Source organism: Nostoc sp. DSM 114167 (assembly GCF_052692655.1).
Genome location: NZ_CP195116.1, coordinates 6,529,494 through 6,760,179, shown reverse-complemented (window position 1 = coordinate 6,760,179; position 230,686 = coordinate 6,529,494). Strand labels below are relative to the sequence as shown.

Genomic DNA, 230,686 nt, shown 5'->3' with positions numbered 1-230,686 from the left:
AAAAATCCAAAAATTCCTAAATTATTCACCAAGTTATCAGTTGCAACTGTTAAAACTGCCTTCAGCTTAGTAGTATTATTCAAAATTGATTCTGCTCAAGCTTTGGCAGCTAAATTCAACATCGATCCCAGTGCAAGTTTTATTTCCTCATATACATTTAGTCCTGATAGTGTATTTTTTTCTCTAACAGATTTGGGAATTAATTCCGGGGACACAATTAAACTGGAACGCTTTGGCAGTTTCTCACCCTTTGGCGATCCGACTGACGAATACTTTGGTGCAATGTGGGCTACTTTCAGCGCTGACAATACATTACTACCAAACATCGGAGAGTATAATGGCGCAACGACTGATAGAGTTCCTGGTGCTATTAATGCAACTCTTCCCAACGGTTGTCTTCCATTGCAGTGTTTAGATAATAGTATTTTTTACATTTCACGTGTAGATTTTAATGGTGTTATTGTACAAGTTCCCAGTGATGCAAAATTTATATTTATTGGTGCTGCCGACAGTTCATTTAGTGATAATGTAGACTTGAATCAAGACTTTGCTGTAAGTATCAATTCTGTATCTACTGCTAGTGTTCCTGAACCCAGTTTTATGTCAGGTTTACTGGTATTTGGTGTTTACATTACTGGTTTGCAATTCTTACGCAACCGTAAAAAAGCACTTTCATGATATGGGTTTACTCAACTAAATAACTACGCCAAATTGGTTGAGTATCTTTGCTACCTTTTTCGGGAATTAGCGATCGCCAAGTTTTACCTTCTTGCTGAATTTGCAAGTAAACATCAAAGGGTTGTTTTGGTTGCGTCAAGCGACGTTTTGGTAGCTTGAGAATCAAATCGTAGGTTCCCCGAACGTGGAAAGCTGGTAAATTTTCAATCGTTAGGGGTTGTTCTTGGGTAATTGATAGCCGTTTGATTTCAAATCCTTGAAAATCTAGATTTAGTTGTTGGCTAAGTTTTTGTTGAGTTTGTTCTAGCCCAAGTGCGATCGCTTTTTGCACTAACTCGCTAGTCGGTAGCAGTCCAATACTGCCACAAGCTGTCACTAGCACCAGCAATATTGCTGTCAAAACTAACCGCATCATGTTATTCCTGAGATTCCACTGATCAGCGATAGTATAACTGTAGTTTCTCTCAATTCTCCGATCTATCATGCCAAAACAGTCTATAGGTCTTGATAACCAACTCTACAATTATCTTTTATCTGTTTCGCTGCGAGAAGTAGAAATTCTTGGGAAGTTGCGCCAAGAAACCGCCAATCATCCCCGGAGTGGAATGCAGATTTCACCAGAACAAGGGCAATTTATGAGCCTTTTGGTGCAATTAATTGGAGCAAAAAAAACCCTAGAAGTTGGAGTATTTACGGGTTATAGCTCACTTTCTGTAGCTTTGGCACTACCGCCTGATGGCAAAATTATCGCTTGTGATGTGAGTGAAGAATTTACTGCGATCGCTCGGCGGTATTGGCTAGAAGCTGGAGTTGCTGATAAAATCGATCTCCAATTGGCTCCAGCTTTGGAAACTTTAGATCGGCTATTGGCAACTGGACAAGCCGAAACTTTTGATTTTGCCTTTATTGATGCTGATAAAGAAAATTATGATGGATATTATGAGCGATCGCTGCAATTAGTTCGTCCAGGTGGATTGATTGCGATCGATAATGTTTTATGGTCTGGACAAGTAGCTGATGAGCAAAATCAAGATGAAAGCACCCAAGCAATCCGGGCGCTGAACGAGAAGTTACATCATGACGAACGCATTACCCTCTCCCTTGTCCCCATCGCCGATGGACTTACTTTAGCAATCAAGCGACCTTAATACAGCAAGGGCGCACAACTAACTGTGCGCCCTTATTGCATGTTCTACTTCTATTTACCTGAAGTTATAGCCAATTCCTAATTGTAGTCCTACATCAGTATCATCTACAAAAGCAGCATTTACACCACCTGTTAGCGTGAGTCTAGAACCGAGAGGAATGTCTACACCACCTGTTAACAGTAATCCAATATCAGTATCAGCATTAGCTTCAATTGCGACACCCGCACCTATGTAAGGAGATATACTATAGCTTCTGTCACCTACCGAACCTGCTGCGCGGGGAGAAAAATCTAAAGTCACAGGAACTAGAAATATTGTATCGTCCCCAAAGATCACCGATGGCCGCACTGATAGATAATTTGTCAGACCAAGTTTACTGATCACTGTAAAGTTAGTGTCGCTTAAAGCTGTATCATCGCCGCTCAAACCAATGTTACCACCAACTCCAATATAGCTTCTGCCACCGCGAGTAGCTCTACCTACGTTAACATCAGGTGTCCCATTTCCTGTTGGTGGCTGATTTAACTGACTGATGTTAACATCAGGCGGAATCAGAACTTGGTTAATTGCATGGATAATACCATTGCTAGCTTTCACGTCCGCCTGGAGAACCCTGGCATTATTCACCGAGACTTGACTGTTAGCGGAATCGATTTTAACATTTACAGGTCTTCCTTCATCGGTTGTCAATTCCCCTGCCGAGAGTTGACTAGCAGTTACCGCACCCGGAACCACGTGATATCTCAAAATCTTAACTAACGCTTCTCTGTTCTCTGGTTGCTGTAACTGTTCTAAGGTAGCAGCAGGTAAAGCAGCAAATGCGTCATTGGTGGGAGCAAAGACTGTATAAGGGCCTGGCTGTTGAAGAACATCTGCTAGACCAGCTGTCTTTAATAAAGAAGTCAGAGTTGTAAAAGAACTACTGGATGCCGTTAGAGAAACAATATCAGTACTTGTAGGAGTTCCAGCTACAACGTACTGACTAGCTGGAAGATTGCTAGCAATGGGTTGCGCCCGTCCTTGTTTAACTAAAGCTTGATATAAAAGTGCTGCTGCTTCCGCACGAGTCAAAGACTGTTGCGGATTGAGTTGTTTTACATCCGGGTAGTTGACAACAAGATTACTTACTGTCGCTGCTGCCACACTGCCAACAGCATACTCTGGGATAGCTGAGGCATCGTTGTAGTAAGTAGTGAGAGTACTTGTATCGCCACCAGTTAAACCTAAACCACTACTTAAGGCAACGATCCCCTGCACTCTAGGAATTTCTTGATTTGGTCTAAACACATTCCCAGGATAGCCTGCCAAAAATCCAGTTTCGTAGGCGTTTTGAATTGCAGCAGCGGCCCAGTAGTTAGCAGGAACATCACTAAATCCACCTGCACTTAATTGCCGAACTCGGTTTTGGTTACTGAAAGCTTTTTGAATCAAAGCAGCAAATTCTGCACGAGTCACAGGCTGATTTGGTCTATAAGTGCCATCAGGAAAGCCACTAATCACGTTATTCTCAGCTAGGGCTTGAATGAAGGGACGCGCCCAATAATCTGAGGAAACATCAGACAGGTTAACTGTTGAAGTCGGCGATGGTGTCGCAGGTGATGGTGTCTCAGGTGATGGTGTCGTAGATGGAACAGGAGTTTGAGATGAAGCTGGGGCAGAAATTACGATGGGAGTTATTGTAGCAGCTGTCATTCCCAGAACTAGCAAAGCAACCTTTGTTGATGACCAACGAGACAAACTAGACATGGAAATATCCTCTTTTCAATTTCTTGGGTTGATGATGTGGAAAATACTGGATGCAAGGTTAAATGAATACAAATATCTAAGATGATTATTTGGTTCGCCTCGACATGAAAACCAGAAATGAAACCTGTTAGCTCTGGAAAATTAAAACGCTGAACATTATGAGTAGCTGCTCTGATATCTCATAACGTTTATCCTCATGTACACCACACATAGTATCGAATTCCTATTTTTTTAAGAACCGCAGAGCACACTAAGAATTAAGCATGGCTCCTGTGTTAATATATGTTGCAACAATAAAGAGAGTTAATGCAAGTAGGCGATTTTATTCAGTTCTAAAATTCCAGTCAAGCAGTAAAATAATTGGCTTTTAATAGCCGTCTCTTTATAATTGCCGAGGAGGGTTAATGCCGTCAAACTCAATGTATCATGATCTTTAGCAAGATTTAATAAATAAAAGTATCTTGGCGATATGCTGTATTATTGTAGTTCGATCGAAATCATACAACTAACTCAGGGCTAGATTTTGAAGAAAAACTTTCATTCTTTAGATAGTTGTCATTAATGGTAAATTTTCAAATACTAGACTGGAAATTAGCGATCGCAATCAAAAATTCTAAGCCTGATTGCCCCAGCATTTTTGGCTAGGAATTTATTTTTTGAAAAAAGACTATTTCATGAAAAGGAACCCATAGATAAACCAATATTTTGAAAAGAGGTATAATCTGTATCGGTTCTGCTCACAACTCCTCTGGAGGGAAGGCAACAAATCCGGTTTTTACTCCACGTTTGAACCCTGCATTTTCATAGAAGTGCAACGTCTTTTCACGTTTTGAGCCACTCAGAAGCATTACTTTATAGCACTGTTGCTGCCATGCTAATGTTAAGGCATAATGCAGCACTTGTGTACCTAATCCTTGTTGTCGAAAATCGAGATGAGTGACAACATTTTCAATAATGCCGTATGGACGTGCGCCACGCGTCAAGTTGGGAACAATAGTTAAATTACATGTTGCTACTAGCTGGTTATCAACATCAGCTACGATGTAATACAAGCGGGGATCGTGTAAAATCTCATCCCAGATAGATTGTAAAACATCATCAGTCGGTAAAGGTGCATCGACAGGATTTAGATGCTTATATAAAGCCAAAAGTTGGGGAAGTTCGTCGCGTGTAATTAGGCGAACGGTAATTATCGGTTTAGACAAAGCTGTATTAGGATAATATGCAGGCAGAAAGTATGTTTGACAATTTCAAATGTCAAAATTATGGGAATGTCAATTCAGTGCGAGCAACTCCAGCACGTTCATGGCGGGCTAGGAGTCTAACTGTACTACCTTGAGGCGCACGTACCACCCATTCCACTTTTGCCCGATCCTTGGTAGGATCGCTGTGCCGTCTAATGGGAGTTGAAGGCTTGTAGGCTCGTCCTTCTAATTGACCTAACTCTTCACGGGGCTTACCTGTTACCAAAGTTCCCCCAGAAGGCAGTTCAATTTCACAGATACAGCCCCGCACCAGCTTTTTTTCTAAAGCTTTTTGGGTGATATTAGTGGGCAACCAGCCTGTATTATGCACAACTAATTGCACCCGATAAGTATCATCACCCAAGCTGTGGACACTGGCTTCGTAAATCTCTAAACGCGGAGATATTAATAGATGCCAAACTAGCCATTCTGGGAAGAGAGCTATTTCTTTCTCCAGAAATTCAGGGGGTGGATTTGTCCAAGCGTACATGGTATCCCAGCCGCCTAGTTCAATCTGACCGAGTTGGGGATGCTCGAAGGGATACCAATCTACGTAGCCTTTACCTGCAAGTTTCTCATCGTTCCAACGCAGCAACTTCAGGTCATCTTCTACAGAGTGTTCTCGTTGCCAATCGATGTATTTATAATCATTAATTCCAGCTTGGCGCTGCGGACTCCAGACTTCTACTGTCCAGGCAAATAGACCTTGGTATTCATAAGCCCAATCGTCAAATGTACCTGTAATTACGTCTTTGGGGTCATAGCGGAAATCATGAAAGGCAGAGATGGCTGGGTATTGAGTAAGTTCAGTACCTTTTGCGCCAATGCGTTGATAAGTGCGGAGGTCATTGACCGGGAATTCATCATCGCTGAGGTGGGTGTAGGGACGGATGAGAACACCGCTAAAGGTATGAAAGGCGATCGCTCCTGTAATATTAGGATGGGTAGTGATAAATTGAACTAGTGATCGCACTTCTGTTTCAGATGTAGGATAAGAACCAGCCCCCGATTGCTCAGATTCTTGCCGCCACAAAAATGGAAAATTTCGGTTTAAATCTAGTCCTTGCTTAGAAGGCTGAATTTTAATCTGAACTCCATCATAATTTTCTATATTTCCTTCCGGTAGTACGCGATAATACTGACCACCTGTTTCTGTTGGTTCGCGTCGCACCAGCAGGCGAGGTTCGGTAGGAGAGATTTTCCAAGCCCCATTAGCATCGGGGATTCGCATCAGTAAAATCCGACCATCGCCATCGATATCTTCCATCACTAAGCCATCGTTGCTTTCCTCATCGTAAGGATAGGGACGAGTACCAGAGCGAATAAATTTCGGTTTGTCAGCCAATGCCAACTCCGCACCATCAGGATTAACACGGGGGCAAATGTAGAAGGTGCGGGTATCCAAACAACGGGTAATTTCTGGGTGAGTACCATAAGCTGTCGCTAATATTTGCAATAGGTATAAACAAACACTTGATGGTGCGAGTTCAGTGGCGTGAATGTTGCCATCAACCCAGAGGGCAGGTTTTTCTTGATGTGCGCCAGTGGCAAAGTTGGTAACTGTCAATAGCCAGATGTCACGTCCTTCGTAACTTTTGCCAATGCTTTCTATGCGTACTAGTTGGGGAAATTCCTTCGCATAACTGTGCAGAATGCGCGTTAAGTCTTCATAACGATAGTATTTATCAAACCGAACATCTGGCATAATAAACCCCTCATACCAATTCAAAATTCAAAATTCAAAATTCAAAATTCAAAATTAAGAAAGTGACAATTAGCATAGGTTTTATGGTTTGCATCTGTATCATATTTTTTGTGAATTGGTATCAGTACGAATTATTTTAAACCTATTGCCGTTTCAATTCTTGTATCAATAGCTGACAACGCTTACTAGCTTCTCTAGCTTGTTGTCTGAAATGTTTAGCTTGTTCGCGATTAGTCAAACACACTTCAGTTGCTTTTTTACTAAATTTTACAGCTTGACTACTGAGTTCTTTGATTCGAGTCTTTAATTCTTCAATTGTTTTCATTTCTACCCAATTCTGAGATGAAGCTAAAAACAAGTATCTGGCTAATTTGATAGATGTAATCAAAGTTTCAAAGTATTAATTCGGCTTACCCGTAATCGTAAATGCTGCCCAATAATAAGGATGATTATAAAGAATTTTATCTGATGCCATTTTACTATTTCTATATAGTTGAGTCGCTAAATAAGTTTGAATTCTTACTTCTTCTGGATGCAGATTATTTAAGATATCTTCATACCATTTTGTCAGTTCTCCAGCAGTTAGTTCTTTCAGCCATCGTGTTGCTTCAGCTAAGGCAGTAACTGCTGATTTATTGGGCTGTAATCGTCGGTAAAACTCGATCATCACCAAGGCGCTAGCCGAAGATTCTACAGTCCAAAGAGTACTCACTACATGAGGTACGCCTTTAGTTACAAAACCACTGACTAAACTTACATATTCGCTGGTGATAGTGTAGTTGTTAGTACTTAAATTTTCACAGGCAGAGAGGGTAATAAGGTTGTAACTATCTAGATTTTGTTGGCATTCATCTAGAGTAAGTCTGTCTTCACCCGCTAATGCTAATTCTGACTTTTTCGGTTCAGCTAAATTATTAGTAGCATGACCTGTAAAATGCAATATATTATAATTATCAAATAGGGCATTTTCAACAATACTTTTCGTAGCTTCTGCCCCCTGAATTCGTTGGATATTATTGAACATCTGACTAACAATTTCAGACTCCAGTTTGGCAAATTTAAGTGTGGGATAACCTGTACTTTCAGGATGTTCAACACTGAGCAGTAACTTATTTTGCCACTGCCAAATATCCTCAGTTCTGATTGATAAACCTATTTGGGCACTAGGTAGATAAGTAAAGCTGAAATTTGATTCCACATTCGGTAACTCTTCTGGTGATGGCGAAGAAAAATGGAAAAGTGTATGAATGGGCAATCTGTACAAGTCACGGTGAGGAATTAAGACCAGTTGGGTGATACCTTCGAGTTCCTGTGCAATTGTGGAAATATTCAGGATTTCATACAGTTGCAACAGCTTCTCCTCCATCTCAACTCGCCAAGAATGCTGACTTTTACTTTCTTTATCGTGGGCTGTGCTGCGATATTCTTGGTATTGTTGATGCCAATTTTCTAGCCAACTTTCAAATTCAATTAGGCGTTGCACTGCTTCGGGTAAAGGCAATTCATTGAGACGAATAGCATCTTCTCCTAAAGGTATTACCCCAGTATCTTGCATGGGTGTAAACAGGAGAATTGGTGATGGTGCTTGGTCTTTGAGAATAAAAGTATGTAGGGCAACTGGACTAATATGCCAGTAAATAATTGCTGTTGAAGGATTGAATAGTTGTTGAATTGCGCCATAATAAGGCGAGTAAATATTATTATTCCAGCCAGAAAGCAGCCAGTTTAAACAAGCATTTTTACCTTGTTCGGCAATTTCCCAAGCTTCTACTAAATCACCCGACTCTACAGCTAAATCAACTGCCAATTGATCGAAGCCGGCAAATTTTAAAGCTAACTGTTTTTTACTTTCATCTGAGCGAGTTTCTTCACTCAGTAATTGTCGCAATAAATCTGTCCCACGTTGCAGCAATTCTTGAACTTGTGTGGTTTGTCCCAAACCCATCAACACTTTGCTGAGAGATTGCAAAACCTCTAGATGCAACTGGGGAAAATATTCTAATGTCAGGGTTAACAGCGCTTGATGGTACTCAGATGCAGCTTTGCGCCAATAATCGCGGGGATTGGTATGTTTTTTGCCTTGCTCATAGTAAGTATTAGCGATCGCAAAATGCAATCTACCCCAACCTTCTGGATGGGTATCTGTCCGCAGATGCTTTAACCCTTCTTCGTAGCTTTTTAATTTTCCTTCGTAGCCGCCCTGTTGTAAGGCAGGATTTGTCGCGATGATACTACTCGACAAATTTTGCAAAACGTCAAAATCTACTAAATGGCCGATCGCAGTTCCCCGACCAATCCAAGCTTCCCAATAATCTTGTTTAATTTGCAAAGCGTTGTCATAACAAACGATCGCTTCGGCAAATTGTTCTAAATAAAACAGTGCTACTGCTTGATTATACCAAGCTAAATGGAAATCGGGTTTAATGGCGATCGCTTGTTGATAGGAGGCGATCGCTTCTTGTCTGCGCCCTAAGTTGTCTAATGCTATACCCCGGTTGTACCAAGCTAAGTAGAAGTCGGCTTGAACTGAAAGTGCTTTGTCCCAGGAAGCGATCGCTTCTGACCACCTGCCTAAATTAAACAGCACTACACCCCGATCTATCCACACTTCGTGGTAATGTGGGTTAATTTCTATAGCTCTGTCGTAAGATATAATCGCCTCGGCAAATTGTTCGCTGACGGCTAGGGCTATGCCTCGGTAATACCAGTTTTCCTGGTCTTCTGGTTGGAGTTGTAGCGCTTGGTCATAACTAGCAATAGCTTCTGGTAGCCAACCTAATTTCAGAAGTGCCAAACCCTTGCTAGACCACGCTTCTTGATAGTCTGGCTTGATTTCTATAGCTTTGTCAAAAGAAGCGATCGCTTCTTCAAAGTATCCTAATTCTCCGAGAGTTCCACCCCGGTTGTACCAAGCTTTGTAAAAGTCTGGTTTCAGTTCTATGGCTGTTTCATAAGACGCGATCGCTTCATCAAAACGTTCTAAATGGAACAGCGTTAAGCCTCGATTAAACCAATATTCTGATAATTCGGGTTGCATTTCAATCGCTCGATCGTAAGATGCGATCGCACCTAGCAAATCGCCTGTTTTCGCTTGGCTTAGACCTTGGTAAAACCACCCTTGAGCGTGGGTAATCGGATTATCGTTATGCCGCTCAATAATACCAGGAGAATTACTGCTTTGAACTGCCAAATCTGAAGCAAGTTGCTGGACTAAATTGGTACTTTGATCCAACTTCACCCACAACTCATCTAAAGTATTAGCTACATTTGGCTCTAAATTCGTCAAAGTGTTATCCCAGGTTTCCACCGAGGGAGACGTTGCCAATTCAGTCTTTTGTCTCGTGGAAAGAAAATTTGCTGGTGTAGTAATTTGAACAACTTCTTCTTCGTCGAACCGAAGTTGGGTTAACAAGCTGATTGTATCTTCTGCTGTCGGCAGGGGGATATTTTCTGGTATTGTAGCTTGGGCGTCTTCCCTTTCAGATTCCCATACCAGTTCCTCGAAGTTTTCGGGCGATGTCTCCTCAAAAGAGACATTTTGAGGTGCTGACGTTATTGGTTCAATATCTGGCTCATCATATTCCCATAATTGCTCGCCAAAGCTACGAATTAGCTCTTGTCCGGGAGAAGTTGGGATAATTTCTTCATCGGTTGTAGCTTCGATTACATCTGGCTCATCATATTCCCATAACTGCTCGCCCAAATCGCGGATCAGTTCTTGTCCAGGAGTAGTTTCGATTACATCTGGCTCATCATACTCCCATAACTGCTCGCCCAACTCGCGGATCAGTTCTTGCCCAGGAGTGATTTCTAGATCGTCTTGTGCCTGATTGTCCTGATAATTTTCTATTTCTGTAGGTAAGTTTTGCATTAGCCGAATGCCAATGTCATAAGCAACTTCTCCAATTCTGCCAACACCAAGTTCCCCTAATTGCACCATCTGTGTTGCTAAAAGAGGATTTGGTGTAGGTGAAGCTAGTAAGCTTTCACCAAACATCACCAACCAGTCTATCCAACGTTCAGCCGGAATGCGATTTTCGATTCGTTGCAGATACCTCAATGCCCACTGTCGTCCTCGTGCTTGATGCACGCCTTCTAACAATTGGATAAACAATTGTTCCAGATCCGCATTGGTTAGTTCTGGTGGTACCCCCACCAGATTGCGTCCTCTCGCACCTTTGAGAGAACTATTCTGTTTACTTGCAATGAGGCGCTTTAAAAACCTTTTAAGCGACTGCGATATCCGCCTGAGCATCTGCCACACTCTTGGATTTTGTTTTTCTAGATTTTAGCCATCGTTGTCTTAAAAAAATCATCAATTACGTAAAAACCCATTAGATTCGGACAGCGCTTCCGTAGCAGGTTAGCAAAAAATATACAAATCTTCAAGAGCATAGCATTACAACGTAACAATTCCCAGATTTAACTCTTGAATTTGATTGTGGCAAGCAGTTAATTTTCAGTTTGCTCTGTAGTCGATTGCCCAGCAGGATATAACTGACTAATTAATGCCTGGACAAGCACTTGTGGATCGTCTGTTTCAACCGCAAGCTGTTGAGCAATCTGCTGACGTAAATTTTCATCCTCCTGTAACATTACAAACAACTGTTCTAGGGTGACAGTTTGGTATTCTCCCTCTGGGGGGTTCTCTGGTGCATCTGCTGACTCCGATACTGAGACAGTTCCCTCAGAGGGCAAAGGAGTGCTAAAAGCATCTGGTCCTTCATATTCCCAAACTGGTTCGCCTTCATTGCGTGTCAACAACTGCATCCCGATATTATAGGCAACATCTCCAATTTCTCCGACTTTTAACTCACCCAATTGCACTAACCGCGCCGCCATTTCATTATTGGGTGTCGGAGATGCGAGCAATCTGTCGCCAAAGCGCCCTAGCCACTCAACCCAGTCTTGAGTTGTGATGCGATGTTCGATATTATGCAGCCACTTCTGTGCCCATGCTTCCCCTCGTGCTTGATGTACTCCTTGCAACAGTTCGTTGAAAAGAAATTCCAGATCCGTATCGCTTAGGGGTGGCGCTGGTTCTTTTTGGACATTTCCCCTAGATTTTGAGGCAGTCTGTTTTCCACCAAACAAGCTCTGAAAAAGCTTTTTGAGCCATTGAAATAGCCGCTTGAGCATCTGCTGCACCATCGAGTTTTACTTTATCTATAAAATTGTAGCGATCGCACTGGACTATGGCGTTAGTTCCGTAAATAAAACGTATAGTCATTTGTCATTAGTCACTTGTCATTTGTCAAGAGTTATTCTCCTCTGCTTCCCTGTGTTTTTTAATAGAACAAATGTACTAAATGATATGCTATAATTCCCATACTATTGATGTTGAAATCATAGTAGAGGATCGGCTCTGGTTGCTTGCTTTCCTGAGTGCCAAAATTTACGGCATTAGTTGAGTGCAAGACCTATGCAACATCGATAAATAAAGCCAGGTACGAGAGTTTAAAATAATTGAATCCTCAACTCGACTCGGTGCTACTAATCAACATTGAAAGGCATTGAAGTCTATTTTTCCATGTCTTACGAACCCCTGCACCACAAATATCGCCCCAAAAGTTTTGCTGAACTGGTGGGTCAAGAGGCGATCGCCACCACCCTCACGAACGCGATCGGCACATCTAAAATCGCCCCCGCCTACTTATTCACTGGGCCAAGAGGTACGGGGAAAACTTCTAGTGCCCGGATTTTGGCTAAGTCCCTCAATTGTCTCAAAAGCGATCGGCCCACGGCTGAACCCTGCGGCGTGTGTGAGGTTTGTCAGGGGATCGCTAAGGGCTACACCCTAGATGTAATTGAAATCGATGCCGCTAGTAATACTGGTGTCGATAATATCCGCGAGTTGATTGAAAAAGCCCAGTTTGCTCCTGTGCAGTGTCGCTACAAGGTTTATGTAATCGACGAATGCTTAACTGGAGATTCTCTGATCTTGACTGATGAGGGACTTCACAGAATTGACGATCCCAAAATTAAAGGGAAGAAAGTACTGAGTTACAACGACTCATCTCTTAAGTGGGAATTCAAGAAAGTTGTCAGATGGTTAGACCAAGGAGAACGGCAAACCCTGGTTATAAAGACCACTAACCGAGAAATTAGATGTACCGATAATCATTTAATTAGGACAAACCAGGGATGGCTACAAGCATTGGACGTAAAAGAAGGAGTGAAGATACTATCCCCTGTGAATGCGGATGCGGCATCCTCATTTACAAATTTGGTATCGATGGACGCACCCTCAGTCCAGAAGGAAGTCCACAAATTCAACTACATACCGAAGGATTCTCTGCCGCAGAAAACCAACTCATTGCTACTTGGCTTACAGCAATGGGATACTCAGCAACAACAAAATTTTACACCAGAAGTAGTACAGGCAAGACATACCACTATATACGGTTGGGGGCAAGCACCAGTAGAAAATGGCTGGCAGACCTTAAACAATATTCCATCCCCTCAATGGATTACAAGTTTGGAGACTGTCGAATCTGTTCACCTCGCTGGGATCGAGCGAGTCTATGACATTGAAGTAGAAGATAATCATAACTTTGTTGCGAATGGGCTTTTGGTGCATAATTGCCACATGCTCAGTACCCAGGCATTCAATGCGCTACTCAAGACACTAGAAGAACCACCGAAACATGTAGTTTTTGTATTGGCGACAACAGACCCGCAACGGGTGTTACCAACAATTATTTCGCGCTGTCAAAGGTTTGATTTTAGACGCATTCAGTTAGAGGCGATGGTGAAGCATTTAAGTGCGATCGCATCTAAAGAAAACATTCATATTTCACTTGATGCTGTCACCCTGGTAGCCCAACTTTCTCAGGGAGGCTTGCGAGATGCCGAAAGTCTACTCGACCAATTAAGCTTGTTAGCAGGTGAAGTCACACCAGAGCGAGTTTGGGATTTGGTGGGGACGGTAAGCGAACAGGACTTGCTAGGGCTTTTAAATGCGATCGCTCAAGATAAACCGGAAGCGGTTCTAGACTGTACCCACTACATCCTAGATCGCGGTCGAGAACCCCTAACTATTCTGCAAAATCTCGCTGCTTTTTACCGCGATTTACTGATTGCCAAAACAGCGCCCAACCGCCACGATTTAGTTGCTTGTACTCAGCAAACTTGGACAGCGCTGGTTGAGTTTGCTCAATACTTCGATATGAGCGTGATTTTGGCGGGACAGAAACACTTGCGAGAAGCTGAAGTACAAATTAAAAATACCACCCAGCCACGTTTGTGGTTGGAGGTAACATTACTAGGATTGTTACCCAGTGCGACGACGAATATTCAGCCACAAACCTCAAGTGTCGCGCCACGAGTTAATACACCTGCTGTATCTCCAAACTATCCTCCAGTCGTTGCCCAAAATCACCCCGTCTCTTCTGTACCTTTAGCTGAACCGCAAACAAATCATAATTCTGCATCTGCCAATCATCAAGCGGCTGCCCAAAATCAGCCCGTTACTTCATCTCCCCCAGTTGAACGGCAAACAAATCACAATTCTGCTGCTAAATCAGTTTCACCACCAACCCCAGAACCTGTATCCGTGCCCGTGCCACCTGCGAACCTTGAACCAGTAACTTCAGAAGTTGTTGGCGAAACAGAATATGACTTAACTCAGGTTTGGCAACAGGTGCGTACTAATTTTCCGATGCCTTCCAGGCAAGCTTTACTTGGACAAATGTGCCAGCTAATAGAGTTTAACGGTACTGTAGCGCGTATTGCTGTTAAAGGGGCTAAATGGTATGAAACACTTAAATCTGATCTCCCGATGATGAAAGCAGCTTTCCAGCAGACTTTTCAACGTGAAGTTCAGGTAAATCTGGAACAAGTCAGTTCTGCAACTCCTACCTCAGCCAAAAAAAATCCTCCACCAAAAGATTCTACTCGCTCTCAGCAACCACCAACTCCCAGTTACAACCAGCAAATTTCGCCTCCAGCGTCGGCACCACGGCCAACTAATCCACCACCAGCACCGACAGCAGCAAGAAATGGCAATGGTGTAAATGGAAATAGGGCAAATGGAAACGGGGTAAATGCAAACGGGATGCAAACTTTGCCTCCACCCCCAAAACAAACACCCGCACCTGATTGGGAACCTGACGAAGTAGCGATCGCAGCTCAACGTCTAGCAGAATTTTTCAACGGACAAATCATCCGTTTTGCAGATGATTTCCCAGAATTCTCCGATTCCACAACTACACCAGAATGGGTAGAAGAAGCAGACGTGGATGATGAATAAAGAACTTTCAATAAAAAAAATATCCCATTGTAGGGGCACAAGGTCTTGCGCCCCTATAAATATACAAATAAGGGACTTCCAAAAAATAAAACATCCCATTTAAGATAATGATAATCATTTTAGGGGGGGAGAAAGCGGCAGCCGATGGCTGCCGCTTTCTCCCCTCCTTTTTGTAGTAAATTCAGTAATGATGAATTTTTGGGTGCAGCAGAGGTGTCTATAGTATTAACTTCTTCACTGAAACAACTATTAAAACAAACAGCATCTCAATTAAAAGGTGCTGCAAAACGTAAGTTTATAGCGTCAACAGTCCAAGGTTTGGGTGTAGGTGGACAGAGACTTGCAGAATCGGAATTAGGATGGAATCGAGGTACTATCCGTAAAGGGATGAAAGAATTAACTAGTGGTGTTACCTGTATTGACAATATGAGCGCAAAAGGTCGCTATAAAGCAGAATTACATTTACCAAATCTCCTAGAAGATATCAAAAATTTAGTAGATTCCCAAAGCCAGACAGACCCAACTTTTAAAAGTCAAAGACTATATACTCGTCTCTGTGCTACCGAAGTGAGAAAGCAATTAATAGAAAAGTATGATTATAGGAATGAAGATTTACCTACGTCAGAAACGATTCGTCTGAAACTGAACCTCTTAGGCTATAACTTGAGACGAGTAGCTAAAGTTCAACCTCAAAAAAAATTCCCCAAACCGACGCAATCTTTGAGCAACTAGATATAGTAAATCAAAATGCATCTTCTGACGGAAGTGTCTTGCGTCTGTCGCTGGATGGAAAAGCTCGCGTCAAAATTAGCTCATTTGACCGAGGAGGTAAAAGCCGGGCTAAGGTCGAAGCTGATGACCATGATTATCATCCTAAAACAACCGTAACTCCTTATGGGATATTCCTTCCAGAGCTTGATGAACTTTTTTTATATTTTACGGAATCGAAAGTTACAAGCGATTTTATAGTTGATATTTTAGAGGATTTTTGGATGAGTGAGAAACATCGTTTTTCTCACGTTGAAACATTACTGCTCAATCAAGATAATGGGCCAGAGAATAGTTCTCGACGCACCCAGTTTATGAAACGTATAGTAGAGTTTGCCCAGAAATACTCATTGAATATACGTTTAGCTTACTATCCGCCTTACCATAGCAAATATAATCCCATAGAAAGAACATGGGCAGTATTAGAAAATCATTGGAACGGCAGCATCTTAGATGAAATAGAAACGGCTTTAAACTTGGCTGCTAGTATGACATGGAAGGGTAAACATCCAATTGTTAAGTTAGTTACTCAAACTTACGCCACCGGAGTGAAACTCACAAAAAAAGCTATGTCGGAAATTGAGAAACAAATTGAGCGTTTGACTCATTCTCAAAACGAATTTTTTCCCAATCTGGGTAATTGGTTTATTGATATTAATTTTGCCAAAACGTAAGTTATAAATAGTAATTTACAGCTTTATAGTCTTAAATAAACATAACTTCACTTTGCGGCTTGCTCGTGCGAGTGTAGATTTTTTCATGCTTACAAAGGGGGGAAGAGAGCGGCAGCCGACGGCTGCCGCTCTCTTCCCCTTAATAATGATTATCATTATTGAGTAACTGCCAAAAGATTAATTTTTGGGACAATTTATTCTTTGGAAGTCCCAAATTAATTTTGGATAATTATTTTTGTCAGTTCCTAAAAAAAATACAAAATTATTTTTGGTAATTTTGCATTTTTAATTTTTAATTTTTAATTCCCCAAAGGGGCTATTCCTCATTCCCCGTATGCAAGGTTTTCACCCATTTCAGGCGCTTTGGTCTTACCGACATCCGAGCAGTAGTGCTGCTCATGACGACTAACCAGTGCAACATATATAAACTGCCACGCAGGGTTTGCACCAGCATCGTAAGATATGTAGAAAGTGGGAATTTTTGATCTTGACGTACCCGCTTCAGACCTGTAAACATCCCTACCATCGACATAGAAATGGACAAGCCTGTGATCGGACTTAACATTGGTGGACGATGACGAGCGATCGCCATTAATAAATCTGGGACTGCTGCTGTCGGCAAGATATACATAATCAGCATAAAAATCAGCAAATCCCAGCTTTTACGCCATCCCATCCGGTTTTTGAGAATTAAATCCCAATAATCTAAATAGCGCTGATAACCGCCTTCTGCCCAACGGTTGCGCTGATGCCAAAGTGAAACTGCATTTGTCACTCCTTCTTCTTGCACCGCTGGATGGAAAACACACTCAATATCCCATTTATCCAAATGTAAACGGATTGTCAAATCCAAATCATCGGTAATGGTTTCTTCATTCCAGCCACCGCAGCTTTCCAAGGCGGAACGCCGGACAAATTGACCATTGCCCCGCAGCTCGCCAATGCCACCAAGGGCAGTCCGCTGTTGCTGAAACCAAGTATCAAGGGCCATTTCGGCCATTTGACCCTTAGTCCAAAAGTTTGCTTTAGCGTTGGCGATCGCTTTTCGCACCTGCACCGCCCCCACGTTTTCTCTTTGAAATAAAGGTATTACCTGTTGCAGTAAGTCTGGTGTTACTTGGGCATCAGCATCAAATACTGCTATAATGTCGCCCTTTGTCAGCGGCAATACCTGATTCAACGCTCCCGATTTGCCACCAGTAGCTTCTGCTGAACGCCTTAGTACTTTTAGCTGGTCGTGTTTCTGTGCGAGTTCCGCTAATAAATGTGGCGTGCTATCACTGCTGCGATCGTCAATTATCCAAATTTCGTACTCCCCACCTGGATATTCCAGATTACAAAGATTTTTGACTAATTTAGCAATTACCGCTTCCTCATTTTTCGCAGCCACTAGCACCGAAACAGAAGGTAAATCTCCCTGCATTTCTTTTGGATAGCGACGGGATTTGGTAAACACCACCACCAAAGCATGAAATCCTAGAATGGTGGTCAGTCCTAGAATAAAAATGGAAGCCCAAGAAACTAAATGTAGAGCGATCGTGCCACTCCAGACGATAGTCAAGACTAGAGCTGCTTTGCCTCTACGACCTTGAAACCGGGATGGTAGAGACATAGAATCTGTCTCTAACACTGACTCCTCATCTACTGATAGGTCAGATAACAAGGAGTTGAGCGGATCGAGCTCTTGATAAGAATCTTCTTCGGGCCAGGAATTCGCTGGCATAGGTTAGGTTGCTTGATTCAAAAACCACTATTTGTCTACAGTTAGTAATTTTACGGACAAATATCCCTAAGCTACTTTTCCCGATATTAATCGGAATGGGCAAACTGCAATACCCGCTATCCCTAAGCCAAAAGCCGCTGGGACTACATTTGTTGTCACCGCCACTGTGCGTAATTACCTCATATTAACCGCGTTTGCTACTCTTAGACAGAAGCTTGATTCCTTTAATAGCCACTTCGGCAGGAAGCTTGTAGAGTCGGACTTTCTCTAATGAGAACTCCGGTTTGGGTAAAGTAATAGCAAGGTAGCAGCAGCTTTTTGTTGGGAAAAACTGCAATAACGGCATCCACCACTGTACAGTAGGGATTTTTAGTGTTACCGTTCCCAGATTCGATAACAGTTAATGCAGCATCATTGTAACCGAAATTTTAATATTTCTTAGTAGTAACTTCATTTATTAGGCATGGGGCATTGGTATTGGGATTAGAGAGCTGACAGGTGACAGGTGATAGGGAATAATCTGTACCCTGTAACCTGTACCCTATTCCCTTCTTCACTGACCACTATGTGCTTTAGACACATCTTTGGGGAATACTACTAACATCCACTAATATCCCCAGTTGCTAACTAACTTGAGGAATATTTAACTATGTCTATTGAGCAACTCCAGCCTGCAACTCAACAACAAGCGAGTGTTTACTTACCTTATGTTCAGGGTGCTAGGCGCAATTTCTTACCCTATGCCATCAGTCTTTATCAAAAAGGGGTCTTGGAGGGACATCGGAAAATTGAAGCCAGCGAACATGTCCCCTTTGTCGCCTCTTGGAATGTTGCTACTTTACCCTCAGACTTAACCCGTTGCCGAATTCAGTTTGATGGCAATGCTGACCTGAGTTATGAACTGATGATGGCTAGTTTCGAGTTTATTAATTTTTTAATTGAACTTATGGATAACTATAAACGTTATCGTATAACCGATTTTTCGCAACCGTTTTATCGCAAGCTACTGCGTATAGATGAATGATTAAACTCAGCCGGATTTGCAAAAGTCCGGCTTATTTTAAATTGATAGATAAATAAGTTAGTAATAAGGATTAAAGTCCTTATTGTCTGAGATTATTTGCTCACAAGGCACTGATTTTTACAATTCAGCTTCAGCCTTGTGAGCTTTTTTACAACAGGCTTTTAGTTTTAAAACGTCTTCCTAAGTCCGCTGTCTTTTCTTCTTTTCAGAACGATACCAAAACTAGCTACCATCAGAGTTCCGAGAAGGCTAGCGGGTTCTGGAATAGAAGTTTCATTTATAGGTACTATGATTCTTAAATTTGCCAAACTAGCGTTAGTTATGGTCAAAGATGTTACACCTGGTAAACCTGGGATATCAGACTTGAAATCAAAGACCGTGGGAGTTAAATTACCATTGGGATTACTATATCGCTCCCCATATCCACTCACTTCAAAAGTACCTTGATACTTCTTTCCGGTGTTTGGGTCGGTGACAGTACCAGTGTAGAAAGCTTTTGTAAGATTAAATTCATCTTGAACTACTCCTTGAAATGTGGTTCCTGGCAATTGTCCCTGGTAAAGAAAGGTAGTCAATTGACCACCAGAAAGAACAGGTGATGTCAGAACACCATCAAACGAGACAATTGGAATACCTTTAAAGTCAACAAAATGATGCAGACTTCCATCGGAGCGTGTTTCTACCTGTAAATAGTCTGATTGATATACAGGAACATAATTAGGATTATTATTAGTACCTAAGTTCCGGTAATAAGTTCCAGTATCATCCGTATCAATACGAGTAATACTGTTATTGAAATTAGGATTATTTCTGGGCAGTTCGATAGTTCCTGATAAGGTACCAGTGCTTTCAATTGTGATGAATTGAGCAGCAATTGCGCTTGCCCCACTCATAGCGATCGCTACTGCTGCAAGACAACTACTGCTAACAGCTGCAAGACCTAACTTAATTCCTAATGAACTCACTTTCATTAACAAGTTGTTCCTTTATTTGTCGATAGTAAACACACCTAATATGCTGAGATTAATTGCAAGTTTATCTCATGCATGATTTATTATTCCCAAGCTAGTAATGGAAATTTCATCGACAAAAAAAGTCTTATCAGTTACTATTTTTAGTAAAACAGAATAAAGGGGTCAGAAGTCAGAATTCAGAATGAATTTTGTGCGATTACTGGATGAATTCAGGGGTTTAACACCTCTACTCAATCTGCATATTTAGTGTTAAACAAAACAGCGGCGGGTCTGAATCCCCCACTGATAGCGAAGCGTTAGCGAGTCATCGAGCGTCTTCATTCTGACCGGAGGCAGAGCGTCTCCGGCTCCGCTCCTGAATTCCGAATAGCTGAATTCTTTTTTATATCGCAAAAAATCAGTGATATTGGAGTGTTTTGACGAGCAAAATTTTGCCCCTCAATTTGCAGGTAGCTTTCAAAGTAGCAGTAATTAACTAATTAAGTTAGTTCATCTAAACTATAAAGGACTGATAACTGTTGATTTTCTTATTTCAATTGTTCAACATGAGTATTATTGAAATGCTCACTTTTTTTGAGATATTGTTGGAAATATAACCGATATAATTCACACGCAGGAGTACTGCGATCGCCTTCTAAATTAATTAGCCCTATACTTTGTAATTTATATGCCAAGCTTGGCTCTAATTTCACATAATTTGTAGTATTAATCACTTCATAAAAAGCATCTCCTAATTCTGGTTCATCTTGAAGTGCTAATACATATTGCCTTAGACACTGGTTATAGATTCCGGCTTCTGTAGGTGCTTGTTGCAATAACTGCCCTAAATCTCCTTTTAATCCACCTTTACCTACAAGATGATACAATGCCAATCGCACCAAATAAGGATTTCCTCCCACCATTGCCATTAAACTATCGGCATCTTTACCATCTGTCCAATCCAAGCCGTGACGTTGTGCTAAATCCTGCACTTGCTCTTTCGTAAAGGGAGGTAAATTAATTGTCAAACCAATATTAAATGGTGGTTGAGTGAGTTTTATGGGAACAAGAATTTCTGTTGAATAAACCAGAACCAGACGCAGTTTTTGCCAAATTTCTACCCTTTTGGCTTGTTCATGCCACGATCGCACTAATGGTAGCAACTCTCCAGCAATTTCCTGATACTCAAATAGCCAATCCACCTCATTTAATACTAAAACCAAGGGACTTGAGAGCGCAGGCAGTAAATATTTTTGGAAATAGATAGAGCAGCTGACTTTGCTACCCATATCTTCATCCCAATAATCATTGAGTTTTGGTTCTAGCTGTAACTCCCGACTAACATTGGCACAGAACCAGCGTAAAAATTTATCCAAACTGGCAAATACTGCTTTGTCTGCTTGCTGAAAGTCCAAAGTTACGGTGCGAAAGCCTTGCTTGTTAGCGCGTGCAAGCAACCGGAGAATCAGAGAGCTTTTCCCCATCTTTTTGGGTGCTTTGATGCAAATTACACTCCCAGGTTCAGCCATTTCTGCGTAAGCGAGTTCTTCAATTGGCAAACGAGGAATGTAAAATCTGGAATTAAGAGATACTGGATCACTAGGAAATTCTAAGGATATCGCTGTGGCGGCTCGGTTGAATTCCTTAATTAACTGCTGATGTGCTTCGCTAAAAGGGTGATTTTCTAGAGTCTGGCGAAAGTTGGATTTATCTATTGGTTCTTTGTAAAAATTACTCAGTACTTGCCATAAATGAGCGGCAATTTTCTTAACACGTTCCTCGCCGTAGTGCGCTTCAATAGCTATATTGGCGTAGGTTTCTCCTTCCCACGAAGAACGTAATATCAATTCTTGGAGCGTCGTTAAACCGGTTGCTTGACTGGCTTTTAGTAGCAATACTAGTTCATCTATAGTCATTACTCATTGAGTCTAATTCAGCACGATCTTTTCTCACACCATTAAGCTTTAGAAGTCAATGTCGCCTGCCTTGTATGCATAGCAGCCAGACCTGACTCAAAAAGCTACAAAAAAGCCTTGACAATTTTTTGCATCTTGAAATTATTTAGCGTGATTCAATCATAGAATTTTTTTTACAACTTTTTCGGGATTTTTAGGTAATTATATGTGACTTGAACTACTTTTTTTAGACATATCTTAGAATGTAGATGCACAACAATGTAGCGATTTTTTCTAAAATATTGCTATTGCGATCGCAACAGAGGTTACATTCTTCTAAATTCCATTTCAATTGATGATATCGGCTGATATATCCCTGACCTAAGTTACAGCCTAATAAACCAACTAGGCGATTTGTCCATAACTGAATCGTCAGGGTGCTAAAACAGCGTAGAGAGAAAGCTACAGAATATCTTCCTCATCGTACCAGCAGCTATGCATATCCAAGAACCCGCTACTCATGAATCAGAAGCTCTACTTTCAGTACAAGATTCTCAGAGTTTCCCAGAAACCAAAGACTTATCTCTAGAAAATTTAGATCCTTGCCAATGCTCACAAGCCGCCTTACAAATGGCATTAATCGCTAATGGCTTGGGGTTGTGGGATTGGAATCTGGTAACTGACAAAACCTATTACGATTCCCAATGGAAAAGCATCCTGGGATATAAAGTAGACGAAATCGACAACGATTATAAATCCTTTGAACAACTGGTACATCCACAAGATTTACCAAGAATTCGCCAGGTATTGCACGATTATCTGCAAGGATGCATACCTGTGTTTGAAGTCGAATTGCGAATGTTGACTAAATCCGGGGAGTGGAAGTGGATTTTGACTTGTGGCAAAGTATTTCAGTGGGATAAATTCGGTAAACCAGTGCGGATGGTGGGAACGCACAAGGATATTAATCAAGATAAAGCTATCGCTACTCAACAATACCAACTATTTGAACAACTCCAAAGAGAAATTGCTCAACACCAGTCTACCGAAGACCAAGTTAAGGAAAAATCACAGCAGCTAGAAACTACTCTTGATGAACTCAAATATACCCAAAAGCAGTTATTGCAGAACCAGAAAATGGCTAATCTCGGTCAACTGGTGGCGGATATGGCTAACGAAATTAACAACCCCGTTAGCTTTATCTCCGGCAATCTCCATCCTGCTAGTAAATACGCTGAAGATTTAATCAGAATTATTGAACTTTACCAATATTACTATCCCACGCCTACTCCAGTTATTGCCTTACATTTGCAACACCTTGACCTTGGTTTCGTGAAGACAGAATTTTTCAAATTACTGTGGTCAATGCGAGCCTGTTCTGAGCGCGTGAAAGATATTGTTTTCGCCTTGCAAAATTTTTCTACCTCTGACGAAGGTCAAATGCAAAAGGTTGACATACATCAAGGATTTGATAGTGTTCTCAGGATTTTACAACATCGTCTCAAAGAAAAACCTGATAGAGCAGAAATTAAAGTAATTAAAACCTTTGGGAAATTACCCTTAATTGAGTGTTACCCTGGTGAACTAAATCAGGTATTCATGAACATCTTGACTAATGCAATTGATGCTTTAGAAGAGAAGATGAAGCACCATTATTCTTTTACTCCAAAAATTTTGATTCATACAGAAGTTGTTAGCAGCCATTTATCATTGGTCAACAATAATGAACCTTGGGTAAAGGACAAACTACTAGGTAAAAAACACAAAGTTATAATTCGCATTTTTGACAATGGCAAAGGTATGCTTCCCCATATCCAAAGACATATATTTGAACCGTTTTTTACAACCAAGCCAGTAGACAAAAGTCAAGGACTAGGGTTATCAATTAGTCGCCAAATTATCGTTGAAAAACATCAAGGTAAACTTAAGTGTAATTCTCAATTAGATCGAGGGACAGAGTTGGTGATTGAGATGAATACAACAGCAAGACACTATGCCGCGATTAGAAAACACGCCAACTTTTAGGTAATGAACGAATGGCACTAAGTTAAGATACAGCCCTTGCCCCAACCCAACTGGTTCCCAGCCTGGAGGCTGGAAAACCATTCTTGGAGGCTGAAGTATTTTCTGGGAAGTTAAATACCCAAAGTGTTCGGAGTACCAGTATTAGGATCAATTCTCCACATTTGTGTACCATTTATACCGTCATCAGCAATAAAGTTAAGAGTGTTATCTATCACTGTCAGATTATGAGGATTGGAAGAGCCAATCCCAGGATTAATGTCTTTTACCTGTTGCGGATAGCTATTAGCAACAATTCTCCACAACTCTGTCCCACTGTAACCATCATTGGCAGTAAAGTAGAGGCTATTACCCACAACTGTGAAATTATTGGGATTAGAAGCACCATTCTGGTAATTAATGTTGAGGTTGATGGGGTTGCCAGTCGTGGAGTTCATCATCCACAGTTCAGTGCCATTCATCTCTTCCGATGCAGTGAAGTAAAGGCTATCTCCTAGAGTTGTGAAGTTGCTGGTATTGGACAGACCACCAGGAACACTTAAGGGCTGTGGATAGCCATTTTGGTTTATTTTCCACAACTGGCTGACATTGTAATTATCTGTGGCGACAAAGTAGAGAATGTTATTTACGACTGTGAAGTTGCGGGGATTGGAGGAGGCACTACCGGGATTAATGTCTTGTACCTGTTGTGGATAGCCATTGGCATCAATTTTCCACAGTTCTGTGCCATTGTAACCATTGTTGGCGGTAAAGTAGAGGCTATTACCTAGAACAGTGAAATTGCTGGGATTTGAGGAGGCACTACCGGGATTAATGTTGAGGTTGATCGGATTGCCATTGTTAGGGTCAATCGTCCACAGTTCAGTGCCATTCATCCCCTCCGATGCAGTGAAGTAGAGCCGATTGTTTAGTACTGTGATGTTGCTGTTATTGGGCAGACCACCAGGAACACTTAAGGGCTGTGGATAGCCATTTTGGTCTATTTTCCACAACTGGCTGACATTGTAATTATCTGTGGCGACAAAGTAGAGAATGTTATTTACGACTGTGAAGTTGCGGGGATTGGAGGAGGCACTACCGGGATTAATGTCTTGTACCTGTTGTGGATAGCCATTGGCATCAATTTTCCACAGTTCTGTGCCATTGTAACCATTGTTGGCGGTAAAGTAGAGGCTATTACCTAGAACAGTGAAATTGCTGGGATTTGAGGAGGCACTACCGGGATTAATGTCTGCGACTAGTACCGGATTGCCAGTGTTGGCATCAATTCTCCACAGTTCTGTGCCATTGATATTGTCGTAGGTGGTAAAATAACTGGTATTGCCCACCACTATAGGGTTAGACTGTTCAAACACTGTAGGATAACTTTCCATTACAGATGGAAGAAATGCTGGACAAAATTCTACTGCTCCTAAATTTTTGTCTAGTTCCCAGTTTCCATTAAGTGCTGCATTTCCAATTGGTGTTGTAGATGCAGCGATCGCTGCACCTGTAAAGTAGTGAAGTTTTGTAAGGAATTCCTCTCCTGCATCACCCATGGCCACATTACAGCCGTAAAGAAACAGGGATGGGGTGAACCAAGCCTTCAGGTGTTCGGAGTAGCGATCCAGAGTGCTAAGACTCAGCTTTGTGTTTCCCAGATAAAGAGTTCCTGGGGCACCGTGAGAAACAATGTGAACGCTAGTGAAGCGAACTTGTCCTTGTAAAGCTGCGGTGATTTGCTCAACACCATCCTGCTGGGAAGTGAGGACAATTACTTCTGCTTGTGGTATTACACCTTTAATTAGGTGTTGGGAATTTTCTATAGCAGAATCAATGAAGACAATAATTTGGTTAGAATCGACACGCAATTGTTGATTATCCATTTCAGTTTTTATGCTCGATATTGGTGTACTAAAGACAGTTCATAAAATGAATTTTTCGACTGTGAGGCGGCAGCATAATGCGATTCAGAATAGACTACATAGCAGCTTTATTCATTTTTCAAAGATGCTTGTAATCCTTACTCAAATTATGATAATAGTCATATTTTGTAAGTAAGATGATCATAAGAAGACTAAAACAGGAACTCTAACAAGGCATATTTCAAGAAGATTTTGGCGATAAGAGTTTTATATAGCCTGACTTGTTATACTTTGATCCCATTTTTGTTAGTTTAGTAGTCTTAAGTCATCTGGATGATTACTGAAATATTGTTTAAAGGAATTATAAAAAGTCTGAAGGCAGTTAGTAGGAGAAATTCTGATGAGGCACAACCGAGCAATGTCACACTTACTTCAAAAGCTTATAAATCAACCTAATTTTTTTATCTACTCAGCTTTGTATGTTTTTATACTATTAACTTTAATTGCTCTGTGCTTTTTACTTATAAAACGGACAGAATTGAGAACTATAACTTTAACGTGAGTTCGACGGCTCTAAAAACCCCTCACCAAACCTCTCCCAGACAGCCTCTCTTTCCTAAAAGGCGAAGGAGAGTAACGAGTAAGGAGGGTTTTTGCTCCCCTCTCCTTGTAGGAGAGGGGCTGGGGGAGAAGTCAAAATAGCACTCGTCGAACTCACGTTAACCGAACGGTATTGGGCGCGGTGTAGTCCGCCACGTGCTTGTGAAACTTGCATAAGTCCTGATTAAGCAAATTGCTGCAACCCATTAAGAGGTAGATCGAGAATCACTGCTGAATTTGGAGAATAACCAATATCGAGAGAAACACTAGCTTTTACCGTCTGAGAACCACCAATTATAGGAGTTGTAGAAACCCTATCTGCTGTTAGATTAGACACGAAGGGAGATGGTCTAGGATTGTCATTTGAGTTGATATCAATGTCAATAATCTGTCCGGGGGTTAACTGCAAGGTACTAAAAACAGCCTGAGCCTGAGCTTTAGCATCTTTAACAGCTTCGCTGAGAACTTGCAGGCGTGCCTGCTGCAATACTTCATCTGAGGCAGTGAAGCTGATATTCTGTATGACATTTGCGCCTGCTTGAATAGCTTTGTCAATTGCTGCCCCAGATTGATTTGTTGGTAACTCAAACTCAAGTGTGTTCAGGCCTTCAAAACCTGTTAGAGTTTGAGTACTATTTTCATAACTATAGACAGGATTTAGTTGAATAGATGTAGTTTGAAGTTCTTGCGCCCCAAGCTTTTGCAGTACATCAACTACCGCTGTTGAACGTTGAGCAACAAGTTGTTGAACTTCGGTTGCAGTTTTTCCTTGTACTTTAATCCCCAATTCTACATCAGTTAAAGTGGTAGCAACATTGACCTCTCCTTGACCAGTAACTTCCAATATCTGAGGAGTTTTTGGAGTAGTGCTACCAATTAAGGGATCGGCGATCGCAACACCCAAATTTCTCACATCGATGAGATTATCTGTGTTAGCCATCTTATTCTCCTTGCTTAAATGATGTTTGATACCTGTTGATGTTTTAATCTTAAATGATGTCTAAAAAGTAAACCGCGTTTATCACCAATAGACCTCTTGCAAAAGTGCTTTTTGCACTCTTGGGGGAAAAGGTTAAAGGGGAAGGGGACTTTTGCAGAACCTTTTCCCCTTTCCCCTGCCCCTTTTCCCGACTTATGCAAGAAGTCTAATACATACTGGATAAAAAACGCTCTCGCATTCGCCAGCCAAAATGCGATCGTTTGACAACTCTAGGGTCGTCAGAAAACCCCATTCCACCAAAAAAGAGCAATCCTGTACTGCTGCGCTGCTGATTTAGGTATTGGATTGACATCGGTCTACTGGTAATCAAACAGCAGATGGTAGACCATTAATCCCAAAATACTGAATCTAAATGATGGGAAAATAAAAGTGAGTAATACTCACCCAAACTTGCTGGGCTATTTACCTAAGACAGATAAACAACAAATTTTATCAGTCAAAATTTATGACTTCCAACGTTCCCTCTCCAACTCGAAAGCGACCCACTCAAGCAATAGGAGCCAAAATTTTCCACTGGTGTAACATCATTAGTCTATTTATCATGCTCACCAGTGGACTACAAATTTACAACGCTAACCCTGTTTTTGGTGGACGCGCAGGTTTGCACATTCCTTTGATATTTACTTTAGGAGGTTGGCTTGCAGGAGGTAGACACTGGCATTTTGCAGCAATGTGGCTATTCTCGCTGAACCTGTTGTGGTATGGAATTTACATTTTAATTACCCGACGCTGGCGACATCGCTTTGTCAGTGCTAATGACTTGAAAGCATTACAAAAAACTCAAAATTCCCAACGTCTAATTTATGCTTGGCATCGAATTGCTTATACAGCAATTATTCCTATTTTGCTGCTGGCATTATTTACAGGGATAGGAATGTATAAACCTGCTCAATTTTCCTGGATTGTGGATTGTTTTGGCGATTGGCAAGCATTGCGAATTGTTCACTTTGCCTCAGTGCCGATGGTTATCTTATTTGCAATAATTCACTATCAATTAGGACGTAAGGCGGGTGGAACCGAATTAACAGAATCAATGTTTTACTAACTAAACTATGACCAATGACTAATGACCAATACTTCTCTACGAGAGGCTGCGCCAACGGCTTCGCTCAGTACAAGTGACAAATGACCAATGACCAATGACAAATAACAAATGACCAATGACCAATACTTCTCTACGAGAGGCTGCGCCAATGACTACGCGGTAGTTGAGCGCAGTCGAAACTCAGTACAAGTGACCAATGACAAATAACAAATGACTCTTTAAAAAAAATGAACTTTTTTGATAAATTGAATAGAAATATCTTACAAAATCAAAGCTTGTTATTTGTAGGACTCGATCCAAATCCAGAGATGATGCCTGGGCGTTATGAATCTGAAGAACTGATTGCTGGTTTGGAAAAGTGGTTACAATTCATTATTGCGGAAACTTCTGATTTCGTTTGTGCTTATAAACCGACACTTGGCTTTTACGAAGCATTAGGTATTCCTGGTTTAGAACTACTGTACAAAACTTTAGCAGCTATTCCAGCCCATATCCCAGTGATTTTAGATGCCAAACACAGTGACTTAAATACTAGTAGCATCTTTGCCCAGACTGTGTTTACCAAATGGCAAGTGGACGCAATCACTCTCAGCCCTTATACAGGACAAGATCACGTAGCACCTTTTTTAGTCTATCCTGATAAAGCGGTGTTTATTTTATGCTGTACTTCTAATCCAGGTGCAGAAGCTCTACAGCAATATCCGACAAACGAATCACCCCTTTATTTACAGGTAGTAAAAGAATCAAAAACCTGGGGAACTCCAGAACAATTGGGTTTGGAAGTGGGAACTACAAATCCTGAAGTTTTAGCACTTATTCGAGCAGTTGCACCCGAACGAATTATTATGGCGCGTAGCATCTGGGCGGAGGCTCAAAACCTGAAACAAATTTTAGAAGCTGGCTTGAATAGTAATGGTGATGGTTTACTGATTCCTGTTCCTCAAGATATGTTGGTAAATATCGAATTATCAAAAGAAGTCCAGTCACTACGTGCAGAAATCAATCAAATCAAAACTGAAATTATTTACGAAAATTCTACTTGTTCTGTGTGGTTTCCTGATGTTTGTTTTCTAAATCAGCACCCACACCAAGATTTGATTTTACAACTTTATGATATTGACTGCATTATGTTTGGCAGCTTTGTCCAAGCATCAGGAGCGATATTTCCTTATTACATCGACTTACGCAAAATTATTTCCAATCCCCAAGTTTTTAATCAAGTTCTCACAGCTTATGAGAATATTTTGAAGAATCTGGATTTTGATAGATTAGCAGGTATTCCCTATGGTTCATTACCTACTGCGACTGGTTTAGCTTTGCGCCTTCATTGTCCGATGATTTTCCCGCGTAAAGAGGTGAAAGCACACGGAACTCGGAGAGTAATTGAGGGTAACTTTCATGCTGGTGAAACAGTTGTAGTGGTTGACGATATTCTCATTAGCGGCAAAAGTGTCATGGAAGGGGCAGGAAAGTTGGAATCAGCTGGATTAAATGTTAATGATATTGTGGTATTTATCGATCACGAACAAGGAGTGAAAGATAGGTTACAGCAAAATGGTTATCGTAGCCATGCGGTTTTAACTATTTCGGAAATTACTAATACTCTCTATCAAGCAGGGCGAATAAATGAGGAACAATTTTTAGCTTTCGCTGAAAGTTAATCATTTCAATCATGGGAAGTGGAGAATCTGGAAATATTTTTCTTGTCTACTTCCTGTTGAGCAGATTTAATTACTCGGTTCAATCTAGTAACTAAAATAATTTTTGCTTTGAAATTAATTATGAATTTTTCACTGAATCAATTACTTAGATGGTTAATTTTTACCTTGTTATTTCCTCTAGTATTTCTCAATGGTTGGTTAGCATTTTTGCTGGTGAAAAACTTTCAACCTGTCGTCACAATTCTTGTCTTGGCTACCTTGCTTGCATTCGTTTTAAACTATCCTGTTTCGATTCTCCAACAACGGAGAGTTAAACGTGGCTATGCAGTAGCATTAGTTTTTATATTAGCATTGGTAATTGTTGTGGCTCTGGGTATCACTTTAATGCCCATTGTTTTAGAGCAATTTAATGAAATGGTTAAAGTCTTTCCCCAATGGATTGATTCTAGCGAAGAAAAACTTCAGAGTGTCAATGATTGGTTTTTTAAACATAAATTAAATGTGAATCTCAGTCAGCTATTAGCACAAATTAATGACCAACTGCCAAATGAGATAGAGTTTATTTCAGATAAGCTTTTAAGCATTATTATAGATACAATTGATAGTATTTCTGAGGCGTTAATCACAGTAGTGCTAACTTTTTACTTGTTGTTAGATGGCCCAAGAATTTGGGAGGCGATATTTAAAAAGTTACCTGGAAATCTTGCCCAGCAGATAAGCCAGTCTATTCAGCAAAACTTTCAAAATTACTTAATTGGTCAGGTAAGTTTGGCTTTGTTGATGGGTTTTTCAATAACATTATTGTTTTTAGCTTTTCAAGTCCAGTTTGGTTTACTCTTTGGTTTGGGAGTTGGACTTTTGAGCTTAATTCCCTTTGGTGATGTCGTCAGTCTGGTTTTAATAACTTTAATAATAGCGTCACATGACTTTTGGCTAGCAGCTAAAGTTTTTGCGGTAGCTGTTGTTATCGATCAGTTAATCGATCAGGCGATCGCACCCCGTCTTTTAGGCAAATTTACTGGCATTAGACCAATATGGGTATTAATTGCTCTGCTTGTAGGAACCAATGTTGGCGGAGTCTTGGGTTTGCTAGTTGCCGTACCTGTAGCTGGTTTTATCAAAGATGTAGCAGATGGTTTTTCTAAATCTGTTAATTCTGATAACCTGGGTGAAGGTGAAGCAGAATCGGAATTGTTGGTCGAAAAATCAATATCGCAATGAGTTGTGGATAAAAATTGCCATCTCTACTGTTAACGGCAAGTTGCAACGGAATCATTTAGGTCGTAATTCACTCAAGTCAACCTTATTCCCAAACCTCGTAAATTGGCTAAGGAATTAATATGGACAAATTGCCCCTAAAACAGTTAGTCAAAAACATTTATCAGGAACTACTGCCTAGATTACAGATTGAAAGTGTCAATCCCCATAATCCAATTAAGGTCAGTTATCTTCCACAACCTTGGCGGCTGCTTGGCAAAGGAAACTACGCCGCAGTAGTTTATCACCCCGATTCCCCTGACTATGTAGTTAAGATTTATGCCCCAGGAAGGCCAGGCTTTGAAGAGGAAGTAGAAGTCTACCATCGTCTAGGTTGTCATCCAGCGTTTTCTGAGTGTTTCTACGCCAAGGATGAGTTTTTAGTCTTGAAACGGCTTTATGGAACAACCCTCTACGATTGTATGCACTTTGGTTTACTAATTCCCAAGCAGGTAATAAAGGACATCGATGAAGCCCTTGACTATGCCCGAAGTCGTGGACTCCACCCTCATGATGTCCACGGGCGTAATGTCATGATGTACCAAGGCAGAGGATTAGTCGTAGACATATCAGATTTCTTGCATCAAGAAGCTTGCTCAAAGTGGAATGACCTAAAAAAGGCTTACTACTGGTTATATCTGCCCGTGTTTTACCCACTGCGACTGCGCGTACCACACTCTATCTTAGATATCGTCCGCAAATTTTATCGTCTGGGAACTTCTGTTAAAACTTTTTGCTGCCAACTATCCCTAAAATTAACTAATATTAAGTATTTAAATAAGTATTTAAAACGTTAAGAGCGATGGATAGACAACTTTTGTGCTGTCCAATTTTTGTTATTTTGGCACTTTCGTTATCAACACTTTATTGATAAATTTTATTGTTGCTTGCGATCGCTGAATGTATCGAAGACAATCGCGTAGACAGCCAAAGGCGATCGCTCATTATCTCCCAAATCTAATTAAAAAGCGATCGCACTCTAAATCTTAGATTTCAGGTAATTTACGAAAGACGTACATGAAAGTAAAAAGAACTTTGCATCAGCAATAGTTAGATCAGGCTCAGTCAACATAGCATGTCTGATACCTCCCTCATCACTTGTATATCCATACAGAATTAAGAATGAATTTTTTAAAGCGGGATGTAAATTGTGAGAAACATCCAGAACCTTCAGAGCATCTGCTAAAGTTGCTTTTGGTTTTCCAGTAATAGCTTTTGCAAGACTTTCAACTGCGGAAATAGATTCTTTTATAGAGTTTCTGTAGTCAGGATTTTCCTTATCGCTCATCAAAGCAAGGGAGCGCTTCAAATGGGTGGATACAGCAGGAAAATTATTATCATCTACTGCTTGCTCAAGCATTTCAATTTCTTGCTCATTGGTGATATCTATGAATACACCTCCGACAAATCTATAACCTGCCAGTTCTCTTTCTAATACAGAGTTTATATCTTTTACTAGTTTCGGATATCTGAAATAGTTTATAGTGATCTCAAGAAATTCGTAAACTTCATTCCATTGGCAATTTTGAAAATATTTGAATAATACTTTTACAGATGAGATTCGACTATCAGGCAAGTTATCCAAAGGAAACTTAAAATATTTTACCCACATATATTCAATAAATTTTTCTATACTTTTACCATAATATGTAACTGTTACAAATACGGATTTTGAGTATCCTAAAAACAACTGTGCACTTAATACATTCCAAAGAGAATTACGTAGAGCATCATTCATACTATCAATTTGGATAATCTCAGAAATTGGCTTCAAACCTCGTCGTTGGCTAAAAGTCTTGGCTGAAACCTCAACTGCGAACATTTTAGAAAAATGTTGTTTCGCCTCGTATTCAGCAATTTTTTCAGTATCATGTATATGACAGTATCCAAAAGAATTAGCTTTGAGCTTACATTTTTCTCCAGATTTAGTTGTTGCTTTGCAATTAGCTGATGACATACAAGATTACTTCGAGGATATCTTTATTAAGATAGCAGTCTTACCAATGAAACCTAGTATTAATTAAAACGCTGACAGTGGTCTAAAAGCTTTTATCAATATAAGCACTCAAAAACACCAGTCGGTTTACCATCTCCTCAGCCGAACGAGTAGCAATCAACTTGAGCAACCCTTGTAACTGTTGCCCTACGGAATAGCGTTGTTGCTGCAACAAGATAATGCCAGCATGATTTCTTTCTGTGGCTAAAAACTCGTTATGTAAGCAGCAAAAGTCTCTTCGGTTGTAGCTATAGATAACACGCCCTTGCTCTGTTGCCCAAATTAGCTGCTCATCATCAGAATAGCTCTGCCTGCTCACATCGGCCACTGTCACAACATCTAAGTTTGCATTACAGAAATCTTTGATTAGGGACTTCTCAACACTGTCCTCATCTAAATACAAACGAATTTGGCTCACTGTCTCTTCGCCGTGTACTCAGCTTCCAAACGGTCGTATTCTTCAATTTCTGCGGCAATCTCCGTGTCAATTACTTCCTGGTTAGCATAGTAGTAAGCTAGCGCTGCATAAACTTGTGCCAACATTAGCTGTGGTCTTTGGACAACTATCTCTTCCGGTTTCATGCCTGCGTTGAAATCGATCGCAATATTATGTACCGTAATCCGGTGTCCCGCAATCCGAGGGCGACCACCACAGGTTCCGGGTGTGCTGACAATCAGCGTGCCAATGTCGGTAATTGTTTGCATAGCTTGTTTACTAAATTTTGCTCTCATAGACAACTGAGCAATTTTAAACTTCTTCTAATCTAGAAATATAAATATCCAGTTGTTTATTTAGCTACCTACAGCAAAATAAAACATTTATCCCCAATAATTAGGAGTCTACCATTAATCCCAGAAAACCAAACATCCTGCCTGCATTGGAGACGATAGACTTTTTATAAGAGTAATTTTGGCAAAAACTCGAATTTCCCAACATTTCAAAGCAGGTATGGGGCAATGGTGCGGTTAAAACTTTGGCAGTGGGTAGTCTTAGCAATTCCGATCGCGTTTATCATAATTTTCTTACTGGTGTCTGCCGGTTCACAAATTCACGCCTGGGGCATTAATTGGATTTGGGGTATATTCACCGTTTTATTTGTTGGTTGGCGTTGGCTGCTAGTCAAATGGACTCAACCAGCTGTTAACGAGGTGGAAGCTGTATTAACTGAAGTCCGGGAAGAACTGGAATCGACAGCAGAAAATACAGCAGCGCTACCTGTGGGAAGTGACACCACACAACTTGCACAAACCGCCCTTCAAGAAATTCTTCAAGCAGCACAAAGCGATCGCCCGATTTGGGAAGACTGGCAAACTTTTTGGACGCGATGCCAAGATTTAGTTGTGGCGATCGCTCATATCTACAATCCTGAAGTTCAATATCCCCTGTTGAATATTTACGTCCCCCAAGCTTACGGGCTGATTCGGGGAACGGTGGATGATATGGATCGGTGGATGCAAAAGTTATCCCCTGTCCTCAATCAGGTAACGGTTGGACAAGCATACCAAGGATATGAAGTCTACCGAAAGTTGGAACCATCGGCTCGGAAATTCTGGAAAGCTTGGAACTGGGCACAGTGGATCTTAAATCCGGTGGCGGCGGTGGCAAAACAAGCCAGTCAGGGTTCTAGTAACCAAGCAACTCAGCAATTATTGGGGAATTTGAGCCAGTTATTCCGAGAAGCTGCTTTGAGAAACTTATGCCGACAAGCGATCGCACTTTACGGACGTAGCACCTTACCAGTTACAGCAACCGTAGTTTCCACGCCAACTTTACCCCAGGCAAAAACTCAAACACTCCGAGATATCCTGACTCAAGCTCAACCAGCCGAGGCGGTTGAGCAAAAACCCGTGAATATTCTGCTGGTGGGGCGCACGGGATCGGGAAAAAGTAGCCTGATTAATACGCTATTTCAGGCGGATCTCGCAGCCGTCGATGTTTTACCCAGTACCGATCGCATTCAGAATTATCAATGGCAGACCGAAAGTGGTGAAACTCTGACGCTTTTGGATACACCTGGATATGAACAAGTCAACCGTGCCGAACTCCGAAATTTGGTGCTTGATTATGCTATTAATTCAGATTTACTGCTGTTAGTCACCCCTGCCCTCGATCCTGCCCTGCAAATGGATGTAGACTTTTTGCAAGACATCAAAGCAGAAGTTGCAGATTTACCTGCGATCGCGATCGTTACTCAGGTAGACCGGCTGCGTCCCATCCGCGAATGGCAACCGCCTTATGATTGGGAATGGGGCGATCGTCCCAAAGAATTTGCCATTAGAGAAGCCACTGAATATCGCGCTAAATTGCTAGGAAACTTCTGTAATCTAGTTTTACCCGTGGTTACAAGTGACAGCAAAACAAATCGAGTTGCCTGGGGAGTAGAAGCGCTATCGTTGGGATTAGTGGATGCGATTGCACCTACCAAGCAACTCCGTCTCGCCCGCTTTTTGCGCAACCTAGAAACTCGCATCGTCGCCGCCGCCAAAATCATTGACCACTACACCTTCCAAATGACGACAACACAAGGATTAACGGCATTGCTCAAAAGTCCCGTCCTTCAGTTTGTTTCTACCCTCTCAACTGGATCTCCAGCCCTAGCGTATATGCTGGCAAAGCAAATTCCTGTGGAACAGTTGCCGATTGTCATTGGCAAACTGCAAATGGGATATGAGCTTTTCTCACTCTTCAACCCCAACTCGGTCAACTTTGAGTTGCTAGCCCTTTGGCCGCTACTGCTGGAAAATTCCGCTGCACCCGATCGCAATGCCTGGGCATTTGGTCACGCTTTAGTGGAGTACTGGACTCAAAATCTGACAGTTGAACAACTCCGGGAGCGATTTGAGTATTATTTAGCGATCGCCAAATAATTTGTCTGCATTAGCAATGTCTACAACGGGCTACACCAGAGCATCTTTCATTCTCACAAGTTGAATTTGCTATTACAGTATATTTACGAGTAATCATTTTATCTCGTTCCCAGTCGGAGACTGGGAATGCCCGTCGTTGAGGTTCCACCTCTTGAGTGGCGGCAGAGCCGCCAAGAGCAGCATTTCCAGCCAGAGACTGGAAACGAGGTTTTAAACACCAAAAGTTGCATTAATAAATAAAAGTAAATTACGAATATTTACTTAGCAATTTTGAAGAATTTCATACTATATAAGGAAAAGTAAAAATGCGGTAACAGATTGTACTCTCAATATCGAGGTTAAGATTACGATTAAAAGTAGGTGTCTGCTGAACCTACCCGTTTTACCTAAGTTTTTATACCGATATCTTTTTGTTCGGAGTTCTTTATGAAAAATATATTACAAACCTCCATCTCTCAAGAACAGAATTCAGATCGGAGCCATAGCATTTCTTCTTACAACAGGCTGCTTTCGGTGGTGAAGGATTTGGCTTGTGTGCGGACTATTGAAGAAATTATTGAGATTGTGCGTTTGGCTGCTCGCGATCTCACAAATGCTGATGGAGTAACTTTTGTATTGCGGGATGGTGAATGTTGCCACTATGTCGATGAAAACGCCATTGGCCCGCTTTGGAAAGGTATGCGTTTTCCGCTCAAGTCTTGCATCTCTGGTTGGGCAATGCTGAATAAAAAAGCAGCCGTAATTGAGGACATTTACCAGGATGCACGAATTCCAATTGAGGCGTACAAGGTAACTTTTGTCAAAAGTTTAGTGATGCTTCCCATTCGGGTTTCCGATCCCCTGGGTGCGATTGGAGCTTACTGGAGTACACGCCACTTAGCCACACCCGAAGAGATCGGAATGCTGGAGATTTTGACTGATACTACAGCAGTTGCGATCGCTAACGTGCAACTTTTCCAGAAATTGACGAACCAAAATGCCCTAAAAGACAAATTTATTGCCATGCTGGCTCACGAATTGAGGAATCCCGTTGCCCCCATCTCCAACGGCGTTCAGCTTCTCAAGTTGAAGCTAGGACAGACTGGTGCAGTCGGAGAAACCGTTTTAATGATGCAAAACCAGATTAAGCACCTCTCGAAATTGATCGATGAGTTACTTGATGTGTCGTCTATCACTTATGGGAAGATTTCATTAAATCTTGAGAAGGTTAATCTGGTAGAATTGGTTCGCCAAAGCCTCAATGACCATGCACAAGCAATCAAGAGATGGAACCTTAATGTCGTAGAAGACCTGCCAAACACGCCCGTGTGGGCTTATGTTGACTCCACTCGCTTCTTCCAAATCTTTGGGAACCTTCTTGATAACGCCTTAAAGTTTTCCCAGCCAGATGGAACGATCTGGGTAGATTTCTCAGTTATTCCAGGTGAAAATGGCTCAGGTAGTATGGCGGCCTTATCTGTAAGAGACTTAGGCATCGGCATAGAACCGACAATATTACCAGAACTTTTCGAGCCGTTTACCCAGGCCGATCGCAGTTTAGCTCGTTCGCGGGGCGGGCTAGGTTTGGGACTTTCGGTAGTTAAAAGTCTTGTAGAACTTCATGGTGGTAATGTTGAAGCCTCAAGTAGAGGGATAAATTTGGGAGCAGAATTCAAAGTCACTCTCCCTATATGCGAAGAAATTACAGCCTCGAACAACGAACTAGAAATTACAGAGGCGGCGAAAAAATCGTTGAAGATTTTAGTTATTGAAGATAACGAGGATTCAGCCGTATCATTACAAGCAGTACTTGAGTATTTTGGGCATGAAGTTTCCATTGCTAAGGATGGAATTTTAGGGGTAGAAACTGCAAAGAAGCTTGAGCCTCATGTAATTATTTGTGACATCGGACTTCCCGAAATGGATGGATTCGCCGTTGCACAAGAACTGAGTAAAGACTCCAAATTTACTCGCTCAATTCTGATTGCGCTTACCGGCTACGGTAGCCAAGAGGATCGGCAGCTGGCGCTGAAGTCTGGTTTCAAATCCCACTTAACCAAGCCTGTAGACTTTGACGTACTCAAAGCAGAAATCGATCGATACTTTGATGAAGTATTATCAAGTTGACATTATCTTAACCGTCGATCTCTCCTCATCAGGCTTATTACATACGTACTTAATACAAATCCGTTGCCTTGTTTTGGAACATACGCGATCGCATAGATTAACCTCTCCCCCAGCCCTCTCCGAAGCGGAGAGGGGAGCCGGATTTCTCCCCCAACGCTAGTAGGGAAGGGGGTTAGGTCTGTGTGCAAAGTGCAAGGGTGCGATCGCGCTGATAGAATGGTTAATTAGGTGAAAAATTATTATCTTTGTACTCCTAAAGCTTGACTGCAAATGACATATATAAAATCAATAAATTGTTGTTACACAGCATTTGCCGCTTTACTGGTATTAGGGTATATATACAGTAATGACAATAGCAAGTTTTACAGTGCTTCAAGGAAAAATTCTGTAGATGTCTTTGCGGTGAGCAACTCGTTGGCAAATTAATGTTTTTGTTGCTTGATCGAGAGTAATGCCAATACGATAATCACCAACTCGAATCTTATATTTATCACTATAGCCCTTCAGCTTTTCGAGATATCCTAATTCAAATGGATTCTCTGATTCAAGTTCTTGAAAGACAATAGATTCTATCCGGCTTTGAATCTCAACTGGTAAAGTAGCAAGTTCTTTCAAGAACCTTTTGGTATATTCAACTTGCCACATTTTCTTCTTTTAGTGATTGATAATATTTTAGTGCTTCATCTTTTGATAATGGTTTTTCTTCCTCTACTTCCTCCATGAATTTTGCTAAACCATAATCCTCAAGAATTTCTTCAATCTTTTCAAATTCAGCGATAGGAATTTGTACGGCAATAGGTTGTTGATTATCATCGATAACATAGCTTTTGTGAAGTTCAAGCATTTTAATAACTCCTATGTGCAGAAATCTATACTCTTACTACAAGCTGTAGTAATGAAGCGGGTTTTTATATCTTATTTTCCACAAAAATCACCTGAACTAACTATTTTAAATATTCTTTGTTAGATAGGTAACTCTCTATATTCTCTAATATTGCCTTTAAATAAGAAATAACTCTTTTTTTTATTTCCAATAATTCGTCCGCAGTAGCATCTCTACCAACCTCCTCAAATGATTTAAAACCATGTGCCAAATCATTCCTATTAGTCTTAACTGTTAGTAAATCGCTACCGTCTTTAGTTTTCTTAAAATTTGTTTTACACGAAAAACCATACATCTCAGATGTTTTTCGTATTTTTCTTGCATCAATATTACCTGAAAATAATTTTTCTTTATCAAAACTGCTAGATATTATATCACATGAAATATTGTTTATACTTTGTAAAAGAGTATCAGAAGAGTTGTTCTCCTTGAAATTCTTAATAATAATTTTTTTAATTTTATCTGTAGCATCATCAAAAGAAATATTTTTATTTTTAAACTCATCAAAAATTGTTGTAATAGCATTACGCATTGTGGATTCGACTAGATTATAAAGCAATAAAAATCCTGTTGCTTTAAGAGTTTTTTCTAAATCATTGTTTATTGATTTTGTTTTTGTATTCTTAGCATTACCCATACTTAATTTAATTGAACCTTGCTCTAAATTTTTCAACAATAAAAAATATCTACTAACTTCTTGAGCGCGTTCATCAAAATCTTGAAATAATGTACTTTTCATTAATTACCTAGAAGCTGATCGCGAACATAATGAATACGCTTATTGACTTTATTTTGAGAACTACTTGCATCAGATTGAGTACAATCTTTAAATGCTTGAGAATCTAAAAAACCAGTTGATTTTGGTACTAAATTTGGGTTTTCTCTTAATGCTAAAGCAATACCTACAGAGATTGATTCAAACTTGATTCGAGTTGTCGGTTCATAGCGATTTTTTATTTTTCGATAAATATGTAAAGCATTAGGAAAATGCTTTTCCACAAATTCTAACATCAAATAAAACTCATTTTTCATTGTATCAATACTTAGAGAAATAGATTTATTTTCTTGTTCTAAATAGTCATCCAAAAACTCATGAACTTTTCTGCCAGAGTAATTTTTATAATTATTTAAAAAGGCAAAAAAACGTAGTACAAATTCTTGTGGATCTCTTTTATCAATTTCAGGTTTAGTAAAAGAGCATAAATCTTGAAATTTTTTATTTGTTGATAGTTCCTCAATTAGATCGAGAAACTTTCCTGGTTTACTTCCCCTGCGTTTCTCCATTTCATTTAATTCAACACTACCACTATTAATTCTCTCAAAAAGATCCCTTCTGACTTCTTCATCTGCTTCTTCTGTTAATTGAATCATTCTAATAGTAGTTCTGTTAAAACGCCTTTGACGTTGTGGCGGTAAATCTTCAAAAGTAAACCCATTGAGAGTTTTTAATTTTTCAAGATTTTTTAATCTAAGTTCATTGTTAATAAACCTAGTTAAAGTGCGAATACGTTGTGTACCATCTATAATTTCTAAACGTGCTAAATCTTCTGATTCTGATATATCAGCAACGAAAATATAAGGTATTGGTAAACCTAAAACTACAGATTCAATAAATTTTGATTGCCTATCTTCATCCCAAGCCATTTCTCGTTGATAGTCTGGAATAAAGAATTCATTTTCATCTTCATCTTTGCCATATAAATATTTTTGAACAATTACTTCGATAGGGTATTCTAAGGTGTTGTAATCAACACGCTTTCTTTTATCACGAATTTCTTCTTCAGCCTTTTCTTTGCGTTCATCTGTAATTTCTAATTGAGTTACCATAACTTGACAATTTGTTTTCGTTAATGTTTAGTCTTAGATATTTTTGTATTGATTTAACTAATTTGACCAAATTTTATAAGTTGGCTAGGTTAAAGGTGAATCTCGAAAAAAACATTCTATATGATCTAATAATTATACTAAACCCTAACTTCATTAAGCTTAGGTAACTTCTCCCCAAAAAATCATTTCATTTCCTAAAGTCAAAACTCACTTTAGCTAAATTATACCATTTGTTGGTTTTCTATACTTACAGACAGGGTTCATTCACCAGCCATATCCGCAAACAGTTTAACTTCAGCATATTTGATTGAATAGGGATCAACTGTAATTGTTGAGCTATCTTTAATTAAGGCATTTTTTACGGCATTATGCTAGATATCTTTTGCTGGCATTTTTACCCAGATAATAAAATATTAGGTGGGCATAACACCCACCTAATTAAACTATACTAAACTAACAACGCCTGCTCCTCTTTAGAAATTACGCGTCCTTCATCCTCAAAACCAGCAATTTGATCGAAGTTCAAATACCGATACAAATCATCTGCAAAAGGATGAATTTTACTCGCCACAATATCCAAATATTCCTGCACTGTCGGCAGCCGTCCTAGTAGCGCACAAACTGCGGCTAATTCTGCTGAACCAAGATACACTCGTGCATCTTTACCCATGCGATTATTGAAGTTGCGGGTAGAGGTAGAAAATACTGTTGTGCCATCAGCAACTCGCGCCTGATTTCCCATACACAAACTGCACCCTGGCATTTCTGTTCTAGCACCCGCAGCCCCAAAAACGCTGTATACACCTTCTTCTTTTAATTGGTGTTCATCCATGCGCGTTGGTGGTGCTATCCACAAGCGAGTTTTCACTTCACCTGCGCCTTCCAAAACTTTCGCTGTTGCCCGATAATGACCGATATTCGTCATACAAGAACCGAGGAATACTTCTTGCACTGGATCGTTAGCAACTTCCGATAATAACTTAACATTATCGGGGTCATTGGGAGCAGCAACAATTGGCTCTTTGATTTCGTTTAAATCAATTTCAATGATTTCGGCATACTCTGCATCGGCATCACCTTCTAATAACACAGGGTTTGCTAACCATTCTTCCATCTTTGCCACACGGCGCAGCATGGTACGCGCATCTTGATAGCCGCGTGCGATCATATTTTTCAGCAGCGCTATGTTGGAACGCAGATATTCCGAAATTGTCTCTACACTCAGCTTAATTGTGCATCCGGCACAAGAACGTTCGGCGCTAGCATCGGTGAGTTCAAAGGCTTGTTCAACTTTTAAATCTGGCAAACCTTCGATTTCTAGAATTCGCCCGGAGAAGACGTTTTTCTTATTCTGTTTCTCTACTGTCAGCAAACCTTTTTGAATTGCTACGTAAGGAATGGCATTCACGACATCGCGCAGGGTGATGCCTGGTTGCAATTCACCTTTAAATCTTACCAAAACTGACTCTGGCATATCTAAAGGCATCACACCCAAGGCGGCTGCAAAGGCTACCAACCCAGAACCGGCGGGGAAGGAAATACCCAAGGGGAAGCGGGTGTGAGAGTCGCCGCCAGTTCCCACGGTATCGGGTAACAGCATCCGGTTTAACCAAGAGTGGATGATACCATCACCAGGACGGAGGGCGACTCCGCCACGAGAGGCGAAGAAATCGGGGAGTTCGTGGTGGGTTTTAATGTCTACTGGTTTGGGATAAGCTGCTGTGTGGCAGAAACTTTGGATCACTAAGTCTGCACTGAAACCAAGACAGGCGAGTTCTTTTAATTCGTCGCGGGTCATGGGGCCTGTGGTATCTTGAGAACCAACGGTAGTAATGATAGGTTCGCAAGATGTGCCGGGACGCACACCAGGTAATCCGCAAGCTTTACCGACCATTTTCTGTGCCAAGCTGTAGCCTTTACCTGTATCAAAGGCTTGCTGGGGACGGGTGAAAACTGTGCTGTGTTCTAAACCTAGTGCAAGACGAGTTTTATCGGTGAGGGTACGTCCAATAAGTAGGGGGATGCGTCCACCTGCGCGAACTTCATCGAGGATGGTATCAGGTTTAAGGTCAAAAGTGGAAATAACTTCGCCTGCTTCGTTTGTGATTTCGCCTTTGTAAGGATGGATGGTAATTACCATGCCGGTTTCGAGTTTGGTGACATCGCACTGAATAGGCAAAGCACCGGCATCTTCTGCTGTGTTAAAGAAGATTGGCGCGATCGCACCACCTAAAACATAACCCCCAGCGCGTTTGTTTGGCACAAAAGGTATATCATTTCCCATATGCCACAATACTGAGTTGATGGCAGATTTACGCGAGGAACCTGTACCAACTACATCCCCCACGTAAGCTACAGGATGCCCTTTTTTCTTCAATTCGGCAATGGTTGCCAAGCTTCCTGGTTGCCGTGACTCTAGCATCACTAAGGCGTGTAAGGGAATATCTGGGCGAGTTGTGGCGCTTTGGGCGGGGGATAAATCGTCGGTATTGGTTTCGCCAGGAACTTTAAAAACGGTGACAGTAATCGCTTCTGGTACTGTGGGGCGCATGGTAAACCATTCAGCTTCCGCCCAAGAGTCAATCACCTGTTTGGCGAAAGGATTGGTTTTAGATAACTCTAAAACATCGTGGAAGGCATCGTACACCAAGAGGATTTTGCTTAAAGCGTTGGCGGCGTTGGCGGCGATGGGTTCCTTTCCTTGTCCGCCCATTACTAGAGGTGTTTCGGATGAGTCGGAGAGGGATACGGTGGGCCATTGCAGCAGTTCGATTAAAGATTGCACATTGTAACCACCTACCATCGTGCCCAGCAATTGCACCGCTTCTATGCGCGAAACCAAAGGACTGGTGATTTCCTTTTTGGCGATGGCGGTGAGAAATCCAGCTTTGACATAAGCTGCTGGATCGACACCAGGAGAAACGCGATCGCTCAATAAATGTAATAATATCTCCTCTTGACCCTTTGGCGGATTTTTCAGTAATTCACATAATTCTGAGGTTTGCTTCGCATCCAATGGTAAAGGGGGAATACCGAGTGCTGCTCTTTCGGCAACGTGTTTACGATATTGTTCTAGCATTTTTATGTTCTCCATTGGGATGTTCTCCCTTCAATTATGAAATATTTTTAGGCAATACTTGGCTATAAGAGTTTAGCTTATTTTTATGATGAAAGCCTTACTGGTAATTGGTTATTAGCAACTTTTTTATACTGAAATTTTGGAAAATATAAGGCAATAAAATTCGCTACTACACAAACTTTCGTCCACCTCCGTGGACTAAGAGTAAATCAAGAATTTTTAACCCACAGAGGTGGGTTTCGTATTTCGACTTCGGCTCCATCGAGCGAAGTCGAGATGCTCAACACAAGTTTGTATAGCCGCGACTTATAGTTGCCAGGTGTAGTAATAATAAATTAGATTGATTGTTGGTTTAACCAAGTTTCTAAATCAGCAACACTAGAAAAATCTAGTAATGCTTCTCCTAAATTCTCTAATTGTTCAATGGATAAACCTTTAATTTGCCCGATTAATGATGCATCAATTTCACCAAGACAGCGATTTAGTACGCGCAGTATTAAATCTTGTTTTCCTTCTTGCCTTCCCTCTTTTTTGGCTTGTTCTCTGTCTCTTTGGTAAAGTGGTTCTAGTCGCATAATTAACTCTTTATCAATCAAAATGAATTAGATTGATTGTTGGTTTAACCAAGTTTCTAAATCAGCAACAATAGAAAAATCTAGCAATGCCTCTCCTAAATTTTCTAATTGTTCAATCGATAAGCCTTTAATTTGCCCGATTAATGATGCATCAATTTCACCAATACGGCGATTTAGTAGACGCAGTATTAAGTCTTGTTTTCCTTCTTGCCTTCCCTCTTGCCTTCCCTCTTGCCTTCCCTCTTGCCTTCCTTCTTGCCTTCCCTCTTCTTTGGCTTGTTCTCTGTCTCTTTGATAAAGTGGTTCTAGCCGCATAATTAACTCCCTATCATCTGCTTCTAATTCTTGATTTACTCTCAAGTTTTCGCGCAAGTTGTAAACTAATTCGAGAGTTGCTTTCTGGTATGGATGATTTAATGGTAACGCTTGCAACTCGATAATCGCTTGTGACTGCACGCTTCCCCTTCCCAAAAGCCTCAACCATAATGTCTCCGGTGTTTGGGGTAGTTGGTGTATCGCTACAATTGCTGTCCGCAAGGCATCTGGCAGAAAATGTACTCCTAGTAACCAACTTGCTTTTTGCATAGTTCCAAAGCTAGACAACCTAGTTTCAGATACGGTAGGTGTCAGAATCCACAATTTAGGAATTTCCGAGTTCTGAAGTTTGGTTTTATTAGTTTTAGCTTCTCGTCGTAAAAGAGCCTTTACTTCTAATAATTTTAGAATACAGTCGCATATTTCATCGGTAGAAGCTGGATTACGGAAGGGTTCTATGAGTGCAGGATATTCCGCAAATCTTCCTAGCAAACCTAGTATTTCTATATTAGAGCTTTGCTGTTTGGTAGGAGTGAATAAAACATCTATTTCTTTAATCTCTCCTGAAACTTTTTCTGAGTGGTTTGACTCTCTGCGGGATAGAAAAGCAAAGGCTAAAATCAGAGCAAGGCTTGACCGAGTAGAGGAGGGTAATTTAGGTGATTGTAAATCAGTTGGTGATAGTGTTTTTGAACTTAGAATAGACTATGGTTCTGGCTACCGCATATATTTTGGGCAGGAAGGGTCAACAATTATTATTCTTTTGTGTGGTGGCGATAAAAACACTCAAGATAAAGATATTGCTAAAGCCAAGGAATATTGGAAAGACTATAGGAGTAGAGATGATGCATAAAAGTACCAGCTATCACGAAAAACTGATTCAAGACTTAAAAAATCCACTAGAAGCAGCAGTTTATATTGAAGTTGTTTTAGAAGAAAGCGATCCGAAAATGTTAAGTAAGGCATTGAAAAATGTCATAGAAGCGCATGGTGGCGTCGATCGGCTTTCTGCACAAGTCAAGCAACTCTACAATAAACTTGACCAGATGCTATTAGAGAAAGGCGAAATTGAGTTTTACAGTCTAAATTCTTTGTTGGATGCTTTAGGGTTACATTTTGCTGTAACAGTAAAGCCGTAAGCCTAATGTTGTAACATTGATGACCAAAGTTTGTTCGTGAGTGCAATCATCGATACATAGTGTATATTGTTGATTTATAGTGATGCCTGCGGTGGTCACTGAGCTTCTTGCCTTGAGTTTCGACTGCGCTCAACTACCGCGAAGCCGAAAGGTGTCGAAGTGCGGGCTGCGCCAACGCAATTCCTTCCACTGAATCACGAGAAGCACCCACATTAGCTCCGGCGGCTTTGAGAACTTAGCGGATTGTACCAAATAAACTATAAAGAGAGTTCATCGCTTCTCTTACTAAACCCTGGTCAACTGCCTTTTACCTAAATTCTTATAGTAACATCTGGATATTTTTAACTAATTCAGATAAACTAATATATTTGCCCGTAGCATCACCTTCTTTTGTCTATGCCCAAAACTTACACCGTAGAAATTAATCATCAAGGCAAAATTCATACTTTGCAAGTTCCCGAAGATGAAACGATCTTATCAGTTGCCGATGCTGCTGGTTTGGAACTGCCGAGTTCTTGCAATGCAGGTGTTTGCACAACTTGCGCCGGTCAAATAAGCCAGGGAACCGTGGATCAAACTGATGGTATGGGCGTTAGTCCAGATTTGCAAAAGCAAGGTTACGTATTACTTTGTGTTGCCAAACCCCTTTCTGATTTGAAACTTGAAACAGAAAAGGAAGACATAGTTTATCAATTACAATTTGGTAAAGACAAATAATCTGTGAACAGTTATCAGTATATCGGATAATTATTCATAACTGAATAACTGTTTCTGAGATTACCAAATTCGATAAATTACATAAGTATTTCATCGGAGATGAAGTCAGCTATTATAGAAACTACAGACCAACAGGATTTACCAAAATGACGACTCATTTTATTACCGCAGAAATTGATTTACAAGAAACTCCCGCAGAGTTACTAGAAGTAATTGAAACAGAGTTAAAGAAACAAGGCGAACCTCTGCGTTGGGCAGTTACTTCTGTGGATACTGACGAACAAAAAGCTATAGTTGAAGCCGTTGTTACCACAGTTAAGAGTTAGGAAAGACGCGATTTAGAGAGACGCGATTAATCGCGTCTGTACAAGAGTTAGGATTTGATGGCTTTTGATTCATAAACTCATCACTCATCACTCATAACTCAGCACTCAATATGTACACCGCTATCTTAATTGTACCAACAGGCGTAGGGGCTGCTATTGGGGGTTATGCAGGAGATGCTTTACCTGTTGCCAAAGTTATAGCACAGGTTTGCGATCGCCTAATTACTCACCCCAATGTCCTGAATGGCGCAAGTTTGTATTGGAATCTCCCCAATGCTTTTTATGTTGAAGGTTATGGACTTGACAAATTCGCCTCTGGATGCTGGGGGTTGCGTCCAGTCCGCACTAATAAAATAGGTTTGCTTTTAGACCAAGGCATTGAGCCAGAGTTACGGCTACGACATATACAAGCCGCCGATGCAGTGAGAGCAACTCTGGGATTAACCTTAACAAATTATGTAATTACCGATGCGCCATTAAATGTAGAATTACGGACTACAGCATCGGGGGCTAGTTGGGGAACAATTGGCAACCCAGATAGCTTGTTACGAGCAGCGGAGATATTAATTAAAAAAGCGGGAGCAGAAGCGATCGCAGTTGTAGCCCGTTTCCCCGATGATATGGACTTAGAAGCAGTAGAGAAATATCGTCAAGGTGAAGGGGTAGATTCTTTAGCGGGTGCAGAAGCCGTAATTAGCCATTTGCTAGTGCGAACCTTTCAAATTCCTTGTGCCCATTCTCCCGCCCTTTTGAGCGAACCTCCACAAGCTGATTTATCTCCGCGTTCCGCCGCCGAAGAATTAGGCTATACCTTTTTGCCCTGCGTACTTGTCGGATTAAGTCGTGCCCCACAATTTATAATAGAGAAAGGAGCGATCGCATCAGAGAAAGGAGATATTTGGGCAGATGAAGTGGATGCTGCGATCGCACCTGCAACTGCCTGTGGTAGCAGTGCTTTACTGAGTTTAAGCCAAAAACGATGCCAAATAATTACAGTAGAAGAAAATAAAACTCTGATAAAAGTTCCTGCCCAACCGTTGGGGATCAAATCTATACAGGTAAACTCATATTTAGAAGCAGTAGGTGTATTGGTAGCACATAAAGCAGGCATCAATCCCTCCGCTCTCCGTCCCAAATTATTACCTTTGCAATCAATTAGTCATTAGTCATTAGTCATTAGTCATTGGGAAAGGGGTAAGGGGTAAGGGGAAAAGGGTAAAGATTAAATTTATTCCTTTTCCCTTTTCCCTTTAACCTTTAACCTTTTCCCCTGCCCCCTGCCCCCCTGCTCCCCTGCCCCCCTGCCCCCCTGCCCCCATTCCCCTAAAACCCGTGATTGAACAACAAAAGCAAGAGCCAGAAATTCCATACCTGACGCGCATCCAAGTACTTGGGGCGATGGGAGCGACTGCAATCATTTTGTTGATAGTCGCTAAACTTTCGTTATACTTTGGCAACTTTTCACTATTTTCTTGGGACTTGAATCCAAGAGAAGCGCTGTTAGGTGTAGGGTTGGGGTTTGTGCTGACTGCGTTAAGTGGCTTAACTTACCGTCTATGGACTGCCTATCGTAAGAGTGCAGATTATTATCTAGAAGTAGTACTGAAGCCTTTAGCTTTACCAGATTTAATTTGGCTGGGGTTGCTACCAGGATTGAGTGAAGAATTGTTATTTAGAGGCGTGATTCTACCAGCTTTAGGCTCCGATCTGACAGCTGTAATTGTATCCAGTCTTTGCTTTGGCATCTTGCATTTTAGCGGTTCCCAACAATGGCCTTATGTAATTTGGGCAACAATTGTCGGGATGATATTGGCATATAGCGCCCTGCTTACGGGCAACTTGTTAGTGCCGATTGTTGCTCATATTATTACCAATTTGATTTCTAGCTATTTCTGGAAAATGCGGCGATTTTCGGCAATTAAAAAATAAATATTTGTTAATCGACAAAATATTATCACAATTTATGCTTGGTTTTTGAGCATTGGTTACATTGGATAACATCATAAGTTGACAACTGGTCTAATTTATTGTTGTAGCTCGGCAAAAGTTCCACTTTTTTTACTTTCTAGTTAGAGCAAACTGTGCGCTGCAACGCTTCGATACGTCCATGAGGGCGCAGTGCTGCACCGGACTATTAACCAGGAGACTACAACAATGATGAAAGCTGAAGATATCATGACCAAAGACGTAGTTACCATTCGCGGTTCGGCAACTGTTGCTGAAGCGGTGGGGCTGATGAAGGACAAAAGATTGCGGGCGCTGGTTGTGGATCGTCGCTATGACAATGATGCTTATGGCATTGTCACAGAAACAGATATTGTTTATAAGATAACAGCCTACGGGAAAGATCCAAAGCAAGTGCGGGTTTATGAAATTATGAGCAAGCCCTGCATCGTGGTCAATCCTGATTTGGGTGTGGAATATGTAGCGCGGTTATTTGCTAATACTGGTATTCATCGCGCACCTGTGATTCAAGGCAAGCTGTTGGGCATCATCTCGATTACCGACATTTTGACTAAAAGCGACTTTGTGGAAGCGCCAAAAGCGCTACTGCTGGAGGAGAGAATTCAAAAAGCAATTGAGCAAGCTCGTGCTATTTGCACTGAACAAAGTGCTTATTCTAAAGCCTGTGCAGCTGCCTGGGATGAGGTAGAAGAACTTCAGGCAGAAGCAGCTCATCAGAAAGCTGAGGGTATGATATCAGCTAAAGTTTCTTTTGAAGAATACTGCAAGGAAAACCCCAATGCACCAGAATGTCGAAATTATCACCCGTAATTGAAGTGTGGGGATGAAGAGGAATGGGCATTGGGAGTTAGGAGTTAGGAGTTTGGAGTTTGGAGTTTGGAATTATTTTCCTTGTCTCTTTGTCCCCGTGCCCCACTTCGACTCATTTCGGCTACGCGGTAGTTGAGCGCAGTCGAAACTCAATGACCAACGCAGTGACCTCCTGCTCCCTGCCCCACTTCGACTCATTTCGGCTACGCGGTAGTTGAGCGCAGTCGAAACTCAATGACCAACGCTCAGTGACCTCCTGCTATTTGAATTTACCTTCTCGCAACTCGGATCAATAAAAATAAACCTATTCCCAAAAAAAGAAAGTTGGGCAACCAAGCCCCCATAAAGGGAGAAAGGACATCTGCTTGTGCCATCGCCCCACTAACAAAGAATATTAAGTAGTACGAAAAAATAACTACCACACTAATCCCAAAACTGGTACCTCTCCCCGTTCGCTGGGGTATGCTTCCCATCGCTGCACCTACCAAGCCAAAAACCACACATACAAAGGGCAAAGAGATTTTTTGTTGAATCCGCACTTCAAGTTTACGAATTTTTTGGCGATCGCCACCAAGATTTTCCACTTCTAGTTGATTTAGTGCTTCAGCAATATTCATTTCACCATAATCTCGGCTTTTTTCTGCCAGACTTAATGGCGTGCGCGGTAGTTGCAGTTGTTGGTGTTCAAATTTGACGATGTTACGATAAGAGCGATCGGCTGCGACAAAATAGATTGTACCGTTGTAAAAATCCCAGACATTTTGAGAAGGATTCCACTTAGCAGATTCCGATACCACAATTTGATTCAGATTTTTTGTTGAGCGATCTATAATTGTTAACCCTGTCATCCGCTTACCATCAAATTGGTCGGCGTAAAACAAGCGTGTCAATATCCGATTCTTAGAGCCATCTGGCTGGACAACATCCTGGTATTCAGGATAGAAAATATTTTGCTGTTTAAAAGTGGGCTTGTCTGATTTGAGCGCTTTATCCAGAGTCATCGCCGCTTGATAATTTGCTGCTGGTGCAATTTCTTCGTTAAACACAAATGTCATTCCTGTGACTACAAGACTTAACATCACAGCAGTTAGCACCATGCGATAGACACTGACACCACAACCACGCAAAGCAATTAGTTCGCTCTCGCTAGAAAGACGACTGTAGGTCATCAAAGTAGCCAGCAGCGTAGACATCGGGAAGGCTAAAACGATAAAGTTGGGAAATTTTAACAAAAAAACTTGAATAGCAATGTCTATAGGTAGCCCAGATTCGACAATTTTTCTGACGAGATCGAATACAGCATCAATGGTGACGCCAATTGATGAAAAAGCTCCGACACCAAAGAAAAACGGCGCTAACAATTCGCTGGCAAGGTAGCGATCCATGATCGTAAAAGGCAGCAGCGAATAAAGACTATTAAAAGACGTGAGCTTCTTTGATATCATAAGCAACTTGAAAATTTAGATATTAGCAACCCTGGCAAAGCAAAGTATACAGCAGCAGACAGGAGGCAGGAGGCAGAAGAAAAATAGCCTTTATATAGGAATCCGGTTTGATTTCTGAAAAAAATCCGTACACTTATAATCCTCTTCTTCACTATTGCCTATTGCCTATTGCCTGTTCCCTGCCTCTACGAGTAATTTCAAAAATCAAATACTAGTCCTATATCTGGTCTTGAAGTTTAGGCTCTCTACCTCACTTAATTGCAAACTACTGTATCTAATTTATTCAGTATCAAAGTTTAATTCTCAATAGCACAGAAAGCAGAACTAAAATGAATTCATAAATTCATGCTGAAGAATCAAAAATCAAAATATCTTTTAAAATTATTAACTAAATAATTGTTAATTTAGACTTGAAAATTATCCCCCAAATAATATTGCCGCACGAGAGGATTGCTGTAGAGTTCGTCAGCAGCGCCAAAAGCGAGAATTTGTCCCTCACGCATGATGTAGGCGCGATCGGTGATCGCGAGGGTTTCGCGGACATTATGATCTGTAATTAAGATTCCCATACCGCGATCGCGCAGTTGTGCGACGATTTGCTGAATTTCTGAGACTGCGATCGGATCGACTCCGGCAAATGGTTCATCCAAAAGTAAAAATTTTGGCCCTTCTTGTCCAGCAGCTAAAGACCTTGCTAATTCCGTCCGCCGTCGCTCACCACCAGAAAGTTGAATTCCTTTACTCCTAGCTAATTTTTCCAACCGAAACTCCCGCAGTAAAGTTCTGAGTCGCCTTGCCCACTCCCATCGTGGCACATGAGTTTGTTCTAGCACTAACAGAATATTATCCTCTACCGAGAGTTGGCGAAAAACACTTGCTTCTTGTGCTAGATAACCAATACCCAGTTTTGCCCTTTGATGCATTGGCATTCCCGTCACGTCTACATTACCCAGCCAAACTTTTCCTTGATTGGGTTTTTCTAAACCTGTCGCAATGTAAAAAGTCGTCGTTTTACCAGCCCCATTGGGGCCTAGTAAACCAACGATTTCCCCCTGAGCAACAGAAAGATTGACACGATTGACAATTACTCGCTTGCCGTAAGATTTGTGAATATTCTCTAAAACAATTTTCACGCTGGAAGCACCCTTTCTTGGTGATAAATGCTAATTAGAAGGCTTCAAAGGTGGCGTTTTTGGGGCAGGTGTCGCAGTTTGTCCATTATTATCTGATTCCTGCACCATGTAGATCGACTCTACCTGACGGTTGGATTGGGGTAAAGCAACAAATCGCCCTTCATCAATTAAATAGGTTACTTTTTCTGCTCGGATACTGTTACCGCCCTGTTGCAAAATATAGACATTGCCACTGAAATCAATTCGGCGTTCTTTACTAAAATACTGTGCTTGGGCAGCTGTTGCCTGAAGTTGGCGAGCCGGATACAACATTTGCACATTCCCGCGAGCGGTGATTACTTGATTTTTCGCGTCATATTCTTGTACATCAGCGCGGATAGTCAGGGGGCGATTTGCCTGAGATGTTTGTGCAGTAGCAGTTTGCACTTGGGTAGGGAAGGCAAAAGCGCCCAAAAATATAGCTGGTAGCATTAAAGCTAATCCAAAGCGACGTATCTGGGATAAGGGCAATTGATAGCAGGGCATCATAGCAATTGGGGATTTAGGATTTCATTGCATTCTAATTATCTCAAGTACTTTATCCAGATTATGAAATATACAATCTGGAGTGATTTCTGATAACTACTGGCTGAAATAGTGACGCTACCTCCAACCTCAAGGTTTCAGGTAATTGACATCTGAATGAAAATGACGTAGGCACAATAATCTTCTTTTAACAAAGACGCTACGCGTAGCTTGCTTCCACGTAGTAGTACGGGAAACCCTCGGCTAGATAAATTTTGCCTACCAAGGATTTCGGGTAACGCATAATTAATTTCACTCCTATGTCTAATCAGCCGTTAGCACAATTTTAGGCAAAGATAAGACTTGATTTTCGCCCAGATTACCAGCAGCAATCAAGTCTTGCCCTATTTGTTGTAATGTCGTCAATAACACTGCGCTCTGACTCAATAGCTCATCTACGTCAACGCCGCTGTAACTAGATGGGTAACGGCGTAGGCGATTGCTGCCTTCTCCCAATAGAATTACAGCACCTCGCCAGTTCCGATTTTCCAAATGATACAGTGCCACAGCAATTTGGAGAATTCCTTGATAAAAGCTTTTTTCCGGTTCGCTAGCTTCAATCCACAAAGCCTCTAAAGTGTCATGACAAGCGTAGAACTGTCCAGAATTGAACTGTTCTACGCCTTGCCAAAACTCTTGGGGGATGATTTCGCTCATCCCATGCTGTCTCGTACTTCTTTGATTGTTTCCAGAGAGATTTCTTGTTTATCTCCAGCAAACTCGTTGTCAGGGGTGAGGAATAACATACAATGGCACTCTTTGCGTTCTCTCATTGGCACACAAGGACAGTTCCAATATGTGGCGTGAATTTCAGCTTCTTTATCTTCGTAATGGCGACAAGGACATAAAGGCGCACCCAGGTCGTCTTTATGTTTGGCTAATCCTTCAATCACAACTGCGGTGACAGAAGGTTCAGAACAGAAGTATGTTCCAGTACGCTTGGCGTATTGTTCGGAAAAATGCCGCATTGCCTCTAGGCTTTTATCGCTGGATTTTGTGTTATGTTCTGATGCGATCATGTCGTTCATAATTTAAATATTTCTTTGCATTGTACCTCAGCCTTACTAAGGGATTACTGGGTGTATTTCCCCAACCTTTTCCCCTCAAATTGTTTTACATTTGCTCAAAGGCTGATATATCTGCTGTCCTGGGATCGGAGAAAATCTCAGAAATCGCAGAAGTTGAACTTGTCAGCAGTCTTTGAAATTATAAAATTTGAATTGATTTATGAATGTAATGTTTTTTGTAGCTGGGGTTGCAGTGGGCGTAGGCGTAGCCCGTCGGAGACATCGCTTTGCAAAACTATACCAGGGTGTTCCCAATTAATTACCTCTTGTTCTGCTGGTGAGGAAATATTTGGCCATAAAACCCAGCGACTACCTTGAGGAAGAGTAGCAAGGCTCAGGGGGTTTTGAGTCAGCCAAATCAAAGGATAGCTTTTAGGAACAACTGAACTGGCATCTTCTAAGGCTCTGGTTGCTGCTAAGGTTTCTAGAACAAAGCGATCGCCTTTGATTAAATTTGTTGATGCTGTCCACAGTTGCACTTGTAATTCTTGTTGCTGTGCATAAAAGTACAGAGATGCTGCGGCAATTACTGCTTGTTCAAAGTTTTCTTCTTCCCAATTGCTAGCACTATCGAGGGCAATCACTATTTCTTGTCCACCTGTCACCATTTCTAACTCCCGCACCCTTAATTCCCCATAACGGGCACTAGTTCGCCAGTGAATCAAGCGAGTGGGATCTCCTAGACGGTAGGGACGGAGCGATCGCACTAGCCCCGTTGTCGCTGTTTGCAAGGGTTTACCACGAGGATCGCCCCTTTTGCTCTCTTCTTGTCCCATTTCATCTACTAGGGGGCAGGTAGCCAAGGGTAACACTGTGGGATAAACGATCGCTGTGGCACCACAATCACGCTGACGGCGACACCAAAACAATCCCAAAGGCGCACCAGAAGCAAGTTCAACTGTGTGCCAGCGATAAACACCCCGACGCACAGTCGGGTGGTAATATACCCAACGGTAACTACCTTGGCGAGGAATTGTTTCGATTGCCTTTTGTACTGGTTTCCCTAAGACGAAGGGCAGTATATCTTCAACTTGCAATAAACTTACAGGCTGCTGTGTTTGATTGCAGATTTCTAATTCCACCGTCAGCTCGTCGCCTGCTGATACTGGTTGGATGGGACGGCGGGTGATGGATAGACCTGTGAGCGATCGCGGCGGTAAGATGGCTGCTACACCCAAAAGAGCAAAACTAATGCCGCTAATGGCGTAAAGCCAACCAGCCATCGTATTGATACCTGCGCCAAAAAAACAAATAGCCGTTGCAGCTAGTACCCAACCGCCGTATGCAGGGGCACAAGCGCGGGTTTCTAACCAATTGGTGATCGGTTTAATAATTTTCATGTTTCTTTTTTAGCCCAACACCACCCCAAATTCACAGGGTCTTAGAATATGCCAAAAAAACCATAATAGTAATATTTATTAAGCGTCAAGCAATTTGAAGCTTGCTGGATTCAGGGGGCAACTATCATCTGGAAAAATCTGGAAGACCGCTCTTATGGGTTCCTATCAATGATAATTTTAAGCATTGGGAACCCCTAAAAATCGAAGTTTATGAATGCAGCCGACGACAAAACGATTGTTCGCGAGTATTTCAATTCCACAGGGTTTGACCGTTGGAAGCGAATCTACGGCGATGGCGAAGTCAACAACGTCCAATTAGACATCCGCAATGGACACCAGCAAACTGTGGATACAGTTCTCGGTTGGCTGAAGGCTGATAACAATTTACCAGAGCTATCAATCTGTGATGCTGGGTGTGGTGTCGGTAGTCTCAGCATTCCCCTGGCTGTAGATGGTGCTAAAGTCTATGCCACCGATATTTCGGAAAAAATGGTAGAAGAAGGCAGAGATAGAGCAAAGCAAACTTTGGGAAATAACGAAAATCCGACTTTTGCCGTGCAGGATTTAGAATCGTTGAGTGGTAGCTACCATACCGTTATTTGCTTAGATGTTCTCATCCATTACCCTCAAGAAAAAGCCGATGAGATGATATCTCACCTCTGTTCTTTGGCACAGTCGCGGATAATTCTCAGTTTTGCGCCGAAGACCTGCGCCCTGAGTATACTCAAGAAAATTGGCAGTTTCTTTCCTGGGCCAAGTAAAGCCACTCGTGCTTATTTACATCGTGAGGCTGATGTGGTGAAAATCTTAGAAAGCAATGGCTTTTCTTTGCAACGACGGGCAATGACGAAAACTCGCTTCTATTTTTCTCGCTTACTGGAAGCTACACGCAATTAAGGTTAAAATCGCAGCAAAGGTTTATTATACCTTTGCTGCGATTTGACAATCTCAAAGATAATTTTGTAATTGAGCATGGGGCGTTGTGCTATTTTTCATTCTTAGTTTCAATTTGCTCAAGGGCGATCGCAGTCTTTACGGTTTAATCTGGGACTGAATGCTTTAGTGTCGGCGCTTTTTGAGATTGCGATCGTCTCAAATATCGAGGGTTTTAGCGCTGAAGCTCAGGCTTTATCTAGTAGTCTGCCAACCCAAAAATCTGAGGTGGAGATTGGATAAAGGTTAAAGGGAATTCATGGTAAGGGATTTAAACCCTTTCCCCCTTCCCCCTTCCCCTTATCCCCTTCTTGGGGCCCCACCTTCCCCTTAAAAGAGCCAAGTTGCCTTGGCGTACCACTAGTTAAACTAATTTTTGAATATCACCATAAGCACGGTAGAATCCGCCACTGGCTGATTCACGTATTTCTTGAACAAGGTAACGCGCACCTTCAATACGAATATCTTTGGGAAACTGCACTTTCCAGTTGTGGTTGTAACCCTCAGAAACAACACGAACTCTCAATTTACTTCCTTCTCGAAAGCATTCAACAATAACCCCAGAGCTTGTATTTGTAGTAGTTTCTAGAACAGATGAGGGTGCTGCTCCTTCACCTAATGGTGCTTTAATTACTACAGCTTCGGGAACTGTGCCTGTTTGAGCAGAGCCAATCGCAGTTTCACTAGCATCAATGCAAGCCAAATAACCATCTGTTGTAACAATATAAATATGGTTGTTGAAAAACTGCATAGATAAAGCCGAGCCACACCCTGTAGAAAGCTTCCAAAGACGATTTCCTAGCCCATCAAAGCAGTAAATGGAAGAACTACTATCTCCGGCAAACACATACTTGCCGTTAAGTGCGGTAGCACAAGAGTAAACTGACGCATCACATTTGAAAACGGGGCCAACTTCCCCATTTTTATTAAAGCAGTAAACTTTATGGTCGCTTGTTCCGGCATAGACTGTTGATGCCTCTTGCCAACCAAACAGTACGCTGCCTTGAGTTTTTTGATGCCATAACATCCGACCTTCAAGGCGATCGTACATAGTCACGCCTTTGCTATGACCGTGATAAATCCCTGATTGGTCACAACGTACCATCCAGCCGGAATCACCTTGACTTAGACGAGTCCACTGTGATTCATCATCATGATCGATTGTCGTTACGCCACCATTAGCATCAGAGACGGCTAACAATCCATCTTTGATATCTAACCAAAAAATATCTACATTTTCATCAATTTTATAGCTTAGACGCGGTAGCTTGCCGGTCAGGTCGTAAACATTGCCGTCATCGCAACCAGCATAAATCCAAATATCATCGGCAACTAAACATTTAACGCCATCAGGAAGCTTAAACCGATTGATCGCTTGACCTTGATGATTCAAAGCAAAAACTTGACCTGCTTGATTTCCAACCCAGCAACGTTTGGCATCAATGAAAATTCCAAAAGCAGCTGAAGATGAAGCAAACTTCCAAATAATCGGAGCTTGTTTTGCGGTGGAAATAGTGCTGCTGACTTGGCGGCGTGTCACAGGACGCTTTTGGCGAACACCCATAACAGCTACCTCGTAACCTTTTTTGAGCTTTTCTTTAATTTTTTTACTAGCCTCTGCTTTCGCTTTCTCAAAAGTTGGATAAGCTTTTGTTTGAGTTTGCCCACAGTCGCCAATACGACCGTAACGTATAGTTAATTGGTTATCTTGAACTATCACTTCATAAAACTTGTGAGAGCTTCCACTAGCTTCGGAAAGCTCTAAATATGTCTTTTCTTCTGGGATAACTTCTCTCATCAAATCAATACCAATGTTTAAATATACAGACAAGTTTGGGATATGCAAATTAGCTACAGAATTAGACTTTGCCCCAATCTATTGTGGGAAGTATCTTGAGCTTTTAGCAGTGATCTAGATCGCGAGTTAATAATTTTTTTAAGTTATTTATAATACCAAAACTTTAGTATAATTACAGACACTACTTAGTTAACAAGGTTTTTGAAAGTCGGATTGGTACGCTACACAAGCTAAGTCTATTGTCATGACGAAAGAGTATCTGTTTCAATTGGCTCTATAGATAGAGAAATATCCTGAGCAAAGCTGGTATATTTACAAATTTTAGTAGTAACATTTTTTGAATAGAATTAAGGGATTAACCTGGTATTTTTCTAAGCCTTGGCAGTATAAATATGGAATTTTTTAACAGGATTCCTTTAATGCCTTTAATATTCCTCTTATTGGCTTACATTCTTCTGGGATGGTATCTTGCTGCTAATCATATTATTTGGTTAGTAGGAGCTTTTGTTGTTGCTATGGTTATAGCTGTAGCCAGAAAAAGTTTTTCTTGGTTAGAGCGTTTAGTCGAGTTTGGCTCGAAAACTTTAGTTGTTATCTTGTTTTTAAGTATATCAATTGCTTTAGTAGCAACTTGGTCGATATTATTAAGGCTCTTTATGATACCCTTAGCCACTACGCTTTTAGCTGATTTAGAAATGCGCTTTTCTGGCTACAATAAACTAGATTCATTTTGGATTATAACTGTCCTAGCTGTATTGGGTTTGGTAGTAGGTGAAATAATAGACATTTTACTTTTTCCCAGTAGCAGATACTAAAGAATTAGGGATAAGAAGCCGATATATTATTAATTAATTAACAACGCACATATGTGCATCCATACTTAAGCGAAACTATGGAGCGATCGCTGTCTTGAGTACAGCAGGGCGTAAATAAAGTATCAATTTTCAATCAATGAAACTTGTGCGGTATAAAAATTACGTATAGCAGTACCAGCTTTTTAATCAAACAAAGCACGATTACCCCTTATTAGTCAATCATTCTTTAGATGGGTATAAATCTCACTAGTGGAAGACGTTTTACCAATTCAGATTTTTTACCCTATTTGCAAAATGATGTTGTCTAGCAAGAGAATTTAGAGCGATGCCTACGGCGGCAAGCTACGCAGGGAGGTTAATCTGAATATTACCAGATGAATATAACTTGCAATATGCTGTATCACTGGTGACTGTCACTTTCTCGTCACATTTATTGTTAACCATAGAAGTACAGCTAAAACAGTGATTTAAGGTCTTATTGAATCGTGAGTTCCCAAATCTGGAGTACATAGATGATTCCTCTGTTGAACAAAGACTGTAAAACAAAGCCAAAAGTCCCAACTCAACACTAATAAGGAAATAATGTGAGTAGACGTAAAAACTACAATTTGCTCGATCAAACAACATCAACTGAACTAGCAACACCCAAACCATCCCTGACATTATTAGACGCAGTGGCTCTAATTGTCGGTATTGTCATCGGAGCGGGGATTTTTGAAACTCCGGCTCTAGTAGCCAGTCAAGCAGGTAGCGATATTGCTGTACTGCTTTTTTGGCTAATGGGTGGTGTAGTGTCTCTAGTAGGAGCGCTATGCTATGCAGAATTGGCCACTGTCTATCCTGACGTTGGTGGTGCCTACTATTATTTGAAACGTGCATTCGGGCAAAGAGTCGCCTTTTTATTTGCGTGGGCGCGGATGACAGTGATTCAAACTGGTTCCATTGCTCTTTTGGCATTTGTTTTTGGTGATTATATTTCTCAGATATGGCGGCTAGGCACGTTTTCGTCTTCTATATATGCAGCCATAGCGATCGCATTTTTAACTGCTTTGAACATTGTCGGTTTGCAACAGGGTAAGTGGACACAAAACTTGCTGAGTGCTGCGAAAGTTCTAGGTTTGTTGCTGGTAGTCATTATTGGGCTTACCGCCATTCCTAATTCTGCCACTCCTGTAGAATCTGCATCATCAGGAACCTGGGGACTAGCGATGGTGTTTGTGTTGCTATCTTATGGTGGTTGGAATGAGGCGGCTTACATCTGTGCAGAAATTCAAGATGGACGACGTAATATCGTGCGATCGCTAATGTGGAGTATTGGGATAATCACTGCCATTTATCTGCTAATCAATCTGGCTTATCTACGGGGACTGGGATTACCAAATATGGCACAGTCAGAAGCAGTAGCCGCAGATTTAATGCGCTCTCTTTGGGGCGCACCGGGAGCTTTGTTTATCAGTGTGCTGATTGCGATCGCGACTTTGGGAGCAACCAACGCCACAATCTTTACTGGAGCGCGTACCAATTACGCACTGGGACAGGATTTTTCGCTATTTAGTTTTATGGGACGCTGGCAACAACGTCCAAGCAGTCCTACCTATGCCTTATTCTTGCAAGCAGCGATCGCCTTAGCACTGGTTTTTTTAGGCACGCTCACCCGCAAAGGCTTTGAAACAATGGTGGATTACACTGCCCCGATTTTTTGGTTTTTCTTTTTGCTTTCCGGCGTATCACTGCTGGTATTGCGCATCCGCGAACCCCACATAGTTCGCCCTTTTCGTGTGCCATTTTATCCTTTCACTCCATTACTGTTTTGCGCCGTCTGCGCTTACTTGCTGTACTCCAGCTTGGTTTATACAGGTGTAGGAGCGATCGCAGGTGTTTTAGTCGTGGCAGCAGGTATTCCTCTGTTGTTCTGGAATAACTACCGTCAACGTAGGACGTGAGACGAGTGAGCAGGGGAAGCAGGGGAGCAGGGGAGCAGGAGATGTGGTTCGACTGCGCTCACCAACCGGGAGATGAGGGAGATAGAGGGACAAGGAGGGTAAACAAAACTCCTAACTCTTGTACAGACGCGATTAATCGCGTCTCTACTTTTAACTCCTAACTCCGCACGGGCTAAACGCCCCGTTGACGCTAACAGCACTCCTAACGCCCTGTTTGGCCAATGCCTCCATACCCAATATTCAATAACTATTAACAAAGGAGAAAATTCATGGACTTCAAAAAAATTCTGTTTTTACTGGTTACAAGCGTTAGTATTACCAGTTTAGGAATTGCTGGGTGTACGCCGCAACAACAAGATTTGGAAGCCGGAACACAACAACCTTCTACTTTAACAGGTCAGACCGAAACCGAAACACCAGCGGCGACAACTCCCACAACTCAAGTCCAAGAACGTCCTGGAGATGTTCCTTATGTACCTACACCACAGCCAGTGGTAGATGCAATGTTACAAGTGGCAAAAGTGGGTAAAAATGATGTGCTTTACGATCTTGGTAGTGGTGATGGAAGAATTGTCAATACTGCGGCACAAAAGTTTGGTACGCGCGGCATCGGTATAGATATTGACCCCGATCGCATCAAAGAAGCTAATGCGAATGCCCAAAAGGCAGGAGTAACCGATCGCGTTAAGTTTGTCCAACAAGATTTGTTCAACACAGATTTGAGTCAAGCAACAGTAGTTACACTTTATTTACTGCCAGAGATCAACGCCAAACTCCGTCCCAAGCTGTTGAAAGAACTTAAACCTGGGACTCGCATTGTTTCCCACGCCTTCGATATGGGCGATTGGAAACCAGACCAGACTCTTAATGTAGAGGGCAAAACTGTTTACTATTGGGTAGTCCCTGAACAAGTGCCAGCAAATTTGCGATAGAGATTAATAGCAATTCGTAATTAAAAGGTGTCAGATTCAAGTTAATACCAATTTGAAAAAAGAATACGACAAATAGACCATTTGTAGAGACGCGATTCATGAGCCAGCGCGTTGCGGGGGTTCCCACGGCAGTCGCTCATGGGGGGAACCCCCAAGACCGCGCTGCCTCCCAGTTGTAGCGACTGGCGTCGCGTCTTTACCCAAGTACGTATTGCAATCATTAATTAAATTGGTATAATTTTCCATCTCTTGAATCTGTAGCCTCATTTTTGAGAATTGTTTTCAGAAATTCAAAATTATCAAATACCCATTTTTTAACTTTAAATTACCTCCAATAGGGGTTGACATTAACAGCTTTAAATAACCAAAGAATAATCTAAAATCCAAAATTGTTTGACTGAGTGCAAATTTGAGTAAAGGCAGCTTAGGCAAGAAATATGATAGGCTTAAAAGGAAAGAATGTTTTAATTACAGGTAGAACATCAGCTATAGTCCATCCCACAAAGTTATCACAGCAGACTTTGACCGAGTAATTGCAGTCAATCTCCGGGGTGCTTATCTCTGCGTCCGTGAAACTATTAAATACCTCCTGTCTGTTAATCATCGGGGAGCGATCGTTTATATTTCTAGCGTTCACGAAATTATTGGGCGACCGATGTATATCAGTTATTCCATTAGCAAAGGCAGCATGGAAAACCTCACCAAAACTTTAGCTTTGGAATATGCAAGCCAAGGTATTCGTGTCAACGCCCTTCGGGCAGGGAAAAGGTTAAAGGGGAAAGGGAAAAGGGAACCCCATAACTAAAGTTAGGGGCTTGAAGTAAGGACGTAGCATTTCTCGTACTACGTATCTCGAAATACATCTTTACATATGCTCCATGTTTAAAAACAACGTGAGTTCGACGAGTGCTATTTTGACCTCTCCCCCACCCCCTCTCCTACGAGGAGAGGGGAGCAAAAACTTTTCTTTTCTCGTTACTCCTCCCTCACCTTTTAGGTGAGGGAGGCTGTCCGGGAGAGGTCTGTCTAACTCCTAAGAAAACGCAGTTTTCTTTCGCCCTTCCCGTAGGCGCGCCTTCGTTGGAGACTCACGTTAAAAACAGGGGCTTGTATCCTTTCCCCTGCCCCTTTCCCCTTTCCCCCTTCTTGGTCAGCTTGAGGTTAAGCTGGCGTACTTTCCACAATTAAGCCGATACATACCATTAGTGGAATTCAACGCCTATGACTAGCGCGATCGATAAGAACAGTCAGATGGAAGCAGAGGCCTGGGAATTATTGGAAAATTCTGTAATTTATTACCAAGGAAAACCCATTGGTACTGTAGCCGCTCACGATCCGGAGTCAGATGCACTCAATTATGACCAGTGCTTCCTCCGCGATTTTGTCCCTTCTGCCTTAGTGTTTCTCATGCATGGCAAAGCAGAGATTGTGCGTAACTTCTTAGTAGAAACACTGAAATTACAAAGTCATGAAAAGCAGATGGACTGCTTTGAACCGGGAGCGGGATTAATGCCTGCCAGTTTCAAGGTTCATTCTAAAGGGAATGAGGAATTTTTGGTCGCTGATTTTGTAGAGCAAGCGATCGCTCGTGTTCCCCCGATTGATTCTTGTATGTGGTGGATTCTCCTGCTACTAGCTTATGAAAAAGCTACAGGTGATTTAACTCTAGCGCGTCAGCCAGATTTTCAAGCCGGAATCAAACTAATTTTGGATCTTTGCTTAGTACATCGGTTTTCCATGTACCCAACAATGTTAGTTCCCGATGGCGCGTTTATGATTGACCGTCGCATGGGAGTTTACGAACATCCTTTAGAAATTCAGGTGTTATTCTACGCATCTTTGAGAGCTGCTAATGAATTGCTTTTACCAGATGGGGATGGCGATAGCTACCTTAGCAAAGTCAATAGGCGATTGGGATCTTTGAAATATCATATCCGCAACTATTATTGGCTAGACCTAAAGCGATTGGGGGAAATTTATCGTTACAAAGATAACGAATTTGGAAAAGAAATTGTTAATAAATTCAACATCAATTCAGAATCAATTCCTACTTGGTTGACCGAGTGGTTGCCAGAAACTGGAGGATATTTAGCGGGAAATTTGGGGCCGGGACGGATAGATTTTCGCTTTTTTGCTTTGGGAAATCTGATGGCAATTTTAACTTCCTTAGCTAGCGTTAAAGAATCTCAAAGCATTATGAATTTATTCGCCCAACGTTGGCAAGACTTAATCGGCTATATGCCTGTTAAAATTTGCTTTCCCGCAATGGAAGGTTTAGAGTGGAGAATTGTTACAGGATGTGACTCTAAAAACAGAGCTTGGTCTTATCACAACGGCGGTAACTGGCCAGTTTTACTGTGGTTATTTACCGCTGCGGCATTGAAAGCCGGTCGAACAGAACTTGCTCAAGCAGCGATCGCTATTGCCGAAAAACGTTTATTTAGAGATAAATTCCCCGAATACTACGATGGCAACAATGGTCGTTTAATTGGCAAAGAAGCCCGAATTTATCAAACTTGGAGCATTGCCGGATTGCTAGCTGCTAAAAAGCTTGTGGAAAATCCAGAGTACTTGGAATTAATCAGTTTTGCAGAGGGTCTTGAAGGCCCAGGCTGTAGCCTGTAGGTAGATTGTAGAGACGGCGATTCATCGCGTCTCTTGCCTGAACCGAACAGTATTGGGTAGTCAATACCTAGCAAAGTTTGACTCCAAAAATGATTTAGTGGTGTAATTATACAGGGTGTTTCTACTAACTAGTACAACTTGGTGTAAATCCAGCTACCATCTTAATTCGGCAGACAATAGGCAGACAAGTTATTTTGAGCAACTGGTTAAAGGTAGACAAACTTTCGACTGTACTAGCTATACTGACGTAAGTTATCAAATAGTATTTTTGTACCATAAAAATATTAAAAGGTGACAGCGATCGCACAGTCTACTCCATCAGGGAGTACGCCAAGGAATGACCCTGCCTCTGAATACCCTTCTCAAATACCCGATAACTGATACACTAAGTTATAAGAGGTATCTGAAGTGTCATACTTAGTAATATCAACAGATAGTCTTTGCAGAATTAGCACGTTTTAACGTGTATTAACCATGAAAACTACTTCAGATTTAATTCTAGAATTTGAAAAACTATTCAGACAAAAATTACAACTAAATAATTGTAAACTTAGAAAGAAAAGACAAGAGAATAATTATGAAATTATTACTCCAGCTAAAGACATTTTTTTGATGTATTGGTCTGAGTTCCCGGAAGTTAACTTAATATATCAGGCTGTAGGGGTACGCACTCAGCAGACTAGTGTTTATGAACGAGCTATCCGTTCCCACATTAGTTTTAGTTTGAGTAGTATTCAAGAGAATCTTCACTCTGAATCACCATTATTGGTGCAATAGCCGAAACTCAGATAACACAGACAATATTTACTAAGCTCTCGCCAGTTTTGTTATAGAACTGACGAGAGTTGATCCCCGAAAATGCGTCGATCGAGAGATAAAAATGCAATCCGAAAAAAATCAAGATCGGCTAGATTATAAAACCTTGTTAGTTAATGCAAAGCAAGCCTTAAAAGTTGAATACCAAAAATCAGCTGCTTTAGCATCCCAACTGAAAGCCATCAAAACTCAGTTAGAAGAAGTTCTGGCTGAAAACAAAACTCTGAGAGAAAGTGCCTATGAAGATGTAGTTAAGCACTTTGAGGCACGTACTCAAGCAGCAGAAGCACTGGCACTAAAAACAGAAGTACGCCAAAAATTCCTGGAAGCCAATGGTTGTAAGGATGATGAGAGCTTCGATGCTCTATGGGATATTATTAAAAATAAGATTCAGATTCAAGACAATGAAGTGAGAATCGTTGCTCAAAATGGCACTCCTAAGTTCACCTTAACAGGCAGCATGATGACTTTGAGAGATTTTATGCAATCCCTCAAACAAGATCCAATCTCTAGAAAATTTTTTTTGAGCTAGAGAGCCAAATTCATGAAACCTTCTGAAGACGCACGAAAATACGCACCAGCAACCGAGCGTAACCGCGAACCAATTCTAGAAGTACTTTTACAAGTGTTGCCAAAGAGCGGCACTATTTTAGAAATAGCAAGTGGTACTGGTGAACACGCAGTCTTTTTTGCATCCAGGCTCAAAGATTATCTGTGGCTCCCAACCGATATAAATCCACAATCAAGAGCCAGCATTATTTCATGGACTGAACACAATGTATGTGATAACGTTTATGCACCGCTTGAACTAGATGTAAGAGAACCAGTTTGGGGTGTGGAAAATAGTGGATTTGATTGGCTAAATCTAAAGCCAATTGTCGCCATCGTCAACATCAATATGATTCACATTTCACCTTGGTCAGCCTGTCTGGGGTTAATGGCAGGGGCAGGTCGTATCTTAAAAGCAGGAGGTATTCTCTATTTATATGGGCCCTTCAAACAAGGCGGAGAACATACAGCTGCAAGTAATGCAGCTTTTGACAAATATTTACGCACTGAAAACCCAGAGTGGGGTGTGCGTAACTTGGATGATGTTGTAGCAGTAGCCAGCGCACAAAATCTGATATTGCAACAGATTTACCAAATGCCAGCTAATAATCTTTCGGTAGTATTTCAACGTTCTACTTAGTGATTGGCTTTTACTGTGCTAAAAGCCAATACGCTTAGGTTAACAGGTTATTGGTGTAAATAATTGGTCTTTCAAGACGCGATAAATCGCGTCTCTACATCTGGGTTTCGGTAATGTTTGTGTAAATCCTGGGTTAATTGAACGCTATCTGAGTAAGCAAGTCTTTACTTTCTTCTCACCGCCGACTACGAAAACCCTGTTTACCATTAACTTGGTCAAAGAGTACATCGTATTTATCAAACAAGGCAATTCCAGGATTTACAAATATAGCCAGTTCTGATTGTGGTGAGATACTCAAATTCCAGCGATTAAATCCGTCACGGGTTCCTGGTGTCAAACTGTAATCAAAAATGCCATTAATTCCTACTTTTACAGCATTTGCTGACCCTAATACTCCGGGTTTGAGTTTACCTGCTGTCGAAGCTGACTTGAATTCAGTTAAACCATTAATAGTTCCAGTATCAGCGATCGCTCTGCTATTACACAAATTTTTCGCAGAACTCCCAGCAACAGTTAAACAAACTTTATTCAGTCGAGAGTCCCATCTTTTACCGGGTACACCATTAATTTCGGGTTGTTGACTCCAAGAAGCCATTTTGAAACCTGCTTGATTTTCGGCAGTTAAACCGAGAATTAGACTGCCATTATTATTACTACCACCATTGCCAACGATAATAAATCCGTTACTCAGATTGCCTGGTAATTTTCTCAACGGGTTATAGGGAAGTGATTTTTCAAAATAGTTAACACCGATAATTCCCGAAAATGGTACACCACTGTTTGCTGAACACTTAGGTTTGTCGGCGCTACATTGGCGACTACTAACAATCTGTACGGGAACAGGTTCGGCGGTGGGAATCAAACCAAACCGGACATTCGCATAAACTAATTCTCCTTCCAGGATAGTACCATCACTTAATACTTCCTTGATATTTTGACCTGTTCTTTGGATGGGAGAATTACCTAAAAACTCTTTGGGAACTCTTAGCCCTGCTGACCCTGTATCTAATAAAATACGTTTTGGTTGACCATTTGCGATCGCAACTTCCAAAAAATAGCCGCGAACACGTTGCCCAAGGGAAGGTTTTGGATATAAAGGTAAGCTTATGGTGTTAAAAGTTGGCTGGCGGGGTGTATTTTGCGAGATATCGCGCAACGCTGAATTTGGGAAAAGAGCCGCAAATGCCGACTGGCGTTGCTCTGCTGGTTCAGGAGCAATATCCCAAAGGCTTTCGTAGTAGAAAAAGCCGATACCTAAACCGCGTTGTTGCACTGCTTCTACCTGGGATTGGATTTGTGGGATAGCAACTGGGCGATTTCGTAAACCCGCCATAATACCGATACCAGTTGGAATAATTTGTTGGGTTTCTAAAATTTCGGGACGGGTAATTTGAGCGATAAAACTTTCCACATCATTACGGTACACCTGCATCACTAACTCATCGACAATACCAAACCGTACCCAGTTGAGCCAGTCTTGCAGTTGCATTTTATATGCAAAATTATAGTAATTAGGAGCAACTGAAAAAATAGCATTCGGTTTTTTGGCTTTCACGGTTTGGTAGAGGTCTACCATAAAGGCAGTAATTTTATCTGCCCGCCATTTTATCCATGCTTGGGCTTGAGGATTGGGTGGTGGAGGATTGCCAGTTTCTTGAGTATATAGACTTATCGTGTACTTATCGTAACCAAAATCCACAGGTAAACTCGTATGGTCGTCAAATTGAACGCCATCAGCATCGTATTTAGCCATAACTTCCACGACAAGTTCCCTGATAAAATTTTGCACTTCCGGGTGAAAGGGATTCAACCAGGCTACTTCACCCGCAGCACTAATTGAAGTTTGAGTCCCATCCCCTTTTTGTGTTAGCCAATCTGGATGCTGCGATGCAAGTTCCGAAGTTAGAGGAACCATAAAACCAAATTCAAACCAGGGTATTGCTAGTAACCCTTGTCTGCGCGCTTGAGTAATAATGTCTGCAATTACATCTTGTCCATCTATTCCCTTGAAGAAAAAGGGTATCCCCTCTTTCTGCATGATCGCACTGGGGTATTGTGTATAACCATCATTCCAAACTACGGGATAAACAGTATTAAAGTTTAACTGCCGCAGTTGGCTCATGGCTGCTTGCACCTGCGAACGATTTCTAAAAACGCTAAAATCGTTACCACTTAGCCACACTCCCCGAATTTCTTGACGAGGTTGAGGAGGTAGTTGGGCAACAGCAGGGGGAAAACTGTTTAGTAGCAATACTAGAAAGAATGATATCAGACATAATAATGGCAGCAGACGCTTTTTCAAAATCCACGGCGATGTCTGTTGACTCGCTTTGCTTAGACCTAGTAATATTCGTCTGTGTACAGGCTTAAATAGTAAGTTAGTTAGAGTTGCATTAATTTCTCTACTTTTTTCCCAAAACTGAGTTGTCATTACTTTTGCTTACTAAATGAGGTTAATTGGTTATATTTAATACCATATAAACGTTAAATTACTACATCAGAAAACTGATGCAGTAATTTAGCTACAAGATATTTGACGCAGTTATAAGGTTAGTGGTGCCAAATAGAAATGTTTCAAATGTAAGCTGTAATCGAGATGCTGTGATGAAATTTATTGTTGTGCCATCGTCAAACCCATGAATTTCCAACCTCACCAGAACACTTTTGATGACAAACTAAGCGCAAGTATTGGGCTGGTGATTGGATTGCTGTTTATTGGAGGCGGTTTTTGGGTACGTAACATCATTGCGCACGAAGGTGCAACGCTAAACGAAACACGCGGTACGGTGGTAGACAGCATCAGTCGTCGCGATCGCAGCAGTACGAACAATAATGATAATGAGCAAAAAGAAACCTATGCGCCAGTTATCGAGTTTTTAGCCAACGGTAAACGCACTCGCTTTACAGGCAGTTATGAGTCCTACCGCTCCAGCAACGGCCAGATAGTGGTGATACGTTACAATCCTAAAGAACCGATAAGTACTGCGCGCGTGGTGAATCCGCTGGAAGGTTTAGTACCTTGGGGAATGTTTGGTATGGGTGGGTTAGCTGTGGTTTTTAGCGTCGGCGCATTGTTGCCTGTACGCTGGTCTTCAGGTGGGTAATATAAATAATATAAATTAGATATGTTTTGATTTTCGTGCTGACTTTGGTGGTGTTCGGTGTGCGCCAAAATATTTCTCACTCCGGTAACGCAACCACACCCGCAACACTTGCGGAATCTGGTCTTTTTGTTCCTTAGTCAGAGTATTATAAAGGGCTAAGGCGCGATCGCGTTCGCCCCGACAAGCAGCATTGTTGTGAGCATCCCAATAGCTGCGGGCTACTCGAATCCGCCGACAGACTTCTTTAATCAGCGCGTCTCCCGTAAGCGGAGTATCTTGCTTGGTCATACTCAAATGCAATAAATTTCTAATCCTATCCTAGCGAGTCAGATTTATCTTGACATTTCAAATTCCAAGCTAGCTGATGTCAGCTTTTCATAACGCATCCGGTAGATTAAGTAATTTTCCCTTGTATTTTCTAAGAGCAGCGCAGCCGACGGCGTACCACTTGCTACTCACTTCCTGCCTTGTTTCTTGAAAGTTACCATGCTATTTATGTCATCGGGTATATATGCGCCAGCCGCAGTAGCGATTAACTTAAACATTAGGATAAATGCGTGAATTGGCTATTTATCTACAGCTTCACTGCTTGCGTTTTTCAGCCTTGGGAGTTTTTAACAAGCTCACTAAGCTATTATGCTGCCGTCTTCAAGCAAAAATCTCTGGTAGAAATTAACCTGTATTAGGAAGTGGGCTATGCATATTGGATTTCTCAATCCTCAAGGCAATTTTGATTCAGGCAATAGTCACATCACGAAACACCCAGATTTTGGGGGTCAGCTAATTTACGTTAGGCAAGTCGCTATAGCCATAGCTCAAATGGGTCATAAAGTTGATATTATCACCCGTCAAATTATTGACCCGGAGTGGCCAGAGTTTGCCGAAGCAATTGACACTTATCCAGGGATCGATAATGTTCGCATTATCCGCTTACCAGCTGGGCCAAAAGAATTTCTCTCTAAAGAGTTGTTATGGCCTCATCTTGTCGCTGATTGGGTACCCAACATCTTGAAATTTTATCAACAGGAAGGTAGCTTACCCGATGCCATGACTGCTCACTACGCTGATGGAGGACTTTGTGGCGCTCTAATTGAAGAGGAGACAGGCATACCTTTTACCTTTACTGCTCATTCTCTCGGCGCTCAAAAGATCGACAAATTGGAAGTCACCCCAGAAAATCTCACAGGGATAGACGAGCAATTTAATTTCAGATATCGCATTTTAGCCGAACGCCTGAGCATGAATCGCTCGGCGGTTAATATTACCAGCACACGACAAGAACGTTTTGAACAGTATTCTCATCGAGTCTATAGTGGTGCAGTGGATGTAGACGACGACAACCGCTTTGCAGTGATTCCACCAGGAGCAGATTTCTCGATTTTTGGGGCAAAAGCGCGTTTCGAAAACGAGGAGGCTACTTATGAGTTCATTCAGGAACGATTGGCACGGGACATTGCAGAAGACCGTCGAGATTTGCCCGTCATCTTAGCATCCAGTCGATTAGAACTGAAAAAAAACATATTGGGGCTAGTGCAAGCTTTCGCAATCAGTCCAACACTTCAAGAACGAGCTAACTTGGTGATAATTACAGGGGCGCTGGACAATCCTTTACGAGAAAAGGCTAGCGACGAAATCACTGAAGAAGTATTAGCCCCGATTCGGGAAGCGGTCAAAGAAAACGACTTGTGGGGCAAAATCAGTGCATTTGGCTTGTTACATCAATCTCAAGAGTCACTGGCAGCAACCTATAGGTTTATGGTTAAACGCCGCTCAGTATTTGCGCTGACTGCACTCTACGAACCCTTTGGGCTTGCTCCCTTAGAAGCAGCAGTCGCAGGTTTACCAGTGGTAGCAACCAAGAACGGTGGCCCTAGCGAGAGCTTGCAACAGGGAGATAAGGAATATGGGGTACTCGTCGATCCAGAAGATCCTGCTGATATTGCACGAGGCTTGGAGCGGTTGCTATGTGATGCTCAAGAGTGGGAGTATTTTGCCCAAGCTGGTCAGCAACGGGTGCTGAAGAAGTACACTTGGGAATCTACTGGTGAAAACTACCTGTCTTTGCTTGAGCAAATTCTGTCTTCACCGAAAAGCCCTCGCGCTGAACTCCTTCCTATCCATCCCTACTTCCGTAATCCAGAATCGCAGACCGATGTTTCTTTGGAAGAATTGAGCGAACTCTACTTTGGATCTAATCAAAAGGTACTAAGCAATGTGGATTAAATAAAGTGCAAAACTGGGGTCAAAGCAGAAGTTTTTGCAGGGAAAGCAGAAGTTGCTACAGACTGCGCGAAACACCGAAACGTCTTGGCGGAAGTTGCTACAGATTGCGCAAAACACCGAAACGTTAAGGCAGAAGTTCTTGCAGGGAAGACGGAAGTTGCTACAGACTGCGCAAAACACCGAAACGTCTTGGCGGAAGTTCTTGCAGGGAAGACGGAAGTTGCTACAGACTGCGCGAAACACCGAAACGTCAACCCTGGAGCAATATTTTTTGATGGATGCTAAATGTGGGATTTAGGCAGCTATGAGCAGCCAGCGCAAAATCTGCTGACTGCTTCAGAAAATTGCTGGTTTTGTTCCATCAATGCCATGTGTCCACCTGGTTTTAGGGTGACTCTTTCAGAGTAAGGTAATTCTGCCTTCATGCGATCGCTCGCCACAGGTTTTGTTGCTATATCTGAAGCCCCACACATTACCAACACAGGAACGTTAATAGTTGCAAGTGTGTCTGTTTCGTCGAACTTCAACATTCCCAGTGTGCCACGAGCCAGAACACCAGGCGAACCCAATGCTGATAATAAACCTGCAAAACTTAGTTGACCGCGTGTTTCAGTACCCGTAAATCCAGATAGTTCGACGGTGATATACAGCGAACCATTCAAATACGAGAGCCAAGTCATCAACCAAAAAATCGGCCACAGCACGATAGTCAGGTACAACACAGGTTCGATTAGCGGTTTCTGCAATTTACGTACCAGATTGCTAAAGATACAAGTTTTTACCGGATTAGTGTAAGTAGTATCTACAAGAATTAAGCCAGCCACTCGACTCCCCAATTGCTCTGGAAACAGGCGACAGAATGTCAGGTTAATCATGCCGCCCATGCTGTGTCCCAACAAGATAACAGGTTTAGCCCCTGCTATGGCAACAACAGCTTCCAAGTCACGGGCATATTTTTCTATAGAGTGATCGTTGTTTTTCGGTTTAGCGGATTTTCCTAACCCTGGTAGATCCCAAACAATTACTCGGAAGCGATCGCTTAGTTGTCGTTTGGCATAATACCATATAGTACTGTTTGGTCCCCAACCGTGTGACAAGATAATTGGTTGACCATCTTCAGGGCCAAAAAACTCTACTTGCAACACGCTCCCATCTGGACGTGGCAAGCGCTGCACGGTTTTGCTACGCATAAAATGAGGTTCCTGTTTTCCAGGACGGCGCAGCAGTGGCAAACTGATAAAACGACCTGCAAAAGTCCACAGAACCATTACTAGTCCAGCCACCAAGTAGGGCGTTCCTACAAGTTCTCGTTCGTACCATTCATAAAGAATGTAGATTCCCCCGCCAAGTACCCCAACGGACAACAGTTGAAACAGCCATACAAGTAGAAAATTATGAGGCATGAATATCATGAGCCTAAACCTTGCAATGCTTTGTTAACTGCTTTTAGCTTCATACCATAGTTAGAATCGTCCAACTTTCACTCCCAAGAGTGATTTATACAATGTTGGAGTGATAAAAATGCTGGGTTTAGGTTAGTTGATAAACAATCTATAGGAATCCGATTTGATTAATGAACATATTTGCGTAGGGAGGGAACTCTTAACAGGGAACAGGGAAAAAGGGATTTAGGGGTGTACTGAGTTTTTTCACCCAATCAAATATCAGTCCTATAGATTGACAAAAATAACTATTAATCAAAAATATTCCCTCTCCCTTCTGCTTTTATGTATGAGCCTACAGCACGCTAGCGCATTCGGATTAGGGATGACGAATTAATATCAAATGCTTACTACTCAGGCAAAACATTAACTGAATCGTTACCAAAATTTTCTTCAAGATAGCGGGGATTGCTTACTCCTACATGCAAAAGCACTGCTGTAACCAATGCACCGATCGCTGCTACCAAGAAGGTAGTTTTATAGTCAATATTCTCCACTATCCATCCACCTAGTAGGGGAGCAAGGATAGTGGCAGGAGCAATAAGGGTATTACCAAGACCAATATAGGCTGGTCGTTGATGTTGGTTGCCAAACTCTAAGGTCATTACCGCAGCAATATTTTGCAGAGCCATCATACCTATTCCTTCTCCTATAAATACCAAGTAAAACCAGTTTGCATTGGGTGCTAAACAAGCAAAAATCGAACTGAATGCACAAGCGACACAACCAATTTGTAAAATTAACTTGCAACCTGTGCGATCGCCTAACCAACCCAAAACTAACCCAGCAATAGTTTGTGTAACCATCAATAGAGTCGTAATCAACCCAATAGATGCTTCTTCCATCCCATAGTGATGTACGGCATAGAGTGTATAAAAGGGAAGCGGCATCAGTGCTAACTGTGAGATCATACGTGCGATCGCAAAGCAGCGGAAATTCTCATCGCGCCGGAGAATCACAATCAGACTGCCCCAAAATTCACTTCTACTTTCAAAGGCTGATGGTGCGATACTTACTGGCTCTCGCGTCCTAGACATAAAAAACCAAGATAGAGCCATTGCCAAACTGGCACACAAAAAACACAGAGCAAAGTTAAATGGTTGAGCAATTTCCTTAAGCAGTAAACCAGCGATCGCAGCACCACAAACACTCATCAAATTACCAGATGCTGCTAAAGTACCGTAAAAAATACCAAGCTTTCTGGAGGGAACAATTTTAGCAATCATGCTTTGCCAAGCAGTGGCGCTAAATCCACCGCCTAGCCCTTGCCAAATGAGTATGGCAAATGTCAACAGTAAGATAGTTTGGTGATTGAGTTCTAGTTGTAATAAAGCCACCAGTGCTAATCCCAAAAAAGGAAGCTTATGATGAATTGTCAACGACATTACAGTTGGTTTGTAACACTGTAGGCTAGCTACTTTACTAACTGTTAATAGCTGAGGTAATTGCCAGCCTAAGCGTGGAATAGCTGGAATCAGACCGATAAGCAATGCAGAATCGGTAAGAGTACTAACAAATAGTGGAATAATCGTGAAAAATGAAGCAAAACCACTTCCAAAACCAAAAAATCCACTTTCAATAACATTGACAGTAAAGTTATGGCGAAGGTCTTTCTGAATTTCCGAATTAAGCATTTTTATAGATATTGCCAGTTTGGTGATTTATTCCCTTTTAGGGAAACTCAGGCTGCATTTTGAACAGGTTTATCTGTTTTTTGTAGATACTTAGAAATTACCTAAGTACCTACAAAAATCTGAGTTCCATAAATTGTTCCCAAATGTTGTACTTAAATCACCGTTGAAAAATATTTTTGTAAAATATCCCAATTTTTAATGGTGAACCTGACTGCTACTGAGTTCTGGGTCAGTGGCAGGTCTAGGTTAACCTGGAAGTGGTGCGTGATTGGCAAGCGGTGTAGATTATGCCTTCCCAAAACTCACACCTATTAATCACAGAGATGACTTGACAATAGACTTCTTGGCATTTGTCGGGGAAAAGGGGAACGGTTAAAGGGTAAAGGTATAGAATTTTCCCAAACCCAGTAACCTTTAACCTTTCTCCAACCGGAAAGCAAAAGCTACTTTTGCAAGATGTCTAATAAAATAGTTAAAGCATAGGCGTAGATCGTTGTAGACATCGCCTAAAGTTATTGATATTTGATTTGAAGCTGGATTTTTTGGGTTGGGTCGAAGGAAAACTGGAAATGTGTCTATTGGTTTGTTGACCGACAGGATTGCTGCTGGTATTGTTCGCTACTTTGCTGGTAGCTTTGGAGGAGTGCAAGCAGCCATCGAGTTACGCACTTTTGTGTCAGAGATGGGAATGCCTACGATTTCAAGCATTTTTGCTATTTCTAAAATTTGAAACTCCCTGGATGAAGCAGGTGCTTCACAAGATATCAGTCCGCTATAACTAATAGCTGCTTTAACCAAAAGAGTCGGTCAGCAATCAATTATTAGTTACAACGGACTGATTAATTAACTAGGTTAGTAGTCGTCAATTCACTTGCAATTTATCTCATCACTTGCTTATTAGATAGGTGATGAGATGAATTGCTGTATTAGCTAAGTTCTAAGTAGATGAGTTTGAACGTTCTATTTGCTGACGAACGGTATCAATAGAAGCATTAAGACCAGCCAGTTTAGACTCTAAATCATCTCGTAGCCAAATCAAGAATTTTAATTTCCGCTCTAAGCTAGCTTTGTGCGAAATGGGTTCGCTTCCATAACATGGATTACCCCAAAAAGGAAACATAGTTTACCTCTGAATTTAACTTTTGTAAGAGTGCAATATCTCGCACTACTATATTCTGACTAATCACAATCAGACTAGTGTATGTAACAACCGACCATTATTGTGCGTGCTTAACGAACTTTTGCTAAAAGTGAACTTGAAGTGACGATTCTATATTCATTGGCATTACAACTGTATATTTTGCAGTTTAAATGAGATATCAACAGAACAGAACAACCACAAATCGCCTAAGTTGACCCAAAGCTGTAAAAGAACTCAGCAGCCAATTTACAGCGTTTGGTCATCGCTTCTTTACAACTGGCTAGTAATTGACTAGAAAATACATAATAAATGTGCGTAAACTAGAAAGCTCTCTGAACACGGCTGGTAAAATCGAATGTCAATTACCCGCCAATCAATTTACTTATATCAGTAAATACTTCTAATAATAGATGACTTGGTGGAAGGGAAAGGGATAATGCTGAAAAGGGTAATATTCTAAGACCAATTACTGAGTAGGAAATTCTTTTATGAGAACCAGAAAGTTAGGGAAACAAGGCTTAGAAGTTTCAACTATCGGACTTGGTTGCATGGGAATGTCTGAGTTCTATAGCGGTCGGGATGAAATTGAGGCGATCGCTACAATTCATCGAGCGTTAGAACTTGGAGTGAATTTTCTTGATACTGCTGATATGTATGGGCCGTTTACCAACGAGCAACTAGTAGGCAGAGCAATTAAAGATCGCCGAGATCGAGTAATTTTAGCAACTAAATTTGGTAATGTCCGTACTGAAGATGGTGGCTTTAAAGGAGTTGATGGTAGACCAGAATATGTCCATCAAGCTTGCGATGCCTCGTTAAAACGTCTGGGAGTGGAAGTAATTGACCTCTATTATCAACATCGAGTAGATCCAACTGTCCCCATTGAAGATACTGTCGGGGCAATGGCAGAGTTAGTCAAGCTGGGAAAAGTTCGTTATTTGGGGCTTTCGGAAGCTGCCCCAGCGACAATTCGACGAGCTGTAGCAGTTCACCCGATTACTGCACTGCAAACAGAATACTCTCTTTGGAGTCGAGAGCCAGAGGATGAAATTTTACCTACTGTGCGGGAATTAGGAATTGGGTTTGTTCCCTATAGTCCATTAGGAAGAGGATTTTTATCAGGTGCGATCGCTAGTCCTGACGATCTTGCACCTGATGACTATCGAAGAAATTCTCCTCGCTTTCAAGGTGAGAATTTTTATAAAAACCTGCAATTAGTAGAGCAAGTTAAAGCGATCGCCAGCGAAAAAGGAGTAACTTCTAGTCAGCTTGCTTTAGCATGGCTATTAGCTCAAGGAGAAGATATTGTCCCAATCCCTGGTACAAAACGCCGTAATTACTTGGAGGAGAATATTGCAGCTACCGAAATTACCCTGACTGAACAAGAGTTGCATCGACTGGAAACAGTTGCACCAAAAAATGTCGCAGCTGGCGATCGCTATCCTGACATGAGTACTGTTAACCGTTGATCTATCTGAAATGGAGTATTTTTTCAAATTCCGCTTTCGATGCACAAGCAGACATTACCGCAGCTTAACAAAGTAATCACCCAGAATTTTCAGAGGAAATGTCAAAAGTAGCGTAGGCGCAGCCCGCACTTCTCTACGAGACGCTGCGCGTAGCTTGCTTCCACGAAGTGGTACGACAAGCTACTTCGGCTGTGCTCAGTACAAGTCAGTGACCATCGTAGACATCGCTAGATCGGCTACATATTTGGCTACTAATTCAATCATCTGGAAACTGCCAGCACGAGATATGTTCAATATCTTTGCTGCCGCATTTCCTACAAACTGCATCCATCACAGAGTCCACCCATTCATTTCTACAACTACGACAATGACAGAAAATGTTATTGCGGTTAGCCATTTCAATACCTTGATGCCACTGTTGTAGTTGAGAAGAGTCTGGAAAAGCTTTTGACATTTCATCAAACCTCGTTCGTGTCATTGTCATTATGAGCCTAACAAGCCCCGAAGTGAATAACTCAGTATTAATCGCTCTGACGATCGCCGCATCTATAGCCCTATCGCCTGTTAGTATTGCCGGTACTGTCCAAGGTTCAACCCATACGATCAAAATGTCTTCATTTAACCTCAGTTCCCAAAAATGGCAAAATCGAGTGCTGCTACTTTTTGCACCATCTGTTGATAACCATAACTATCAGCAACAGATGCAGTTATTTAACCAGCAACAAAACGATTTTAAAGATCGAGATTTAGTTCTTGTTCAAGTTTTGGCAACAGATAAAAGCTATGCCAACGGACAGTTAATAGATGAGTCTTCTGCTGCCAATTTGCGAAATCGCTTTGGGGTTAATAAAGAAAATTTTCGCGTGATTTTGATCGGCAAAGATGGTGGTGTTAAGCGCCAAGAATCTACACCAGTGCAACCGACAGCAATTTTTGAGCAAATTGACGCTATGCCGATGCGTCAGCGAGAAATGCAAGAACGATAAATTGGTAAAGCAGTTGGTTTTCTTATCAAACAGAATTTAGGAGTCAGCAGTCAGAATTTAGAATGACGCTAGAATTCTACAAGTTCCTACAAAAGTAGCTGCTTTCCAACCTGAGCTTAATTCTTTAAGTAGATGAGAAAAATCATTAAAAAGGTATATACTGCAATTATCAAGCAATAAATTTATTAGTTCCTGGTTTTATACCAACTAGGAGCTTTTTTATTATCCATTTCAATTAAGAGAGTTCATCACCAGAAGTAATAGCGTTCATCCTCAAGGCTATCGATCATTGCTTCTGTTGATAGATTGAATGTCAATATTTGGATTGCTATTGTGTATTTGTCACTAAAAAACGTTTATCAAATAAAAACAATGAATATTCTTGCTTGGATTGTTTTAGGTCTAATTGCTGGTGCGATCGCAAAGGCTATCTACCCAGGTCATCAAGGCGGCGGAATTTTAGCAACAATTTTATTAGGGATCGTTGGTGCTTTTATTGGTGGTAGTTTGGGTGTATTCTTTAGTACAGGAAGCTTTGCTCTAGCTGCTCCCTCTTTGAGTATTCCCGGTATTGCAGTAGCAGTTCTGGGTGCGATTGTTGCAGTCTTCTTGTGGAATGCGTTAACTAGCCGCAGTGCTTTGTAATAAATTAAATTGAATTAACTATTTTAGAACTTACGCACTTTTTGTCTTACCTGTCAATGCGTAAGTTCTATTTATCAACAATTATTGACAGAATTTGCCGCTTGTTATGCTGATAGCCTCAACATTATTCAGGTTGATAATGTTGAGGCTATGATTTTATTTTAGATGCCCTATCTGTCGCAAACATTTTTTTAATTGGTATTAGAGAAGTCGTAAATATCTGCCTTACAGGCTTATAAGGTCTGTAGCAACAACAGCAATAGCGTGCTAAATCGCAAATTTTATACTTTTAATCTAACTTAACTTTGTTTGGTGCATAAGCGTAGACCATCATAAACATCGCCTAGTAAGGTAATTAAACACTTAATAGTCTGCCAACCTAAAAATGCGCTTGTGAGGGCTGGGGAAAGGGGGAAAGGGAAAAGGGTAAGGAATTTAAACTCTTTCCCCCTGCCCCTTATCCCCTTCTTGGAACCCCACCTTCCCCTTTACCCCGCTTGCGTTCGCTTGGCGAACTATTAGGTTAGCGATCGCAATCTATTCCTTATACGTATTTTATTTAGATAAAGTTGTATTTAATACATGAAATATCAGTTTGCACACTGGGATTATTTAATAATTTCATACTAGTAGTATGTAATATAGATTAAGCTTGCCTCTCACCTATTTGCGATGAGATTTAATGAAGAGGTAGTTGCGATTCATAGTGTACAACTTTGACAACTGTCCACAATACTGTTGCATGTCTTAAGCTCATGGTAATATTATTTTACTGTCAGGGAGATATTATTTATACATCAATTTGTAACCATGCTGAAAGAGCTAGTTAGGTGCGCTACCTGCAAAAAACAAAAAATTATTCAACCTACCCAGGAAATCAACAAAAGCCCTAACGTGCAAAGCACAGAGCTTTTTAAACTCTGCTTATATAAGGTACTAAAGAGCTAACTAAAGCTCTTTTTTAGGAATCATCATAGCCAGCGAGAAAGGCATAAAACCTTCTTAAGATGGCAAAAAATTAGACAAGAGTAAATAGAAAAGTTTTGACGCAATGTCAAGAGTTTTTTGTATATGTAAAAATATCAAAAAGCTTAATTTGTCTTGTCAACAAGACATTAACATTGTGTGTTTTATTTAGATATTGATTCTCTTTGTGCTTAGTTACCTATATATAAAAGTCCTATTTGATTAGTGAAAACTTAAGCTACCCTCGATCAAATCAGGCAAACACTTAAATTTAACAAATAATTTAGGACTGCTAGATCGAGATCGATCTAGTAAAAATTCGATTATTCACAAAGTCACTAAGAGTAACAGGAAAAACATGAATATCATAGTTCGTTTGTTTGGAGCGATCGTTCTCCAATTATCTGCGTTGGCTGCAATGTCTAGCATGGCAATGTCTGATGACAAGCCCTTTCGCGTCAATACCCAACAGACTCCTGCTGTTTATCCACAGAAAACAACACAGCCCTTTCGCGTCAATACCCAACAGACTCCTGCTGTTTATCCACAAAAAACAACACAGAGGATTTGCTCTTTAGATCCCATTGAAGATTTATTACCTCCACCACAAATTAAAACAAGTAATTCTTTGCTTTCTTACCTTGCTGAACAGGGTTTTACACAAAATAAAGAGGGTTCCTGGGTCTGTTATGCCAACGATCCTAAAAAAGAGGGACGTTATTTTACTTTATTTAAGGTCAAACAAGTTAATAGCAGGCTCATAGCAAGTTCTTTCCTAGATGAAGGCAGTCTAATTCAAGGTCAGGAAAATCGTAGCTTGGACTTCTTTATGATGCTGATTGAGCATCATACGAATACTACTAAAGAGAACCGTCAAGGTATACGTAGATATCTACAAGCCTTCGTTTCCTTGGTCAAAGAAGGGAAGATCAAACCTACACGTCGTGGGTATCTTTTTGACCAACCAAACCGGGCGATGGTCTTATATCACACACTCTCATCAGGAAACCTTAAAGGTACGGGAATCACGATCAACATTTATTTACCTAAGAGTTGAATTGAGGAAGTAGGGCAGTGAGCAGGGGAGCAGCACTTCTCTACGAGACGCTGCGCGAACGACTCATTTCGGCTACGCGGTAGTTGAGCGCAGTCGAAACTCAATGACCAACGCTCAGTGACCGAGGGGCAGGGGAGATAAGGGAACAAGGGGACAAAAGTTTAGAACTTACAACAAATCTTTCCCCTTGTCCCCAAGTCCTCTTTCCCATGCCCAATCCCTAATTAAATAGCTGTCGTTTAGTGGAGGTGCATCTTGTCTAGATCAATTGTTCAAAGAATTGCGATGCCGAAAGTAGTTCGCTTTGCAGCGATCGCATTTTCATCTGTTGCAGTAGTACTCACTACGACGTGTCAGTCTGGTTTTGCACAGCTAAATGTTGGACGCTATGGCATCCAACAAGGACTGGAGTCTGAGTATCTCCAGTACCAACTTAATAACCAGAATTTGAGCCAAATGCGAGTCATTCCTGGATGTGATGTGGGATTTGGTCTGACCTGCAATAAAACTGGAGCGGTAATCCAACGGTTAGTGGAGTTAAACAATGGGACTAGTTATCAAAACCTTCTAATCCGAGCAGCCGGTGGGGAAAAAAACTTCCAGAATTTCGCTAGCTTCTATGGCAATAATCCCAATCTCTCTGCGGTGCCTTACGCCTCATTTTGGAGAAATGCATCTCCCGCAATCATGGATGGATCTCAATACCTTCTTGGACAATCTTTTGGTCGCAATCCAGTAGAAGGACTCGGACTTGTAACCAAGCAGTTCTACTGGGCACCATACTCAGGAGTCAATGACTCGGTTAGCCTTCGTAATGGATTATTAGACCTGAAATTGTCATACGGACGACTGCTTTTTGAAGAGGCCTCAAAAATTTCTAATATTCAAGAGCAGATTCAGTCTCTAGGTCTTTCGCCAGAGATGACAAATTTTTATTTAAATAGAATCTCTACAGGCTTGGATGCGTTGAATTCTGGAGATCGGAACCAACTCCAACAGAAGATTTTTGAAGTACTATCCTTTCCATACTCCGAAGAAGGTGGGGAACTAGGACGCCCCAACAATGCGATTCCAGCGGAATTTAATCAGCTTTTAGGAGAAGATATCGCAGGAGATACTTTGCTAAGTGACAATCCACTAGCCTTGGATGGAGAAACAATAGCTTTTGATGCTTTCCCTGGCTCTACGGGAGATGTCTTAGTACCAGACAGTTCTAATTCCTTTCCACTTTGGCCAATAATCGGCGTTGGGGGTCTTGGTTTAATTCTGCTTCTACTACTGAGTGGCGATAGTTCTTCAGCTCAACCACCTGTTTCTTCACCTCAAGCACCTACACCTGTTTCTTCAGCTCAACCACCTACACCTACACCTGTTCCTCCAGAAAATGTACCTTTGTCTCTCACCAATAAAGGCGAATGCGATCTGACTCCTAGTGGTAATGGTTCTAATCACACACAAATCGTTGAGATTCCGTGTAATGTTACTCCTCAAACCCCCACGGAAGTGAAGAAGGTAGTGGAGCCATCAACGATCAAAGCGCTTGTATTGCTAATTGTTCTACTATGGATAGTCGGTAACAAACACCGAACTTTAAAAATCCGTCATTCGTAATTATTTTACATAAAGGGATTTAGCAAAGAGTTAGAGCAAAACAGCAACAGCGAGTAGCGTAGGCGTAGCCTGCCGCAGGCATCGCCCGCGCCCTGGTTAATCGCCCTGCACTTGTTCTAGCAGACGAACCCACTGGAGCGTTAGACAGTGAAACCTCTCAGGAAGTAATGGATTTGTTGACTGAGTTAAATAGTCAAGGCATCACGATTGTCATTATTACCCATGAACCGGATGTCGCCGAGCAAACTAATCAAATCGTTCATGTTAAAGATGGTTTAGCTGAAGGAGTAACAAAAAAGTTATTAACTAAGTAGGTTGGCAGAATAAAATCAAACTATTTTAGCTTAGTTTTTTTGTTTTTCATCTGTCTGTAAATAGCTGCAATATTGCGGGCATCATCAATGCCACGGTGGTGCGTGCCTTTTAATTCTATCCCCAACTCATTGAGAGCTTGTGCCATGCCAAATTTTTTAGATACGCCAAGATATTTAGAAAATTCCTCTTTGATATTTATATGTTCTGAAGTAAAAGGATAAGGAAAATTATGAAATGCGCAATCTTGAATAAATTGGTTTTTGTCGTAATTACCCCAAGAACAAAAAATATAGTTGGGAAACAAATCAATCCATTCTTTGAAACGAGAAATTGCTTCTAAAAATTTTGGTGCTTCGTCAACATCTTGCTGGCGAATACTAGTCAATTCGGTGCAAAAACCTGTCAGTTGCGGATGTCTCACCGGTTGGATGAATTGCTGAAACTCTGAATCAATTTCCCACGTTGCTCGATTGAGCATCACTGCACCGATTTCAATGATTTCCATTTCGCGACGGGGAATAGTTCCAGTGTCACAGCATGTAGCTTCCAAATCGACTATCAAATAATAATGGGATCTTTTTATTTTCATATTAGGTAACAGAGTATTATTAATTACTAACTAGTGATTATTTATAAATTTCTAAAATTAAGCCGTTAACAATGTAACTTACTTGTAGTCATCATAATACATAAATGTGATGCTTACAGCATTTTTCATTTATTTGAACTACAAATAGCTGTAAGACCACGATAATTTAGATTGATGAAAAAGGTTTAACCCAACGGAATTGAATAGCGAGATCAAGAGCGATCGCAGCCAGCGCAAACCATAACAAACTTTCTGCCGCTAACACCAAAAAAGGCCAAATTGTGCTGTGATTCCACCCAAATTCTATCTGAGTTAATCCGCGTACCAAGCCAAAAGCTAACACGCCACCAGCTTTGAGTTGAGGATTTCGATCGCAGCGGATGATATAGCGGTAGGTGACACCAAATAGGAAACCAGTAAAAGTTGCAACTGCACCACTCACCAACAAGCGCCAGTTAAGATCGCTTTGCAGACATACAAGTGTCTGAAAATACTTTGCCAGTACGAAAGTATTCAACAGACTAGCGATTGCAAAAGCCAAACACACAGATAATCCCCCAATTATTCCCACCTTGAGGGATTCTATGCGTTCTGTCATTAATTGAGGATTTAAAATTGAGTTCACTCTATATATAAATAAGGGATTGGATATTAGGGAAATTTTTCCTTACTCTCCAGTATGATAAATGCTTGAGCAGCTTTGTCATTAATTAAATACTGCTCTCAAGTAGGAATTTTGATGATAAATTCGGTTCCCATGCCAGGTTGAGAATTCACGTCTAATATACCGTTGTGTTTTTCTACAATAATTTGATATGCGATCGACAAGCCAAGTCCAGTACCTTTGCCTACAGTTTTTGTCGTAAATAACGGCTCAAACAAACGTTTTTTCAACCGTTCAGGAATACCAATCCCATTGTCAGCAATCCGAATTATAACCAATTGTTCAGAATCTATTTCTGTGGTAATTTTAATCTGAGGAATTAGATTGCTGATTTTGCCTTCCATTATAGCTTCATCAAGGGCATCAATTGCATTTGCGAGAATGTTCATAAATACTTGATTCATCTGCCCTAGATAACACTTAACCTGTGGTAATTCTCCATAAGTTTTAATTACTTCAATGCGGGGACGATCGCTATTAGCATTGAGACGGTGTTGCAAAATCATTAGGGTACTATCTATTCCTTGATGTAAATCAGCAGATATTTTGGCATCGCTATCCGAGCGACAGAAACTGCGGAGTGAACTAGAAAGGTTGCGAATTCGTTCGCTTCCTATGTGGAGTGAGTTCAAGATTTTTCCCATATCTTCGAGAACAAAGTTTAGATCCAAGTTCTCAATAGTTTTGGTAATTTTGGCTGTTGGGTTTGGATACTCTTGTTCATATAGTAGAAGCAACTCGGTTACTGCTGTAATATATTCTTGCAAGGGTGGAATATTGCTGGAAATAAAGTTGATAGGGTTATTGATTTCATGGCCAATACCAGCGATTAACTCTCCGAGTGTTGATAGTTTCTCTTGCTGTACTAGTTGGACTTGGGCTTTTTGCAAAGCTCTAGTGCGATCGCTAACTTTTTGTTCCAAAGATTCAGTCAATTGTTTGAGTTGTAAATGTACGCGTACTCTGGCAATCACTTCTTCTTGGGCAAATGGTTTCGGGATATAGTCAACTGCGCCAAGGGAAAATCCCTTCGTTTTGCTCTCTGTATCCGCTAAAGCAGTAGTGAAAATAATCGGAATATTTTGGGTAACAGGATTGGCTTTCAGGCGGCGACAAGTTTCAAATCCGTCAATACCTGGCATTTGTACATCCAGCAAAATCAACTCTGGTTGATTGCGTTCAGCTTGGGCGATCGCACTTTCTCCATCAACTGCAACCCGAAAACGAAAACCCTCACTATTGAGTGCTTCACACAGGAGAGATAAATTTGTAGGATTATCATCCACAATCAAAATAAATCCGGTATCTGAGGTCTTAAGCATGATGAATTAACAATTGAAATTTGACTCAAATTAATTGATATATTGTTGAATTAAAAAATTCAGAAACCAGAATTCAGAATTCAGAATGGAATTAGCATAGCTAGTTATTAACTAGTCTTCAAATGCTTTTACAGTTCGTTTCATTTCTTCTGACTCCTGAATACTTACAATAAAAGTTTCCAAACGTTTGAGTTGGAAATTACTAGCAAACTGGATAATTTGCTGGGCAAAAATGCTTAAATGCTCATCAGATTTAGACAGTTCCTTGGCCAGTTGCAAAACTTTTTGAATATCACCGTCTTGCGTTAGTTCGAGTAAATCTTGCAAAACCTCTTTAGCAGGATAAATTATCTCATTTGGTCGCTCCAAAACATCTATATTGTTTTTTTTGATTTCATCTACCTTCACGTCAAAAATCCATTCCAGTTGCAAAAACTGTCGTAGCATTTCCAGCAGCGTTTCAGCTTCTACAGGCTTTGGTAGAAATGCATTTGCACCTACATCAATACTCTTGTATTGATCGGCTGCAAACACACTAGCTGAGGAAGCGATGACAGCAATTTCTTTAAATTGCTCAGATTTACGTAAACGATCGATCAACTCAAATCCACTCAATATAGGCATTACTAAGTCAGTAATAATCAAGTCTGGTTTGTGGGCTAGAGCCTTTTCCCATGCTTCCTGACCCTGACTAGCTTCTACAACAATAAACCCAACTGGCTCTAGTAAATTTACAATTACCGATCGATTTTCCCATTTATCATCCGCAATCAAAATGGTGCGGTTTTGCCCTTGATAGCCAATAATAGTTCCTTGTTCAATCACTCTAGAAACCTTTGCCCAGTCTTTAGATTCTGGAAATTCTGCCTCAAACCAGAAAGTACTTCCTTTGCCAAATTCACTTTGTACTTGAATTTGACCACCCATCAACAAAACAATGTTTTGGCTGATTGCTAATCCCAAGCCTGTACCTTCAGATTGTCGTTTTTGATTTCCTACTTGTTCAAAAGGCTGAAAGATTTTCTGTGCTTGTTCAGGGATTATCCCGGCACCAGTATCTATTACCTCAAAACGAATTTTGTAGTTAGTTTGTCCATTGGTGTTTGATTGTTTAGCAATGACCTTAACTTTGAAAGTGACACTACCTTCATTCGTAAATTTAATCGCATTACTAAGTAAGTTAATCAATACTTGCCGCAAGCGTTTTTCATCAGTATGAATGCCCGTTGGTAAATCAGGATCGAGTTGGACGTGAAATGCGATGACCTTTTGTTCTGCCCGGATGCGGGAAATTTCAGTCACGCTATCTATAAAGGCAGGTAAGTAGAAATCAACAGAATACAATTCTAGTTTCCGGGCTTCTATTTTGGAGAGATCCAGAACATCATTAATTAAGGTTAAAAGATGAGAACCACATTGATAAATGATGCTGACTCCTTTACGTCCTTTCTGACTCAAAGATTCTGTGCGTTGAAGAATTTGTGTATAGCCCAAAATCCCGTTAAGAGGTGTGCGTAGTTCATGACTCATATTGGCGAGAAATTCACTCTTGGCTTGGCTGGAGTTTTGAGCGACTTCTTCTGCAAGGCGTAGTTCTTTCTCGATGCGCTTGCGCTCGACAATTTCAGTTGAAAGCGCTCGATTAATAACTTCTAATTGAGAATGGCTGGGTAGTGTCAAAGCTTGAGGCATGAGATAAAATAACGCAAATGCCGTATATATTGAAATAATGGCAGTTAGAGCTTTTAAACTACCTGCAACCCAATAATTTGGATGCCAAAGCGTCCAAATGTCCATCAAGTGTCCGGTACCACAAGCAATGATAAAAGCACCAAATAACAAAAAGACGCTATTAAAAGGAACGTCTTTACGCTTGTAAATAAAAGAAATCAGTAGGAAGGGAATAGAATAATAAGCTAGAGCGATCGTCGCATCAGAAATAATGTGCAGCCAGACTAATCCAGTTTGCCAGAGATAACAATGTCCGTGGGGAATAAAACCGTTGGAGTCGAAAGGATAGTTGAAAAATGTCGGCATGATATTAGGGGTTGCTGGATTGAAAATATATACCCATAACCCTAGTATTCCCAAAGTATCAATTTAGAAAGCGCGATCGCTACTTTTTTACATTCGTGTTTATCGTTGCTTAAAGTACTAACGTATCAAGAAAAGTTGGTGTCTTTTTTGTGTAAACGTACCTTGTCGTAAACATCACACGCAAAAGTTACAATCTGATTGATAAAAAAATCTCAGCCTGCCCAATCCCTGTATGATAAGTATTAGAAACCTTTTGTAATTATTTGAAAAGTAGGACTATGGAGATTTTGACACTAGGTTGGGTAGCGTTGTTAGTTGTGTTTACTTGGTCAATTGCAATGGTAGTGTGGGGACGTAACGGACTATAGAGGCATTGTGGAAAGTCCATTCTTGAGTATTTTGGCTTTATTTGCTGTAGTGCTGCTCGTAGTAGTCACTGGTGGTATTGGTTATTTAACCCTGGCAGATTGGCGCGATCGCCGTCGCCGAGATGAAGAAAAACGCACCACCCGCAGCGCCACTCCCAAGCGGCGATAGTTTTCTGGTAATTGAAAATCTTTTTGTAGGGACGCGATACAATCGTGTCCCTACATTGTTTTTATGACATTCCCAGGAAATAACTGTTACCTTTGCGATCGCAACGGGAATCATTAAATAGAAGACTTTCAATATTTAAAGTCCCACTGGGAATGGAAAACTCCTCTACTACTCAACCCATACAACCAAATTCAGAACGGCAAGAATCTCATTCAGATGTAACATGCTCTTTACATCAGAATGAGCAACAAAAAGCCTTATCTGGAGTTATTGCCCGTATTCGGGAGTCTCTAGACATAGAAACTATCTTCAAAATTACAGTCACTGAAGTCCGCCAACTTCTGAAAAGCGATCGGGTTAGCGTGTTTCGTTTTTATCCTGATTTGGCATGGGAAGGAGAATTTATCTATGAAGATGTGGCAACCGAATGGGATTCGGCATTAGCAGCCAAACTGCGCGACCACTGTTTTAGTGAGGAGTTCGCAGAACTTTATCAGCAAGGTCGAATTAGAGCAATAACTGATATTTATCAAGTAAATGCCAGTGATTGCTATATCCAGATTCTGGAAAAATTCCAAGTACGTGCCAGTATAATTGCCCCCTTGATCAAAGGTAAAGATTTATGGGGATTGTTGTGTATTCATCAGTGTAGTAATCCTCGACAATGGGAAGTATCAGAAATTGAGTTTGTGCAATTAATTGCCGAACATCTAGGAGTTGCTTTACAGCAAGCAGATTTCCTGGAACAAGTCAAACTACAATCAGCAGAACTAGCACAAGCAAAAGCTAGAGAAAAAGCGGCCCAATGGCAGAAAACTATAGCTATCACCATTGAGAAAATTCGCCAGTCCTTAGACTTGGAAATCATTTTCCACACAACCACCGCAGAACTTAGGCAGCTGCTAAATGCCGATCGCGTGGCTATCTATCGCTTCAATCCCGATTGGAGTGGTGAATTCGTGTTTGAATCAGTGGCAGAGGGTTGGGTTTCCCTCATAGATCAACAGTCGCAACGGCCAGAATTGAAAGAGAACGTCAGCGAATGTAGTGCCAAAGATTTAGCTAAACCTCCAGTCGCTGATACCTATTTACAAGATACAGAGGGTGGAAACTTCACTCAGTGTGAAGTGTACCGAATTTGTAATGATATTTACAATTCAGGCTTTAGTGATTGCTACATTAAAATTTTAGAGATATATCAAGCAAGAGCTTATGCGATCGTTGCTATTTACCACGGTCAAAAGCTCTGGGGCTTGCTAGCAGCATACCAAAATGCTGGAATCCGTGATTGGCAAAAAGATGAGGTTTACTTGCTTACCCAAGTTGGCACCCAACTAGGTGTGGCTTTGCAGCAAGCGGAATTTATCCAACAAATGCAGATTCAAGCAGCAGATATCAGCAAAGCTGCTGAAAGGCAAAGAGCGTTGGCGCACACAGTAGAAAAAATTCGTCAGTCTCTTGAAATTGAAGCCATATTTAAAACCACTACTCAAGAAGTTCGTCGGTTATTAGAAGTGGAACGAGTCGCAATTTATCGCTTCTATCCTGATTGGAGTGGAGAATTTGTGGCTGATTCCATCGTTGATGGCTGGACACCAATGGTTAAGCCGCAGTCTGTGACAGAAGGCGTTCTTGTGCAAGGAAAACAAGCGGGTAAGTATGCACGTAATGAAGTTTTTGTACCAATTTCTCAGGGTGAAAAGCTGTGGGGATTGCTAGTAGCTTATCAAAACTCCCAGCCCCGTTATTGGCAAGATGAAGAAATCAACTTACTAGCCCAAGTTGGCGTTCAATTGGGGGTAGCATTACAGCAAGCTGAATCCTTAACACAAATGCAGGTGCAAGCCCAAAAACTGGCTCAAGCCGCCGAGCGAGAACGCAAAGCAGCCGAAAGACAGAAGGCCTTAGCTGCAACAGTGGAGAAAATCCGCCACTCTCTTGATATTGACACCATTTTTGCAACCAGTACAGAAGAAGTCCGACGGCTATTGGAAGTTGACCGAGTGACAATCTATCGATTTGGGACTGATTGGAGTGGCAAATTTGTTGCTGAGTCTTTAGCCGAAGGTTGGACACCAGTAAAGGAAATTGTACCTGCAATGTCTACGATGGTCACTGAGCCAAGTCGAAGTGCGGGCTACGCCGATGCAAGTAATTACTTGCAAGAAACCCAAGGTGGGGATTTTGCTAATGGTAAAACTCTTGTTATTAAAGATATTTATAGCACCGATGATTCTATTCCTTATATTGCCCTGATTGAACTCATGGAGGCTAGGGCATATATGATTGTGCCGATTTTTCAGGGTGAGAAACTTTGGGGATTACTAGCAGCTTATCAAAATATCAAACCCCGTGATTGGCAAGAAGATGAAGTAGATTTGTTGATGCAAATTGGTACTCAGTTGGGCGTAGGACTTCAGCAAGCGGAATTACTAGAACAAACTCAATGTCAAAAAGAAGAGCTGACCCAGACTTTGAAGGAATTACAGCACACTCAGAGTCAGTTAATTCAAAGTGAAAAAATGGCAGGTTTAGGGCAGTTAGTTGCTGGTGTAGCACATGAAATTAATAACCCGATTAGTTTCATTTATGGGAATATCACTTATGTTACTGAACATACCGAAAATTTATTTAAATTACTGCGCCTTTATCAGAAACAGTATCCTAAAGCAATAGGAGAAATTCAGAAGCAAGTAGCAGCACTAGATTTAGATTTTATTAGTGATGACTTGCCCAAAATTCTGACTTCAATGAAGATAGGGGCAGAGCGGATCTCTCAATTAGTCTTGTCGTTACGAAGTTTTTCTCGACTTGACGAAGCAGGAATGAAGCCCGTTGACCTTCATGAAGGTATCGACAGTACTTTGCTAATTTTACAACATCGACTGCAACCAGAAACTAATTCTTTTGCGATTGAGGTAGTTAAACAATATGGTGAATTGCCCCCGGTAGTCTGCTATGCAGCCCAGATGAATCAGGTATTTATGAATATTCTCAACAATGCGATCGATGCACTGGAGAACTCAGCAACTAGTGGAAAAATAATTGGCAATCCTAAAATTTGGATACGTACAGAAGTTATAGAAGGAAATGCTGTTCTGATTTGCATTGCTGACAATGGTTGTGGCATTCCAGAAATTGTGCGATCGCGCATTTTTGAACCTTTCTTTACCACCAAACAACCTGGACAAGGTACTGGCTTAGGGTTATCTATTAGTTACCAAATTATTGTAGAAAAACACGGCGGTAATATCAAATGTGTTTCTGAACCTGCTAATGGCTGTGAGTTCTGGATAGAAATCCCGATAAAACGATAGTTAGTTAACAAAGAAATCAGGTGATGCCTTCTCTACGAGAGGCTACACCTTTTTTAACTTTTAATGAACCATTCCAGGCGCAGAGGACACAGAGGAAGCAGAGGGCGATCGCACAATGGAGATTTTGCAGACGAAGCCCGTCGAAGGCTTCGCCTACGCTCTTTTTAACAAACCACAGAGCCGTAGAGAAAACAGCACTAGTAGAGATTTTGTAGGCGCTCGCTCTTTTTAACAAACTACACAGACGCAGAGAACACAGAGGAACAGAAGAAGACGATGCTTACGGTAAGCCTAAGCATTTCAAAAAGTTAGCGATCGCTTTTTTATCCCACGCAATAGGCGCACTCGATTAGGAACTGATTCTTGCTCCGTTCGATACCATGTCAGCGTCGGGACGTTCTCAGTAAACTAAAATAGCTATTCACGCTAAAATATAATATAACTACCAGTGCTAAAACTGATTAATATCTACTCGTGTTTTTAAATAATTTACTTGCAAGATATTTATGAACAATAATCAACCGCTAACAGCACAATCATCAACTACACCCCGCGCTGCACTATTATTAGAAATTCAACAAACTCCAGAAGAATATCTACCAGAATTACTACAAATTGTACGTTTATTTCGTCAAAGCATGACGATGAAACAGACATCATTAAATAACTGGGAAAATGCTCTTAATGAAATTAATCATACTATTTTTATTGATGCTAGAGAATGGCAAGAAATTTAGAAAATAAACCGAGCGATCGCTCTTTTTAAAGAACCACAGAGGCGCAGAGAACACAGAGGAAGACGAGGAGCGATCGCACGGTGGAGTTTTGCAGGCGATCGCCTTTTTTATCTCACGCAGAGGAAGAAGAGAGCGATCGCACGGTGAGAATTTTGCAGGCGATCGCTTTTTCATCTCACGTAGAGACGCGGAGGAAGAGAGCGATTGCTAACTGTGGAGGGAAAAATTAGAGATTGCTCAATAATTAAGGACTTACGAGATTTTCTCTCCTAAGATGTTGGTTTGAGCTTATTATGGAACGAGGAGCAGTTTAAAATAGGAATACTTTGGGTACAAGATAATGCTAATTCAACTTACTATACAAAACTTTTTGTCTTTTAGAGATGAAGTTACCTTCAGTATGGTGGGGGTTAGCAGTGACCAACAACACATAGATCATCTTGCTGAAAATGCAGCAGGCAAAGGGCGTTCGTTGCTGCCTATTGCTGCAATTTATGGTGCAAATGCAGCAGGTAAGTCAAATCTCATAGAGGCTCTCAACTTTGTACAAAATCTGGTTGTAGAAGGTACTCGAAGTAGTAAATCTATTCCAGTTTCCCCATTTAAGCTTAGTGATTATAATAAACAGCCGAGCAAGTTTGAATTGATTTTTACATATCAAGAAACTCAATATTCTTATGGATTTAAATTGAATAGAGAACAAATTTTTGAAGAATGGCTTTATGCTGTTCCTCGTGGTAAAAAGCAAGAAGTTATGTACTTTGAGCGTATCACTTCTATAGAAAAAGAAACGAGTCTAGAGTATGGTTCAGTACTTAAAGGTAGAAGTGAGAAACGTAAACAGTTTTTAGATTTTATTGCAGAAGGAACTCGTCCCAATCAACTTTTTTTAACGGAAGCAATTGAGCGTAATGTTCAAACGTTACTTCCAGTTGCTAACTGGTTTAGAAAAGTACTAACTATTATTCCAGCAGAGGCAGATTATGGAGGTTTAGAAATCATAATACACAGTAATGAATCTTTTACAAATTTTCTCAGTGAGTTTATTAAATTTGCTGGAACAGGAATTGATTCGATAAATACTGAAGAAGTTGAGCTAGATTTTGATCAACACTTTCCAACTATGCCTAAAACTCTAAGAGAGGATTTCCTTGAAAAATTTGCGGAAGCCGATGATGACTCAGTAGCAATGATAAAAAATACACAAGGTAAACGGTATCTACTTTTTAAGAATGAAGGCGGTCAATTAAGCTTGATTCAATTAAAAACTCAGCATCGTCATGAAGATGGACATCTTATTGATTTTACGATTGAAGAGGAGTCAGAAGGAACTCAACGTTTGATTAATCTTATTCCATGTCTCTTTCTCTTAAAAGAAGAAACTGAAAAAGTCATCTTTTTAGATGAACTTGATAGGCGTTTGCATCCTCTACTATCTCGATGTTTTGTACAAGCAGCAATAAATTGTAGAGAGAAAGGTAATCAATTAATCTTTACAACTCATGATACCAACTTACTTGATTTAGATTTACTACGACGTGATGAGATTTGGTTTGTTGAGAAGAATCAGCAGAGTGTGTCCAACCTTTATTCTTTAGCAGAGTTCAAGATTAGACCCGACCTAAAAATTGAGAAAGGTTACTTAAATGGTCGCTTTGGTGCTATTCCTTTTTTTGGAGATCCACAAAGTTTAGGATGGTTTGGTTGTGAAACAGATTTATCTGTAGAGATGAGCCAGAAGTGATGGGAAGAATCAATCGAACTAAACTACTGGATCGTCAGCATGATCGAAGAGATGCAAAGCTTTTCATAGTTGCGACTGAGGGGAAAGAAACAGAAAAGCAATATTTTGGAATGTTTCATAGTACCAGAATCAAAGTAGAAGTGTTAGCTACTGGGGATGATAGTAAATCTGCTCCCCAATACGTGTTAGAACGCTTGAATACCTTTAAGGAACAATATAATTTAAATGAAGACGATATGCTCTGGCTTGTCCTTGACGTAGACCGTTGGGGAGCAAAAAATTTGAGTATGGTGTGTCGTCAAGCCAAGCAAAAAGATTATTATTTAGCTGTCAGCAACCCGTGTTTTGAAATTTGGTTGTGTCTACACTTTGAAGATTTAAACTCTGAAGATAAAACCTGCCAGGATTTTAAATCAAGACTACGAACACTTTTAGGAAGTTACAATAGTAGTAATCTAGATTTATCTTTATACAAACCCAATATTGCGGATGCAACAAATCGTGCAAAATTGCTGCACCCCAAATCTCAACACAACTGGCCTCCTACATTAGGAACACACGTATATAGGCTTGTTGAAATTCTTCTCCAAAGCTTGAGTAACTAATTTCTGAATAAAACACAAAAAACTTGCCTCAGAAGCATCACACCCCCAAGGCAAGCCAACTCTCTAATTCTTTCTTTACTTAGCGCCCTTTGCGCTCTTCGCGGTTCGTTTCTCTTAAAGCTGCTTCACTTCCGAAACCAACTTCGCCACCATATCCTTCGCACTACCAAAAAGCATCGTCGTTTTATCCTTGTAGAACAACTCATTATCTACACCGGCAAAACCCGTACTCATACCGCGCTTAATCACAATCGTCTGCTTCGCCCGATCTACTTCCAAAATCGGCATACCATAAATCGGGCTATTTGCATCACTCCGCGCCGCCGGATTTACTACATCATTTGCCCCAATTACCAAAGCCACATCCGCTTGTTCAAACTGGGGATTAATATCATCCATGTCGTACAACTGGGTATAAGCCACATTTGCCTCTGCTAGCAACACATTCATGTGTCCCGGCATTCTCCCAGCAACGGGGTGAATGGCATACTTAACATCAACACCCATTTTTTCTAACTGATCTGACAATTCGCGGACGCTATGTTGCGCTTGGGCAACTGCCATACCATAACCAGGCACAATTACCACAGAACGGGCATAACCCAACATCATCGCTCCTTCTTCGGGATCGATACTGCGGACAGTTTGATCGGTTGCACCACCAGCAGCACCACCGCCAGAAGTAGCCCCTGTACCAAAAGCACTGAACAGCACACTGAAGAGAGAGCGGTTCATCGCCTTACACATAATTTCGGTGAGGATTAAGCCGGATGCTCCTACCAAAGCCCCAGCGATGATTAACATATTGTTCATCACCACGAAACCAGCCGCCGCCGCCGCCACACCTGACAAGGAGTTCAACAGCGAAATTACCACTGGCATATCGCCGCCACCAATGGGGATGACGAACATCACACCCAACACTAAGGAAACAGCTACCACTCCCAAGAATATGGGTAAGCTATCTGGTGTGATGATTAAATAGGCACTGCCTACCAAATAAGCACCCAGAAGTAAGAGGTTAAATGGTTGCTGGAAAGGAAATGTAATCGGGGAACCGCTAATTAAACCTTGTAATTTAGCAAAGGCTAAAAAACTACCTGTGAAGGTAACACCACCGATTAACACGTCCAATAACATGGAAATGTTCACATCTAGAGGTACGGGTGCGCCAGAATCCAATAATCGCCAAAATTCGGCAACGGCGACTAATGCTGAAGCCGCACCACCTAAACCGTTGAGTAAACCCACCATTTGGGGCATTTCCGTCATTTGGACTTTGTAGGCAACGATCGCACCAATTCCCGATCCAATCGCCAAGCCCAACAATATCATCTCGTAGTTCAACACATTCCGATCTAGCATTGTCGCCACAATTGCTAGCAGCATCCCCACAGATGCGATTACATTACCGTTTCGTGCTGTAGCTGGTGAACCCAGCTTTTTCAAACCAAAAATGAATAAGGATGCAGCGACTAAATATGTCAGCTGAATGCCAGTTGGTAAAAAGTCGCTCACGCCTTAATCTCCTTCTTCTTGAACATTTGCAGCATTCTATCTGTGACTAGAAAGCCACCTACAACGTTGACTGTAGCTAGTACTACAGCAATTAAACCGAGAATCACTGACACAGTTGTTTCTCTAGCACCTGAAGCCACTATTGCCCCAAGTACCGAAATGCCAGAAATCGCATTTGAGCCTGACATTAGGGGCGTGTGTAGAGTCGGTGGGATTTTGTTGATAACTTCAAAGCCGATAAAAGATGCCAATACAAATACAAACAAAGCAGCAAGTAATGCCTCTGTCATGAAATCAAAACTCCTTGTATAAATGGGAATGGGGAATTGGGCATTGGGCATTGGGCACTTGTAGGTAAGTCGAAGTATGGGGCATTGGTTATTTCTCCCTTGTCTCCCTTGTCTCCCTTGTCTCCCTACTCCCCAGTCGCCAGTCCCCAGTCCCTAATTAACCGCCGGTTGCTGAGTATTCAATGCTTGTAGCGCATCCCGCACTCGTTGATTGCGAATTTCACCTGCGTGGGTAACGCAAGCTGCATCAACGATGTCGTCGCCAAAGTCCACCTGCAAAGCTTTCTCTTTGTTAATTAGCAGTTGAATCAACGATGTTACGTTCTTGGCATACAATTGGCTGGCGTGAATTGGCATCGATGATGGAAGATTGATGGGGCCGATGATTGTTACGCCGTTCCACACAATATCTTTGCCGGGTTCGGTACAGGCGCAGTTACCACCCTGTTCAGCAGCCAAATCCACAATTACTGAACCTGGTTTCATTTGTGCCACCATTTCTTCTGTAACTAGCCGTGGTGCTTGTCTTCCAGGTACTTGGGCTGTAGTAATCACTACATCAGAATTCTTAATGTGTTCGGCGACAACTTCTTGGGTACGTTGTTTGCTAGCCTCGGAAATTTCCTTGGCGTAACCGCCAGCAGCGACGGTTTCTTCGTCTAATTTGACTTCAACGAATTTTGCCCCTAAGCTTTGCACTTCTTCTTTGACGGCGGGACGAATATCAAAGGCTTCTACCACTGCTCCCAAACGTCTAGCGGTGGCGATCGCTTGCAATCCGGCTACACCAGCGCCCATAATAAATACTTTCGCTGGAGCGATCGTGCCTGCGGCTGTGGTTAACATCGGAAAGTATTTCGGTAAGGCCGCGGCGGCAATTAATACTGCTTTGTAACCTGCTAATGAAGCTTGCGAGGACAAAGCATCCATACTTTGCGCCCTGGTGGTACGGGGGATCATCTCCATACTCAAAGCTGTGACTTTCCGATTTGCTAGTTGCTGCGCCACAACAGGATTTCCCAAGGGATTCAGGAAACTGACTAAAACAGCCCCTTCCTTTAGCAAATCAACTTCTGAGCGTCCATCTTCTCGTTCTTGTGGTGGACTTACTTTCAGCAGAATATCTGTTTCACCCCATAATTTGGCAGTATCGCTGATTATTGTGGCTCCTGCTGCTTCATAGTCAGGATCGCCAAAAAATGAGCGTTCTCCTGCACCCGCTTCTACCCAAACTTCCAAACCTTGTTTTACCAATCGGGCAACGGTGTCAGGAATTAATGCCACACGACGTTCACAAACTTCAATTTCTTTAGCAACTGCTATTCTCATGAAATCTCCTGAAGATAAATACTTAATCTCTGCCAAGTAAGCGATTGTCCAGATGATGGGTGTCCCGCAGTCATAGTACTTAGGCAGGAACATCAGCCATGAATTTTACTTGTAGATTGAACCTTGAATCTTTCTTCTCCCACTCTTTGCTCTCTAGACAAAGCCTCATTTTTTTGTAAAGTTCTGAGCGGAGGTTCCCTCCAATCGGACTTTTTGCTTTGCCGCTCGCAGATGTCATATTTTCAGATAGTTGCAAACAGGGTTATGTATTGCACATCCTAAATTGATTCCCAAATTTTGCATCTTTATCTTTAGGTTGTTTTCGGGATTGAGAAATTTTGGTATTCCTTTCTTATAGAGTAATATTGACCGAATTTTGAAAGCTTGATAATTTCCCAATCAAATTTTAATGATTGCGACTTCGATTCCAATCCAACTTATTTTAATCAATTTAGCCCAACTTAACTGGCGATCGCTGATGGCATACCTCAATTTTTATAACAAAATTCTCAAATTTAGATACACTTATACATATTTAGAAACACAATCCAACCCCCAACTGTGTTTATATCTAGTTCAAATTTGACCCAACTTAGCAATCAAATCATGGCTACATAAGGGTAATGAAGTAAATTGAATATACGTTTGTTTTAATACTAAGTAACTTTACTGTTGCCTAAACTTCAGGCAGGATGGCACTTTTTTTGGATATTAAACGTCCATTGTCAGGAAGCTAGTAGTAAAGTTTAGTAAAGAATACTAACACACAGTTATTTTTAGATAACAGATTTATATTTTCGTAGAGGAAGCCCGATTATGCGACGTTTACTTTCTGCTTTAGCCGTGAGTAGCTTTTTGGTTACTGGATTACCAGCCTTGACTTGGGCGCAAAGCTTACCTGGATTTACGCTGTTTAGCGGCGTCAAACAAGAAAATCAGCTACCCTTCCGATTAGATTTTGGGGGACAAGCTAATGGTTGGGATAGATACATATTAAAGATTCCAGCCAAAAGAATGAAATTGGCAGTTGGTCAATTTGCCATTACCTACCCTGATTATTACAAAGGAACTTTTGACCAGAAAAAAATTGAAGTCCGAGTCAAAGGCAAAGCAGTTCCGCTTTCTGAGGTGAAATGGGACAAAGAAGGTAAACTGATCAATATTTTTCCTCAAGATCCAGTACCAGCAGGTAGCCCAGTCGAGGTAGTGTTATCTAACGTGAAAAACCCATCCTTCGGCGGAGTTTACTATTTTAACTGTCAAGTGCTTTCCCCTGGGGATGTACCACTACTGCGCTATATGGGAACATGGATTTTGAGCATTACTTAAGAATAGGGAATAGGGATATAACCAATCGGTTATTCCCAATTCCCTAAGAAAGTGATAAAATTAGAGATTGTGAGTTTTTATAAAAATCACTTAAGAGGAGAAGAGTATGAAAAGAACACTGGGCGGTACTAGCCGTAAGAGAAAAAGAACCTCTGGTTTTCGCGCCAGGATGCGGACACCAGACGGTAGAAACGTGATTAGCGCCAGAAGAAAAAAGGGCCGTCACCGTCTGAGTGTTTAGGACAGATCGAGCGATAAAGAGCATCTGTGGCTTTGCCCAAAACAAATCGGCTAAAATCCCGCAAGGATTTCCAGGCAGTTTTTCGAGAAGGAATTCGGCGTCATGGCTCTTATTTAACATTGAGAGCCTTAAAGCCCTTATGTTCAACGAAACCTTCTTTGGACACTGCCACTCAGACTACACAAACAACTGACTTAAAGCTCCTTGCTAGCACGCGGATTGGTATTTCAATTAGCACAAAAGTCAGCAAAAGGGCAGTGGTTCGCAACCGAATCAAACGGCAAATTACTGCGGCTTTATATAATCTGCTGCCAAAATTATCACCAGGATGGCGGCTAGTATTCATTGTCAAACCCACAGCAGCAGAATCTAAGTGCGTAAGCCCACAATTTCTGCAAGAATTAGAGCAGTTGTTGGCACAAGCTGAGGTGTTCGATGGGAATTCGTGAAGATGTTTATTATGAAGGTGGGCCCCATGTTGGGGATTTAATTGTCAACCTGCTGATTGGGCTAACCATTGTCGGGCTACCATTAGCAGTCGGGGCAATTGTCAGGGCATTGTGGCTGCGTTTCCGCATCACCGATCGCCGAATTACTGTTACCGGAGGTTGGCAAGGGCGCGATCGCACTGACGTAATTTACTCAGAAATTGTCAAAGTCGTCAAAGTTCCCCGTGGCATTGGCTTATGGGGAGATATGGCAATCACCCTAAAAAACGGCAGTCGTCTGGAATTGCGTGCAATTCCCAAGTTTCGCGAAGTCTATGACTACATAAACGAAAGAATTGCGGCGAAAAATCCCGAATTTAGCGCTCCTGCTAACAAGTGATGAGCAGGGGAGCAGGGGAGACAAGGGAGACAAGGGAGACAAGGGAGACAAGGGAGACAAGGGAGACAAACAAAACTCCTAACTCCTAACTCCTAACTCTTAACTCTTTAACTCTTAACTCAGCACTCAGCACTCACCACTCAGCACTCAAAATGTGCGGCTATCCGTAGCGAAAGATAGTCGCCGACAAATCATGATTTAGATAAATTAGATTCAGTTTACAGTACCTCAGGTTGAATTCAGAATAATGGATTTTGGTATCGGCTTTCTCTCGAACAACGTGATGCTGCCAATCATAGATTTTTTCTATGGTATAGTGCCTAGCTACGGATTAGCGATCGTTGCTTTGACCTTGATAGTCCGCTTCGCGCTCTATCCCCTGAGTGCTGGCTCAATTCGTAACATGCGGAAAATGCGAATTGTACAACCTCTGATGCAGAAGCGGATGGCAGAAATCAAAGAGCGCTATAAGGATGATCCGCAAAAGCAGCAGGAGGAAATGGTTAATGTCCAAAAAGAATTTGGCAACCCTTTGGCAGGCTGTTTTCCATTACTAGTGCAAATGCCAGTTTTATTAGCGCTGTTTGCCACCTTGCGGGGTTCACCTTTTGCAAGTGCAAACTACAGCGTTAACCTGCAAATTCTTCCCGCAGAACAAATCGAGCAAATTCAACCGCAAGCCTTTGCCACTGCTCCTCAAAATATTTACATTGCAGATGGGGAACACGTTAAAGTAGCTGCCATTATTCCCAGCGGAAATAAATTAGCGGTGGGAGAACAAACCAAAATACAGTATCAGACTGTTGAAGGTAAACCATTTCAGGTACTCTTAGCAGAACACCCAGAAAATAAGCTGATTCCTGATTGGAAAGTTACCAAAGGTGAAGATAGAATAAAAATTGATGCCCAGGGCAATGTAGAAGCCTTGCAACCAGGAGAAGTTACTATTCAAGGAACAATTCCTGGATTAGCAGCAGAAAAAGGCTTTTTATTCATTGATGCTTTAGGCAGGGTTGGCGCACAAGATCCAGATGGCACAATCCACTGGGATATCGTCGCCATGATCGTCTTCTTTGGAATCAGCCTTTATGTTAGCCAAATGCTTTCCGGGCAAAATTCCAGTGGTGGCAATCCGCAGCAGGATACAGTTAACAAAATCACCCCCGTCATCTTTTCTGGGATGTTCTTGTTCTTCCCCCTACCAGCTGGGGTGCTGATGTATATGGTGATTGGTAATATTTTCCAAACCGCCCAAACTTATCTTCTCTCCCGCGAACCTCTACCGGAGGAACTACAAAAAATTGTAGAAACCCAGGAGAAAGAAGCAGCAGTCACAGAGCAAAAAGCATTACCGTTTGAACCAAAAAGTCCTAAGAAAAAGGCAACAGGGGGATCATGAGCGACATTCCGATGCAGCGAGGTCAGCAGTGGTTAAAAACCCTGCTGGAACTCACTGGAATACCTGCTGAAATTCAAGGTCATTTAGAAACTGCCCAATCTCAAGACGGCGATTCTCCAGAACCAGATAACTACTGGTTGACTATTGACCAAACTAATTTGACATCAGAACAAATCCAGGTGTTAATTGGTGCTGATGGTTCTGTGTTAGATGCGATTCAGTATCTCGCAAATTCGGTTCTAAACCTTAGCCAACCCCCAGAAAAACAAGCCTCTTACACCATTGAGTTAAATGGCTACCGGGTCAAAAGAGAAGCCGAAATTCGGGCATTAGCAGAAGCAGCAGCCGATGAAGTGCGCTTTTCTGGTAGAGAAGTAGAAATCAAATCTCTTAGTTCTGCTGAACGCCGTCAAGTTCATACCTTCTTAAAAGAATTTGGAGATTTAGAAACCTTCAGTCGCGGTAAAGAGCCACATCGCCATCTGGTTGTTTGTCCCGCTTCGTTGGAAGGAGTTAGGAGTTAGGAGTTAGGAGTTATGAGTTTGGAGTTAATTGAAAACTCATAACCATATATAATTTCAAAATTTCTCTTTTTATTAAGGGATAAAATAAAGATTCAGTATCAGTATAATTGCTGATAATCGAGATAAATTTTAGTGAGGATGTCTCACAAATCCTATGGACGCAATTTATATTCCGCAGCTAACTAGAGCATCGGAGCGAACAGAGGAAGTTCAAGTTAAAGAATTTCTGCCTGGTCTAGAAACGTTAACTCCAGTTCGCGGTCATGTGCGCGTGCAACATCATGGCAATTACCTGGAAGTGTCAGCTCAGGCAGAAACAATTATTACTTGTACGTGCAACCGCTGCTTGCAGCAATACAATCACCGTTTAGGGGTTGATACGAAGGAAATTATCTGGTTAGATGAAACTGCAAATCAGGCAAATGACTTGCCCTTAGAAAGGGAAGTGGTTATGGAAGATTTGCTGGAAAGCTTACCGCCTGATGGTTATTTTTATCCCAACGAATGGCTGTATGAGCAGATGTGTTTGGCAATACCGCAGCGCCAATTATGCGATCGCAATTGTCCAGGTATTCTTGTAAGTAGTACAGTTGATAGTCCTGATACTTCTGATAGTCGTGAGACTCCAGTTGATAACCGTTGGGCTTCTCTGGAAGCTTTAAAAAAGCAACTTCCAGGATAAGTAATTTGATAATTACGTCAGACTTAAGTCTTCGGCTGTGCTAACTAAGCCTGTCTATACAGGCTTATTATTTTATATTTTATTAAATACTTTCGGTATAAGTTAGTTGATATTCATATTTCTATCCAAAAGATATCAATAATTGTTGTATTTGATCAATTACTAAAACTAAGTCAATCATAATTTTTACAAGCTCTTGCTTAAAGTAACATTCAATCACCTATTTTCCCAAGATTACGTTATAAAAAATATTAATGATTTTTAGAAATCACTAGGTTTTTAATTTTAAATTAACAGTCTATTTAAGAACAGCATTATTTTAACTTGTGCATATAGGAATCCGCTTTGATTTGGAGAAATTATTTGCGTAGGGAGAAAATAGGGAATAGGGAAGAAGGAATAAATGTATACTGAGTTTTTTCACGCAATCAAATACGAGTCCCATATTTGCTGAACGAGAAAAGCAATATTGTATTGTTCTTGCTAATTACTCATTGGCTTTCTGAACCAAGAAAGTTGTACATTGCGTTCAAGAGAAACTAACCAATAACATATATATGAACTTCCGTGAAGAGTTTAAACTGCTGCTACGTGCCCGCTACCCCTTGATTTATATTCCTACATACGAGGAAGAACGGGTAGAAGCAGCTATCCGGGAAGAAGCAAGCAACCAGGGTAATCGCCCGGTGTATACTTGGGATTTTGTCGATGGCTACCAGGGAAACCCCAATGATGTTGGGTTTGGGCGACGTAACCCGTTGCAAGCTTTGGAATTTATTGAAAAATTACCAGCTTCCGCACCTGCGGTAATGATTTTACGAGATTATCATCGCTTTTTAGAAGATGTGGCGATCGCCCGCAAACTCCGCAATCTGTCCAGACTTCTCAAATCGCAACCAAAAAATATTGTTCTACTGTCGCCACGCATCGCCATCCCTGATGACTTAACGGAAGTGCTGACAGTCGTCGAGTTTCCCTTACCAGCCGCCTCAGAAATAAAAACTGAGATAGATCGCTTACTACAAAGTACTGGTAACTCCCTTTCTGGAAAAGTTTTAGATGATTTGGTGCGCTCTTGTCAAGGACTTTCGATGGAACGGATTCGCCGGGTTTTGGCAAAAGCGATCGCAACCCACGGAGAATTGCGACCAGAAGACATGGAACTGGTTTTGGAAGAAAAGCGCCAAACTATCCGCCAAACCCAAATCCTGGACTTCTACCCCGCCACTGAGCAAATTTCTGATATTGGCGGACTGGATAACTTGAAAGATTGGTTGATTCGGCGGGGAGGTTCATTTACAGATCGAGCGCGACAGTACGGATTACCGCACCCCCGTGGTTTAATGTTGGTGGGTATTCAGGGAACTGGTAAATCGTTAACGGCAAAAGCGATCGCTCATCATTGGCATTTACCCCTGCTACGTTTGGATGTGGGCAGGTTATTTGGTGGTTTAGTGGGCGAATCAGAATCTCGCACTCGCCAAATGATTCAAGTAGCTGAAGCCCTCGCTCCCTGTATTTTATGGATTGATGAAATAGATAAAGCCTTTGCAGGGCTTGGTAGCAAAGGTGATGCCGGAACAGCCAGCCGTGTGTTTGGCACTTTTATTAATTGGCTAGCCGAAAAAAGCTCACCCGTGTTTGTCGTCGCCACCGCCAACGACATCCAAGCTTTACCGCCAGAAATGCTCCGCAAGGGACGATTTGATGAAATTTTCTTTGTGGGTTTGCCCACCCAAGAAGAGAGAAAAGCAATTTATGATGTTCATTTATCCCGACTGCGCCCCCATAACTTGAAAAGTTATGACATCGACAGGCTAGCTTATGAAACCCCTGATTTTTCTGGGGCCGAGATTGAGCAAACTTTAATTGAAGCGATGCATATTGGATTTAGCCAAAATCGCGACTTTGCTACCGACGACATTTTAGAAGCAGCTAGTCAAATCATACCCTTAGCACGAACTGCCGTAGAGCAAATTCAGCAACTCCAAGAATGGGCTGCTGCTGGAAGAGCGCGTTTAGCATCTAAACACAATCCTTTGAGCGAACGCCTCCGGCGCACTACGTGAACCCAAAAATAATGTAGAGACGCAGGAGTGCTTACGTCTCTACAAAGATTTTGGATAACGCATATTTAATTTCACCAGATGTCTATTCAGCATAGCTACAATAATCAGTTAGTCAAAAGTCAATAGTTCATGATGAATTATTATGGACTATTGATTCTTATACTGATGGGTTATTTGCTTCTCTACTCGTAATACCAATTTGAAAAATGATTGCGACAGATGGAAAACTGAAACACTTATCCAATGGATGTTTCACAATCTAAAATCTAAAATCGTTCGACTGAGCGTAGCCGAAGTCTAAAATCTAAAATGGTATAACCCTTGAGAGCCAGTTAAACACCACTCTCCTCAATGGGGGAAAATACGTACATAACTGGCTCACCTACACCCTTGACTCTTGATAATCAGGTTTTAATTATGTTGTCTGGCTTAACAAAGTTTATACTGGGATTTTTCTTAGCGATCGCTGTGCTAATAGGTGGCGGTGCTGCAATTGCACTCTATTTTATGAATCGTACTGGCATAGCCCCTGCCAAACCCATTTTTTCCAATGATAGTCCTTCAGTGAAAGCCCAAGCTCCTAAAAAAACTGAGCCTGGAGAAAGTAAGCCCGCTCTTACACCTGGAACATCTACTCAATCGTCTGCAAGCCCAACCTCTACTCCCACAGAATCACCAAAGGCTACTCCATCATCCAAACCATTACCATCGGGAGCTTACCGAGGACGTGTTAGTTGGGCTGAAGGCTTGAGTTTGCGATCGCAACCAAATCAAGAAGCTGAAAAGATTGGTGGAGTTGCTTTTAATCAAAAAATTATTATTTTGTCAGAAAGCGAGGATAAAGCTTGGCAAAAGATCCGTTTGGAAGATAGCGAACAAGAAGGTTGGGTGAAAGCAGGTAATACTGAAAAAGTTGATGAGCAATAGGTATAGGGTATGGGGCATGGGGCATTGGGCAAAATAGTGCTGAGTTAGGAGTTAAGAGTTAGGAGTTAGGAGTTTTATTTATCTCCTTGTCTCCCTTGTCCCCTTGTCCCCCACTCCTCAGGACACTTACTTGTAAAGAATCATACGAAAAGTAATTCTTACATCTAGTAAGTGGTATACTTTTTTATATTTATTAACTTAAAAAAGCAAGTGAAAACAGGGGTAGCTAGCCATTTAATCAAGCTTGCCTCAGTCTACGAGGCATCCGAAAGCATCAAGGTTGTTCCTATCGTAGTTAATTTTAAATTTTTAAATTGGAAAAAGTTATCGACTTTTGGTGCAATGCGTTTTTTATCAGTGGCTCTGATTACGGGGCTTCTGAGTATTGCTGGAGAAGTTTTAGCACTTCAAAAAATAGGAAGTAATGGGCCTGAAGTTAGCAGTAGCCAGAGATGTTTAAAAAAGTTAGGCTATTTTAACGGCCCAATGACAGGTAAGTTTGCTAGCTTGACTCAAAATGCTGTAATCAAATTCCAGCGAGCCAATAGAATATCGGCTGATGGAGTTGTAGGTGTTAGCACTCAACGAGCCTTGCAACGAGCGTGTCAAAGTAGAATTTCTAATAGAAATATCGGTGGCGCATCACGTTCGCCAGTTGGTCAATATCCTACTCTTTCTCAAGGCAAAACTGGTGCAGCCGTCACAAGATTACAACAGCGTCTACGGCAGTTAGGCTACTTTAATACTAATCCCACTGGGAATTTTGGACGAATTACTAAAGATGCTGTAATTGCATTCCAGCGAAGTTATCGCATAACTGCTAACGGGATTGTGAATCGACAAACTTGGAACGCACTAATGGGTACTTCTGTGACTCCAGGAAGATCGAGTCTTTCCACTCAACAAGTCAAAGAACTGCAAGTGCGTTTGCGGCAGCTAGGTTATTTAAATGCTGATGCCACTGGGAATGTTGGCCCAATGACTAGAGAAGCTGTAATTGCATTCCAACGAAATAATGGATTACCTGTTGATGGCATTGCTAATGCCCAAGTTCTGGACTCAGTGCGTAGAGTCTCTACAGGTAGCATTCAACAACCAGGTAGAAATTATCTCACTGTAGGCGATCGCGGAGAAAATGTCAGATTAGTTCAAGAGCGTTTGGCGCAGTTGGGTTTCTCTAATACTAATCCTGATGGACTTTTCAACGATTACACTAGACAATCTGTGATTGCATTCCAGCAATATTCTCGAATTAGTTCTACTGGAAATGTAGATTGGCAAACTTGGGAAGCATTGGGGTTAAATGGTTCAACTGGGGGCAATTATACTGAGAATAATAACTATGTATTAGCTAACACTAATCCCTATGCATTACCTCCTGCCAATGACAATGTAGTACCTGTTACCAATGGCAACACATTAGTTGCTAATAATCCTTACAGAGTAATAATTCCAATTTCCAGTAATGATACTCTGAGTAAAGTACAACAATATATACCCAATGCTGTCGCGGAGCAATCCAATTTAGGGGATTATGTGAATGCTGGAGCATTTAGCGATCGCGCCCAAGCAGAAACACTAACGAAAAAGCTCCGCTCATTAGGTTTGGATGCGCGGGTAAAATACAATTAACTAATTCGTAATTAAATTGACAAACTCAACTGAGAACCTTCTTGAGTTTTATTCACTTCAATCCTGGCTTGGAAGGCTTCTTTGAGGTGGGGCATGTGGGTGACAGTGAGAATGCAGGCAAAATCGGAGGCGATCGCATTAATTGCGGCAATCAAGCGATCGCATCCTTCGGCATCTTGTGTACCAAAACCTTCATCTACAATCAACAATTGCAACGCCGCCCCTGCCCGTTGCGCTAATAATTTCGCTAAAGCCAAACGGATGGCAAAGTTAATTCTAAAGGCTTCCCCACCTGAGTAAGTTTCATAAGCTCGTGTTCCTCTAGAATCGGCGATTAAAATATCTAAGGTGTCTATCAGTTTGGCATTTTTCTTGGTTGATTTAGCACTACGCCCAGCTTTTTGTGTAATAAATTGTACATGAAACTGATTGCCACTCAGCCGCGAAAGTAGTTGATTTGTCTCGGCTTCCAGTTGCGGCAACACGTTCTCAATCATCAATGCTTGGATACCATTTTTACCAAAAGCTTGCGCTAATTCCTGATAAACCCGATATTCCCGCTTGCAAGATTGTAATTGCTGCTGCTGTTCTTCATATTGAATTTGCAGCATTTCCAGTTGATGCGCCAACTGTTCTAAACGCCCCAATTTGGCTATTTGCTCATCGAGTTGCCGTCTGCGGATTGCTAACTGCTGTTCTAAAGCTTGAATTTGGGCAGATGGATTAGCTGTTGCTTGTAGTTGCCCAATAATACTTTCGATTTGGCCGCCGAGTTTTTGGCGCTCCGTTACTCTGGCGCTTCTAGACTCCTCTAACTCTTGCAATCTCGTCTGGAGTTGCGGATACTGTTGCTGGGCTGATAGCAGGTGTTGATATCGCAAATGCCAAGATTGAGCTTTTTTTGCAGCCAGACGCAGATTGTTGTGCTGCTCGGAACTGTAGCCAATTTCAGTAATGTGACGCTCAAGAACTGCGATTTGTTTAGCACATTCAGAATCAATCTGATCTTGCTGGATTCTGGCTTGTAATTGGGCAATTTGGGATTGTAGTTCTGGTTTTCGGGCTAATAGTTGCGCTTGTCGTTTAGTTGCATCTTTTATTTGCCCTTGTTTAATTTCTGCCCATCGCCAGCGCTCAACTTCACTTCGGGCGAGGGCGTGGTCTTGCTCATTATAATTAACTTGTTGCAGATATTGGTCTAGCTGTCGGAGTTCGGCTTGTTTATCGGGAGCGTAATCACCAGCTTGGAGCGATCGCTCTAAATGCTGTTTTTCAGCAGCAATTTGTTGTAACTGTTGTTGCACATCAGTTGTCGCTTCTAACTGGGCTGCTAACTGTCCCCGTTGTTCCCGTAAACCATCGTAACTCGCCAATTGTTGGGATATATCCCGATATTCCTGCCTGAGTGTCTGAATTTCTTTGTCAGACACAGCTAATTGTTCCCGCACTACCCAAAACTGCCCTTGAGTATCCTCTAACTCACTTTGGGTTTTTTCCACTACCCGACTCCAATGATGTTCGTCTAAAGGACGCTCGCATAATGGACAAAGTGCTTCAGGATTTTGCAGCATTTGCAATTTCTGCTCTAATTCTCCCAGCAGTTTTTCATAATCCCGTTGGTGAGCTTGCAAACGTTCGATAAAATGCCGCCTTTCTTGCCCTTTTTCTTGGACTCGTTGCAGATAAACCCGCTTTTTCTCCAGTTCCTCAATCTGAATTGCCACATCCATCACCGCTTGTTGCAGTTGCGGTTGGCGACTGTGCTGGCGTTGTAATTGGTTCTCAGTGCTTTGGAGTTGTTCGAGTCGCGCTACTAAACCAGCATGAGTGCGATCAAGTTGACTTTGTAAAGTTGCTCGTTGTTGCAATAAGGGAGTCACTTGCATTTGCAATTCATCTAAACGAGCAATATGGTGACGAGCTGCGGCTAGTTGTGACAAAGCGGCTTCTACTTCACCCGATTTAGTTAAAGTTTGTTGAATATCTCGCTCTTGTTGCTGCAAAGCTTCTAGCTGCGCTTGGGCTTGTTGCAGTTGCCGTTCGATTTCGTGAATTTGTTTAGTAAGCTGTTGTTGCTTTTGTTGGCGATTTTGTTGAGCGCGGGTATGTTCTTCAAATTTGACAGCAAAAGCTTCTTCTTGAGATTGGAGACTTTGATATTGGGCGTATCCAGCTTTAATTTCAGCTTCTTGGTGTAATATTTTTTCTAAATCTGCTAGCTGAGAGCCAATAGCTGATTGTTCTTGTTGGAGGCGATCGCAATCTTGGGTAAGATTTTGGTATTGCTGCTTTATAAAGCTGAGTTGTTGTTCCCAATTTTGGCGCTGGTGCTGGACAACTTGCAAACTTTGTAATTGAATATTATCAAAAGCTTGCACCTGTTGCAGTTGGTTGAGTTCGGCTTCTAACTCCACTCTTTGCGCTTGGGTGATCTGGCGTTGTTGCAGCTGAATTTTTATCGACTCCAAAGAACGCTCTAACTCTACTGCCTGGGCTTTGAACTGACGAGAAGATTCCTTTGCTCGTTCTTCCAAATCATCGTACTGATTGAGTTTCAACAACTCCGCTAAAATTTCTTTACGTTCTGTGGGACGCTTGAGCATGAATTCATCTGCACGACCTTGACGCAAGTAGGCAGAATTAATAAATGTATCATAATCAAGCTTGATGTGTTCTAAAATCAAATCTTGGGTTGCTCTTACCCCTTTGCAAGTGAGCGAGCGAAACCCAGATGGTATTTCTATTTGAAATTCGAGGACGCTAGTACCTCCGCGAATTCGGGTACGAATCACCCGATATTTTTGCTGGTTACTTTTGAAAGTAAAATCAACCCGAACTTCTTTTGCACCAGAATAGATGACATCATCTTCAGCAGTGGCGCGGCTTTCACCCCAAATTGCCCAAGTGATTGCTTCTAAAAGAGAAGATTTACCCGCACCATTGGAACCACAAATACAAGCCGTATGCAAACCACCAAAATCTAAAGTTGCATCACGGTAACTGAGGAAGTTTTTGAGGATAAGTTGTACTGGGATCATTCACGCTATAGCGCCACATCTACTTTTAATTATTAACAGTACAGATGCACTGTTTGTTAGTTTAGCTATCTAAATATCAGGTTTCTAGTCTTGAAGACATCAATTTTACAAAAATTTACAATTTTTTGAGTCAATTTTTCTTGTTGCATGAAAAAGTTTTGCTGTCTTCGGAGAAAAATGAAACTTCTGTACGGGTTTCTTGTTATTTCCGCCTCTTATCTGAGAGAAAAACATTCATAGAAGAGTGGTTACAACAATTGAGATGATTGGGCTAAATTTCGCGTCAAGGTAAAAGAATCAAGGTGATAGGGGAAAAAGCGTTAATATACTCAGTAAAAATGTATGTACATTTCTGAGATAGACATCATAAACCAATGGATATAGCTCTACTCGTTAAATTTCTCGCTCCCTGTCTGCCATTTCTGTTAAATGTGGGTAATAAAGCTGTAGAAGGGGCATCTCAGAAAGTAGGTGAGGATGTTTGGAATAAAGCCAAAGCTATTTGGGCTAAGTTACATCCCAAAGTAGAGGCGAAAGAAGCAGCGAAGGAAGCAGCTACGGATGTGGCGCAAAAGCCAGAAGATGAAGATTTACAAGCAAGTTTGCGAGTGCAACTTAAGAAAATTTTAGAAGCGGATACAGCACTTGCAGATGAAATAGCTAAGATTTGGCAAACATCGACTGACAAACCCGGAGACAATATTCAGGTCAGTGCTAATGCTTACGACCAAAGTACGGTGAAGCAAGTTGGGAAGATTGACGCAAACCAAGTAAGTTTTTAATTGAATAGGGTGGATAGAGTACTGCCCACGCTAAAAATTTTGATGTTTCGAGTTCTGAACAGGAACGGCCGAGTTCTAAACAGGAACGGCCGGGTTCTAAACAGGAACGACCGAGTTCTGAACAGGAACGGTCGAGTTCTAAACAGAAACGGTCTAGTTCTAAACAGGAACGGTCTAGTTCTGAACAGAAACGGCCGAGTTCTGAACAGAAACGGCCGAGTTCTAAACAGGAACGGCCGAGTTCTGAACAGGAACGACCGAGTTCACAGCCACAATATCAAGCAAAATTTCTACCTACTCTAAGCAATGGTAGAGGAACCCAACGCCAGTAACCCGAACAACATTGAAATGAATGCCACTGCCCACGGTGACAGTAAAGTGACTATGGTAGGGCAGTTAAATGCAGCAGAAGTCAAATTTATTGTTGACGATATACAACCAATACTAGAGCGATTGCAACAAATCTCTCCACCAGAATCGCTGGGGGTTCTCAAAGCAGGGAATCCCGGTAAAAGTTTGGCTTACTGGCAAGGAAGAACAGCAGAAATCGCCCAAATACAGCAATGGTTAAGTGATGAAAATACCTTTTTAATTGGTATAGAAGGCATCGGTGGCACAGGTAAATCGATGCTGGCTACGAAAATTTATGATGAAATTGAGGGTTTCCCCAAGAGATTTTGGGCTGATGTCAGTAATGGGGCAGGTTTTAGCGATTTAGCCCGCCAAGTCCTCAGTGAATTTGGCTTTCCGATTCCAGAACAAGAAGCGCAGTTAGTAGAGGCGCTAGTTGGATGTTTACGTTCTGGGCAATTTTTACTGATCGTTGACAACCTGGAGAGTTTATTACAACCTGATAGACAGTGGGGAAGTCTATTTTACGGCGACTTTTTCCAAGCATGGGTGGAACATGGCGGTAATAGTAAGGTAATAGTCACCACCAGGGAAAGACCAGAATTAAAAGGCTTTGAGTGGCTAACCCTGAAAGGTTTGCAAGTCACAGAAGGGATAGCACTGTTAACTGTATTAGGCATTCGGGGAGATTTAACGCAGTTTGTGGAATTAGTAGATGGGCATCCTTTACTGTTGAGATTGGTAGCAGACTTATTAAAAGCAGAATATTCACAAGACCCGGACTTAAGTGGGTTAGCAGATTTAGGCTTAGGGAATTTGCGGCAATTGTTGACAGATTCGCAAGTAGTAGGTATCCATCATCGGGAAAATGTGGGGATGGTGTTGGTGTTGGATGCCAGTTTTAATCGGTTGAATGAGTTACAAAAGGCGTTATTGCTGAATATTAGTGTTTATCGTGGTGCGATTGACAGTGCAGCAGCAGTGGCTATGTTGCCGGGAAGTTCAGCACCAGAGATTGAGGGAGAATTGAGGAATCTGGTTAAGCGTTCTTTGTTGGTAGAAAAGCTTAATGGTAAGCGGCGATTTGATTTTCAGCCCCTGATTTTGGAATATGTGCGGTATCAGGCTGGCGATCGGAGTGAGGCGCATCAAAAAGCCATAGATTATTATCGCTCAATTGCTAAACAACCGCCTTGGAAAACAAAAGGTGATGTTAAAGAATACTTGGAAATCTTCGATCACTTTTATCAGTTGCAAGATTATAACTCTGCCTTTGATAGTATTTGGATTTGCAATGATTTTTTAACCTTGCGGGGTTATTATGCAGACCAAGTAGAATTATATGGGCAATTGGTAAGTAAATGGCAAGAAATTGGCACTAGAGAAAACTGGAATTATCAGGCTGCTCTCATTTTATTAGGCAATGCTTACAATTCCCTGGGACAGTACCAACGGGCGATTGAGTTCCACCAGCAGTCTTTGGAAATATCTAGGGACATCGGCGATCGCAATGGCGAAGGTAATTCCTTGGGCAATTTGGGCAATGCTTACAACTCCCTGGGACAGTACCAACGGGCGATTGAGTTCTACCAGCAGTCTTTGGAAATATCTAGGGACATCGGCGATCGCAATGGCGAGGGTAATTCCTTGGGCAATTTGGGCAATGCTTACAATTCCCTGGGACAGTACCAACGGGCGATTGAGTTCCACCAGCAGTCTTTGGAAATCAAAAGGGACATCGGCGATCGCAATGGCGAAGGTAAATCCTTAAACAATTTGGGCAATGCTTACAACTCCTTGGGACAGTACCAACGGGCGATTGAGTTCTTGCAGCAGTCTTTAGAAATATCTAGGGAGATAGGCGATCGCAATGGCGAAGGTAATTCCTTAATCGGTTTGGGCAATGCTCACTACTCCCTGGGACAGTACCAACGGGCGATTGAGTTCTTGCAGCAGTCTTTGGAAATATCTAGGGAGATAGGCGATCGCAATGGTGAAGGTCATTCCTTAAACAATTTGGGCAATGCTCACTACTCCCTGGGACAGTACCAACGGGCGATTGAGTTCTTGCAGCAGTCTTTAGAAATATCTAAGGAGATAGGCGATCGCAATGGTGAAGGTAATTCCTTGGGCAATTTGGGCTATGCTTACAACTACCTGGGACAGTACCAACGGGCGATTGAGTTCTTGCAGCAGTCTTTGGAAATATTTAGGGAGATCGGCGATCGCAATGGCGAAGGTAATTCCTTGGGCAATTTGGGCTATGCTTACAACTACCTGGGACAGTACCAACGGGCGATTGAGTTCTTGCAGCAGTCTTTGGAAATATTTAGGGAGATCGGCGATCGCAATGGCGAAGGTAATTCCTTAATCGGTTTGGGCAATGCTTACAACTACCTGGGACAGTACCAACGGGCGATTGAGTTCCACCAGCAGTCTTTAGAAATATCTAAGGAGATAGGCGATCGCAATGGCGAAGGTAATTCCTTGGGCAATTTGGGCTATGCTTACAACTACCTGGGACAGTACCAACGGGCGATTGAGTTCTTGCAGCAGTCTTTGGAAATATTTAGGGAGATCGGCGATCGCAATGGCGAAGGTAATTCCTTAATCGGTTTGGGCAATGCTTACAACTCCCTGGGACAGTACCAACGGGCGATTGAGTTCTTGCAGCAGTCTTTGGAAATATTTAGGGAGATCGGCGATCGCAATTCTGAAGGCTTATCTTTAATGAATTTGGGTAATGCTTACAACTTTTTGGGGCAGTACCAACAGGCGATTGAGTTCTTGCAGCAGTCTTTGGAAATCGCTAGGGAAATTGGCGATCGCAATGGCGAAGGTAATTCCTTAAACAATTTGGGCAATGCTTACCGTTCCCTGGGACAGTACCAACAGGCGATTGAGTTCTTGCAGCAGTCTTTGGAAATATCTAGGGAGATAGGCGATATTCGAGGGGAAGCGATCGCATGGTTTAATTTAGGTCTGTCATTAGAAAACCTCAATCGGGAATCAGACGCGCTGGGTGCTTATCGCAATGCCCGTGAACTATATCAAGCAATGGGACTCGATACTAATGTGCAAGATTGCAACAACGCAATTGAGCGTCTTTCTCAACCAAAAATGCCAGTAGTTTCTCGCCGTGGCTTTTGGGCGTGGTTGCGTCGGTTGTGGCGTTGGTTTTGCTCTTGGTTCCGGCGATAAAATAGCTATAATCACTCACAAGATTTCATAAAATTAACTATGACAACTCCATTGCTACCAACCCTTCAAAATCTACCCGCTACCTTATCTTTAGAAGGTGCAATCAGCATTGAGTTGCAAGAGGGAATACCCATATTTAGAGCTTCTAGCATTGTCCAGAATCGCATTGCAGCTTTACTAGCTAAACAACAAATTTCTCCACTCAACTCCGAAGAAGAACAAGAGCTAGATAGCTACGAAGAAATTGACGATTACCTAAGTTTTCTCAATCGTCTAGCTAGAAATATTTTACAAAACCCCAATAATCAGACCGTGTAAAAGTGGCTAGTCGTAAAATTCCTAATGCAATTCAGCAACAAGTACGTCAGCGAGCCTCTGAATTGTGTGAATATTGCCACGCTTCAGAAAAGTGGCAGTATGTATTATTCACAGTAGATCATGTTATTCCCTTAAGTCAAAATGGCAAAGATACTATAGATAATTTGGCTTTAGCTTGTTTCCATTGTAACCGCAAAAAATCAGCTAAAACCACAGCCGTAGATCCTGAATCTGGTTTAGAGGTTACTTTATTTAATCCCAGAGAAAGTCTCTGGAGTGAACATTTTATTTGGTCTGCTGATAAACTTAAAATTAATGGGTTAACACAAACTGGTCAAGCAACAATAGCTGCGCTAAATTTAAATCGAGAAAGAATTGTAAATATTCGTGCTGCTGACAAAGTAGTTAACCGTCATCCTCCACCAGAAGATCCTATCGAAGATATGAGTTAATTGATAAACATCAAGTAAGTAATGAGATGTGTATAGTGAATTATTCGTTAAACAAAGGAAAATACTTCACAAATATTAGCAAATAAATCTAGAATGGAAGTAAGAGTTCACAGTCAACCCATTCGCCTCTATTCAATAGCTTAGATATGTGGACGTGAGTAATAAAACAGCATTTTGGAACAAAATGATACTCATTTACGTCCTGCAAACCTTTCATCTTTAATTTTAGTAACGCACATTAGCAGAATACAAATTTCTGAGAAGCGATGTCTATGACGGTTTACGTCTGTGCGATCGCAAAAACTTCCCATCAGAATAAGTACTTGTATACGCCTACAGACAGGTTCCAAAACAGTCAGAAACAAACTCAGTGAATCCTCGTCATTAAATACATCACATACACAAAGGACAACCCTCTTATGACTCGCATACATCAATGGAAATCTGGTACTGCTGCACTTATGGCAATGGCCGTTACTACAACCGTCATTAGTCCCCTATTGAGCTTGGCTCCTGCTAATGCACAATATAGAATTAACCAAGACAGAATTGGGCAATACGGAAACGTTACTATTCCTTCTGGAGTTAACCTTCCTGTAACCTACGAAAAAGAGACAATTACTATTGCTCCAGGAGAAAGTAAATCTCTAACCTTGAGAATTGCCAATGACATTATCGATAGAAATAGAAATGTCTTAATTCCTGCTGGTACTAAAATAAATGGACGGCTAGAACCTGTTGATTTAGATGGTTATTCCAGAGATAGAAATGATAACCAAGGAAAAGGCGTAAGGTTTGTCGCTCAAGAATTAGAATTTTCTAATGGCCAACGTCAGTCAATTAACGCAAGTTCTCGGACATACACCACAACTCAAAGAGTTAAACAGGGGCCCAACACCAGTCAGGTTTTAACTGACGCAGCTATTGGTGGGGGTGCTGGTGTTTTAGGTTCACTAATTACTGGTAATCGCAGAATTGACGATTTAAAACCTGTTCTCGGTGCGGCTGCAGGTGCGGGTGCGAGTGTGCTTTTGCGGAACAAAGAAAGAGATGCTTTTGTCCTCAGACCTGAACAGGATTTAAGGCTCACACTGAATTCTAACTTGAATTTAGTACCACAATCCCGCTACTAAATTTACTTCATTCAAGTTGTGAATTTAATTATCCCTTATATGCGATCGCCACTTTAACTATGTGCGATCGCCTTTATTTTTAACCCTAAAAAATTCTCTTGAACAGCAACTATTTCACCTCTGCATCGTCTCGATAGATATCGATATTTATTGTAATACTTATTTAAAAATTAGCTTTATTGTATTCTGTATCTAAAAGAGTATTCAAAATTATGGAATATCCTGATACTTTTATTAAGTAGTAGCGATCGAGGAGCTTTTTCTTATGGTAATTCAAGGTTTAAATTTAGGCACATATCTTGCAATTCCCGTAGTATTAAGTCTTTTGGTTCCGGGAGACAATATAAAAGTATCTTTAGTTGAAAACGCCAGTCAGGTATCCACTAACAAGGAAGTTAGTCTATCTAGCGGTGAGCTAATCAGCGCTAATTCAACACCGAAAACATACTATGTTAGTGGTAGTGGAAACGACAATAATAGCGGACTTTCTACTTCATCTGCCTTTAAAACAATTCAAAAGGCAGCAGACCTTACGAACCCTGGCGATACAGTATTGATAATGAACGGAGTATACACAAATACAGGCAAAGCTGGGAGTGTAGTAAATATTATACGTTCTGGAACTGCAAATGCATGGATTAGGTATAAAGCATATCCTGGGCATTTCCCAAAAATTCAGCACAATACATGGAATGGTATCACGATTTCAAATAAAGCTTCGTATATCGAGATCAACGGGTTAGAGGTTATGGGAAACAATCCCAATATAACCCTTGATTATGCGATGAGTCAGAAGACTAACAAACAAAACCCACTGACGAATGGAAACTGTATCAACATTGATGGTCGAACGAATGGTCATGTTCATCACATCCGTATTTTGAACAACAAAGTGCATGACTGTGGAGGAGCAGGTATTTCAGCAATTCAAGCAGACTATGTGACAATAGATAATAATGTGGTATTTAATAATGCCTGGTACAGCGTTTATGGTTGCAGTGGCATTTCGATGTTGAATAATTGGAATTCTGATAACAACCAGGGATACAAGATGTTTGTTACCAACAACAAGACCTACAACAATCGTATGTACATCCCTTGGATTGCAGTTGGAAAGATCACAGACGGTAATGGCATTATTATCGATAGTACAAGAAATCAAGACAATTCAAAATTGGGCGCATATAAAGGACGTACTTTAGTTAAAAACAATCTTACATTTAATAATGGTGGTTCAGGGATTCATGCATTTTTTAGCGACCATGTTGATATTGTAAATAACACAGCTTTTTTAAATAATCAGAGTCCAGAAATTAATGGAGGGCAAATATTTGCTCATACCTCATCCGATGTCAGAATTCTCAGGAACATTCTCTATGCTTTTCCTGACAAAAATATTAATAACAACACTAAAAACAAAAACGTTGTTTATGATTATAATATCTATCTCAATAGCACTAAGATAACTGCTAAGGGGCCTCACGATATTGTTGCAGACTCAGAGTTTTTAAGTAAGCATCCCACTCTCGAAAAAATCTCTGACAATTTGAAATCAGAGTTAGAGAAACAAAATCCGTCAACGCGGACTGTTATACAGGCTAATTCGGCAGGTTTTGTTTGCGATCCAGTGAATTATCCTTTGCAAGGCAATCAGATCGTAGTGGGATGCTCCTCGCTATCTTCAACTCAAACTGCTTTTTCTGATGTTTCATCTAACTATTGGGCGGCACAATTTATTCAACAATTGTCTCAGCAAGGTGTAATTGCTGGATTTCCTGATGGTAGCTTCCGCCCTGAAGAACCGGTGACACGCGCTCAATTTGCCGCGATGATCGACAAAGCTTTCCCAAAAGCCCAGCAACGGCAGGCAATCAATTTTACTGATGTACCTAGCAACTATTGGGCATCTAGTGCGATTGGGCAAGCTTATACTATTGGTTTCTTATCTGGTTATCCTGGAAATCGCTTTGAGCCTAATCAAGCTATTCCCCGCGAGCAGGTTTTGGTTTCCCTCGCTAACGGTCTGAAATATAGTCCCAGTGGCAATGCCGAAAGCACTCTGAAATACTTCAACGATGCCTCTAACATCGCTAACTATGCCCGTAGCCCGATCGCCGCAGCAGCCCAAAAGCAAATTGTGGTGAACTATCCGAACGTGAAATCCCTGAATCCAACTGCAACCGCCACTCGCGCCCAGGTAGCAGCTTTTATCTACCAAGCATTGGTTAGTTCTAATCAAGCCCCAGCAATTAACTCGCCTTATGTTGTGTTAAGAGTCAGCAATTAACTTCGGATCTACTACTTCAACACCTGTATCAGTCACAATTAGAATCTGTTGATTTAGATAGTTATTTAATAGGCGATCGCTACTTTAACTAGAGTGTGCGATCGCCTTCACTTTTAACTATAAAATTGTGTATTTAACAGCAACTATTATTTCTCTAGATCGTCTCACTCCGTATCTATATTTTTGGAAATCTGCTAATAGAGAATAGTGTGATGATATTACTTCTATTAACATGAGTTCGACGGCTCTAAAAATCCCATTTACATTCCCCTCTCTCACTCTTCGAGAGGCTTTGAAACCCTAATTTTTTCGTTGTCAACTAAGAATATTTCTGCCCCTCTCCGTCTCGGAGAGGGGTTGGGGAGAGGTTCATCGAACTCACGTTCTATTAGCTAGTTCGTTTGGCATAGATGTTTTAATGATGACTGCATGACTAAAGTAATGGTTTTGACAAAAAGCAGAAAAATTAGGAACCTTGTACTTTAGTAAATGTCTAACTAATTAACAGTAAAAAAAATAATAGAACTGGAGCAAAAAAATAATGTTTAACTTAAATCGTTGGCAATCTAGAACAGCTGCATTCATGGCTTTAAGCGTCACAGTCGGTACTGTAGCGCCTTTCATTACAGCTTCACCATCTTTAGCTCAAACGAGTTTTTCTGATGTTTCATCTAACTATTGGGCAGCACAATTTATTCAACAATTGTCACAGCGAGGTGTAATTGCCGGATTTCCTGATGGTAGTTTCCGCCCAGAAGAACCGGTGACACGCGCTCAATTTGCTGCGATGGTTAACAAAGCTTTCCAAAAAGCACAGCAACGGCCAGCAATCAATTTTGCTGATGTACCCAGCAACTATTGGGCATCCAGTGCAATCCAGCAAGCTTATACCATTGGTTTCTTATCTGGTTATCCCGGTAATCGCTTTGAGCCTAATCAAGCTATTCCCCGCGAACAGGTTTTAGTTTCTCTCGCTAACGGTTTGGAATATACTCCTAGCGGTAATACCGAAAGCACTCTGCAATACTTCAACGATGCCTCTAACATCGCTAGCTATGCCCGTAGCCCGATCGCCGCAGCAACTGAAAGGAAAATTGTGGTGAACTATCCGAATGTGAACTTCCTGAATCCAACTGCAACCGCTACTCGCGCCCAGGTAGCAGCTTTTATCTACCAAGCATTGGTTAGTTCTAATCAAGCCTCAGCAATTAACTCGCCTTATGTTGTGGCTGTCGGATCTACTACCCCAACACCTACATCAGTGACAATTGCTCAAGGGACTACTATTCCTGTGAAGTATGACAAGGCAGAAAAAATTCTCGTTACAAAGGATGAAACATCGCCTTTGACATTGACAGTATCCCAAAACGTGGTAACGCAAGACGGAGCTGTAGTCATTCCTGCTGGGAGCCAAGTTGTTGGTCAACTCAAACCTGCTACAGGCGGTTCTCAATTCGTTGCCGAGAAACTAGTTTTGACCAATGGTCAAGAGTATCAGCTTAATGCTAGTTCTGACGTGATTACCAAAACTGAAACCGTCAAGAAGGGTACTAGTCTTGGTTCAATTATCAAGGATACTGTATTGGGCGCAGGTGCGGCAACTGCGGTATCTGCTGTCACAGGCGATCGCGCTATTGCCACAGAAGAAGTCTTGGGTGGTGCTGGTATCGGTGCGTTGGTTGGTCTGTTCTTCGGCAAGAATAGTGTTGACTTAATCGCCATTGACCCAAATACTGATTTACAAATGACCATCAATCAAAACTTGTTGGTTTCATTAAGATAGTCATTAGTACATTTAAAGCCGAATTGAAAGAATAGCGTAAGTACTATATATTGTATGTATATAGTACTTACGCTAGTTTTTTTATCAAACTAAAAACTTTTAGAAAATTCCTGAAACTAAATTTAAGTTAAGCAAGTTTTTTATGCCGTTGTTTATTAATTTATGAGAGTGATAATAGCGCTATAGAGGTGAGACAAAACTAATTTTATAGATATTATTAAAAAAATAATTTCAATGATTGGTACTTTTAGTAGACTGAAAAGTTTTGATTGAGGAAAGAATAAAAGTATTACGAATTACGAATTAGTAATTATTCGGTCAAGCCGTTCGTAATCGTTCGATGTCTCGCATCGGTGGCGCACCGAACAGGCGTGAATATTCCCGGCTGAACTGTGAAGGACTTTCGTACCCGACCTGATAAGCAGCAGAGGTTGCATCACAATCTTCCGTCAGCATCAAGCGACGAGCTTCTAACAGTCTTAACTGCTTTTGATATTGAAGTGGACTCATTGAGGTCACTTGTTTGAAGTGCTGATGAAACGATGAAGTAGACATTCTCACCTGCTTTTCTAAGTCCTCGACTCGCATCGGCTGAGTAAACTTAGACTTAATCCGTTTGATCGCTTCAGCAATTCGCTGCATACTGCTGCCAGAGGTAGCAATTTGACGCACAGCTTCACTTTGTTCCCCGATCAGCAGACGGTAGTAGAGTTCCCGAATCATCATCGGTGCCAGCATGGGAATATCCTGTGGCGTATCTAAGAGCTTAGTGAGGCGAAGGGCACAGTCAAGCAACGTGGGATCGGCGTTGCTCACAAATAAGCCTCGGACGGAGTTCTCTTTCTTCGCCGAACTAAAATTCATTTGAGCAGCCATTTCACAAAGTTGCATTGGGTCTAGGGTCAGCTTTAATCCCAAATACGGCCGATCGCTTGTCGCCTCAACAATACACCCACCGATGGGGAGATCGACTGAGACAACAAGACATTGCCCGATCTCATAGGGATACGTTTCCTCTCCCAGCACTATGTTTTTCTTGCCTTGAACGAGAATGGCCAGACGCGGTTCATAATCCTGGTAAATGATGGCAGATGACGCATTCGATCGCGAAAAGCTCAATGATGCGATCGCAGTTGGATAGACAAGGTTGTTATTGGGTTCGGTGTGCCGCGCCACTAATGCCGCCAGCGCTTCGCACCGATCTGCAACTACCTCAGAATTGGGGATAACGAAAGTCATGGTACCTCGACTCATTCAATGCCCTACACGATTATAAAATGTCATCAAGCAATCCATGCTGGAGAATTAGGCAAGGATCGAAGAGTTTTAGGCATTGGAAACGCTGAATCGAATTCGTAGGATGAAAGTATCTCAAGCAAGACCTTAAAGAGTCCGAAGAACGATGCCGCATTTCTTTTCTGAAATTAAAAACTTCTTGGAGGAAATGGCAATCCGTCCAAACAAACTTTGAAAAGTTTTACGCCTTTGAACTCCTCAATAACAACTGAAGCAATAAGCAGGAGAACCTATTTATGCAAAATACTCCGCAACAAATGAAAGCAATGGCTGTGGACGAGTTCGGTCATGCTGACAAGCTGACTTTGCACACCTTACCCGTGCCTATGGTAGATGCAGGCGAAGTTTTGATTCGCATCGAGATCGCCGGAGTTGGCATCTGGGACGCAATGGAGCGTGAAGGCGATCTGGTGTATAACGAAGTCCACTTTCCGCGTGTGCTGGGCGGCGAATGTGCAGGCACGATCGTTGCTATTGGCGACGGCGTTGAGCGTTTTGCTGTTGGCGATCGCGTTTACGCCCAAAGCTTCATGAACGACAAGGGCGGTAGCTATGCTCAGTACGTCGTCGTATCTGAGAAAACGGTCGCGCTGATGCCCGATGGTCTCGATATGCTGATGGCAGGCGGGCTACCCATTGCTGGTATAACAGCGCTAAACAATTTGCAGGCGCTGGGGATAAGCAGCGAAACCAAATTAATGCTATGGGGCGCGAGTGGTGGCGTCGGTCACGTCGCGCTGCAACTGGCTAAACGTATGGGGGCAAACGTTTTCGCGATCGCATCGGGTGCAGACGGTGTAGCTTTGGCTAAACAATTGGGTGCCGATGAAGCAGTAGACGGACACAGCGACGACATTGCCCAACGCGCCCGCACTTTTGCACCCGATGGCTTCGATGCGGCGCTGGTGCTGGTGGGCGGCGATACAGTTCAATCTACGCTGAGTTTAGTGCGTCAGGGTGGGATCGTCTCCTTTCCTAATGGCGTGATGCCCGAACCCAAAGCGCCCGACGGGGTGGAACTCAAGAAGGCAAATGGCTTCGCCGACCCGATATTGTTAGACGAACTTAACCGATTGATCGGTATCGGTGAGTTTCAAGTTCACATCGCGCAGACATTTGCGCTGTCAGAGGCGGCACAAGCGCAGGATGCGATGAAACAGCACTATCTGGGCAAAATCGTGTTGCGTGTGAGCGGCGAATAAGCGCTGATTGAATTTTCAGCTTTTACAACAACTTAACTTTCAACAAATTTTGACATCTTTCCAGGAAAATATACTTATGAATCTCACGGACAACACCATCCTCATTACTGGCGGCACAAGCGGCATCGGTCGTGGGCTTGCTGAGGCTTTCTATCAACGCGGTAATCAAGTTATTATCGCGGGTCGCCGTCAACATCTTCTCGACGAAATCACCGCCGCTCACTCCGGTATGCACGGGATTCAACTTGACGTTCAAGATCCGGCGGACATCGAAGCCTTTGCTTCCCGCATTCGAGAGCAGTTCCCTAAACTCAATGTTCTAATCAACAATGCCGGAATTGGTAAGACGGAAGACCTCACCTCAGATCCGATCGATTTCTCCGTGATGCAGTCTATAATTCAGACTAATGTTGTCGGTGTACTTCACCTGACGGCAGCACTCCTCCCGACTCTCAAACAGCAACCGCATTCAACGATTATCACCACCACCTCTGGCTTGGCTTTCGTTCCCATCAGTCCATATCCGACTTATTGCGCGAGCAAGGCTTTTCTGCACTCTTGGTTGCAGTCGCTCCGCGTTCAACTTCGGGAAACCTCCGTGGAGGTTCTTGAACTTGCCCCACCCTATGTACAGACGGAGTTTGGCGGGGCTAGTCAGGCGACCGATCCTGCTGCAATGCCATTGGCTGACTTTATTGCTGAAGTGATGCAGATTCTCAGCACTCCCAACCCGCCCCACGGTGAAATCCTTGTTAATCGTGTCAAAGCATATCGCTTTGCTGAAAGGAACGGTGAGTATGAGCAAATATTCGCGAGCCGCAACGAACAATGACAAGCGATAGGAATCTATCGATCGCCAGGAGAGGGCTTCGATCGCACGCAGCAACATCAATGAGAAATGGACTCTCAAAATTGCTTTCATTAAATCACTAAAAAATTTTTGGAGAAAGTAGCAATATGTCCGAGCAAACGAACCTTGGCGGCACTTTTACGTTGCCGAACACTTCAATCACAGTGAAGCGCATAGGTTATGGTGCCATGCAACTCGCGGGTCCGAATGTAATGGGTGCGCCGCGAGATGTGGATGCAGCCGTTGCTGTTTTGCGCGAAGCGATCGCCCTTGGCATTAATCATATCGATACCAGCGACTTCTACGGACCTCACATCACGAATCAAATTATCAGACAAGCACTGCATCCCTACCCGGAAGATTTAGCGATCGTCACTAAGGTGGGAGCGCGTCGTCCTGAAGATGGATCGTGGGTTCCCGCGATGTCGCCGCAGGAGCTGACCGAGGCGATTCACGACAACTTGCGTAACCTCGGACTCGATGCGATCGATGTTGTCAATCTCCGCTTGATGGGTAACGTTCACGGGCCATCGGAGGGTTCTCTTGCAGAGCCGCTAACGACCTTAGCCGAACTTAAGGAGCAGGGATTAATTCGTCACCTCGGTTTGAGCAATGTCACACCTACGCAGTTGGCAGAGGCGCAAACGATCGCAGAAATCGTCTGCGTGCAGAATCAGTACAACGTAGCGCACCGGGAAGATGACGCTTTCATTGACGACCTCGCAAAGCAGGGAATTGCTTATGTGCCGTTCTTCCTGCTGGGTGGGTTCAATCCGTTGCAATCATCAGCCCTCGATGCTGTCGCAGCATCACTTGGAGCCACACCGATGCAGGTCGCCTTGGCATGGCTGCTTCAGAGATCGCCGAACATCTTGTTAATTCCCGGAACGTCATCCATTAGTCATCTGCACGAAAACATCAAAGCGGCAGACCTGCAACTTTCACCGCAAACGATCGCACATCTCGACGCGATCGCTACAACTGCGGTTCAGTAAAAACATTAAAGGAAAACGGGATAACTTGTTTTCAATAGACTAATTCTCAACTTCCGGCAACCAAATAATAAATGTAGTTCCCGGCGCATTTGGTGAAGTGAATTTAGAGTTGATTGCAGGGCTGAAAACCTCAATTTCGCCCTGCATTTGCTCTATTAGTTGTTTAGCGATCGCTAACCCCAAACCTGTGCCAGGGATTTCTGTTTGCGCTTGTACACCGCGATAATGCCGTTCTCCAAGATGTTCTAAATCCTGGGGTGGAATGCCGGGCCCGTTATCACTAATAACTATTCCCTGAAAATGAGCTTTTTTTTGCCCTGCTTGAATCAAAATTTTGCCACCACTGGGAGTGTATTTCAAAGCATTATCAATAATATTAGTTAACACCTCTCGTAATGCTTTGACATTAGCACGTACTAGGGATGAATTCTCTTGAATTTCAGTTATTAGTTTTAGCTTTCGCTCTTGGGCGATCGCTTTGGCTGATATTAATAATGGTTCTAATATATCTGCTAGGGAGCAGTCAACTGCTTTATCTCCCGTTCCCGGCAATAATAGCGGCGGTTTAGCGGATTTTTGAATAGTTGCTTCTACAAATACTCCATCTTCCGGTAGATGTAGTGGTGCTAAATCTGCCTCTGTCAAGTCAATTACTTGTTCAAATTGTTGCAGTAATTCTTTAAGGCGATCGCTTTCTCTGACAATACTATTTGCCACATCCCGGTTAGCATCTGCTGGTCGTAGTCGTTTCAATAACAGTTTGCCAAAAGTCCGTAACGCCGTTAATGGGTTACGAAACTGATGCAACAGGTTATCTAGCAAATCCCGCTGTTTTTCTTGAAGAATTTGTTGCTCGCGCAACTGTTGCTCAAACCATGCTCGCCGCTGATCTAAAATACAAGCGATCGCTAATGTTTGGGCTATCCGTTGAATCTGACTTTGTTCGTGTTCATTCCATAGCCGGTCTTTCCTACCTGTCACTAATAACCCCATCATCACACCCTCATAAATCAAAGGTAAAACAATTTGGTTGCCACTAAGTAGGTATTCCTCTTTGAGATCGGGTTGAGACGCATCTGGTATCTCAGACTCTCGTGACGAAGTTGGAGGTTCTGAACCTGCTGTCAATAACCTTCTTTGATGATTGGGTAATATAAATGCATTTCCAACTTGAAGTTGCTTGTATGCCGTCGCTTCAATAGTTTCCTCTCCTGGCAGCAATAATGCTGTTTCCGGGTAAATCACCACAGGAATCAGTTTGGCATCGCCAGAAGGAGTATCTACCAATTCTTGTGTTAAGTACACAATACTTAAAGTTGCTCCTAGCCCTTGGGTTAGTAGCGCTATTTGCTCTCGACACAGAGCAAGAAAATCAGAACTGGCAGACATTAACATTTTTTAGCTTTTGCTCAAGATTATAGATTTTGAGGCATGATGTAAGAGAGGATACTTAATTTTTACCTCACTCATTTCATCAAGCTTAACTAAAATCTTCAAAAGAGATGGTTTGTACTAGGAAATTATATTCTTAGGTAATTTGCTTTTCTCTATGTTTCAAAGATATTAACTTTCTTATATTAAAAGGTTAAAAACTATTGATATTCTAAACTAGAACCTATATAATGACGACGGATTTTGTAGCTATCACTACAATCTATAGCTTGAAAGAGGAGGACAGTATATTGGCAAGGAGACGCAAAAGGAAGAGTCGTCGTCGTCAGGAAGGACGGCGTATTTTGGAACACGTGCCTCAATATAGCATCGAAAGTGGCGAAGAAAAGCCTGTGACAGCAGCAAGAAGATTCATTCAAGCTGAAGGAATTTTGCCACCAGCGTTGCTACTTGTAAAGCGAAATGAACACACTACAGATCGTTATTTCTGGGCAGAAAAGGGACTGTTTGGTGCTCAATACGTAGAGGAAAATCATTTCTTGTTTCCTAGTTTGAGGGTGTTGGAACCTTCACCAGGTCAAGAACCTCTTGCTTTAGCTAGTCGGTGAACCATAGATGGTCATCTTGAGCATTGAATGTGGCTCCTGACTACTATTAACTGGCAAAATTGCTAAGTTTATGCAAAATTTAATTTTTTTTTAGTTTGTAGCTGATTTGCCAGTAAATCTAATCCAGGTAGTTGGAAAGTGAACCTGTTTCAAACCACGCTAGATTGCATGGATTGATACTACTTTGATGACGCAGAAGGGAATGGGTATAGAGCCAAGTGCCTCTAAAAAGAAGAGTGAAGTTGCGCTCTTATGCCGTAGATGGTTAAAGTTTGCTCTGTCAACGAATTTAAGTTAATGAATTTAAATTTTTTCCCCACAACCAAAGTCGTGGGGAAAACTGGCAAAGCAGCAGTCTTGATTTTCTCCTGACTACTTTCCATTGCCTGCATAGTAGGTTAGGTCAGAAGTCTGCATATCATAGTTAAGAGATGGTCGCAAAAATCAATTATTTCCCAGGCTTGAGCTGTAGAGTCCTTTGCAACTCGCCCAGTTCATCTCGATGGGCAACTACAGCAATCTTACTTGAGGAGGTTTGTTCGCTCTGAGTTGTTTCTACTTTGAGCGATACCTTCTCAAGTCTTCCAGATTTTTTCCAATAAAATAGACCACTTAAAGGCGACAGCAGTACCATCGCCAGAACAAGGGTACTCAGGCTAGGAAAAAGCAGGGATGCAACCAGAGATAGACAAACAATCCCAATCGCTGCTAGTAAAGTGAGAAATATGGCTAAGAACCAGCTGGGACGAACATTACCTTCAAAAATTACCTGATTCTGTTCTCGGTCTACCGCTGCCACTCGGTAAGACCGCGATCGAAAATACTCTTTTAATTGAGACATTAAAACAGCTTCATCTTGCTCAGATACTAGGTGGGCTATTTCTGTGCGGTCTTTAGTCGAGGCACGAATAAAGAAAAACAGCCCAACCGATAACAACAAGGTTAGCAGGAAGGTAGATGGCAAAATAGCAGTATCCATAACTAATTGTTAGTGTTTGACTGGAGGAGACTTATTCATTATCAATGATTCGTTACTTTTTCCTCCCGTTGATGTAGTTAAGCCATTGAAAAGCTAAATCCTGAGCTTGAACTTGCCATTCGGGAGAAACTTGGTACATCCGCCTGGGGCGCCCCCGTCCTTCGAGTTTCTTCCAATATCCAGTGATTGCCTTTTGGTCTTCTAGAAATTTGATTGCACTATAAAGTACGGTATCTGAAAGCCGATAGACGGGATACTCAGTTTCTAATTGCTCAATCAACTCGGTTCCGTAGGATTCACCTTGTAATAAAACAGACAGTATGTAACAAACTGCTAGTTCCTGACAAAGGTAAGTTGGCGGAGGATTCTCAAAAAATTGATATATATCCTCAAGTTTCATGGTTAGTGAATGGCTAAAAAAATGCCTTAGGGTAAAGTCTACAATCCTTGTAGACAGTATACAGTGCTACTACTACGCGAGTAATACATATAAAGCTACTTAGACGAGATTTCCAAAGGGTAAACATCAAACAATTACCCACGCCTGTGAAGTTGTGGGGCGAGTTTACGAGTTTTAAGGGCACAAAACAATGTACCCCCACTCAAGCTCGATACGGTGTGGTGAGGAGCGAACAGACAGTGAAAGACTCAGTATCTTGGTGTTAACTGATGCCGAGCTGCTTAAGCAATAAAATGCCATCGAAGAAATTTTACAGGTAAAATGCTATTTTGTCTGTAAAGCTTAATAAACACTTTGTTTTACAGTGATTTTCCCAATGCAAATTCTAAAATCTTAAGCTATAGGATATATCTGAGATCGAAGTGCTACGTCTGTAGACATACTTAAGTAGTAACCATTTATGATTTCCTCGATCGCAGAATTTCTTGTCTTATTTGACAAGTGTGATAGTAAATTTATCAAAGAAGGCGCTAAACTCCCTTCGTCCTCTCCTCCTCGCCTTCCTTATATCTTGCACCCAGCATATTAGCGATCGCTATGTCACAAACTCCCAATGCCCCATCATCTTCCTCAACTCTTAGGGCAATTGCCCAAACTTTTCGCCTTACAGGTTGGATTAGCTTCTGGATTCAGCTAGTACTAGGCGTTGTTTCTAGCATAATTGTGCTGCTGTTCGCCATCTTTAATCAAAGAACTGGCAGTCCTAGTAATAATCCTGGGACTGGCTTTGGTGTATTTTTAGCAATTTGTGGATTGGTTGTTTTGGGTGGGGGGATTTATTTAGCTTACCGTTATACGAGAATTGGCAAGCAATTGGAATCCTCCAATCCCAGCAACCGTCCTCGAAAAAGTGAGACTGTGCAAGTATTACGCTTAGGGGTGTGGGTGAATTTAGCAGGAACGCTAGTGACTCTTTTGGGGGCGCAGGCGATCGTTGGCACACTGGTAGCACGATCCATATCTCCACAAGCGATAACTACCCAATTTTTTGACCCTACCCGGATTATTAGCGGTCTAGATATGCTTGTAGTACAAGCAAACACCAACACCGTCTCAGCCCACTTTGCAGGACTGGTGGCGTCACTTTGGTTACTCAATCGCATTAACCGACCCTAATAATATGAGTGCTGAGTTTTCAAAAGTCTAAAGAAGTTAACCATAATTTTTCCGAAACAGACAAAACTGGGTGTGAAGACAACTACATAATCCTTGAAAAACATCTTACTAGTACACGTAATTATGAATTTTACCAAGCTGTAGTAGTAGGTGATGCCAAAACTAGCACAGGGATAATATGTACCTTTTTTAGAAGTCTGATACCATGAAAAATCAATTTGACACCATGAGAAATCAACCAGCACAGAAATTTAATCAAGACCTATGGAGATTTGGCGTACAGGTTTTCTTTAGTAGCATCGTGTTGGGGCTGTGCATTTTCAAGCTTGCCTCATCAGGCTCGTCACCACAGGACGACAAGAATATTGCGCTTTACTGGGGTGGTTTATCAGGTGTGCTTGCATACTGGTTACCTTCACCTGGACAAACTAGAGACGATAAGGAACCACCGAATATCACTCAAAGGACGTTTGCAGCCGTTGATAACAATAATGGTAACGATCAGAGTCTTGCTCAGGTTTCTGAAACGACAGTGACTCAAAATACGAATTCATGATTGGTTTAATGCATTATATGGTTTCTTAGCCCTGGCAATCATGCTAGGGTAAAATCTTGCTCAGAGATTGAAACTGATCTTTCTAATAAACTTTGTTTTTGCAGTTACAGCAAAGCAAAATTACTATATGCTAAATGCTTATGTGTTAACTGTATTGACAGGAAGATTTTAGGTTAAAAATTGAGAAAAATCTGTGCTGGATATCAAGCAAATACGGGAAAATCCGCAATTAGTTCAAGAACGATTGAATAGTCGTAGTGGTAAATACGACATCGAACCGATATTACTGTTAGATCGGCAACAACGGGAACTTGAGGGGACGCGTAGTCAACTCCAAGCCCGTAGCAACGAAATTGGTAAAATTGTCGGCCAGAAGATTAAATCTGGGATCAATCCTCAAGACCCAGAAATTCAAGCTTTGCGGGATGAAGGTAACTCTCTCAAAGCGAGGTTGAGTCAACTGGAACCTCAAGAAAAAGACCTCAAAGCTGAAATTGCTCAACTTGTGTTGGCACTTCCAAACTTGCCAAGCGACTCTACACCCCTTGGAAAGAATGAGGAAGATAACGTAGAAGTGCGGCGTTGGGGTGATGAGTACATTCCCCAAAATCCGAATATTCTGCCTCACTGGGAAATTGGCGAAAAGCTGGGTATTCTCAATGTTGAACGAGCTGTAAAAGTTGCCCAAAGTCGCTTTGTGACATTAATAGGCGCTGGTGCAGCATTGGAGAGGGCATTAATTCAATTTATGCTGAATCTCCATACTCAAGCTGGGTATGTGGAAGTCAGTCCGCCACTATTAGTGAATACTGAGTCTTTGACGGCGACCGGTCAATTGCCTAAATTTGCGGAAGAAAGCTTTAAATGCGCTGATGATGACTTATGGCTGATTCCGACAGCTGAAGTTCCAGTTACAAATTTGTACCGGGGTGAAATTCTCGCTGCTGAAGATTTGCCTATTTACCACTGTGCCTTTACGCCCTGTTTTCGCCGCGAAGCTGGTAGTTATGGGCGCGATATGCGGGGATTAATTCGCCTGCATCAATTTAACAAGGTGGAAATGGTGAAGTTTGTCGAACCCAGTACGTCTTTTGATGAACTGGAGAAATTGGTAGGGAATGCAGAAGCAATTTTACAGGCGTTGCGGTTGCCTTACCGAGTAGTAAATTTAAGTACCGGGGATTTGGGATTTGCCTCTACCAAAACTTATGATTTAGAGGTTTGGTTGCCTTCTTCTGGCAAATACCGCGAAATTTCTAGCTGTTCCAATACGATAGATTTCCAGGCGCGACGGGCTGATATTCGCTTCAAAGAGGCGGGGAAGAAAGGTACTCAGTTCGTACACACTCTGAATGGTTCGGGTTTGGCGGTGGGAAGGACGATGGCAGCAATTTTGGAGAATTATCAACAACCCGATGGGACGGTGAGGATACCTGAAGTGTTGCAACCTTACTTGGGACGTGAAGTTTTATAATTTGTCATTAGTCATTTGTCCTTTGTCCTTTGTTAAAAACTAATGACTAATGACCAATACTTCGACTACGCTCAGTACAAGTGACCAATGACCAATGACGGCAGTTGACGGCAGTTGCTCCACTTGGGGAGACCCCAAGACCGCACTGCCTTCTCCACTTGGGGAGACCCCTTGGCGCTAGCCTCTCCCTTTGGGAGAAGACCGCACTGCCTCCCCAATGCCCAATGCCCAATGCCCAATTAGAATGGAGATAACTATAGCTTAATATCTTCACAATTTACTCTATGTCAGTTTTAGCAGCGATCGCAGTCTTGGCTGTTTTGATCTTGGTACACGAGTTGGGACATTTTGTTGCAGCACGTTCTCAAGGCATTCTCGTTAACCGTTTTTCTTTGGGTTTTGGCCCAGTTCTTTTGAAGTACCAAGGTTCGCAAACCGAATATGCTGTCCGCGCTTTTCCTTTGGGCGGCTTTGTGGGCTTTCCCGATGATGACCCCGATAGCGATGTTCCACCCAATGACCCAAATCTGCTGCGTAACCGTCCAGTTTTAGACCGAGCGATTGTCATCAGTGCTGGAGTGATCGCAAATTTAATATTTGCCTACTTGGTGTTGGCTCTGCAATTGGGTATCGTCGGCATTCCCAAAGAATTAACTTATCAAGCTGGTGTAATTGTCCAGCCTGTTAATCAAGAATCTGTTGCCTACCAAGCAGGAATTCGGGAAGGAGATATTATTCTGGCTGTGAATGGTCAAGAACTCCCGGCTTCTGATAAATCAACTCCTTTGCTGACCAAAGAAATTCAAACTCATCCCAATCAGCAAATCGAACTGAAAATTCTGCGTGAAAAACAACAACAAACCCTGAAATTAACTCCGAAATTGGGAGCCGATGGCAAAGGCGTAGTTGGTGTGGCACTCAGTCCGAATGCTACAGCAATTTATCGCCGTCCTAATAGTCCTTTTGAAATTTTTGGTCTTGCTGCTAACAGGTTTCAACAATTATTTGTTGGGACACTCAGCGGTTTTGGGCAGTTAATTACCAACTTTCAACAAACTGCTGGACAAGTTTCTGGCCCAGTTAATATTGTCAAAATCGGGGCAAAATTAGCTGATGATAATAGCGCAAATCTGTTGTCTTTTGCGGCAATTATCAGCATTAACTTGGCTATTATCAATATTTTGCCTTTACCAGCTTTGGATGGCGGACAACTCGCTTTTCTGGTGATTGAAGGTTTACGCGGTAAGCCAGTACCCGCCCGAATTCAAGAAAGTGTAATGCAAACCGGTTTGGTGTTACTCTTAGGCTTAGGAATTTTTCTGATCGTCAAAGAAACTACCCAATTAACTAGCCAATTGGAATGGGTACAAAAATTGTTCCAGTAAGCGTTACCCGCAAATCGTTATCTAAAAAGCAACGGGCAATAGAAATTTTAGCTCGGCTGAAGCGTCTTTATCCAGATGCTACTTGCTCTTTGAACTACTTAACGCCAGTACAACTGTTGGTGGCAACAATTCTCTCGGCTCAGTGTACTGATGAGCGGGTAAATAAAGTAACACCAGCTTTATTTAGTAGGTTTCCTGATGCAGCGAGTTTAGCGATCGCTGACTTAGTAGAATTAGAAAGTTTGGTGCGTTCAACAGGGTTTTATCGCAATAAAGCCAAGAACATTCAAGCCGCCTGTCGGATGATTGTCACTGAGTTTAACTCTGTTGTCCCCAACCAAATGGAGCAATTATTAAAGCTTCCAGGTGTGGCGCGCAAGACAGCAAATGTAGTCCTAGCTCATGGTTATGGCATTAATGCTGGCGTGACAGTAGATACTCACGTCAAGCGCCTGTGCGAACGCTTGGGTTTAACTGAACATACAGATCCCGTTCGGATTGAGCAAGATTTAATGGATTTATTGCCTCAGTCTGATTGGGAAAATTGGTCAATTCGGCTGATTTATCACGGTCGTGCTATTTGTAAAGCCCGCTCTCCTGTCTGCGTTGCTTGTGAGCTTGCCGATTTATGTCCGGCTGCAAATAAGCCAGTGGTTGTAGGATAAGCGACACAAGTAACCCCAGAATTGATGGAGAGACTGTAGAATGGAAAACGGTGTCTTCAAATAAGTTAGAGAATATATGGCAAAAAAGAGCATGATTGAGCGCGAGAAAAAGCGCACCAAGTTGATCGAAAAGTATGCTGACAAGCGGGAAGCTCTCTTAGAAGAGTTCAAAAGTGCAGCATCTCCTTTGGATAAACTAGAAATCCACCGGAAGATTCAACAGCTACCCCGGAATAGTGCGCCCACCCGCCACCGCAACCGTTGCTGGTTGACTGGTCGTTCTAGAGGAGTTTACCGCGATTTTGGGTTGTCTCGGAACGTACTACGAGAATGGGCGCATGAAGGCCTTTTACCTGGAGTTGTTAAGTCTAGTTGGTAGTTAAGAGTCATTAGTCAGTAGAGACGCGATTAATCGCGTCTGTACAATGGTCATTGGTAAATAACAAAGGATTAATGACAAAGGACAAATGACAAAATATTATTGACCACAACACTTATCAATTCCCAGACTTTCTAAGAGTAGATCGCTGACGGCGTTAGCGATCGCAAACTCTCCATAGAAGCTATTGGAAAAATCATAGGACTGCATCTCTGTGACAATGGCAATTACCAGAGAACCAAGGTCATTTTCTCCTTCCATCCGTTGACGCACAAAAATCTGTGCGGCTCGTTGGGCAATATTTTGGTTTACTGCTTCGGGGATAAATTCTGTATCTAGCCACCGTTGTAAGCGTTCTCGTAACCATTCACCTTCGAGTAGGGGGTTTTCGGGCGGTGGTAGGGTGATGGGTGGAATTGGTTGAGTCATTTTTTTTAAACGCAGAGGGACGCAAAGGGAAACGCAGAGGAACGCTGAGGTTGATTTTTTAGCATCAAATTGCGTTTCTAAGAGTATTTTTTTTATATTTATTTATGGAATATGATATCGCGGCTATTGTTGAGGGTTATGCACAAGGCTATTTTCTCATGGCTGATGAGCGCGATCGCCTGAGTTGGTACGGAAGTCGCGATCGAACTTTTATTCCTTTGGATGAGAGGTTTCGTTACCCCAAGTCTTTACAGCGTGTTCTGAATCAAGAACGGTTTACTGTGGCGATTAATCGGGACTTCCAAGCTGTGGTGGCTGGCTGTGCTAATAGAGAGACAACTTGGATTTCACCGGAACTGGAAAAGATTTACTGGCTACTTTACCAGAGTGGTTATGCTTATAGTTTTGAAACTTGGCAAGGTGACGAATTAGCTGGGGGAATTTTAGGAATTGTGATTGGTGGGGCTTTTATTGGCGAGTCGATGTTTTACCGCATTCCCGAAGGCTCAAAGGTGGCGATGGTTAAGTTGGTGGAAAGATTGCGTCAGAGAAAATTTGTGTTTTTTGATGCCCAAATGATGAATCCCCATTTGAAGAGGTTTGGCGCTTATCGGGTTAGGGATGAAGAATATCAATCTTTACTTGAGCAAGCGTTGCAATGTACTTGTAATTTAGTATAAATAATGACAACATCATTAATATTAAACAAGTAGTTCGATTGATGGTTTCCATTGTTATCAAACATGGATGGTTTCATCAGATTCTTGGGAAATGTGCCCAGCATGGTGGGTTTGTTTTTATTGCGCTATTGGGTGACTTGGGTAGCGAACTAGAAATTATCTCATATCAGAGGGTTGGAGAAGATCCAATGTTTCCTCTTTCGGACTACATTGAGGGACAACCTCCGAGTATTTTACAGAGATGCCAGGATCTATTTGGAGAATCAGTTAATGCAGTGTGGGTACGGGCTAGAATTCCAGCCATATTTGGTTCTAATATTTTGATAAGCTTGTCTATTCCAGACTACAAGTATGCACTCATAGAGCAAATGTTCATGGCTTGTGAGCTAGGGTCAAATGGAGACTGGATAGCATACCCATTCATTTGTGAAGATTACAACCTTCGTGCTGGACTGCGTTTTAATCCAGATGGTTCATCAACTGAGATTTATAAACGTATTGCCAAGGCATTTTGGGAATTATTACTTCTTGAATCTAAAAGTGTTTGTGCATTCCGCGATGGCTACCTACACTATAACGAGATGGGTGACGAGGAATGGCATAATGTGGTATTTCAGCACGATCGATTCAGCATTGAAATAATAGACTCTGTGTTATTTTAAAAGAAAAGCCGGATGTGATTGTTACTGATGTAATAATGGTGGAAATGAAGGTATTGCTATAAAAAACGTTTTAATCATTACAATAGCGATCGCGCCCATTTTGTTTGGCATTGTACAGTGCTTTATCTGCTGAAGCAATGAGTGTGTCTGGCCTGATGTTCCAAATAGGTATGCGAGAGGTAATTCCTAAACTAACGGTGATAATATTTTTGACATCAGACTGTACATGGGGAATAGCCAGAGCATGAATTGCTTGCTGAATACTTTGTGCTACTTTGAGCGCTCCCGTTAAGTCAGTATTGGGCAAGAGTACCAAAAATTCTTCTCCACCATAACGTGCCACTAAATCAGCAGGACGATGAATTGTCTGTTGCACTGTTTGCGCTATCCTCATTAAACAATCATCGCCTGCAAGATGACCATAGTAATCGTTGTAAAGTTTGAATTTATCAACGTCAAACATAATCAGTGACAGGGGTTGTTGTTCTCGTGCAAGGCGTTTCCATTCTGCTTTCAGTCGTGCATCAAAGCAACGACGGTTAGCCACTTGAGTTAAGCTATCTAAATTTGCCAGTTGTTCTAGTTTCTGATTTGCATCTTGAAGAGCTAATTCAATTTGTTTACGTCCAGTGATGTCGCGTATGGTAATAGCAAAACCATCATTTAGTTTGACTGCAACAAAGTGATACCAGCAAGAATTGCCTAATGGATAGTAAAAATCTCGTTTTAAAGCTTCCCCCGTTTCGACAAGATTAACGAATTGATTAAAGAGTTCTGGTTCTAGATAGGCTAAGAGTTTTTTTAGTACTAATTTGCCAATCATCTCTTCACATTTGCTTCCGAAGGCTCTAGCAATGACAGGATTGATCACTAAGCAACGGAAATCTTCAATGTCTCCTGTTACAGGGTTGCGGACAGCTTGCATAGCGGCAATACCATCTAGCGAACTATTCAAAATACTGGCTAGCATTGCCCTGGAATGATACAGTATCTCTTCTGTTTCCCTACGCTTAATATTTTCTTTTTCTAGAAGCCGTTGCTGGCGTTGAATGGTTAACTGATTTTCTAGACGCGCTACAACTTCTTCCATCTGAAAGGGTTTAGTGATGTAGTCTATGCCCCCTGACTCAAAGGCTGTCACTTTATCGAACACATCATCTAAAGCACTAATAAAAATAACAGGAATGGTGCGTAAAACTTCATCAGCTTTTAAAGTTCTACACACTTGATAGCCATCCATTTCTGGCATCTTAATATCTAAAAGAATGATGTCTGGTTGCTTTGCCTTTACTGTTTTTAGTGCCATCCTTCCACTTGTGACACTACGAACAGTGTAGCCGAGTTTGACTAGAGTATCACTTAATAAATGTAAATTTTTGGGACTGTCGTCTACTAGGAGAATATTACCTTTATTTTCTTTATCAGAATTAAGATTCATTGCTTCTCAGGGGTTCGGCTAAATCAACTAATTCCTCAAATTCAAATTGACGAGCAAGTTTTGTTAAAGATTGAATTAAAAAAGTTTCTGTTTTAGGAACATCTCTAATTAATTCTATGACACGATTAGTATTTGCTTCTAATGCAGCTTCATAGAATTGATTAATCCATTCTTGAGACATACAAATTAGATTTTTGGATGTTAAAGGATTTTTTTCTGTATATTCCAAATTTGAATAATTATTTTCAGCAAATATATATTTGACACCCAGATGTTTGGCTAGTGTGTCAAAAATTGTATGTTCTGCAAAAGGTTTACGGAGAAAGTCATCACATCCGGCTGAAAGGACGATCGCTTTTTCTTCTTCTAAAACACTTGCCGTTAGAGCAATTATAGCTGTAGCATTCCCCTTTGTAGTGGACTTAATATATTTTGTAGCTTCGTAACCGTCCATGACAGGCATTCGCATATCCATCCAAATCAGGTGGGGTTCCCATTCATTCCAAATAGCGATCGCTTCTTTGCCATTACTAGCTTCTTTCATCTCAAACCCTAACGGTTGTAAAAGTTTAATTAATAATTTGCGATTAATCGGTTTATCATCTACTATTAATAGTTTATATATAGGTTGTCCTGGTACAAGTTCCAATACTTTTGGATGTACTTCTAAAATATTTTTATTGGTTGGTTGACCTAACTTTGCTTGAATATAAAATTTAAAAGTTGTCCCAACTCCCAATTTACTTTCAACAGAAATATCTCCTCCCATTAACTGAATAAACTTGTGACTAATTGCTAAACCTAAACCCGTTCCTTCTTGGGATTCTTTTCCGGCTTGTGCTTGAGCAAAAGCATTAAATAGTTTGGGTAATTCTGCGGCTGCAATCCCCACTCCTGTATCACAGACTTTAAAATCAAGAGTTAAAATATCTGTGAATTCTTCACTACTATTATTTACTGTTAAACTAACTGTTCCTTTTTGAGTAAACTTAATGGCATTACCAATCAAATTAATTAATACTTGCCGGAGTTTTAACTCATCTGTGCAAATGTAATATGGGACATTATCACTACGTTGAAATATTAAATTTAAGCCTTGATTACTTGCCTGTAAATGTAGCATATCTTCTAAATCATCTAGCAAGCGATACAGGTCAAAGTCTCTAGGGTTAAGAGTAGTTTGACCCGCTTCTATTTTTGATAAATCGAGAATATTATTAATAAGTGTGAGTAAATAATCACCACTGTGATAAATGATCCCAGCATTCTCATAATGCTCGGCAGGCAAGTTTTTAGCGCGTAACATTAACTGAGAAAAACCTAGAATAGCATTGAGGGGCGATCGCAATTCGTGACTCATATTCGCAATAAATAAACTTTTAGCTTGATTTGCGACTTCAGCTTTTTCTTTAGCAATCGCTAACTCTGCTGTTCTCTCCTGTACCCGTTGTTCCAAGGTTTCCAAAGATGTTTGTAATTGAAGTGCCATATTATTAAACGATTTTGCCAGTTGACCTATTTCGTCTTTTGATTTATTTTTGGCACGAATATCTAAGTTACCTGCGGTAAACTGGGAAACTATATTGGTAAGAGAAATTATTGGCTTTGTTAGCAGTTGTCCGATGACAAAAGCAATGATTGTCACGATTCCAGCAATAAATGCAAATAGAAAAATTGCGTCACGAATTTGCTTTTCTACAGGTGCTAGGGCAACGGCAAGGGGTCGGGCAAACAACACAGACCAAGGTTTATATTGCAAACGAGCGATCGCAATTAGATTAACCCAATCGCCTGTTGCTGACAAAGATGCAATTAAATACGACTGTTTATTATCTAATGCTTGTTTAAGCTTTGACTCATTAGTTGCCAATTCTTTGACAGAAGAATTAGGCAAACGACCTTCCTGTTGCAGTTGAATTACAACATCGTCAGGCAGAGGCACAATTGATTTAAAAAGCAGTTCTGGTGCAGTACTATGTGCCAGATAAATATTATTGTCATCTAAAAGAATCGCAAAAGCTTTTGCCCCAGCTCGTTCAGTTTGTCGAGTTACTAACTGCTGAACAACAGTCGCATTATACGAAACACGCAATATACCCAATATATCTCCCTTGGCATTGCGAACCGGACTGCTAAAAAAGAGGGTAATCAGATCGGGAATTGTCGGCGATCGCTTCATGCTAGAAACAAAGGAGAAACCAGTTTTTAGCGGTTTTTTAAAATAATCTTGAACTGATTCATCTTTGCCAATATTTAGTGTACGTGTATCTAATACATTTTTCCCGTTTAAGTCGAGCAAAGCATAAGAGAGAATATTGAGCATATCTTTGCGACTGAGACGGATTAATGTTTCTGTCGCCAATTGCATTTCGGGGCTGTCGTCTCGCTGTTTTGGAGTTAGGCTGAGGTAGCGTGCCAAACCTGGTAAAATCGCCTCTGTGCGCACGGCATTGAGATTTCCATCAATAAAGGCATCTATTCTGTTAGCGGTTTCGTTAGCCGCCGCAGATAGGGCCTGTCGGGCGTTGTCAGTTAGTGCTTTTTCAGTTGTCTGTTTGTTGACAAATGCCAATAACAGCAACGGAATCAAAGCAACAACGAGAAACGAGGCGATTAACTTTGTACGGATGCCGCCCAAAAAAGAGTGCTGCATAGCTTCAAACTAGGGAGGATTCAAGAAGGAAGAATTAAACAAACTTTTTAGTTCAGGAATACGCGTCAGGTTTCCAGAGCGAATAAAAAAGTCTGCATATATCTTGGCAGTTTGATAAATGGATTTAGGGTTGCTAGATTGAAAATATTTTTGATTTTCACCTAAATCAGTTAGATTTATTCCCTCTAGAGAGAGAGTATCGAGCGGAATTTTTAATGCTTTGCTGACGATAGCTTTTCCTTCTTCAACATTTGCTTTCCAGTAGGTCGAGGCTTGCAGCCATCCGCGCACAAATGCACTAATATCTTCGGGGCGATCGCGGATTGTCTCACCGCGAAAGATAATCAAATCTAAAATCAAGCCAGGGGTTTGCTTGCTAGTAAATAGAATATTTCCCCCTAATTTCATCGCTTCAGAGAGATAAGGTTGCCAAGTGTGTCCGGCTTGAATCGTATTATTTTTCAGGCGTTGAGGAATTTCTGAAGCCTCTAATTGAACTAAGCTCACATCATCACTGGTTAAATTGGCAGTTTTCAACATTTCAGTCACGAAAACTTCGCTAAAACCGCCTAGATTTGCACCCAGCTTTTTACCTTTCAAGTCAGCTACAGTTTTTATTTTTGATTTGGCAACTACCACATCTGCTCCTATTGATTCATCTATCACGATCGCGCCTTGTATATCTGGATTTGTGGCACTCAAGATGATAAAAATTCCCAAGGACGACGTAATCCCATCATACTTACCTGCATTGAAGTTTGCTTGTACCAATTGGGTGTATTGTTTATGAATTAGTTCCACATCTACCCCTTGGGTTTTGAAGAATCCTTTTTCTTGGGCAATGATGCCTGGAAGCTCTCCAACAAAAGATCCAAATGCCACTTTCAATGGAGGGCGTTTGACTTCAGTTGGTGCTGAAGTATTACAAGCAAGTAGTAAACAGGCGGTAATCAGGAAAATGCTAATGGATCTGAGTAGTTTAAGCATAGAATTTTTGATGTTTTTTAATTATTGTTAATCAAAGATTCCGCTAAACAAACTAATTGTTCAAATTTAAATTACCGTGTAAATTTAGTCGGTGATTGTATTAAAGGAGTTTTGGTTGTTGGAATTGCTTCAAAGCGGCGCGATAATTTGATTCACAGATATTGTTTTGCAGCCGCCCCAACAAGGTATTATGGTTCAAATCAATGAAAAAGGCTGTAATTGCAAAGAGAGCGATCGCTCTTTTCCACTGTTATATTAGTCTTTAAATAATCCCGTACCCAATCACAACTGTATTTCAGTAGGTTGAGATGCAGAATTTGTTCTAAATCCCACAGAATCACAAGTTGGTCATCTCCACCAGAAGCAAGGGTTTTGCCATCGGGGCTAAAGGCAACACTGCCGACATTAGAAGTATGTCCATTCAGGGTGACGAGTAAAGTACCATCAATTTTCCAGACTTTGATCGTATTGTCAAAACCTGCGGCTGCTAGCATTTGACCATCTGGACTGAATGCTACCCTCGTTAAGCCAATACTTTTACCATCAAAGCTCCTCACCAGAGTGCCATCACGTTTCCAAAGTCGCAGACTACCATCCCCACCTGTAGAGGCAATCAATTGACTATTCGGGCTAATGGCAACCCCAAAAACTTCACTCTTATGCCCTTCTAAGGTGCGATCGGGTTTCTTTAACAGGCGTTCGCTATTTTCTGAAGTCCACAGTTTGATAGTGCCATCAGCACTAGCAGAGGCGATAAACTGCCCATCTGGACTATAAACAATGTCCCAAATTCGCCCTGTATGCGCCTGGATAATTTGTTGGAGTTGAAACTCTCCATTGGAGCCGCGTTGCCAGAGTCTCAGCTTGTAATCAAAACCCACAGTCACTAATCGGTTGCCATCAGGACTGTAGCTAACACCCAAAAGACCGATACCTGGCCCTTCCAGAATGGTTCGCTGATTGCTGTCTAGTTGCCACAGTCTCACAACACCTTTAGAACCAACGATCGCTAAAGTTCGACCATCGGGGCTAAAGTCGAGACTAAGCATTCGAGAATCTTCTTCAACAATAGTTTTGGCGAGAGAACCATCGCGTCTCCAGAGTTTGACTTCTTTGCCAGCAACAGAAGCTAGCCGTTGCCCATCAGGGCTAAATGCCACCCGCCAGACCATTTCTTGATGGCCATTGAGTAACTTTATTAAGGGTGAGTTGACTCTCCAGAGTTTGATGGTGTTGTCGTGACTGGCAGAGGCGAGAGTTTCTCCATCAGGACTGAAGGCGATGGTTTGAATATTTGAGGTATGCCCCTGCAAAGTTCTTAATAAAGTACCATCTATTCGCCAGAGTTTAACGGTTTTATCAGAACCGCCGGAAGCAATAGTCTGCCCATCAGGGCTAAAGGCTACACCAAATATTTCAGCAGTATGCCCTTTAAAACTTCTCAGCAGAGTGCCTTCTCGATTCCACAGTCGCACTATCTTATCTGCACCGCCAGATACTAAAGTTTGTCCATCAGGGCTAAAAGCAACACTCCAAATAGTTGCGTTTCCGGCTGTGAATGTTTTGAGTAGCCCTCCATCCAATCGCCAAAGCTGATTCTTGCCGCCTACCATAGAAGAAGCCAAGGTTTGACCATCGGGGCTGAAGGCAATTCCCCACACACTACGCTGATGTTTAAGAGTTCTGATTAAAGTGCCATCTAGTTGCCAAAGCTTAACGCTAAAATCGCCACTGGCAGAAGCGATCGTTTGTCCATCTGGGCTAAAGGCAACTCGCCACACCGCAGATTTGTGCCCTTTGAAAATGGTTGACAATTTACCATCGATCGTCCAAAGACGGATAGTGCCATCAATGCCGGCAGCGACTATCCGGCGGCTATCCGGGCTGAAGCGGACGCTTTGTATGGTTGCAGTATGTGGTAGCGTTCTCACCAGTGTTCCATCCCGCTTCCATAGCTTGACTGTGCGATCGATGCTAGATGAGACAATCCACTGACCATCAGCGCTAAAATCAACGCCCAAGACAATCCCTTGATGCCCCGACAAGTGATTGAATTCATCAGCACCGTAGACAGCTTGTTCTAATACTTTGCGGGTTTGGAGATCCAGAGCATTGGCATCTGCCAAATTTTGCAGATCGAGCCGTTGAAATTCCTGTCTGGCTCGGATTGCTTGTACCAATGCATCTAAGCGTTGATTGGAATTAAAACTACCATTGGAAGCAGATGCGATCGCCCGTACCTCACTCAGTGATGCTTGGCGATCGGCGTAGAGTGTTGTGAACCCCAAGACAAGAACTGCTAGTAGGGCCAAACTTACCCCTAATAGGAGTCGTCGCTGAAGCCGAGCGCTCTTTTGTTCGCTTGCCAATCGCGCTTCAATTTCTTTGAGTCGTTCTACTTCCATTTTTTGCTGGACTTCCCGACGTTCCAATTCTTGGCTAGCTGCTAAAAATCGATAGTCCAAATCGCTAAGACTTTTACGCTGAGTCCAGTCCAAAACCTCTTGTAAAGCATTACCCCGCAGCAGGCGTGACTCATCTTGAAAGCTCGATGCTACCCAAGCATTGAATGGCTGTGAATAAGGGCGCAGATTGTCTAACTGCTTTAACACCCATTCAGTATTGAAAATATTTCGGTAGATGGGATTTTTAATTCTGAGATAGCCGTTGTACTTCTCGACCAATCCTGATAGTAAAAGCTCCGTCTGTTCTCGGCTATCATCAGCAGCCACGGGAGATAAAAGAGGACGCAAAGACTGGGAACGCCAAGAGTCGCTAGTGTCTTCATTATTTGCGTCCTCCCATCCCCATTTTCCCTCGTCCTGTATTTCCTCGGCTTGCAATACTTGCTGATAAAGACTCAGCAACCGTCCAGTTTGTTGTTGGTTGAAAAGTAAGCGATCGCGAATCGTGCGCAGGTGTTCGGGTTCATCTTGTGATTCCCAGTGTTGGATAATCTGCGATCGCACCAATTCTTCTACCCAATACGCCTCAGTTTTTGGGGGTAGGAAAATTTTCCGCTCTGATGTCTTTAAGGCAGTTTGAAGAATTAATTGACAGAGTTTTTGAGTGAGAAACGGTTGTCCACCTGTCCAATAGATCACCTCTTGCAGCACAACTTCTGGTCGCTCAATTGCTCCTTTTAACCCATTTAGCAATGGGCTAGCTTCATCCAATCGAAAGCCGTATAACTCAATAGCTGTCCCAATGTTAAAAGGTGTCCGGCGTTTGTCTGCAATTAAATCAGATGGACTAGCGACTCCAAACAATGCAAATCCCAGGCGTTGAAACCTCGGATCGTGTGCCTGCTGATTGTAGCAATGACGAATCCAGGCAAAAAAGTCATTGACCGGAAAATTCAAACTCAGCAAACTATCAATTTCATCAATTAAAATGAAAATGCCTTTAGCTTCGCCGCCTCCTTCAGAATCGCTCTTGACATTTGGCAGCAATACTTCCTCAACAAACTGGTGTAGTTTTTGTACAGGAGAAAGACCTGTTTGCATATTCCACCATTGCTTAAAGTTGACGTATTCCGCCAGATTTAACCCGTAGAATATGCTGACAATGATTCCTTTATACCATTGTGCTGATGTGGTATCCTCGCTACCCAATTGGGTCACGTCTAAGTAAACACATTTATAGCCTTCTGACTTGAGACGACGACTTATTCGCTGTAGTAGGGATGATTTACCCATTTGGCGAGAGTTGAAGACGTAGCAAAAATCGCCACCTTTTAAACTGGTATAAAGTTTTTCGTCTGCTTGACGCACAACATAAGTGGGATCGTCACTGTGGAGGCTACCGCCAACTTGGTATCTCATGTGCAAAGTGTGATTATAAAAGGGGGAAATAAAGAAACGTGAGTTCGACAGACCTCTCCCTCCCGGCCTCCCTCTCCTAAAAGGCGAACGCGTTGCGTCTCCCCTTGGGAGAGGGAGGAGTAACGAGTAAGGAGGGTTTTTGCTCCCCTCTCCTGGTAGGAGAGGGGCAGGGGGAGAGGTCAAAATAGCACTCGTCGAACTCACGTTCAAGAAGGAGTCAAAATTCAGAATTCAGGATTTAGAATACTATATCCATGCCACACTATCCCGTTCGTGAAGTGTCTTGTAGAGTAAGACGGTGAGGAATGGGTATGCCAAATTTCTGAAAGCAATTTCGTCTTTGTCTAACCATCGCTAACCTCGACCCGGAAAACATGGCAGATTACTTGAATAAGTACCAAAAGTCTGATAGGAAAACCATACTAATGAGAATTTGGACTACTACTGCTGTGCTAGCTGCTTTTTGGCTAATATCTGGGGTCATCGGTTCTAAGCCAATCAACGCTACTTCTGTTTTGGTAGAAAATGCCATATCATCTCCGGCGCCAACGAATGCAAAACAGATTACTGTCAGTAACACCGAGTTTGGTCTGAAGAGAGTTGACTCCAAAGGAAACGTTACCATTTTCCAGACAACAAGAGTGCCACTTCAGGAAGGAAACACCTACGGATGGCGGATTAAACTCAAAAACTACCAAGGTGAAGTGAAATGGCGTGAAGTCTTGTATTTACCAAAACCTCCAGAAACTTGGGGTACAGATAATGGCGAAGATTTCTCAATATCAGCAGACGGCAAGACATCTGTAACACGACGCACACAGTCGGCTCCCGAAGGTGTAATTGAGAATTTTTGGACAATCGCCCCTGGCGATCCAGTTGGTAAGCATAGAATAGAAGTCTATATTGATAACCGTTTGATCGGTACTTTTCAGTTTGAAGTTATTCCAGTTAAGTAGATGTGAAGGGCATTGGGCATGGAGAAGAGACAAGGTAGACAAGGAAGAGGGGGGAGACTTGGGAGAGACTTGTTCAATAATTTCCCCTTGTCCCCCTTGTCTCCCTTGTCTCCTTGTCTCCCCTACTCCCCTGCTCCCCTGCCCCTCTGCCCCTTAGCCTTAAGCTGAGGAGTATCTTAGAGATAGAAGTTTGATTTTTGTTAGGTGGCGATCGTGAATACAGAGGAATTTCTGCGATTGATCGAAAAGCAACGCCTATGTCCTCAGACACTACCAAAAGGGCTGCAAGCAATGTGGTATGACAGCAAAGGTGATTGGAACAAAGCTCATGAAATAGTTACAGATGCCAGCGATGCTGACAGTGCCTGGGTTCATGCTTACCTGCATCGCAAAGAAGGCGATTTGAACAATGCCCATTTCTGGTATCAACGCAGTGGTCAACCAGTATTTTCAGGAGAACTAAGCCAGGAATGGGAACAAATAACTTCTGTATTGCTAAAGAAGGTGAACGCTACGCATGAATGCTGAAGAATTAAAAAGGCGTTTTGCCGCAGGAGAAAGATATTTTCCAGCAGTTAACTTGAGTCGGGATAAGCTGATTGGAGCCGATTTGCCGGGAATTAATTTATGGGGATCTGACTTGAGTGGAGCTAACTTAGCTAAAGCTAAACTCTGGGGAGCAGATTTGAGTAGAACTAATTTAGCCAAAGCGAATTTGACCAGAGCTAATTTGAGTGGTGCCAATCTGAATGAAGCAAATCTTCGGGGAGCAAAACTCAACTATGCCAAGTTGTATGGAGCCAATCTGACTGGCGCTTACTATGATGAAAGTACGCGGTTTTCTAGAGGTTTTGACCCGATTAGTAGAAATATGCGGAAGGTGTGAAGGAGATTGGGGGCAGAGGGGCAGGGGGGCAGAGGGGCAGGGGAGCAGGGGAGCAGGGGAGACAAGGAGACAAGGAGACAAGGGAGACAAGGGGGACAAGGGGAAATTATTGAACAAGTCTCTCCCAAGTCTCCCCCCTCTTCCTTGTCTACCTTGTCTCTTCTCCATGCCCAATGCCCCATGCCCAATGCCCCATGCCCAATTCCCAATCTTCTTTAAATAACTGATACATGTTGATGTGAATTATCCAACATAGACGATATCAACATTTGTTCAAAGACTTTGGAAAGAGCAGTTTGAAAACGCTGACGATGCTTGATTTTGAAAAAAGGTCGAACTATTTCTGCGTAGGCGTAGTCTGCCGTAGTCATCACACTGTTGCCTTCTCTATTATCAATAACTCGAATTGCCCGCAGAGTTCCTAGCTGGATTTCTTTTTTTACCATCAACTCAGAAATTCCAGTTGCGCCTACGCCATTTTCAATTGCGGCTTTTGCCATCTCACCACTGGTGAACACTAAAATTACATTCAGTTCGCTGAGGTTGATCCCCCAATTTTGCAACGCTTCTTCAAACCTTTGTTGTGTACCAGATTCTGGCACCCGCATCACCCAAGGAGTTTGAGTTAATTGGCTTAAATCAATTTCTCCCCACTCAAACCAAGGGTGTTTTTGACCAACCACAATTTGTAAGCGATCGCTTCCCACTATTTCGTACTCTAGAGTATTCTGAAGCGCTGGCTTCACATCACCTTCCACCAAACCTAAATCAAACTGTCCCATTGCTGTACCGACACAAATCGTTTCTGCATTGGCAAGGGTACAGTCAATCTGGATACCAGGATATTGGCTTTTAAACTCACTAATCTTACTTGGTAGCCAGTAGTTACCAATGGTCAGACTCGACCCTAATTTCAATTCACCCCGTTGCAGATTGTTCAATTCTCGCAACCCCCTTTCTGTCAAGGAAACTTGATCGAGAATTTTCTGCGCTTCCACTTGCAGTAATTTACCCGCTTCAGCAATTTCGATATGGCGACCAATCCGATGGAATAGTTTCACTCCGTATTCTTGCTCTAAGTTGTGGATCGCTGCACTGACAGCAGGTTGTGTAATATAAAGCTCCTCTGCTGCGCGAGTGAAGTGTAAGTTCTGCGCCACAGCCAGAAATATTTTTAGCTGCTCAAGCGTCATTCCTGCCATTGGTCGTATCCCTAAGACTTGATGTCAAAAATTTAATCACTTTCATTTATCATTTTGACAAATAAAAGCATTTGATTCTATCGGTTAGTTTGACTAAAGTATAAATCAAAGCTTCGGCACGGAATCAAACGGCCAAGTAGAGAGGGGGACAAGGGGACAAGGGGACAAGGGGGACAAGGGGGACAAGGGGTAAACAAAACTTTTAACTCCCAACTCTTGTACAGACGCGATTAATCGCGTCTCTACTCCTAACTCAGCACTGGCTCAACGCCCTGCTTCCGCTAACAGAACTCTTAACGCCCCATGCCCCATGCCCAAGCATGAATATAAGGACTTCCACAAATGAACGATTTAGTAACTGCAATTACCACAGGGATTACTGCATTCACTGCCACCAACATTGATGATATTGTCATTCTGACGTTGTTTTTTTCACAAATCAGTAAAACGTTTCGCAGTCGTCACATCCTTGCTGGTCAGTATCTCGGTTTTGCAGCATTGATCGTTGCTAGTCTTCCCGGTTTCTTGGGTGGACTAATCATACCGCAGGACTGGATTAAACTACTTGGTTTTATGCCCATAATCATTGGTGTGAGCAGTTTACTAAAACGCGAAGAGGATTCACCAGAGGAAGCTGAAGAAGAAACCGAGCCGTCTTCTCCCTCTATAGTTAGGAGTTTTGTTTCTCCACAAACTTGCAATGTTGCCGCGATCGCCTTTGCTAATGGCAGTGATAATATCAGCGTCTATGTGCCCTTGTTTGCCAACTCAGAATTAGATAGTCTGCTGGTGATTCTAAGTGTATTCTTTACCTTAGTGGGTGTATGGTGTTATACCGCTTACAAGTTAACTTATTTGCCTGCGATCGCTAACTTTTTAACTGAAAATGGCAATACTTTTGTCCCTTGTATCTTGATTGGTTTAGGCGTGTTTATTGTCACAGAAAATGTTACCTGGACTCTTTTATCTGTAGTTTCTAGTTATATATTCTCATTGATTTTAGGTTTCAATACTCAACCGTCGAGTGAAGAACAAGAAAAATTAAGTGTCTAATCAAGAGGTGCATCATCAATTTTCTGAGCAAAATGAATTCTAAACTGGTAAATATCTTACCCATCAACAGGAATCAAAACATGAAAATCTGGAAATCTCTGCTAATTGTCTTAATGATTGTCGCTAATCTAGCTTTTGCTCAACCTTCTTTTGCTGATAGACCAAAATTTAGCAAAAACCCTGATTACATCGAAGTCACTAAAGCTCTTAAACAACTCTCGCAAACAAAAGATGCCCAAACTCAAGTTGAAGGTCTGACACCAGAAGAAATTCAAAAAAGAACCGAGGAATTAACGCTGCAAAAATATGCTTTAGAGACGGGAATCAATTGGGGTCAATGCAACAACCAAACAGGTAATACCATAGCGGTATACGGTAAAAGACCAAATGAAGAAGAAGATGACGATGCCGTATACGAGAATGGTCTATATTTTCTAGCTGATGGTCAGTCCACTAAAAATAACTGGGATTGTGATGGCATCTATCTACCGAATGATGTCCAGGTAGCAAATTTCACTTCTAGTCCTAATGGGCAAGGTGAAGAATTGACAGGAGCCGCGGCTCTGAAGATCCTTGATGGAACTCAGTTGGTAATTAAAAGGAATCCAGCTACTGCTGCGATTGAATTGAATGTCCCGACTGTAAAAGTTGTTAACAGCAAAGAGGCTAACTGGTTTATCCCAGATATATCGCAGGATCTCATAAATACACGAGTTCCTAATGCGCCTAGCAAACAGTCTTGAAATAGAACTGCATAGTTTATTTTTGAATGATTGTTCTGAATTTAAATAGGGTAACAGCCAAAATCAGAGAAGAACAGGACAAAAACTGGTGAAACATCTCTTTGATCTTGGCTCTTTTTTTTTGAATTTATCTATCCTCAATTTTAGGCTTGTTTTATTTCTATATCTGCATTAAAATAAATTTTGGGAAAAATGTACAATCACAACAAGCATATTTCAGTAGCGCAACTATTGTGCTGGTTGCAAGTCATCTGGAAAGAGATTTCCTACTACCTTCGCATTTTTTTGATAAGAGCCGCTTTGGGGATAAGGGTATTATTGATGCAGTTAAAATTGAAACCTACAGAAGAAGAAAAAGATAAAAAAAAGCCAGGACGACTGAATCCGTCTAGAATCCGAGATCACTTGGCAAATGAGCGTACCTACCTCGCTTGGATGCGGACAGGAATCGCTCTTTTAGGTTTTGGTGTAGTCATCGTGCGTTTGCGTGCCTTCCATGTACCTTTAGTACCCCGTCCTGGCAATGGCTGGAAGTTAGGTTTAGTCTTCTCGCTGGTGGGTTTAATCACGGTATGGCTTTCAACAGGACACTACTTTGCAGTCCGTCGTGATATCGAAGAAGATACTTACGAACCGACAGACCGCTGGGTGCTGCTGTTCAGTCTTGCTGTGATGATTCTCGGCGCTGGGGTAATCTATTTTGTTTTTACAACTTCTTTAGATCCCATGAGTCCACTTATCCCTGAGTAATAATCCTGAGTAATAATATTTTAAAATCGTATCTTATACAACTCGAATAATTCTCCTGATTTATGCGTTACGACTTTAGCACCGGCGGTCTTAATCATTTTTTCCCACTTAGCCAAAGGCTCTAAAAATACCTCAGCCCCTAAATAGGTTTCCAGAACTGCCCAATCTTCTGCTAGAGGCTGTTCTGGATTGAGAACGTCAAATACAAAATGTCCGCCTGGTTTTAACACCCGCTTCACCTCTGCTAGTACAGCATCCCAATATTCGAGGGGAAAATAGCAGCTAAATCCGGTGGCGATCGCTAAATCAAATTGCTCTGATGGATAATTTAACTGATGAGCTGCTCCCAACTCAACTCCTTTGAACAGCTTAGAATTCAACTGTGGCCCGCGAGAATTCAGAGTATCGCGGGCCACATTACTGATTTCTTGCCCATGAAAAAACGCTTGCCAATCCCGCCAAGGATAGATTAAAAAGCTGATCCCACAGCCAATATCTATACAGTGTTGATTTTTTTGAGGTTTAGCAATTTCCCAAAAAGGGGAAGCAATTCTTCCTGAGAAACTCCCAGCAATCCACTCGCTAAATATCGGCATTGCTTGTACTTCTGCTGGGAGTTCAAAGGTTTCACGTTGATATTCTCGGTTAAAGCGATAGGCTATTTGGGCTAATCTTTCGTCCCAGTTGGTTGATTTGGGTGAACTAAAGAGATTTTTAAACTGAGAATCGGACTTTTTAGACATTTAGGTTTTTGCGACTCTTTCTTAGAATTGTAGTCAAATTCGCCAAGCGATCGCCTCTTGTAAAAGTGCTTTTTGCACTCTTGGGGAAAAGGGTAAAGGTTAAAGGGGAAGGGGACAATACAGAACTTTTTCCCCTTCCTCCTGTCCCTTATCCCCTTCTTGGGACCCCACCCTCCCCTTCTTTCTGGGGCAGGTTTTTTTGATTAGACAAATTTTTGGGATTTTAAAACCAAAACCATTGTCTGAGAACTTAAAACTACGTTCAATAATTGAGAACATTCTCAACTATTTATCGAAAGCCTAAAAGCCTGCCCTTGAAAGCCCTCCCCTTATCCCCAGAGGGGGCCCCACCTTCCCCTTTTCCCGACAAATGCCAAGAAGTCTAATGACAAATGACCAATGACCAATGACCAATGACTAATGACTACTATTCAACTTTTTCATACCAGATACCTACTTTTTCAAAAGCACCATAAGCAAGCTTCAGAAAATTCACTATTCTCTGTTTCCCAATTATCCCAAATTCTTTATATTCTCTAGCCTCTGCAAAAGTCAGGCGATTTTGGTCAATTATGTTTCTTTCTCTGTATGCTAACTTCGGAAAATCTATAACTTTTATCTGATATTTATTTACTAGGTTCTGATAGTTGGAGTCTGACTCTAGATGCTCCCAATCATCACACAGCCCTAAATTCCTCACCAGAATATGAGGGATTTTCTCACCGTAAGTATTCACTGACTGAGCAAACAGGTTGATGCTGTCATATCCTCCTGTCGATACAAACCATTTGCAAAAGAGAACTCCTTGGGAACTTCCTAGTTCAAGTAATTGATTAGATTCAATCCACCCTTGTACTGCTCTATGCGATTGTGCGGCTAAATTAACAATTACTGGCTTCTCTATCGCCCACTCAAATATTCTATCTGCCTTATTTGCCTGTCGTTCATTCTCACTAAACACAGCATATTTACATATTTCCTTATATACCCCTGCGACATCTGGATTCGATCTATCTGTCTCCACTGGTACAAATGGGATTCTCTTATCCAAACAATACTGAATCATTGTTCTGGCAAAGAGAGACTTTCCTACCCCGCCTTTTTCACCATCCACAAAATGAATCGTCGGCATTACAGCCACCTCTAATAGTTATTAAAGTCTGATACATCTTTCCCAAACTAAGAATTTTTTGGCCATTGCCCCCCAAACTTGTCAGTTAACGGGAAAAAGGGAATGGGAAAGGGGAAAGAAAAAACCTTTAACCTTTCCCCTTTAACCTTTTCCCAAAACCAAATTCCAGTTTAAAATCCAAAACCCGACCAGTATTGCATTGCCCCCAAGTATTTGGTGGTTTTATGAGAAAGTATAACCGTGATTTGGATAGATTCCAACAGTCTCATTTTACACAGGAGAAGTCCGTCTGCGCAGACTAAAACAAAACAAGGGGCTTAAGCCCCTTGTTCTAACCTGCAAAGGCAAGTTTTGTTTGTTTAGACGCGGTTTCTAAGCGCCCTTTTAGCTGCAATATTAGCCTAAATCGAAAAGCAAGATTTCGCCGCCGATGTTGGTACTAATTTCTAGCTGTTCTTCGCCGTTGATTTGTACACCATCACCGGCTCTGAGTTCTTCACCATTTAAGTTGACTATGCCTCGCGCTATTTGTAACCAGGCATAACGACCGGGTTTGACTTGATAATTAACAACATCACCTGACTCTAAAACAGATGTATATAACTCAACATCTTGGTGAATTGTCACAGCACCATCGCGCCCATCTTTAGAGGCAATTAAGCGGAGTTTACCGCGCTTTTCTTCGAGAGGAAAAGCTTTTTGTTCGTATCTTGGCGTTATTCCTTCTCGATCGGGAAGAATCCAGATTTGTAGCAGGTGTAATGGTTCAGTTGGTGAAGGATTAAATTCACTGTGGCTGATTCCAGTACCAGCACTCATAATTTGGGCATCACCAGGGCGAATTACCGAGCCAGTACCCAAGCTGTCTTTATGCTCTACAGCACCTTCTAAGACATAAGTGAGGATTTCCATGTCACGATGGCTGTGGGTAGGGAATCCAGCACCAGGGGCGATGCGATCGTCGTTAATTACCCGCAGAGAGCGAAATCCCATGCGGTTGGGATCGTAAAAACTACCGAAGGAAAATGTGTGATAACTATCGAGCCAGCCCATTTTGGCGTGACCACGGGAATTGCGATCGTGAATTAAGTGGGTAATTGTATTTTGAGACATATATTTACCTCGTTCTTAATGAGTATTTAGAGACGCGATTCATCGCGTCTGTACAAGAGTTAGGAATGGAATTAGGATAAATTTTCAGTAACCTAATAACTTCTTCAAGTTGAAGCATTAATCTTGATGTATTACTTGTCGAAGATATTTGTGAATTTTGTCACCTGGTTTTGAACTATTTCAATAGTAAAGTATATACATATAAATGAAAAGTACGCACTTAAAAGTGACGTACTTACCAAAAAGATACTATTAGATTTAATAAAGACTACTTTTCTAAAAAGTTACTAGTAGCATTAAATGTAGGTTGGGTTGAGCAACGCGAAACCCAACATTGATCGGAGTGTTGGGTTTCGTTCCTCAACCCAACCTACAATTTTTTTTGCTAAATTACTGCATTTTCAAGTTTTGCACAACAAGATTATCTGCTAGTACAACAGGGCGGAAATAAACCAACGATTCCAAATCAACGAAACCCTAATACTGTATTAATTTTTAATTCTGCCTTGCGTACTAGTAGCGTATCAAGACTAAATTTATTGCAGCAACTTTTTAGCTGTGTTACACCAATAAGGTGCATTAAACTTTAGTCTAATGCACCCTATTAGTAAATCAAGTGTCTCTCAAAAGTGCTTATTTGACAGTAGCAGGGATCTTTTGAGTTTTAGTAGTACCCGCTGTGCCATTCTCTGCTTTAATTTCTGCTACTTGCAGATGAGCTTCTAAGAACCAGAGTCGTTTGTCAATGGTGCGAGAAATTTCGGTGTAAAGGTCAGCGGTATCGAGATCGCCCAATTCATCAGTTTTATCGATCGCATCCCGCAGGTGTTTAGCATAAGATGCAAAGCGATCTGCTAAGGCTGTCACATGGTCTTTGCCATCCAAAATATCTAAGGGGTATTCTGGCAAGATGGAATTACTAGCTGCGGCGCGGACTGTTCCAAAAGCATAGCCACCTAAAGCTGTGACGCGTTCAGCGATCAAATCGATGAACTCTTCTAATTCCCCTGCAATTTCATCAAATAATAAGTGTAGCTGATAGAAGTCAGTTCCTTTTACATTCCAATGTGCTTGCTTTGCTTGGGTTTTTAGATCCGAAGTAGCTGCCAAGCTTTGGTTGAGAAGTACCACAATTTGCACTCGCGCTTCAGCGGGAATGTCAATACGGGTGGGGTACAAACGTGATGTAATGCTGTTGTCGCTCATGATTCTACGTTGTTAATGCCTTTTAAATCCAACTTTACAGAATTGCAAGGCTTGGCGAAACTCTCTGACGATAGATTGAATTAATGCCTGAATATGTTACTGTTTATGACTATTAGTTAAATACGATGGTTTTCTATGGTATTGAATGTACCACCGAAAAGGCGATCGCGAATTACGTCATTCTGCAAAAAGTCATGGGGAAAACCCACTTCAATTTGACTCACTTCATCTAACCGTTGCAGATGTTCTGGCGAAAGTGTGACTTCTATTGAAGCTAAGTTATCTTGAAATTGCGTTAACTTACGTGCGCCAACGATCGGAATAATCACACCACTTTGAGCGCGTAACCAAGCTAATGCTACTTGTGAAGGTGTATGACCAATTTCTGCTGCAACTTGACTAACAACTTCAGCGATCGCTAAATTTTTTTCAGAAATCCCTCCGCCCAAAGTTTCGAGTCGCCCTTGTTCAGCGCCTCCTTGAGGAGACCGATTATACTTCCCTGTCAACACACCACCACCCAAGGGCGACCACGGTGTTACTGCTAAATCGAAGGCTTTAGCCATCGGAATCAAGTCCCGTTCTGGTGTTCGCTGAATTAAACTATACTCAATTTGCAGGGCGACAAACTGCGTCCACCCTTGATAATGGGCGATGGTATTTGCTTGGGAAACGATCCAAGCGGGTGTATCAGAAATACCGATGTAAAGTACTTTACCTTGACGCACTACATCATCAAGCGATCGCAAGACTTCTTCAATCGGTGTTGTGAAATCCCAAGCGTGCAACCAGAATAAATCAATGTAATCGGTATTCAGGCGTTTGAGACTACCTTCTAAAGACTGAATTAAATTCTTGCGATGGTTTCCACTGGCGTTAGGGTCGCCCTTTTTATCATTCATCCGCAAGGGAAAGGAATATTTTGTCGCAACTACAAAGCGTTCGCGTTCTTTAGCAATCAACTCGCCAACAATTTTTTCACTGCTACCATCGGTGTAACCGTTGGCGGTGTCAATGAAATTTCCGCCTGCTTCTGCATAGCTATCAAAGATTTTCCGACTTTCGTCAACAGATGCACCCCAACCCCAATCTTCACCAAAGGTCATGGTTCCCAAGGAGAGTTCAGAGACTCTTAACCCGCTTTTGCCTAAGAGTTTGTATCTCATGAATATTTTCTCATTAATGAAAAAACTAAGCAAATACCATTCCAAAGGCATGATAACTGGAAATCGGGGGCGATGTTTGAGGACAAGCCTTTTAGTATTTATATTGTCGTGCTATTTAAATGCGGCGATCGCTTTGCAATACTACTCGATCAAGGCTAAACAAGAAAAATGTGTAGTTGAGTTTTAGCGTTCCCTAACCTACAAAAATAAATTATTAAATATACTGTTGTTTTAATAATATAATAAAATGCAACCTGAATATGTTTCCATAACTAGATTTTTAAATTTACGAAACTCGGCTTCTGAGTTTTTTGATGTCTGCTAATGGTGCCATAGTCCATTTAGCTACGACACCCGACCCTACAATCTAAAATCAAAAATTTTCTAGGCGATTACTTCAATAATTTGAGGACCTTTAACGCCGTTTATTTTAGCAATTTCGACAAAGCCAAATTGCGAACCGCTACCATCTTTGTCGAAGAATAGAATCGAGCTACTGGTGTCAACTCTAAAGCGTTGGTTAGGGTTGGTGAAAGCACTACCGAGAGTTAATTGAGAACGTTGTAATTGCCCTACTACGAGTCCACCTCCGAATCCAGATGCAGAAACTTGGATTTTATCACCTTGAGATGCGTTTAAGTCATTGATAATATCGCCACCCTCTAAAGCACTGTTGTAACGGAAGATATCAGCTCCTGCTCCACCAACTAAGGTATCTCTACCTAATCCGCCAATTAGAATATCATTACCATCTCTACCATCAAGGTTGTCATCACCTGAACCACCGTTCAGAGTATTGACTCCAGCATTCCCTATTAAGCGGTCATTTCCATTCAGTCCATTGATTACATCGTTGCCAATAGTAGCGTTAAGAACATCGTTTAAAGGGGTTCCAGTGATATTAGCCATACTTGTTTATTAGGTAATTGGTGTTTTAAGATACAAAGTCTGACAATTAAGGATATACTTACATGTCGCAAGCATCCAGTATTTTCTTGTGCTAATGTATGTACGAAAAAAGACTATATATTAAACAGGAATCAATACACAAGATTCTTTTGTAAAAAAATAAGAATGCTGATTATTTTTTGTGGTGAGAGTAATTTATATAGAAACATTCTATAGTCCTTGCTTTGAAACTATGATTGTAGGACTTTTATGCTGTACAAATGCATCGTGATGTTTATCGGTAATCGCAAATAACCAACCTTTGCCGTTTGTTAACGGTGTTTACCAACAACAACAATATTGCTTAAAAGATACTATTTATTCTAATGTTTTGCCAAATTTACAACTTAAGCTAGACGACATTATGCATATTTGAACTGGAGACTGGTTCGGTGAGATAAAAGCGATCGCTACGGTTTTCTAAGCTAGAATACCAAAGTTGTGTTTTAGACACATTCGACAATTCAATTGCCAAAGAGCCATTATTTTTATGAATTACTACGTAATCTACGACGGGAATTGTAATCTCTGCGTTACCCTAGTGCGATCGCTAGAAACCTTAGACCAAGGAAAACTATTTCGCTACAGTCCCATGCAAGATGAGCAGACACTTTTACAGTGGGGAATTTCAGCCCAAGATTGCGAACAGGGGATGATTTTAATTGATGGCAATAACCCTCAAAGACGTTGGCAAGGCAGTAACGCAGCAGAAGAAATTGGGCGGTTATTGCCAGCAGGAAGTATATTTGTAGACGCTTATCGAGCATTACCGGGGATGAAATGGGCAGGCGATCGCTTTTACGAGCAAATCCGCGATAATCGCTACACCATATTTGGTAAACGTTCTAATACATATCAATCATCGTACTGTGTAGATGGTAGCTGCAAGCCAACTTAAGTTAAATAGGCCGTTAAAAACCGCAGTGACACGAAGCTTTACCCCCCCTGCGTGGTTTTAAAAATTCCTACCTCCTGCCTCTTGCCTCTCAATACTGTTGGTTAAGGCAAGAGACGCGATGAATCGCCGTCTCTACAATAATCGGTTTTGCGATCTAGAATTTTCATCAAAAAACCTTAACAAAACTGTATTGCCCTGTCTCTTTATTTGTCATTAGACAGAATTATTTTATTCAAAAATCCGCCTCCAGATGCTAGCAAAAAGTCTGCTAGACCAACCATTATGCTATCTGGCGTCTTTGTAAACATTGTGCAATCAATGACATTTGCGATCGCCTACAGCGGGTGGGTACGCCATCGCGCCACAATTCGGCACAACAAACTGAACTGACGGGAGGATACTGCGTGAAAATTGGTGCAAACTACTTGGGTAACGGAGAGTGTGAATTCACAGTTTGGTCTCCGCTATTAGATAGCGTCACAGTAAAAATTTTGACGCCAGAAGAGCAGTTAATTCCTCTCAAGCCTCAATCAGAGGGATACTGGCACACGAAAGTCAACGATGTGTATCCGGGTACGCTTTATCGCTATGTCTTGAATGGCCAAGACAACTTTGCCGATCCGGCGTCGCAGTATCAACCGGAAGGGGTACATGGCCCGTCGCAAATTGTCGATCCTTTTTTTGAGTGGACTGATGAAGGATGGACGGGTATTCCTGTAGAGTCGATGATTTTCTATGAAGTTCACGTTGGGACATTCACGCCGGAAGGAACTTTCACCGCCATCATTCCCCGTTTACCAGAACTGAGGGAACTGGGAATTAACGCCATTGAAATCATGCCGATCTCTCAGGTTCCGGGAGATACTCATATTGAAGCATCTCTGGCATATCGCAACTGGGGCTATGATGGCGTTTATCCTTATGCTGTGCAAAATTCCTATGGTAGTCCAGCCGAACTCAAGCAACTGGTAAATGCTTGTCACCAAAATAACATCGCCGTTGTGCTGGATGTGGTGTATAACCACTTTGGGCCAGAAGGCAACTATATGAGTCAGTTCGCGCCCTACTTTACTAAAACCTATAAAACGCCGTGGGGCGAAGCAATGAATTTCGACGATGCCCATAGTCAGGGTGTGCGAAATTATTTTATCGAAAATGCTCTTTACTGGTTGGGTGAATTTCACATTGATGCATTGCGGCTAGATGCCATTCAAGCAATTTATGACTTGGGAGCCAAGCATTTTTTATGGGAATTGGCGGAAGCAGTTCATCATTTCTCACAACAAGGACAAAGATGGAAACGCCATCTAATTGCCGAAAGTGACTTGAATAATCCGCGAATAATTCGTCCAGCAGAATTGGGTGGATATGGACTCGATGCTCAGTGGAGTGATGATTTTCACCATTCATTGCACGTACTGTTGACAGGCGATCGCCAAGGATATTATCACGATTTTGGGAAATGTGCTGATTTAGCAAAAGCTTATAGCGGTACTTTTGTCTACGATTGGAAATACTCGCCCGATCGCAAACGATTTCATGGCTTATCTTGCCGCGATCGCCCTTTATCACAGTTTACAGTCTGCATTCAGAATCACGATCAAATCGGCAATCAAATGAAAGGAGAACGCCTCACCCAGCGAATCTCTTTTGAAGGATTAAAGTTAGCCGCTGGTGCTGTGCTGCTATCGCCCAACTTACCCCTGTTATTCATGGGAGAGGAATACGGCGAAACTGCACCCTTCATTTACTTTGTCAGTCACTCCGATCCCGATTTGATTCAAGCAGTTCGAGCCGGACGCAAAGAAGAATTTGAAGCATTTCACTATGCAGACGATCCCCCAGATCCAGAATCGGCAGAAACTTTCCTCAAGTCTAAACTTAATTGGGAATTACGCAATCAAGGAAAGCACAAAGTTCTCTGGGATTGGTATCGTCAGTTAATTAATTTACGGAAGACACATCCAGCCCTGCTCAACCAAGACCGCAATTTCATCGAAGCAACTAGCGATGAAGAGAAAGAGATCGTCATCGTGCGGCGTTGGTGCGAATCGAGTGAAATAATATTTGTGATGAATTTCAATTCGTCTCCAGTGACAGTGGCTTTGCCGTTTGAGCATAATGCTAATAAATTGTTGGACTCTGCTGATACCTCATGGTCTGGGCATGGTTCTGAAGCTGCTGAACATTTGTCTGCGGGACAAGAAGTGAAATTGCAACCTACTAGTCTAGTACTCTATGAAAAAGGATGAGGCAGAGAGTTAGAACTTAAAGTTCAAACAATAAGGCTTAATGTTTGAGCAACAAGGCTTAAGGTTCAAACAATAAGGCTTAAAGTTCAAACAATAAGGCTTAAAGTTCAAACAATAAGGCTTAATGTTCAAACAATAAGGCTTAAGGTTCAAACAATAAGGCTTAATGTTCGAGCAATAAGGCTTAATGTTCGAGCTAAAAGGCTTAATGTTTGAATAATGGTTGGCTGTGGATGTTAAGGACTTATTGATCTCCCCTAACCCCCTTAAAATTTACCCCACCCTAACCCTCCCCTTGTAAAGGGGAGGGAACTAGATTTTCTTGTTTCCCCCCAATACATCGGGGGGATTAAGGGGGGTAATACCCTTTTGTTACCGAGAAGAGGACTTTTCAAACATTCTCTAAAAGGTTCAGCGTTTACCCTCAAAACCTCATCTTCCTTATCCCCCTTACTTCCTACTAAAAAAATATGCGAATTCCCACCGCCACTTATCGAATTCAGTTTACACCTCAGTTTGGCTTTGACAACGCCAAAGCGATCGCAGCTTATCTAGCAGATTTAGGTATTTCCGATTTATATGCTTCCCCCATTTTCAAAGCCAGATCCGGGAGTACGCACGGTTACGATATAGTAGATGCCACTCAACTTAACCCAGAACTGGGAACTAATGAGTCCTTTGAGGCATTAGTTGCTGAAGTGCAATCCCTTGGTATGGGCTGGTTACAAGATATTGTGCCCAACCACATGGCTTATAGCAGCGAAAACGATTACTTGATGGACGTATTGGAACACGGCCCAGATTCCAGCTATACCGATTACTTCGATCTTTCTTGGAATGCTCCCTTTGGCGATCGCCAAGAGCGAATTCTAGCTCCTCTGCTGGGAGATTTCTATGGTACATCCCTGGAAAACGGACACATTCAACTGCAATACGAACAAAACGGTTTAACCGTCAACTATTACAGCTTAAAACTGCCACTGCGGTTAGAATCTTACACAAAATTTATCACCTATAATTTAGGTAAACTCACCCGGACACTGGGACGCAATCATCCCGATTTTATTAAACTATTGGGGATTCTCTACATTCTCAAAAGTGTGCCCTCAGAAGTTGCAGGAAAACAGCGACAAGACCAAATCGCATTTATTAAAGGATTGCTTTGGGAACTCTACACCACAAACGATGCCATCCGCGAGTTTATTGACGAAAATATCCAAACATTCAACGGAGAACCCGGTAATTCCGAAAGCTTTAACCTCCTAGATGATTTACTCAAGGATCAATTTTACCGTCTTGCCTTCTGGAAGGTGGGGGCGGAAGAAATGAATTACCGTCGTTTCTTTACTGTTAATGAACTGATTTCCGTTAAAGTTGAAGAAGTGCGGGTTTTTAATAATACCCACAGCCTAATTCAGAAACTAGTTGAAGAAGGCAAATTTACTGGTTTACGGATTGACCATATTGATGGACTTTATAACCCAATCCAGTATCTCGAAAGACTGCAAGAAAAGATGGGAGATGTTTATATCACCGTCGAGAAGATTTTAGAACTGACCGAAGATTTGCCGGAAAACTGGCAGATTCAAGGAACATCTGGATATGACTTTCTTAACTATGTAAATGGCGTATTTTGTCAAACAGAAAATGAATCAGCCTTCGATAAAATTTACCAAAACTTTATCAGTTCCAGAGCAGATTATGCCTCGGTAGTGAAGGATAAAAAGCACCTGATTTTGGAAAAAAATTTAGCAGGTGATATTGACAATCTGGCTCTTTTGTTAAAGAACGTTTCCAGCAAATATCGCTATGGCAATGATTTTACACTGAATGGATTAAAAAGAGCGATCGCCGAAGTTTTGACACTGTTCCCGATTTACCGCACGTACATTACACCCGATGGAATTGGAGAAAGCGATCGCGCTACCATTCAAGAAGTAATCGATCGAGCCAAAGAACAAACGCCCCTGTTGCAGAACGAACTGACTTTTATTGAAAAGTTAATGCTGCTAGAATTTGATAATTCTTTGACTCAAACAGAACGCGAACAGTGGATATATTTTGTCTTGCGAATGCAGCAATACAGCGGGCCGCTAATGGCCAAAGGCGTAGAAGACACCACATTATATGTTTACAATCGGTTGCTGTCGCTGAATGAAGTCGGCGGAAATCCCGGTCATTTTGGCATCGAATTAGCCAAATTTCATGCTTTTAACAAACAGCATCAAGCAACCTGGCCTCACACAATGAACACCACCGCCACCCACGACACCAAGCGCGGCGAAGATGTGCGGGCCAGGTTGAATGTCCTCTCAGAAATCCCCGATGAATGGGATCGGCAGGTAAATACCTGGAGTGCCATGAATCGAGGACATCGTAGCCATCGCCACGGGTTTGCGATGCCCGATCGCAACGACGAGTATTTTCTCTATCAAACCCTAGTAGGGGCGTTTCCCTTTGCCGAACACGAACATGCATCCTTTGTGGAACGAGTGAAAGACTATATAATAAAAGCAATACGAGAAGCGAAGGTGCATACAGCCTGGTTACGACCTGATAGCCAGTATGAAGAAGCTTGTACCTCCTTCATTGGGAAAGTACTCGATCCTGCGATATCTGGGGAATTTCTAGAAGCTTTTCGTCCATTTCAACAGCGAATTGCCGACTATGGGATATTCAATTCCCTTTCCCAAACTTTACTGAAGATTACCGTACCCGGCGTACCCGATTTATACCAGGGAACGGAACTTTGGGAACTGAGTTTAGTCGATCCAGACAATCGCCGTCCCGTAGATTTTGAACAGCGACGTACTTACTTAAGCGCTATCCGCGAACAGGCAAAAACAGACATTTTGGGACTAATTCAGGAGTTACTAAAGGACAAAACAGACGGCAGAATCAAACTGTTTTTAACGGCTCAATTACTCCAAGCCAGAACAAACTATGTCTCATTATTCCAGGACGGCGATTATTTACCGTTAGAAGTTCAGGGAACCTACGCCAATCATATTATCGCCTTTGCACGGCGGGAGGGGAATCAAACAGCGATCGCGATCGCGCCCCGGTTTTTAACCAGCCTCATCCAGCCAGGAGACAATCCCTTGGGCGAGTCAGTTTGGCAAGATACGCACCTGCAACTACCCCCTGGAACTTCCCCCACTTGGAAAAACGTCCTAACTCAGCAACCCTTACAAGCTACAGAAACCCTATCAATTGCGACAGCCCTAACTCATTTCCCAGTTGCCCTCTTAATTAGCACTGCGGAGTAAAAACAAAAATCTTGTCCCACGCAGAGAGAACCCTGTAAAACCTCAGCGTTCCTCTGCGTTTCCTTTGGTGACGGCAGTCGTTCATGGGGGAAACCCCTTTGGCGTTAGCCTCTCCCTTTGGGAGAAGACCGCGCTGCCTCTTTTTTGCGTTAAAAAAAATTCTGTAATTATGACCACTCCACCAGCACTGACCACCGCGCAGATTGAAGCTGTGCGCCTCCACATCAAAAAAATGTGGAAAACTTTAACGCGATCGCACGAACACTTATTACAATCTGCCAAGGATACCAAACTAGACCACAAAAGAGAAACTCCCTGGATTGTTTACATTTCCCCTTCCGAAGATTGTCCCAACATTCAGACTGTGTTAGAGCGATCGCTATCTCCGAAAGATATGCAACAGCTAGAAATTCGCACTTTGCCAGCAGAAGCAGAAGCGATTAAACAGCATGGGTTACTATACTTACCAGGGCCTTATGTCGTACCAGGTGGTCGCTTCAACGAAATGTATGGCTGGGACAGCTACTTTATATTACTAGGACTTTTGCACGATGGAGAATTGGAGCTAGCACAAAGTCAAGTCGATCAATTGTTGTACCAAGTACAACATTACGGCATTATTCTCAACGCCAACCGGACTTATATGCTGTCGCGATCGCAGCCTCCTGTCCTGAGTATGATGGTTTTGGCGTTATTCGAGCACACCCAGGATGAGGAGTGGTTGAGGGCAACCGTACCCTTGTTAGAGCAGTTTTACTATTATTGGGTAGTTCCGCCCCATTTGAATGCTGCAACCGGCTTATCTAGATTCTACGCCTTTGGGGAAGGCCCGGCGCCAGAAGTTTTGTTTTCCGAGCGGGATGAAGAGGGAAAAAGCCACTACGATCGCGTCAAAGAGTACTATAAAACTTTTGAAGTTGAGGATTATGACGTTAGTCTTTATTACAACCAGGAAACTGACGAACTGACCAAGCTATTTTATAAAAGCGATCGCACCATGCGCGAGTCTGGTTTTGATATCACCAACCGATTTGGCCCCTTCAGTGCTGATATTCTTCACTACGCTCCGGTGTGCCTCAACAGTTTGCTGTATCAGGTTGAACAAGACATGGCGCAAATTAAGCGTATTCTGGGGAACGAACAATTGGAACAAAAATGGAGCAATCGCGCAGATATCCGCCGCGATCGGATCGATCAATTTCTCTGGGATGAAGAACAAGGATTATATTTCGACTATCATTTCCAGAATGGAAAACGCCGCCATTACGAATTTGCTACCACGTTTTATCCTCTCTGGCTGGGAATTGCTTCTCCAACTCAAGCCAAACGCGTCGTAGAAAATCTCTCTTTGTTTGAAGCCCCAGGCGGAATTTTTACCAGTACTCGTGTCACCGGAAATCAGTGGGATGCTCCCCTTGGCTGGGCCCCATTGACATTAGTTGCAGTCCTTGGACTTCACCGTTATGGGTATCATACAGAAGGCGATCGCATTGCCAACAAATTTCTCGCTATGGCAGTTAAAGAATTTGAGCGTCACGATACCCTAGTTGAGAAATATGATGTTGAACGCTGTTCTGCCAATGTTTCCGACGAAATCTGCTTTGGATATAGTTCTAACGAAGTTGGTTTCGGCTGGACAAATGGAGCGATTCTGGAACTCTTAGCAATCGCCGATCGAAAAGTTTAAATAAAAAAGCGTGAGTTTTTTCCTCACGCCTTTATTTTAAGTAGGTGGGTTGAATTATATTAGGACTTACGTACACTCTACGATTTTTGAGAATAATCACAATGGTTCAATCAGCCTCAAAAGTTCTAACCGTTGATGAATTTATTAGCCATTACGGTGAGTGCGATCGCTATGAACTCATTACGGATTGTTGAGCGAGGAGTCAGATGTCGCTCGACGAAGCCAAGTGACAACTGGAAGTCCCAGTAAAAAAAATAGAGAACTATTTGGCTCTGGAACTGAAGTAGGGGAAATGGGTGTTACAGTAATATTATCAAGCCCCATAGGATTAGAGCAACACGGTGCTGCTGGGTTAGTTAGAGAGATTGTCAGGCTGTCGATTAAGTAATTCGAGTTCGAGTTGACCACAGTTTGAAAATCACCAAAAGTGTTTGGAACCGTACCTTCAAAAGAAAATACTGGCGTTGAATTCAACAATCCCGTTATTACATAAGGGATTGGTGTCACGCTGGAGTAAAGATCGACTGAGTTGAATTTAAACGTGGAGTCATCGTTTGTAATTTGAATTGTTGCAGCCAGCGGGTTCTGACCAGCCTCATTCGTAAACTCTATGAAGGGAGCTGGCTTCCCGTATGAGTCAATTGCAACCCAAGGCCCAGAAACTACTGAAGTTGTAAAACCAGATTCAGTATAGGTTGATAGTGTCCCTACAGATGCTTTCTCAAACGTAATCGTCGTAGCAGATGCCGTTTGATGTACTCCGAGCAGCAGTCCAAGTAAAGTAACTAAGTGTGCAGCAGGAGCTATATGTACTAAAAATTTAAAAGTCAAGGCAAAATAACTTTTCCAAAAATAAATCTTATTCATTTTCCCCTCTAAATATGAAAATAAATAAAATTAATGCAACTAACGGTACAACAAATCTTTACGGCTTGAATTTTGAACGCATACTAAGACTAAAACTTTGATTGCTATATAATTTTTGCAAGATATCTATTTATCAGGAGCCAGAATGCAGAACAATTGGAATAGTGGCGTATTGCAATACGCCACTACTTTTGAATAAAGAGGTTTAAGTACGGAGCTAAATCTACAATTTACTAGTTTTCTATTATATGGTTTGCCTGAATTCTCCGGTAATTGTCCTCGCCTGAATTCTGAATTTTAACTCCTGTATTGTTTTTGAATACCCGATCGGCATCTACCAATTATCATCTCTATCTTCGTCGTAAGGCTCACCTGTAAAAGGTTGTACGCCAACAGCAGGATAAGCATCATCCGTAGGGCCAAAAATCCGCATTGCAGCTTCAGAAATATACTGGGTTATGTTCGCAATGATTTTGGAAATATCCATAATATTGGACTCCTTCTTTTTGAGTCGCTTTAATGGTGATGCTTATACTCTAATCCTAATACTCAAGCCTTGCTCATATTCTCAATATATTGAGAATATATGCAATGTTTATTCAGATAACTTTGCAATACTTTAGCTTGTCAAAAAGTAAAACTTTTCTCTTCGATTCTAATTGTAACATAGTTGTTTCTTTCAACCCATTTGGGAAAAGAGCGAAGTAAAACAAACTTTCTCTGACAGGATATTATTTCCCTTGATTAGCCGCCCGATTTAATTAACATTATTGCAAGCCATTACTATTAAAACATATTAATTATTTGATGAATTTATTATTAAGCTACCGACAAATCTATTGTTATACGGCAATCTCAGACAATATACTTCCAGGGAGTTGACATTATTTATGGTAAATATTACCATAAATAAAAGAAGCATCTTGTAAGGAAGCTCTTGCATGACAACTTTGCCAGATTTGGACTATGTATATAAACAGCAAAGCCAGCAGAACCAGGAACTGAACCTTTCTGCCGATGACTACAGCTTGCTGACCGACCTTTACCAGTTGACGATGGCAGCTTGTTACACAGGCGAAGGTATAGAACAACGACGGGCAAGCTTTGAATTGTCTGTCAGAAGGTTGCCAGAGGGTTTTGGTTATTTGATTGCGATGGGGCTGACGCAGGCATTGGAATATTTAGCCAAAATCCGCTTTAGTTCGGCGCAAATTGCGGCATTACAGGCAACGGGGATTTTTGCTCGCGCAGGCGATCGCTTTTGGTCGCTTTTAGCTGAGGGAAAGTTCACGGGTGATGTTTGGGCAGTACCAGAAGGGACAGCCGTGTTTGCCAATCAACCACTGTTGCGGGTGGAAGCACCCCTTTGGCAAGCGCAACTAGTAGAAACTTACCTGCTGAATACGATTAATTACCAGACTTTGATTGCCACAAAAGCAGCCCGATTGCGGGATGTAGCAGGGGAATCAGCAACACTTTTAGAATTTGGCACCAGACGAGCATTTAGTCCCCAAGGGTCTTTGTGGGCGGCGCGGGCGGCGTTGGCGGGTGGGTTAGATTCCACTTCCAATGTGTTAGCAGCGCTACAACTGGGACAACAGCCAAGTGGTACGATGGCACACGCCTTAGTGATGGCATTGTCAGCAATAGAGGGCACTGAAGAACAAGCTTTTAGTGCATTTCATCGCTATTTTCCGGGTGCGCCATTACTAATTGATACTTACGATACCATTGCTGCTGCCCAGCGCTTGGCCGAAAAAGTAAATTCCGGGGAAATGCAATTAACAGGAGTGAGATTGGACTCAGGAGATTTAGTTACCTTATCAAAACAGGTGCGATCGCTCCTTCCCGGTGTGCCAATTTTTGCCAGTGGCGACATAGACGAGTGGGAAATTGCCAGATTAAAAGCTGCTGGAGCTGAGATTGATGGTTACGGACTGGGAACGCGACTAGTTACAGGTTCGCCTGTTAATGGAGTTTATAAACTTGTAGACATTGATGGCATCCCAGTCATGAAGCAATCGAGTAGTAAAGTTACTTATCCAGGGCGCAAGCAGATTTTTCGCTCGTTTACGGGAGATAAGGTAAAAGCAGACAGATTGGGACTCTTAGGTGAAATTGCTTTAGAAGAAGAACCTTTGTTGCAGTTGGTAGTCCAAGAAGGTGAACGAGTGCAGCCGTTGGAATCGTTGGCAACAATTCGTCAGCGTACCGCCGCCTCAGTTGCCAGTTTGCCACAACAAACACGGTCTTTGCACGATCCTGTCTCGGTGCAGGTGGAAATTTCTGAGGGGTTACGGGTGTTGACTGAAGAAACTAAGAAACGTAGACGCACCAGCAGCTTGCCGTAGGCTACCGCAGAGGCACAGAGAACACAGAGGTAATACCATTTTGGATTTTAGATTTTAGATTTTAGATTTTGGATTGTGAAACATCCATTGGATAAATAGTCATTGAGTGTCACTACGAATTACGAATTATTATGAGAGTTGCTTTGTTTGGAACTAGTGCCGATCCACCAACTGCTGGACATCAAGAAATTCTGAGTTGGTTGTCTGAGCGTTATGATTGGGTAGCGGTTTGGGCAGCAGATAATCCATTTAAGTCTCATCAAACACCCTTAGAACACCGGGCGGCAATGCTGCAACTGTTGATTGCGAATATAGACGCACCACGGCACAATATTGCTTTGGAACAAAAATTGAGTAGTTTTAGAACGCTGGAAACAGTGGAAAAAGCCAAGCTTGCTTGGGGTGAAGACGCCCAATTGACGTTGATTATTGGTTCAGATTTACTGAGTCAGCTACCACGTTGGTATCGCATTGAAGATTTGTTACAGGAAGTACAACTACTGATTGTACCGCGACCCGGATATGCAATAGATGAATCTAGTTCAGAGGTAGTGCAAAAGCTGGGAGGGAAAATTGCGATCGCCAGTCTGACCGGTCTAGATGTTTCCTCAACAGCGTACCGCGAACATAGAGATCCTCAAGCCCTCACAGCTCCTGTAGTTGCCTATATTAATCGAGAGCATTTGTACGAATGCCAGGACGTTCACCAAAAAAGATACCAACTCCGTTAAACCAACAACCTTTGGCCGATTTCAAGGTTGGTGTTGATAATGTAATTTTTTCTGTAGATACTGTACAAAATCGGCTGTTAGTTCTACTAGTAATGCGGCAGCAAGAACCATTTTTAAATCATTGGAGTCTTCCCGGTACTTTGGTACGTCCAGGAGAGTCTTTAGAAGATGCCGCTTATCGCATTATGGCGGAGAAAATTAAGGTCAACAATCTCTATTTAGAACAACTGTATACATTTGGCGGGCCGAATCGCGATCCACGGGAAGCAACTGATAGTTATGGTGTGCGTTATTTATCAGTTAGTTACTTTGCCCTAGTGCGATTTGAAGAAGCCGAATTGATTGCCGATCGCATGACTGGCATCGCTTGGTATCCGGTAAAACAAGTGCCGCAATTAGCTTTTGACCATAACGAAATTTTGGCTTATGGACATAGGCGGTTACGAAATAAATTAGAGTATAGCCCAGTGGCTTTTGAAGTCTTACCAGAAATGTTCACCTTGAATGATTTATATCAGTTATACGCCACAGTTTTAGGTGATAACTTTTCCGATTATTCTAATTTTAGAGCGCGTCTACTCAAGTTAGGTTTTTTATGCGATACCGGAATTAAGGTATCACGGGGTGCCGGTCGTCCGGCTAGCTTGTATAAGTTTGACGCTGAAGCTTTTGCTCCCTTAAAAGATAAACCCTTGGTATTTATTTAACCAACCGCTACGTGGGACAAGGAGACAAGGGGACAAGGGGACAAGGGGACAAGGGGACAAGGAGACAAGGGGACAAGGAGACAAGGGGACAAATGAAAAATGACAAATAATATGAAAATTGCGATCGCTCAAATTAATCCGACTATCGGTGATTTGCTTTTAAATGCCCAAAAAATCCTGGAGGCGGCACAACGAGCAGCATCTAGCGGTGCGCGTTTGTTGTTGACCCCAGAACTTTCTCTGTGTGGCTATCCACCAAGAGATTTATTACTAAATCCTAGTTTTGTGGAAGCGATGGGCATCACTTTACAAAATTTGGCTCAGGATTTACCACCAAATTTAGCTGTGTTGGTAGGAACTGTTGAACCTAATATCAAAGCAGATATTAGTGGCGGTAAAAGTTTATTTAACAGCATAGCTTTATTAGAGAATGGCAAAGTCAAGCAAGTTTTTCACAAGCGACTTTTACCTACTTACGATGTCTTTGATGAACGCCGCTATTTTGAAGAAGGCTTACAAGCTAATTATTTCACTCTCGATAATATCCATATTGGCGTAACTATTTGCGAAGATTTATGGAACGATGAGGAATTCTGGGGCAAACGTACTTATGCAGTAAATCCGATTGCTGACTTAGCAATTTTGGGTGTAGATTTGACTGTAAATTTGTCTGCTTCGCCCTACACGGCTGGTAAGCAGCAGTTTCGTGAAATCATGCTCAGGCATAGTGCAATACGTTTTCAACAACCAATGATTTACGCTAATCAGGTTGGCGGAAATGACGATCTAATTTTTGATGGACATAGTTTTGCCTTAAATCGTCAAGGTGAAATTATGTGTCGCGCCCGTGGTTTTGACACTGATTTAGTAGTAGTAGAATTTGATGAAACGTTGCGTGATTTGCAGTTGGGTTCTGTAGAACCAATGTATGAATCGGAAGATGAAGAAATTTGGCAAGCTTTGGTTTTGGGAGTGCGAGATTACGCTCGTAAGTGCCGCTTTTCTAAAGTAGTATTGGGTTTAAGTGGCGGAATTGACTCGGCAATAGTAGCTGCGATCGCCACGGCTGCACTTGGTAAAGAAAATGTCCTCGGTGTTCTCATGCCTTCGCCTTACAGTTCGGAGCATTCTATCAGTGATGCTGTGGCATTAGCCGAAAATTTGGGAATTAAAACTCATCTTTTACCAATTGGCGAGTTAATGCAAGGCTTCGATCGCACTTTAGATGATTTGTTTGCGGGTACAGAGTTTGGACTGGCTGAAGAGAATATCCAATCACGGATTCGCGGTAATTTATTGATGGCGATCGCTAATAAATTTGGCTATCTGCTTTTATCTACCGGTAACAAGTCAGAAATGGCAGTTGGTTACTGTACACTCTACGGCGATATGAATGGCGGGTTAGCAGTAATTGCAGATGTTCCTAAAACTCGTGTGTATTCACTTTGCCATTGGTTAAATCGCAATAATGAAATTATTCCAAAAAACGTTTTGATTAAAGCACCCAGCGCCGAACTCAAACCAGGCCAAGTCGATCGAGACTCTCTACCGCCTTACGAAATTTTGGACGATATTTTGCAACGCCTGATTCACAACCACCAATCAGCAGCACAAATTGTTGCAGCCGGTCACGATCCGGTAATTGTAAACCGAGTAATTCAAATGGTAGCGCGGGCTGAATTTAAACGGCGACAAGCACCCCCTGGCTTGAAAATTACCGATCGCGCCTTTGGAACCGGTTGGCGAATGCCAATTGCTAGTAACTGGGTTGGTGTCAAAAATGCTTACCAGACTAAAACCACAGCTACACCTAACCTTAACGTGAGTTCGACAGCTCTAAAAACCCCTCTCCAAACCTCTCCCCCACAGGGAGAGAGGCTTTGAAACCCTAATTTTTTCGTTGTCAACTAAGAATATTTCTGCCCCTCTCCGCCTCCAAGAGGGGTTGGGGAGAGGTTCATCGAACTCACGTTAACCTTAGTTTGTTGTGATGGACAAAATACTCATCGACAAATCAAGTAATTTAGTTATCAAACCTGTCACTGCCTTGAACTTTTATTAAAGTCTGTCCTTCTCCGCTGCGGAGAGGGATAGGTTTTGCATAGTAAAATCTTTTTTAACTTCAATTTGATATGAGCGCAGCAGATTTATTTCCAACCTTGCACAAGCTATCTCGTGCAGATAAACTCAAGGTCATGCAGTTTTTAGTTCAAGAACTAGCGACTGAAGAAGAAACATTGTCGTTACAGCCAGGAGTCACTTATCATGTGTGGTCTCCCTATAATTCTCATGAAGCTGCTAATAAACTAGGCGCACTGCTAGAAGAAGACAGACAGGTAAACGATGCTTAATTCACAAAGATTTCCCTTCCTTGAAAGTCGTGATGTGTTCGGGGATATCGATGCAGTACCAATATTACCTTTGACGTTAAGCTACAAAAATTCTGTCGTCAACGTTTTAGGTTTATTGGATACTGGAGCTAGTATTAATGTTTTACCTTACAGTCTAGGTATTCAGTTAGGGGTATCTTGGGAAGAATTAACAACCTCAGTGCAACTGGCTGGAAACCTTGCACCAGTTGAAGCAAAAGGGTTAATTCTATCTGCTCAAATAGCCAGCTTTGCACCAGTTCGATTGGTATTTGCTTGGAGTTTCACGGATGATGTGCCGTTACTTTTAGGACGCATGAATTTTTTCTTGGAATTTGATGTCTGTTTTTATCGTTCGCAGATGGCGTTTGAACTGTCTTCTAAGTCGTAGATCCGATCGCTCCACCTCAAAGCTTCATCATTCCACCTTTGGACTCGGAGATTGCACCTTTTAACACCAATTGTCGAGTTAAAAGAGCGTTGGCGCAGCCCGCCGCAGGCATCGCTTGACCTTTAAGCCTCGAAGTTGCGCCTTTAAGCCTCGAAGTTGCACCTTTTATCCTGGCAGTTGCACCTTTTATCCTCGAAATTGCACCTTTAAGCCTCGAAATTGCACCTTTTATCCTCGAAGTTGCACCTTTAAGCCTCGAAGTTGCGCCTTTTATCCTCGAAGTTGCGCCTTTTATCCTCGAAGTTGCGCCTTTTATCCTCAAAGTTGCACCTTTTATCCTCGAAGTTGCGCCTTTAACCCTCGAAGTTGCGCCTTTAACCCTCGAAGTTGCACCTTTAACCTTGATTATTCTACTTTTGAACTTAAAGCTTGCACCTAAGAACATAAATTCTCTAGTTAAAAGGGCGTAAGTTTAGCTTGTCAGAGACATTGCTCAACCTCTGAGCTTAATCAATAGGTTATTTTTACTCATCTAAACGCTGTGCGATCGCATTCAGCAATATCTCAAAGTCTGATGTGCTGTGAACATCAGGGGTGAGCGTGTTCATATCTTTTAGCAGGTTGGTGAGTTCTGCGATCGTGTTGCGAATCTCAGTGTATTGGTCAATTTCTTCACGAAATCCCTGCAAATTAGCTGCACCAACTTCTCTCATCCCTTCATTTAATTCTTTAATTTCGTCTTCCCAATGCTTTATATATTTAAGTCTTGTAACAGGTTTATAAATTTGGGCATCGGCTAACACAATCGGGAAAATTCGATTATAAAACTCTCCATTTTTAGCAATTTGCACTAGCTCAAACATACAATTGGGAGATTTTAAATACTTATCACTAATAACAGCAATAACACATTTACCGCGTCCAATCCGTTCCATGAAGGCTTTGATTAGTCCTTTGTAGCCTAAATCGCGTTTATCTCGGATGATTTTGATTCCTTTTGCCTGCAAAGTCTCATCCAATTGATTGACAAATTGCTCACTTTCTCCACCCCAAGCATAAGAGATGAAAATTTCCTTCTTGAATTCCATTGCAGATTGACTATTCACGATCTGTTTTTGTTCTTCTTCACTATCTCGTAAACGATGCGTCAATGATTCATTTCTCTCTTGCTCCAGTTCGCTTTGCAACTGTGCCACTTGGGGATTATATTCCCCATCTACTTTAATGGCTTGAAACATGACATCATCAATTAACCTACGAACATCTACCATTTCATAGCTGTTTTCGCACTCAATTTGGTAACGGCGATCGTTCAAACGTTTGTTGAGTTTTTCCAGAGAATAGGAATAAGGGGTGGGCAGATTTTTACAAGTTTCGCAGTTACAAGGAACTAAAGTTTGATATTGCAAACGTTCGTAAGAGTTGTGGATTTTTTTGAGTTCATGGGTGATGACAGCCATCAATTCTTTTGTACCGTTTCCGGCTACACGGATTTTAATTTCCCGTTGATTGTAGTTTTCAATGATTTCAGCACGAGTTTGGTCTTTGTTGAGAACAACACCGCTTTTCCAAACGAATTTTTGCTGTTCAATCCAAGGGTGCGTCTCGACAATAAAGCGGGTGAAGATGCCTTTAGGCATGAATGTATAGGTATAGCGCAGGATAAGGTTATTGCGATCGTCCCAGGTGTAATCAGCTTTTTCAATGGAAAGCAATTGAGGCGCAATATAAATGTCACGGCGATTAGGAATTTCGTAGCAAAGCTTGAACCGCATCATTAATTGCAGGAGTTCATCGCGCATATCAGCATATTCGCTGTCTTGCCAAATATCTTTGAGGTCTTCTTTAGTAAAACAACCTAGATTTTGCTTGACAGTCTGATTATCCAAAACTTTGTAGACAGCAGTGGTTCCCCATTCTGGTTTGAGGATGACATAGTGTTTAAGTATAGAATCGTCTTGAAAATGCAGGCAAACGCCGAGGTCGTGGAGATAGCTGCTCAAGCGCAGTATGTCTTTCTTGTCAGTTAAATTATTGACTCGGCAAAGGGTAAAGTATTCTTCAACGCTGATGTAATTTCGGGAATCGTTCTCTAAGGCGTTTCTGACTCTTACCCAGAGTTTTGGTAGAGGTGTAGCAACGTGATCAAGATTACTGATGTAAAGCTGAATAGCTTTTTTAATCTCTGCTAAACCGCGATTAGTATCTAAATTGGTTGCCAGAATTTCCTTCAGGTTGTCAAATTCTCCTCGTAACTGCCCCCCATCGACTTCGCACTGACGGTCTTGTTTTTCGTTTTTGATGATGATAACTGGGCTTTTGTCGCTCAAGAGTTCAACAACCTTCAGCCACCAGTAAAAACCAGTGTTTTCTTTGCGAGTGTCAGCAACTAAGGCATAGAGAGAACGCTTGCTGAGGAAAAACTGATGGGTTTGATGATAGATTTCCTGACCGCCGAAATCCCAGATGTTGACGCGAAAATCTTTGCCATTCGGTAGTGTAAAGTGCCATTGGATGACTTCAATGCCTTCGGTTGATTTCTCTTTTGGCTGGAGTTTGTAGGTTTTATCCCTGATCTTCTTGGCTAAAGAAGTTTTACCTGCTCCCCCTTCGCCAACAATCAAGAATTTTGCTTCGTAGAAAGGTTCGGTTTCAGTTGGATCTTGCACTCGAAAATAGAAATCGAGAATTTCATTCACATCACCTGGATCTTCAGTTAAATCCTTCGATCCCAAAATCTCAGGTGGAATCGGGACTGGGTTCCTACGAAGATCGAGCTTTTTCAGGTTTGGCAGTTGCATGATTTCCCTTGGCAGACTGCTCAGTTGATTACTGCTGAGGTCGAGGGATTGCAGGTTTGTGAGCTGGAAAAATTCTGCTGGCAGACTGCTCAGTTGATTTCTGCTGAGGTAGAAGGTTTGTAGGTTGGTCAATTGGACAAATTCCGCTGGCAGACTACTCAGTTGATTACTGCCAAGGTCGAGGGATTGCAGATTTGTGAGTTGGAAAAATTCTGCTGGCAGACTGCTCAGTTGATTTTTGTAGAGGTCAAGGGTTTGAAGGTTGAGGAGTTGTCCAAATTCCTCTGGTAGACTGCTCAGTTGATTGTTGTAAAGGTAGAGGGATTGCAGATTGGTAAGTTGTCCAAATTCTGCTGGCAGACTGCTCAGTTGATTATTGCGGAAGTAGAGGGATTGTAGATTGGTGAGTTGTCCAAATTCTGCTGGCAGACTGCTCAGTTGATTTTCGTTAAGACCGAGGATTTGCAGGTTGGTGAGTTGAAAAAATTCTGTTGGCAGACTGCTCAGTTGATTTTTGTCGAGATCCAAGGTTTGCAGGTTGGTGAGTTGTCCAAATTTCGCTGGTAGGCTGCTCAGTTGATTGCCGCTGAGGTAGAGGGTTTGTAGGTTGGTGAGTTGGACAATTTCCTCTGGCAGGCTGCTCAGTTGATTGCCGCTGAGGTAGAGGGTTTGTAGGTTGGTGAGTTGTCCAAATTCTGCTGGCAGACTGCTCAATTGATTACTGCGTAGATTGAGGGTTTGCAGCTTGGTAAGTTGGACAAATTCCGGTGGCAAACTGCTCAGTTGATTTTTGTCGAGGCTGAGGGTTTGCAGATTGGTGAGTTGGACAATTTCCGCTGGCAGGCTGCTCAATTGATTGCCGCTGAGGTAGAGGGTTTGCAGATTGGTGAGTTGGAAAATTTCCGCTGGCAAGCTGCTCAGTTGATTGCCGCTAAGGTAGAGGGTTTGCAAGTTGATGAGTTGGACAATTTCCGCTGGCAGACTACTCAATTGATTACCGCGGAGGTCGAGGGTTTGCAAGTTGATGAGTTGGACAATTTCCGCTGGCAGACTACTTAGTTTATTACTGCGGAGGTCGAGGGTTTGCAAGTTGGTAAGTTGGACAATTTCCGCTGGCAGCGTTGTTAACTTTTTGCCAGAAAGGTCTAATGTTGTCACATTATCTCTGACAGCTTGTTCAATAATTTCCAGCAGTTCTTTGTTAGTCATTTCGGGTTTTAGTGAGGCGATGCCTGACGACGAATTGATGCTTGGACGCGCAGCAGAGAAATTGAGTTAATTAATAATCTAGCCTGTATCAAGGATTGCATTCAGGCAATGTGCGTTAGCGTAGCTCGTCGTAGACATCATCGCAGACTCCTGTGCCCCTACGAAATAGTTCACCATTCAACCTTTGAACTCAAAAAAAATTTAATATATGTTGTCAATAAATAGTTTTTTCTTCAGTGTAATATCTGTGAATTTTTGTGTGCTTAATCATAAATTAATAGTAAAAATTGTGACATCATCTTTTAGTCAAGAGTATAGTTTCAAACAACATCAATTGTAAAAGTGATGTTTATACTTAGAACTCAGTAAATGAAAGCAGGTGCATAATGAAACTACAAGATTTCTTGGGAAAAGATGAGAAATGGTCATTTGATGCGATCGCAGAAGATGCAGACTTGGCTCGTCAGATTCAGATATTGTTAATCGGCTTAGGTTTGCTGGAACCTCCAGCCGATGGTAAATTTGGCCCTGTTTCTGTGATATCTCTCAAAAAATTTCAAGAATTAACCAAGACTGAAGAGAGTGGTTTTTTAGGAGCAGTCACAGCCAAGAAACTAATTGAAACTAAAATAGACGATCTTCCTCAACCCCCCTTAAAACTAGGCAATGACATTGCTAGTAAGATTGTGAAATATATGTTAGCCAAAGGTTATCAAGTATTTACCAATCCCAAAGAATACAACATTGTTTATGTAGAGGGTATTAATGGAGACTGGACTCTCAACAGTGATACACCTAATGAATTTAACGATCGCCGGATTGTGATTGAAGTAGTAAATGGTGTTCCCAAAATCGTAGATCACTGGGAAGCTACTACAGAACCAGGGAAGTACTACACTTACAATCCGATGAATCCCAAAGGAGCAGCTAGGATTCAGTTTGGACAATACAAAGCTTGGGCTGTGGGTACTCACGGTACAGCCGAGCCTCATGAAGCATTGGTGCAAGTTGGAGATATCACAGTTTGTAGAGATTTCAACCAAGATTTTAAACGGACTGGCGACAAACTTGATACAGGTGATAATTTTTATGTAAATCAACACTACGGCTTTGATTTCCCCAGGAATGATATTCGCCTTGCTAGCGCAGGTTGTTTAGTGGGACGTAGCCGTGAGGGACATAGAGAGTTTATGGCGATTGTTAAACAAGACCGCCGTTATGTCGCTAATCGCAAATATATTTTTTACACTACCGTGATTCCTGGGGATGATTTACTGTAAACGTTTCCAGGATGAGTAATAGTAGGGACCCACATCTGTGCATTAGTGTCAACTTAAGCGCAAACCCGCTTAAAACCTCGTTTCCAGCCTAGAGGCTGGAAATGCTATTCTATTGCGGCTCTGCCGCTAGTCTTGAGGCGAAGCCTCACATAGGCATTCCCAGTCGGAGACTAGGAACGAGATAACGAGACAATCTCTGAAAGCTTGTTCTAGGAAGCCTTCACCTTAAGTTGACACCTATAACATCTGTGCGCCCCTACTTTATCTAACTTTGTTCTTGTGGTTTCCCTATCTGTGCCGTCAGCTTCTCTTTATCCTGTCTGCGTTTTTTGGCGTAAAGTTGAATAGTGACAGCCATCAAGATAATCATGGCGAAAATAGCCCAAGCAGCCATATCTGTAGGTAGATTATTCTTAAACACAGCCAACAAAACGATCGCTACTAACATAACTGTAGGCGCTTCATTTAAAGCACGTAATTGCTGACTATTCCAGCGACATTCATCTACTGCTAATTTCTTCATCAGCCGAGCGCAGTAATGATGATAGCCAATTAAAAGCGCCACAAACAGCAGTTTGATATGCAACCAACCCTCTTTTAAAACGTCCGGTTCAGTGGTTAATAAACCGATGGCCATTGCGATCGTCACAAACATTCCTGGGTTAGTGATGATATAGTAAAGGCGCTTTTCCATAATTTGATACTGATTTTTCAGTATCGTTCGTGCTGGTTCAGGTTCAAGGTTTGCTTCAACGTGATAGATAAAAAGACGTACTAAGTAGAATAAACCAGCAAACCAAACTACAAATCCGACAATATGAAAGGCTTTAAACCATGAATAAGCCATGAATCATAATTTCCTTTACTTGTAATGGTAATAACAAAGTAGTCAGGAGCCAGAATTCAGAATTCAGAATATTCCACCTGAAAAAGGATGGACTTTTAACAAGAAATAACATTTGAATTCTGCCACTCAATCTTCTATTTAGTGGACTACAATGATGATTTTGCATCCTCTACTAATTAATTCTGACTTCTGAATTTTGACATTCATTTTTATAATATCCATTTTTGCCAAAGCTATAGCAATCCTAAATCTTTCGTAAGACAAAACCAAGGACAAATGACCAATTGACTTAGGACAGTCAACACCAAAATTCTCACAAATCAAATAGGATTGCTATATATTAGACTTCTTGGCATTTGTAGGGAAAAGGGTAAGGGGGAAAGGGAAAAGGAATAAAAAAACCTTTCCCCTTTAACCTTTCCCCTTTTCCCACCTCTTGCAAAAGTAACTTTTGCAAGAGGTCTATTGTCAATGAGCATCTTTACGACGCACAAAGGGTAAAAGGTCTTGCAAAATCGTCTCGTGGTAGTGTTCTTGAGGATAATGTCCGACATTATTAAGTTTTATTAATTCGGTATTTGGTACGGAATTGGCAAAGTTTTCAGCAATATCTACAGATAGCCAAGGATCAATCATACCCCATTGAATCAGAATTGGTTGTTGCCATTCTTTAAAGCCAGTTTGTATTTCGGTCATGGCTGAATCAAGTTGTAAATTGCGAATACTTGCTAAGAGACTTCGACCAGACGAAGAAGCAGTTAAAAATGGTTTTCGATAAACATCTAAATCCTTATCTCCTATGCGATAACGGCTTCCGCCTTCTAGCGTCCGATCGACTAATAAGGGGTCTTGAGTCATGACTTCACCTGCTAAAGGTAAACCCATTTGTTTAATTTTCCAGGGTAATTTAGCAGCAGTTGAAATTGGTGTATTTAAAATAGCTAAATTGGCAATTTGTTCTGGATGACGCAAAGCATATTGTAGTCCTACAGAACCTAAAAAACCTTGGACAACTAAAGAAAAATGTTCGAGTTCTATGGCTTTAATAAATCCTTCTAAAGCTGTGATAAAAGCATCGGGAGTGTAAGCAAAATCTCGTTTTTCTGGTTTGGCAGAAAAGCCGTAACCAATCCAATCTGGAGCGATCGCTCTTGTTCCCTGATTCGCCAAAGCAGGTATAATATGACGCCAACTGTAACTTTGCGAAACTAAGCCGTGTAGCAACAACACAGGCGCTAAGTCACTTCTGCCGATTGGTAAAGATTCCCGATAAAACCATTCCAGTGAATCTACATTGATTTTATGTTCTGTTATTGACACGCTATTTTCCTATATTTGTCATTTGTCATTTGTCATTTGTCATTGGTCATTGGTCATTTGTCATTTGTCATTTGTCATTGGTCATTTGTCATTTGTCATTTGTCATTGGAAAAGAGGAGGCAGGTGGTCACTGAGCGTAGTCGAAGTGAGGCAGAAGTTCTAAAATGTTTGAATTTTGAATTTTGAATTTTGAATTTTGAATTGATTTCTCCCCTGCTCCCTACCCCCTCATCTCCCCACTCCTTGAGGAATAATCATCTCACGAATCGCATAAGCTGTAGCGGGTGCTAGTAAAACGCCGTTGCGATAGTGTCCGGTAGCTAGGAGGACGTTACTAAACCCTGGTAGCTTACCAATAACTGGGGCTGGGCGACCTTCAGGGCGGGGACGTAAGCCTGACCAAGTGCGAAGAATGCTTGCTGTGGCTAATTCTGGGCAAAATGCGATCGCTTGTTCTTTAATAGATTCCAGCAGTTCTTGATTTGGCGGTATCTCATCGCCATTGCTGGGAAATTCCACTGTTGCGCCTATCCAATAATCTCCACCGCCCACAGGAACAATATGGACATCGTTACCCGTTATCGCTGGCTGGAAGTCGGGATTTCCTAATGGATGCTCCACACGCATTTGCAATGCTTGCCCAAGTACGGGGCGGATATCAATTATCTGATTTAATTTTGCTGTTAGTGGGGTTGAACCTAACCCTGCTGCAATTACAAACCAATCAGCGATTATTTTTCCTTCTGTAGTGTCAAGTTGATGGCAAAATTCCGGTGTTGAGGTTGGAGCATCTAAAACAGTCACGCCAAATTTGAAAGTTACACCATTTTGCTGGGCAGCTTCAACTAAAGCTAAGGTAAGGGCAGTTGGATCGAGCTGGCGGTCTTGCGGAGAATAGACAGCACCAGTAATTTTTTCATTATTAATTTGAGGACAGATATTCTGGAGTTTAGCCGTGTCCCAAATTTCTAAATTCCAGCCTTGAGAGTGGCGAATTTCTATTAGTTTTTCCCATGCTGACATCCCCTCTAGGGAAGAATCAGACAAAAGCATGAGAATTCCCTGACGATTAAAAGGAATTTTGCGACCTGTTAAAGCTTCTAGTTCAGGAATCAAGGTTTCATAGCGTTGGATGCTAGTTTGCCGCATCTGCCAAGCCTTGCCCTTGATTTTTTGGCTGATTGCGCCCATCAAAACGCCAAGTGCAGCGCCTGTGGAAGCTTGTGCTGGTGGTTGGCGATCGCAAACTGTAATTTTCAGCCCTTTTACTAGACTCAGTTCGTAAGCGATCGCAGCTCCAACTACACCACAACCGATAATAACTACATTCATAACTTGTGTTTCAAGTGAGGAGTTAGAAGTGAGAAGTTAAAAATTCTTAACTCCTAACTCCTAACTCTTAACTCCTAACTCCTAACTTTCTTCTGTTTTCGGAAGCAGCTCGAGGAATTTGTCAATCTCTGCAAAAGCAGCTTGGGATTGATTCAAGGCAACTAGAGGATTGCCAGCACTAGTAGCTTTATCGAGTTTAACCAGGTCGTTAAACAAATCTCGCGTTATTTGACGTGCTTTGGGTTGGTCTTTGGGTAGAAGGTTGGAAGTGACATAAGTCAGATTCAGCCTTGCTTCTGTTATGGGGCCATGTATAAAGTTACGCACATTGATCCAATCACCTCTTTTAATCAAGGTTGTCAACTCTTGTGAGCGATCGCGCACAGCCTGAATTTCAGGAACATAAGCCTGAATTTTTTCAAGTTGTACTGCTGTGTAAGTCGGAGGTGCCACCGCAACACCAGGGCCACCACAACTAATCAGGAATGTGGTCAATAGTACTAGGAAAAATGAAAAAATCGAGCGTTGACGCACCATATATTGAACTTAATTGCTTTTTGGTTTACCGATTAACAGTGTCATTTTAGATCGCTAGCGGAGTTAATCGTTCTTGTCAGCCAAGGATTTTGCAGAAAATCTTGATATTTTTTCCAAAGAACAGAGTTTCATCTGCTTTGGAGTAATTTTTAAGTACAATTACTTAATAGGTGTTAGGCAGTCCCAACAAGAAGCGATTTTTTGCTTCTGTTAGTAACGAGGATTGTTAGGAAAATATGATTTAGAGTTGCTAAATCTCAAAGGTCTTGATAAGCTGAAACACCAATAATATAAGCCTTCTGGCGGTTTTTCTGTCTTCACATCCTTGAAGATGCCGACGCAATATAGGAGTGTTTTTTAGTGAACGCAGCTGAACAGGCAACAAACCTTGAACTCGCCAGCAACATTGCCACGGTAGTTAATTTGTTCAAATTCGAGTTTCCTGATGCCAAATCCGATCTCAAACCCTGGAAAAATGACCCGGAAACTAGGGAGTTAGTCGATCCAGATTCTATAGATATTGGCTTTCACTTTCCTGGTATTAGCAAATCTTGGCGAAGTCGCAGTATTTTAATTCAAATCCGATTTTATCAAGATCCCATCAATAATTCCCGGCGTGCGATCGGCGTGGAGGTGGCTGGATTCGATCATCGCGGTGAGGCGTGGCGACTTTCTACGGTAGAAAACTGGAGTGTTGTCGGTGCATCTTCGCCTTCTAGTGAAATCGAGGAAAAGCTCAAGCAGATTTGCCGACAGATTTTAGAAGTTTTTAATAAACCAAGTGAATAAAATCAACAATGACAGCACAACTAGGAGTTGTTGCAATACTTGTCGGGTTTTGGGGAAAAGAGAAAGGGAAAGGGGAAATAAAAACCTTTAACCTAAACCCAGTAACCTTTTCCCCAAATCCAATTCCGAGTTAAAAATCCATAAAGCGCGCAGGATTTATTCCTAGTATCGGACTTGTTCAACCTGTAATTAGTTCTGCTGCGATTAAGGCATTGGGCGAAGTTGCTATTACCTATTTTGAAAATATGTATCCTCACAAAATTTACATTTAAAACATAATTTTAGAATTACTAAATATCCTCTCAAATGATCTTTAAAGAACTACAAATTTTTGTACGAGAAAAGAATAAATGCATCTGCCAAACTAACCAAGATTTTACCCGCCAGGCTCCCATTGAAAGGTGTTCTGTAGATGATAAAGATAAGTCAGAGCTATGTCGATCGTAGTGTAACCATTTGGCTGGTAAGTGTCCCATCGGTGTCATGGGGGACAATTTAAAAGTTAGTTGCTCATAGTCTAACCAGTTTCCCTCTTTTCGCCAACCAAGGCGATCGCCTAGTCTCTTTTCTGTTTCATAATCTACTTGACCACCCATTTCACTCCAGATAGTTTGCTGAACACTGAAACCGAAATAACCATAACTATATTGTTCCCAAAGTTCATCAATGGTATAGATGTCTTGACAACAAAAGTTATCAATATCTTCCTTATAAACTTCATTCCAATAATTCTTTTTCATGGCTTTTAGCATTAATTTAGCTGTTTCAATGTCAGCTTCTTTCCACTTATGCTGTGAGAGGAGATTTTGCAATTGGCTATAATCAATATCTTTATTACTGAAAAATTCTTTTGTCAATGTAAGATTGTTATCAGTCAGTTCCATCAGCCCTGTTTTTTCAACAGTAGATAGAGACACTGTAGAGACAAAATCTACTTCTGCTATGCCTAGCATTTTTCTTTGATCGGTAAGTTGCTTAGATATATAGTTAGATATTAAATCAATACCCTTGTCTAAAAAGACAAAATTTTCGCTCGAATCTAAATTATAGGTTTGCCAATCTAATAATTTAGCTTCAATAAAAGCATCTTTTAATCTAGATTTTTTATCATAACTTGTCACCATAAAATCGAGAAAAGTTTCAGAAATTATCTTGCTTTCTTCAAGGTTAAATAAATTTGACTGATAATTTAAAATATTATCCCCTAAATTTTTAATATCTCCGACAGTTGCGTAAAAATATTCATCTATTTTTACGAAGTCATCGATTAAAGATTGAAAGGGACTAAAGTAATCTTGTAAAGAATTCTCAAAATTGATTGCTGTCTGGGCAATTTTTGCTATTTCTTGACGAATTTTATAAGCTTTACTTTGATATTCATAAAGCTCTTGATAGGTGTCTAAATCCTCAACTATTTGCTGAACAACTTCTTTTTGTTTTTTTATATCTTCTGCAAGTTTTTTAATTCCTTCACCAAGCAAACTAATTTTTTCTAACATCAAAAAATAAGCATTGCTTAATAATAAAAATGCTTTAAAGTTTTCTTCTTTATCCCATCTTAGCTCATTAAGTATTTGGGGGTTTTTATAATTTTTTAGCTCTAATTTGCTTCTTTCATCTTCTAAAGTTTTTATTGCTAAATATTTTTGTTTGAATAACTTCTTCAAGTCGTTAGTTAGGTTTAATAAAAAATTGTGATAAGTATCTTTGTAAATTTTTAGAAAATCAATGATATGATTGTAGTCTTCAATAAATAATTGAATTTCATTAAAAATCTCTCCCTGGCTAATTTTTTCTTTTCGCTTAATTATTCCTCCAAGCTGATGATGATATCGAACACCTTCTTTAATTAACCTTTGACGTTCTCTAATTGTTTTTTGAACCGTTTTTACACCGCTATTTTTGAGAATGGGTAATTGATAAGTTCGTTCGTAGATTGAAATAGTTTCGTAAGTAATTAGTTGTCTTTGCTGTTTAGTAAACATGACCTTAATTTTCAAAAATCTTAATAGTTCTTAAGTTCTTACCCATTTCAACACCTTCGGGTCTTTGTCATAGCGATAGGTAAAGCCATCCTTGGTAGTAATGGACTTACCAAGGCTAGCCTTGCTTCTAATAGTGTTAATCTTGGAGTCTGTTAATCTCTGAATTTCTTGATGAGAAAGTCCTACAATTGTGCTAATATCCGTCGATATTTCTGGTTGACTTTGGATGTTATCAGTTAAAACATCTATCGTATTTTTAGTGTTTTCGGGAGAATTAGTGATAATTTCTTTTGCTTTTTGCAGCCGATAATCCTGCACAGTTAAAAGTTGCCAACTGGAGTCTTGTGAAAGTTCCAGAACCCATTGATGATAATTAAACAAACTTTCTCGATGTCCAACACTAATGAACGTTGTTTTTGTCTTTTGTAATTGTTGATATAAATTACCTTCATTATTCAAATCTAAAGCGCTTGTTGCTTCATCTAAAATAGTGAAGCTAGGGTTAGTAACTAATAATCGTGCGAAAGCCAAACGTTGTTGTTCTCCCAGGGACAATATATTTTCCCAAGGAACTTCACTATCAAAACCTTCAACTCGACTTAACAAATTTTGCAGGTTTACTTGTTGCAAAATGTCTTTGAGTTTGGCGTCGGTCAGTTGACGATTTGTATTAGGATATATTAACTGTTCGCGCAAAGTTCCTAAGATGATATAAGGACGTTGGGGTAAGAATAAAACTTCGTCCAAGGGAGGTCGCATTAAACGACCAGTTCCCGCATTCCACAAACCTGCGATCGCTCTCAATAAAGAACTTTTACCTCGACCACTTGGCCCTATAATTAATAAACCTTCGCCTGGTTGAACAGAAAGTGATAAATCTTCAACAATTACCTGTTCATAGTTTGGCGTTTGTAAAGTGACATTTTCAAAAGCAAACTGATTCTCTTCTATTGTTTTAATTGTACTGACATTTTCTGGTTGTTTGCTAACTGCTTCTAACGCATTTGAAAACTCAGATAACCGCTCAACATAACTAGAAAATCGTCCAGAATTTCCAAATTCACTAATCAATGTTGCTAGAGCATTGGCAAACTGATTACAAGCTATACTGGCTTGAACAACTTCTCCGAAATCAGCTTGACCACTCATATATATAGGTGCAAGTACTAAATATGGAAAGATTTGGATAGCAGCCTTATATCCTCCGTCAAAAAATTCTTGATTTCTCTCCCAATTAATCTTGCGCTCGAAATTTTTTAGGAGGTTACTAAATCTTCGTTGAATTATATTAGATTCTTGGTTTTCTCCCTGAAAAAAAGCTATCGATTCCGTGTGATCGCGAACATGAGTTAAACAATAATTGTATTCTGCTTTCACTTCTAGTTCTTGTTGATTAATTTTATTTAATTGTTGAGCTAAGTAAATAGCAATCAAATTACCAATGACTGTGTAAACAACCAGAACAGTGGCGATAAATTGGGAAATTGACCAAAGAATTACTAAGAAAACCGTCATTTCCAGCACTTTTTCTAGACAAATAGCCGAAAAATTCAGAGCATCACTAGTAATAGGTTCAATTTCTTGGGATATTCGTTGATCTGGGTTATCAACATCAGATATAAAATTAATTTTATAATAGGCACGATTGCTCAAATATTTTGATAATATGTGATTATTTAACCATTTATACCAATCAATAGCGATTTTTTGTCTGACAAATTTAGAAAATCCGTTTAAGAGTGTTATGCAAACAAGAGCAGCAGCGAAAATCACTATTGTCTTAATAAAGTTAGGATAATCTTTCTCTTCGATTACATCGGTTATGTAGCGAGTCACGAAGCTATTAAAGGCAGTTACGCCAACCAGCGTGATTATTAATAAAATTAGGAGAATGAGCATCCCCCATGTCCGAATTACGTCTGAAAATACTCTTTCTTTGGACTCTGTTGGATACCAGTAAGGGCCGGCGATCGCTCTTACCTTATCCCAAAATTTATTAAAGGTCGGAGGAGAAGGATCGTTTGAAACTTTGGTTTGCATATTCTAAAATAAACTGAACATTTTTTTAATTGAAAGACAGAAAAATTTAAAAGTAAACAATACAGGATTTGATGTTGAATCTAGATACAAAACTTTTGTAGTTTATGAAACAAATTAATAATTATCTATTTTTTAAAATAGATAATTAAAAAAATAAAATAATCAACGATCGCTATGCAACGCCAAATTTAGGATACCAAAGAAACTACGTCACTCTTGCTAGAAGCTGTATCAGTAGCCATCGCAACTGCATTACTAACATTAGGAAGTTCATCTTCCACAAACCGTAAGCGAGGGTACAAGTAAGCAAGAGAGGTTTCTAAAATGGTTAAGACTCCCATAATAATCAGTAGAAGTCCCATACCACGACCAGACCCAACACCGATGATTTGTCCGATGCTTCCCGCCAAATAACCATCAGTAGCCATTAAGGGTTCAAAAACCTTCTCAGCTAAAGGCCCAATCGTGATGTAGCCTAGAGGTAAAGCAGCCGCTTCAATCGCGCCTTTGATCGCAAAAACTCTACCTTGCACATTAGGTTCTACTTTTTTTTGCATGACAGCTTGCGTGGAACTGGAAATGATTGGTTGTGTCAAAGAGAATAAGAAGATGCTAACAGTGAAGATGACAAGAGAGGGTTGCAAACCGGCGGCGATAATAAACACACCATTTAACAGCATACACCCGTATATTGCATAGATGTTGCGTTCTAGTCCTCCCCAGAGACTCACGAGCAAGCCGCCTGCTAGAATAGCAATGCCAAATAGCGAAAGAATAGTTCCCAGAACGTTTACTGAAACGAAATTCAACACTAGCGGAACAGTAATGACATTAATACCTCCCACAAGATAAAGACTGCAAGCTGAGAATAAAATTAGTCCCAGCAGTCCGGGTCGAGCGGTCAAATATGTAAATCCGTAAGTTGCTTCACTGAGAAATGAACTTTTTGCAGTTGTAACAACACTTGTGTTGACTTCGGGGAACCGAACCAGCATCAAGGAGACAACAGCGATAGACACACTGGTTACGTGAAGCAAAATAATCCCTTGGAAATGAACAATGCTTAGTAGAACACCTCCGAGAGTTGGTGCAATGATTATGGAAATGCCATACATCAGACTCATCAGACCGTTAGCACGATTGAGGTGCTGTTTTGGCACAAGTAAGACTGTTGATGCTGTATAAGCTGGCATGTGAAAAGCCATGAAAACAGCAGTAAAGGTATTAGCTAAGTAAATATGCCAGACTTCCAATCGACCCATGACAAATAAAACGCCGATCGCGATCGTTCCTAAACACGCCAAGACATCAGCGAAAATCATCGTCTTTCGGCGATCCCACCTATCTACTAAAGGCCCAGCTATCGGGGAAATTAAGATTAGCGGTAAAGTATTAAACAGGGAGATGAAAGCAAACTGGGTGACTGAGCCAGTGCGATTGTAAACCCAAATGTCTAAGGCAAAAGCAGTGGTACTCGAACCAATTAGGGCAATTAACTGTCCTATCCAAACAACGAGAAACAGCCGCATCTCTCGCAAAGCAGTCAGTTTTGTTTTTTCTATCATCTGTACGTTTGACATCATAATCTGGTATTTTCTAGCTTTTTACTGTTCAAATCTTGGAATTACGAATTACGTTAGCGCCGGCGGCAAGCGACGCAGGAGCGTCATTACGAATTACGAATTACGCACGGCATTGAGAATTATGCTTTTGAAATAGTAAACAAAGGTCACTCAGGCGGCATTCAGGATTCTTAATTAGCAGCTCAAGCAACACTAGAAACTGAGTGACTGCACGGCTAATAGTAGTAGCATCAAACAAATCGATTTTGTAGCACCATTTTCCTTCAACACTTCCTAATGTTGTTTGTTGAAGATAAATATCCCAATCAAATTCTGCTGTATTAGTTTCAATTGACCAGGGATGAACAGTTAAATTTGTCAGTTTTAAATCTGATGGAGGCAAGAAGTTAAACATCACTTGATATAGCAAAGAGTGGCTTGGTTCTCGTTTTGGCTGTAGTGCTTCTACTAATTTCACGAAGGGAATTTGCTGGCGATCGCAGGCTGCTAAAAAACAGCCACGCACCTGATATAGCAACTCACTCAGACTTGGATCGCCACCCAGATATGTACGTATTGGTAGTGTGTTAATAAAGCATCCAATAAGCCCTTTAGTTTCTACTTGCTGGCGATTGGCAAAAGGGACGCCCACGATAATATCTGACTGTCCGGTGTAATAGAACAGCACTATTTTGAAGGCTGTTAATAGAGTTACGAATAGAGTTACATTGTGCTGTTGGCTCAAATGTTTAAGAGCATTTGTTAGGCTTTTAGAAATAATGAAAGTTTGACTTGCACCTTGAAAAGTTCGTACTGGCAAGCGTGGGCGATTGCTAGGTAACTCTAGTAAAAGTGTACTATTGCCTAGTTGCTGTTTCCAATAGTCAAGCTCAGACACAAAAGCCGGACGAGCAACCCACTGCTGTTGCCAATGGGCAAAGTCAGCATATTGAATGGGTAAATCGGGAAGTGGTGAGGGCTGACCATGACAAAATGCTGCGTATAATTTTGTTAGCTCCTGTAAAAACACACCCACAGACCAACCATCAAAAACCAGATGATGGATAGTTACTATGAGTAAATGCTCGGCATCAGAGAGCCGCAACAGTTTGATGCGTAACAATGGGCTTTGTTCTAAATCGAAAGCCTGGTTTTTTTCCTCAGTTACAAATCTTTGAGCCAAAGCCTTTCGCTCAGTTTTAGATTGAGAAAGTTTTCGCAAATCTATCACTGAAAATGGTAGGATAGGCTCCTGAATAATTTTCTGAACAACTTGTCTATCCGTAATAGTAAAAGTAGTTCGCAGAGTTTCGTGACGACGCACAATTTCCACGAGGCTTTGCGCCAGGGCATTGACGTTGAGTAAACCCGTCAAGCGATAAGCCAGTGGAATATTATAGATGGGAATGCCCGGATTTAATTGAGCTAATATCCAAAACTCAAGCTGAGTCAAAGAGATTGGCAACTCTTTTGTGTTTCGGGGTACTGGTTTGAGAGAAGGAGTCAAGTCATTTTGACAAGAGGGCAGAAGAGGATGAGAGAGAAGATTATTTCTCCCCTGCTCCCCTGCCCCCCTGCTCCCCCGCTCCCCTGCCTCTTTTTGGCGGTATTCTGAAATCTGCTGCTCTAGCTCAACTACTGTCGGGTAATCAAACAGACAGCTTATGGATAACTCTACTTTGAAAGTTTCTCGCAACCGCGCAATGACTTGCATTGCTGATAAGGAATGCCCACCTAATGCAAAGAAGTTGTCGTGGATACCAACTTTTTCTAGTCCTAAAACATCACTCCAGATTGCTGTCAAAACTTCTTCAGTTGCAGTACGGGGTGGAATCAAGTCTGTAGAAATGTTACGTGTTTCCCGACTCGTAGGTGCTGGTAAAGCACGGCGTTCTATTTTACCACTGGGGGTTAGAGGTACATCCAGCAACTTGACAAAAGCAGAAGGCAACATATATTCGGGTAGCTTTTGTTTGAGGTAACAAAGCAGTTCGCTGGTGTCTAGATGCTGTTTGGGGACAATGTAGGCAACGAGACGCTTGTTTCCTGGTTGGTCAATAGCAAGAACTACTGCTTCTTTTACCTGGGGGTGCGCGGCGAGTACGGTTTCAATTTCCCCCAATTCAATGCGAAAGCCCCGCACCTTTACTTGATTGTCAATACGACCGAGAAATTCGATGTTGCCATCAGGTAAATAGCGAGCGCGATCGCCTGTTTTATACAAACGATTCCCATCCTTGGCAATGAATTTCTCAGCAGTCAATTCTGGGGAATTAATATAACTTCTGGCGATCGCCACGCCGCCAATATACAGTTCTCCAGCAATTCCAATTGGTAATGGTTGCAGATGGCGATCGAGGATGTAAATTTGCGTGTTGGCAATGGGACGACCAATAGGCGGAAGTGGCGACCAACTGCTTGCCACATCTTTTAAGGTAAAACTTGTTACTACATGGCTCTCCGTTGGGCCATACTGATTTTGTAGCGTACAACCAGGAAGCTCTCTAAAAAAGTTGACTAAAACAGGGGTAATATGTAACTGTTCTCCTGCTGTCATAATCTGACGCAAAGATGCAGGATAGGATTGAGTAATAGAGGCAGCATGGGCTAATTGCTGAAGGGCGACAAAGGGCAAAAATAGTCTTTCCACCTTTGCTTTAGCAATTAACTGTAATAATGCAAACCCATCCTTCTGTACTTCTTCGGCGATTAAAACTAAGGTTCCGCCGCTACACCAGGTAGAGAAAATTTCTTGAAAAGAGACATCGAAACTGATGGAAGCAAATTGCAAAGTTTTGGCACAACTGCAAGCACTTTCGTCCATTTGCCAAGATAAAAGGTTTACCAGAGAACGGTGACTCATGGCTACACCTTTGGGTTTGCCTGTAGAACCAGAAGTATACATGACATAAGCCAAGTTCTCTGGTGTCACTCCACTAACAGGATTCTCCTGACTGTTTTGGCACAAATCCGATGTATCTAAGCAAACTACTGTTAATGGTTGCCCAGATAAGGCAATTGATGAATCTGTCAGCAATACCGACGCTTGAGAATCACTCAACATATAATTTAAGCGTTCTTGGGGCGATCGCGGATCTAAGGGTACGTAAGCACCACCAGCTTTGAGGATTGCCAACAGTCCTATTACCATCGATAAAGAACGCTCAACGCAAATCCCTACCCGCACTTCTGGCCCTACCCCAAGTTTTTGGAGATGGTGTGCTAACTTGTTAGCCTGACAATTTAACTGCTGGTAAGTCAGTTGTTGGGATTGGAATGAAACGGCGACTGCATCCGGTGTTCGTTCTACCTGTTCTTCAAACAACCGAGCGATACATTTGTGAGGATAATCTGTTTGGGTATCATTCCATACTAAAAGTTGTTGCTGCTCGGCAGCAGTTAGCATAGGTATTTCACTCACTGTCTGCTCGATATTAGCGACCATACCCTCTAACAAAGTCACGAGATGCCCCATCATCCGGTTAATCGTTTCCTCGTCAAAGCGGCTACCATCATAAAGAATGCGTAGGGATAACTCTTGTCCCGGTACAGCGATGACTGTGAGCGGATAATTAGTTTGTTCAATGACTCGCCGTTTAGTAATCTGGATGCTTTGACCTGGATTTGAGAAAGACGTATCTTGTGGATAGTTTTCAAACACCACGATGCTTTCAAATAAAGGTAATTCTTGGGTAATTTCACTAATAGCCTGAATTTTGACTAAGGGACACCAAGAATACTGCGATCGCTCTACCTGTTGAGTCTGCAATTGCCTCAGCCATTGCCATAAAGGCTTTGCTGTTGGGATTTTCACCCTAACTGGTAGAGTATTAATGAATAGTCCCACCATCGATTCCACCCCCGATAAAGTGGGAGGACGGCCGGAGACAGTTGCGCCAAATACTACCTCAGACTCATCAGTGTAGCGACTGAGTAAAATTGCCCAAGCTGCTTGTACGAAAGTTGAAACTGTCAGATGATATTGCTGTGCTTGGGACTGTAAAGCAGCAGTTATGGGCAACGATAAACAGCAGTGCAGCTCGTGGTAGGTTTTTACTTGTGGAGAATTTTGCACCTCACCCCGATTTAGTAGCAAACGGATAGGGCTAGTAAATCCTTGGAGTTGTTGCCGCCAAAAAGCTTCTGCTGCTCTCAAATCTTGTTGTTGTAACCAATTTATGTAATTTTGGTAAGGACGAGGAGTATTTAAATATAAATATTTGCCTTTAAGTAAAGCATTGTAAAAAGTAAAAACCTCTTTGCAGAGAATCGGCCAACTCCAGCCATCAATTAGCAAGTGATGAAAGCTCCAGACAAATTCGTAAATATCATCAGCGATTTGAATTAAGCTAAATCGCATAAGTGGAGCTTTGTCAAGAACAAAACCTTGGACTCGATCTGCTTGTAAGAAAGTTTCTAGGCGCTCTTGTTGTTCTTTTGCAGATAAGGAACGCCAATCATAGTTTTGCCAAGGTAACTCTACTTGTTTACATACTACCTGAAGAGGCTTTTCCTGCTTTTCCCAAACCACAAGAGTACGCAAAACTGGGTGACGCTTCACTACTCGCACACAAGCCTGTTGAAGCACTGTAATATCTAGATTTCCAGAGAGCGTGAGACAAAACTGCTCAAGATATACTCCTGATTCCGGCTCATACAAAGTATGAAAAAGCATACCCTCCTGCATAGGAGAAAGAGGGTAAATAGATTCAATATTTTTATTTTTAATTATTTCCAGCTTGCTCATATAGGGCTATTATTTTATTTTTTAAAAGATAGGTACACCTCTTTATCCAATTTTTATTCTTCGCCATATAATATTTGATTTCCTACGCTAAATTTATGCGCATTGAGCGATCGCACACTAAAACTGAAAGTAGACAAAGGGTTGAGGATTAATTGCTGTCAGCCGAAATATTGTTGAAACCAACACCCCAAATAAAACAGCAAAACTCCAACTAGGAATTTTACGCCACCAATCAGCAAACCAACCCTTATAAGCCGCCCAGTGGAGGATAATTAAAGGTACAAAAATCCATGCAATTTGGATATTTAGATTTTCATAACCAAGAGAATTAAAGAATAAAAAGGATTTTTCTATTTGTACAGCACTGCTGAGATCGTTACTCCGAAAGAAAATGACAGAGGCACAAAACCAATAGAATGTTAGGGGAATACCTAGCATCTTTCTCAGTGGTACTAATTCCTTATAGGGAGCGATCCGAGATGACCATTGCCTGTGAACAACTAAGGCGATGCCATTTAATCCACCCCAAACTACAAAATGCCAAGCAGCCCCATGCCAGAGTCCTGATAAAAGCATCAAAGTGAGAATATTTCTATAGCCAAACATTTCTGTGCGTTCAGCTTTTGGTCGTTTTCTCATTAAAGGAATATAAACATAATCTCGCAACCAACTGTAAAGAGTGATGTGCCAACGTTGCCACAACTCAGTGATATTATTGGAAAGATAGGGGAAATTAAAGTTCAGAGGTAGTTTGTATCCAAGTAAACCGGCTGAAGCGATCGCCATATCAGAATAACCAGAAAAATCGCAGTATATCTGGATGACGAAAGAAATAACACCAATCCAACAACTCAAGAAAGTATAATTTTCTGGATTCGTGAAATACTGTTCTACTACAGGCGAAAGATTATCGGAAATGCAGGCTTTCTTAAAATACCCTACGAAAAAAAGCATTAAACATCCTCTAAAATCAACCTCGCTTAAGTTTTTTGGGGTTAGCAGTTGCGGTAAAAAGGTAGATGCACGGACAATAGGCCCTGCAACCAGTTGAGGGAAAAAAGTTACAAATAGAGAAAAATCCCAAAAATTTCTTACAGGTTTGAGTTTACCTAGATAAATATCCAGGGAATAACTCAGAGTTTGAAATGTGTAAAAACTAATCCCTGCTGGCAAAATAATATTAAGGGTTTTAAGACTCAGGGGTAAGCCCAAAAAAGCTAATAAGTTGGCAGCAGAATCGGTGAAGAAATTATAGTATTTAAAAAATCCTAATATTCCGAGATTTGCTACTAAACTAAGTATCAACCATGCTTGACGTTGTTGCTGATTTTGTGGTTTATTTAGCAAGCCATCCCAATTCCAAAAACTTGTAGTTTCTTTTTTTTCTACTACCTCAAGTGAGGCGATCGCTTTTGCTTGCAAATCACTAACCTGTGGTCTAGATAGCATTAAACCGACAAAGTAATCAATAACTGTCGATAGCAAGAGCAAAAAAAGGAAGCGCCAATCCCAAGCACTATAGAAAATATAACTACAGACTAGCAGCCACAATTTCCGATGATTGTGTTTCTGCAAAGCCCAATAGACGCAGAAAACAATCAGGAAGAAAAATATAAACCGAAATTCTGTGAATACCATATTTATATGTAATTAGTGATTAGGTAATAAAAACTAGATATTTAAAGTCTACCACTAATAAGTTTTTCTCCAGAATTTTTCAAATATTGGCTAAATTCTGATGCCAGTAAAAGTGTGAATTCTTCAGCGCCTTGATGATTGAGATGTGCGCTATCAATTCTGCATTCTAGTTCATATAAATTAGTAAAATTATTAGGATTATTAAAAGCAAATAGATTCTCGATATATCCCGATTTATACGCTCTGTAAATAGCAGATGGGTTGGAATCAGTTTCGAGAATTGGAGGAATGAAAAATATAGCTTCCATTTTCTTTTTGTTAACTTGCTGCTGTTGTTCGATCCGAGAAGCAATATTCTTCATCATTTTCGCTCCATATATTGTAGATGGATCGTTAAATGCATTTCCTGAATTTAAATTTGCTAATTTTGCTTGTTCATTTTTGAGATTTTTTTGATAAGTATCCAAACCATTTGCTCTAAACATAGTTTTCCATTTATCAGCTTTTTTTTGCCAATCTATTGCGTAATATCCAGATTCTTGTATGAGCCTATCCTCAGATACTTTTGCTAATGGATCTGAAATTGATAAATCTAAATTTAATATTCTTTCCTGCCAGAAAGTAGAAAGTTGACCAATTCCTAGCCATCGGTAGATAAAGCTTTGAAAGTTAGCGTATATATATGGAACTTTTGCTTGCCAGCTATCGATTGATGATTCCAAAATTAATTGGAAATTTTCTAGTGTTTTCCGAGGAGTATGCCAGTATATCTCTTGAACGGAAGTAGAGCCAATGTTGGTAAATAAGTCAACTGAACAATCGAGAAATATCCACTTTAAGTTTGCTGGTTCTAAAGCCAGAATTTTTTGTAAATAAAAATCTAGTTCTGATACATTTGCACCTGCAATACCAAAGTTGAAAGATTTTACACTTTTACCCTGTGTCGTCATGTATTCATCAAACAATTTCGGGATCACCCCAAAGTAGGTAGTACTTGGCCCTAGAAAAATAGCGTCATAATCATCTTTGTGTTCAGTCAAATATTGCCATTTAACACTGATTTCACCAAGGTTCTGGATAGTCTTGTAATAGGGTAAAACGAGATTCAAGCATCCAGAAGAAAAAAATATAGTAGTTATAAAAATTAAACTATAACCAAACATAACTAGTGGTTTTAACATGATTGTTCCTTAGATATCTACAACTACATCTACTTCTGCCTTTGTTAATTGCCAGTTCATCTTCAGGTTGAGCCAGAAATTCCAAAGTGTCACACAAGCGATCGCTACCAATTTAGCTATGTATTCATTCACGTGGAATTGATAAAATAGCCAATTTACAATTAGGCTATTGAAAATCAGCCCAACCAAACAAATTAGATTAAACTTGACAAAACGTTGAAACTTTAAATTTAATTTTTGTTGAAAATACACATCACCAAACGTCCATAAATCATTCCACAGAAAATTATTAATAATTGCTATTTCTGTGGAAAGCATTGCACTCAGAGTTAACGCCAAACATAATGAGCTATGTAAAAAATAAAATGCTCCCAAGTCTACAATTACCCCACTAAAACCGACTACAGCAAAGCGAAAAAACCGACTTATGAGCGTTGAAGAAACAAATAATTGGACTTTATCTCTCAAGAAGCTAATACTAAAGTAGTTAATAAATTTATTCATTCAATTTTTACTCACTTAATATTTTTTATCGAGGCTGCTACAATCAGAAATATTCACGTCTTCTGATTTTTCTCGAGTTGCCAAAACCCTTCAAGCGGATAGACTAATTTCAGGGAGTTAGTTTTATCCTTCTCAAGCTGATGAGCTAAACTATTTTCCAGATCGTCAACAAAGAAAATAGTATTGTAATATTGAGGAATTATTGGTAACTGGTCATTTTGGATTGTAAGTAAGCCAACTTTTGGCTTTAAGTTATGACTTAAGGTGAGGATAACTCCCAAGTTATAATCATTTTTACTACTTACCAATAAAATACTATTAGATTGATTAATAAGTTGACTCATTGCTAGCAAATTCTTGCCACCAATTTGTGACCACCAAGTTTCAGTCTGAAAAAATCTAACATCAGAAACTAGCCCAGAGATGAGTAATCCCATCGTCATAATTTGCCAAAGATTTTTCTGCCAGTTCTTTGCTAAAAAAAGCTGGAAAGCTAAAATATAGATTACAGCAATTTGGATGCTGAGGTATAAGGGTAACTGATAGCGAAAATAAATGGAGCGAATTCCTCCAAAAATTAGGTCGTATAAAAGCAATGTTAAACCGGGAAATCCCCCTAATAAAGCAATAAATAAACTAGTGTTATTTGATAAGTGATTTTTCAAGAAAATGATAATGTAAATAATCAACAATAAACTGGCTATTATTGTAGGAATGCTATAAAATAAAGGACTTTCCGCAGGCAAATTATTGACCCAAGCATCATCAGAAGCCAAATTAAAATCAAAAAATATTCGGCTAATCCGACTGAGCCAAATTCCAATCAGGTCAAAAGGACTATCGGTTTTAAATGTTATCCATGACAAAAGATTTGTTGCTGTGTCAGCTTTGGTAATCAGCACCGTTAGCCAGGGTAAAAACATTAAGCAAGCTGCTATTGAACTCAGTAAATAATTACGCAAGGTTTTGTGAAAGCGAAACTTTTGCCTAATAACTACATAAATCCCATGAGCGATCGCAACCATTACTGTTAATAAATGGGTATAGAATCCCAAGGCTAGGGTGAGAGCATACACAGCCCAGGTAGAGAAACTTTCTCGGCGAATAGCTCGCAACAAAGCAGCACTTGATACTAGGATCATCACCATCCACAAACCGTATTCTCGTGCATCTTGGGCAAAGAAAACCTGCAAGGGAGAAATCCCCATCACAGCCATTCCCACCCACCCTACTAGTGGTGATTCAAATAACTCTAAACACAACCAATACACACTAGGAAATATCAACAAACTGATTACTGCTGATAAACTCCTAACTCCCGCCGGAAAATCCCCAAAGACTTGCGCCCACAATCTCACCATTACATAATACAAAGGTGGATGTTGCGGGTCTGAAGTTATTAAGTAGCGAACTGTATCAGCCACAGATCGATCTGGGTTAATGTGTTGATATTTGTCTAAAGTGATGGCAGGAATTATGCCTTGATTATTACCCCAATTGCTAAAAACTTCTTGTTTAACCTCAGCTAGCGTATGACCAGATATTGCCAGCGATGTAGCAATTTCATCGTACCAATACACTTTTTGCCCTAAATGGGTAAAGCGAAAGAAAATACCTAACCCAATCAGGCTAATTACCAAAATTTTTAACCAAGTTGGAGGATTTGACTTTGCTAGCAATTGGATCAACCCTTTTTAAAGTAATGTATTAATTACGAATTATGTTAGCGACGCAAAAGCGTCATTACGAATTACCCTTTTGGCTGTTTAAAATATTCCTGTGCAAGAATTGGTGGATACTTAGGAACTTCATCTATATCTAAGCAAGTCTGAATGGACTTAATTTGAGCATCGTAATTAGGGCCTGTAAAAAAGGCGCATGAGTACCTTTGTTTAGCACTGTGAGATTGAGTTGGAACTATAACTCGATGTCGTGTAGCGCCAAATTTATCGTTCGTCCATCGCTGCATTAAATCTGCCACCAATACGATAATTGCATCAGGAATGAAGGGCGCTACAACCCATTCCCCAGCATTTGTATATACTTCTAATCCTTCAGAATCTTGAAATAAAAATGTCAGCGTTCCGATGTCGGTATGTTCTGCCAGATAAACTTTTCCTAGTTCTGGAGGATGATATATCGATGGGTAGTGATGTAAAACTATGCCGTGATTCTGCTCTGAATATAAATTTGTAAAGTAATTTTCTGGAATTCTCAGGGAAATAGCCAAAGCTTGGAATACTTTCAGGGCGCTTTCGTGACAACCCATGAAAAATTCTATCATCACTTCACGAAACTGAGTTGGATTTTTAGGCCATTTATTCGGTTCAAAAAAAGGATCTTCAATCGCACCAACTTCATCAGGAGTAATTTCTTTCCCAAAATGAAAGCCTTCAGTCATTAGCTCATTGGCATTATGTTTATCTTCACTCTTTTTAAAATTATGATATCCGCGAAGATTCCGATCTGGAAAGAAAGATATTTGTTCTTTTTCATGCTCCGGTAGTGCAAAAAAGCACTCGGTTTGTGAAAAAACTTGAGCAATTAGAGTATTAGGAATACCATAATTTTTGAGGTAGAAACATCCGACCTCATGAATAGCAAGAGAAATTTGTGCAGCGACAGCTTCTTTTGCGGTTAAGTCACCTATAAGAAAAGGATTGAAATCAATGATAGGAATTTGCATACAAACGATATCCTCTTTAGTTAATCTCAGTCAGTTTCAAGTTGTAAGTGTTCCAAAATGTTCCTAGTAGGGCAGAGTGTTCAATACCTTGGATACGATTTCGTACTGCCACCATTGATAAAGGGTTAACTAGATAAATAAATGGCAGATACTCCTGAGTAATTTGTTGAGTTTCTACATACATAGCTTTACGCTTTGCTTCATCCACTTCGGAGGCTGCTTGAATGTATAAATTACCAATTTTTCGTTCCCAATCTGCAACCTGTCGCCCTATTATCGGCGTTTGTCCTGCTTGAGATTCTTGATTAAAAAAGTGCCAACCAGCTTCAGGCAACCAAACATTAGCCCAATCATTTGGTTCTTGACCGACAGCAACCTCAAGTAATTGACAGTCCCAATCAAAAGTTTGAGTCAATTTATTGATGAAAATGCTAGCAGCTACGGGATTAAAATCAACAGTTATGCCAAGGTTACTCAAATTTTGTTTTATGTGTACTCCCATCGCCTGCAATGCATTATTGGTACTATTCGTCATTAGGCTAAAGCGGACAATATTGCCTTGCTCGTCTAATAGCTGACCTTGATTGTTGTATTTAAAACCTGCTTTTAGAAGTAATTTTTTCGCTTTTTGAAGATTGTATTCATAGACAGTTTGAACAGGAGAATAATACTTGCTCTGTACAGCAATCGGCGAATTTTGCAGTTTACCCAATCCCTTATAGATATTGTTGAGTATTTGTTGTCGATCAATTCCATAGGCAACTGCTTGTCTAAATTCCACTGTATTGAACCAACGAGACTTTATAGGATCGACCAATGCTTGACCATTCCTACTACCTTGATTGAGATTAAAAGTAATAGCAGTTGACCCAATAAAAAGACCGCCATTATAGATAGTAAACTTTCCTTTACTTTCTTCATGTTTTAATAATGAAAAATAATCAGTATTGACGTTGATGTAATCCAATCCTCCAGAACGAAATTGGATTAAAGAAGTATCTTGATTAGGAATAATTTGTCCAATCACGCGCTCAATATAAGGTTGTGAGTTGCCTTGAGTATCTTTACGCCAGTAATATGGATTTTTGCGGAAAATTATTCGCTGGCTCGGAGTATAAGATTCTATTGTATAAGGGCCGTTGACAATAATATTTTTTGGGGGAGTATCAGTTCCCCAAATTGACATAAATTTGGGTATGCCTTCTTGGCTTTTTGTTTTGACGCTTTCCCGAAAAATATGGGCTGGTAAAATTTCTAATTTTGTAGCCCGAATAAATGGAGCAAATGGTTCAGGTAATGTAAATTCAACTCGCAAATTATCAAGCTTTCGCACAGTAGGGAAGGTACGATTTTGACCAATTATAAAGAAGTCTTTGGCGTAAGTAGGAATGTCTGGATTACGGTAAATTTCATTGTAGGTAAAAACGACATCTTCAGCCGTTAGTGGTTTTCCATCTGACCATTTTAGCCCTTTTCTGAGGGTGTAAATTACTTGTTTATTATCCTTGGAAGTTTGCCAAGATTTAGCTAGATCGGGTTCAATTTCTCCACGAGCATTTTCTTTAACTAGCCCTTCATAAGTATAGTTTAAAATATAAGCCGATTCTACGATTAAAGCTGGATTGAAAGTTGTCGGTTCAGTTGGGAAAGGGACAATAATTTCAAATGTTGGTATTGCTGGGATTTTTGAGGTAATTTGATGATAGATAATTATGGCGATCGCAGTTATTAAAGCCAGCAAAATTACTAGCCAACGATGACGAATTAAAGTATATTTTTTATAATTTTTTAATAACTTAGAATGCGACATCGTGAAACCACTCCGCAATTTCTTATTGACTAGGTTGAGATAACAACCTATGGGCATCTTCTAATAAAGCTGGTATTTTGTCAGCATGGGGACTATGACGCAAACAATCGCTAAGATCGAATTGTCTAACTTTTTCTGCTGTCAAGCCAGGGAACCAAGGATCGGCAGTATTTAAGTGGTTGTAACGCCTTGTAGCATATTCAAACATATCAAAAGCGATCGCTAAATTTCGCAACCATAAAATAACTGGAATATTAATCTCACCAGGGGTTTGGGGATATCTGGGTAAACCAGTGTGCCAAGTGCAATACCAGTCTTGTCCTAATGTGGCGATCGCTGCTTTCTCTAAACGGTTTAAAATTGGTGGTAAAATTTCATCTGCTCGTTCTAAAAGTTCTATAACCTTCAAGTGTTCGTCAAAATCTGATGGTTTAGATGCGCCCAAGCTGAGAGTATGTACTTGCGGATGGCTCAAACAAAACAGATCGTTAAACACCATCGGGCTAAGAGGATAGCACAAGTCTAATAACTTTTGTGGAGGCTTATAAAGCATACCACCTTTATCTGATGGGCTAATGATAAATACACCCATATCATGACGTGTGGCGGCTTCAATGGCGGGCCAATTGAATTGATTAATGTAGTACCAGTGGAGATTGACATAATCAAATTGATTGGTTTCAATGGTTTTGATAATTAAGTCTGTTGGAGCGTGGGTAGAAAAACCAATAAACTTTACCTTACCCTGAGCTTGCAACTGTCGCGCTACATCAAGACAGCCATTGAGACGAATGCTATCTTCAAGATGTTGGTAATTATTAATGCCATGCAGTGTTAATAAGTCAATGTAATTTAGCTTTAATAAAGCCAAAGATTTCTCACATAAATGGCGGAAATCTTCAGAGTCAGATGTAGGAGTAACCTTAGTCTGGATAATAATTTTTTCTCGAGGCAATTTAGGTAAAATAGCTCCTAATTGCATCTCAGAAGTTCCATACATTCGGGCAGTTTCGATGTGATTAATGCCAACTTCTAAAGAACGGCGAATAGTGGCTTCTAAATTCTGTTGATTTTCATCGGGAATTTGTTCTTGAGTCAGCTCCTTATACTCAGTATAGACGTAGCGCATTCCGCCACAGGAAAAGACTGGCATTGGCAATTCTGTACGCCCGAATCTACGATATTGCATCATAAATGTGTTTTGATTAAAAGAGCGATTCATTAATGACTTTTTGCCGAAATCAAGCCCTGCATTACTTTGAGATGAAACATCAAGTATGATTTTTCAATATGCTGAAGGCGATCTTGAATTAACTCATGTATCTTGGAGTAGTTAGACGGTGGCATACTTGGGTATAGATGATGCTCTGACAACGAATGTTTGAACAATCGTTCTAAATGTATGAATTTCATGCAATATACGAAGTTCTTCGTTAGATATTTGAGTAACTTCCCTAATACTATGTTTGGTATTTTCAATTATTTGATTATTTTTTGTAAGTTCCATGTTTTTCATCTCTAAATTAAGATTTGCTTGGACAGAGCAGTTGAAATATTAGATAAGTAGGCAAGAATAAATCGAAGTTTAAAGTACTTCCAGACGTAGGGTGTGTTATGCCGTAGGCTAACGCACCTTGGATTGTTGACGGTGCGTTGCGCTATGCGATAACACACCCTACATGGAAATGAAATTTCTTAACTATTTAATTGATATTGGATGGCTGCTGCTAGCTGAAATACAGTAGGTTTTTCAAACAAGTAAATCAACGGTAGTTCGACTTGCAAAGCTGACTGTAGTTTGCAGATAACTTCAAGAGCTTGAGCAGAATGTCCTCCCAGTTCAAAAAAGTTGTCTTGAGTGCTAATCCGATCTATCCCTAAAATTTCTTTCCAGATAGCTAACACAACTTCTTCGATAGAATTTTGAGGTGTAACAAAATCCCTCGATATTGGAGAGACAACAGTTTGAGTGGGCAAACTTGGGGGTTCAGATATTAAGATAAGTTCAGTTAAACGCTGGTTATAATTGGTCGTTATTTTTTCCAGTAAAGTCTGAAAATTATCGACCATCTTGGTAATAGTGGCAGCTTCAAATAAATCGGTTCTGTATACAAGCAGACCTTCAATACCTGTTGATGTTTCTTCGAGCGTTAACTCTAAATCAAACTCTGCGGTATCTTTTGTATCTCTAGCAATCAACTGCTCTTTCAAAGTAAGATTTGCAAATTGTAAATTATCCTCTGGAGTATTTTGAAAGACAAACATTACTTGATTTATTAATGTGTAACTGGGATCTCTGACTGGTTGGAGTTCTTCTATTAGCTTAATCAGGGGCATTTCTTGATGAGCGTAAACACCCAAGGCTACCTCGCGCACTCGGCTAAGTAGTTCTCGGAAGCTGGGATTTCCTCCTAAATTGGTACAAAATGGCAGTAAATTGACAAAGAAACCAATCAGTCCTTCAGTTTCTACTTTGGTGCGATTTGCCAAGGCGCTGCTGACAATGATATTTTCCTGTCTTGTATAAGAGAAGAGTAATGTCTGGAATGCTGCCAACAATGTCATAAACAGGGTTACGCCTTCCTGTTGACTCAGTGCCTTCAGCGCTTCGGTTAATTTTTTTGAGAGAAATACTGATTGACTCGAACCCTTGAAGGTTCGCACTGGTGGACGTGGGCGATGCCTACGGCCAGCTTCGCTAACGCATGGTAGCTTCAATATTGGCGGACTAGTGCCTAAATGCTTTTGCCAAAACTGAAGCTGAGACTCTAAGACTTCTCCTTGTAACCACTGCCTCTGCCATTGAGCAAAGTCGGTATATTTAATCGGTAACTCAGTCAACGGCGACGGCTTACCCTCACAAAAGGCTTCGTAAACCTTTGCTAGTTCTTGGGTTAGGACACTAAAAGACCAACCATCAGCAACGATATGGTGGGTGACGGCAACAAATAGATACTCTTGTTCATCCAAACGCCAAAGCTTGCTGCGTAATAAAGGGCCTCGTGCCAAATCGAAAGGATGCTTAATTTCCTGTTCAGCCTGTTGTGTAGCTTGAGCTTCGCGCTCAGTTTCGCTGATGTGCCGGAGATCGATTACTGAAAAGTCAAAGACAGGCTCGTTAATAACAGCATAGACGACTTGGCCATTCTTAACCTGAAAAGTCGATCGCAATGTCTCATGTCGCCGGACAATTTCTCTTAAACTCTCCTCTAATGCTTTCTCGTTAAGCGCACCTGTGATGCGATAGACCAAAGGCAGGTTATAGATGGAATTGCCTGGATAGAATTGGTCAAAAAACCACAACTCTAGCTGGGTTAAAGAAATTGGTATTGGCTCGTTTTGGGGAGGAAGTCGTTTTAGAGCTAACTCCTGCCGGTCTGGGGCTTTAGCTGTAGCAATTTTTTGAGCTAAAGGTGCGATCGCAGGAGACTCAAATAAACTCAATAGTGGTAATTCTATCCCAAATGCTTTGCGCGTTAAAGCAATCACCTGAGTTGCTAGTAAAGAATGTCCCCCCAAATCAAAGAAGTTATCGTAAATACCAACTCGTTCTAACCCTAAAACATCTCTCCAAATCCCAGCCAAGATTTCTTCAGTGGGAGTACGCGGTTCAACAAAAGTTTGACTTAATTCCGGTCGGCTGGTTGTTGGTTCTGGGAGAGCGCGACGGTTTACCTTACCATTGGGTGTGAGCGGGAATGATTCCATTTCGACAAAAGCCGATGGAATCATATAATCTGGCAATTGCTTAGTTAAAAAAGCCCGCAGTTGTTCGACTGTGATTGTCTCTCCCACAATGGGGACAAAGTAAGCGACTAAATATTTTTCCCTGGCACTTTCCCCATACACTTTTGCTACTGCTTGGTTAATTTGAGGATGTTTGCTCAGAACGGCTTCAACTTCTCCCAGTTCAACGCGAAAGCCCCGAATTTTTACTAAATCATCTATTCGTCCCAAAAACTCGATATTCCCATCTGGTAGATATTGGGCTAAGTCCCCAGTTTTGTACAAACAACTTGATTTTAGATTTTGGATTTTGGATTTTGGATTCTCAGAACTTTCAGCAGATTGGAAATTTTCACTTGTGTCCCTCAATCTAAAATCTAAAATCGGCAATCCAAAATCGGTAAACGGATTTGGGAGAAATTTCTGATTCGTCAAATCTGCACGATTGAGGTAGCCACGAGCCAAACCATCACCACTCACGTAGAGTTCCCCAGCCACACCAATCGGCACGGGTTGCAGATTGTTGTCTAATAAATAAACTTGCACGTTGACAGCAGCTTTACCAATGGGCGGATAAATCGGCCATTCATCTGGGTTTTGGCTAAAAGTATAAGCTGTAACTAAGTCTGCTTCTGTAGGGCCATAGAAATTGTAGAGTGTACAATTTTCCAGACGCTTAAACAGCTCGATCGTAGGCTGAGTAATTTGGAGTTGTTCGCCACAAGCGATCGCTTCCCGAATATTCTGAAATAGATGTTCTTGCTCTCCGTATATTTCTGCTAATTGCTGCCAAAGGCTAACTGGCAGAAAAACTTTACCAATTGGGTTATTAGCAAGTAAATGAATTAATTTATCTAAATCTTTGCGATCGCATTCAGAAATCATATACAGCGTACCTCCCAAGCCCCACGCCACGGATATTTCGTGATAGCTGACATCAAAACTCAGGGAGGCAAACTGAAGCACACCAATACCTGTGGCCATTTTTGCCTGATGGTGTGCTACTAAATTGGCGAGCGATCGCTGGGTAACAAGAGTGCCTTTAGGAGTGCCAGTAGAGCCAGAGGTATATATGATATAGGCTAAATTATCAACTCCTACCTCAACTTGCAGATTACTCTCAGATTCTTTGGCGATTTCGTCTTCATCTTCATCTAACACAATTAGACGATGAGCCAAGTTGCCATTAAATAATGACTGCAAATGTGTTTGAGTTAAGATGACTGGTGTTTGAGAATCGTTGAGCATGAAGGCTAAACGCTCTGATGGATAAGTAGGATCGAGGGGAACGCAAACTCCTCCAGCCTTGAGAGTTCCTAAAATAGCGCTAGCAGCTGCTAGCGATCGCTCCACACAAATACCCACTGGGACATCCGGTTTCACACCGAAGCGTTGCAAGTAGTGGGCGATTTTATTGGCTTGCTGATTTAACTCCTCATAAGTCAATCGTTGATTTTCATATACCACCGCTAAGGCTTGGGGTGTTCTTTCAACTTGCTCCTCAAATAACTGATGGATGCAACGATTGATGGGATGTGCTGCTGAGGTAGCATTCCACTGTACTAAAAGCAAATCTTGCTCTCTTGGAGTCAGTATCGGTAACTCGCCTGGGGTGCGATGAGGATTAGCGGTAATTCCCTGCAACAGAGTAAGGAAATGACCAGCCATGCGATCGATAATGTTTGCATCAAAGCGTTGGCGATCGTAGTAAATTTTTACAGTCATTTCCTCGCCAGGAATTGCCAGCAGTGTGAGAGGATAATTGGTTTGTCCTCTGTCTTGTAGTTCCCCAATGCTTAAGTTTCCAGGGAGTTGCTGCAATGTTACATTTACAGGATAGTTTTCAAATACAACCAGGCTTTCAAACAAAAGTTGAGTGCGAGGAATTTCACTTACGCCTTGAATATCTACCAGTGGGGTGTATGAATATTGCTCCCGTTCTATATATTCTTGTTGCAACAACCGCAGCCAGGTTAACAAATCGGTTGTATCCGGGATTTTCACCCGTGCGGGTAATGTATTAATGAACAATCCCACCATCGACTCCACACCAGATAAAGTAGGTGGACGCCCAGATACAGTAGTGCCAAAAACTACATCAGACTCACCACTATAACGACTTAGTAACAGCCCCCAAGCTGCTTGTATCAAGGTGGCAAGTGTGAGATGATGTTGTTGGGCAAAAGATTTTAAGGTAGTTGTCGTCTCGGTTGATAGATGTTGCGATCGCACCTCAATATTTTGCTGTTGGTGAGAACTCTGCCCTAGCGATCGTTCAACTATTAAAGGCGTAGGTGCAGTAAACCCCTCAAGATTTTGTTGCCAGAATGCCTTCGCTTCAGCCAAATCTTGCTGTTGCAACCAATTAATATAATCTCGGTAAGGACGACTGGGAGCTAAATATAACTGTTGACCGTTCTGAATTGACTCATATAAAGCAAACAATTCTTTGAAGATAATCGGCCAACTCCAGCCATCAACTAATAGGTGATGAAAACTCCAAACAAACTCATAAGTTTCATCGGCTACTCGGATTAAAGCAAAGCGCATTAATGGAGCTTTGTCAAGTTCAAAACCTTGTTTTCTATCTGAATCTAAGAAAGAATTGAGACGTATTTCTTGCTCTTGCTGAGGAAACATTCGCCAGTCTAAAATAGACCAAGGCAAATTCACTTGTTTACGCACCACCTGAACTGATTGTTTGCGATTCTTCCAAACAAAAAGAGTCCGCAAAGCCGAATGTCGCTCTACCAACAGTTGCCAAGCTTGTTCAAATATACCTGAATCTAAATTGCCATGAATAGTTAATTGAAACTGCTCAAAATAGATTGTCGATTCCGACTCATAGAGAGTATGAAAGAGTATCCCCTCCTGCGTAGGTGAAAGGGGATAAATAGATTCAATATCTTTATTTTTACTTTGTTTTTGTGCAACTACCATTGTTTTTTAAAGACGCTCTTAATTATGTTATTGCGATTTTCATTTAAGTGAGGTACAAAACCAATGTTTATTAACGCAGAGGAGCGCAGAGTCAAGCGCAAAGGTACGTAGAGGTTTGCCCAATTTTATTAGCAATGTATTAATAACCTCTGGGCCTCTGCGGTTCGTTTAAAAAAAGTAATTTTCATAAATAAAATAGAACTTATATAAACTAAAAACTTACCCAATCTCTTAAAAAGCAGACGTTGACAATCCGCCATCTATCGGAATAGTAACACCCGTAATATAGCTAGCACATTCTGACGCTAGAAAAGCTACCAAATTAGCAACCTCACTAGAAACACCGCGGCGACCAAGAGGAATTATCTTATTCGTTCTTTCTATTATCGAATCAACCGTCCGACCTTCCTCTTGGGCAAATATTTCTAAATATTCTCTATGCCTTGGAGTATCAATCAGACCAGGATTGACACAGGTAACTAAAACATTCCACTTAGCAACTTGCGAAGCAACAGTTTTAGTAAAGTTGATTAATCCAGCATTCGCCACTCCCGATTTCACAAGACGACTAGAAGGTTCTTTTCCTGATGTTCCAACAATATTAATAATGCGCCCCCATTGCTGATTTTTCATTGTCGGTAGCACTAAATTCGTCATGCGAATATAGCCCATTAACTTACCTTCAAACACAGTTATCCAATCTTCATCAGATAGATTTTCTATTGCTTCATTAGAAAAACTAGCCCCTTCTGAATTATTAACTAAGATATCAATTTTACCAAATTGTCTGATAACTTCTTGGACTAATTTTTGAGAATCACTTGCATTTTGCACATCAGCACAAATCGGGATAATTTTAACTTGAGAACCAACCAAACCTTGATAAGCTTGTTCTAACCGCTCATAATTTCTCCCACAAATTATTAACTGACAACCTTCTGCTGCCAGCTTTTGGGCAACGCTATAACCTATACCAGCACTTGCTCCTGTCACTAAAGCTACTTTCTGTGTTAATCCTAAATCCATGATTGTTCCCTTACGAAGTAGTTAGCGATCGCGCCATATATGTCTTGGAAACAGTATCTTGTACTGAGAGAAGAGAGGGAGGTTTAATTGAAATTTCAACCAAAAATACTATTTCGTCACAGAGATTATATCCTCCATAAAGAACATCAGCCGGAGCATAATAAACACTATTAGATTCTAACTGCTGCTGTTGTTCTTCCACCATCATTCTCAACTGACCGTTAAGAATTATTCCCATTGTTTCACTAGCAGACTGGCGAATTGGTATTATCCCTTTGGGAGGAATTTTAGTAATAATAATTTTAAACCAAGAACCAACAACAGACTGGCACTCAAAACCTGTAATTTCATCTGGAGTTGGTGAAACTTTCAAAATAGCTTCCTCAGCTTCCTCAGAATGAGTGATGCGTTTCACATCAAATGCTAATGCTGTTTCGGAGAAAGGGTTTATAGAACCATGAAGAACATTAGAACCTGCCACATAAACTTGCTCAAGGGGTTCAAGAATTTCTTTAGTACCATTAATATTTATTTCTAAACGCCCTTTTATTTGCATTCCAATTTGACTTTCAGGATGCCGATGTAATTCAAACGTAGCCCCTGCTGGAATAGAAACTAATTGCACAACTGTATCTTGACATTGAAATGCAATTAACTCTACATCTGAATTAATTTTGATGGTTTTTGGCTGAGGAAAATATTTAGACATAATTTTCTGCTAATTTTTTCTGGAAAATTGACCAACTCATCTGGATATTTCCGTAGGTTGAAATAAACTCTAAATCGTAGGCTTTAACAGCATTCTCATTAGTAATAGCCAAATCAGCTAAACCCTGCATTACTTGAATTGCTGAATCGCTGGTAGAAGGAGACAAATCCACTTGTATTTGTGTTCGATCTTGAGAATCTGGCAAGAGTTCTGTCAACAAAGGTAAAGGAGCAGGATGAGTAACAATTCTAGAACCGTTGAAAACTACCTCTGTATTTTTTTTCTTAGCCAATCCATAAACTGGAGTAGGATATATAAAAATGAAACCTAAATCAAAACTTGGCTCCATATAAAACTCATTAATCCGGTCGTAAGCATGAGGAACTAAAGCCAAATTCACCTTGTCTTGCAGCAAAGCTTCTCTAACATCTGTAAAAGTATCAAATAACTGAGTTGATACAGTTACTTGTTCTGAAGTCAGATGGTTAGTTATATGTTTAGCAGCATAATCACTACTAGTAGCAGCAGGCCCCAAAGTACCTATGACTAAATTTTTGGCAGGAGGGATACGAGGTTTAAATTCAATCTGAAATTCCAGCATAGTTTTTCCTGAGTAATCATCATGATATTTTTTAGTAGCGAGTCATTAGTAGCTTTGTTATAAATCACCTCCAAGAATTTAGTTTATTTGCAGAAAACCTTGTTAAAACAGAAATTTGGTTTTAAATGTAGACGACTTTATTTTTAATTAATTTCTGCTAGCAGTTCGTCCAAAGCTTCTTGGCTAAACTCAACTTCTGGGAAATCTGAAGGAGTATAGCCACCTGCCTCTGGGGATAAACAGTGGGCAATAATAGTTTCTAAGGTTTCTATATACTCATTAGCCAGATTTTCTACAGTGGCCCGGCTATGGAAATGCTCGCTATATTGCCATTCCAGTTTCAGCCTGCCTTCAACGACTAATCCATTCACTGTTAACAAATGGCGGCGTTGTCCTTTAGGGCTGTGAATGGAACCGCAAGACTCTTGAGCATATTTCCAGCCAAGGGTTGCTAACTGCGTTTGGTCAAATTGACCCAAGTAGTTAAAGCTCACCTCAGCTCGGGGTAGGACTGGTATAGGTAGTTTTTCTCCCCTGCTCCCTGCTCCTCTGCTCCCCTGCTCCCCTGCTCCCCTGCTCCCCTGCTCCCCTGCTCCCTGCCCCCTGCCCCCTGCTTTTTCACTGCGATCGCTCTCATCCAGCCTAAGATAGCGCCAGATGCCATAATCAATACCCCGGTTAGGAATACTTCGCAGTTGCTCTTTGACCGACTTGAGAACCTCTCCGGTATCGAAACGATCCTCAAGTTTTAACAGCACAGGGAATATACTAGTAAACCAGCCTACAGTACGAGACAAGTCCACATCCTCAAACAAGTCCTCTCGTCCATGACCTTCTAAGTCAATCAATAAAGAGTGAGAACCCGTCCAACGAGTGAAAGTTTGCACCAACGCGGTCAATAGCACATCGTTAATTTGAGTATTGTAAGCTCCAGGGACATCCTGTAATAGAGCGCGAGTCTGTTCTCCACTCAGGTATACAGATACAATCCGACTGGAAGCTACAGTATTATCTTGGGCAACAGCAGCATAATCCAACGGTAAAAGAGCAATTGGCAACTGCATTGAGTCCAGCCAGTAATCTAGCTGTGAGTATTCTTGAGAGCGGGCATAATCCTGCAATCGAATTGCCCAATCCTTAAAGGAAGTTGTTTTTGCAGGTAGTTGGATACTTTTGCCAGTTTCTAATTGTTTGTATGCTCCAGATAAATCTTCTAACAATATTCGCCACGAGATCCCATCTACAGCCAAGTGATGGATGACGATGAGTAAACGTCCGGGAGAATTGCCTAAATGAAATAGAACGACCCGCATTAGCGGCCCATCTGCTAAGTTCAGCGTCCTTTGTGCTGCGTCTGCCCTTGCTTCTATTGTCCTTAACTGTTCTGCTTGGGGCAGATCAGACAAATCTGCAATACCCAACGATACGCCATCGCTCACATCACTGTTGTACTGCTGCCATTGCCCCTCCTGCTGCACAAACCGCAGGCGTAAAGCATCGTGATGGTACAGTAATTTTTGTAGTGCCTGCTTTAATAACTCCGGTTGCAAATTTGCGGGAACTTCTAGCAGGAAGGATTGGTTAAAGTGATGAGGTTCCGGCAGATTTTGCCCAAAGAACCAGTGCTGAATCGGTGTTAGAGGGACAACCCCTGTAACTAAACTTTGTTCTGATTGAACCAAGTTAATTGTACCAGCAACAGCAGCTAATTCAGCAATTGTTTGGTGTTGAAAAAGTTGTTTCGGAGTCAGCTTGAGTCCGGCTTGATTAGCTTTAGCAATAATTTGCATACTAATGATGGAATCCCCGCCCAATTCAAAGAAATTGTCGTGGATACCGACTTGTTTAAGTACCAAAACATCCCGCCAAATCTTTGCCAAGACTTCTTGAGTATGGGTGTGGGGGGAGACAAAGCCAGTAGATTCATCGAACTCGAACTCTGGTACTGGTAATGCACGACGGTCTACTTTGCCGTTGGGGGTAATCGGCAAAGCTTCTAGAACTGTGAAGGATGCAGGTACCATGTAACTGGGGAGCTTTGACTTGAGAAACAGACGTAGCTCATTACTGGTTGGCTGTGTCAATTCTGGGATGATATATGCTGCCAAACTCTTAATACTAGGTTTATCTTCTCTGGCAAGCACAACAGCATCGCGTACCTGTGGGTGTTGAGTCAAAGCCGCTTCAATTTCCGAAAGTTCAATGCGAAAGCCACGAATTTTAACTTGGTTATCAATGCGACCCAAGAATTCTATATTGCCATCGGCTTGGTAGCGAACCAAATCGCCTGTTCGATAAAGCCGCTCTTTTATTTCTCCCCTGCTCCCTGCTCCCTGCTCCCCTGCCCCTCTGCCTCTTTGGAAAGGATTACGAATGAATCTTTCAGCCGTCAAGTCGGGACGGTGGAGGTAGCCTCGTGCCAAGCTCTCACCACCGATGTACAATTCTCCAGTCACACCAATGGGTACAGGCTGCAACAGGGAATCGAGTATATAAACTTGAGTATTAGCGATCGCCCCCCCAATCGCAGGTGGTATATAGTCTTGTTGGCTTTTAGGAACAGTACCAGATGTTGTGACTACAGTATTCTCTGTTGGGCCGTAATTATTCACCACCTTAAAGGGATGAGCAGCCGAAGGATATTGATGAAGTTGATCCCCACCTGTGAGTAAAGTCCGCAAAGCAGCATTCGCCGGCCAATTTAATGATAGAATTTTCTCGGCCATTGGTGTCGGTAGGAAACTAATGGTTATTGCCTTTGACAACAACCAATCTCGTAGTTGCTCAGGGTAAAGCCGGGTTTCATCATTGGGAAAGTGAATGCTAGCTCCAGCAGTCAGATAAGGCCAGATTTCCCAACCACAAGCGTCAAATGCGACTCCCGCAATTTGTGTTGCTCGGTCAAGCGGCGACACTGCAAAAGCTTGTTGATGCCAAAAGACGAGATTTAACAATCCTCGATGTTCAATTTGCACTCCTTTGGGTTTGCCAGTGGAACCGGAAGTGTAAATCACATAAGCCAGATTGTCAGTTGTTGCTGTGTGGAGTAAATTCTCTACACTGGTGCTGAAGATTGCTGTGTCGCTATCCAGACAAATCACCTGCGCTTGATGTGACGGTAGCGTTGCGACCAAGCTTTCCTGGGTCAACAGTACTTTAACTTGGGCATCTTCTAGCATAAACGCCAACCGCTCTTGGGGATATGCTGGGTCAAGCGGTACATAAGCCCCACCAGCCTTGAGAATGCCCAGCAATCCTACTATCATTAAGGGCGAACGCTCAACACAAATTCCCACCAGTACTTCTGCACCAACACCTAAAGATTGCAGATGATGCGCCAACTGATTGGCGCGGAGGTTCAACTGTTGGTATGTCAGAGACTCGTCCTCATAGACCACAGCTAATGCATTTGGCGTTTTTTCAACCTGCTCCTCAAACAACTGATGGATGCATTTGCTGTCAGGATAAGGCGTATAAGTATCATTCCATTCCACTAGCAACTGATGACGTTCGCACTCAGTCAGTAGTGGTAACTCAGCAATAGGTTGATTGGGATTAGCAATAATCGCTGCTAACAAAGTCTGGAAATGACTTGTCATCCTCGCAATGGTATCTGGCTCAAAGAGGTCGCTGTTATATTCCCACGAACCCATCAATCCTGCTTTTGTCTGCCAAACTGCCAAGCTCAAATCAAACTGAGATGTCTCCCTTTTTACCAGTTGGGGAGTCAAGGTAAGATTAGGCAACTCTAATGTATCTAACGAGAAATTCTCTAAGACAAACATCACCTGGAAAAGGGGATTGTAGCTCAGAGATCGTTCTGGTTGCAACGCTTCTACTACTTGTTCAAAAGGAACATCCTGATGACTGTAAGCAGAGGTTGCAACTTGTCGCGCTTGAGAGAGAAACTCATAAAAACTAGGATTTCCCTCAATCCGGTGACGCAGTACCAATGTATTGACAAAAAAGCCAATCAATGGTTCTATATCTTTACGGTTGCGGTTGGCGATCGCGCTACCGATGCAGATATCATCCTGACCACTGTAACGAAACATTAAAACTACAAAAGCCGCCAGTAAGGTATGAAATAAGGTAGCTCCTGACTGTTGGCTGAAGGTTTTGATTTGCTTGCTCAAATTCTGGTCAATTTGAAATTCTTTGGTAGCACCACAAAAAGTCTGAACGGGGGGACGCGGTTTGTCTGTGGGTAGTTCTAATAAGGGTGTAGCACCAGCTAACTGTTGCTTCCAGTAATTCAGTTGTTGTTTTTGAACTGACTCAGTTAACCACTGTCGCTGCCAAACTGCAAAATCAGCATACTGGATAGGCAACTCAGAAAGGAGCAAAGGGGAACTAAGAGTAAAAGCTCGGTAGAGGTTGGACAACTCTTTGATGAATATCCCCATTGACCAGCCATCCGTGATGATGTGGTGCATAGTCAATACCAGGATATGGGACTCTGGCCCCAGTCGTAGTAAAGCGATTCGCAACAAAGGGCCATTACTCAAATCAAAAGGTTGGCCAGCTTCTTTTTTGACAATCTGTTGTACCTCTGATGCTTCTAAACCTTGCAAGTCTAGAACTGGCATGGCGATCGCCAAGCTGTCTGAGATGACTTGTAAGGGTTTTCCATCTACTGCTGGAAATGTTGTTCGCAGAATTTCGTGACGACGGATGATTTCGTTGATACTCTGCTCAAGAGCTTCTGTGTTGAGTACACCTTGAAGGCGTAGCTGGCAACTCTCATTATAAAATGGGCTTTGGCTCTCTAATTGATAGAGAAACCACATCCTCTGCTGGGCAAAGGATAAGGGCAACTCCTCAGAACGCTGCATAGATGGTATTGGCTCAAAGGAAGAGTCTGTTGCAGTCTTAGCTTCTTCTAGAAAAGCCAGGATTTCTGATTTTCGCTCTAGCAGTTGGTTTTTCAGGTCTGGGTTCATCACTTGCTTGGGAGCGCGATAGTTTAACTGGTCGCCTTCCAACCAAATTTTTATGCCTAAACTATTTAAATAAGATACAAATTCTATTGTTGTCATTTATAATACGCCTCCCTCATATTCTTCTTCTGCGTCATCAATAGCTACATTCCACTTGCTGACGACAGTTAGCAGCGCCTCAAGACTTTCTCCCAAACCAGCTATAGTTGGGGATGCAAAAAAACGATTTGGCGACAATTCAACAGAAAAAGCCTCGCGCAACCGAGAAATGACTTGGAAGGCTAGCAAAGAATTTCCTCCTAGTTGAAAGAAGTTGTCGTAAACACTAATTTGGGGTATTTTTAAAATTTCTTGCCAGATTTGAGCTATTTGCCGTTCCGTTTCGTTTCGGGGAGCGATCGCTTTTTGAGTTATACCCTTAGTCAATAATTCTCGATTGATTTCACCATTAGCGGTGAGGGGCATTTGCGATAGTTGCACGAAGTCACAGTTAACGGTTGTTCCGAAGCGATCGCGTACCATCAAATCTGATAACTCTGGTACGATAGAACCGTTACTCGTAGTGAAATAGGCAGTTAATTTCTGTAATTCTGGAAACTCAGAGGTGAAACGGCGAATTTTGGGATTGCTGCCATCTAAACCGACTATTAGTTGGGCTTGGTCGTGATATAAACCAGCCAAAAAGGAATATAATCCTTGTTGCAAACTCATCTCATAATAGCCTTGAGCGCGGGTGATTTCTTGCCTCTGATAACCTTTATTGATTCCTGTATCACGCCAATTTGTCCAAGCAAAGCAATAGCTGTGCAACCCACCAATAAAACGTTGATATTGATTAAAGCTTTCCAAAAAATTGTTAGCAGCAGCATAAGCCGAAATTGTCGCTCCACCAAAGAAACTTGCTAAAGAAGAAAAGCTAATGAAAATCCCCTGTCCTTGCTTCTTAAGTACCTGATGTAGCACCCAAGTGCCTAACACTTTAGGTTGCAAAATTGCAGCTAAACTCTGTGGTGTTTCATTCACTAGCATTTGTTCGTGATAAGTTCCCGCCAGATGAATCACGCCATCTAGTTGGCATCCCCAGTTAGCCTTGGCTTTTTCCACCACTTGTTGCACGGCTTGAAAGTCGCAGATATCCACTGCTTCATAAATCACGGAGCCAAGCTGCTTTAATTCCTGATAAACCTTGACTTTTTCTAATGAGACATTTGATAAACGAGTCCGACCTACTAATAATAATTTGGCATTAAAAAACTGAATTAGATATTTAGCAGTTTCAACCGCAACACCTCCAAGCCCACCACTTATCAGATACATTCCCCCCACTTTTAAGGGAAGTTCTTGCTTTGCTTTTTTTTGCAGATTAACTTTTTCTAAACCTGCAATTAAACGTTCTCTATCCCGGTAAGCAACCTCTTGGTCTTTTGATAAAACCTGGAGTTCTTGTAAAACATAGTTACCATCTGCCTGTATTAAATTTGGTGTCAAATCTATGTGACGGCAATTTAACCAGGGTATTTCTTGAGGAATAGTTTTAATGACACCGAGAACTGGAGATTTTTCATAAGCAATCTTGTCTGTTGGCTGCGTAGACTGGGTGTAGCTAGAAACAAACAATAACTGTAAATCTGGGATTTGAGTTTTTGCTATGGCTTGGACAAGAAATAACAAACTGTAGATTCCCTGTTCTTGCGCTTTTTCCAGAGCTGCTAGGCTTTTGATTTCTCCGCTATACTCTTGATAATTCCACAGATGGAGAATCTGACCAATGGTCTGTTTCTCTGCCTTGATTGTGTCAAGTAAGAGCTGATAATGCTCTGCATTTCCAGGAGTTAAAAAGAAGTGATGGGAACTTTTTTTAGCAAAATCAGAGCCGGGTGAAACACACAAATATGGCAGGTTTTGCTGTTCTAATTGCTGACAAACAAATGTCCCCAATCCTAACTCGTCGAGGAAGACTATAGTTAGACAACCTTGAGGTAAAGCTTTTAGAAGCTTGGCTTTCTTACGTCGCCAGACTTTTTGATAGAACCAGTCAGGAATAGTATTAGTATTATTTAGTAATATATCAATTTGTTTGATAATGTGGTTAAACTCACCTGCACCAAAGCGATTGCGAAGTTGCGATCGCTGGATTTTACCAATAACAGTTTTGGGTATATCTTCTTTAGGTAATAAAATTAAATAATCAGGATTCAACCCGATTTTACTGACGACTGCCTGCCGAATTTTAGTTAGTAGTTCTAATAGTTTTTGGTCTTCTGTAATTGGCGAATTAAAGAAAATGGCTAGTTTCTCCGTTGTATCATCAGCATCGCAGACTGCACAAGCGGCGGTGTAAGACACTTCAATTTCGCCAATTTCTTCAACTACTGCTTCAATTTCATGACTGTAGTAGTTAGCTCCATTGATGATAATAGTTTCTTTCGCGCGACCAGTAACCACCAATTGTCCGTTGGCAATGAATCCTAAATCTCCAGTATCAAACCAGCCCTCTTTTAAAAATGATTGACTGTTGGCATCGTGGTTGTTGTAATATCCTGGAGAAACTGCATCACCTTTGACTTGCAAACGACCTATGGTGTCTTCTTTTAATACAGAGTTGTTATTATCTACTATGCGAATGGTAATTCCCGGAATAACTGAACCTAAATCAGTAAAAATATGATGATTTAGATGGTCTATTTCTACTCGTTTAATAGTACTTTGCAATCTAGATTTGTCTACCCTATGGAACAACAAAGGTGCTTCTTGGTGCGGCTGATAATATGTAATCCCTGAACCCATCTCTGCCATCCCAAAAGCTGGTCTAATTGCCGTTGCTTTGAGTCCGTAAGTCACTAAATTTTCTTGAAAATCCTCCACAGCTTTACTGGATACTGCTTCACCAGCTGTTAGTAGGAATTTTACGCAAGATAAGTTCCAGTTTTGTTCTGGTTCTTGTTTAAAAGAGTCATTAACTATGGCATAAGCAAAATTGGAGGCCCAGCTATGAGTAATCCGGTATTTATGGATTAAATCTAACCAGTTGAGGATGCGACCTAAGATATATTCTTTTTGTGCGTAAACTAGGGTACAACCGATTTCTACACCACGGATATGCCAGTCGGAAATGCTGCCAATGTGATCGAACGGTAGCCAATTCAAAATTACATCTTCTGGCTCGTGTTGATTAAGTTTATTGGCCCCTCTGGCGCGAGCAATGAGATTTTGATGAGTCAATTGAACGCATTTTGGAATTCCTGTACTACCAGAAGTTAAGTTAAAAAGAGCTACTTCATCTGGTTGACTCTGGTAATATTGTGTGCTGGCAGTGTTGTCTTTTAATGCTTCAATCGTGTCTATTTTTAGGCGTTCTTCTGGTAGCCATTGCGATAGTAATTCTACCTCTTGTTTGAGAGCTTCTGTAGTTAAGATGACTGGACTATCTAAGAACTGCCAAATATGACAAAGCTTATCCACCACCTTGTTTGATTCTCTATAAGTTGGTGACACTTCCATGATTACGGGTACAAAGCCTCCCAGTAGGCAGCCCCAAAAGGTAGGAATAATGTCACAATTAAGTTCCATTTGCAATATAACTTTGTTTTTTGGCTTGAGTCCCAATTTTCTCAAACCAGTAAGAATTCGCTTTGCAACTTCAAGTAACTCAGCGTAGGATTGGCGTAGTTCTGTTCCATCGGGCAACAGGTAAATAATTTCCCCACCTGTAGCCTGTTGAGCAGTTCTTTGCAAAACTTCGGGTAAGGTAATAGGTGCATTGGGATCGTCAGGGAGAATACCACCGTAGCTGATGGCAAGTGGTTTTAGTTCAAAGAAATGTTGTTGTGTACTGGGTTGGGAGTCTTTGGGAACTGGGGAAAAGTTAACAATTGCATTTTTGTTTTGCCAATCTGGGAGCAAATCTGACAAATGGAGTGAGGGGATCTGCTTTCTCAACTCCTGCACTACTATCACTGCCTGTTCGATTCTGCGATCAAAATTAAGTTGGTTTTCTACTCGCTCAATTAAAATTTCATCAATAACAGGAATGTTGCTCAAAGCTAATTCGTCTACATCTCCTGTGGCAGTTAAAGGTAGATGAGACACTGATACCAAAGCTCTTGGTAGTAATGCTTCATCGCATATATCTTGAAGATAAGAGCGAATTTGTTCTAGTGAAATATTTGAACTTGAAACAATATATAGTATGACTTCTAGGGGAAATATTTTTTTAATAATTACTGTACATTCGTTTATTGAAGTTTTATCCAATAAAACTAATTCAAAATCATTTTTAATTTGCTGTATTTTCTCTAAATCTAAACTTTTTTTTTCTGAAAAATTCATTTGATTATCAACCCATACTGTATACAAGTGGTGGTTAAAAACTATAAATTGAATGAATTAGTGCAGAACAAGTTTTTAGGTTTTAATCTGTTCCTGTTTAAATATATTTTCAGGCTGCATTGCATGATTTTGAATAATGGCCTTTGAGGGTTTAATCCGATAGAAGTCGGACTCAGAGGCCATTTTATTATTTGAGAGTAATTAAGCGCGATCGCACTTAATTTAGTAACATTTTGTTGGTAGTCTCAACAAATGTAACAGTAAAATTATTCCTCGACGATTTCAATTGTTTTTGGCGGCTGAACATCTTCAAAATTCTCAGTGATTGTTGGGTTCAGTTCATTTTTTAGTTTGAGTTTTAGATCCTCTGTAATCGGTAAATCTTTAATTTCTTTGAGGAGATATCTCACAGATTCGGTTTTACGACGTTCTGTATAAATGTTCTTGAGAACTGCTTCAATTCCAAATCCCGCTATAGCTTCCCCTACAAGTGTTGTCAAACCAAGCACACCTAGACCGCCGATGATGCCAAACGGGCCTCCCAACCCCGCCAGGGCAGCTACAACGCCGTAACCACCCGCCAAACCTGATGCAGAAACTGCAATTACCAAAAGTATGCCAGGAAGACCCAAAGCAGCGATTTTTTTAACGACTTCATCCATTGGAATTACCTTAAATCCTTACATTCTTGGTTAAATCTTGATTAAGGGTAATAGAATTTATTCACCCTTACTTGCTAGCTTAGTACTTAATCGAGATGGTGACTAATTTTTCCTTGTACAAAATTGAGTGCTGAGTGAGGAGTTAGGAGTTAGGAGTTAAGAGTTAGGAGTTAGGAGTTAGGAGTTTTATTTATCTCCTTGTCTCCCTTGTCCCCTTGTCTCCCTTGTCTCCCTTGTCCCCTTGTCTCCCTCATCTCCTCGTCCCCTGCCTGTTTTTTAGGCTGACAAAATACTACATAACTCATCGATTTGTTGACTTCTTTCTGTAATCAGTCGATGGGCTATAGTTTGTAGCTGACGAATATTTTCTGATTTGACATTATCTATGTCTTCTAACTCACCTGTGAGGAATGTTTGAAATCTATAATAAGAGCCTCTGATTTCTTTTTCAGTAGACTCAAATAAGTGTTCTAATTCTCCGGCTACAACTTCACTACCACCGTCCATAACAATGTTTAAAAGAGGTTTTACCCATTGCAATTGTCCCCAATTTTTGACATCGTTATACTTGTAGACACTCGTCAGTGAACCTGTACCCAAGGAAACTAATAAGATATCGTTGGTATGTAGCGCTGTTCTTTGAGTTTGTCTACTGATTTTCGCTTCTGTAATCGCCAAGCTTGCTGGATTATTAGCAACCAATCCTCCATCTACTAAATTATAAAAGCCACTAGGATTATGAGAAGTCGCAACTCGATAGGGAGGAAAATAAGTAGGTGTCGCACTAGTTGCCATTGCCGCATCTTTGAGTGTAAAACCGACACTCACCTTCCGAAATTTTTTAGATTCTATCTGTTGTTTTTCGATTTTGTTGGTAAAGAATATCGGAATTCGCTGTTCGATATCGTAGCTAGTGACGAAAACTTCTTTAAGATTATTTTCTAGAGGGGTATTACCAAAATATTTGTTGATAATTTCCTCTCTGCCATCAGAGGCATATTTGGGCTGAGTAAACATATCTTCAAGAGGGCCGAGCAGATGTTCAAAAAATGGCTCGTAAAATATCTCAGCCCCATATTCGACATATAATTTAACCATCTGTTCGGCACTGTACTGAGCTTGGGCTTCACTTTCAGATATAGATGGATCTAAACTTAATTGGGGTTTAGTCAATCCTAGTGCCAGAATTCCTCCGGTTGAAGTGCCTGCAATTAAGTCGAATAAACTAAAAATCGGTTTTTGTGTGCGCTTTTCAATTTCTGCTAATATTAGCGCTGGGATAATCCCTCGAATACCGCCTCCATCAATGGAAAGAATTTTATATCTAGGATTGGCTGTAGTAATCATAGTTTTTTGCGATCGCTCCTGAGTTAATTTTTGTGATCTTTTGGGCTGTTGGATATCGGTTGGAACTTGACTTTCAGTTGCTTGAACTATTTCGACTTTCTCCTCTTGCTTTGGCTGGGAAGTTTGAATGTTGGTATTTTCACTCTGCTTCTTTGACCCTTTTTTTCCCTTTCCTGTAGTCGAGGCTACGGGAGTGGGAGTTGCAAGAACGTCGTTTTCTACATCTGGGGAAACTTCAATGGATTGCTGCGAGTCAGCTTGGCCAACAGCAGTTAGTTCAGTGGAGAAAACCTCTGCAACTGACTGGTTCTCTTCTGGGGAATTGCTTGTTGTCTGGCTCTGGTTCGATGATTGGGTAATTCCAAATGGAATTTGTGCTAAACCCCAACTGGGATTACCATGCAAAGTTCCATTATGAGTATTTTCAGTCTGGTCTTTGACGGTCGATCCTTCTCCTTCATTTAACATCCAATAAGCAACTAATCCTTGTTCATTGCCGATTAGAGGCCCAGAGCGGTGTGTTTGGATTTCCACTGGCGGACAGGGATAATTCCAGACGCTAATGTTAGCTAATTGACCTGTGAAGTATATACTGTTGTGTAAAGTCGCGCCCAGAGTTACAGGACTAGTTGCTTTGTTTAAAGAGTCACCTGTCAAATAGCCAAAATATTCATGCTCATCAAGGTGTATAGTCAGTTGACCCCGATTAAAAACAATAGCAAAGAAGTGCCATTGTCCGACAGTTAATTCTCCATTGCCAAAGGTTCTGATAACCTTCTCAACCTTCTCATCAATATATATATCTAAGTTTCCTGATTCATTGATGCCAAACTCAAAGTTATCACTATATCGGTCTGAGGAACGCGCAAAAAAAACATTGTGCGTTCCGTATGTAGTGGCTTGATTTTTTAGTTCTTGAGGATTAATCCATCCAGAAATCGTAAAGGCTGAACTACCCTCAGCAAAAACACCACCAATATCATTCCTGCCAAAATTTATATAATCATCTTGACCATCAAATGTTATAACTGATTGGCTATATACCTGTGTTGTCACGATATTTTAATCTCCAAATAAGAGTAGAACTGAAGAAAGTCCTTAGTGACGATTAAAATTTATGGCGATCGCTTGAATAATGGGGTGTACTCAGATTGCTATCATCGTCCATCGTCGCACTCTCTACGACTGATTATACCAGTATGGCTGCGCTCCCTATTAGTTCCCATATCTCACTTACCATTAAGATTTTTCCAATTCAAATCTTGGCAACTATTAAATAATATTACTAAACCTTTCTCAACTTATAACTTATTTAAAATTATAATTCATTGCAATTTTTTTAATTATTGCTCAAATATTCAAAATTTATGTTCATTGTATCAAAAACATAGTTTATTTGGATTTTCTAGTCAAGATATTTATTTAAATGTTTACTTAAATTTATAGAATTATTCTGCTTTAAATCTTGGCGAACAACATAAATTGTTGACGATTGCTGTCTTAACTGTCTTAACTGTCTTAACTGTCTTAACTGTCTTCAACGAATTGTTTGAAATGCTGTTGCATTTTATTGAGAAAAATGAGATGATTCTTTAACTGAAATTTTCAGTATGTTACTTTCAAAAAAGTAAGTTTGTTTCAACGATATAAAAATCTGCTTTTATTTCTGAAATTATTTGCGTGGTGCGCGTTGGCGTTCGCGTTAGCATCTCTGAAAGAGAAGCCTCTCCTAGAGAAGCGCAAGCGCGATCGGGAGGGAATTTTTAACAGGAGAGAAAAGTTAGAGATGTACTGAGTTTTTTCACGCAATCAAATATGAGTCCTATAAATTAGTTTTTATCAAAAAAGAGTAAAATCATCAGTTAGATCGAGGGTAATTCTGCTCCGGTTGCAGCTATTCTTATACCATTGGGAAATCCGTTTAGGATCGTCGGAGGTATTGGGCTATTTGGTTTAATAACGGTTGGAGGGGATGCTGTAGCAGAATATGGACTTGAAGCTGTTGTTAAAGATATTTATCAAGAACCTAACAAAACTGAATTTGTTTAATTTATCCTTAAATAAATTAAAGATTTATCGATTACAATAGACTGAGCTTGGAATTAAAGATTAATGCTGAAAACGTAGAGATTACAAAAACAATTGAACTTGTTGATAAATGATTTTAATGGCTAGCTGTTACTTAATGTCAACCCACTTTCAGCAAAAGTTTAGTTAGGTAATGTTAATTATTGAAGAGCGGACTTTAAAAAGGATATACAAGCTAATGCAATTAGATAATCATAGTCAGCTTTTAGTAAATTCAAATAATAAAATTTTTACATATAGAGAAGTAGAAGATGCTATCAAGTCGAGTTTGGCTGTTGACGATTGTGTAGTAATAGAGAGGCAGACAGAAAATTCAAAACAAGATTTAATTGCTTATGTAGTTCCATCAGGATTATTTGTACCAGAACAATTGCTATCTTATTTGCAAACAATTTTGTCTAGCGAATTAATCCCGAAGGCGATTGTGCCAGTCTCCACTTTACCATTAACTCCATCGGGACAGATAGATGAAACTGTCTTAAATCATTTAGAAGTAAGGGATACACACCTTATACAGCAATGGTCAGAGCAAATTCAGTTAGTACCTGAAGTTAAGCAAGTAGCAGTAGTAGTTCAAGAACACCTCAAGCAGCAGCGATCGCTACGTATATCAGACTTGCTAAGTGATTGGAAAACTCTCACAGGTGAAGAAAACAATACTTTAGTTACACCTCAATTTTCTCGCTCAACTATCAATCAGGATTTCGCTAATAACAAACTAGCTGTTAGTTATGGCAAAGAACTAAAACAAGAAGAAAATGCTCCAAAACTTCTTTGGGAAGCACTGCAAAAAACAGCTATTCAATTTCCAGACAAAGAATTAGTTTATATTCAAGCCGATGGTTGTGAAATTATTCAATCTTATAAAGATTTACTATTAGATGCTCAAAAGATATTAGCTGGTTTAAGAAAGCTAGGTTTAAAACCATTAGACAAAGTAATATTTCAAATCGATCTCAGTCAAGATTTCATACCTGCGTTTTGGGGTTGTATATTAGGCGGTTTTATTCCCGTACCAGTTTCTATTGCTCCTGCCTACGGGCAGGTTAACAGCGCTGTTAACAAATTACACAATGCTTGGCAGATGTTAGAGCAACCTATTGTTCTGACAAGCTCAAAATTAGTTCAAAGCCTTCGGGAGTTACCAGCACTTTTAAATATCGAAAATTTTCAAGTTGAGACAGTAGATAACTTACGCCAAAACCAACCAGATAGAAATATTCATCAAAGTGACCAGGATGATTTAGCGCTACTATTACTTACTTCAGGCAGTACTGGTTTTCCTAAAGGTGTGATGTTAACTCATCGCAATCTCTTAAGCATGACGGCTGGCACAGCCCAAATGAACAATTTTTCCAGTGATGAGATTGTTTTGAACTGGATGCCATTAGAGCATGTGGGTGCAATTGTATTTCTGGGACTGATGGCAGTTGATTTAGGTTGCAAACAAATCCATGCATCTACAGAATATATTCTGCAAAATCCCATTCGTTGGTTGGAATTGATTCAACGACACCAAGCGTCGATTTCTTGGGCCCCAAACTTCGCTTTTTCCTTACTTAACGAACGCGCTAGTGAAATAAATCAGCAGTCATGGGATTTATCTTCTATGCGCTTTCTAGTGAACGCTGGAGAGCAAATCGTACCGAAAACAGCACGTAGTTTTCTTAAGCTCCTCCAACAACATGGTTTACCACCTAACGCCATTCATCCAGCCTTTGGGATGTCTGAGACTTGCTCAGGAATCACTTGGTCTGATGGTTTTTCTTTAGAAACTTCATCAGATGATATGTCATTTGTAGAACTTGGACCACCGATTCCGGGAGCATCAATTCGCATTACTGACGATAATAATCAAATCGTTCCCGAAGGGGCGATTGGGAGATTCCAAGTTAAAGGACTTTCAGTAACAAGAGGTTACTATCAAAATCCAGAGCGCAACCGCGAAGCTTTTACCGAAGATGGATGGTTTAATACTGGAGATATCGGCTATTTACAGTCAGGACGAATCGTGCTGACTGGCAGAGATAAAGATGACATTATTATCAATGGCATCAACTATTACAGCCATGAAATTGAATCAGTAGTTGAAGAAGTTGAGGGTGTAGAGATATCTTATACGGCTGCTTGTGCCGTGCGATTCTCTGGGCAAAACGCAGATGGATTAGCAATCTTTTTTAATTCTGCTATTTCCGAGCAGACCTTGTTAAAAGAACTAATAAAGAAGATTCGTGGAGCAGTCGTTAAAAATGTTGGGGTTAATCCAAATTACATCATTCCTCTGAAAAAGGAGATGATACCCAAGACTGCTATTGGCAAGATTCAGCGCACCCAATTAAGCAAGATGTTTGTGGCTGGTGAGTTCGATAATATTATTCAACAGTTAGGCATCAATTTAGATAATCCCAACTTACTACCAGACTGGTTTTATCGTAAAACATGGCGACGTAAATTACCTGTAAGCCAAAAGTCTACAATTAATGGTAACTTCCTGGTATTTTTCGACCAATTAGGATTAGGTGAATATTTAGGGGCAGAACTTCAAAAGCAAGGGCTGTCTTGGGTTGGTGTTGAAGCGGGAGTAGACTTTAAGCAACTGAGCAATAACCGCTATCAAATTGCACCAAATAATCCCGAAGATTATCAACGTTTGCTATCTGCCCTGAAAGCTAACGACTTTCAAATCGATAAAATTATACATTTATGGACTTATGACAGTTGTATTCATGAGATTTCCAGTTTAGAGTCCTTAGAACAAGCTCAAACATATAGTGTTTATAGTCTACTATTCTTAATTAAAGCGTTAGCTAATATCCAGAAATTGCAATATCCTATCGAGTTATTAGTAGTTTCTAATTATACGCAGTTCACATCATCTGTCGATCGAATTGCCTATGAAAAATCACCACTGCTTGGGTTATTGAAGGTAATCAAGCAGGAAATACCAGGATTGACAAGTCGTCATCTAGATTTAACAGTAGATGAAACTGCGGTGAATGCAGAGCGGATTCTGCAAGAGTTGCATATCTTCTCAGGAGAGTCTGAGGTAGCTTATCGCCAAGGACAGCGTTGGATTCCTCGATTAGAGAAAGTAGATTTTCGCTTTCAACCAAAGCAAGATTTTGCCTTTCAACTAGGTGGAATGTATTTAATTAGCGGTGGTCTTGGGAGTGTTGGTGTTGAAATTGCTAAGTATTTGTTGAAGCATTACAAAGCACGGCTAGTGTTAGTTGGTAGAACTAACTTACCCGAAAGAAGTACATGGCACAATTACACGGGACAGTCTAATGCTATATCTCAAAAAATCGCGGCTTATCAAGAACTAGAAAAGCTAGGAGGAGAAATCATCTATGAAGCAGTGGATGTCTGCGATTTGCCAGCTTTGCAAGGTGTGATTGAACAGGCAAAGTCTAGCTGGCAATGTCAATTAGACGGGATATTACATCTAGCAGGATCTTATCAGGAGCGATCGCTCATCGCAGAAAATCATCACAGTTGGTCAGCAGCCCTACGCTCAAAAGTTGGGGGAGCTTGGGTACTCAATCAATTACTACTAGACAATCCCCAAGCAGTTTTCATCAGCTTTTCTTCAGTCAGTAGTTTCTTGGGAGGCGCTACTGTCGGCACATTTGTTGCAGCCAATCAGTTTTTAGAGAGTTTTGCACACTACCAGCGTACTCAGGGGTTAAAGAGCTATTGCTTTAGCTGGAGTCTGTGGGATGGCCTCGGTATTAGCCAAGACTACCAAAGAAGCAAGTTGGCTCAAAAGGCGCGGTATTATACCATATCTGCACGACAAGGGCTGTATTCTTTGCTCATCGGTTTACACCATAATCAGGTGCAATTGCTAGTGGGATTAGATGGTAGTAACCGATATATCCGCAGTTATGTAGAAGATACTTACCCTCTGGAAAAATTAACTGCTTATTTTACCGCTAGTAATTCCTCAGTTGGCGAGCAATTGTCTAAATTAGTGGTGTGCGATCGCTATGGTACACCCAGTACTTGCAATTTTGTGCAGCTACAACAGATGCCGTTAACAAAAACAGGCATCATCGATTTAGAAAAGCTCACCAGAGGCGAGTTGCACGCAAGCACCAACGACCAAGCACAACCAGTTTCAGACATTGAACGCCAAGTTGCACAGATTTGGCAAGAAGTGTTGGGTCTTGAAGAAATAGGCATCCATGATAACTTCTTTGAGCTAGGAGGACATTCACTACTTCTAGTGCAGGCTCAGAGTAAATTGCAAGAGTTCTTCCAGATTCCGGTGTCGATTGTGGATATGTTTAAATATCCCAGCATCAGCACCTTAGCGAATTTCTTAAGTCAAGGGCAAACAGAATCACCTTCTGTAATCCAAGGTCAAAAACGCGCCAAGGTTCGTAGTTCTCGCCAAGCTGCTAATGCATCGGATATCGCCGTCATCGGTATGTCATGTCGTTTTCCCGGCGCGAATAATATCGATGAATTCTGGCAAAATTTATGCAATGGCGTAGAATCGATTTCATTTTTTAGCGATGAAGAAATTATCAAAGCAGGTGTAGATCCGGCGCTGGTAAAAAATCCTCACTACGTCAAAGCCAAACCAATATTATCGGATGTGGAATCTTTTGATGCTGATTTCTTCGGCTATAGCACAAAAGAAGCAGAATTACTAGATCCTCAACAGCGGCTTTTACTCGAATGTGCCTGGGAAAGCTTAGAAACTGCGGGTTATAATCCTCTAACCTATAATGGTGCGATCGGGATCTATGCTGGCGCGGTGATGAACACTTATTTACTGAATAATGTTTATCCCAACCGCCATCAGCTTGATATTAACGATAATCTGCAAGTAGCAACCATAGATTCAATGGGTGGTTTGCAGATGATGGTTGCTAATGATAAAGATTATTTAACCACACGGATTTCTTACAAACTCAACTTGACCGGGCCGAGTGTGAATGTGCAAACCGCTTGCTCTACATCCCTAGTAGCAATTCACATGGCTTGTGCCAGCTTGCTGAGTGGCGAAAGTGACATGGTTTTAGCTGGTGGGGTTTCTGTGAATGCACCCCAAAAGATCGGTCATTTGTATCAAGAGGGCATGATTGTCACACCAGATGGTCATTGTCGGGCTTTTGATGCTAAGGCTCAGGGGACGATTTTTGGTAGTGGTGTAGGGCTTGTGGTTTTGAAGCGGTTGTCAGATGCGATCGCTGATGGCGATAACATCTATGCTGTAGTTAAAGGTTCCGCCGTTAATAACGATGGTGGTACAAAAGTTGGCTACATGGCTCCTAATGGAGATGGTCAAGCAGCTGTGGTTACAGAAGCAATGGCGATGGCTGGCGTTGATGCACAAACTATCAGCTACGTAGAAGCACATGGAACTGGCACACCTTTAGGAGATCCGATTGAAATTGGCGGACTCACCCAAGCATTTCGTGCTAGTACGCAGTCAAAAAACTTTTGTGGTATTGGTTCGGTAAAAACCAATGTCGGTCATCTCCAGATTGCTTCTGGTGTGGTTGGTTTTATCAAAACAGTCCTGTCACTGTACCATCAAAAAATTCCCCCAAGTTTGCACTTTGAACAACCTAATCCTCAACTGGATTTACCCAATACGCCTTTTTACGTTAATACTACGTTGCAGGATTGGCATACCCAAGATTATCCCCGCCGTGCTGGGGTGAATTCTCTAGGAATAGGTGGTACTAATTGCCATGTAATTTTGGAAGAAGCACCTGTGTTTGAGCAGAGGGCAGCCCTTCGACTTCGCTCAGGGCAAGGGAGCAGGGAGCAGGTGGTCACTGAGCGTAGCCGAAGTGGAGCAGAGGAGCGTCCTTACCACTTGCTTGCACTCTCAGGAAAAACTCTGAATGCTTTAGATGAATTGCGACATCGGTATCGGGAATTTTTGATATCGAATTCTGGAGTATCTATTGCAGATGTTTGCTATACGGCGAATACAGGGCGGGAGCATTTTAACCATCGTCTGGCGATTGTGGCTGACTCTAGGGAGGAGTTGGTAGAGAAACTGGCTGATTTGACACCTTCTAAGAGCTTCCAGTCTAATAACAAGCCAACAAAAATAGCTTTCTTGTTTACTGGCCAAGGCTCCCAGTACATCAACATGGGTCGCAAATTATATGAAACCCAACCCATCTTCCGCCAAACTTTAGAGCAGTGCGATGAAATTCTTCGTCCGTTACTGGAGCATTCTTTGTTAGAGGTACTGTATCCTAGTCAAGGTCTTGAGGATCTGCTGGATCAAACTGCATATACTCAACCTGCGTTATTTGCGATTGAGTATGCCTTGTATCAGCTTTGGAAATCGTGGGGTATTGAGCCAGATGTCGTCATGGGGCATAGTGTTGGCGAGTATGTTGCTGCAACTGTCGCGGGCGTTTTTAGCTTGGAAGATGGATTAAAACTCATTGCTCATCGCGGACGGTTGATGCAACAATTGCCATCCGGTGGCGAAATGGTTTCCTTGATGGCTTCAGAGGCGAGAGTGAGAGAAGTTATTGCAGCCTATAACGGACGGGTGGCAATAGCAGCCATCAATGGCCCGGAAAGTGTCGTAATTTCTGGAGCTAGGGAGGATATCGCAGCTGTTTGTCAGCAACTAGAAGCACAGGGAGTAAAAACAAAGCGTTTGCAAGTATCCCATGCCTTCCATTCGCCGTTGATGACACCGATGTTGGCTGACTTTGAGGCAATAGCTAATCAAGTTATCTACAATCAGCCGCAAATTCCATTAGTATCTAATATTACTGGAGAATTGGCAGGCGATCGCATCACAACGCCGCAATACTGGGTCAATCATATCCGTCAACCAGTACGGTTCGCTGATAGTATGCAGACATTGCGTACTCTTGGATGTGAAGTGTTCTTAGAAATCGGGCCGAAACCGATTTTGTTAGGCATGGGTCGTCAATGCTTGCCAGATGGTGAAGGTTTATGGCTACCTTCTTTACGTGAGGGCATACCAGAATGGCAACAGTTGCTCTCTAGTTTAGGTGAGTTATACGTAGCCGGAAGCAAAGTTAATTGGTCAGGATTTGAGCAAGATTATCCTCGCCGCAAAGTTGCACTACCGACCTATCCATTTCAAAGACAACGCTATTGGCTTGAACATACTCCACCTCGGCATCAACAGCAACAACCAGCAAAACTGCACCCATTATTAGACAAAAAGCTTCAGTTGCCTTTAAGCAAGGAAATCTTGTTTGAATCGGAATTTAGTACTCAAACTCTACCGTTCTTAACAGAACATCAAGTTTATAACCAAGTTATAGTACCTGGAGCCTGTCATCTCTCCTTATTATTGGGTGCAGCAAAGCTGACTTTCGCCAGTGAGTCATGTCTGTTAGAAAATATAGTTTTCCCGCAAGCATTGCCTATCCCTGAAGGTAAAGCGCGCACAGTACAGTTGGTGCTGTCTTTTGAGGGAAGTGGCGCATCTTTCCAACTTATCAGCTTTGATACACTTCCAAATGGTAGTACTCAGATAAGTGAGTGGTTAGTTCATGCCACAGGAAAAATCTCTAGAAGCGTTAACACTACACCAGAAACGGTTTTTCTCCCACAGATACAGACACGCTGTACTCAACAAATAGATGCAAAAGAAATTTATCAAAGTTGGCAAAAGCGACAGATTCAACTGGGTGAAAGCTTCCAGTGGCTTGATTCGGTTTGGTGGAAAGAAGGAGAAGCCCTAGCCAAGCTTAAATGGCTTTCGGTAGTAGATGGTTTAGAAGATTATCAATTATATCCAGGTCTTCTAGATTCCTGCTTACAACTGACCAGCATTTTCTTTTCTGACGATGAGACTTTTGTACCCTTTGCAATTGAGAGTTTCGAGTTTTACCAACGTCCTCAAAGTCAGCAGTTATGGTGTCATGCGGTGC

178 protein-coding genes and 6 pseudogenes (2 of these 184 only partly in view) are annotated in these 230,686 nt (G+C 41.4%); 94 read left to right on the top strand and 90 right to left on the bottom strand.

All coding sequences use genetic code 11. From position 1 onward, the window contains the following. A protein-coding gene (locus NSTC731_RS28490) for a hypothetical protein (protein ID WP_445627887.1) crosses the window boundary here: on the top strand, positions 1 to 678 show its 3' portion. 18 nt of this gene lie to the left of the window's left edge; only the last 678 of its 696 coding nucleotides appear in the window; its start codon lies beyond the left edge, outside the window; its stop codon occupies positions 676 to 678. A 7-nt stretch (positions 679 to 685) separates the two neighbouring features. Here NSTC731_RS28490 and NSTC731_RS28485 read toward each other — a convergent pair whose 3' ends face one another. After that, positions 686 to 1,093, bottom strand: a complete 408-nt coding sequence (locus tag NSTC731_RS28485; protein WP_445627886.1) for a hypothetical protein — start codon at positions 1,091 to 1,093, stop codon at positions 686 to 688. Between the two features lie 67 nt (positions 1,094 to 1,160). Between NSTC731_RS28485 and NSTC731_RS28480 the strand changes: the two genes are divergently transcribed. Beyond that, on the top strand, positions 1,161 to 1,826 hold the full coding sequence (locus NSTC731_RS28480; RefSeq protein ID WP_445627885.1) for an O-methyltransferase: 666 nt from the start codon (positions 1,161 to 1,163) through the stop codon (positions 1,824 to 1,826). Positions 1,827 to 1,880: 54 nt separating this feature from the next. Here the strand turns inward: NSTC731_RS28480 and NSTC731_RS28475 are convergent, their stop codons facing one another. From NSTC731_RS28475 to NSTC731_RS28445, 7 genes are all read right to left on the bottom strand, one after another. Continuing rightward, complete coding sequence (locus NSTC731_RS28475; RefSeq protein ID WP_445627884.1) at positions 1,881 to 3,572, bottom strand: fasciclin domain-containing protein; 1,692 nt, start codon at positions 3,570 to 3,572, stop codon at positions 1,881 to 1,883. Positions 3,573 to 4,309: 737 nt separating this feature from the next. Next, positions 4,310 to 4,777: a GNAT family N-acetyltransferase gene (locus NSTC731_RS28470; protein ID WP_445627883.1), complete on the bottom strand. Its 468-nt coding sequence runs from the start codon at positions 4,775 to 4,777 to the stop codon at positions 4,310 to 4,312. Positions 4,778 to 4,835: 58 nt separating this feature from the next. Further along, complete coding sequence (locus tag NSTC731_RS28465; protein WP_445627882.1) at positions 4,836 to 6,521, bottom strand: M14 family metallopeptidase; 1,686 nt, start codon at positions 6,519 to 6,521, stop codon at positions 4,836 to 4,838. Positions 6,522 to 6,663: 142 nt separating this feature from the next. Next, positions 6,664 to 6,846: a hypothetical protein gene (locus tag NSTC731_RS28460; protein ID WP_445627881.1), complete on the bottom strand. Its 183-nt coding sequence runs from the start codon at positions 6,844 to 6,846 to the stop codon at positions 6,664 to 6,666. 75 nt (positions 6,847 to 6,921) lie between these two features. Next, positions 6,922 to 10,776 carry a CHAT domain-containing protein gene (locus NSTC731_RS28455; protein ID WP_445627880.1) on the bottom strand — a complete coding sequence of 1,285 codons (3,855 nt, stop codon included), beginning with the start codon at positions 10,774 to 10,776 and terminating at the stop codon, positions 6,922 to 6,924. A 197-nt stretch (positions 10,777 to 10,973) separates the two neighbouring features. Continuing rightward, positions 10,974 to 11,660: a hypothetical protein gene (locus NSTC731_RS28450; protein WP_445632188.1), complete on the bottom strand. Its 687-nt coding sequence runs from the start codon at positions 11,658 to 11,660 to the stop codon at positions 10,974 to 10,976. Further along, positions 11,581 to 11,751, bottom strand: a complete 171-nt coding sequence (locus tag NSTC731_RS28445) for a hypothetical protein (protein ID WP_445632268.1) — start codon at positions 11,749 to 11,751, stop codon at positions 11,581 to 11,583. Before NSTC731_RS28445 ends, NSTC731_RS28450 begins: the two co-directional genes overlap by 80 nt. A 300-nt stretch (positions 11,752 to 12,051) precedes the next feature. Here NSTC731_RS28445 and dnaX point away from each other — a divergent pair, with 300 nt between their 5' ends. Both dnaX and NSTC731_RS28435 read left to right on the top strand, forming a co-directional pair. After that, the gene (dnaX, locus tag NSTC731_RS28440) at positions 12,052 to 14,772 is read left to right on the top strand and encodes a DNA polymerase III subunit gamma/tau (protein ID WP_445627879.1); all 2,721 of its coding nucleotides are present in this window, start codon (positions 12,052 to 12,054) and stop codon (positions 14,770 to 14,772) included. Positions 14,773 to 14,991: 219 nt separating this feature from the next. After that, positions 14,992 to 16,214, top strand: a protein-coding gene (locus tag NSTC731_RS28435; RefSeq protein ID WP_445632172.1) for an ISAzo13 family transposase whose coding sequence is annotated in 2 segments (ribosomal slippage) — positions 14,992 to 15,472 and positions 15,472 to 16,214 — 1,224 coding nt in all. Because the reading frame shifts where the segments join, the coding sequence is not laid out codon by codon here. Between the two features lie 316 nt (positions 16,215 to 16,530). Here NSTC731_RS28435 and NSTC731_RS28430 read toward each other — a convergent pair. After that, complete coding sequence (locus NSTC731_RS28430; protein WP_445627878.1) at positions 16,531 to 17,937, bottom strand: glycosyltransferase; 1,407 nt, start codon at positions 17,935 to 17,937, stop codon at positions 16,531 to 16,533. Positions 17,938 to 18,586: 649 nt separating this feature from the next. Here NSTC731_RS28430 and ebsA point away from each other — a divergent pair. Then, complete coding sequence (gene ebsA, locus NSTC731_RS28425; protein ID WP_322688958.1) at positions 18,587 to 18,961, top strand: type IV pilus biogenesis protein EbsA; 375 nt, start codon at positions 18,587 to 18,589, stop codon at positions 18,959 to 18,961. Between the two features lie 167 nt (positions 18,962 to 19,128). On the opposite strand, the gene NSTC731_RS28420 is transcribed toward ebsA, so the two are convergent. Both NSTC731_RS28420 and NSTC731_RS28415 read right to left on the bottom strand, forming a co-directional pair. Further along, positions 19,129 to 19,932, bottom strand: coding sequence for a PEP-CTERM sorting domain-containing protein (locus tag NSTC731_RS28420; protein WP_445627877.1), 804 nt, complete (start codon positions 19,930 to 19,932; stop codon positions 19,129 to 19,131). 530 nt (positions 19,933 to 20,462) lie between these two features. Further along, the gene (locus NSTC731_RS28415) at positions 20,463 to 21,830 is read right to left on the bottom strand and encodes an AAA-like domain-containing protein (RefSeq protein WP_445627876.1); all 1,368 of its coding nucleotides are present in this window, start codon (positions 21,828 to 21,830) and stop codon (positions 20,463 to 20,465) included. A gap of 474 nt (positions 21,831 to 22,304) precedes the next feature. On the opposite strand from NSTC731_RS28415, the gene NSTC731_RS28410 reads away from it, so the two are divergent. Next, on the top strand, positions 22,305 to 23,834 hold the full coding sequence (locus NSTC731_RS28410; RefSeq protein WP_445627875.1) for a PAS domain-containing protein: 1,530 nt from the start codon (positions 22,305 to 22,307) through the stop codon (positions 23,832 to 23,834). A 110-nt stretch (positions 23,835 to 23,944) separates the two neighbouring features. Here NSTC731_RS28410 and NSTC731_RS28405 read toward each other — a convergent pair whose 3' ends face one another. From NSTC731_RS28405 to NSTC731_RS28395, 3 genes are all read right to left on the bottom strand, one after another. Beyond that, positions 23,945 to 25,696 (bottom strand): DUF4347 domain-containing protein, encoded by a 1,752-nt coding sequence (locus NSTC731_RS28405; protein WP_445627874.1) that lies wholly within the window; start codon positions 25,694 to 25,696, stop codon positions 23,945 to 23,947. A gap of 763 nt (positions 25,697 to 26,459) precedes the next feature. Then, complete coding sequence (locus NSTC731_RS28400) at positions 26,460 to 27,215, bottom strand: SIMPL domain-containing protein (RefSeq protein ID WP_445627873.1); 756 nt, start codon at positions 27,213 to 27,215, stop codon at positions 26,460 to 26,462. A gap of 205 nt (positions 27,216 to 27,420) precedes the next feature. Continuing rightward, positions 27,421 to 27,567 carry a hypothetical protein gene (locus NSTC731_RS28395; RefSeq protein WP_445627872.1) on the bottom strand — a complete coding sequence of 49 codons (147 nt, stop codon included), beginning with the start codon at positions 27,565 to 27,567 and terminating at the stop codon, positions 27,421 to 27,423. Between the two features lie 153 nt (positions 27,568 to 27,720). On the opposite strand from NSTC731_RS28395, the gene NSTC731_RS28390 reads away from it, so the two are divergent. From NSTC731_RS28390 to NSTC731_RS28375, 4 genes are all read left to right on the top strand, one after another. Then, positions 27,721 to 28,320, top strand: a complete 600-nt coding sequence (locus tag NSTC731_RS28390; RefSeq protein WP_445627871.1) for a cytochrome b/b6 domain-containing protein — start codon at positions 27,721 to 27,723, stop codon at positions 28,318 to 28,320. Positions 28,321 to 28,547: 227 nt separating this feature from the next. Beyond that, positions 28,548 to 29,981, top strand: coding sequence for a bifunctional orotidine-5'-phosphate decarboxylase/orotate phosphoribosyltransferase (locus NSTC731_RS28385; RefSeq protein WP_445627870.1), 1,434 nt, complete (start codon positions 28,548 to 28,550; stop codon positions 29,979 to 29,981). Between the two features lie 120 nt (positions 29,982 to 30,101). Further along, positions 30,102 to 31,202 (top strand): AI-2E family transporter, encoded by a 1,101-nt coding sequence (locus tag NSTC731_RS28380; protein WP_445627869.1) that lies wholly within the window; start codon positions 30,102 to 30,104, stop codon positions 31,200 to 31,202. A gap of 119 nt (positions 31,203 to 31,321) precedes the next feature. Continuing rightward, positions 31,322 to 32,035 carry a serine/threonine protein kinase gene (locus NSTC731_RS28375; RefSeq protein WP_445627868.1) on the top strand — a complete coding sequence of 238 codons (714 nt, stop codon included), beginning with the start codon at positions 31,322 to 31,324 and terminating at the stop codon, positions 32,033 to 32,035. A 182-nt stretch (positions 32,036 to 32,217) separates the two neighbouring features. Here NSTC731_RS28375 and NSTC731_RS28370 read toward each other — a convergent pair whose 3' ends face one another. The 3 genes from NSTC731_RS28370 to NSTC731_RS28360 all read right to left on the bottom strand — a co-directional run bounded on the left by NSTC731_RS28370 (position 32,218) and on the right by NSTC731_RS28360 (position 33,966). Further along, positions 32,218 to 33,195, bottom strand: a complete 978-nt coding sequence (locus NSTC731_RS28370) for an AbiJ-NTD4 domain-containing protein (RefSeq protein ID WP_445627867.1) — start codon at positions 33,193 to 33,195, stop codon at positions 32,218 to 32,220. Between the two features lie 82 nt (positions 33,196 to 33,277). Next, positions 33,278 to 33,652 carry a DUF5615 family PIN-like protein gene (locus NSTC731_RS28365; protein WP_445627866.1) on the bottom strand — a complete coding sequence of 125 codons (375 nt, stop codon included), beginning with the start codon at positions 33,650 to 33,652 and terminating at the stop codon, positions 33,278 to 33,280. Continuing rightward, positions 33,649 to 33,966 carry a DUF433 domain-containing protein gene (locus NSTC731_RS28360; RefSeq protein ID WP_317616110.1) on the bottom strand — a complete coding sequence of 106 codons (318 nt, stop codon included), beginning with the start codon at positions 33,964 to 33,966 and terminating at the stop codon, positions 33,649 to 33,651. Before NSTC731_RS28360 ends, NSTC731_RS28365 begins: the two co-directional genes overlap by 4 nt. 225 nt (positions 33,967 to 34,191) lie before the next feature. Here NSTC731_RS28360 and NSTC731_RS28355 point away from each other — a divergent pair, with 225 nt between their 5' ends. Together NSTC731_RS28355 and NSTC731_RS28350 are read left to right on the top strand one after the other, a co-directional pair. Beyond that, positions 34,192 to 36,102, top strand: a complete 1,911-nt coding sequence (locus NSTC731_RS28355; RefSeq protein WP_445627865.1) for a GTPase family protein — start codon at positions 34,192 to 34,194, stop codon at positions 36,100 to 36,102. A 426-nt stretch (positions 36,103 to 36,528) separates the two neighbouring features. After that, positions 36,529 to 38,208 (top strand): hybrid sensor histidine kinase/response regulator, encoded by a 1,680-nt coding sequence (locus tag NSTC731_RS28350; protein ID WP_445627864.1) that lies wholly within the window; start codon positions 36,529 to 36,531, stop codon positions 38,206 to 38,208. Between the two features lie 372 nt (positions 38,209 to 38,580). Here the strand turns inward: NSTC731_RS28350 and NSTC731_RS28345 are convergent, their stop codons facing one another. The 8 genes and pseudogenes from NSTC731_RS28345 to NSTC731_RS28310 all read right to left on the bottom strand — a co-directional run bounded on the left by NSTC731_RS28345 (position 38,581) and on the right by NSTC731_RS28310 (position 45,511). After that, on the bottom strand, positions 38,581 to 38,853 hold the full coding sequence (locus NSTC731_RS28345; protein ID WP_445627863.1) for a type II toxin-antitoxin system RelE family toxin: 273 nt from the start codon (positions 38,851 to 38,853) through the stop codon (positions 38,581 to 38,583). Further along, positions 38,840 to 39,052 carry a hypothetical protein gene (locus NSTC731_RS28340; RefSeq protein WP_445627862.1) on the bottom strand — a complete coding sequence of 71 codons (213 nt, stop codon included), beginning with the start codon at positions 39,050 to 39,052 and terminating at the stop codon, positions 38,840 to 38,842. The genes NSTC731_RS28345 and NSTC731_RS28340 overlap by 14 nt, the downstream gene beginning before the upstream one ends. A 100-nt stretch (positions 39,053 to 39,152) precedes the next feature. Further along, positions 39,153 to 39,830, bottom strand: a complete 678-nt coding sequence (locus NSTC731_RS28335) for an MAE_28990/MAE_18760 family HEPN-like nuclease (protein ID WP_445627861.1) — start codon at positions 39,828 to 39,830, stop codon at positions 39,153 to 39,155. Next, positions 39,830 to 40,918: a GmrSD restriction endonuclease domain-containing protein gene (locus tag NSTC731_RS28330; RefSeq protein WP_445627860.1), complete on the bottom strand. Its 1,089-nt coding sequence runs from the start codon at positions 40,916 to 40,918 to the stop codon at positions 39,830 to 39,832. Before NSTC731_RS28330 ends, NSTC731_RS28335 begins: the two co-directional genes overlap by 1 nt. 263 nt (positions 40,919 to 41,181) lie before the next feature. Continuing rightward, positions 41,182 to 41,310, bottom strand: a pseudogene (locus tag NSTC731_RS28325) (element excision factor XisH family protein); the annotation flags it as partial. A 56-nt stretch (positions 41,311 to 41,366) separates the two neighbouring features. Beyond that, on the bottom strand, positions 41,367 to 43,997 hold the full coding sequence (gene acnB, locus NSTC731_RS28320; protein ID WP_445632187.1) for a bifunctional aconitate hydratase 2/2-methylisocitrate dehydratase: 2,631 nt from the start codon (positions 43,995 to 43,997) through the stop codon (positions 41,367 to 41,369). A 335-nt stretch (positions 43,998 to 44,332) separates the two neighbouring features. After that, positions 44,333 to 44,587: pseudogene (locus tag NSTC731_RS28315) on the bottom strand (DUF4351 domain-containing protein); the annotation flags it as partial. Between the two features lie 12 nt (positions 44,588 to 44,599). After that, positions 44,600 to 45,511, bottom strand: a complete 912-nt coding sequence (locus NSTC731_RS28310) for a DUF4351 domain-containing protein (RefSeq protein WP_445632186.1) — start codon at positions 45,509 to 45,511, stop codon at positions 44,600 to 44,602. Between NSTC731_RS28310 and NSTC731_RS28305 the strand changes: the two genes are divergently transcribed. The 7 genes from NSTC731_RS28305 (at position 45,411) to NSTC731_RS28275 (ending at position 49,844) form a co-directional block, all read left to right on the top strand. Continuing rightward, positions 45,411 to 45,740 carry a type II toxin-antitoxin system RelE/ParE family toxin gene (locus tag NSTC731_RS28305; protein ID WP_445632185.1) on the top strand — a complete coding sequence of 110 codons (330 nt, stop codon included), beginning with the start codon at positions 45,411 to 45,413 and terminating at the stop codon, positions 45,738 to 45,740. The two genes, NSTC731_RS28310 and NSTC731_RS28305, sit on opposite strands and share 101 nt — an antisense overlap. Next, positions 45,733 to 46,026, top strand: a complete 294-nt coding sequence (locus NSTC731_RS28300) for a helix-turn-helix domain-containing transcriptional regulator (protein ID WP_445632184.1) — start codon at positions 45,733 to 45,735, stop codon at positions 46,024 to 46,026. Before NSTC731_RS28305 ends, NSTC731_RS28300 begins: the two co-directional genes overlap by 8 nt. 396 nt (positions 46,027 to 46,422) lie before the next feature. After that, a complete protein-coding gene (locus NSTC731_RS28295) occupies positions 46,423 to 46,743 on the top strand; it encodes a 2Fe-2S iron-sulfur cluster-binding protein (RefSeq protein ID WP_445627859.1) in 321 nt (106 codons plus the stop codon). Between the two features lie 146 nt (positions 46,744 to 46,889). Further along, positions 46,890 to 47,069, top strand: a complete 180-nt coding sequence (locus NSTC731_RS28290) for a hypothetical protein (RefSeq protein WP_335192520.1) — start codon at positions 46,890 to 46,892, stop codon at positions 47,067 to 47,069. A gap of 110 nt (positions 47,070 to 47,179) precedes the next feature. Further along, positions 47,180 to 48,235, top strand: a complete 1,056-nt coding sequence (locus NSTC731_RS28285) for a DUF3326 domain-containing protein (RefSeq protein WP_445627858.1) — start codon at positions 47,180 to 47,182, stop codon at positions 48,233 to 48,235. A 166-nt stretch (positions 48,236 to 48,401) separates the two neighbouring features. Continuing rightward, entirely contained in the window at positions 48,402 to 48,998 is a 597-nt protein-coding gene (locus NSTC731_RS28280) for a CPBP family intramembrane glutamic endopeptidase (protein ID WP_445627857.1), read from the top strand. 225 nt (positions 48,999 to 49,223) lie between these two features. Continuing rightward, positions 49,224 to 49,844, top strand: a complete 621-nt coding sequence (locus NSTC731_RS28275) for a CP12 domain-containing protein (RefSeq protein ID WP_445627856.1) — start codon at positions 49,224 to 49,226, stop codon at positions 49,842 to 49,844. 269 nt (positions 49,845 to 50,113) lie between these two features. Here the strand turns inward: NSTC731_RS28275 and NSTC731_RS28270 are convergent, their stop codons facing one another. From NSTC731_RS28270 to NSTC731_RS28245, 6 genes are all read right to left on the bottom strand, one after another. Continuing rightward, positions 50,114 to 51,229: an LptF/LptG family permease gene (locus tag NSTC731_RS28270; protein WP_445627855.1), complete on the bottom strand. Its 1,116-nt coding sequence runs from the start codon at positions 51,227 to 51,229 to the stop codon at positions 50,114 to 50,116. A gap of 464 nt (positions 51,230 to 51,693) precedes the next feature. Next, entirely contained in the window at positions 51,694 to 52,422 is a 729-nt protein-coding gene (gene lptB, locus NSTC731_RS28265) for an LPS export ABC transporter ATP-binding protein (RefSeq protein ID WP_445627854.1), read from the bottom strand. A 30-nt stretch (positions 52,423 to 52,452) separates the two neighbouring features. After that, positions 52,453 to 52,950 carry an LptA/OstA family protein gene (locus NSTC731_RS28260; protein ID WP_445627853.1) on the bottom strand — a complete coding sequence of 166 codons (498 nt, stop codon included), beginning with the start codon at positions 52,948 to 52,950 and terminating at the stop codon, positions 52,453 to 52,455. 300 nt (positions 52,951 to 53,250) lie between these two features. After that, positions 53,251 to 53,643 carry a DUF309 domain-containing protein gene (locus NSTC731_RS28255; protein ID WP_445627852.1) on the bottom strand — a complete coding sequence of 131 codons (393 nt, stop codon included), beginning with the start codon at positions 53,641 to 53,643 and terminating at the stop codon, positions 53,251 to 53,253. Next, positions 53,640 to 54,005: a ferredoxin thioredoxin reductase catalytic beta subunit gene (locus tag NSTC731_RS28250; RefSeq protein WP_099100573.1), complete on the bottom strand. Its 366-nt coding sequence runs from the start codon at positions 54,003 to 54,005 to the stop codon at positions 53,640 to 53,642. The genes NSTC731_RS28255 and NSTC731_RS28250 overlap by 4 nt, the downstream gene beginning before the upstream one ends. A 206-nt stretch (positions 54,006 to 54,211) precedes the next feature. Next, on the bottom strand, positions 54,212 to 55,393 hold the full coding sequence (locus tag NSTC731_RS28245) for a DUF58 domain-containing protein (RefSeq protein ID WP_445627851.1): 1,182 nt from the start codon (positions 55,391 to 55,393) through the stop codon (positions 54,212 to 54,214). Positions 55,394 to 55,603: 210 nt separating this feature from the next. On the opposite strand from NSTC731_RS28245, the gene bchM reads away from it, so the two are divergent. Continuing rightward, a complete protein-coding gene (gene bchM, locus NSTC731_RS28240; protein WP_322710586.1) occupies positions 55,604 to 56,290 on the top strand; it encodes a magnesium protoporphyrin IX methyltransferase in 687 nt (228 codons plus the stop codon). Between the two features lie 400 nt (positions 56,291 to 56,690). Here the strand turns inward: bchM and NSTC731_RS28235 are convergent, their stop codons facing one another. Beyond that, positions 56,691 to 58,112: a WGR domain-containing protein gene (locus NSTC731_RS28235; protein ID WP_445632183.1), complete on the bottom strand. Its 1,422-nt coding sequence runs from the start codon at positions 58,110 to 58,112 to the stop codon at positions 56,691 to 56,693. 404 nt (positions 58,113 to 58,516) lie between these two features. Between NSTC731_RS28235 and NSTC731_RS28230 the strand changes: the two genes are divergently transcribed. The 8 genes and pseudogenes from NSTC731_RS28230 (at position 58,517) to NSTC731_RS28195 (ending at position 66,444) form a co-directional block, all read left to right on the top strand. Then, positions 58,517 to 58,939, top strand: coding sequence for a hypothetical protein (locus NSTC731_RS28230; protein ID WP_445627850.1), 423 nt, complete (start codon positions 58,517 to 58,519; stop codon positions 58,937 to 58,939). Positions 58,940 to 59,523: 584 nt separating this feature from the next. Further along, entirely contained in the window at positions 59,524 to 60,882 is a 1,359-nt protein-coding gene (locus NSTC731_RS28225) for an APC family permease (RefSeq protein ID WP_445627849.1), read from the top strand. 269 nt (positions 60,883 to 61,151) lie between these two features. Then, positions 61,152 to 61,814, top strand: a complete 663-nt coding sequence (locus tag NSTC731_RS28220; protein ID WP_445627848.1) for a class I SAM-dependent methyltransferase — start codon at positions 61,152 to 61,154, stop codon at positions 61,812 to 61,814. A 493-nt stretch (positions 61,815 to 62,307) separates the two neighbouring features. Continuing rightward, positions 62,308 to 62,577, top strand: a pseudogene (locus tag NSTC731_RS28215) (SDR family oxidoreductase); the annotation flags it as partial. A 458-nt stretch (positions 62,578 to 63,035) separates the two neighbouring features. Beyond that, positions 63,036 to 64,439 (top strand): glycoside hydrolase 100 family protein, encoded by a 1,404-nt coding sequence (locus tag NSTC731_RS28210; RefSeq protein WP_445627847.1) that lies wholly within the window; start codon positions 63,036 to 63,038, stop codon positions 64,437 to 64,439. 474 nt (positions 64,440 to 64,913) lie between these two features. Then, positions 64,914 to 65,216 (top strand): hypothetical protein, encoded by a 303-nt coding sequence (locus NSTC731_RS28205; protein WP_445627846.1) that lies wholly within the window; start codon positions 64,914 to 64,916, stop codon positions 65,214 to 65,216. Positions 65,217 to 65,319: 103 nt separating this feature from the next. Continuing rightward, positions 65,320 to 65,787, top strand: coding sequence for a hypothetical protein (locus NSTC731_RS28200; RefSeq protein ID WP_445627845.1), 468 nt, complete (start codon positions 65,320 to 65,322; stop codon positions 65,785 to 65,787). Between the two features lie 12 nt (positions 65,788 to 65,799). After that, complete coding sequence (locus NSTC731_RS28195) at positions 65,800 to 66,444, top strand: DUF938 domain-containing protein (RefSeq protein ID WP_445627844.1); 645 nt, start codon at positions 65,800 to 65,802, stop codon at positions 66,442 to 66,444. A gap of 175 nt (positions 66,445 to 66,619) precedes the next feature. Here NSTC731_RS28195 and NSTC731_RS28190 read toward each other — a convergent pair whose 3' ends face one another. Further along, positions 66,620 to 68,875, bottom strand: coding sequence for a glycoside hydrolase family 10 protein (locus NSTC731_RS28190; protein WP_445627843.1), 2,256 nt, complete (start codon positions 68,873 to 68,875; stop codon positions 66,620 to 66,622). A gap of 265 nt (positions 68,876 to 69,140) precedes the next feature. On the opposite strand from NSTC731_RS28190, the gene NSTC731_RS28185 reads away from it, so the two are divergent. Further along, complete coding sequence (locus NSTC731_RS28185; RefSeq protein ID WP_445627842.1) at positions 69,141 to 69,548, top strand: DUF3592 domain-containing protein; 408 nt, start codon at positions 69,141 to 69,143, stop codon at positions 69,546 to 69,548. Between the two features lie 15 nt (positions 69,549 to 69,563). Here the strand turns inward: NSTC731_RS28185 and NSTC731_RS28180 are convergent, their stop codons facing one another. Beyond that, a complete protein-coding gene (locus tag NSTC731_RS28180) occupies positions 69,564 to 69,836 on the bottom strand; it encodes a Precorrin-3B methylase (protein ID WP_099102095.1) in 273 nt (90 codons plus the stop codon). Positions 69,837 to 70,244: 408 nt separating this feature from the next. Here NSTC731_RS28180 and NSTC731_RS28175 point away from each other — a divergent pair, with 408 nt between their 5' ends. Beyond that, on the top strand, positions 70,245 to 71,771 hold the full coding sequence (locus NSTC731_RS28175) for a glycosyltransferase (protein ID WP_445627841.1): 1,527 nt from the start codon (positions 70,245 to 70,247) through the stop codon (positions 71,769 to 71,771). Positions 71,772 to 72,073: 302 nt separating this feature from the next. Here NSTC731_RS28175 and NSTC731_RS28170 read toward each other — a convergent pair whose 3' ends face one another. Both NSTC731_RS28170 and NSTC731_RS28165 read right to left on the bottom strand, forming a co-directional pair. Next, entirely contained in the window at positions 72,074 to 73,174 is a 1,101-nt protein-coding gene (locus tag NSTC731_RS28170) for an alpha/beta fold hydrolase (protein WP_445627840.1), read from the bottom strand. 389 nt (positions 73,175 to 73,563) lie between these two features. Next, entirely contained in the window at positions 73,564 to 74,847 is a 1,284-nt protein-coding gene (locus tag NSTC731_RS28165; protein ID WP_445627839.1) for an MFS transporter, read from the bottom strand. Between the two features lie 571 nt (positions 74,848 to 75,418). Here NSTC731_RS28165 and NSTC731_RS28160 point away from each other — a divergent pair. Next, entirely contained in the window at positions 75,419 to 75,577 is a 159-nt protein-coding gene (locus NSTC731_RS28160) for a hypothetical protein (RefSeq protein WP_445627838.1), read from the top strand. Between the two features lie 207 nt (positions 75,578 to 75,784). Here NSTC731_RS28160 and NSTC731_RS28155 read toward each other — a convergent pair whose 3' ends face one another. Continuing rightward, positions 75,785 to 75,967: a hypothetical protein gene (locus NSTC731_RS28155; RefSeq protein WP_322710478.1), complete on the bottom strand. Its 183-nt coding sequence runs from the start codon at positions 75,965 to 75,967 to the stop codon at positions 75,785 to 75,787. 509 nt (positions 75,968 to 76,476) lie between these two features. Between NSTC731_RS28155 and NSTC731_RS28150 the strand changes: the two genes are divergently transcribed. Then, complete coding sequence (locus NSTC731_RS28150) at positions 76,477 to 77,457, top strand: aldo/keto reductase (RefSeq protein ID WP_445627837.1); 981 nt, start codon at positions 76,477 to 76,479, stop codon at positions 77,455 to 77,457. Between the two features lie 256 nt (positions 77,458 to 77,713). On the opposite strand, the gene NSTC731_RS28145 is transcribed toward NSTC731_RS28150, so the two are convergent. Further along, entirely contained in the window at positions 77,714 to 77,911 is a 198-nt protein-coding gene (locus NSTC731_RS28145; RefSeq protein WP_445627836.1) for a hypothetical protein, read from the bottom strand. Positions 77,912 to 77,942: 31 nt separating this feature from the next. Here NSTC731_RS28145 and NSTC731_RS28140 point away from each other — a divergent pair, with 31 nt between their 5' ends. The 5 genes and pseudogenes from NSTC731_RS28140 to NSTC731_RS28120 all read left to right on the top strand — a co-directional run. Then, entirely contained in the window at positions 77,943 to 78,443 is a 501-nt protein-coding gene (locus NSTC731_RS28140; protein WP_445627835.1) for a DUF4174 domain-containing protein, read from the top strand. Positions 78,444 to 78,815: 372 nt separating this feature from the next. After that, a complete protein-coding gene (locus NSTC731_RS28135; protein WP_104909288.1) occupies positions 78,816 to 79,088 on the top strand; it encodes a GlsB/YeaQ/YmgE family stress response membrane protein in 273 nt (90 codons plus the stop codon). Between the two features lie 1,324 nt (positions 79,089 to 80,412). Continuing rightward, positions 80,413 to 81,111, top strand: a complete 699-nt coding sequence (locus tag NSTC731_RS28130; protein WP_445627834.1) for a hypothetical protein — start codon at positions 80,413 to 80,415, stop codon at positions 81,109 to 81,111. Positions 81,112 to 81,366: 255 nt separating this feature from the next. After that, complete coding sequence (locus NSTC731_RS28125) at positions 81,367 to 82,722, top strand: hypothetical protein (RefSeq protein WP_445627833.1); 1,356 nt, start codon at positions 81,367 to 81,369, stop codon at positions 82,720 to 82,722. Between the two features lie 80 nt (positions 82,723 to 82,802). Further along, positions 82,803 to 83,036, top strand: a pseudogene (locus NSTC731_RS28120) (hypothetical protein); the annotation flags it as partial. A 20-nt stretch (positions 83,037 to 83,056) separates the two neighbouring features. On the opposite strand, the gene NSTC731_RS28115 reads toward NSTC731_RS28120, so the two are convergent. The 4 genes from NSTC731_RS28115 to NSTC731_RS28100 form a co-directional block, all read right to left on the bottom strand. Further along, positions 83,057 to 83,626: an exonuclease domain-containing protein gene (locus NSTC731_RS28115; protein ID WP_445627832.1), complete on the bottom strand. Its 570-nt coding sequence runs from the start codon at positions 83,624 to 83,626 to the stop codon at positions 83,057 to 83,059. Between the two features lie 166 nt (positions 83,627 to 83,792). After that, positions 83,793 to 84,224, bottom strand: coding sequence for a hypothetical protein (locus tag NSTC731_RS28110; RefSeq protein ID WP_445627831.1), 432 nt, complete (start codon positions 84,222 to 84,224; stop codon positions 83,793 to 83,795). Between the two features lie 125 nt (positions 84,225 to 84,349). Beyond that, complete coding sequence (locus NSTC731_RS28105; RefSeq protein WP_445627830.1) at positions 84,350 to 85,612, bottom strand: sensor histidine kinase; 1,263 nt, start codon at positions 85,610 to 85,612, stop codon at positions 84,350 to 84,352. 111 nt (positions 85,613 to 85,723) lie between these two features. Further along, positions 85,724 to 87,649: an ATP-binding protein gene (locus tag NSTC731_RS28100; protein WP_445627829.1), complete on the bottom strand. Its 1,926-nt coding sequence runs from the start codon at positions 87,647 to 87,649 to the stop codon at positions 85,724 to 85,726. A gap of 278 nt (positions 87,650 to 87,927) precedes the next feature. Between NSTC731_RS28100 and petN the strand changes: the two genes are divergently transcribed. From petN to NSTC731_RS28085, 3 genes are all read left to right on the top strand, one after another. Next, positions 87,928 to 88,017 carry a cytochrome b6-f complex subunit PetN gene (gene petN / locus NSTC731_RS28095; protein ID WP_017322509.1) on the top strand — a complete coding sequence of 30 codons (90 nt, stop codon included), beginning with the start codon at positions 87,928 to 87,930 and terminating at the stop codon, positions 88,015 to 88,017. Between the two features lie 7 nt (positions 88,018 to 88,024). Further along, on the top strand, positions 88,025 to 88,186 hold the full coding sequence (locus NSTC731_RS28090) for a hypothetical protein (RefSeq protein WP_094350864.1): 162 nt from the start codon (positions 88,025 to 88,027) through the stop codon (positions 88,184 to 88,186). A gap of 152 nt (positions 88,187 to 88,338) precedes the next feature. Beyond that, positions 88,339 to 91,503, top strand: a complete 3,165-nt coding sequence (locus tag NSTC731_RS28085) for a GAF domain-containing sensor histidine kinase (protein WP_445627828.1) — start codon at positions 88,339 to 88,341, stop codon at positions 91,501 to 91,503. A gap of 16 nt (positions 91,504 to 91,519) precedes the next feature. On the opposite strand, the gene NSTC731_RS28080 is transcribed toward NSTC731_RS28085, so the two are convergent. After that, the gene (locus NSTC731_RS28080; RefSeq protein ID WP_445627827.1) at positions 91,520 to 91,738 is read right to left on the bottom strand and encodes a hypothetical protein; all 219 of its coding nucleotides are present in this window, start codon (positions 91,736 to 91,738) and stop codon (positions 91,520 to 91,522) included. A gap of 271 nt (positions 91,739 to 92,009) precedes the next feature. On the opposite strand from NSTC731_RS28080, the gene NSTC731_RS28075 reads away from it, so the two are divergent. From NSTC731_RS28075 to NSTC731_RS28060, 4 genes are all read left to right on the top strand, one after another. Beyond that, the gene (locus NSTC731_RS28075; RefSeq protein ID WP_445627826.1) at positions 92,010 to 92,240 is read left to right on the top strand and encodes a hypothetical protein; all 231 of its coding nucleotides are present in this window, start codon (positions 92,010 to 92,012) and stop codon (positions 92,238 to 92,240) included. Positions 92,241 to 92,320: 80 nt separating this feature from the next. Further along, positions 92,321 to 92,470: a hypothetical protein gene (locus NSTC731_RS28070; RefSeq protein ID WP_445627825.1), complete on the top strand. Its 150-nt coding sequence runs from the start codon at positions 92,321 to 92,323 to the stop codon at positions 92,468 to 92,470. Positions 92,471 to 92,580: 110 nt separating this feature from the next. Continuing rightward, positions 92,581 to 93,984: an AAA family ATPase gene (locus NSTC731_RS28065; protein ID WP_445627824.1), complete on the top strand. Its 1,404-nt coding sequence runs from the start codon at positions 92,581 to 92,583 to the stop codon at positions 93,982 to 93,984. Continuing rightward, positions 93,984 to 94,589 (top strand): RloB family protein, encoded by a 606-nt coding sequence (locus NSTC731_RS28060; protein WP_445627823.1) that lies wholly within the window; start codon positions 93,984 to 93,986, stop codon positions 94,587 to 94,589. Before NSTC731_RS28065 ends, NSTC731_RS28060 begins: the two co-directional genes overlap by 1 nt. Before the next feature lie 114 nt (positions 94,590 to 94,703). Here the strand turns inward: NSTC731_RS28060 and NSTC731_RS28055 are convergent, their stop codons facing one another. The 3 genes from NSTC731_RS28055 to NSTC731_RS28045 form a co-directional block, all read right to left on the bottom strand. Then, the gene (locus NSTC731_RS28055) at positions 94,704 to 96,107 is read right to left on the bottom strand and encodes an NAD(P)(+) transhydrogenase (Re/Si-specific) subunit beta (protein ID WP_445627822.1); all 1,404 of its coding nucleotides are present in this window, start codon (positions 96,105 to 96,107) and stop codon (positions 94,704 to 94,706) included. Next, positions 96,104 to 96,397, bottom strand: a complete 294-nt coding sequence (locus NSTC731_RS28050) for an NAD(P) transhydrogenase subunit alpha (RefSeq protein ID WP_138499926.1) — start codon at positions 96,395 to 96,397, stop codon at positions 96,104 to 96,106. The genes NSTC731_RS28055 and NSTC731_RS28050 overlap by 4 nt, the downstream gene beginning before the upstream one ends. A gap of 153 nt (positions 96,398 to 96,550) precedes the next feature. Then, on the bottom strand, positions 96,551 to 97,726 hold the full coding sequence (locus NSTC731_RS28045) for a Re/Si-specific NAD(P)(+) transhydrogenase subunit alpha (RefSeq protein WP_445632182.1): 1,176 nt from the start codon (positions 97,724 to 97,726) through the stop codon (positions 96,551 to 96,553). Between the two features lie 816 nt (positions 97,727 to 98,542). Between NSTC731_RS28045 and NSTC731_RS28040 the strand changes: the two genes are divergently transcribed. The 10 genes from NSTC731_RS28040 to NSTC731_RS27995 all read left to right on the top strand — a co-directional run bounded on the left by NSTC731_RS28040 (position 98,543) and on the right by NSTC731_RS27995 (position 107,357). Then, positions 98,543 to 99,055, top strand: a complete 513-nt coding sequence (locus NSTC731_RS28040) for a DUF2808 domain-containing protein (protein WP_445627821.1) — start codon at positions 98,543 to 98,545, stop codon at positions 99,053 to 99,055. A 106-nt stretch (positions 99,056 to 99,161) separates the two neighbouring features. Next, positions 99,162 to 99,296 (top strand): 50S ribosomal protein L34, encoded by a 135-nt coding sequence (gene rpmH / locus NSTC731_RS28035; RefSeq protein ID WP_099102484.1) that lies wholly within the window; start codon positions 99,162 to 99,164, stop codon positions 99,294 to 99,296. Between the two features lie 26 nt (positions 99,297 to 99,322). After that, complete coding sequence (rnpA, locus tag NSTC731_RS28030) at positions 99,323 to 99,745, top strand: ribonuclease P protein component (protein ID WP_445627820.1); 423 nt, start codon at positions 99,323 to 99,325, stop codon at positions 99,743 to 99,745. Further along, entirely contained in the window at positions 99,732 to 100,124 is a 393-nt protein-coding gene (locus tag NSTC731_RS28025; RefSeq protein ID WP_445627819.1) for a PH domain-containing protein, read from the top strand. Before rnpA ends, NSTC731_RS28025 begins: the two co-directional genes overlap by 14 nt. A 247-nt stretch (positions 100,125 to 100,371) precedes the next feature. After that, complete coding sequence (yidC, locus tag NSTC731_RS28020) at positions 100,372 to 101,523, top strand: membrane protein insertase YidC (protein WP_445627818.1); 1,152 nt, start codon at positions 100,372 to 100,374, stop codon at positions 101,521 to 101,523. Then, positions 101,520 to 102,047, top strand: coding sequence for a Jag family protein (locus tag NSTC731_RS28015; RefSeq protein WP_445627817.1), 528 nt, complete (start codon positions 101,520 to 101,522; stop codon positions 102,045 to 102,047). Before yidC ends, NSTC731_RS28015 begins: the two co-directional genes overlap by 4 nt. A gap of 154 nt (positions 102,048 to 102,201) precedes the next feature. Continuing rightward, positions 102,202 to 102,729: a YceD family protein gene (locus NSTC731_RS28010; RefSeq protein ID WP_445627816.1), complete on the top strand. Its 528-nt coding sequence runs from the start codon at positions 102,202 to 102,204 to the stop codon at positions 102,727 to 102,729. 557 nt (positions 102,730 to 103,286) lie between these two features. Beyond that, a complete protein-coding gene (locus tag NSTC731_RS28005; protein ID WP_445627815.1) occupies positions 103,287 to 104,798 on the top strand; it encodes an AAA family ATPase in 1,512 nt (503 codons plus the stop codon). A 417-nt stretch (positions 104,799 to 105,215) separates the two neighbouring features. Next, the gene (locus NSTC731_RS28000) at positions 105,216 to 105,725 is read left to right on the top strand and encodes an SH3 domain-containing protein (protein ID WP_322704527.1); all 510 of its coding nucleotides are present in this window, start codon (positions 105,216 to 105,218) and stop codon (positions 105,723 to 105,725) included. Between the two features lie 210 nt (positions 105,726 to 105,935). Continuing rightward, entirely contained in the window at positions 105,936 to 107,357 is a 1,422-nt protein-coding gene (locus tag NSTC731_RS27995; protein ID WP_445627814.1) for a peptidoglycan-binding protein, read from the top strand. An 11-nt stretch (positions 107,358 to 107,368) separates the two neighbouring features. On the opposite strand, the gene sbcC is transcribed toward NSTC731_RS27995, so the two are convergent. Beyond that, a complete protein-coding gene (gene sbcC, locus NSTC731_RS27990) occupies positions 107,369 to 110,395 on the bottom strand; it encodes an exonuclease subunit SbcC (protein WP_445627813.1) in 3,027 nt (1,008 codons plus the stop codon). Between the two features lie 374 nt (positions 110,396 to 110,769). On the opposite strand from sbcC, the gene NSTC731_RS27985 reads away from it, so the two are divergent. The 7 genes and pseudogenes from NSTC731_RS27985 (at position 110,770) to NSTC731_RS27955 (ending at position 120,702) form a co-directional block, all read left to right on the top strand. Then, a complete protein-coding gene (locus tag NSTC731_RS27985; RefSeq protein WP_445627812.1) occupies positions 110,770 to 111,177 on the top strand; it encodes a hypothetical protein in 408 nt (135 codons plus the stop codon). Positions 111,178 to 111,483: 306 nt separating this feature from the next. After that, positions 111,484 to 114,729 (top strand): tetratricopeptide repeat protein, encoded by a 3,246-nt coding sequence (locus NSTC731_RS27980; protein WP_445627811.1) that lies wholly within the window; start codon positions 111,484 to 111,486, stop codon positions 114,727 to 114,729. Between the two features lie 39 nt (positions 114,730 to 114,768). Beyond that, positions 114,769 to 115,047 carry a hypothetical protein gene (locus tag NSTC731_RS27975; protein WP_445627810.1) on the top strand — a complete coding sequence of 93 codons (279 nt, stop codon included), beginning with the start codon at positions 114,769 to 114,771 and terminating at the stop codon, positions 115,045 to 115,047. Positions 115,048 to 115,049: 2 nt separating this feature from the next. Continuing rightward, positions 115,050 to 115,499: an HNH endonuclease gene (locus NSTC731_RS27970; protein ID WP_445627809.1), complete on the top strand. Its 450-nt coding sequence runs from the start codon at positions 115,050 to 115,052 to the stop codon at positions 115,497 to 115,499. Positions 115,500 to 115,918: 419 nt separating this feature from the next. Continuing rightward, complete coding sequence (locus tag NSTC731_RS27965; RefSeq protein ID WP_445627808.1) at positions 115,919 to 116,632, top strand: conjugal transfer protein TrbI; 714 nt, start codon at positions 115,919 to 115,921, stop codon at positions 116,630 to 116,632. Positions 116,633 to 118,271: 1,639 nt separating this feature from the next. After that, positions 118,272 to 118,901 (top strand): annotated as a pseudogene (locus tag NSTC731_RS27960) (S-layer homology domain-containing protein); the annotation flags it as partial. A 559-nt stretch (positions 118,902 to 119,460) separates the two neighbouring features. Beyond that, positions 119,461 to 120,702, top strand: coding sequence for an S-layer homology domain-containing protein (locus tag NSTC731_RS27955; protein WP_445627807.1), 1,242 nt, complete (start codon positions 119,461 to 119,463; stop codon positions 120,700 to 120,702). 318 nt (positions 120,703 to 121,020) lie between these two features. On the opposite strand, the gene NSTC731_RS27950 is transcribed toward NSTC731_RS27955, so the two are convergent. Further along, entirely contained in the window at positions 121,021 to 121,956 is a 936-nt protein-coding gene (locus NSTC731_RS27950) for an AraC family transcriptional regulator (protein ID WP_445627806.1), read from the bottom strand. A 278-nt stretch (positions 121,957 to 122,234) separates the two neighbouring features. Here NSTC731_RS27950 and NSTC731_RS27945 point away from each other — a divergent pair, with 278 nt between their 5' ends. From NSTC731_RS27945 to NSTC731_RS27935, 3 genes are all read left to right on the top strand, one after another. Then, positions 122,235 to 123,200, top strand: a complete 966-nt coding sequence (locus tag NSTC731_RS27945; protein WP_445627805.1) for a quinone oxidoreductase family protein — start codon at positions 122,235 to 122,237, stop codon at positions 123,198 to 123,200. A gap of 7 nt (positions 123,201 to 123,207) precedes the next feature. After that, the gene (locus tag NSTC731_RS27940; RefSeq protein WP_445627804.1) at positions 123,208 to 124,032 is read left to right on the top strand and encodes an SDR family oxidoreductase; all 825 of its coding nucleotides are present in this window, start codon (positions 123,208 to 123,210) and stop codon (positions 124,030 to 124,032) included. A 125-nt stretch (positions 124,033 to 124,157) separates the two neighbouring features. Next, on the top strand, positions 124,158 to 125,045 hold the full coding sequence (locus tag NSTC731_RS27935) for an aldo/keto reductase family oxidoreductase (protein ID WP_445627803.1): 888 nt from the start codon (positions 124,158 to 124,160) through the stop codon (positions 125,043 to 125,045). 39 nt (positions 125,046 to 125,084) lie between these two features. Here NSTC731_RS27935 and NSTC731_RS27930 read toward each other — a convergent pair whose 3' ends face one another. Then, on the bottom strand, positions 125,085 to 126,440 hold the full coding sequence (locus NSTC731_RS27930) for a GAF domain-containing sensor histidine kinase (RefSeq protein ID WP_445627802.1): 1,356 nt from the start codon (positions 126,438 to 126,440) through the stop codon (positions 125,085 to 125,087). A gap of 287 nt (positions 126,441 to 126,727) precedes the next feature. Between NSTC731_RS27930 and NSTC731_RS27925 the strand changes: the two genes are divergently transcribed. Continuing rightward, on the top strand, positions 126,728 to 127,045 hold the full coding sequence (locus NSTC731_RS27925) for a DUF3155 domain-containing protein (protein ID WP_041566316.1): 318 nt from the start codon (positions 126,728 to 126,730) through the stop codon (positions 127,043 to 127,045). A gap of 448 nt (positions 127,046 to 127,493) precedes the next feature. On the opposite strand, the gene NSTC731_RS27920 is transcribed toward NSTC731_RS27925, so the two are convergent. After that, positions 127,494 to 128,024 (bottom strand): cofactor assembly of complex C subunit B, encoded by a 531-nt coding sequence (locus NSTC731_RS27920; RefSeq protein WP_322698287.1) that lies wholly within the window; start codon positions 128,022 to 128,024, stop codon positions 127,494 to 127,496. Positions 128,025 to 128,076: 52 nt separating this feature from the next. Then, on the bottom strand, positions 128,077 to 128,424 hold the full coding sequence (locus NSTC731_RS27915) for a PadR family transcriptional regulator (protein ID WP_445627801.1): 348 nt from the start codon (positions 128,422 to 128,424) through the stop codon (positions 128,077 to 128,079). A gap of 597 nt (positions 128,425 to 129,021) precedes the next feature. Between NSTC731_RS27915 and NSTC731_RS27910 the strand changes: the two genes are divergently transcribed. From NSTC731_RS27910 to rpsN, 6 genes are all read left to right on the top strand, one after another. After that, positions 129,022 to 129,600: a DUF3611 family protein gene (locus NSTC731_RS27910; RefSeq protein ID WP_445627800.1), complete on the top strand. Its 579-nt coding sequence runs from the start codon at positions 129,022 to 129,024 to the stop codon at positions 129,598 to 129,600. 226 nt (positions 129,601 to 129,826) lie between these two features. Further along, positions 129,827 to 130,156 carry a hypothetical protein gene (locus NSTC731_RS27905; RefSeq protein WP_445627799.1) on the top strand — a complete coding sequence of 110 codons (330 nt, stop codon included), beginning with the start codon at positions 129,827 to 129,829 and terminating at the stop codon, positions 130,154 to 130,156. Positions 130,157 to 130,349: 193 nt separating this feature from the next. Continuing rightward, the gene (gene serS, locus NSTC731_RS27900; RefSeq protein WP_445627798.1) at positions 130,350 to 131,630 is read left to right on the top strand and encodes a serine--tRNA ligase; all 1,281 of its coding nucleotides are present in this window, start codon (positions 130,350 to 130,352) and stop codon (positions 131,628 to 131,630) included. A gap of 284 nt (positions 131,631 to 131,914) precedes the next feature. Beyond that, complete coding sequence (gene rseP / locus NSTC731_RS27895; protein ID WP_445627797.1) at positions 131,915 to 133,015, top strand: RIP metalloprotease RseP; 1,101 nt, start codon at positions 131,915 to 131,917, stop codon at positions 133,013 to 133,015. Continuing rightward, complete coding sequence (gene nth, locus NSTC731_RS27890; protein ID WP_445627796.1) at positions 132,991 to 133,680, top strand: endonuclease III; 690 nt, start codon at positions 132,991 to 132,993, stop codon at positions 133,678 to 133,680. Before rseP ends, nth begins: the two co-directional genes overlap by 25 nt. 76 nt (positions 133,681 to 133,756) lie before the next feature. Then, a complete protein-coding gene (rpsN, locus tag NSTC731_RS27885) occupies positions 133,757 to 134,059 on the top strand; it encodes a 30S ribosomal protein S14 (RefSeq protein ID WP_335037693.1) in 303 nt (100 codons plus the stop codon). A 99-nt stretch (positions 134,060 to 134,158) separates the two neighbouring features. Here rpsN and NSTC731_RS27880 read toward each other — a convergent pair whose 3' ends face one another. Beyond that, the gene (locus tag NSTC731_RS27880) at positions 134,159 to 134,488 is read right to left on the bottom strand and encodes a hypothetical protein (protein WP_012410384.1); all 330 of its coding nucleotides are present in this window, start codon (positions 134,486 to 134,488) and stop codon (positions 134,159 to 134,161) included. Positions 134,489 to 134,592: 104 nt separating this feature from the next. Here NSTC731_RS27880 and aat point away from each other — a divergent pair, with 104 nt between their 5' ends. Then, positions 134,593 to 135,168, top strand: a complete 576-nt coding sequence (gene aat / locus NSTC731_RS27875; RefSeq protein ID WP_445627795.1) for a leucyl/phenylalanyl-tRNA--protein transferase — start codon at positions 134,593 to 134,595, stop codon at positions 135,166 to 135,168. Positions 135,169 to 135,209: 41 nt separating this feature from the next. Beyond that, on the top strand, positions 135,210 to 135,830 hold the full coding sequence (locus tag NSTC731_RS27870; protein ID WP_445627794.1) for a hypothetical protein: 621 nt from the start codon (positions 135,210 to 135,212) through the stop codon (positions 135,828 to 135,830). A 70-nt stretch (positions 135,831 to 135,900) separates the two neighbouring features. Here the strand turns inward: NSTC731_RS27870 and NSTC731_RS27865 are convergent, their stop codons facing one another. The 4 genes from NSTC731_RS27865 to NSTC731_RS27850 form a co-directional block, all read right to left on the bottom strand. After that, positions 135,901 to 137,268 carry a diguanylate cyclase domain-containing protein gene (locus NSTC731_RS27865; RefSeq protein WP_445627793.1) on the bottom strand — a complete coding sequence of 456 codons (1,368 nt, stop codon included), beginning with the start codon at positions 137,266 to 137,268 and terminating at the stop codon, positions 135,901 to 135,903. After that, positions 137,258 to 139,921: an ATP-binding protein gene (locus NSTC731_RS27860; RefSeq protein ID WP_445627792.1), complete on the bottom strand. Its 2,664-nt coding sequence runs from the start codon at positions 139,919 to 139,921 to the stop codon at positions 137,258 to 137,260. Before NSTC731_RS27860 ends, NSTC731_RS27865 begins: the two co-directional genes overlap by 11 nt. Before the next feature lie 9 nt (positions 139,922 to 139,930). After that, entirely contained in the window at positions 139,931 to 140,908 is a 978-nt protein-coding gene (locus tag NSTC731_RS27855) for an ABC transporter substrate-binding protein (RefSeq protein WP_445627791.1), read from the bottom strand. A 200-nt stretch (positions 140,909 to 141,108) separates the two neighbouring features. Beyond that, positions 141,109 to 144,732, bottom strand: a complete 3,624-nt coding sequence (locus NSTC731_RS27850; protein WP_445627790.1) for a WD40 domain-containing protein — start codon at positions 144,730 to 144,732, stop codon at positions 141,109 to 141,111. Between the two features lie 425 nt (positions 144,733 to 145,157). On the opposite strand from NSTC731_RS27850, the gene NSTC731_RS27845 reads away from it, so the two are divergent. From NSTC731_RS27845 to NSTC731_RS27835, 3 genes are all read left to right on the top strand, one after another. Continuing rightward, positions 145,158 to 145,688: a hypothetical protein gene (locus NSTC731_RS27845; RefSeq protein WP_334935277.1), complete on the top strand. Its 531-nt coding sequence runs from the start codon at positions 145,158 to 145,160 to the stop codon at positions 145,686 to 145,688. Between the two features lie 213 nt (positions 145,689 to 145,901). Further along, positions 145,902 to 146,216, top strand: coding sequence for a hypothetical protein (locus NSTC731_RS27840; RefSeq protein WP_445627789.1), 315 nt, complete (start codon positions 145,902 to 145,904; stop codon positions 146,214 to 146,216). Then, a complete protein-coding gene (locus tag NSTC731_RS27835) occupies positions 146,206 to 146,574 on the top strand; it encodes a pentapeptide repeat-containing protein (protein ID WP_322714827.1) in 369 nt (122 codons plus the stop codon). The genes NSTC731_RS27840 and NSTC731_RS27835 overlap by 11 nt, the downstream gene beginning before the upstream one ends. Before the next feature lie 215 nt (positions 146,575 to 146,789). Here the strand turns inward: NSTC731_RS27835 and NSTC731_RS27830 are convergent, their stop codons facing one another. Then, on the bottom strand, positions 146,790 to 147,776 hold the full coding sequence (locus NSTC731_RS27830) for a LysR substrate-binding domain-containing protein (protein WP_445627788.1): 987 nt from the start codon (positions 147,774 to 147,776) through the stop codon (positions 146,790 to 146,792). 342 nt (positions 147,777 to 148,118) lie between these two features. Between NSTC731_RS27830 and NSTC731_RS27825 the strand changes: the two genes are divergently transcribed. The 3 genes from NSTC731_RS27825 (at position 148,119) to NSTC731_RS27815 (ending at position 150,322) form a co-directional block, all read left to right on the top strand. Continuing rightward, positions 148,119 to 148,829 carry a cadmium resistance transporter gene (locus NSTC731_RS27825; protein WP_445627787.1) on the top strand — a complete coding sequence of 237 codons (711 nt, stop codon included), beginning with the start codon at positions 148,119 to 148,121 and terminating at the stop codon, positions 148,827 to 148,829. A gap of 80 nt (positions 148,830 to 148,909) precedes the next feature. After that, on the top strand, positions 148,910 to 149,572 hold the full coding sequence (locus tag NSTC731_RS27820) for a hypothetical protein (protein WP_445627786.1): 663 nt from the start codon (positions 148,910 to 148,912) through the stop codon (positions 149,570 to 149,572). 321 nt (positions 149,573 to 149,893) lie between these two features. Further along, complete coding sequence (locus tag NSTC731_RS27815) at positions 149,894 to 150,322, top strand: YidH family protein (RefSeq protein ID WP_445627785.1); 429 nt, start codon at positions 149,894 to 149,896, stop codon at positions 150,320 to 150,322. Positions 150,323 to 150,342: 20 nt separating this feature from the next. On the opposite strand, the gene NSTC731_RS27810 is transcribed toward NSTC731_RS27815, so the two are convergent. The 6 genes from NSTC731_RS27810 to NSTC731_RS27785 form a co-directional block, all read right to left on the bottom strand. After that, positions 150,343 to 151,065 (bottom strand): class I SAM-dependent methyltransferase, encoded by a 723-nt coding sequence (locus NSTC731_RS27810; RefSeq protein WP_445627784.1) that lies wholly within the window; start codon positions 151,063 to 151,065, stop codon positions 150,343 to 150,345. 427 nt (positions 151,066 to 151,492) lie between these two features. Then, positions 151,493 to 152,179, bottom strand: a complete 687-nt coding sequence (locus NSTC731_RS27805; RefSeq protein WP_445627783.1) for a mobilization protein — start codon at positions 152,177 to 152,179, stop codon at positions 151,493 to 151,495. Positions 152,180 to 152,593: 414 nt separating this feature from the next. After that, positions 152,594 to 153,310, bottom strand: a complete 717-nt coding sequence (locus tag NSTC731_RS27800) for a pirin family protein (RefSeq protein WP_445627782.1) — start codon at positions 153,308 to 153,310, stop codon at positions 152,594 to 152,596. Positions 153,311 to 153,943: 633 nt separating this feature from the next. Next, the gene (dps, locus tag NSTC731_RS27795; RefSeq protein ID WP_445627781.1) at positions 153,944 to 154,516 is read right to left on the bottom strand and encodes a DNA starvation/stationary phase protection protein Dps; all 573 of its coding nucleotides are present in this window, start codon (positions 154,514 to 154,516) and stop codon (positions 153,944 to 153,946) included. Positions 154,517 to 154,632: 116 nt separating this feature from the next. Then, entirely contained in the window at positions 154,633 to 155,682 is a 1,050-nt protein-coding gene (locus NSTC731_RS27790; RefSeq protein ID WP_445627780.1) for an aldo/keto reductase, read from the bottom strand. A gap of 384 nt (positions 155,683 to 156,066) precedes the next feature. After that, entirely contained in the window at positions 156,067 to 156,591 is a 525-nt protein-coding gene (locus tag NSTC731_RS27785; RefSeq protein WP_445627779.1) for a calcium-binding protein, read from the bottom strand. A gap of 310 nt (positions 156,592 to 156,901) precedes the next feature. Between NSTC731_RS27785 and NSTC731_RS27780 the strand changes: the two are divergent. From NSTC731_RS27780 to NSTC731_RS27755, 6 genes and pseudogenes are all read left to right on the top strand, one after another. Then, positions 156,902 to 157,006 (top strand): annotated as a pseudogene (locus NSTC731_RS27780) (Uma2 family endonuclease); the annotation flags it as partial. A 114-nt stretch (positions 157,007 to 157,120) separates the two neighbouring features. Continuing rightward, positions 157,121 to 157,528: a thiol-disulfide oxidoreductase DCC family protein gene (locus tag NSTC731_RS27775; RefSeq protein ID WP_445627778.1), complete on the top strand. Its 408-nt coding sequence runs from the start codon at positions 157,121 to 157,123 to the stop codon at positions 157,526 to 157,528. 207 nt (positions 157,529 to 157,735) lie between these two features. Beyond that, positions 157,736 to 157,918, top strand: a complete 183-nt coding sequence (locus tag NSTC731_RS27770; RefSeq protein ID WP_445627777.1) for a hypothetical protein — start codon at positions 157,736 to 157,738, stop codon at positions 157,916 to 157,918. Positions 157,919 to 157,932: 14 nt separating this feature from the next. Next, positions 157,933 to 159,780, top strand: a complete 1,848-nt coding sequence (treZ, locus tag NSTC731_RS27765) for a malto-oligosyltrehalose trehalohydrolase (protein WP_445627776.1) — start codon at positions 157,933 to 157,935, stop codon at positions 159,778 to 159,780. Between the two features lie 470 nt (positions 159,781 to 160,250). Further along, entirely contained in the window at positions 160,251 to 163,049 is a 2,799-nt protein-coding gene (treY, locus tag NSTC731_RS27760) for a malto-oligosyltrehalose synthase (protein WP_445627775.1), read from the top strand. A gap of 169 nt (positions 163,050 to 163,218) precedes the next feature. Next, complete coding sequence (locus NSTC731_RS27755) at positions 163,219 to 164,736, top strand: trehalase family glycosidase (RefSeq protein ID WP_445627774.1); 1,518 nt, start codon at positions 163,219 to 163,221, stop codon at positions 164,734 to 164,736. A gap of 180 nt (positions 164,737 to 164,916) precedes the next feature. On the opposite strand, the gene NSTC731_RS27750 is transcribed toward NSTC731_RS27755, so the two are convergent. Both NSTC731_RS27750 and NSTC731_RS27745 read right to left on the bottom strand, forming a co-directional pair. Continuing rightward, entirely contained in the window at positions 164,917 to 165,603 is a 687-nt protein-coding gene (locus tag NSTC731_RS27750; RefSeq protein ID WP_445627773.1) for a hypothetical protein, read from the bottom strand. A 334-nt stretch (positions 165,604 to 165,937) separates the two neighbouring features. Continuing rightward, entirely contained in the window at positions 165,938 to 166,090 is a 153-nt protein-coding gene (locus NSTC731_RS27745) for a hypothetical protein (protein WP_194041182.1), read from the bottom strand. A gap of 454 nt (positions 166,091 to 166,544) precedes the next feature. On the opposite strand from NSTC731_RS27745, the gene NSTC731_RS27740 reads away from it, so the two are divergent. The 6 genes from NSTC731_RS27740 to NSTC731_RS27715 all read left to right on the top strand — a co-directional run bounded on the left by NSTC731_RS27740 (position 166,545) and on the right by NSTC731_RS27715 (position 172,152). Continuing rightward, on the top strand, positions 166,545 to 167,954 hold the full coding sequence (locus tag NSTC731_RS27740; RefSeq protein ID WP_445627772.1) for a nicotinate phosphoribosyltransferase: 1,410 nt from the start codon (positions 166,545 to 166,547) through the stop codon (positions 167,952 to 167,954). A gap of 131 nt (positions 167,955 to 168,085) precedes the next feature. Then, a complete protein-coding gene (locus tag NSTC731_RS27735) occupies positions 168,086 to 168,685 on the top strand; it encodes a nicotinate-nucleotide adenylyltransferase (protein WP_445627771.1) in 600 nt (199 codons plus the stop codon). Then, the gene (locus NSTC731_RS27730; RefSeq protein WP_163929288.1) at positions 168,646 to 169,392 is read left to right on the top strand and encodes an NUDIX hydrolase; all 747 of its coding nucleotides are present in this window, start codon (positions 168,646 to 168,648) and stop codon (positions 169,390 to 169,392) included. Before NSTC731_RS27735 ends, NSTC731_RS27730 begins: the two co-directional genes overlap by 40 nt. A 111-nt stretch (positions 169,393 to 169,503) precedes the next feature. Further along, positions 169,504 to 171,276: an NAD+ synthase gene (locus NSTC731_RS27725; RefSeq protein ID WP_445632181.1), complete on the top strand. Its 1,773-nt coding sequence runs from the start codon at positions 169,504 to 169,506 to the stop codon at positions 171,274 to 171,276. Positions 171,277 to 171,524: 248 nt separating this feature from the next. Further along, complete coding sequence (locus NSTC731_RS27720) at positions 171,525 to 171,743, top strand: hypothetical protein (RefSeq protein ID WP_334688984.1); 219 nt, start codon at positions 171,525 to 171,527, stop codon at positions 171,741 to 171,743. After that, positions 171,736 to 172,152 carry a retroviral-like aspartic protease gene (locus tag NSTC731_RS27715; protein WP_445627770.1) on the top strand — a complete coding sequence of 139 codons (417 nt, stop codon included), beginning with the start codon at positions 171,736 to 171,738 and terminating at the stop codon, positions 172,150 to 172,152. Before NSTC731_RS27720 ends, NSTC731_RS27715 begins: the two co-directional genes overlap by 8 nt. 16 nt (positions 172,153 to 172,168) lie before the next feature. Here NSTC731_RS27715 and NSTC731_RS27710 read toward each other — a convergent pair whose 3' ends face one another. Beyond that, positions 172,169 to 172,597, bottom strand: a complete 429-nt coding sequence (locus tag NSTC731_RS27710) for a hypothetical protein (protein WP_445627769.1) — start codon at positions 172,595 to 172,597, stop codon at positions 172,169 to 172,171. Between the two features lie 79 nt (positions 172,598 to 172,676). Continuing rightward, on the bottom strand, positions 172,677 to 176,162 hold the full coding sequence (locus NSTC731_RS27705; RefSeq protein ID WP_445627768.1) for a leucine-rich repeat domain-containing protein: 3,486 nt from the start codon (positions 176,160 to 176,162) through the stop codon (positions 172,677 to 172,679). 386 nt (positions 176,163 to 176,548) lie between these two features. Between NSTC731_RS27705 and NSTC731_RS27700 the strand changes: the two genes are divergently transcribed. Continuing rightward, positions 176,549 to 177,442, top strand: a complete 894-nt coding sequence (locus NSTC731_RS27700; protein ID WP_445627767.1) for a peptidoglycan-binding protein — start codon at positions 176,549 to 176,551, stop codon at positions 177,440 to 177,442. Between the two features lie 265 nt (positions 177,443 to 177,707). Here NSTC731_RS27700 and hemJ read toward each other — a convergent pair whose 3' ends face one another. The 4 genes from hemJ to psbQ all read right to left on the bottom strand — a co-directional run bounded on the left by hemJ (position 177,708) and on the right by psbQ (position 181,478). Continuing rightward, positions 177,708 to 178,289, bottom strand: a complete 582-nt coding sequence (gene hemJ / locus NSTC731_RS27695) for a protoporphyrinogen oxidase HemJ (protein WP_445627766.1) — start codon at positions 178,287 to 178,289, stop codon at positions 177,708 to 177,710. A 468-nt stretch (positions 178,290 to 178,757) separates the two neighbouring features. Beyond that, entirely contained in the window at positions 178,758 to 179,609 is an 852-nt protein-coding gene (locus NSTC731_RS27690) for an alpha/beta fold hydrolase (RefSeq protein WP_445627765.1), read from the bottom strand. 228 nt (positions 179,610 to 179,837) lie between these two features. Continuing rightward, positions 179,838 to 180,941, bottom strand: a complete 1,104-nt coding sequence (locus NSTC731_RS27685; RefSeq protein ID WP_445627764.1) for an NAD(P)/FAD-dependent oxidoreductase — start codon at positions 180,939 to 180,941, stop codon at positions 179,838 to 179,840. 81 nt (positions 180,942 to 181,022) lie between these two features. Next, positions 181,023 to 181,478, bottom strand: a complete 456-nt coding sequence (gene psbQ / locus NSTC731_RS27680) for a photosystem II protein PsbQ (RefSeq protein ID WP_445627763.1) — start codon at positions 181,476 to 181,478, stop codon at positions 181,023 to 181,025. Between the two features lie 360 nt (positions 181,479 to 181,838). Between psbQ and NSTC731_RS27675 the strand changes: the two genes are divergently transcribed. Beyond that, entirely contained in the window at positions 181,839 to 182,267 is a 429-nt protein-coding gene (locus NSTC731_RS27675; RefSeq protein WP_292777668.1) for a hypothetical protein, read from the top strand. 302 nt (positions 182,268 to 182,569) lie between these two features. On the opposite strand, the gene NSTC731_RS27670 is transcribed toward NSTC731_RS27675, so the two are convergent. From NSTC731_RS27670 to NSTC731_RS27580, 19 genes are all read right to left on the bottom strand, one after another. Continuing rightward, positions 182,570 to 184,252, bottom strand: coding sequence for a GUN4 domain-containing protein (locus NSTC731_RS27670; RefSeq protein ID WP_445627762.1), 1,683 nt, complete (start codon positions 184,250 to 184,252; stop codon positions 182,570 to 182,572). Between the two features lie 30 nt (positions 184,253 to 184,282). After that, complete coding sequence (locus NSTC731_RS27665) at positions 184,283 to 186,292, bottom strand: ABC transporter ATP-binding protein/permease (RefSeq protein WP_445627761.1); 2,010 nt, start codon at positions 186,290 to 186,292, stop codon at positions 184,283 to 184,285. 188 nt (positions 186,293 to 186,480) lie between these two features. Beyond that, positions 186,481 to 187,875 (bottom strand): MFS transporter, encoded by a 1,395-nt coding sequence (locus NSTC731_RS27660; protein ID WP_445627760.1) that lies wholly within the window; start codon positions 187,873 to 187,875, stop codon positions 186,481 to 186,483. A 100-nt stretch (positions 187,876 to 187,975) separates the two neighbouring features. Next, complete coding sequence (locus tag NSTC731_RS27655) at positions 187,976 to 192,601, bottom strand: amino acid adenylation domain-containing protein (protein WP_445627759.1); 4,626 nt, start codon at positions 192,599 to 192,601, stop codon at positions 187,976 to 187,978. A 117-nt stretch (positions 192,602 to 192,718) separates the two neighbouring features. After that, on the bottom strand, positions 192,719 to 194,239 hold the full coding sequence (locus NSTC731_RS27650; protein ID WP_445627758.1) for an MBOAT family O-acyltransferase: 1,521 nt from the start codon (positions 194,237 to 194,239) through the stop codon (positions 192,719 to 192,721). Between the two features lie 41 nt (positions 194,240 to 194,280). Then, entirely contained in the window at positions 194,281 to 195,420 is a 1,140-nt protein-coding gene (locus tag NSTC731_RS27645) for a hypothetical protein (RefSeq protein ID WP_445627757.1), read from the bottom strand. 9 nt (positions 195,421 to 195,429) lie between these two features. Further along, positions 195,430 to 195,924 carry a GtrA family protein gene (locus tag NSTC731_RS27640; protein WP_445627756.1) on the bottom strand — a complete coding sequence of 165 codons (495 nt, stop codon included), beginning with the start codon at positions 195,922 to 195,924 and terminating at the stop codon, positions 195,430 to 195,432. Between the two features lie 53 nt (positions 195,925 to 195,977). Continuing rightward, positions 195,978 to 197,603, bottom strand: coding sequence for a glycosyltransferase family 39 protein (locus tag NSTC731_RS27635; protein WP_445627755.1), 1,626 nt, complete (start codon positions 197,601 to 197,603; stop codon positions 195,978 to 195,980). A 71-nt stretch (positions 197,604 to 197,674) separates the two neighbouring features. After that, the gene (locus NSTC731_RS27630) at positions 197,675 to 198,610 is read right to left on the bottom strand and encodes an isopenicillin N synthase family dioxygenase (protein WP_445627754.1); all 936 of its coding nucleotides are present in this window, start codon (positions 198,608 to 198,610) and stop codon (positions 197,675 to 197,677) included. 16 nt (positions 198,611 to 198,626) lie between these two features. Continuing rightward, on the bottom strand, positions 198,627 to 200,420 hold the full coding sequence (locus tag NSTC731_RS27625) for an ABC transporter substrate-binding protein (protein WP_445627753.1): 1,794 nt from the start codon (positions 200,418 to 200,420) through the stop codon (positions 198,627 to 198,629). A gap of 22 nt (positions 200,421 to 200,442) precedes the next feature. After that, entirely contained in the window at positions 200,443 to 201,609 is a 1,167-nt protein-coding gene (locus NSTC731_RS27620; protein ID WP_445632180.1) for an aldo/keto reductase, read from the bottom strand. Positions 201,610 to 202,115: 506 nt separating this feature from the next. Beyond that, complete coding sequence (locus tag NSTC731_RS27615; RefSeq protein ID WP_445627752.1) at positions 202,116 to 207,086, bottom strand: amino acid adenylation domain-containing protein; 4,971 nt, start codon at positions 207,084 to 207,086, stop codon at positions 202,116 to 202,118. A gap of 231 nt (positions 207,087 to 207,317) precedes the next feature. Continuing rightward, positions 207,318 to 208,112: an SDR family oxidoreductase gene (locus NSTC731_RS27610; RefSeq protein WP_445627751.1), complete on the bottom strand. Its 795-nt coding sequence runs from the start codon at positions 208,110 to 208,112 to the stop codon at positions 207,318 to 207,320. 10 nt (positions 208,113 to 208,122) lie between these two features. Then, on the bottom strand, positions 208,123 to 208,821 hold the full coding sequence (locus tag NSTC731_RS27605) for a cupin domain-containing protein (protein ID WP_445627750.1): 699 nt from the start codon (positions 208,819 to 208,821) through the stop codon (positions 208,123 to 208,125). Continuing rightward, a complete protein-coding gene (locus tag NSTC731_RS27600; RefSeq protein WP_445627749.1) occupies positions 208,814 to 209,422 on the bottom strand; it encodes a LysR family transcriptional regulator in 609 nt (202 codons plus the stop codon). Before NSTC731_RS27600 ends, NSTC731_RS27605 begins: the two co-directional genes overlap by 8 nt. A 143-nt stretch (positions 209,423 to 209,565) precedes the next feature. Beyond that, the gene (locus NSTC731_RS27595) at positions 209,566 to 214,461 is read right to left on the bottom strand and encodes an amino acid adenylation domain-containing protein (RefSeq protein WP_445627748.1); all 4,896 of its coding nucleotides are present in this window, start codon (positions 214,459 to 214,461) and stop codon (positions 209,566 to 209,568) included. Beyond that, positions 214,462 to 218,691, bottom strand: coding sequence for an SDR family NAD(P)-dependent oxidoreductase (locus NSTC731_RS27590; RefSeq protein WP_445627747.1), 4,230 nt, complete (start codon positions 218,689 to 218,691; stop codon positions 214,462 to 214,464). It abuts the gene before it with no gap. 266 nt (positions 218,692 to 218,957) lie between these two features. Then, a complete protein-coding gene (locus NSTC731_RS27585) occupies positions 218,958 to 219,353 on the bottom strand; it encodes a hypothetical protein (protein WP_445627746.1) in 396 nt (131 codons plus the stop codon). A 276-nt stretch (positions 219,354 to 219,629) separates the two neighbouring features. Next, on the bottom strand, positions 219,630 to 221,756 hold the full coding sequence (locus tag NSTC731_RS27580) for a patatin-like phospholipase family protein (protein ID WP_445627745.1): 2,127 nt from the start codon (positions 221,754 to 221,756) through the stop codon (positions 219,630 to 219,632). A gap of 1,210 nt (positions 221,757 to 222,966) precedes the next feature. Between NSTC731_RS27580 and NSTC731_RS27575 the strand changes: the two genes are divergently transcribed. Then, on the top strand, positions 222,967 to 230,686 hold the 5' portion of the coding sequence (locus NSTC731_RS27575; protein ID WP_445627744.1) for an SDR family NAD(P)-dependent oxidoreductase. The gene runs 3,047 nt beyond the window's last position; only the first 7,720 of its 10,767 coding nucleotides appear in the window; its start codon is at positions 222,967 to 222,969; its stop codon lies off the right edge, out of view.

What these genes read in the sequence shown, in the direction of transcription:
- NSTC731_RS28485 (WP_445627886.1), bottom strand. Translation starts at nt 1,093, where the DNA reads ATGATGCGGTTAGTTTTGACAGCAATATTGCTGGTGCTAGTGACAGCT.
- NSTC731_RS28480 (WP_445627885.1), top strand. Translation starts at nt 1,161, where the DNA reads ATGCCAAAACAGTCTATAGGTCTTGATAACCAACTCTACAATTATCTT.
- NSTC731_RS28475 (WP_445627884.1), bottom strand. Translation starts at nt 3,572, where the DNA reads ATGTCTAGTTTGTCTCGTTGGTCATCAACAAAGGTTGCTTTGCTAGTT.
- NSTC731_RS28465 (WP_445627882.1), bottom strand. Translation starts at nt 6,521, where the DNA reads ATGCCAGATGTTCGGTTTGATAAATACTATCGTTATGAAGACTTAACG.
- NSTC731_RS28460 (WP_445627881.1), bottom strand. Translation starts at nt 6,846, where the DNA reads ATGAAAACAATTGAAGAATTAAAGACTCGAATCAAAGAACTCAGTAGT.
- NSTC731_RS28455 (WP_445627880.1), bottom strand. Translation starts at nt 10,776, where the DNA reads ATGCTCAGGCGGATATCGCAGTCGCTTAAAAGGTTTTTAAAGCGCCTC.
- NSTC731_RS28450 (WP_445632188.1), bottom strand. Translation starts at nt 11,660, where the DNA reads ATGCTCAAGCGGCTATTTCAATGGCTCAAAAAGCTTTTTCAGAGCTTG.
- NSTC731_RS28445 (WP_445632268.1), bottom strand. Translation starts at nt 11,751, where the DNA reads ATGACTATACGTTTTATTTACGGAACTAACGCCATAGTCCAGTGCGAT.
- dnaX (WP_445627879.1), top strand. Translation starts at nt 12,052, where the DNA reads ATGTCTTACGAACCCCTGCACCACAAATATCGCCCCAAAAGTTTTGCT.
- NSTC731_RS28430 (WP_445627878.1), bottom strand. Translation starts at nt 17,937, where the DNA reads ATGCCAGCGAATTCCTGGCCCGAAGAAGATTCTTATCAAGAGCTCGAT.
- ebsA (WP_322688958.1), top strand. Translation starts at nt 18,587, where the DNA reads ATGTCTATTGAGCAACTCCAGCCTGCAACTCAACAACAAGCGAGTGTT.
- NSTC731_RS28420 (WP_445627877.1), bottom strand. Translation starts at nt 19,932, where the DNA reads ATGAAAGTGAGTTCATTAGGAATTAAGTTAGGTCTTGCAGCTGTTAGC.
- NSTC731_RS28415 (WP_445627876.1), bottom strand. Translation starts at nt 21,830, where the DNA reads ATGACTATAGATGAACTAGTATTGCTACTAAAAGCCAGTCAAGCAACC.
- NSTC731_RS28410 (WP_445627875.1), top strand. Translation starts at nt 22,305, where the DNA reads ATGCATATCCAAGAACCCGCTACTCATGAATCAGAAGCTCTACTTTCA.
- NSTC731_RS28405 (WP_445627874.1), bottom strand. Translation starts at nt 25,696, where the DNA reads ATGGATAATCAACAATTGCGTGTCGATTCTAACCAAATTATTGTCTTC.
- NSTC731_RS28400 (WP_445627873.1), bottom strand. Translation starts at nt 27,215, where the DNA reads ATGGCTAACACAGATAATCTCATCGATGTGAGAAATTTGGGTGTTGCG.
- NSTC731_RS28395 (WP_445627872.1), bottom strand. Translation starts at nt 27,567, where the DNA reads ATGTCAATCCAATACCTAAATCAGCAGCGCAGCAGTACAGGATTGCTC.
- NSTC731_RS28390 (WP_445627871.1), top strand. Translation starts at nt 27,721, where the DNA reads ATGACTTCCAACGTTCCCTCTCCAACTCGAAAGCGACCCACTCAAGCA.
- NSTC731_RS28385 (WP_445627870.1), top strand. Translation starts at nt 28,548, where the DNA reads ATGAACTTTTTTGATAAATTGAATAGAAATATCTTACAAAATCAAAGC.
- NSTC731_RS28380 (WP_445627869.1), top strand. Translation starts at nt 30,102, where the DNA reads ATGAATTTTTCACTGAATCAATTACTTAGATGGTTAATTTTTACCTTG.
- NSTC731_RS28375 (WP_445627868.1), top strand. Translation starts at nt 31,322, where the DNA reads ATGGACAAATTGCCCCTAAAACAGTTAGTCAAAAACATTTATCAGGAA.
- NSTC731_RS28370 (WP_445627867.1), bottom strand. Translation starts at nt 33,195, where the DNA reads ATGTCATCAGCTAATTGCAAAGCAACAACTAAATCTGGAGAAAAATGT.
- NSTC731_RS28360 (WP_317616110.1), bottom strand. Translation starts at nt 33,966, where the DNA reads ATGAGAGCAAAATTTAGTAAACAAGCTATGCAAACAATTACCGACATT.
- NSTC731_RS28355 (WP_445627865.1), top strand. Translation starts at nt 34,192, where the DNA reads ATGGTGCGGTTAAAACTTTGGCAGTGGGTAGTCTTAGCAATTCCGATC.
- NSTC731_RS28350 (WP_445627864.1), top strand. Translation starts at nt 36,529, where the DNA reads ATGAAAAATATATTACAAACCTCCATCTCTCAAGAACAGAATTCAGAT.
- NSTC731_RS28345 (WP_445627863.1), bottom strand. Translation starts at nt 38,853, where the DNA reads ATGTGGCAAGTTGAATATACCAAAAGGTTCTTGAAAGAACTTGCTACT.
- NSTC731_RS28340 (WP_445627862.1), bottom strand. Translation starts at nt 39,052, where the DNA reads ATGCTTGAACTTCACAAAAGCTATGTTATCGATGATAATCAACAACCT.
- NSTC731_RS28335 (WP_445627861.1), bottom strand. Translation starts at nt 39,830, where the DNA reads ATGAAAAGTACATTATTTCAAGATTTTGATGAACGCGCTCAAGAAGTT.
- NSTC731_RS28330 (WP_445627860.1), bottom strand. Translation starts at nt 40,918, where the DNA reads ATGGTAACTCAATTAGAAATTACAGATGAACGCAAAGAAAAGGCTGAA.
- acnB (WP_445632187.1), bottom strand. Translation starts at nt 43,997, where the DNA reads ATGCTAGAACAATATCGTAAACACGTTGCCGAAAGAGCAGCACTCGGT.
- NSTC731_RS28300 (WP_445632184.1), top strand. Translation starts at nt 45,733, where the DNA reads ATGCATAAAAGTACCAGCTATCACGAAAAACTGATTCAAGACTTAAAA.
- NSTC731_RS28295 (WP_445627859.1), top strand. Translation starts at nt 46,423, where the DNA reads ATGCCCAAAACTTACACCGTAGAAATTAATCATCAAGGCAAAATTCAT.
- NSTC731_RS28290 (WP_335192520.1), top strand. Translation starts at nt 46,890, where the DNA reads ATGACGACTCATTTTATTACCGCAGAAATTGATTTACAAGAAACTCCC.
- NSTC731_RS28285 (WP_445627858.1), top strand. Translation starts at nt 47,180, where the DNA reads ATGTACACCGCTATCTTAATTGTACCAACAGGCGTAGGGGCTGCTATT.
- NSTC731_RS28275 (WP_445627856.1), top strand. Translation starts at nt 49,224, where the DNA reads ATGATGAAAGCTGAAGATATCATGACCAAAGACGTAGTTACCATTCGC.
- NSTC731_RS28270 (WP_445627855.1), bottom strand. Translation starts at nt 51,229, where the DNA reads ATGGATCGCTACCTTGCCAGCGAATTGTTAGCGCCGTTTTTCTTTGGT.
- NSTC731_RS28260 (WP_445627853.1), bottom strand. Translation starts at nt 52,950, where the DNA reads ATGATGCCCTGCTATCAATTGCCCTTATCCCAGATACGTCGCTTTGGA.
- NSTC731_RS28255 (WP_445627852.1), bottom strand. Translation starts at nt 53,643, where the DNA reads ATGAGCGAAATCATCCCCCAAGAGTTTTGGCAAGGCGTAGAACAGTTC.
- NSTC731_RS28250 (WP_099100573.1), bottom strand. Translation starts at nt 54,005, where the DNA reads ATGATCGCATCAGAACATAACACAAAATCCAGCGATAAAAGCCTAGAG.
- NSTC731_RS28245 (WP_445627851.1), bottom strand. Translation starts at nt 55,393, where the DNA reads ATGAAAATTATTAAACCGATCACCAATTGGTTAGAAACCCGCGCTTGT.
- bchM (WP_322710586.1), top strand. Translation starts at nt 55,604, where the DNA reads ATGAATGCAGCCGACGACAAAACGATTGTTCGCGAGTATTTCAATTCC.
- NSTC731_RS28230 (WP_445627850.1), top strand. Translation starts at nt 58,517, where the DNA reads ATGGAATTTTTTAACAGGATTCCTTTAATGCCTTTAATATTCCTCTTA.
- NSTC731_RS28220 (WP_445627848.1), top strand. Translation starts at nt 61,152, where the DNA reads ATGGACTTCAAAAAAATTCTGTTTTTACTGGTTACAAGCGTTAGTATT.
- NSTC731_RS28210 (WP_445627847.1), top strand. Translation starts at nt 63,036, where the DNA reads ATGACTAGCGCGATCGATAAGAACAGTCAGATGGAAGCAGAGGCCTGG.
- NSTC731_RS28205 (WP_445627846.1), top strand. Translation starts at nt 64,914, where the DNA reads ATGAAAACTACTTCAGATTTAATTCTAGAATTTGAAAAACTATTCAGA.
- NSTC731_RS28200 (WP_445627845.1), top strand. Translation starts at nt 65,320, where the DNA reads ATGCAATCCGAAAAAAATCAAGATCGGCTAGATTATAAAACCTTGTTA.
- NSTC731_RS28195 (WP_445627844.1), top strand. Translation starts at nt 65,800, where the DNA reads ATGAAACCTTCTGAAGACGCACGAAAATACGCACCAGCAACCGAGCGT.
- NSTC731_RS28190 (WP_445627843.1), bottom strand. Translation starts at nt 68,875, where the DNA reads ATGACAACTCAGTTTTGGGAAAAAAGTAGAGAAATTAATGCAACTCTA.
- NSTC731_RS28180 (WP_099102095.1), bottom strand. Translation starts at nt 69,836, where the DNA reads ATGACCAAGCAAGATACTCCGCTTACGGGAGACGCGCTGATTAAAGAA.
- NSTC731_RS28175 (WP_445627841.1), top strand. Translation starts at nt 70,245, where the DNA reads ATGCATATTGGATTTCTCAATCCTCAAGGCAATTTTGATTCAGGCAAT.
- NSTC731_RS28170 (WP_445627840.1), bottom strand. Translation starts at nt 73,174, where the DNA reads ATGCCTCATAATTTTCTACTTGTATGGCTGTTTCAACTGTTGTCCGTT.
- NSTC731_RS28165 (WP_445627839.1), bottom strand. Translation starts at nt 74,847, where the DNA reads ATGCTTAATTCGGAAATTCAGAAAGACCTTCGCCATAACTTTACTGTC.
- NSTC731_RS28155 (WP_322710478.1), bottom strand. Translation starts at nt 75,967, where the DNA reads ATGTTTCCTTTTTGGGGTAATCCATGTTATGGAAGCGAACCCATTTCG.
- NSTC731_RS28150 (WP_445627837.1), top strand. Translation starts at nt 76,477, where the DNA reads ATGAGAACCAGAAAGTTAGGGAAACAAGGCTTAGAAGTTTCAACTATC.
- NSTC731_RS28145 (WP_445627836.1), bottom strand. Translation starts at nt 77,911, where the DNA reads ATGTCAAAAGCTTTTCCAGACTCTTCTCAACTACAACAGTGGCATCAA.
- NSTC731_RS28140 (WP_445627835.1), top strand. Translation starts at nt 77,943, where the DNA reads ATGAGCCTAACAAGCCCCGAAGTGAATAACTCAGTATTAATCGCTCTG.
- NSTC731_RS28135 (WP_104909288.1), top strand. Translation starts at nt 78,816, where the DNA reads ATGAATATTCTTGCTTGGATTGTTTTAGGTCTAATTGCTGGTGCGATC.
- NSTC731_RS28130 (WP_445627834.1), top strand. Translation starts at nt 80,413, where the DNA reads ATGAATATCATAGTTCGTTTGTTTGGAGCGATCGTTCTCCAATTATCT.
- NSTC731_RS28115 (WP_445627832.1), bottom strand. Translation starts at nt 83,626, where the DNA reads ATGAAAATAAAAAGATCCCATTATTATTTGATAGTCGATTTGGAAGCT.
- NSTC731_RS28110 (WP_445627831.1), bottom strand. Translation starts at nt 84,224, where the DNA reads ATGACAGAACGCATAGAATCCCTCAAGGTGGGAATAATTGGGGGATTA.
- NSTC731_RS28105 (WP_445627830.1), bottom strand. Translation starts at nt 85,612, where the DNA reads ATGCTTAAGACCTCAGATACCGGATTTATTTTGATTGTGGATGATAAT.
- NSTC731_RS28100 (WP_445627829.1), bottom strand. Translation starts at nt 87,649, where the DNA reads ATGCCGACATTTTTCAACTATCCTTTCGACTCCAACGGTTTTATTCCC.
- petN (WP_017322509.1), top strand. Translation starts at nt 87,928, where the DNA reads ATGGAGATTTTGACACTAGGTTGGGTAGCGTTGTTAGTTGTGTTTACT.
- NSTC731_RS28085 (WP_445627828.1), top strand. Translation starts at nt 88,339, where the DNA reads ATGGAAAACTCCTCTACTACTCAACCCATACAACCAAATTCAGAACGG.
- NSTC731_RS28075 (WP_445627826.1), top strand. Translation starts at nt 92,010, where the DNA reads ATGAACAATAATCAACCGCTAACAGCACAATCATCAACTACACCCCGC.
- NSTC731_RS28065 (WP_445627824.1), top strand. Translation starts at nt 92,581, where the DNA reads ATGCTAATTCAACTTACTATACAAAACTTTTTGTCTTTTAGAGATGAA.
- NSTC731_RS28060 (WP_445627823.1), top strand. Translation starts at nt 93,984, where the DNA reads ATGGGAAGAATCAATCGAACTAAACTACTGGATCGTCAGCATGATCGA.
- NSTC731_RS28050 (WP_138499926.1), bottom strand. Translation starts at nt 96,397, where the DNA reads ATGACAGAGGCATTACTTGCTGCTTTGTTTGTATTTGTATTGGCATCT.
- NSTC731_RS28045 (WP_445632182.1), bottom strand. Translation starts at nt 97,726, where the DNA reads ATGAGAATAGCAGTTGCTAAAGAAATTGAAGTTTGTGAACGTCGTGTG.
- NSTC731_RS28040 (WP_445627821.1), top strand. Translation starts at nt 98,543, where the DNA reads ATGCGACGTTTACTTTCTGCTTTAGCCGTGAGTAGCTTTTTGGTTACT.
- rpmH (WP_099102484.1), top strand. Translation starts at nt 99,162, where the DNA reads ATGAAAAGAACACTGGGCGGTACTAGCCGTAAGAGAAAAAGAACCTCT.
- NSTC731_RS28025 (WP_445627819.1), top strand. Translation starts at nt 99,732, where the DNA reads ATGGGAATTCGTGAAGATGTTTATTATGAAGGTGGGCCCCATGTTGGG.
- yidC (WP_445627818.1), top strand. Translation starts at nt 100,372, where the DNA reads ATGGATTTTGGTATCGGCTTTCTCTCGAACAACGTGATGCTGCCAATC.
- NSTC731_RS28015 (WP_445627817.1), top strand. Translation starts at nt 101,520, where the DNA reads ATGAGCGACATTCCGATGCAGCGAGGTCAGCAGTGGTTAAAAACCCTG.
- NSTC731_RS28010 (WP_445627816.1), top strand. Translation starts at nt 102,202, where the DNA reads ATGGACGCAATTTATATTCCGCAGCTAACTAGAGCATCGGAGCGAACA.
- NSTC731_RS28005 (WP_445627815.1), top strand. Translation starts at nt 103,287, where the DNA reads ATGAACTTCCGTGAAGAGTTTAAACTGCTGCTACGTGCCCGCTACCCC.
- NSTC731_RS28000 (WP_322704527.1), top strand. Translation starts at nt 105,216, where the DNA reads ATGTTGTCTGGCTTAACAAAGTTTATACTGGGATTTTTCTTAGCGATC.
- sbcC (WP_445627813.1), bottom strand. Translation starts at nt 110,395, where the DNA reads ATGATCCCAGTACAACTTATCCTCAAAAACTTCCTCAGTTACCGTGAT.
- NSTC731_RS27985 (WP_445627812.1), top strand. Translation starts at nt 110,770, where the DNA reads ATGGATATAGCTCTACTCGTTAAATTTCTCGCTCCCTGTCTGCCATTT.
- NSTC731_RS27980 (WP_445627811.1), top strand. Translation starts at nt 111,484, where the DNA reads ATGGTAGAGGAACCCAACGCCAGTAACCCGAACAACATTGAAATGAAT.
- NSTC731_RS27975 (WP_445627810.1), top strand. Translation starts at nt 114,769, where the DNA reads ATGACAACTCCATTGCTACCAACCCTTCAAAATCTACCCGCTACCTTA.
- NSTC731_RS27965 (WP_445627808.1), top strand. Translation starts at nt 115,919, where the DNA reads ATGACTCGCATACATCAATGGAAATCTGGTACTGCTGCACTTATGGCA.
- NSTC731_RS27955 (WP_445627807.1), top strand. Translation starts at nt 119,461, where the DNA reads ATGTTTAACTTAAATCGTTGGCAATCTAGAACAGCTGCATTCATGGCT.
- NSTC731_RS27950 (WP_445627806.1), bottom strand. Translation starts at nt 121,956, where the DNA reads ATGAGTCGAGGTACCATGACTTTCGTTATCCCCAATTCTGAGGTAGTT.
- NSTC731_RS27945 (WP_445627805.1), top strand. Translation starts at nt 122,235, where the DNA reads ATGCAAAATACTCCGCAACAAATGAAAGCAATGGCTGTGGACGAGTTC.
- NSTC731_RS27935 (WP_445627803.1), top strand. Translation starts at nt 124,158, where the DNA reads ATGTCCGAGCAAACGAACCTTGGCGGCACTTTTACGTTGCCGAACACT.
- NSTC731_RS27930 (WP_445627802.1), bottom strand. Translation starts at nt 126,440, where the DNA reads ATGTTAATGTCTGCCAGTTCTGATTTTCTTGCTCTGTGTCGAGAGCAA.
- NSTC731_RS27920 (WP_322698287.1), bottom strand. Translation starts at nt 128,024, where the DNA reads ATGGATACTGCTATTTTGCCATCTACCTTCCTGCTAACCTTGTTGTTA.
- NSTC731_RS27915 (WP_445627801.1), bottom strand. Translation starts at nt 128,424, where the DNA reads ATGAAACTTGAGGATATATATCAATTTTTTGAGAATCCTCCGCCAACT.
- NSTC731_RS27910 (WP_445627800.1), top strand. Translation starts at nt 129,022, where the DNA reads ATGTCACAAACTCCCAATGCCCCATCATCTTCCTCAACTCTTAGGGCA.
- NSTC731_RS27905 (WP_445627799.1), top strand. Translation starts at nt 129,827, where the DNA reads ATGAGAAATCAACCAGCACAGAAATTTAATCAAGACCTATGGAGATTT.
- rseP (WP_445627797.1), top strand. Translation starts at nt 131,915, where the DNA reads ATGTCAGTTTTAGCAGCGATCGCAGTCTTGGCTGTTTTGATCTTGGTA.
- nth (WP_445627796.1), top strand. Translation starts at nt 132,991, where the DNA reads ATGGGTACAAAAATTGTTCCAGTAAGCGTTACCCGCAAATCGTTATCT.
- rpsN (WP_335037693.1), top strand. Translation starts at nt 133,757, where the DNA reads ATGGCAAAAAAGAGCATGATTGAGCGCGAGAAAAAGCGCACCAAGTTG.
- NSTC731_RS27880 (WP_012410384.1), bottom strand. Translation starts at nt 134,488, where the DNA reads ATGACTCAACCAATTCCACCCATCACCCTACCACCGCCCGAAAACCCC.
- aat (WP_445627795.1), top strand. Translation starts at nt 134,593, where the DNA reads ATGGAATATGATATCGCGGCTATTGTTGAGGGTTATGCACAAGGCTAT.
- NSTC731_RS27870 (WP_445627794.1), top strand. Translation starts at nt 135,210, where the DNA reads ATGGTTTCCATTGTTATCAAACATGGATGGTTTCATCAGATTCTTGGG.
- NSTC731_RS27865 (WP_445627793.1), bottom strand. Translation starts at nt 137,268, where the DNA reads ATGAATCTTAATTCTGATAAAGAAAATAAAGGTAATATTCTCCTAGTA.
- NSTC731_RS27860 (WP_445627792.1), bottom strand. Translation starts at nt 139,921, where the DNA reads ATGCAGCACTCTTTTTTGGGCGGCATCCGTACAAAGTTAATCGCCTCG.
- NSTC731_RS27855 (WP_445627791.1), bottom strand. Translation starts at nt 140,908, where the DNA reads ATGCTTAAACTACTCAGATCCATTAGCATTTTCCTGATTACCGCCTGT.
- NSTC731_RS27850 (WP_445627790.1), bottom strand. Translation starts at nt 144,732, where the DNA reads ATGAGATACCAAGTTGGCGGTAGCCTCCACAGTGACGATCCCACTTAT.
- NSTC731_RS27845 (WP_334935277.1), top strand. Translation starts at nt 145,158, where the DNA reads ATGAGAATTTGGACTACTACTGCTGTGCTAGCTGCTTTTTGGCTAATA.
- NSTC731_RS27835 (WP_322714827.1), top strand. Translation starts at nt 146,206, where the DNA reads ATGAATGCTGAAGAATTAAAAAGGCGTTTTGCCGCAGGAGAAAGATAT.
- NSTC731_RS27830 (WP_445627788.1), bottom strand. Translation starts at nt 147,776, where the DNA reads ATGGCAGGAATGACGCTTGAGCAGCTAAAAATATTTCTGGCTGTGGCG.
- NSTC731_RS27825 (WP_445627787.1), top strand. Translation starts at nt 148,119, where the DNA reads ATGAACGATTTAGTAACTGCAATTACCACAGGGATTACTGCATTCACT.
- NSTC731_RS27820 (WP_445627786.1), top strand. Translation starts at nt 148,910, where the DNA reads ATGAAAATCTGGAAATCTCTGCTAATTGTCTTAATGATTGTCGCTAAT.
- NSTC731_RS27815 (WP_445627785.1), top strand. Translation starts at nt 149,894, where the DNA reads ATGCAGTTAAAATTGAAACCTACAGAAGAAGAAAAAGATAAAAAAAAG.
- NSTC731_RS27810 (WP_445627784.1), bottom strand. Translation starts at nt 151,065, where the DNA reads ATGTCTAAAAAGTCCGATTCTCAGTTTAAAAATCTCTTTAGTTCACCC.
- NSTC731_RS27800 (WP_445627782.1), bottom strand. Translation starts at nt 153,310, where the DNA reads ATGTCTCAAAATACAATTACCCACTTAATTCACGATCGCAATTCCCGT.
- dps (WP_445627781.1), bottom strand. Translation starts at nt 154,516, where the DNA reads ATGAGCGACAACAGCATTACATCACGTTTGTACCCCACCCGTATTGAC.
- NSTC731_RS27790 (WP_445627780.1), bottom strand. Translation starts at nt 155,682, where the DNA reads ATGAGATACAAACTCTTAGGCAAAAGCGGGTTAAGAGTCTCTGAACTC.
- NSTC731_RS27785 (WP_445627779.1), bottom strand. Translation starts at nt 156,591, where the DNA reads ATGGCTAATATCACTGGAACCCCTTTAAACGATGTTCTTAACGCTACT.
- NSTC731_RS27775 (WP_445627778.1), top strand. Translation starts at nt 157,121, where the DNA reads ATGAATTACTACGTAATCTACGACGGGAATTGTAATCTCTGCGTTACC.
- treY (WP_445627775.1), top strand. Translation starts at nt 160,251, where the DNA reads ATGCGAATTCCCACCGCCACTTATCGAATTCAGTTTACACCTCAGTTT.
- NSTC731_RS27755 (WP_445627774.1), top strand. Translation starts at nt 163,219, where the DNA reads ATGACCACTCCACCAGCACTGACCACCGCGCAGATTGAAGCTGTGCGC.
- NSTC731_RS27750 (WP_445627773.1), bottom strand. Translation starts at nt 165,603, where the DNA reads ATGAATAAGATTTATTTTTGGAAAAGTTATTTTGCCTTGACTTTTAAA.
- NSTC731_RS27745 (WP_194041182.1), bottom strand. Translation starts at nt 166,090, where the DNA reads ATGGATATTTCCAAAATCATTGCGAACATAACCCAGTATATTTCTGAA.
- NSTC731_RS27740 (WP_445627772.1), top strand. Translation starts at nt 166,545, where the DNA reads ATGACAACTTTGCCAGATTTGGACTATGTATATAAACAGCAAAGCCAG.
- NSTC731_RS27735 (WP_445627771.1), top strand. Translation starts at nt 168,086, where the DNA reads ATGAGAGTTGCTTTGTTTGGAACTAGTGCCGATCCACCAACTGCTGGA.
- NSTC731_RS27730 (WP_163929288.1), top strand. Translation starts at nt 168,646, where the DNA reads ATGCCAGGACGTTCACCAAAAAAGATACCAACTCCGTTAAACCAACAA.
- NSTC731_RS27725 (WP_445632181.1), top strand. Translation starts at nt 169,504, where the DNA reads ATGAAAATTGCGATCGCTCAAATTAATCCGACTATCGGTGATTTGCTT.
- NSTC731_RS27720 (WP_334688984.1), top strand. Translation starts at nt 171,525, where the DNA reads ATGAGCGCAGCAGATTTATTTCCAACCTTGCACAAGCTATCTCGTGCA.
- NSTC731_RS27715 (WP_445627770.1), top strand. Translation starts at nt 171,736, where the DNA reads ATGCTTAATTCACAAAGATTTCCCTTCCTTGAAAGTCGTGATGTGTTC.
- NSTC731_RS27710 (WP_445627769.1), bottom strand. Translation starts at nt 172,597, where the DNA reads ATGTTCTTAGGTGCAAGCTTTAAGTTCAAAAGTAGAATAATCAAGGTT.
- NSTC731_RS27705 (WP_445627768.1), bottom strand. Translation starts at nt 176,162, where the DNA reads ATGACTAACAAAGAACTGCTGGAAATTATTGAACAAGCTGTCAGAGAT.
- NSTC731_RS27700 (WP_445627767.1), top strand. Translation starts at nt 176,549, where the DNA reads ATGAAACTACAAGATTTCTTGGGAAAAGATGAGAAATGGTCATTTGAT.
- hemJ (WP_445627766.1), bottom strand. Translation starts at nt 178,289, where the DNA reads ATGGCTTATTCATGGTTTAAAGCCTTTCATATTGTCGGATTTGTAGTT.
- NSTC731_RS27685 (WP_445627764.1), bottom strand. Translation starts at nt 180,941, where the DNA reads ATGAATGTAGTTATTATCGGTTGTGGTGTAGTTGGAGCTGCGATCGCT.
- psbQ (WP_445627763.1), bottom strand. Translation starts at nt 181,478, where the DNA reads ATGGTGCGTCAACGCTCGATTTTTTCATTTTTCCTAGTACTATTGACC.
- NSTC731_RS27670 (WP_445627762.1), bottom strand. Translation starts at nt 184,252, where the DNA reads ATGTTTACTAAACAGCAAAGACAACTAATTACTTACGAAACTATTTCA.
- NSTC731_RS27665 (WP_445627761.1), bottom strand. Translation starts at nt 186,292, where the DNA reads ATGCAAACCAAAGTTTCAAACGATCCTTCTCCTCCGACCTTTAATAAA.
- NSTC731_RS27660 (WP_445627760.1), bottom strand. Translation starts at nt 187,875, where the DNA reads ATGATGTCAAACGTACAGATGATAGAAAAAACAAAACTGACTGCTTTG.
- NSTC731_RS27655 (WP_445627759.1), bottom strand. Translation starts at nt 192,601, where the DNA reads ATGAGCAAGCTGGAAATAATTAAAAATAAAAATATTGAATCTATTTAC.
- NSTC731_RS27650 (WP_445627758.1), bottom strand. Translation starts at nt 194,239, where the DNA reads ATGGTATTCACAGAATTTCGGTTTATATTTTTCTTCCTGATTGTTTTC.
- NSTC731_RS27645 (WP_445627757.1), bottom strand. Translation starts at nt 195,420, where the DNA reads ATGTTAAAACCACTAGTTATGTTTGGTTATAGTTTAATTTTTATAACT.
- NSTC731_RS27640 (WP_445627756.1), bottom strand. Translation starts at nt 195,924, where the DNA reads ATGAATAAATTTATTAACTACTTTAGTATTAGCTTCTTGAGAGATAAA.
- NSTC731_RS27630 (WP_445627754.1), bottom strand. Translation starts at nt 198,610, where the DNA reads ATGCAAATTCCTATCATTGATTTCAATCCTTTTCTTATAGGTGACTTA.
- NSTC731_RS27625 (WP_445627753.1), bottom strand. Translation starts at nt 200,420, where the DNA reads ATGTCGCATTCTAAGTTATTAAAAAATTATAAAAAATATACTTTAATT.
- NSTC731_RS27620 (WP_445632180.1), bottom strand. Translation starts at nt 201,609, where the DNA reads ATGCAATATCGTAGATTCGGGCGTACAGAATTGCCAATGCCAGTCTTT.
- NSTC731_RS27615 (WP_445627752.1), bottom strand. Translation starts at nt 207,086, where the DNA reads ATGGTAGTTGCACAAAAACAAAGTAAAAATAAAGATATTGAATCTATT.
- NSTC731_RS27610 (WP_445627751.1), bottom strand. Translation starts at nt 208,112, where the DNA reads ATGGATTTAGGATTAACACAGAAAGTAGCTTTAGTGACAGGAGCAAGT.
- NSTC731_RS27605 (WP_445627750.1), bottom strand. Translation starts at nt 208,821, where the DNA reads ATGTCTAAATATTTTCCTCAGCCAAAAACCATCAAAATTAATTCAGAT.
- NSTC731_RS27600 (WP_445627749.1), bottom strand. Translation starts at nt 209,422, where the DNA reads ATGCTGGAATTTCAGATTGAATTTAAACCTCGTATCCCTCCTGCCAAA.
- NSTC731_RS27595 (WP_445627748.1), bottom strand. Translation starts at nt 214,461, where the DNA reads ATGACAACAATAGAATTTGTATCTTATTTAAATAGTTTAGGCATAAAA.
- NSTC731_RS27590 (WP_445627747.1), bottom strand. Translation starts at nt 218,691, where the DNA reads ATGAATTTTTCAGAAAAAAAAAGTTTAGATTTAGAGAAAATACAGCAA.
- NSTC731_RS27585 (WP_445627746.1), bottom strand. Translation starts at nt 219,353, where the DNA reads ATGGATGAAGTCGTTAAAAAAATCGCTGCTTTGGGTCTTCCTGGCATA.